The organism is Bacillus sp. OK048, from assembly GCF_900103525.1.
Lineage (GTDB): Bacteria > Bacillota > Bacilli > Bacillales > Cytobacillaceae > Neobacillus.
On the sequence record NZ_FNHN01000001.1, the window covers coordinates 1 to 230,686 of the forward strand.

The following is a 230,686-nucleotide window of genomic DNA, read 5'->3' on the forward strand; positions in this document are numbered from 1 at the left end:
ACACGAAAAAAGATTAGGGAATGTTCAAAAACATCCCTAATCTTTTTAATTTTTATTGCGGTAAATTTAGATTGCCTATATTTTCAGCAGTCTCCTATTTGCAAGCCTTTTCTACTTATACAATTGATATCCCATATAGCTAGACAGTTTGGCTGATGTCTCCAATGCTTTGGGCAGTGCTACTTTCTCGATAAACTCATCTTGAAACGTCTTTTCAGTACCAACTACATTAACGGCAGCTAAAACCTTGCCACTGCGATCGAAAATGGGTGCAGCGACAGAGTGGATGCCTAACGTTAACTCCCCTCTTGAAATGGCATAACCACTATAACGAATTCCTTCTAATTCTTGCTGTAAATCTAGTAAATCTGTTTGCGTTCTTTGTGTATATGGTTTTAAATGAGAACCATATAATACCATATTTAATTGTTCCTTCGACTGGTAGGCAAGCTGCACTTTTCCATTCGCTGTCGCATGTGCTGGTAGTCTAAGTCCAATATTGACATTGATGGCAGATATCCCTCTTACCGGGGCACTGCCCACATAAACCACTTCGTGCCCATCTAATATCGATAGATGACAGGATGCTCCGGTTTCATCTCTTAGGTTTTCAATATAAGGCTGGGCAATTTCAGGCAGTTTTAAACTACTTAAATACGAAAATCCGATTTCCAATACCTTGGGTGTTAAACTATATCTCTTGGTTGCTTCATCTTGACTTAAGTATCCAAGCGATTGCAGGGTATATAATAATCTGAATGGTACTGTACGGCTAACATCTAGCTCTTTTGCAATCTCGACCAATGATAATGTTGATCGTTCTTCACCAAATAACTTGAGAATCTCTAGTCCTCTTACTAATGCATTGGCATTATAACGTTCTTTATCATCCTTTGTCATCGTTCATTCACCTCCTCCAGTTAGCTCTAACTAAGAAAATTCAATACAATCCCGTTAAAGCTGTTAGGGTCTTCCTGATAACATAAATGACCTGTTCCTGGTATGATCACTAACTCCGAATTTCTTATCTCATTATGTAAAATCTTAGATTCACCTACTGGCGTTACCTTATCCAACTCCCCACATATAACCAATGTCGGGACCGTAATTGAAGATAACAAATTCATTTGGTTTAAATTAAATAATGAATAGGCCACTGAGCGATATCCCATCGGTCTTACCTGAGCCATGATTCTTTCCGCTTCTTTTTTAACTTCAGGGTCAGCTTTTGGGGAGAGCAGCTCCTTCACTCTTTGAGTGGCGATTTCCCTTGGTTCTAAAGTATCGATATTCGTGAGTCGCGCCATTAATTTCTTTTTATTGTCGACTTCACTTAAAGCTGCAGCCCCTCGTGTCGGATCAGATATGATTAAGCGATCAACCATTTCGGGGAAGCGATAACAAAAATCTAATGCAATGGCAGAACCCATTGAATGTCCCAAGAGAGTAACAGAATGATAGTTTAATTTTTCAATAAAGCCTTTTAAAATATCAGCAAACTGACTAAAATCAGTGAATTCCTCTTTAGGATCTGAACTTTTTCCATAACCAGGTGCATCCCAAGCAATAACGGTATAACTTTCACTTAAACCTGCTAATTGTTTCTTCCATGATTGAGAATTATTCCCCATACCATGGAGGATAATGATAGGCTTACCACTTCCTTCTATTTCATAATGAATCGATAAATCTTGAACAGTTATAAAAGCCATTTTCACCCTCCTTAATTTTTTTAAAAACACAGAAAAATGTTGTATAATAGAAACGAATTGTGTAATGAATTAGTTCATCCATATGCTTCAACCACCAGGTTTACTAGGAGTGATATCATATATGTCAGAAGAAAAAAACGATCGATACTTATCTAATTCCTTGGTTAGAGGGTTAGAAATACTTAAAATGTTCACTGGGGAAATGCCAACATTATCATTATCAGAAATAGCTAATAAACTTAATGTTAGCCGGACTACACCTTACAGAATCTTGTTTACCCTTCAATCCTTAGGTTATATCCGTCAGGATGAGCTATCAAAACGATATGAACTGACTCCCAAAGTACTTGAACTTGGTTTTACTTATTTAAATACGATGCCTTTCTTAGATCTCGCCCGCCCATACTTAGAGGATCTGAGAGATGAGACAGGTTTATCTACTCATATTGGCATTCTCGAAGGAAATGAAGTGACGTATATTGCTAGAGTCCCTGGAAAAGGTGTTACAACCGTCAATGTAACCGTTGGCTCGAGACTTCCTGCCCATGCTACGGCATTGGGAAAAGTATTACTTGCTTTTCAAAAAGAAGAAACCTTAACCAAAATGTTCACTGGAAAAGAGCTAAAATCTTATACAGGCAAGACCAAAACACAATTACTAGCATTAGAAAAAGAATTAAAAGAAATAAAAGAAAAAGGCTTTTCTACTAGCAATGAAGAATTTGAAAACGGAATATATTCCGTTGCTGCTCCCATATTAAATCGGCAGGGTCATATTACGGCTGCCATTAATATCGTTGCCCCAGTGTCAGTCTGCAAGGGAGACTTCATCGAAGAAACAGTAATTCCTGCCTTGCTGAAGCAAGCACAACAACTTTCTAGCTTTTCTGGTTACTAGGTATAGAAATAACCGTGGATATCGATATTCATTTCAAAAAGAGGAATGAGCATGGATATCCTTTTTACATTTCCTTCATTATATTAATGCCAAAATACAAATTTCTTTTGAATAACATCAAGAATGATACTCATTAAATAGCCAACAATTGCAATCAGCAAAACAGTCGCCAATACATTTACCTGAACAAGTGATGATGACATAAAACTTAATAAATATCCCATTCCCTCAGTAGAACTTATCATTTCTGTTAGGATGGAAATAATCAAGGCAAGAGGAAGAGCAATTCTTAAGCCTGTAAAAATAGCTGGGGCTGTTGCAGGCAATAATACCTTCCAAAACATTTTATAATGATTGGCTCCCATATTTTGTGAAGCCCATAAATAAATATGATTTACCCGTAATGCACCGTAGTAGGTATTAATAATAATTGGGAATAGGCACTCTAATACAATTAAGAATATTTTCGAGCCTGAGCCAATTCCGAGCATAAATACTAGGATTGGATAGAGCGCAACCCTTGGAATCGGATACCCAATTGATAACATCGGCTGCATTAATTTGTTCATTAGATTAAACCGGCTCATCATGATTCCTAGTGGAACCCCAATGATCGCTGAAATAGTAAATCCACTTAACACTCGTACCATCGTGACCGATAAGTTATCCCAGAGCATAGATGACAAGGCTAAATCGTAAGCAACACCGAACACCACAAACATGGATGGAAATAGCCTTTCTGGCATAATTCCCAGTGCTGCTACCACTTCCCATAAGATCAGCAATATAAAAATAGATTGATAGTCTAACACTTTATTCCAAATCCTTTTGAACATCATTTCACCTCTTATACTTTATTAACATCCCACCATAATACTCTGCTTCGAATCATAAGCAATAATTTATCAAAGATAAATCCTAGGAGTCCGATGAAAGCGACACCTGCAAACATATAGTCGGTTCTTCCTCCGAGATCTGCATTTAGAATCAAGAAGCCAAGTCCGAATCCATTGGCCGCACCGATAATTTCAGATGAAAACATCATGACAAAGGTCAATCCTAATGAAACTCTTAAACCATCAAATATTTTTGGCAGGGTAACAGGAAACACAATTTTCGTTAATAATTGGAAAGCATTTGCCCCCATATTTTGTCCTGACCACAGGAAAACTTGTTTAACCGAATGTACTCCATCTCTCGTAGCAACAAAACATGGAAAAAAGGCAGTTAAAAAGATAATTAATATTCTGGTAGTATCGCTTATTCCAAACCAAACCATTAAAATCGGCAGTAACGCAATTTTGGGTATCGGGTTAAGCGTGTTTACAATTGGATTAAAGAAGGTTCCCACTCTTCGATAGTATCCTGCTAAGATTCCAAACGTAATACCCACTATGACAACCAATAAAAAGCCCATTAATGATCGAAAAAGACTTGAACCGATATGATTAACCAGATCTCCCTCTATCCAAAGTTCGCCCATTGATTTTATAATTGCCAGTGGACTAGAAAGATACGTTGGAAACCATGAAAAGGCAGCAAGGATTTCCCACGTAAAAAAAATAGCTAGTAACTCAAATACTGCAATCATGCGAATAAGTTTTTTATCCATTGACTACCTCCGAGATCAATTCTATTGGCTTCTTATGCTCTTGATGAAGAAGATCCCAAATTTGATTTCGATAATCTCTAAATTCAGAAGATTTATAGAGATTTAAATCCCTAGGTCTCGGGAATTTAATATCAATAACCTCTGAAATGACTGCTGGTCTACCGGAAAAAACAACAACGGTATCACTTAAGAAAACCGCCTCTTCGATATCATGCGTAACAAACAATACACTCTTTTGAGATTCGCTCCAAATCCGCAGCAATTCGACCTGCATTTCTTCCCTTGTTTGCGCATCCAATGCTCCAAATGGCTCATCCATCAACAACACTTGCGGATCAAAGGCTAGAATTCGAGCTAAGGAAACCCTTTGCCTCATCCCGCCTGATAGCTGCGAAGGCAATTGATTTCTGAATTCCCATAAACGGACCAATTTCAAATACTTTTCAACAATTTCATTTCTTTCCTTCTTCGGTGCTCCTTGAATATCTAATCCCCAAGCTACATTATCAAAAACATTCAGCCATGGAAAAAGTGCAGATTCCTGAAACATCATTCCCCTGTCAGGGCCTGGCTTTTCAACTTCTTTACCTCTTACTTTGACTTTCCCAGAGGTCTTGTCAATAAAGCCGCCAACAATGTGTAAAAAAGTACTTTTCCCACAGCCGCTTGGGCCGACAATACTCACAAATTTCCCTTCAGGAATCCTCAAACTTACATCTTTTATCGCAACCACTTCTTCTTTTTTAGTAGAATAGACTTTTCTCAAATTCTCAATTTCCATTGCTGCGGTTTTAATGGTCATTTGTTCTCCTCCTATTTATAAATGCGAGGACAAGAAATGTCCCCGCACCCTTTATTTAGCTGGCAATAAAGATGTATCAATTAAATCTTTAAGATCGATTTCTTTCTCAATCCATTTATCTTTTAACATAAGCTCTTGTACCTTTTCCCAACCTTCCATGTTAATATAAGCCGAACGATTGTTATCGGTCATGTTAACATAGATTTCTGGGTCAGCTTGAACCTTTTTCGTTTTATCGATAATTTTCTGTCTAGCTTCTTTACCATTTCCATGGTAATACTTTACGATGCTTGCGTAATCAGCTAGGAAATCTTTTACAGCTTGCTTATTCTCCTTGATAAAATCCGGGTGCATAAACATAACGAGGAAGTCTTCATCGAATGGAACACCTGTTTTTGAGTTAAAGATGGTTTTAAACTCTCCACTGGCTTCCGCTGCGGCACCAAATGGCTGCGGGAACATCCCGACGTCAATTTTTTCAGATTTGACAGCCTCTGTCATTGCAGGAATTGGTGTAATCGCATATTTGACATCTTTGTCTGGATCTAATCCAGCTGTTCTCAATGCATTTCGAACCCACATATCTGTTGGTGATTTAAAATCAGAAAGTCCAATTGTTTTCCCCTTGAGGTCTTTAATATCGTTAATCTCTGAATCTTTTAATGTCATAAATGCTGAATTGAAGCCAACATTAGGTGTATCTTTTGATAAAACTGCAACAACTTTCATCTTGATCCCTTGTGAAGCAGATAGAATGGCAGCCCCTTGACCTAATGATCCAGCATTAATTTGATCCGCCTGATAAGCATTTAATCTATCAGCATTTGCTCTAAATTGAGAGAGGTTAATTTTATATGTTTTCCCTTGGTTAGGTGCTAATGATGGATCCGCTTCAAACAACCAAATTGGCTCTTCTGTAGCAAATCCGCCGCCAAAGTTAATTTCTACGACACCCGCTTCTTTCTTCTCAGATGTTCCAGAGGTTTTTTTAGATGATTTTTCCCCAGAACATGCTGCAAGCATAAAAGCTAGTGAGATCAGCACAAAAAATAGTAAAGATTTTTTCACAAACAACAACTCCTAATCTCTCTCAAATTTTTATTACCTCTTGACATCCCCTTATGAACCAATCCATTTTGTTACATTTTCAGATTTCACATTAAAATGAAAGACAAAAATATCACTATCAACCCCCTTTTATGTTTTATATACAAAAACAAGTTTTGTTATATGTACATTGTAATAACAGTTGAAAGCGTAGTCAACTTATTTATTTGAAAATATATAATTTTCAGTTAACCAAAAATAAAAAAAAGTCATCAGTTTCCTGAGACTTCTCAACTTTATAGATATTGCAAATATGTTGTGTGATGAATATAATTTTCATTTACATGCTTTTTAATGGTCCGAACGGCTTTCTCTTTATCCCTTTCACGAAATGCTTGAATTAGCTGGAGATGTTCATTTGTTCGTTCTTTATACCAACTAGAATCAATTGGGATAACATTCCCTTCACCTTGAATCGATAAAAATGAAATACGCATAGAAAGCCATAATGAATCAGTAAATTTACTAATAAAAAAATTTCCAGAATAAGAATAAATCATTTGATGAAATTCAATATTCAAATGAGTACCTCTAATAAAGTCATCATTTTTTAAGGTATTGATCATTTTCTCTGTGGACCATTCTAACTCCCTGATTCCATCTTCTGTTATTAATTCGCAAGCTTTTGAAACTGCATATGCTTCTAAAACTTCTCTAATTTCAAATTCCTGTTTTAACAATTCAAAGTTTATGGGGGCAATTTCCATCCCAATTCCTGGCTTTACCATCAAGAACCCTTCTTGCTCTAGCTTTCTTAAAGCTTCCCGTACAGGCGTACGACTACAATTACATTTACTAGCCAAATCATCTTCGGTCACACGATCTCCAGGCAGTAATTTCCCTTCTATAATGGCATTTTTCACAATATGAAAGATTGCCTCACGTAATGGTTTGGTAGAATAACGTTCTAATTCTTTCTCAAAGTGATAAAGCTGTTTCTCCATCTAGACTCTCCTTCAATAATTTCCCTATTCACCTACTACTTTATTATACTCCGAGGTATTTGTGAAGGATCTCATCACTATTTAATAAAACATCTGGAGTACCCTCCCAGACAATATGACCTTTATTCATGACCAATACACGATCAGCCACATCACAAGCAAGTTTTAAGTTTTGTTCGACAACTAGAATCGATAGTCCTGTTTTCTTTAAGTCTCTAATAATGTCTGTGATTTGGTCGATGATTACTGGGGCAAGTCCCTCTGATGGCTCATCCATTAGTAGTAACTGTGGATTGGTAATTAATGCCCTGCCTATGGCCAACATTTGCTGCTGTCCGCCAGACAATTCATTCCCCATATTTTGTTCCCGTAATTTTAACGCTGGAAACAACTCATATACTTCCTCGATACTCCAATATTTTAAGCCTTTTTCCTTATGTTTAATCGGACGGCTTGGCATTAACAGGTTTTCCCTTACCGTTAAAGAAGAAAAAACACGCCTTCCTTGCGGTACCAATGCCATATGCAATTTTGAGATTTTATTAGCTGGCAACCTTTCAATAGAATGGTCCTTAAAACGAATTTTACCTTTTTTCGATGGTGTTAATCCCGAGATGGTGTGAATGGTTGTGGTCTTTCCCGCACCATTTCGACCTAAAAGGGCTACACACTCCCCCTCTGTTATAGTGAAATTAACCCCTTGTAAAATATGACTATTACCATAATACGTGTGTACATCCTCTAAACTAAGCATGGTTTCGGGCACCTCCACCAAAGTAGATTTCTTGGATCATTTCATTTCCACGAACGTCTTCTGGTGTACCTGAAAGAATCGTTTCTCCGTGATGTAATACGGTAATTCGATCAGCTGTACTAAATACAACCTCCATATCATGTTCAATCATTAATAACGTAACAGAACGTGGAATTCTTTTGATTAATTCAGTGGTCCGGATGGTTTCAGAAGGCGACATTCCCGATGTAGGTTCATCTAGTAAAAGAATTTTTGGATTTGCACAAAGAGCTAACATAATTTCTAATACCCTCTGTTCACCATAGGACAAATTTTTAACTTTTACATTCCTTCTATCCTGCATTTCCCATTGAAGCAACATTTCTTCAGATTCCCTTCGAATATCAGCATACTCGGAAAGGCTTTTTAAGAATTTCATCTTATATGGTTTTTCTGATAGAATCGCTAAGTAGATATTTTCTCCAACTGTTAAATCAGTGAATAAATTATTCTTTTGAAAGGTCCTCGCCATTCCCAATTTAACACGCTCGTGTGAAGGTACTTCCTTAATCGATTTGCCTTCTAAAAAAACATCTCCAGACTCAAATTTAAGCGTTCCATATAGGCAATTGATAAAAGTGGTTTTCCCGGCACCATTTGGCCCGATAATGACATGCCGTTCTCCAGGTTGTAGTTCAATGGTTGCATCTTTTAAGACATGTATGGCTTTAAAGGATTTATTTAGCTTCTCCACTTTCATTAAGCTCAATGATTGTCCCCCCTTTTTGATCCACTAATAACTTTTTCTTTGGCATTAGTTTTTTTCCCATTAATTGAAGCAATTGTAAAATTCCACCGCGATTATATACTACAATAACGATAAAAAGTAGCCCCATTATCAGCGACCAACGATCGGTCATCGTACTCATATAGTTTTGAAGGAAAATAAACACACCTGCTCCGATTACTGGCCCAAACAGTGTTCCTAGTCCGCCAATGAAAACCATAATGAGGACAGTCGTCGCCATGTGAACACTAAATAAATCGGGACTTGCAAACTGCGTCTTAAAAATGTAAAGTCCACCAGCTAATCCAGCTAATCCTCCTGCAAATACATAGGCAATAATTTGGTACTTTTTGACGTTGTACCCGAGTGCTATCATTCTGCTTTCATTTTCCATGACACCTTTCAATCCTTTTCCGAGCGGTGAGTTCACAAATAGTCGAAGGATAAAATAGGTTAGGACAAAAAAGGCAGCGATTAAATAGAATAGACTTAATGGAGAACCAAGTTCAGTAAATCCAAGGTTTGGCTTAATCGATGTACCTAACCCATCTGCCCCTCCCCACAGGTCTGATTGTCGGAAAAAGAGAAACAGCATTTGTGTAAACGCCAAGGTAATCATTAAGAAAAAGATCCCTTTATTCCGAACAGCTATTAATCCAGTAAATAAAGCGAAAAGACATGAAATAATAATAGCAGCTGGCAATAGAATATAGATACTTGTCACGTGTTCACTTAACACGGCAACTGTATAAGCGCCAATTCCAAAGAATGCACTATGTCCAAGAGATTGTAATCCCCCATATCCCATAATCAAACCCAGGCTTAGAGCAAAAATGGCCATGATTAATACTTCAGTTAACATAAATAACACAAATGGTGTGATGACAAATGGCAGTGCACAAACACTTACAGCAAGTAACAATGTGGCGATAATTGATTTTTTCATGATTCCACCCTTCCAAATAACCCTGTTGGCTTAAAGATTAACACGATGACCATCACTACAAAAATCAATAGAACAGACATATCAGGGAGATAAATTTTGCCGAAAGAATCAATAATACCTATCAGGACAGCACCAATGAAAGCGCCTTTCCAGTTTCCAAGGCCACCAATTAAGACGATGACAAGTGAATTCACTAATATTTCAAATTCCATTTTTGGATACATTCCTAAAATAGGGCCACTTAAAACACCGCCAATCGCAGCAAGAGCAGCACCAAACAAAAATACGGCTGAAAAGATTAGTTTAATATTGAACCCTAAAGCACCTACCATTTCCATATCATCAACACCGGCTCGAACAATCATTCCCACCTTTGTTTTTGTTTCAAAGTACCAGAGGAGGACCGCACAAATAATACCAATGGAGATAACAAATATTCGGTAGATTGGAAAACTGCTTTCACCAATCGCAAAAGAGAAATCCATCGAGGCCGGTACTGGTATAGAGAAGAAGTCTCCGCCCCAAATCCAAAGAGTAATATCACCGATAACAAAGATAAGTCCTAAAGTTAATAGAACTTGTGAAGCTTCATTACCATGAAATCGGGAAATGAGGAATTTTTCAATCAGCAACGCTAAAATGGTCACACTAATTGTAGATAGAAGCAAGGCCAGCCAGAAGTTCATCCCCCTGCTGATCATGGCATAGGCCACATAGGAACCAAAAAGAAAAAAGGAACCATGAGCGAGGTTAATGATTCTCATTAATCCAAAGACGATTGATAGACCACTAGCCATTAAGAATAGCAGCATACCATAGGTTAATCCCGATAATAAATTGACTGTAAAAAGATCCATGGATTCATCTCCTTGGTTGATGAATTTTTAAAAGATGCTGACCCTAGAAGGATTGGACTCCAACAAACTATACAAGTTTTGTATGGTGGAGTCTGACTCCTTTTGAGCCAGCCTTTTAAGAAACGATTTAGTATTTTTTATAGCCTACGTTTTCTTTCGGCATTTCGATATTTTCGTAGGTTTTAATTAATTCAAATGAAATTTCACTGTTTGCTTCCTTACCTTCGATAACATACATATTTTGATTTAATGTGTGTGTGTCTGGATTCATTTCGATTGGACCACGCGGACTATCTAAAGTAAGTCCTTTTTTCAGAACGCTAACGACCTTTTCACCATTTAAGCTGCCAGCTTCTCCAACAACTTGAGCAATTAAATTACCAGTATCATAGCCATTCACTACATAGTTATCTGGAATTTTATTAAATTTAGCTTGGTAGGCCTTCACAAATTTTTCGTTGACTTCATTTTTAAGTTCAGGGAAGTAGTTTGTGATCATCTTGCCACCAACAACAGCATTACCAACAGCTTTAACATTAAATGGTGCGTTCAACAATGATCCGCCTTCAACAAGTGTATATTTATCCTGTAATCCAAATTCCTGATACTGCTTAACAAGACGTGAACCATCTGCACCTGGTATAAACATAAAGACTGCCTCTGGTTTTGCATTATCAATTTGCGTTAAATAGGAAGAAAAGTCACTTGTACCTAGCGGTGCCCAGATAATCTCTTTTACCTTGCCACCGCCTTCTTCAAAGCTAGGAATAAAATCAGTAACAATCTCATGTCCTGCCACATAATCAGAAGCAATAATCACAGCATTTTTCCCTACTGCTTCAGCAGTAAACTTTCCAGAAATAGACGCATATTGCCATGCAGAGAAACTTGTTCTCCACGCATAATCACTCTTTTTTTCCCAAGACAGAACGTCAGTAGAACCTACCACGTTGATTAATGGAACCTTTTTATCCGTATCAACTTTGTCTCTTAAAGCTAATGCAATACTTCCAACCGTACCTCCACCGACAATATGAACCCCTTGATTTAGCGTTAATTGCTCATATTTACGAAGAGCTGCCTGTGGATCACCTGCATCATCTTCAAAAAATAATTCAATCTTACGTCCATCGATTTCCGGATTTTCTTCAAAATACAGTTCTATTCCTTCTTTAACTGGTGTACCCATTGAGGCAAAGTTCCCTGTGAGAGATAGAATAAATCCAAGCTTTACAGGATCCTTTGAATCCCCTTCACTCTCTTTACTACTATCATCGCTACCGCTGCTGCTATTAATTGCACTGCCGCTACATGCCGCTAAGAAAAGAAGACTAAAAACTGCTACGATTTGAAAAAATTTAACCACTGATTTTTTCATTTGCCATGCCCCCAAGTTTTTAATTTTTTTTATATGGCTGCACGTTTTTCTCTTTTCCTATGAGGCGGATCCTATGCAAATTACTTCCGATTGAACCACCTTAATTCGTTAAGATGGAGTTTTGTTCCTTTTCTGCTTCCTTAATTAAGCCGCGCAATCTGCTTGGGCTTACGGGCAATTGATTGATGATAATGTCTAGGTCTGACAAAGCGTCGACAATAGCATTGGCAATCGCTGCTGGCGGCGAGATTGCTCCGCCTTCGCCAACTCCTTTGATTCCTAATGGGTTTCTCGTCGAAAGATGTTCCTGATGGCCCTTCTTAACCGTTGGAATCTCCATAGAAGTTGGCAGCAAATAATCCATATACGAACCCGTTAATAATTGACCTTTCTCATCATAAATCACTTCTTCATATAGTGCAGATCCGATTCCCTGCGCAACTCCACCTTGAACTTGCCCATCCACTATCATCGGATTAATGACCGTGCCGCAATCATGAACCACACTATAATTCTGGAGTTTAACAAAACCAGTTTCTTTATCCACTTCTACCTCTGCAATGTGTACAGAGGAAGCAAAGGTAACAGTTGGTGGCACAAAATAATGAGTAACCTGTAAGCCTAGCTCAATTTCTGGCGGTAATGGCGGCCGCGCAGCAGGTCTAGCTCGTTTAAAGATATCTTGAAATGTGATAAAATGGACTCGATCTTCTTTGGCGAAGATTTTCCCTTCCTCGATTTCAATTTCATCCGATGTTATTCCAAGGATAACTCCTGCAATCGCAACAATTTTTTTGCGCAATTTCAAAGAGGCTTCATGCATGGCAGATCCGGCATTAACCGCACTCCGGCTGGCATATGTACCAGCGCCAAATGGTAAAACAGCAGTGTCGCCAACTTTAATCACAATATCATCAGGTGTTAAACCAAGTGCATCTGCCCCAATTTGGGCAAACACAGTTTCATGCCCTTGGCCTTGTGGAGAGGCACCTAAATGAGCAATCACTTTACCAGTTGAATCAACACTCAATAGTGCACCTTCAAATGGACCTGCACCTGTTCCTTCCACATAGGTAGAAATTCCGATACCGATGTTTTTACCTTCTATTTTTAGTTCCTTCTGACGTTGGCGGAAAGTTTGATAATCAACCATGTCCAGTGCTTGGTTTAATGCTGCTGGGTAATCGCCACTGTCATAAATAAGCCTTGCGCCATCTTTTACTAAAATCCCTTGATCATAAGGCATTTCATGCGCTTGAATCATGTTCTTTTTCATCACTTCAACTGGATCCAGCTTTAATTTCCTAGCAATCATATCAATGACCCGGTCCATTGTGAAAACAGCTTCAGGTCTACCTGCTCCTCTAAATGGAACATTCGGTGTTTTATTTGTTAATACAATTCTTGATGTGACTTCAAAGTTTGGTATTTTATAAGCACCACGTAAATGGTAGGCGGTGTTATAGGCACAAGTAAATCCAAAAAAGTTAACCGCACCCGAATCAACGATAAATTCATCACGGAGACTAAGGATTGTTCCATCATTGCGATAAGCAACAACTACATCATGAATTTGATCTCTTGATTGCCGTGCACTTGTTAAATGTTCAAGGCGGTCTTCCACCCATTTCACTGGACGACCTACTAGTTTGCTAATATAAGGGACGACAATTTCCTCTGGATGAACGCCGCCCTTAGGACCAAAGCCTCCACCAACATCTGGTGCTGTTACCCGAATATTTTGTTCTGTCCAGCCTAAACAATGAGCGATTGTCGCTCTTACTTCAAATGGCAATTGAGTAGCAGACCAGACATGAGTTTGCTCGGTACGATGATCATAATCTGCAATGACCCCTCTTGTTTCAATTGGGTTAGAGGATAGTCTTGGTGTCTGTACTCTTGTCATTAGAATATGATCTGCCTGTTGTTCAGCAAACCTAGTATCACCTAGGTTTAGATGGAATTCCATTTGGATGTTTTGTTCTACTTGTTCCTGTACAAGCGGGGAGCCATCCTTTATTGCTTCAAATGGGTCAACAATGGGTGATAGTGGCTCATAAACCACTTTAATCAAATCTGCTGCATCTTCCGCAATATAGCGATTATCAGCGACTACAACTGCAACAGGCTGCCCGACATACATAACTTTGTTAATGGCTAAAACGCTTTCATAGTTGAATTGAATTTTTGGATTGATTTCTTTCGCGACGTTTGGCGGTACGGCACTATGTGATTCAAATTGCGTAATCGGGTTAATTTTCCCTTTTATATCATCGCCGATGAGAATAACATGCACTCCAGGAAGTTCTTGTGCCTTTGAAATATCAATTTGGCGAATCTTTGCATGTGACTGTGGACTACGGACAAATGCAGCTTCAAGCATTCCAGCTAATTTAATATCGGCTACAAATTGACCTGTACCGGTAACTAAACGATAATCTTCCTTTCTTTTTAAACTTTGCCCTACATATTTTTTCATTTTCATGCCTCCCTCGGACACTACCTTATTGAGCAGAAATCACTGAACGATTTGTATTTTCACTTTGAAGTGTTATGGCTGCTTGTTGAACGGCCTTGATAATATTGGCATAACCTGTACAGCGGCATAAATTCCCTGAAATGGCTTCACGAATCTCCTTTTCCGAAGGATTTTGATTATCTTCCAGAAAATGAGTCAAGGTCATTAGAAAACCAGGTGTGCAAAAACCACATTGCAGCGCATGATGATCTGAAAATGACTGTTGAAGAACATTCAATGTGCCATCGACATTTTTGAGAGATTCAACGGTTTGAATTACAGAACCATCTGCTTGAACGGCAAACATTAAGCAGCCGCGAACAGGCTCATTATCTAGTAAAATCGTACATGCCCCACAAACACCGTGTTCACAACCCAGGTGAGTCCCTGTAAGATTACATTCATCACGTATAAAATCCGTCAGCAGTAATCTTGGTTCTACTTCTTTTTGAACTTCTTTTCCGTTAATGGTAATTCCAACTTGAACCTTATTGGACATTTTTTACTCCTCCCTTTGCACGTTCTACTGCAATTTTAAGTGCACGAACTGTAAGTGTGCCTGCAAGCTCGCGCCGAAATTCTGCCGTACCGTGGAGGTCTGATTCTGGGTCAACACAATCCTCTGTAAGAGTAGCTACTTGTTGCAATACCTCGCCTGTTAGTCTTTTGCCAATCAAATAGTGTTCAACTTCTTCCAAAGCTGTTGGAGTAGGATTAACACCGCCTACAGCGACTTTTACAGTTGATAAGCTTCCATCATCATTTAACTCAACAACAGCAGCTACCATAGCTAATCCAAAGTCGCCATGTCTTCTGGCTACCTCAACAAAAGCAGACCCACTTTCTTTGGAAATGATCGGGAATCGAACCTCTTTTACCATTTGATCTGGCTGCAAGGATGTAAGCATATAAGTGAGAAAAAATTCTTCAGGAACAAGTACCTCTTCGCTGCCATCCACATTTGCAATGACAATTTCTCCACGAAGTGCGGTAAGTACACATGGTAATTCTGCTGAAGGGTCCCCGTGGGCAATGCTGCCGCCGACTGTTCCTCGATTTCTAATTTGTGCATGCCCTACCCATTTGATTGCTTCTGATAATAATGGACATATTTCTTTAACAAGCTCTGAATGTTCAATGTCTTTGTGTTTTGTTAAGGCACCAACTGCTAAAAATTCATCATCTTGACGGATATAATTCAATTCTTTGATTCTACTAATATCAATTAAGTAAGCTGGAGTTGAAAGCCGCATGTTCATCGTGGGAATTAAGCTTTGACCACCAGATAAAATCTTAGAATCTTCACCGTATTCCTCTAGGTAATTGAATGCTTCTTGTAAATTCGTTGGTCTAAGGTAACTAAATACAGCTGGTTTCATTTACTCTCCCCCTATTAAGCTCTAGCAAGGAGCTGTTTTTTAACATCTTTAAAGAAATTGCCAGCTAGAAACTTTGCTATTCCACCAATGACTCGATTGCCAACGCTTGCAATTGTTCCGCCAATTTCAGCTTCACATGTCCAGACTACCTGGCACCCATCTTCTAAAGGTTCAATTTTACATTCAAGTGTTGCATCTACAAAACCAGGTTTTCCACTACCAGCAGCATAAAGCTTGTAATGAACAGGTTCTTCTACATCCTCAATTTTGACCTTTCCTGTATATTCTCCTTTAACAGATGCGACACCTAATTTGAGATTCACATCATATTCCACATCATCATTTAGAATGAGTGACTGACAGCCAGGGATGGCACTAATTAGAATTTCTTCCGTATGAAGTGCTTGCCAAATGGTTTCAACAGGCTCATTAAATTTTGCAGTACCACTGATATTCATACTGATTCACCTCAAATATTATTTTTAATTGCATACCTGTATACAATCAACAAGAAAGAAAAAAAGAAATAGAACAAAACATAATCATATTTCCTATCTAGCATACATGTATACATGTTACCACTGTTACGATAGTAACAATTTTCAGAATTCAAAGTCAATGTATTTTTACCATTTTTCTTATTTTTTGTTTTGAATGCAAAACAGCTTTTTATTTATTAATCATAATATATCTCATAAAATTGTCAATAACCTATCTCAATTTTCTGAAAAATAAACCCGAAACAAGCAAAAACCTGTTAATCCAAAAAACAAACATACTAGATTAACAGGACAGAATTCATGTCAATATGTGATTTTTTTGTAATAGTTTTCACCTGTTTGATAATCTTTGAGTGTATCAATATCCATACCCCAAAATGCATCCTCAAATGGTAGTAATCTTGTTTGATTTTTATATTTCTTTATAATTTCTTTCCCGCCTTGGTCACCCGTTATATTCTGAAATTCCTTAAATAAGCTTTTATCAATTAGAATAGGATGTCCTAAATCCCCTTGATAAACGGGACGTACGATTCGGATTCCATTTCTATACTGTTCAATCATGGATTGGATAACCAAATCTGGTACAAATGGCTGATCAGCTAAAAAAATGAATACAGCATCCGTCTCTTCCTTAAGATGTTGGATTCCCATTTTTAATGATGTAGACATACCTTCTTCATAATTTGGATTCCAAATATAGTCTACATTAAGTAAATCTGCTGCCTCTGTTTCGAATGTCTTACTATGCTGCCCACCTATTAAACATATAGGGTCCAGCTGATTCCTAATTGCTAGTTCAAGTGGATACCGAAACATTGGTTTACCTTTTAGAGGGAGCAAAAGTTTTGGTTGCCCCATTCGTTTTGATAATCCCGCTGCAAGGATAATTGCCCCTATTTTAGACATGAATCTTCACTTTTCCTTTTAGCGATTTCCCTTCACTGTTGGCTCTTACTGCCATCAATTCAGAAACAATGCTTATCGCTACCTCTTCCATCGTTTCTGCCCCAATATCCAGGCCAACTGGTGAATAAATATCTTCACATATGGATAAATCCTCACCTATATTTTCTATCATTTCTTGTGTTCTGGAAACAGGTCCTAATACACCAATGTATTTTGGGTTACTTTTTAAAGCAAGATGGAGAGCCTCTTCATCACGGCTTTGCAAATGATTCATAATCACCCACCATGCATCATTTACATTTTCAGGGTTAATATTTTCTGGAAGCTCGACAAGATGGTTAGCTGAAGGGAAAAAGCGCTCTTTATTAAATTCGCTTCGTGGATCTAGAACGGTTACAGCAAACCCAGCTTTTGCAGCCAATTCAACTACTGGAATCGCATCCTTTCCAGCGCCTGCAACAATTAACTTCTGTGCTGGACGGATGATATCAATTACAAACGTACGACCTTCCCATTTCAATACTTCAGCACGTTTTTGTGATTTTAGACTTTTTAGGGCTTTATCATACACGTTGGAAGGCAGGTACTCGCTGTCACCAATAACTTCCCCGTATTTTGTTACCAATGACTTTATTCCTGTTGGCACTTCCAAAACTAATGAAAATTCTACTTCTTCGCTAATAAGCTTGTCCGTGTACTCCCAAAATGGATCTTCTTTTTTTGCTGGCAGGATCAGAATTTCTAGTGAACCTTTACAGCCAATCCCTAAACTCCATATTTCGTTGTCACTTAAGTCATAGTTTTTTATAAATGGTGTACCACCCTGAATTGCCTTTTCGGCAAAACCATAAATATCGCCTTCTAAGCAGCCACCGCTGATTGTTCCCATCATTTCGGCATCCTCTGCCATCATCATTTTTGTTCCTGGCATCCTGTATGCTGAACCATTTACACCGATTAGCATCACCAATGCTGCTTTTTTTTCCTTTTTCCAAACAGATTTAATAGAATCCATGATCATACGAAATTCTTTTAATTGTGACATCAACAATCCTCCTCTTATTGGCTGGTACCTATTTCTATCCCAAAAATATTTTAAATAGGAAACAAGTGTTATATTTATTGTTATGTTATAATAATTTAGGAATATTATCAATAATCAGTTAATTTAAAATAAAAAAAGCAGTCTAAAAATATTTACTGGGTCTGTTTTGAGCTACTAACCAGCAAAAGTAAAATAAGCGGAGGTTTTCCGATAATGTGAAGCAAAATCTCCCATTTTCGAATTTTTTGAGTCAATAGGCGGAATCTCTCCGTCTATTTAAGCCTTTTTTAATACGAATTACCAATTAAGCGGAATTGTTCCGTCTATTTATTAGCTTGTGTTGAATAAACTGCCCCCATCTGATAAATGCGGACCTGGAATTTCCGTAGAAACCTTGATAAATAAAGAAAAGACGTAGCCTATTAATACCAATCTAAAAACCTATCAATCTTCGACAAATTTGGAGAAATGACTGGCACCGTTATTAAGAGCTAGGTTCACTTCTTGAATAAATAGAGGGATACACGGATTAGAAGATGAACTTTTCCATGCTGCGACAACATTTACACTGTTATTATCTCCTACAATATCAATGAATCTAAGACCTGGACTAGCGTAGGTTAGCAAATGTTTAGAGACGATCGAAATCCCTATCCCCGCTTCTACAATCATTAGTACTGCATCAATTCGCGAAGCGGAGCTCACGATATTAGGTGAGAAGCCTTTAGCAGCACACATAGCAAGGACATGCTCATACCCTTGGAGAGATTCTTCACGATTCAGCATCACAAACGATTCTCCAGCGAGCTTTTCAAGTAAAACTTCTTTTTCATTAGCTAGTGGGTGATCGTAAGGAACAACCACGCATTTCCGTTGCTCCCATAGCGTTTTGTATTCCACGCCAGCAATATTTTGAAGCCCGTGCGAAAGTGTGAATCCGATATCGATTTCATCGTTCTGAAGGGTTTTAATAATTTGTCCGGTATTGTAATAGACGAAGTTCATTTTTACTTTCGGGTATTTCTTCCTGAATGCCCTGACGACAACAGGTAATAACCTTCTGACAGACACACTTAGTAAACCGATATTGATCGTTCCTGCCAATCCTTCTTCAGCCTGACGGGCATTTTCAATTGAACGACCAAGTCTCTCCACAATTTCTCTTGCATCTTTAAGAAAAACCGTACCAGCATTAGTTAATTCTACGGAGTGCTTGTTGCGATTAAAGAGTTTTACACACATTGTTTTTTCGAGTGAAGCAATCTGCTGACTCACGGCAGGCTGTCCCACAAAAAGCTTTTGTGCTGCTTTTGTAAAGTTTAATTCTTCAGCTACCGCAATAAAGTAACGCAATTGTCGGATATCCATACCATTCTCCTTCTCGTTCTCCACGCTTAATAAATATATGATATCACAATTACCGCTCTCCTTTGGTAATTAGAAAACCTAATCACCGATATTATTTTTAAATATTTCAATAATTAAGTTAATTTATGTATCATCATAGTTAAACAAAAGTAAATATATACATAGGAGGACTATCCATGCAAAAAGTATTTCCCGAACTAAGCCGTGAGGAAGCAATGAAGAGAGTCGTTAGGTTAATTCCATCTATTCAATCACGTGCAAACCTAACTGAAAAAATTCGACGTCAACCAAAAGAAACCATTGAGGAATTCATTGAAGCCAAGTTGCTTCGCCTGTTGATGCCAAAGCGTTGGGGAGGGTATGAACTAGATATTGAAGCACTTCATGAAACAACAGCTAAAATTTCAAAAACCGACCCGTCTGCTGGATGGTGCTATGGATTGCTCGTTTTGCATTCATGGATGCTTGCCTATTATCCCGAAGAAGCACAACAGGAGGTTTGGGAGAAAAACCCGGATGCTTGTATCGCCTCTTCATTTGGTTCACTTCCGGGCAATGAAATCAAACAGGTTGAAGGAGGTTACACCGTTAGTGGTGAGTGGGGGTTTTCGTCGGGGATTAATCACAGTGACTGGATCATGATTTCTGTCGTTATGGGACCGGAGAGGGTTTATGATTCCCCACAATACATGATGATGCTCGTTCCAAAAAGTGATTTCACCATAATAGATACATGGGAAACGATTGCACAAAAGGGAACGGGAAGCAATAATATCCAGCTAACTGATGTATTTATACCTAATTACAGAACAATCGATATGGCAGTATGGTGTCAAACAGGAGTAGGGCCTGGTAGCACGATAAATAACATTCTATTATATCAGCATCCACTTTACGCTGTTATGCCTGTCTGTCTCACATCCTCCGTTTTAGGCGCAAGCCAGGGTGCTTATGACTTATGGAAAAACACAATGAAAAAGAAATCGACTGTCAGAGGGGCAAATGTATCAGAATACACACACCAACAAATCCGCATCGCAGAAGTGTCCGCAATGCTTGAAGCCGCTGAAGCTCTGTTGGAAAAATCATTAATGCGGCTCCGTACCGGAGAACCAATCGATACTTATGAAAGGCTGCGTCTACGCAAAAATTATGGATTTACCGCTAAATTGTGCAAAAATGCTATGCAAACGATGATCGATCATAGCGGAGCAGGAAGTATGTTTGAAAAAAATCCTCTACAGCGCTACTGGAGAGATGTGCAAGCCTCTTCAATGCATATTACGTTCAATATGGACTATCTCGGTGAAATGTTCGGCAAGGTTGAGCTGGGTCTGCCTTTAAGTCCAAAAGACACTTTGTTATCTTAAGGAATTTTTATAAACCTCTACTCCTGTAAAAAATATTTGAATTAACGCAGACATAAAGAAAAAAGCAGTCTAAGATAAATTTTTAGAACTGCTTTTTCCATGTTAGACGGTTACTGCTGCGTAAAACTCATCATATAAGGCCTGAACGGCTCTTTTTTCATCGACTTCTTTTACACCGAACATCATACTTACCTCTGATGAGCCTTGGTTAATCATTTCAATATTAACCTCTGCCTTCGCTAATGCTTTAGAGGCCCGGGCCATCGTTCCTACATTCCTGCGCATTCCTTCACCCACGACCATGATCAATGCGAGGCTATGCTCAAATCGTACTACATCAGCTTGTAGCTCTGACTCAATTCTCCAGGTTATTTCATTTTCCATATCTGGGTCCAATTGTGACTCTCTTAAAATGACAGAAACATCATCAATTCCTGAAGGTGTATGTTCATAGGAGAGGCCATATTCCTCTAATATACTTAAAAGTTTGCGACCAAAGCCAATTTCTCTATTCATTAAGTATTTGCTAACGTATATACTGCAGAAACCTTTATCACTGGCAATTCCCACAACCGGTCCATTGGTATTATCGCGCGTATAAACGATTCGAGTACCAGGAGCTGATGGGTTGTTTGTATTTTTAATTTGAACTGGAATTCCAGCACGGAAAGCAGGTACTAATGCTTCATCATGCAAAACAGAAAATCCTGCATAAGATAATTCCCGCATTTCCCGATAGGTTAATTCTTTTATTTCAGTTGGTTTATGAACAAGGTTTGGATTTACAGAAAATACTGCATCCACATCCGTAAAATTCTCATATAGTGTTGCTTTTATACCGTTGGCCAATATCGAACCCGTTATATCCGAGCCACTCCGTGAAAAGGTGAACACTTCACCTTGTTTGCTATAGCCAAAGAATCCTGGAAAAATAATGATTCCTGGAATTTCACGAAGGGAATATAAATTTTCATACGCTTCTGGTAACACCTGTGCATTACCCGGTTCATCACTGACAAACAATCCTGCTTCACGCGGATTTACATATGTTGCCTCAACACCCTGCTCCCTAAAGTAAGCAGCAACGAGTTTAGCATTATTATCCTCACCGCTAGCCTTCAGGAGATCCATAAAACGATCTGGTTTGCTTCTGTCCCCATTTAATCTTTCAGATAAATCGTGATGTATTTCACTAATTACCTCATTAGGGAGAGCTAACTCAGCTGCGATGGAGGAATATCTTGACATAACGGCGTCAAACTTTTGCTTTGGATTACTATCTTGCAAACACAACTCTGCGCACTCTATCAACAAGTCCGTTACCTTCTCATCTTCAGCAAACCGCTTCCCAGGAGCAGATACAACAACAACTTTCCGCTCTGGATCAGCCATTACAATCTGAAAAACCTTTTCGATTTGATTTCCAGATGCTAAAGAGGATCCACCAAACTTTACAACCTTCATCACTACATCACCTATCCCAAAAAGTATAATCTTAATTTTATCCATATTCAGAAAATAATCAAGTGTTTTTTTCTCCTGTAAAAATACATTTGTTTTTCTAGGAAGGACAAAGTAAAAAATATCCAGGGATAATTTTATCAATTATCCTGGATAATCATCACTTTTTCATTATTTCAATAAAATGGGATAGAATTTTTGCGGTTAGTCCCCAAATAGCCTTCTCTTCATAAATGTAAAAGTATTCATCCAGTGAGCGGGTCCTCCAATTATAATTCTCACCACCGACAATTAAATCAAAAGGAAAATTCTCTTCCGGCTCAACTTTAAAATGAAGATGGTAAATATCCGGATCATGATTGATAAAATAGGTTAACGGTACTGTAAATACCTCGCCCACCTCAGCAGGGTTGGGGTTAATCATCTCTGGATTCTCGATGATGGCTGCAAATGGATAAATCATCATTCCAAAAGGAGAAATCATGAAATCAAGCGGTAGAACTTCCGATAAATTCTCCCTGCTTATTCCTAATTCCTCTATCGTTTCCCTTATTGCTGCACTTTTTTCATCTATGTCCTGCGGATCAATTCTTCCTCCCGGAAAACAAATTTCACCAGGCTGCCTTCTTAGGTGAAGGGAGCGTATTTCAAACAAGACGTGAATGCCATCTTCTTTTTGGATAAGTGGTACCATTACAGCAAACTTTGAAAATTTATCACTCCCCAAAATTTTAGGGGTATGACTTTTTAACTTCGAATGAACGGATTTTAAGTTCATGATTATCACCTCCAAATAAAATCTATCTTTTCAATCCTATCATTTTCATATATATAATCCTTATCTTATGGTTTTTTTCAAAAAAAAACAATCCAATGTACCGATCATCGGATTGCTTCACTAAACTATTTAGTTATTTCTCCACCCATGAAAACATATAATTTGTGTCCTCGAACTGGTGGGCACTCTTGACCACTTTAAGCGGATGAAAGGTATCAATCATAACCGCTAGTTCATGTGTTTCTTTTTTCCCAATGCTCGCTTCCGTCTTTCCAGGATGCGGACCATGTGGAATGCCGCTTGGGTGGAGAGTTAGGGACTCTAGTTGTACCCCTTTACGACTCATGAAATTACCTTTAACGTAATAAAGTAGTTCGTCGCTATTGACATTACTATGATAGTAAGGAGCTGGGATTGCTTCTGGATGGTAGTCAAATAACCTTGGTACAAATGAACATACCACAAAGTTATTCCCCTCAAAGGTTTGATGAATAGGCGGGGGCTGATGAATTCTTCCTGTAATTGGCTCAAAATCCTCAACATTAAATGCCCATGGATAGAGATAACCATCCCAGCCGACAACATCTAACGGATGATGTCCCAATACATGTGAATGGATGAATCCCCGTGATTTCGTTAACACCTCATATTCTCCTTTTTGGTCAAAGGTCTCCAGTATTTCTGGTCCACGGATATCCCGCTCACAAAACGGACTATGCTCTAACATTTGCCCGTATTCATTTCGATAACGTCTTGGTGTGGTAATCTGGCTAAACGATTCAATAAACAGGATTTTTGTTATTTCATTCTCATTTGGAACCAACCGGTAGATCGTCCCAATCGGAATCAACAGGTAATCTCCTGGTCGATAGGTGATACTTCCGAACATCGTTTCAAGCTTCCCTGAGCCGTAATGAATAAACATCATTTCATCTCCATCACCATTACGGTAATAACCTTTCATCGGCTCATTTACAGAAGCAGTTCCTATTAATAAGTCTTGATTTCCTAATAGATAGTCCCGTGCTGTAAGTGCATCTCCTGTTTTAATCGTCTTGTTGGTCAAAAAAAGCCGATGCTTTAACGCTTGCTGATCTTCATATTCAGGCAAATACCTGCTAAGTTGCTCCGCTTTTAGCACTTCCGTTGGCATATAATGGTGATAAAGAATCGATTGCGTTCCTGAAAAACCGCGTGTCCCCATTACCTGTTCACGAAAGAGACTCCCATTATCTTTTTTAAACATGGTATGGCGTTTTTGCGGAATCCTTCCCATTTGCCGGTAATACATCCCCTCACCTCACTTTAATCATTTACAATCGTATTCTTTAATACTCCAAGTTTATCAATCTCCAATTCAATGACGTCACCGGGTTGTAACCAGCGATGTACCTCTGTACCGAGTTCTAGGATACATCCTGTCCCAACGGTACCAGAACCAATGATCTCCCCAGGGTAAAGAGTAACCCCTGCAGATGCCCTCTCTATCATTTCAGCAAACGAATAAAAGATATCCTTCATATTTCCTTCTGAAAGAAGCACACCATTAACCTTCGCTTTCATGGAAACGTCAAAACCTTTACCAGACCGGCAATTCTCCATCTCATCCTTGGTAATAATCCAAGGTCCTATCGAGGTGGCAAAATCCTTCCCCTTCGCAGGTCCTAAGCCTACTTTCATTTCCTTCCTCTGAAGATCTCTAGCACTCCAGTCATTTAATATACAATAGCCAAAGATGTATTTGTCAGCTTCAGCAGCTGAAATATTCCTGCCTTGTTTTCCGATGACACACGCCACTTCCAGCTCATAATCTAGCCAATTACAGTCATGTGGCAAAGGAATATTTTCTTCAGGTCCCTTGATCGCAAGATGATTAGAGAAATAAAAGACTGGTAGTTGGTACCATTCCGGGATCATTTGCAGTCCTCTGTTTTCCCTTGCTGATTTCACATGCTGCTCAAAAGCGTAAAAATCTCGGAAGCTCTTGGGAGCCGGCAGCGGCGCCAATAGTGTAACATCATGTAACGGATATACCCCCCTATCTTCTGCTGTAAGAAGTAAGAGTTGTGAAGCAGGTTGCATATTTTGCTCACTCTGTTCCAGAAAGTCTATCAGTTTTTCCGGCAAAATGCCGTTTGTTGCTTCATACATATCCACAATTAGGTCAGTAGCTAATAGAACTCCTGACCTTATAGTTTGATCACTTTTTTCAAAGGTTACAAATCTCAGAACCTCACCCCATTTCTATTTCCTAAAAATTTCAAACGTTTTTCCCAATGGATTGGTGTAGGTATTACCTGCCATTCTGCCAATTGGCTGAAGCTTCATGGTATCGATTCTCCCGTTATGATATAAATCATCTTCAATGTGGATATTCAAAACTTTCCCAATTACAAGACTCCCTGCACCCGCATTGTCACCAAAATCCAACACCTGGTAGATCTCGCATTCTAAATGAACCAAGGATTCCTTAATACGCGGCACCTTTACTAGACGACTTGACTCTTTTGTTAAGCCGGTTATTTCCATTTCATCTACTTCAGGAGTGAATTCAACCGCACAATCATTCATTTGCTGTGCCATATTTTCACTAACAATATTGATTACAAATTGCTTTGTTTTTTCAATATTAATAAGGGTATCTTTTTTGGCCCCATCACTTCCCCTTCTCATCGGTGAAAAACAAATGAGCATCGGATCTGCACAAATTGCAGTAAAAAAACTAAATGGAGCGGCGTTAGCGATACCATTTTCATCCACCGTTGACACAAAGGCAATCGGACGAGGCAAAATGGAGCCAATTAATAGTTTATAAGCGTCTCTCCATTCCATTGTATCTGGTGACACATCCATTTCTCTCACCACTCTTTTCTATATAAACTCTTTGAAAAAGGGAGAAAACTTCCCCCTTTTTCGGAAATAAAAATTATAAGTTCCCGCGTCTTGCCTGTTCTCTTTCGATGGATTCAAATAACGCCTTGAAGTTGCCTTCACCGAACCCACGAGCGCCCTTTCGCTGGATAATTTCAACAAATAGTGTCGGTCGATCAACAATCGGCTTCGTAAAGATTTGTAGCAGATACCCCTCATCATCACGGTCAACAAGAATATTTAATTCGCGAAGCTTCTCGATTTCTTCGTCAATTTTTCCAATTCGCTGGCCTAGGTCCTCATAATACGTACTTGGCGTATTTAGGAATTCCACCCCATTCTTTTTCAAGATAGCAACCGTCGAGACAATATCCTCTGTTAAAATTGCAAGATGCTGCACACCTGGACCATTATAGAATTCTAGATACTCTTGGATTTGCGATTTCCGTTTCCCTTCTGCCGGTTCATTTATGGGAAACTTAATTCTACCGCCATTATGCATAACCTTTGACATCAATGCGGAATATTCAGTGGTAATATCTTTATCCGTAAAATGCTTCATCTCGATAAATCCCATTACCTTGGAATAATATTCTACCCATTCCTCCATCCGCTCTACATTTCCTACGACATGATCAATACCAATTAATCCTGCATCTTCAATTGGCAGATAGACAGAATATGGCTCAAAGCCCGGCATGAAAACACCTTGATAATTTTTGCGTTCTACTAACGTATGGATGGTATCTCCATATGTACCGAGAACGGCCTTTTTAATTGTCCCTTTTTCATCCTTCAGCTCATATGGCGGTACAAGAGCAATGCCACCACGCTCCACCGCTGCATGATAGGCCTTATCAACATCATCTACTAACAAAGCAACGTCTTTTACCCCATCGCCATGTTTTTTGACTAATTGAGCAACATGCGTATCTTCTTTATAGGAACCAGTTAGAACAAGGCGGATATTTCTTTGTTGCAGAACAAAGGAAGCAGTTTCACGATTTCCCGTTTCAAGGCCGGAATAAGCAACTGGTTTAAATCCAAATGCCGTGCAAAAATAGTGGCTTGCTTGCTTGGCATTACCTGTATAAATTTCGATATAGTCTACATCCCGAACCGGGAAAAAATCATTAACAAGCTCTTCTGCTTTTAGACGTTTATCTTTCATTTATATTCCTCCTATTATCACTTAATTAATAATATTCAGAATATAGTTTACGTGATACACACCTGTCCACTCAAGAGCGGCCGGTGAAGCAATACCGCTTTTGAGTAGTAAAGATTCGTCTCTCCACTTTACCCCCATACCACACAAAAAAAAGAAACATCCCTAATCTAGGTTGTTTCTCAATCGTTTTATGATAGAACTGCTCGGTCACTTGCCATTTGTACGCCGCGAATTCTTTTAAATTCTTCTAATAATCCTTCGATGGTTAGGTTTTTCTTGTTTTCCGCATCAACTTCGAAGATGATTTGACCTTTATCCATCATAATTAAGCGATTCCCGAGATCAATCGCTTGCTGCATATTATGCGTGACCATTAACGTTGTAAGTTGATATTTCCCAACAATCTCCCGTGTTAAATTGGTGATTAATTCAGCTCGCGATGGGTCAAGTGCAGCCGTATGTTCATCAAGAAGTAAAATAGAAGGTTCAGTGAAGGTTGCCATTAACAGCGATAATGCCTGACGTTCTCCTCCAGACAACAACCCGACCTTGGCACTTAACCGGTTTTCTAAGCCGAGATGCAAGGATTCAAGCACCTCCCGAAAGTAATCTCGTCTTTTCTTGGTAACTCCTCGCCTGAAGGTTCGCGTTTTATTCCGTGAGTAAGCCATCGCCAAGTTTTCTTCAATCGTCATACTAGGAGCCGTTCCTGCCATTGGGTCCTGGAATACCCGTCCAATCATTTTTGATCGTTTGTACTCTGACATCGCGGTTACGTTTTTTCCGGCAATTTGAATTTCACCGATATCGGGTGCCAAGACTCCAGATATAATGTTCATTAAAGTCGATTTCCCTGCACCATTACTGCCTATTACTGTAACAAAATCACCTGGTTTTAAGGTTAGGTTAATTTGATCAATCGCAATTTTTTCGTCTGGTGTACCTTCATTAAAAATCTTGTGTATCTGACTCAATTGCAGCATAGCCTTCACCCTTTCCCTCTGCTGAACCCTTTAACATATATAACATTTCTTGTCTTTTCCGCGCTTTACGCTTTTTCTCTTTCGCTTGTTCAACTAGTTTTGGTGCTGTTAAAGCAATGATGACAATTAACGCTGTGATTACCTTCATATCACCCGGGTTTAAGAATTCCACCCTTAATGCAAGAGTAACTACAATACGGTAAATAATCGCTCCTCCGATTACGGCTAGTGTTGCCCTTGCAATGGATTTAGTTCCAAATAAGGCCTCACCAATAATAACAGATGCTAAACCAATCACAATCATCCCGATACCCATACCAACATCCGCAAATCCACCTTGCTGCGCGATTAGAGCACCTGAAAAAGCCACAAGTGCATTGGATAACCCTAGCCCAAGGATGGTGAGGAGGTTTGTATTGGCAGAGAAACTGCGAATCATCTGTTTATTGTTACCTGTAGCTCTCACTGCAAGACCAATTTCCGTTTGTAAAAATAAATCCGTAAACCACTTAATAACAAAGGTGACGACTATCATAAAAATTAATATTCCCCATGTATCAGGAAGACTGTCACCAAGACCCACCATCGCTAGTAAACCATTAAAAAAAGAATCCACTCCCAGATTTTCGAATACCTCACCGATTTTCGTAAAGGAAGTTTCTGAATTTAGTAATGGAATATTTGATCTTCCCATTATTCTTAGATTAATAGAGTAAAGGGCAATCATCATTAAAATACCCGATAGCAAATTATTAATTTTTCCAAAGGTATGAAGCAGACCCGTCACACATCCCGCTGCAAAACCTGCAAATAGCGCCAGAATTGTTGCTAAAAACGGATTGACCCCGCCAGCGATTAACACTGCTGACAAAGCTGCCCCAGTAACAAAACTCCCATCTACAGTTAAATCCGGGAAATCCAAAATACGAAAGGAAAGATAGACACCCAGTGCCATAATCGCGTAGATGATACCTGCTTCAAATGATCCAAATATGGCTGTAAACATTGAGATCATCCTTTCTTTTAGTCTTATTGAGTAAATTCCTTATTTAGTGATGAAGGAGTCAACCATATTAGTGGCTGACTCCCAGCATTACAAATTTTATTAAGGCTCTTTTCTTATATTATTTACCTTCGTAAAACTTACCAAGGTTTTTCCATTCGTCTTTCACTTCAAGCCCCTGGGCTTCTGCAGCTTTTTTATTAATGATGAGTGTTAAGCTTTTTGGCAATTCAACAGGAATTTCAGAAGGCTTCTTATTGCCACTTAAAATTTCAGCAGCCATTAACCCTGATTGATAACCGATATCGAAATATTCAAAGCCACTAGCAGCCACTGCTCCTTTTTTCATTGAATCTAGCTCACCAACGAAAAGAGGAATTTTTTTGCTGTTTGCAACCGAAATAACAGACTCAAGAGCAGAAACAACCGTATTATCGGTCGGAATATAGATAGCGTCCACACGTCCAACTAACGATTCAGTTGCCTGTTTAACTTCAGCAGAGGTAGAGACAGACACTTCCACAAGCTTTGCACCTTTTCCTTCTGCTAATTTTTTCACTTCATCCACTTGAACAATGGAGTTTTGTTCACCAGAATTATAGATCACACCAATAGACTTCGCTTTTACTTCACCCGTGATAAAATTAATCGTTTTTGCAGTTCCTTCAGGATGATTATCAGTTGTTCCGGTAATATTTCCTCCTGGCTGCTCAAATGATTTTACTAATTCGGAACCTACTGGATCTGTTACCGAAGTAAAGATAATTGGAATCTCCTTCGTTGCTTTCAGTGCTCCTGTTGCACTTGGCGTTGCATTTGCAAAAATGAGATCAACTTTATCTCCAACAAAATTATTAGAGATGGTTTGAACATTTGCCGCTTCACCTTGGGCATTTTGCTCGTCAAACTCTACTTTAATGCCTTTATCTTCTAATGCCTTTTTAAATCCTTTTGTGGCCTCATCCAACGATGTATGTGACACATACTGTGAAATACCAACTTTAAATACTTTGTCGCCTTCTTTTCCTCCTGCTGATTCCTTACTGCCGCACCCAGCAAGTAACATCATCCCCGCTAAAGCAAAAGACAATACTTTTACACCCTTTTTCATGTTACATCCCCCTATTATCCATTTTTTAATTTTTCTAAAAATTTACTATATTATAAAAATTATTTTAGTATTTTTTTAGATTAAAAGCAATAGAATTACCTAAAATTATTTTTCCGCTTTAAAGCGACAAATTTTTCAACTATTTAAAAAACAGAAAAAACCCTCTAAAATAGAGGGCATTTTGGTGTTACCTATTCAATTTCATATTTATTTTACCAATCTTGAGTTTGATCTAATAGTTTATCGATTTCTATTTTTTTTAATTTACTGATGTTTTTCTCAGATGTTAGATTTGCGGTTGACTCTAGTAGTTTATCGATATCAATCAAAATTGTTCCCATATCATCTAACCTCCATTTTTTTAGTTACTAAATGATTCGTGCGATTTGGGACAATTTTGGGGGTAGAAATTTATTTTCACTGATTTAATTCTTTTGCAACCTTTTGTGATAAAAATTTGGGTTGTGTTTCCTCTTCATTAAAAATCAGTTTCATCATTGGCGGTGTCACAATGGTTGTTATCAAAACAACGACCACTAACGCAGCAAACAATTCCTGACTTACTAAGTTACTTTCCAAGCCAATCGCTGCAATAATCAAGGCTACCTCACCTCGGGATACCATAGCAGCACCGATTCCTAAGGAACTCCTCCAAGAAAATTTTGATGCTTTTGCCCCTAGAGCAGCTCCAATCAATTTGGTCAGAATGGCGAGAAAACTAAGCCAAATGATCGGCCAAATATACTCTGTCATACCCGCAAAAGAAACTTTTAGACCAATGGATGTAAAGAAAATAGGGACAAATATGGAATAGCCGATGGTCTCCACCTTTTCCACTATTTCTTGTTTAAAATTTGTTAAGCTAATGGCAATTCCTGCGATATATGCTCCAATAATGGCTGCAACCCCGGTCATTTCTGCAACATAGGCAAAAAGAAAACAGATAATTAATGCAGCCGTAATGGTCGTTTGTGATACCTTTAACGAGTCGAATTTCTTTAAGATCCAAGGGACAACTTTCCAACCGACGAGAATAGCTCCAGCAAAGAATAGAACCTTATTAAGTAACAGCAGTCCCAAGTGCACATCTCCGCCGCCTGACATACTCAGTAAAAATGCCAAGGCAATGATTACCACTACATCATCAATGACAGCTGCACCTAATATCGTAGCACCTTCCTTTGATTTCAATTTATTTAATTCCTTCAGTGCTTGAACAGAAATACTTACACTTGTTGCTGACAGCAGCAGCCCTAGAAAAAGAGCTTGAAATGTACCCATCCCCATAAAGACACCAGCTAAGTAGCCCCCAGCAAGTGGTACAATAATACCGCTTAGCCCTACAATCGTTGAAGCTTTTCCAGATCGTTTAAATTCGTCAATATCTGTCTCTAACCCAGCAATAAACATTAACAAAATCACACCAATTTGGCTTAATTCTTCTAATGTAGCAGAATCTGAAAGGATCCCAAAAACGGCTGGACCTAAGACAATTCCGACAAGGAGCTTACCGAGAACCGAGGGCTGACCCAATTTCACACTAATGTCTCCTGCAATTTTAGATGCCAATAAAATGATCGCTAGCTCAAAAATTAACATAAATTACGTCCTCCTCTTAGAATACAAAAAGGAGCCTATCACCAAGGGACATAGTTATCCCTTGGTGACAGGCTCCTCCAAGAATTCGTTGATATTTATTTACAACATGATAACATGTATTTTGGCTTTCCGCAATGTTTCTTTAAACACTCCTTCATTTTACATACCACTATTAATAAGGAAAGACTTTTTTAAAATAAAAGTTGTATCTTCAGATAAACTATCTGTATGATAGTAAAAGAACGAATGAATATTGGAGGCAACGATGCTTACTTTTAATGAAAAATTAGCGATTATTGAATCATTTCCTGAATTGGAACGAAAAGACGTCTCACTAAAACGGGTGAATTTCCAACTTCCAAACAGTGCGTCCGACAAAAAAAATGTGGTCTATCACCTTCATCCTAATGGAAATGGATTTATTTTTGCAGGGAACCTAGATACCTATCAAACAGATGATAAAGGAATGGTCAATATCCGTGACTTTGCTCCAGATGAATTAAAACAATTGATCAAGGAGTCCATTGAATCGTTATTACCCGTCGAGAAGACACTTGTAGAAGAAGCGATTATTGGTAATGAAGTTGAAGAACGCTGGGTTGATGAGGAAAAGAATCACCTTATCCTAATCAATGAAAACGAGTCTTGGAATATTTACTTTGGGTTAAATCTTGAAGAGAGCTTCGATACCTATGGTGAAGCGGAAGATTTTTTAACAGAAGAAGGATTTCATCGAGTGTAAACCATTCAAGCTGTGCAAAGAAAGCACAGCTTGTTCTTATTTTATCTAATCTCACGTTAACTCCTTGTCAATCATATCATCTAAACGAATAATACTCTGTTTTGCTCTATCATAATCAATCGTTCGGTAATGATGCATACCACCCTTTTCTTCGTCTTTTTCATCGGCCCATTTAACAATTTGCTGTAGTGGTGTCCGAACAATATCGTTAGAAGGTAAAAATGAATCGGTGTGAAAAAGAATCGCCAACGCAATCGTCTTTGCCTTAATTGGGTTTTCACCAAGACGGATTAATAATTTGTGGGCCCGCTCCGCTCCTTTAATTGCGTGAATGTCATTTTGTTTATATAAATCATAATCCCATTTGCCATTTTTATACCAGGTGTAATGGCCCATATCATGTAAAAGCCCAGCCTTTGCAGCAATATCAATATCGAGTTGATGTTCTTGTCCTAAATGAAAGGCATGGTAGGCTACAGCAATTGCATGGGAAACTCCAGACCGATTTAAATATTTTTGTGCAATATGATGTTCAAAAATATTAATTAACCTTACATCCCTCATATCAATCTCCTCCACTCCATACCTAATGCAATTTTTTACTATTTATTATAGTATAATCATATCGTTATCGCTACATATTTATCCACTTTAACTAATAGACTGTGTTAAACTTGACTGTTGATTTGAGCTCCAGGCGCTACGCTTTCCGCGGGCGGTCCGGGGAGCCTCCTCGGCGCTGAAGCGCCTGCGGGGTCTCCCCAGCCCCGTCCTCCCGCAGGACTTTGAATTTACTCCCTCGAATAATCACCGCACGAAGAAAATGCGGTAGCATTTTCGAGGATCGAGCGCCTTCCACCCAAATCAACAGGTTAAAATAACTAGTACATCCCATTAATAAACAAAAGAGCCTTCATTGAAATGAAAGCTCTTTTGTGATTAGTATTCACTTTTTATTCATTTGTATTTGTACCTTCAGTATCAATATCATCTTCTGAACCGGTTTCACCAGTATTTTCTGTATTGGTTGTACCGTTGTTTTCATTGCTCTCTATTACCTCTTTTTTCACTTTTGGAGCTAAATAATGATAGTCATTCGGATTAATCGGCGTATACCCTTCTGGTTGATAGAATCGTAAAAGGTCTTTATGAACGATTTCATCTGACATATGAAGTTCTGCAGCCACTTTATCAGCTAACGATTTACACGCATCCGTACCTTCGAGTAATTCTCCCGTTTCATTACTGTAGCATTTATCTTTTACTTGAACGATTTCTGGAGAAACGAAATCTCCATTTCTAAATAAAGCCCAGTTTCGGTGATCTTTGGATAATAAATCTGAACCGAGTTCCATGTAGTCTTTCGTATCAATCCCTAGGAGGTGAAGAATGGTGGAACGAACGTCTGCCTGACCACCGTATTGCTGTTGGATTCCACCTTTTACACCAGGAACATGGATCAATAAAGGCACACGCTGCAAGCCAACATTTAAGGTTGGAGTAATTTCCTCAACTCCTAGAACCTGCGCCATTGCCTCATTATGATTTTCAGAAATACCGTAATGGTCCCCGTACATCACGATTACCGTATTATCGTATAAACCTGAAGCTTTTAGATCATTAAAGAACTGTTCAATCGCTTCATCCATATAGTGTGCCGCTTGAAAATATTGGTCAACCACCTTATTACCCGTTTCACCAGCAGGAAATTCAGTATCCTCTGGGTCCATTTCAAATGGGAAATGGTTTGAAAGCGTTAAAAACTTCGTATAGAACGGCTGCGGTAAGCTCTTAAGCAATGGCATTGATTCCGTAAAGAATGGCTTATCCTTTAAACCGTAATTCTTGGTATTTTCTTCTGTCATATTGTAATATTCAGCGTCAAAAAATTGATCATATCCTAATGCTTTGTACATTACGTTTCGGTTCCAAAAAGTCTTATAGTTCCCATGGAAAGAAGCAGAATAATACCCATTCCCTTTTAAAATCGCTGGCATTGCCTGGTAGGTGTTTTGCGCCTTGTTTACGAAAACAGCACCTTGTGCCATTGGATACAGACCATTTTCCATCAAGAATTCCGCGTCAGATGTTTTTCCCTGTCCAGTTTGATGAAAGAAGTTTTCAAAATAAAAGGCTTCATTCCCATGTACTAAGGAATTTAAGAATGGTGTTACTTCCTGACCATCCGGCATTTTATAATCAATGGCAAAGCTTTGCAGTGATTCCATCGCAATATAAATTACGTTCATCCCTTTTGCTTTCCCAAAGTATTCGGAATTTGGTGCTGCAAAATTCGCTTTCCGGTAATTCTCAACTTCGGTAATATCACTGCTGTCCGCAAGTGCCCGTTGCCCTGAAGATCTGATGTTTTGAATGACATCGTAAATGGTAAAGTTATAGGCGCCCAAGTATTTTATTAAGTAATTTCTATCAAAGGAACGGCTTAAAAGCTGAGGGCGATCTTTTTCAGCCAATCCAAGATTAAATAAAAATACCGTGACTGCAAACAATAGAACAACCTTAAATGATTTCTTATTCTCCACCGTTACCTTTTTAAAGATGGTTAGTGCAAGCACAATTAAAATAAAGAAATCTGTGAAATACAAGAAATCATATGGCGACATTAACGAAAGTGCGCTATCTCCAAGCTGTCCCGCATTGTTTTTGGTCGACATTAATACCGGAACGGTAATAAAATCACTAAAGAATCGGTAATATGCTATATTGGCATACAATAAAAACGACAAAATAAAGTTAGTAATGATGAGTACTACTTTCATGCGCTTTTTAAAAAGAAAGGCTAATCCAAAAAAGAATAATGCTGAACTTAAAGGATTAATAAACAATAAAAATTTTTGAAGGTTATTGTCAATTCCAAGAGTAAATTCAATTTGGTAGGCTGCATATGTTTTAAGCCAGAATAAAACAACGGCAATTGCCAAAAATACAATCGATCCATTATTTTTTATATTAGGCATTCTAATCTTACTCATCTTTAAATCTCCTCTCACTTACCAATGCACTTCGGTAAACGAACATCCATAACTATATCATACTAATTTTAAAAATAAAAACAAAAACATTCCCATAAATAACCAATTTTTCGTCAAATTTCACTATATTTAGCTAGTAAACTAACTTTCTTCCAAGCTATGCCATAATCAGTGGAAAATTGATATTTACTTACACTTCTTAGGATGATTTCATTTATATAAGACGAAAGAAGCCCGATTTAGTTTCAACTTTTTTCCGAAACGTATCTCAAGTAATCATAAACCTGATAATTATTGCATGCAATATGCGTTTAGTCTTATCTTTTACAGAATATATAAAACAAGCTCTTCTTTTAGAACTATATATAATAGAAGAAAGCGATTACAAATTTAACGAATGAAAATCTTATCCCAGGTAAAAATAGAAAGACAATTTTTTTAGGAGTGAAAGAAAATGAATGTGAATCGTGTTAAGCAAATTCTATCTTCTTCTGCTGATATTGAAGTCCAATATAACGGGGCTTCTGTATGGATTGACCAACTCAATGAGGACGGACATACGGCTACTGTTCACTTGCGAGGACCTCTTGAGGAACGTAGCAGCGTTGAAATTGGAGAACTTATTGAAGAATAAACAACCCCTCCACCTTTTCTGATAAAGGTGGAGGGGTTGTTTACGATAACCTATTTTTGAAAGTTACTGACAGCATGATTTGCGAGAACTTGGATGGTCATATCATCCATGGGAGGGTTGTGAAGGCCAGCTCTTACATCTCGATAGTAGCGCTGAAGCGGATTTTTTAATGAGAGACTTCTTGCTCCTACTAATCTCATCGCCAAATCCACTACGGTAATGGCGTTATTGGTAACGGTATGTTTGACAGCGCCAAGAATCGGTCCCATTTCGCCTCTTCCTTGCTCATCTGCATCATCCCATTGCTTCGCCACGGAATGTAAGAAATATTCTGACTCCATTAATTTCAATTCCATTTCTCCAATTTTGTGTCGAACGTTCGGTAAGTCAACAATCGTACCCTCTACACTATTTGGAGAATAATTTAAAGCAAATTCAATCGCATACTTCTTAGCAGCTTTTGCAATTCCAAGATAACAAGCGGGTATATGAAGAAGCCAACCGTTAGCTTTTTTCCCCTCTCGGACAAGTTGTTCAACATAATACTCGCCAGGTACGGATACATTTTGAAGAACTAAATCATGACTTCCTGTTCCTCTTAAAGCAATGCTATCCCAAGTTTCTTCAATCAGTATCCCTTTTGTGGTTCTAGGTATAAGGAAGTTCCCTACCTGATCTGAATCATTGATTGATGCACTCACAATAAAATAATCTAAAACAGGTGCCATTGTGGTAAAGGTTTTTCTTCCATTAATAATCCAATTATCCCCATCCTTGCTAGCGATTGTCTCGGGCCTGCCTCCTCGGGTGGGACTCCCTGTTCTTGGCTCTGTTGCTGCACCGTTAATCAATGAGCCTTTTTTAACATCTTCACAGACTTTTTTAAAAATGTTTTCATTCCAAGACCTTTTTTCCGAGAGATTTTTAATAATGCCCATATGCCATCCAATTGATAATGCTGTTGCCCCGTCCCCCTCGGCAATTTTCTCTTGAAAACGAAGCATGTCAAATAGAGAAATTTCTTTCCCCCTATACTTCTTGGGCACTGTTAACGAGGTGTAACCTGTATCCTTTAAATCTTGAATATTATCATATGGAAAGCTGCCCTCGATATCAACTTGATGAGCCCTTGAGAAAAATCGTTCTGAAAGTTCGTTCATCAACTCTAGCTGTTCATCCATTAATTCTAAATCTTGAAAATTCATCAACCTTCCTCCACCCTCTCGATCTTTACTAGTAGTCATCGAAATCCAATTATACTACTACTTTAAATTCGTTTAAATTAATTTGATATTACACGAATCAGGGCATATTTACCATTTTATCTTTAAAAATAACTGATTTAGTAGTTTCGTGTCGTATCTTACTATTATATAATAGGACTTGTTCTATAATAGATATGAAACACTTGCCAACCATGCATATTTATTCTAAAAATTGTTCGGCTTTATCACTAATCTATGGAAATACTACATTTATTAGTAAAAAGGGGGATTGAAATGTCAAAAGGTGCAAGACAATTATTTATTCAAACTACAAGCCTAATTGCTGGCTTTATGGTTTGGGTCCTAATTTCGTCACTGATGCCTTTCATACAAGCAGATATTAAGCTTTCATCAACTCAAATTTCTTGGGCTACAGCTGTTCCTGTAATCCTTGGATCTTTACTAAGGGTTCCGATTGGCTATTGGACAAATCGGTTTGGTGCAAGAACCTTATTTTCGATTAGTTTTATTTTCTTATTGCTGCCACTTGGGATATTGAGTATTGCTACCTCTTTATTCATGTTAATTCTTGGCGGATTTATGCTCGGTATTGGGGGAGCTGTCTTTTCGATTGGTGTAACCTCGCTGCCTAAATATTATCCAAAAGAAAAACACGGATTTATTAATGGAATTTATGGTATAGGAAATATTGGTACTGCGATTACTGCGTTCGCTGCTCCGGTCCTTGCTAATACATTTGGCTGGAGAACGACTGTTCAAATATTCCTGATTGTAGTTTTACTATTTGCACTTTTAAATTTCTTTTTCGGTGACAAAACAGAAAGAAAAGTAAATAACTCATTATCTAACCAAATGAATGAAGTTTATAAAAATCAAAAACTATGGTTTTTAAGTATTTTTTACTTTGTCACCTTTGGCTCTTTTGTTGCCTTCACGATTTATTTACCCTCTTTCCTTGTTAACCATTTTGATTTAGAAAAGGTAGATGCGGGTTTTCGAACAGCTGGATTTATCGCCTTAGCAACGGTTTTTCGACCCATTGGGGGATGGCTTGGAGATAAGTTAAATCCGTTTTTTATTCTTGTAGGTGTATTTTCCGGACTCACATTTGCTGGATTTCTATTGTCGTTTACACCGTCTCTTCCTATTTATTCATTTGGCTGTTTATTAGTTGCGATTTGTGCTGGGACAGGGAACGGGACTATTTTTAAATTGGTCCCACTATATTTTTCGAAACAAGCCGGGATTGTGAATGGTATTGTCTCTGCTATGGGCGGGCTTGGCGGCTTTTTCCCACCCATTATATTGAGCATCTTCTTTACTTGGACGGGGCATTATGCGATTGGCTTCATGGCGTTGTCAGAGTTTTCACTTGTGAGTACCGTATTAGTCATCTGGCTCTACTATCAGGAAAAGCTGGAAATTTCTTCGAAGATTGTCCAACATGCGACAGATGGTATAACCGTTACCGATAAAAACGGAATTATCCAAAGTGTAAATCCTGCTTTTACAAAGATTACAGGTTATACAATGGAGGAAGTGATTGGGAAAACACCGAGCGTTCTTCAATCTGGAGAACATGATAATGCTTTTTATAAAAAGATGTGGGATCGTTTGTTGAGTGCTGGTTTTTGGGAAGGCTTTATCTGGAACAAACGCAAAAACCAAGAAATCTACCGAGAGTGGTTAACGATTACAGCAATTCGGGATGGCAATGGAGATACTACTCACTATGTAGCTATGTTTCATGAAGTCGAGGATGAAAATAATAAACCTTAGCACCTTCTTCGGAAGGTCTATTTTTTTTTCCAAAAATGCCTATCCAGTGAAAATATTACAACTTTTTGTCTTTTATCCTGTGTTCACAATTCCTTCACTACTTTTGTGACGTTCGTCACAAAAGTCATGTTAGCATGTGGTTTATAGTGTAATCACAAAGGAAATCCACAAAACAATTTAAAAGTGGATTTAAGGGAGAGATAAAAATGGCACGAATTAATTATTGGAATCCGGAAGATGAAAAGTTTTGGAAGACGGATGGAAAAAAACATGCTCAGCGTAACTTATGGATTTCTGTTCCATCCTTAATGCTCGCATTTATTGTTTGGCAGATTTGGTCAGTGGTTGCTGTAAGATTAAATGATATCGGATTTACTTTTACCGATGAACAATTATTCACATTAGCAGCGCTCCCAGGACTTGTTGGCGCAACACTTCGATTTGTTTATACCTTTGCAGTCGGTGCCATTGGCGGAAAAAACTGGACTGTAATCTCAACTGCCGTCTTAGCCATTCCAGCTATAGGGATTGGATTCGCGGTACAAAATCCCGATACACCATTTTCAATTATGTTATTATTAGCAGCACTTTGCGGTCTTGGCGGTGGTAACTTCTCATCTTCATCTGCAAATATTAGCTTTTTCTTCCCGAAAAAAGAAAAAGGTACAGCATTAGGAATTAACGGTGGTTTAGGAAATATGGGTGTCTCGGTTGTCCAATTTGTTACACCGTTAATTGTTACAACTGGAGCTTTTGCTTTCGCAGGTAAAGGTCAAGTATTAGCAAATGGTCAAGAAGTTTGGTTACAAAATGCAGCGTTTATCTGGGTTATCCCCATTGCGATTATGACATTCCTTGCCTACTTTAAAATGGATAACGTCCCAGGTGCTAAACAGTCTGTAGCTGACCAATTTGTAATTGTTAAACGTAAGCATACTTGGATTATGACAGTACTTTATATTGCAACATTTGGTTCTTTCATTGGCTATTCCGCGGCATTCCCGCTTTTATTAAAATCACAGTTCCCAGAATACATCTCACTTGCCTTCCTTGGAGCTTTGGTAGCTGCTGCTGCTAGACCTGTTGGCGGCTGGATGGCTGATAAATTCGGTGGTGCTAGAGTAACAGCTTATGTATTTGTGTTTATGGCCATCGGTGCATTAGGAGTAATCTATTTCTTAAGCGGAAAGCAGTTTGCAGGTTTCTTAGGGTCATTCTTAGTGCTTTTCCTTGCATCAGGTATTGGCTCTGGATCCACGTTCCAAATGATACCGACCATTTTTATTCCTAAGGAAGCTGCACCGGTAATTGGATTTTCAGCCGCTTTTGCAGCATACGGCTCTTTCCTCATTCCTAAGCTGTTCGGCTGGTCCGTGAATACCACTGGTACACCGGTGACGGCATTCTATTTCTTTATTGGATTCTATGTCATTGCCTTTGTACTAAACTGGTTCTTCTATCAAAAGAATACAACAGAAGCGAAGCAATTAGTCAAACAAGCCGGGTAATCCCCGGTTTGTTTTTTTAAAAATAAAAAAGCACGGAATCCTTATAATTCCGCGCTTCTTTTTTATATCCGAGAGATAGCAACCGCACATGCTTTGTATTCTGCGGTTCCTGATATTGGATCATATTCGTTTAATGTTAAAACATTCGTTGGCGTCTCACTCCAATGGAAGCTCATGAACACAAGTCCTGGAACGACTTGCTCGGTAACTTTCGCCTTTACCGTTAGTTCTCCCCGGCGAGAACGGACTTGAACGACTTCCCCATCAGTAATCCCTAGCGCAAGCGCATCTTCAGGATGAATATCAACCGTTTCTTCCGTCTGTTTCACTTTTACCCCTGAAGCATAATACCGTGTTTGCGAGTGTGTATTATACGATTCATAACGTCTGCCGGTTGTGAGGGTAAATGGAAATTCCTCATCTGGCTGTTCCAATGGCGGTGTAAAATCGACAGGAACAAATGGTGACTTCTTACCAACAGACTCCTGATTATGAAATCTCTCATGCATGATAAAAGTTCCTGGATGATCCTCAGTTGGACATGGATAATGGATACTGTATTCATTATCAAGTCTTTCGTAGGAAATACCTCCGTACATCTCCCACGCAAGTTTTCTCACTTCATTCCAGATTTCTTCACTGCTAGAGTAGCTCATCGGATAACCCATGATCGTTGAAAGTTCACATAAAATAACCCAATCTTCCTTTACATTCACACCTGGTTCAACCGCTTTTCGTACTCTTTGCACCCTTCGGTCTGTATTGGTGTAAGTTCCATCAACCTCTCCCCACGAGCACGCAGGAAGAACAACATCAGCCATTTTTGCTGTTTCTGTCATGAAAATATCCTGGACAATTAACAAATCAAGCTGTTCCATTAGCTTTCGTGTATGGTTCATATGAACATCAGCAAGTAATGGATTTTCACCGATAATATAGAGTGCCTTAAGCTCTCCTGCTTCAAGTCGATCAAATGTCCTCGTTTGTGTGTCACCAGCAAACGGATTAACCTCAACATTCCATTCCTGCTCATAACGCGCGCGATACTCATCATTTGCTAAACTCATGGCACCAGGCAACTGATTTGGCAGACAGCCCATATCTCCGGCACCTTGAACATTATTTTGACCGCGTAACGGCATAATTCCAGTGCCTTCCTTACCAATATTACCTGTTAATAAGGCAAGATTCGCAATATCGAAGACATTATTTACACCACAATGGTGTTCCGTAATTCCAAGGGTATAGGCTATCATGGAACCACTAGCACTTGCATATTCCCTTGCTGTCATCACGATATCATCCGGATTTAATCCGGTAATCGCTGCTGCATATTCAGGTGTATAACGGTCAACGTGTTTCTTTAACGAATCAAAATCAATGGTAAATTGCTGAATAAATGCTTCGTCGTATAGGTTTTCCTTAATAATAACCCGAAGAAAAGCATTTATCAGTGCAATATCGGTCCCGACATTAATTTGTAAATGACGATGAGCAAATTTCACCATGTCAATCTTCCTTGGATCAATAACGATTACTTTAAGGCCATTCTTAATTGCTTTTTTAATTCGGTTCGCAATAATCGGATGAGCTTCTGTCGTATTTGACCCCATTAGCAGTAACACTTCAGCTCGATCAAAATCCTCCAATGTATTCGTCGGGAAACCGCTTCCAAATACAGTTGCCAGACCGGCAACACTTGGTGCGTGTCACGTACGATTACATCCATCAATATTATTACTGCCGATTACAGACCTCATGAACTTTTGAGTAATGTAATTGGACTCATTGGTTGTTCTAGCACAGGCAAACATCGAGATTGCATTGTGGCCCCAGGTATTTTTAATACCAGATAATTTATCCGCAATAAATTGATAGGCTTCTTCCCACGATGCTTCCACCAGTTCCCCAGCTTTACGAATCAATGGGGTTGACAATCTATTATTAGAATGAACATATTCATAGGCAAACGCGCCTTTTACACAGGTTTGACCTTTATTAACAGGTGCTTCTTTATCACCTCGTATTTTCGTGATTCGATTATCTTTGACTTCAAGCACCAAACCGCAGCCTGTACCGCAATAACCGCAAATCGTTTTGACTAAATTTGCTTCTCCCACCATTTCCCCTCCTAATTCAAACATTAATACCTATATAAACATATTAATCTATTCAATCCAAAAGTAGTTTGTTTTTTACAAAAATATTTGTCTATTTTTTGAATAAAAAAAACGGAAGAAAAAAATCTCCCGTTTCATCATGCTGGTTTAGCTGGTAAAAGGATATTAAAAGTGGTTCCTTTATTTGGCTCACTCTCGACAAACACTCTACCATTATGATTTTCGATAATCTTAAAACTGACCATTAAACCTAAACCATTACCATTTTTCTTAGTCGTGTAAAAGGGTTCACCCAGCTGTTTAAGCTTTTCTTTTGGTATTCCAACACCTGTGTCCTGAATCGAGATTTGGACATTATTATCATGAATCATCGTCTTAACACGCAATTCACCGCCATTTGGCATTGCTTCAATTCCATTTTTAATAAAATTCAAAAACACCTGTTTCAAACGATTTTCATCACATTCGATCTGGATTATTTCGTGTTGACAGTCAAAGGAAAGTTTGACATGTTTCTTGCGAGCCTCAAATTCTAGTAGTGATACAACGTTTTGAATCACTGGCACGACATTCTTTTCTTCCAATTCAACCATCTTAGGTTTGGCCAACACCATGAAATCCTCCACAATCGTATTGACCCGTTCAATTTCATCGAGAATGATATTGATAAATTCTAATCGTTCCGGATCAATCTCATCCAAAGTAAGGAACTCGGCATAGCCTTTCATCGATGTCAGCGGATTTCGAATTTCATGTGCTACACCAGCAGCTAGTTGACCAACGGCTGCAAGCTTATCTTGACGATGAAGGATTTCTTCTGTTTTCTTCCGCTCGGTAATGTCGTTGCGAATCGCAACATATTGGTATGGCTTTCCATTTTCATTTAAAAAAGGAACAATCGTAGTATCCACCCAATAAAAGCTGCCATCCTTCGCTTTATTCCTTAGTTCACCTTTCCAAACCTTACCTGATCCAATCGTCTTCCATAAATCCTTAAAGAACAATTTGGAATGATGACCAGAGTTTAAGATGTTGTGGTCCTTGCCAATTAGCTCTTCTCGACTGTATTTTGAAATCTCACAAAATTTATCATTTACACTTGTAATGATTCCTCGTGAATCTGTAAATGCGACAATCGTTGATTGATCGAGTGCAAAGCGAATGTCAATATTATCCTTCATTGATTCTTTTAAATGTTCTTCCGCTCGTTTACGATCTGAAATATCTGAACGAATGGCTATATATTGATACGGCTTTCCATTTTCATTTACAAAAGGAACAATCGTGGTTGCTACCCAATAAAGGCTGCCGTCTTTAGCTTTATTTCTAATTTCCCCACGCCAGATGTTGCCCTTTTGAATGGTCGTCCACATCTCCTTAAAAAACTCTTTTGGATGGTAGCCAGAATTTAACAGTCGATGGTTTTTTCCGATAATTTCTTCCTTTGTGTACTTTGAGATTTCTTCAAATTTATCATTTACAAATAAAATCGTTCCTTGTGCATCGGTGATCGCTACAATGGTAGATGCATCAAGTGCTGCTTTGATATCCTTTAGATTCGTATCTGTTTTTGCAAGTTGCTTACTTATTAACGTACTTGAAGCAATTAACCCGCAGATAATTAAAACCGTTACGAATAATATTAAATAAATCAGGAAGGTTTCTTCATTTATTGACCCGTTTGCCGAATTCGTTGAAATGATCGTAGAAGCTCTTTTTAAAAGAAAATGCCCTTCAGCAATAGCAGTTGAAATAATCAATGCGCTTATCGGTTTTAACCAAGCCTGGTTACTTTTCGAATAGGTTTTAGATGAAAAAAGAATCCAAAATGAAAATAAAAAAGACCCAAATAATAATAATCCAGAAAACACAAAAAGTGGAATATTATATTCTAAAGATAGATTCATAGCAAAAATGCTGATTACATGAATAGCAAGAACGGCTGAAGTTAAAAAGAAACTGCCAAAAAACAATTGATACGTTCGAATCTCTCTCGCAAGTAATGGACTAAAAGCTATTCCAGAAAAAGCTATTCCGATAAAAATGGACAAAACTGTAAGAGGAATATGATAACTAGAAAAACGACTAATATCAGCGGCTATTAATCCGATAAAATTCATTACCCAAATACCAACGCCCATTGATATGGACCCACCAAGATATAATAACCGTTTGTTTTTCTTGGAACTTTTTATTAACGTAAACATATCTAAGCCTGTATAGGAAGCCATGATGGTTAACCCAATGGCAATCGTTATTAAAAAAGGATGAAAATCACCTGATACAATATCCATTAACAGTATCCCCCCTTTGACCTAATGTCTTTCTACTATGATTGTAATGTAAAAAAGAAAGATAGTGAAGCACTTTGGTCACAAAGTTGTCGAAATTAGTTTTTTAAATCACCCGTACATACAGGAAAATTGAACAGCACACAATTCAAATGCAGGATAAATGTATCATTTTTAAAAAACTCTAATTATTTTTAAAAAAGGACTACACAAAATTACTTTTTTTGATTATACTGTACTACAACAGTACAAAATAAAATAAACTGTATTAAAAAAGGAGGATGTTTTTAATGTTAATGAATCCAGTTGAATTTTTCCGCACGTTACCGAAAAAAGAATGTCCAGAATGTGGCCAGCATATGGAAGAGCAAGCTGAAAGCTATTTAATGGAATGTGACCGCTGTTTATCAAAAAGAGAAGAATAGAGAAAAAATTTTTTAATCGGATTGTACTATAACAACAAGCCATCTAATACACTGTATTAAAAAAGGAGGGTTTTTAATGTTGATGAGTCCAGTTGAATTTTTCCGCACTTTGCCTGCAAAGCAATGCCCTGAATGTGGGCAGCACATGGAGGAACAAGCTGAAAGCTACTTAATGGAATGTGACCGCTGTTTAGCAAATAAAGACGAATAGAACATAAGCGTTATCACACTCCCCTTAGACTGGGGAGTTTTTTTGTATTGAATATTAAGGAAGGAATAATCCCAATTCAGAACGCGAAAGCTTAATTAAGGAGGTGTTTGGGATGGCAAAGAAAACTACCTCATCCGATAAGAAACAAACTTCGATTCAAGGAGGAGTTTACCCTTCTCAAAAATATGTTCCTGGTGGATCAGTTGATGAACATAAGGAGTTTGAGGATACTAACATTATGTTAGCCGGGGATGAAATCCTTCAACAAAATGAAAATCTTTAAAAGAGGAAGGTAATTGGATATGGATATTGTTGATATTACGACTGCTAAGCCAGGAGACGAGGTGTTTGTCATCTATCGTAATCCACATGTACCAACTGTTGCTAATATACGAGCGGCAGAAATTGTTACTCATCCGAAGAATCCAAACGCCCTTGCCCTGTTCTTAAATGAAACCTTTCATGTTATTGAAGATGATGACGCTCTTTTCCCTAGTTCTGAATCTGCACAAAAAGCATTTGATGGTCATTTTTTTGATTTTGGAGATGAATAAAAGACTGTCATCCATGTGACAGTCTTTTTAAATAGTATCTATATTATATTTTCGGAAGCTCTCTTATTTCTGTAGCCATCTCGTTTCCACACATAGGACAGAGCAAATCGTCTGTGACAAAATCTTTTCTCATCCAGCCAATACAAGCATTATCCATGCAAGAATAGATTTCGGTTTCAAGCATGATTACTTCAATTTCTTCATCCTTAGCTCTTTTACCATAAAAAATGGGAACCGCCTCCTTTTTTTATAGTATGTACCAAAAATGTCCTTTTCATTGCGTAAAAAAATCTTTATCAAATTCAAAGTAAGAAAGGATTCCTTTTTATGAAATCTGCGGGTGAAAAATTTACAGTCGTCGGCACGGATATTGAAGTAGTTAAACGATTAAACAGCCAATCTGGCTTAAGTTATAACCAAGTAAAACAATTACTTGCTGAAAAATATGCGAATAAAAAATAGCAAGGAACCTTCCAATTGTCGGAAGGTTCCTTGCTATTTAAACGATAACTATTGTCAAAATGAATACTCAATGATATGCAAATTTCAAAAATGTGTACATATTTGACCATTTCCTAACTGGTACAAGTCGTATTATTAAAGGAGGTCAAATACTTTCAATAGGTGGTATTTAATATCGTCAATTGATGAATGTTCACGAAATATCCACATCTTTTTCACGAAAACTTCATTATCTTTATGATAGGAGGGAGAAATAATGAAAAAAATCTATCTTATATGTAGCTTAGCCGTATTTATCGGGATTACAGCTGGAATTTCTTTTTTTCTAATACGGGATGCAAGTGCTAAAGTACCAGCCAATATTACGTTAAAGGATCATAATGGTGAGGATTACACTTTCAGTAAAGACGATAAACTAAAACTAGTCGAATTTATTTATACTCATTGTCCTGATATTTGCCCAACCACCACCCAAAAAATGGTCCAATTAAAAGCAGATTTAGAAAAAAATAACGTATTTGGTAAAGAAATTGAGTTTCTTACCATTACCATTGACCCTTACAGAGACACACCTGAAGTCCTGCAAAAATACATGAATGCTTTTAAGATTACGAATAATGACCATTGGATGTTCCTTACTGGTGATCAGGCAACGATCAAAGCTGACCAAGTAAAAATCAGAGAAGTTGCAGAATCATTACAATTTCAATATAAAGACCCAGGTAATGGCCAGTTTATCCATACATCCTTCTCCTATTTAATAGATGGAAACAATCAATTCATCGCCAAATTTCCAATGGGCGAAGATTTTAATAAACAAGAAGTTTACGAAGAAATCATGGATGAAATTAAATAATAGGAAACAAAAAAGCGGTTAGTCCTTTGGATTAATCGCTTTTTACTACCTATTCAATTCACGGATGATGGATACTTTTTTATTTGTTGTAGAGATAATAGGTAGTTGGCCTTGGGTTTTGTTAAACTAGCTTTTATTCCGGCCTGTTTTAACTTATTCACTAGTTCAGTAAGTTGCTTTTTCGACATACTTCTCACCTACTTTATTCCTTCAATCTTCTTTACCCAATTTTACAACAAAAGTATGAATAAAGTGTGAAAACTTCGAAAAAAAATTAGAAAAATTTTCTGCAATTTATTTTATTATTCTCGATTCATTCTCCTCATTCTACAAAGAATTCGCTCTTTACCCATTTTAATGGTATAGTTAATAGATATTTTGCTTTTGGAGGATATTAATAATGATAACTGTAAGTAATGTAAGTTTAAGATATGGTGACAGAAAATTATTTGAAGATGTAAACATTAAATTTACACTTGGGAATTGCTATGGTCTTATTGGTGCAAACGGCGCCGGAAAATCAACTTTTTTAAAGATCTTATCCGGAGAAATTGAATCACAATCTGGAACGGTTCACCTTGGACCAGATGAACGTATGGCTGTTTTAAAACAAAACCATTTTGAATACGAGGAACAAGAAGTATTAAAGACGGTTATTATGGGCCACACACGACTTTATCAAGTGATGCAAGAAAAAGATGCGATTTATATGAAAGATCCCTTCACGGATGAAGATGGGATGAAAGCTGCAGAGCTTGAGGGCGAATTTGCTGAATTAAACGGATGGGAAGCAGAGCCTGAAGCAGCTATTCTATTAAAAGGTCTAGGCATTGGTGAAGACTTACATTATAAAAAAATGGCTGAATTGACAGGTTCAGAAAAAGTAAAGGTTCTTCTTGCACAAGCTCTCTTTGGCAGACCTGATGTATTACTCCTGGATGAGCCGACGAACCATTTAGATATTAAGGCGATTCAATGGTTAGAAGAGTTCTTAATAAACTTTGAAAACACAGTCATTGTCGTATCCCATGACCGTCATTTCCTAAATAAAGTTTGTACTCATATTGCCGATTTAGACTTTGGAAAAATTCAAATTTATGTTGGTAACTATGATTTCTGGTATGAATCTAGTCAATTAGCTACAAGACTGACTTCTGATGCAAACAAAAAGAAGGAAGAAAAAATAAAGGAATTGCAAGCCTTTATTGCTCGCTTTAGCGCCAATGCTTCTAAGTCGAAACAAGCAACGTCTCGTAAAAAACTATTAGACAAAATTACACTCGATGATATTCGTCCTTCATCTCGTCGTTATCCATTTGTAGGGTTTACACCTGAACGAGAAATTGGTAATGATTTATTAATGGTAGAAGGATTAACAAAAACAATTGATGGCGTAAAAGTCCTTAATAATGTAAGCTTTTTTATGAACAAAAGTGATAAAATTGCTCTTGTTGGACCAAATGAAGTGGCCAAGACTACCCTTTTCAAAATCCTTATGGGAGAAATGGAAGCTGACAGTGGTACCTTTAAATGGGGTATTACCACTTCACAAGCTTATTTTCCTAAAGATAACTCCGAGCACTTTGAAAATAGTGAATTAACTCTAGTTGATTGGCTTCGTCAGTTCTCGCCAAAAGATGAAAGTGAAAGTTTCTTACGTGGATTCTTAGGTAGAATGTTGTTTTCTGGAGAAGAAGTTCTAAAGAAGGCCAGTGTCCTTTCTGGAGGCGAAAAAGTTCGTTGTATGCTCTCTAAAATGATGTTAAATGGAGCGAACGTATTACTTCTAGACGAGCCAACAAACCATCTTGATTTGGAATCTATTACAGCTTTAAATAATGGATTAATCAACTTTAAAGGGTCACTACTATTCTCATCACATGACCATCAGTTTATCCAAACGATTGCCAACCGTATCTTTGAAATAACACCAAATGGATTAGTCGATAAGCAAATGGCATACGACGAATACCTTGAAAATAGTGAAATTCAAAAACAAGTTGCAGAAATGTACAATAATTAAAAGTAAAGCGGACACATGGAGTGTCCGCTTTTTACTTTATTAAATTTTCTTTTGTTTCCTGCGTGATGATGACACTTCTCTAGTACCTGTTTCTGTTGTTGTTGTTCCTTGGCCTTCAACTTGTGGTGAAGCCAAACCAATAGTGGAAGGATCCTTTTTACGTTTTCCCATGTTTACACCTCCACTAGTAGTTTTTGAAGATAATCGTGTCTTATTCAGAATAATTAACTCAGAACTTGGCATGATAATCTACAGGAGGAGGTGTTTTGTATGGCGAAAATTGGAGTAGAAGAATCTCTCACAGATATTCAACAGGCGTTACGAGAAAAAGGACATGAAGTCATTCAATTAAGACAGGAAACAGATGCACAGAATTGCGATTGCTGTGTTGTTACCGGTTTAGACTCAAATGTAATGGGAATGCAGGATACCGTTACAAAAGGTTCGGTCATTGAAGCACATGGAATGAGCGCAGATGAAGTGTGCCAACAGGTCGAAAGCAAAATACAATAAGCTTAACTCTAAAACATACATCATATATAAGCTAACACTTTAAACTGCCGCCGGGCAGTTTTTTTACTTCATTATTCTTTTTCTTACTCCATAAAAAAGACCCGCAAATACAAAAACGATCACTCCATACAAAATATTAATACTGCTCTGTTCACTTGAAATCGGTGTTTCTACTTGTGCTTGTACATTTTTTGGTTCTCTTAGTTCAAGTTGAATCGATTGTATGACTTTTCCATCGTTTACCACTTCAAGTATTCCTTGATCATTAAGGTTCTTTTCGGAACCATTGATGTGTTCGGTAACAATCGTATCATTTTTTAAGTAGTATTCCTTTTCTTTCATCGTAAAATATTCGTTTTGTTTCACCACTCGATGATGAAAGTTTTTCAAGCCATATTCAATTAGATTTTCAGTGTCATTATAAGTAACTTTACTCGTATCTGCTTTTAGAACAATAGCAGTAAGCTTGATATTTTCATTTTCCGCTGTTGTTGCTAATGTGTGTTTTGATTCATTAACAAAACCCGTTTTTCCGCCGGTAATTCCTTCGAATGGAATCTCACCCTTCAAGAGTCGGTGATGTGTCAATAATGTCGTTTGCCAAGACTCGCCACTCCAAATAAGCTCTTTTGTTCCAAATATCTCTGAGAACACAGGATTCTTTTTGGCATAATTAGTAATCATTGCTAAGTCTAAAGCGGTTGTATAGTGGTTTTCATCAAATAATCCATTTGGGTTTGTAAAATGGGTATTACGAACACCAATTTTGTCTATTAAATACCGGTTGATATTTTTTGCAAACTGCTCAACCGAATCATCTGTATATTCAGCGATTGCCACAGCAGCATCATTTCCAGAGTTTATCAGCATACCTTGGATTAGCAATTTTAAGGGTACTTTCTCCCCTTCTTCTAAATAGACTCTCGTTCCTTCTTCACCCACAGCCCTAGCACTAACGGTAACAACATCATCAAGATTTCCCTTTTCAATTGCATAAATAGCGGTTGCTATTTTCGTCAAACTAGCAGGGAATAATCTTTCTTCACCGTTTTTACTATATAAAACGGCATTTGTTTCCGAATCTAACAGAACGGCAGCATCACTCTTTATCTCTAATGACTGGTTCGCTGCTGCGGACGTGTATACTTGGTTTGATAAAACGAGAAAGACGATCATGATAAAAGAAATAAACTTTGACAATTAACAACATCCTTACTTTTTGTTTATCATCTGATTTTATCAAATAATCATTGTTTGTAAATATTAAGAGGAAAATTGTCATTTAATCGAAATTTTTAGTGCAATATCGAAATAATCGAAATAAAAAATCGGCTTGGAAATGGCTCCATGCCGATTCGATTACATCCTTCTTTTCGAAATTAATAATGTTATTTGTGTCATAATTAATGGCAAGGAGAACCTCGATTTTCTCCTATACGCTAGATACCTAATCTCACACTGTTTCGTATCTAGTTTAGTAAATTCACCTAAGTCTTGGTTTCCATGCAGATAAATTTGGGCAGCAACTTTTTCACTTAAGAATAAATATTTGGATGGTTCCTCGCCTAATACAAAGTAGGTATACCCCTTACCTTGTAGATATGGAAACATTTCCTCACTAACTTGATAAAAAACAGGTGTGTATCCGTATCGATCAGAAATTTCCTGAAACTCCTCAATCGCATTCGATAATTCACTTCTTTCACCAACCGGATGGCCAAGAATTACTAGTTTATCTGCATATTGTTGAAAAGAAATTAAAACGTTTTTCTTCCTGTTCCAATAAATGTAGTTATCATGGAGAAAAATCAAGTGCGACAAACTCTTTCCATTATTTATGTTTAAAAGTTCCTGTATCTCTTTTTCATGACACATTGATTTTTCAAATTTCCACTTTTTTGGCTTACTAATGATAAAGCCTACATATAGAATGAGCATGGCAATAATTAGCCCAATCACCGCACTACTGAATAAATCTATTGAATCTTCAATGACGTAAGGCAAAAGTTTCGATGGGATTGATATTTTTGCAGTGGGCAAATTGGAATAGCCAATCACCAAATACATAGAAATGATACAAATAATTAATACAATGTCCACGGTTGTTTTTCCCCATGTAAGGACATAGCCTTCCCGATAAAATTGCCCTTTTGACATTCGCAGCAACAATGCTACCGCAATAAGGAAAATGGCCTCTTCATAATCAATTCCTCTAAAAATCGAAAACATGGCAGCAAGAATTAATACGAGCATGGTTAAATCGTAAGTTCTTTTCACATTGTATTCTATCCCTCTAGATAACCCCAATAATAGGAAACCCGCAGCCACAGAAAGTTGATGGGAAAGGTTTATGATAGGGAAAGATAGAATTTCCTGTGCAATACGAAGTCTATCCATGATTCCTGGGACACTTGCAGATAAAAGCAGGATGAATCCAGATAGAAAAACAAGCATGGTTACTGTAACATGGCTAATATGCTGGACAATGGCATGCGGTATATTGCTCCAGGACTGGTTCCATTTTTCCCAGTAAAGCTTGATGAATAGGATCGTACTGAGTAAAAAAGGAAATAAATAATAGCCTATCCGATAGAACAACAAGAGAACGAGAACTTTTTCCTCCGGTACATGTATGTATTGCATTCCCCAAATAAATACCAAATCAAACGATCCAAGTCCGCCAGGGATCATACTAATAATCCCAGCACATGTCGCCACAATATAAACAGGAAACAATTGTTCAAAACTAACAGGTATATTCATCAACCAGGAGAGTAACCATATACCACTAAAGACAGCACTCCACTCTAAAAGGGAAGTGAAGAAAAGCTTCATTCCATTTCCAACACCTATTAATGACTGCTTGTCCCTCCTATTTTTCACGACATGTAGTCCAAAAAATAGCGGTAAGTAAATAGACACCCCGAGAACGGCAAAATAAAGCCAATTCGTCTGCACAAAAATGGGATGATCTTTGAATCCTACTGCTACTAGCAGGGAAAGCAGCGACAATCCGGTCATATTAAAAAAGGAAACAGCAGCAATTCCACCCACTAGCCTACGCTTATCATCTTCAAGTTTATGATAGAAATAGGTTCTTAACATCGCTCCTATTAAGCCGCCAAAACCAAAGAGATTCGAATAGGTATTCGCGATGAATGCTTGTTCTAAAACTTCTTTTTTCCTTGCCCTTAACCCAAGAATCTTTATTAACATGACATCGTAGAGGAGCATAGGTAAAACGGCCGCAAACATAACGATAAAAATCAACAGTACCGTCTCTAATCGAAGTTGATCAATTTCAGTTTGCAGTAATCTAAGATCTATATTTCCAATAAATTTTTTCAATTCAAGGATGGCAAAAATTAATAACAATAAGGGGAAAATAAATTTTACAATCGTAAATAGTTTTTCTTTTTTCATAACCGTAGATGACCACCACCTTACTGTAATAACTATAAAGGATTCACTTGGAAAAACAAAGAAATTTTCACTTTTCTATATATATATGTATCAACTCGAGAAAAAAATTATAAAAAAGAGACAAGTTTCCCACCCTTCTCTGCATAAACATGAAATAGGACAAATTATCAGAGGAGGCTTAAGATGAAATTCTTAGTTTTAAAGAAGGATACACTTGTATTTATTTTAGTTACTGCTTTTCTACTAGTAATCATTTCAGCATGGTTTATGTTAAAAGCTGGTGATACAGCCGTTTTCAATCAGATTGCAAACGAAAATACGCGTGAGATTCACATGGTGACGGTTGAGTATAAGTCTAAAATGAAAGATGGAAAGGAAATCGAAGTATATCGCTGGGATCCAGGAAATATAAGTATAAATGCTGGTGAAAAAGTAAACTTATACATCAGCGGAGTAAATGGTGAAGAACATCCCTTTTATATTGAAGGTACTGACATAAAAGGAACTGTCAAAAAAGGCCAAGAAACCCTGGTGTCCCTCCAGTTTGATAAGGAAGGTACCTATCGGTTAATATGTGAGGTACATGGTGATAGAGAACATAATGGGCCAATGATTGCTGATATCATTGTCGATTAGAAAGCAAGCAGGAGACAATTCTCCTGCTTATTTTCTTGTAGCTAGTTATTGTAGCATTGTTTATAATATAAGCATGTTGAAAATGCCGCCTCCTTTTATATAACAGTTTCGTTTTTAAAAAAAATAATTATAATACAGATTTCAAAACACTGAAATATAATTTAAAAAACTGTTATCAAAAACCCCATCAAAGATAAGGTTCACAATATCTTAACAATATCTGTGAATTCACTCACAAAAAATCTGTTATACTCAAATCAAGATATAAACAGCAACAGCTGTTGTATTAACGTTCATATAAACTTACGAGGTGAAATAACCATGGAACAATGGAAAGGTTTTACAAAAGGTACTTGGACGAAAGAAGTTAACGTACGTGACTTCATTTTGAAAAACTATAATGCTTACGAAGGCGATGATAGCTTTTTAGCAAGTGCAACGGATGCAACCAATAAACTTTGGGAACAAGTAATGGAATTAACGAAACAAGAACGTGAAAATGGCGGCGTTCTTGATATGGATACAGAAACAGTATCTACTATCACTTCACATACACCTGGATACCTAAACGAGGAACTGGAAAAAGTGGTTGGCGTTCAAACAGACAAACCATTTAATCGTTCAATGCAGCCTTTCGGTGGAATTCGGATGGCAAAAGCTTCTTTAGATTCTTACGGATACCAATTAAACCCAGAAATTGAAAGATTCTTTACAGAGTTCCGTAAAACTCACAACCAAGGTGTATTCGATGCCTATACAGCTGAAATGACACTTGCTCGTAAAGCTGCGATTATTACAGGACTTCCAGATGCATACGGTCGCGGACGAATTATTGGTGACTATCGTCGTGTTGCTTTATATGGGGTTGATTTCCTCATCAAAGAAAAACAAAAAGATCAAAAGAATACAAGCAGCGTAATGACGGAAGATAATATGCGTCTTCGTGAAGAAATTGCTGAGCAAATTCGTGCTTTAAAAGAATTAAAAGAAATGGCTAGCAGTCATGGTTTTGATATTTCAGGGCCAGCAACAACCGCACAAGAAGCATTCCAATGGTTATATTTTGGTTACTTAGCAGCTATTAAAGAACAAAACGGTGCTGCAATGAGTCTTGGACGAGTATCTACCTTCTTAGATATTTATATTGAAAGAGATCTTGAAAATGGTACATTAACAGAAGTTGAAGCACAGGAAATCGTTGACCATTTTATTATGAAGCTTCGTTTAGTTAAATTTGCTCGTACACCTGACTATAATGATTTATTCTCGGGTGACCCAACTTGGGTAACAGAATCAATTGGCGGTATGGCATCAGACGGACGTGCTCTTGTAACAAAAAGCTCATTCCGTTTCCTTCATACATTAGATAACTTAGGTCCAGCTCCTGAACCAAACTTAACTGTACTATGGTCACCACAGCTGCCTGAAAACTTTAAAAAATATTGTGCAAACATGTCGATTAAAACAAGTTCTATCCAATATGAAAATGACGATATCATGCGTCCAGAATATGGCGATGACTATGGTATTGCTTGCTGTGTATCCGCTATGGAAATTGGGAAACAAATGCAGTTCTTTGGTGCTCGTGCAAACCTTGCAAAAGCCCTTCTCTATGCTATTAACGGCGGTGTAGATGAAAAACTAAAAATTCAAGTTGGTCCACACTATCAGCCAATCACTTCTGACGTATTGAACTATGAGGAAGTTATGCAAAAGTTTGACTTAATGATGGAATGGCTTGCAGGTCTATATATCAACACCCTTAATGTCATTCACTACATGCACGATAAGTACAGCTATGAGAGAATTGAAATGGCGTTACACGACACTAAAGTCTTACGTACAATGGCAACAGGTATTGCTGGATTAAGTGTAGTAGCTGACTCATTAAGTGCGATTAAATATGGTGAAGTAAAAGTCATTCGTGATGAAACCGGTCTTGCCGTTGATTTCGAAACAACTGGCGATTTCCCTAAATACGGAAATAATGATGATCGTGTTGATAGCATTGCTGTTGAAATCGTTGAAACATTTATGAAAAAGTTGCGTAAGCACGAAACATACCGTAACTCTGTTCATACTATGTCCATCTTGACGATTACATCTAACGTTGTATATGGTAAGAAGACTGGTAATACACCAGATGGCCGTCGTACAGGCGAACCATTCGCACCAGGTGCTAACCCAATGCATGGCCGTGATACTAAAGGTACACTTGCTTCATTATCTTCAGTAGCAAAATTGCCTTACAGCTCAGCAATGGATGGTATTTCAAATACATTCTCTATCGTCCCTAAAGCATTAGGTAAAGAAGAGGAAACTCAAGTTCGTAACTTGGTATCCATTCTTGACGGATATGCAGTTAAATCCGGTCACCACCTAAATGTTAACGTCTTTAATAAAGAAACATTATTAGATGCAATGGAACACCCAGAATTATATCCACAATTAACCATTCGTGTTTCTGGATATGCGGTTAACTTCATCAAATTAACAAAAGAACAACAGCTAGATGTAATTAATCGTACATTCCACGAATCACTTTAATTAGATTAAGAAGCTCCTAGCCTAGGAGCTTCTGCTTTAAAATAAAAGGGGGATCATCTTCATGAACGGAAATATTCATTCTATCGAATCATTAGGAACAGTCGACGGACCAGGCATACGGTATGTTGTATTTACTCAAGGCTGCCTATTACGCTGCCAGTTTTGCCACAACGCTGATACATGGGAAATCGGCAGCGGCAAACAAATGACCGTTTCCGAAATCATGGATGATCTTATGTCCTATCTACCCTTCATTCAGTCTTCTGGTGGAGGAATCACTGTTAGTGGCGGTGAACCATTATTACAATTACCATTTCTTTTAGAATTATTTAAGGAATGTAAAAAGAATGGAATTCATACGACCATCGATTCATCTGGCGGCTGTTTCTCACACTCTAAACTCTTTATTGATCAGCTTGAAGAGGTATTAGAATATACTGATCTGATTTTACTTGATTTAAAGCATATCAACCGAAAGAAACACATTCAACTAACGGGTATGGCAAATGATCATATTCTGGAATTTGCTAAATTTTTGTCTGATCGTAAAGTACCTGTTTGGGTGCGGCATGTTCTTGTTCCTACCGTTTCTGATGACCCAGAAGATCTTGAGCAGCTTGGTGAATTTATCGGAACCTTGAAAAATGTCGATAAGGTTGAAATACTCCCCTACCATAAGCTTGGTGTATATAAATGGGAAGCCCTTGGGCTGGAATATCCATTAAATCATGTGGAACCACCTTCCGAAGAAAAAGTGGATTATGCTTATAAAATGATTACTGCCCACTGGAACAATCCTTCTATGACCAAATAAAGAGAATGCTGTCTGTAGTGGGCAGCATTCTCTTTTTAGGATTCTCGTGAAGGTGAGAGAATATTGCTATAATGCCTTTTCCAGCGAGATTCCATTGCTTCTTTACGCATTCTCCATTATACTCAAATCAATAATAACAAAAAGTGAGGTGATTATTTTTGTACCAATTGCTCATTGATTTTAGCGATGCCAATGCATTAGAAGCACTTTATTTAAGTTTATACTTTGGTGTGATTATCAAATTACTTTGGGCTTGGAATGTGGAATATTCCTTTATGGGATCCATAAGCGAACCCGCACATACAAAAATAAATCACCCATTGTTTTGTTATCAACAGAAATCCTCTTTAAACAAGAACATTATTCTAATCCGAATTTTTAAATATATTCGCAGAAAAGAAAGTTCACAGGATGATACAGAAGAACCTTTTTCCTCCTCCCTTTTTCACTTAAGAACGTCTTAAACAATTTTAGGAGGAAATATGAAAAACAAACATTCTTTACTTTTACTACTTTTGTCTTTAACCACAATGTTCCTATCAGCCTGTTCAGCAGCAGATGGGAAAAGTGATGGATTTTTCCATACGTATTTTGTTGAACCATTTATCGTTTCCATTCACTTTTTAGCTGAATTTTTTAATGGAAACTATGGATTATCTATTATTCTTGTCACACTTATTATTAGATTATTACTCATGCCGTTTATGCTAAAGCAATATAGAAATCAAATGAACATGAAAGAAAAAATGGATGGTATGAAGCCAGAAATGGAAGATATCCAAAAGAAAATGAAAGAAGTAAAGGATCCAAAAAAGAAACAAGAGCTGCAACAGGAATTGATGGGTCTTTATTCGAAGCATGGTGTAAATCCATTAAACATGGGATGCCTGCCACTTCTGATACAAATGCCTATCCTGACGGGTTTTTATTATGCGATTCGCGGTTCTGAAGAGATTGCGAGCCATCGTTTCTTATGGTTTAGTCTTGGGGACCCTAATATCGTTATTACCCTGATTGCCGGTGTAATTTATTATTTCCAATTTAAAGTTTCGCAGTCTAGTATGCCAGCGGCTCAGCAACAACAAATGAAATTTATGGGCCTGTTGTCTCCACTTATGATTGTTATGATTTCTTTTAATTCACCTGCAGCATTGCCACTATATTGGGCAGTAGGCGGAACATTCCTTATCCTCCAAACCTGGTTAAGCAGAAAGCTTTATAAAAATGTTAAAAAGGCAGAACTAAACGCAACTACAAATTCATAACTAGTAAAAAGAAGCATTGGGCTCCAATGCTTCTTTTTACTGTACGCCAAGTTTTCTAGCTAATTCCTTCTTTACGGGCTCCCACTCCTCTTGAAGAATGCTATAGAAAACTGTATCACGTACATAACCACCCGATATTTCCCGATCCTTCCGTAGTGTTCCTTCTTTTACAGCTCCTATTCGGTCAATTGCCTGTTGAGACCGCAAGTTTCTAGAATCCGTTTTTAGTTGAATACGCCGTAATTGCCAACACTCAAAAGAATGTTGTAGAAGCAAGTATTTACATTCCGTGTTAACTCTTGTTCTCCAAACATCTGGATGGTACCAGGTAGAGCCAATTTCTAAACTTTTATGTTCAGGTAAAATATCAAGATATCGAGTACTGCCAATAATCCGGTTATCTTGATTTACAACCGTAAAAGTGTACTCACTACCTGTTTCTCTTTTTTTTAATGCAGTAGCAATCATCTGCTCCAGCTCTTCTTTACTACTTATCGTAGAAGCCATATAGGTCCAAATCTCATTTGGTTTTGCAGCTTCCCACAATCCATCTGCATGATCGAAGCTGATTGGAAGTAAGCTAACACATTCCCCTTTTAGTTCAAAAAGCTCATCCCATAAGTTCATATCTCCAACCCCCCCTTACTATTCAAAAAATAGACTGCGGGCAAAAGCCCATCAGTCTACATTTTGGAAATATTCTTTGTAAAATCCGCCAACTTTACCAGAATTGTCGATAATATAATAAAACTCTTCCGTTTCATTTTTAACATCATAGACTTTTCCAGCAGTTAATGCGTTGTTTACAATATATTTTTTTGCATCTGTATGAACACATATTACCTTTTTTAAGGTTTCACGTTCACGCCAAGTTAAATGAATCATCCTAGCACCGTTCCTTTCCAAATATAACTATTCCTTAGTATAATCAATGCCCACACGGTAGTGCAACTAAATTTTCCAATCCCTCACCATTGTGTTTTTTATGACAAATTTGTGAAAAGGGTTCTCAAATGAATCGAAAACGATTACAATATTAAAAACTGAATATTCAATCCATTATTCCGAGGGGGCTTGCAAAGTTGAAAATAATGAGTAACGAGCTATTGGTTGTAACGTATCGGGATGCTTTAAAATCTGGAAAGGAAAAAGAATGGATCAAGATTTTAAAAGATGAAATAAAACGTCGTGGATTGAGGCCAGTAATCGTTCGCTAAACATGAGACTTTTGAAAATAAGAACCGCCATCTTCGGCGGTTCTTTTATAAAAAAATAAAGACCGATGAAATCGGCCTCGGGTTTTTTGCAACTTAATTTTTCTCTTCAAGAACCTCATTCTTTTTTACCATAAGCTTATCTATTTCTGCCAATACTTTTATACTCGCATCGTTTGAATCATCAGCATAGATATCAATAAAATCGCCATCATATTCATGCGTTGCATGATCATAGCGCGGATCATAATAATGTTCTAACAAGATATGGATCATCATTTGATAGTCCTTAGTTTCTAACGTTTGAATTAATGCCTTTTTCATTTCATTGTCTTTTATCCTTCTCAGGATTTTTTCAATTCCCAGTGAAATATGATCATGATACCAAGGTTCAGTTTGATAAGGCAATACATATTCATTTACTAATTGTTTTACTCGCTGCTCAATAGGGGTATGGATATATAGGTTGATTCCCTTCATTTTTCTATCCATAAGTTCTTTAGGCTGAACAGCTTTCCCAATCCGTTTACTTTCTGCTTCCATCAATAAATAAGGAGATCCTTGTATTTCTCTAAGCCCTTTATATAACAAAGAATCAAAGATTTTTTGATTATTTCCTTCTCCTAATCCAATTGTGCCAAAAATAGAGCCTCGATGGGCCGCCATTTCCTCTAAATCAAGTATCGGATACCCCTGTGACCTTAATTGCTTCAATACATCTGTTTTCCCTACCCCAGTTAGTCCATGTAATACAATTGCCTTGTCTGGGAACATGGTTGGTATTTGTTTAAGAATATATTGGCGGTAAGCCTTATAACCTCCTTCTAAACGCATCGCATAGATTCCTGCAAACTCTAAAAAGGTTACAACCGCCTTACTACGCATTCCCCCGCGCCAACAATGGATAACTAATTCTTGCTCATTTGCCATTGCTGCTTTAATTTGTTGAAGCAGACTAGGAATTTTAGGTGAAACAAACTCCATTGCTCTCCATTTGGCAGCAGCTTGTCCCTCTTGTTTATAGATTGTCCCAATTACCGCCCGCTCTTCATCTGTGAATAATGGAATGTTGATTGCTTCTGGAATTGAACCATCCTTATACTCAATAGGTGATCGAATATCAATGATCAGTGGATTCTGTATTGTTTGTAATTCCTCAACAGTAATTTCCTTCATTTATAGAAACGCCTCATTTTCTATCTAATTTGAAAAATGTGCTTAAACAAACAAAACTTCCAAAAATGGAAGTTTAAAAGGGAATTCCTTTAATTGATCAATCACAAATAAGTTCAGTAAAAGTATAGACTAATTATATAAGAGTTATACGAAGGTTTCAAGAAAACATTCATGCCAATTCCCTGGAATGAGTTAGCGAAATGGTATTCCTGTTAAGTTTTCAACTGCTTGACAAAATCGTTCCCATTCACGAGGAAAACATTCAATGCCTTCACTTTCGTAAATTTTACCTTTGGTATTAAGCTTAATCGACCAAAACATCCCATCGAGAATAATTCCCTCTTCTTTTCGATAGGAACGTTCCCATTCCCAAATATTCAGCGAATAAATTTCACTTTTAAACTCTTCCATACTTCCGATACGTTTTCGCTCCATAGGAGTAAATGGGGTGACATTGTCTTTGTTTCCCCATTCAAAAACAGTAAATGTATTCCGATAGAAATCAACATGAACCTTATAAGAGATACCAGAAAAACCATCAATTCCTGCAATTAATGAGTTGATTGTTTCCTTTACCTTCATCATCAATTCCTCATCCTTACCAAAACAAATTTAAGCTTTCCCTACCATCTACTAAAATTATAGTAAATATTCTTCTAGCATTCTGTAACAAATAACACTAATCAAAAGTTTTCTGAAAATAAAAAATCTACTCTAAGCGAGCAGATTTTTTATTCCTACCTTACGTTTTTTTCTGGCCTAAGAACAGACATAAAGCTCTCCAAGCTATGCAAATCATTTTTATGGAGCAAGTCAACAATCTTACTTCCGACAATGACTCCATCACAATGTGCTGTTAACTCGTGGTTTTGTTTTTCATTTGAAATTCCAAACCCAGCCACTACCGGAATCGGACTAATTTCTTTCACCGTCTTTAAGTATTCGATAACTTCTTGATCAAATTCATTTCTCGTTCCCGTTATTCCTTTTACGGTAACCGTATATAAAAATCCATTGCCTCGATTTGAAATTTCTTTGATTCTTTCTTTTGGAGAAGTCAAGGTAACAAGTCGGATTAATTCAATTCCTAAATCTTCTAATTCACCTGCAATTAGTTCCTCTTCTTCAAGCGGAAGATCAGGGATGATACAGCCGTCTACCCCAGCATTCGCTATATCTTGTGCAAATGCGGATATCCCATATGAATAGATAGGATTTAAGTATGTCATTAGGACGATAGGAATAGACACTACATCCCTCGCTTTTTCAAGTTCATTGATGATTCCCCTTAGTGTTGTACCGTTTTGAAGCGCCCTGATCCCTGCTTGCTGAATCGTCGGACCATCTGCTACAGGATCAGAAAAGGGAACGCCAATTTCGATGAGCGTAGCACCGAATTTTTCCAACGTGATTAGACGCTCTTGCAGGTTGTTCAGTCCACCATCACCAGCCATGATATAGGGGATAAAAGCCTTCCGCTCTTGCTCTTTTAACGACTTGAATGATTGTTCAATTCTATTCATTATCCTCTCTCCCTCTCTAACCTTTCTTTAACAGCCATTACGTCCTTATCACCTCGGCCGGATAAGCAAACTACGATATTTTCCGTTTCCTTCCTTTCAGCAGCAAGTTTAACCGCAAAGGCAATGGCATGTGCACTCTCAAGTGCAGGGATAATTCCTTCTAGCTTTGAGAGAAGTTGAAATGCATCCAATGCTTCTTTATCTGTAATAGAATGATATTCTGCTCTTCCACTGTCTTTTAAGTAACTATGTTCAGGTCCTACTCCAGGATAATCAAGCCCAGCCGAAACAGAATGTGCTTCAATGATTTGTCCTTCCTCATCTTGCAGTAAGTACATTAAAGCGCCATGCAGTACTCCTGGTTTTCCCTTTGTCAGTGATGCGGCATGGAAAGCCGTTTCTACCCCTTGCCCTGCTGCCTCTACTCCAAATAGACTTACTTCATTGTCCTCAATAAACGGATGGAACATTCCAGCCGCATTGCTTCCACCGCCGATACAGGCAACAACAGCTTCAGGAAGACCTCCTACCTGTGCTAAAAATTGCTTTCTTGTTTCCTTGCCAATGACACTCTGAAAATCTCTTACCATCACTGGAAATGGATGTGGTCCCATTACTGAACCTAGAAGGTAGTGAGTATCATCCACATGTTCCACCCAGTAGCGTAATGCTTCATTAACAGCGTCTTTTAAGGTGGCACTGCCAGAGGTAACACTAACAACCTTTGCTCCAAGAAGCTCCATACGGAAGACATTTAGTGCCTGACGTTTGATGTCTTCTTCTCCCATAAAAATAATGCAGTCAAGATTTAATAAGGCGCAAACAGTTGCCGTCGCCACACCATGTTGTCCTGCACCCGTTTCAGCAACAATTTTTCTTTTTCCCATTCTAACAGCTAGCAGTGCTTGACCGATTGCATTGTTTATTTTATGGGCTCCGGTATGATTCAGGTCCTCACGTTTAAGATAAATTTGGGCACCGCCAGCATGTTTTGTTAGATTCTTTGCATGATATAGCGGTGTTTCTCTTCCAACATATTCTGATAAGTATCCATCTATTTCTGCTTGGAAACTTGGGTCAGCTTTAGCAATTTTATAAGCTTCATCCAACTCAAGAACTGCTTTCATCAGTGTTTCTGGTACAAACCTTCCACCATAAATACCAAATTTTCCTTTTTCATTCGGCAGTGTATATGAATTCATTCCTTGTTCCTCCTGTTTGGCTCCCTTTAGCCTTATTAATGAATGTTTGAATTTTAGTTAGATCCTTTTTTCCGTCTGTTTCCACTCCACTGCTTACATCGACCATGTATGGTTGAATGAGCTTTATGGCTTCTTCAACATTTTCCTCTTGTAAACCTCCGGCAAGGATGACTTTTTTCCCCTTGAGGTCCTTAACAGAAATACTGTTCCAATCAAAAGACAAACCATTCCCGCCTCTGTATTTCCCCTTTGGACCGTCCAGCAACACGTGTTCACAAGGATAAGCTTCTATTTCCTTTAAAATTAGATCCTTATCCATACTTATAGCTTTGATTACCGGGAACGACAGAGATTTGCTAAAAGCTGAAGTTTCGTCACCATGTAATTGAACATGTGTGAGTCCAACTGTGGAAGCAATTTCCTCTATCTTCTCCTTTGTCTCATTCACGAACACCCCTACCTTTAATACTTCTTTCGGTAAATGGGAAATAATTTCCTTTGCTTTGGGAACTGTAATCTTTCGTTTGCTTTCTGCAAAAACAAAACCGATGGCATCTGCACCATAATCAATCGCAGCAATTGCAGTAGTCAGGTCTGTTATACCACAAATTTTCACCTTCATTTTTTTCCCTCTCCAACTAGCGGCATCCTGAAATCTTGAAAGGATTTAGCTAGGTCTGGGCTCTTCATTAATGCTTCCCCGACCAAAATTCCATTTGCTCCAGCATTCCGTACCCGCTCCACATCTTCCTTGTGGTGGATGCCACTTTCACTGATTAGAAAAGCACCTGCATCCTTTATTGATTTTGCCAGCGACTCGGTAACGTCAAGTGAAACGTTAAAGGTCTTTAGATCACGATTATTAACACCGATAAGTTGGGCACCTAGGTTGAGTGCTTTTTCTAATTCCTCTTGATTATGGACCTCCACTAATACCTCTAAATCCAAATCCGTTGCATATTGATAAAGCTCTGTTAGCGTATGTTCGTCCAGTGCCGCAACAATTAATAGGATGATATCAGCACCATTTGCTGCTGCCTGGTCAATTTGACAAGAGTCAATAATGAACTCCTTACAGAGGATGGGCAGATCAACCGCCTCTCTAACCGCTCTTAAATCAGCAAACGACCCTTTAAAAAAAGTGGAATCAGTCAGGACTGATATAGCGGACGCTCCTGCCTTCTCATATCTTGCCGCTTGGTCAGCAGGTTCCACTCCATTGTTAATCATTCCTTTAGACGGAGAGGCACGTTTAAATTCGGAAATAATCACCATTTCTTCTGCATTCTGTAATTTTCGGATGAAGGATCTCTTCTGTTTCGCTTCTACTTTTATCACATTTCCTTCGCGAAGTTTTAGAACCTCTTTTTGTTTTTCATTAATAATCCGATCTAATATCGTTTCCACTTATATCGCCTCTCTTTTAGCTTTAGCTGTCAGTTCAATTAACTGTTGTAACTTTTCATAAGCTGCCCCTGAATCAATCACATCTCTAGCAATGTTGATCCCCTCGACAATGTTGGCCGCTTTTCCACTTGTATAAATTCCTAACCCTGCATTCAATAGGACTGTATCTCGGCAGGCTCCTTTTCCCCCCATAAGGACCTTTTTGAGAATCATTGCATTTTCCTTAGAATCTCCGCCTTTAATAGCGCTGTTATCATATTGAGGAAGTCCTACTTCTTCCGGTACAAAGGTTTGGCTCGAAATTACACCGTCCTCTAAAAGTGTGAGGTGGTTCTCACCTTGCAAAGATGCCTCATCCATAAAGCCTGCCCCGTTTATAACAACCGCTCGTTTCCGTCCGATATTCTGTAGTACTTTTGCAAAAACAGGCAATAAATCTCTTCGATAGACACCTAATAATTGATAGTCCAGATCGATTGGGTTCGTAAGAGGGCCAATAAAATTAAAAATCGTTGGGATTTTTAATTGTCTTCTAACCGTCATAACCTTTTTTAGTTTAGGTTGTACATGCGGCGCGAATAAGAACGAAATACCAAGTTGATGGAGAATTTCTTCAGTTTGTTCGACAGGTAGATTTAAATTTATTCCAAGGTACTCCAGCACATCCGCACTTCCAGTTTTACTGGATACACTCCGATTACCGTGCTTTGCAACGGGGATGCCAGCACCCGCAATTACAAAAGCAGATGTAGTACTGATATTAAAACTCGAAGAACCATCCCCGCCGGTACCACAGTTATCTATCACATCTTGAAACTTCCTTTTAAAAGGAAGTGTATTTTCCTTTAGGCCCTTGACGATTCCAGTAATTTCCTCAACTGTTTCTCCTTTTGATTTTAACCCCATTAACAAGGCCGCAATTTCACTTTCTGAAACCTCTTCACCTAAAATTAAGTCCATTGCTTCAATCATTTGTGGCTCTGTAAAAGATTCACCTTCAGCTAATTGGAGTAAAAAATTTTTCATTTCGCTTCATCCTTTCTATTTCAGTTAAAAAGTTTTGCAGCATTTGCTTACCAGTTGGTGTGCCAATCGATTCAGGATGAAATTGTAACCCGAATACTGGATAGTGACGGTGCTTTATTGCCATAATTTCTTGATCATCAAGTGAATGTGCAACACATTCCAAATCAGGAGAAAGACTTTCTTTTGCAACAACCAACGAATGGTAGCGCATCACTTCTAATGGAGAAGATAAATAAGTAAACATTCCACTGCCAGTATGTGTGATTTGCGATGTTTTCCCGTGTTTAATAAAATTTGCTCTTTTTATCTCACTGCCAAATGCAGCTCCAATGGCTTGATGGCCTAAACAAATACCCAATATCGGGAATTCTTGATATAAATTTTGTATCACCTCAATACATATTCCTGCATCCTCTGGCTTTCCAGGTCCTGGCGAAAGGATAATTGCTTTCGGCTTCATATCTTTTATCTGCTGAATGGTAAGCTGATTATTTCTAATGACGGTAACGTTCTCTCCTAACTCTCCTAAATATTGAAAAAGGTTGAACGTAAAGGAGTCAAAATTATCAATTAGTAAAATCATTATTCACCCTCCAAAAATGCTTTTAATTTATTTATCGTTTCTTCATACTCTGATTCTGGGTCGGAGTCGTGGACAATCCCTGCACCTGCCTGGATATAGGCGGTGTTGTCTTTAAGTATCATCGTTCGAATCGCCAGTGCAAAATCCATATTTCCATTGGCAGATAGGTAACCAATTGCACCGGAATAAAGTCCACGCTTTGATTTCTCCAATTTATTAATAATTTCCATTGCTCTGATTTTCGGTGCACCTGATACAGTGCCTGCAGGGAGACAAGCTGCTAGAGCATCAAGATTGCTATGCTCGTTTGTCAGCGTTCCGCTTACTTCTGACACGAGATGGATGACATGACGGAAATTTTCAACCTCCATATATTTATCCACTGTTACCGAACCAAATTCACAAACTCTACCTAAGTCATTTCGGCCGAGGTCAACGAGCATTTTATGCTCTGCCAGCTCTTTTTCATCACTTTTCAATTCTTTTGCAATTAACTGATCTTCTTCTGCTGTTTTACCTCTCCTTTTTGTCCCTGCGATTGGATTTGAGAATACCTGTGATTCCCTAGTTTTTATTAGGCTTTCAGGTGAAGAACCTATTACGGTATAACCATCGAAATCAATATAAAACATATAAGGTGTTGGATTATGAGCACGATGTTTGCGATAAAGTGATAAGGGTGCGCCTTGAAATGATGATGTCATTCTTCGAGAGAGTACCACCTGAAAAATATCACCTGCCATGATGTGCTCTTTTGCAACTTCAACATTTTTAATAAATTCTTCCTTGGATGTTTCCGATTGAAAGCCGCCAAATTGAAAAGGACTTTCTTCTTCGTATATTGCTGGTTGCTTTAGCTCTTCCATTATTTGATCAATCCGATTTTCAATTTCACTTTCAACTGTTAGTGGAAGCCCACAAATGGTTATTTTTTCTTCAAGGTGATCAAAAACAATCACTTCTTCATAAAACATAAGATGGACATCAGGCATTTGTACTCCGTTTGGGTACTCTTCGCCAATTGCTTCAAATTGCCGGATAATGTCATAGCCTACGTACCCAACTGCTCCGCCAATAAAAGGGAAAGGGGCTTCATCAATCTGCGGCATTAATGTTTTAATGATTTCTAGAGGATTTCCTTTTATGACTTTCTTTTCTCCATTTCGATACAGAATTTCATTTGCATCACTATAGGATATAAGTTCAAATGCTGGGTCTGAACCAATTAACGAATAACGACCAGAATCATGGTACTTATGTGAACTCTCCAATAAAAACTTCTTATCTCCGCTTATTTTCTGCAAGATTGAAATAGGTGTGAATGTATCCCCTTTTAATTCCTTTAAGAAAAAGCCATTTTTTATTTTCATGCGTTTTACATCCCTTCGTAAATAAATAAAAAAATCGTCCTCTATACGCATAAAAAAGAAAAATTATGCGTATAGAGGACGATTCTTAGTCGTGGTGCCACCTCTGTTTGAAGCTAAACCTTCAGCTTCCTCTTTCAGATACAGGACAATGGAAGTCCGATATCCTATCCTTTTAACGGTGGAACTCCGTGCGGCCCTACTAAAATTCAGGCCGCCTCTCACAAGTCCATTCCACAAATCCATTCTTACCGGGCTCTCACCACCCCCGACTCTCTGAAAAGAATTAAATAAGTGTACTACTCTTGCTCAACGATTTAAATTATTTTGTTTAAAAACAAACAGGGCCCTCCATCCAAAAAGGACGGAAGACCCGTGGTGCCACCTTCATTAGCCAAAAATCGACTCACTTAACCAATATCGAAGCATGATCTGCTTGAATATCTGTCTCTTTTAACGATGAGATCTTCGCCAAAGCCTACTGACCCTATAGGAGGTTCGGTTTGGAGGCTCCGAAGTCCATTCACTAATACGTCTACACTGATTTTCACCAACCATCAGCTCTCTAGAGAATCCGTAAAAGTTACTACTCTTCATCAATGCCTTTCATATTGATTTTTATATTAAACCATATCAAAGCTTATTGTCAATACTAATTTTTAGAAAATTCAATATAACCATCTTTTCTTTATTCCATTTAAAGGATACCTATTTTGTTGCAAAGATGTCAATATTAACGTTAGCACATCATATGGAGGCGGGATGGAGGAATAATGGATTATATTGAACGACTAAACCAGGATTCTGAAGGAAACAAATCTTCCTCGGCAGCTGGAAAAAAGAAAAAATCTGATGAGATTTCTAAACAAAAGTGGGCGATACTCTCACTTTCATCCATACCTTTAGTTATGACTTTAGGTAATTCCATGTTAATTCCAGTGTTGCCGTCAATGGAAAAAAAATTATCAATCTCTGCGTTCCAAACGAGTATGGTTATAACTGTTTATTCGCTTGTGGCCATTTTCTTAATCCCAGTCGCCGGGTACTTATCTGATCATATTGGTAGGAAAAAGGTAATCTTACCTAGTCTCATAATCGCTGGCTTAGGTGGCTTACTATCTGGATGGGCCGCTTGGAGGTTGGACGATGCCTACTGGTTGATCCTAGTTGGACGTGCCCTTCAAGGTGTTGGAGCAGCTGGAGCAGCGCCAATTGTGCTTCCTTTGGTAGGTGATATGTTTAAAAATGATGATGATGTCAGCAGCTGTCTTGGTTTAATTGAAACCTCCAATACGTTTGGAAAAGTTCTTAGCCCGATATTAGGGGCTGTACTTGCAGGCTTTATTTGGTTTTTACCTTTCTTTTCATTTCCAGTCTTTTGTACCATTTCAGTTATTATGGTAGCACTATTAGTAAAGAGTCCAAAGGCAGCAAAACCGATTCCGTTTAAACAATTTTTCACAAATGTTAAAAAGACATTTACAGAAAAGGGAAAATGGTTATTTGCGATTTTTTTTATTGGCGGTATCCTGATGTTGGTCCTATTTGGCATATTATTTTACCTTTCTGAAATCTTTGAAACGGAATATGGGATTAAAGATGTAAAAAAGGGCTTGTTTTTAGCGTTGCCTCTAGGGGCTCTTTGCCTATCATCCTTTATATCAGGAAAGGTAATCAAAGACAATAAGGTTTTAATGAAACGGCTTACATTTGGAGGTATAGTTGCCGCTGCAATTTCTATAGCCGCACTTTGGTTATCGATAAAGCTTTGGTTTATGTTAAGTATGTTTTTAATCGCCGGAGTTGGAATTGGTATTGGACTGCCATGTCTAGACGCTCTTATTACCGCCGGAATTGAAAAAGAAGAGCGTGGAACCATTTCCTCTATTTATAGCTCTATGAGATTTATCGGAGTCGCAGCCGGCCCTCCGATTATTGCCTTGTTGATGAAACAGGCAACTTACTGGATATTTATTACACTGAGTGGTCTGAGTATCATTGCTGCATTTGTTGCAATGATTGCGATTAAACCTGGTGAAAAAAAAGCACAATAAAAAAAGCGCTGGGTCCACCAGCGCTTTCGTTCAATATTCCTAATACGGACTTAACCAACTAGGATCCCTATTTATGCAAACATGGCATTTCTCTATTCCAGTATCAAATGTGTAAAAGCTGTGTCCACAGTCTTTACAATTTTGGGAATGGATTGGTTCAAACTGTTCACTTTTTATTTTTACATCTAGTTGAATCTCAATGGCATTCTCTGAGCAGACATCGGTACAGGCTGTACAATTCACACACTTTTGATTGTCAATATGCAGCATGCCTTCGTTTATTTGAAATACGCCTTCTGGACAGAGTCCGAAGCAAGCCTTGCAAAGAGTGCATTTATCTTGATCCAAATTTACAGAAAAAAATTGATAGTCTGAATAATACTTAGAAAGCTTCCAGTCATCCTGCTCCATCTTCCATACCGCTGGAGCCATACGTTTAGCAAGCTGTTTTCCTTCTTTTTGAAAAGAACCAAAGAGCGCTCTTCTTGAAAGCATCTCATCGTTAACTTTTTCAATCACAACAATTGGAGACTCATCCAGCAAATGCAATTGTTCATTTGTAGCATGTACTACCGTTTCCCACTCCTGGTTAATTGGCTGTTGAGAAACTTGAATCGATGTCATTCCTCTTTTTTTATAAATCAACAATTCTTTTATAGATGGAACATAGCTTCTATCAAAGATGAGACTTCCTTTTTCAAAACTCCGGTTACTTGCGACACCTTCAATCGCAGACACTGGGCAAACAATCATGCACTCCCCACACATCGTGCATTTCTTTGTGTCAATGAGGAGTAAATCACCTTTTATTACAATTCCGTCGTGTTCACATTTCTCTATGCAATAACTGCAGGTTGACTTTCGATTCCGCTCTCTTGAACACTTATTCGTAACCTTCATTTCTTCATGCAAGCTCTCAAGCCAATTTACGAGGATTGACATTTGTAATCACCATCTCATTTTTTTGACGTTTTTATCCTAATACTGCATCCCGGTGCGGCGTGATGACAATATTTGGTTTGGTAATGGTCGGACTAGGCATTCCTTTAATTTGGTTAATGCTTCCATACTTTTTACGTAGTTCTTCAATTGGACCAAATTCAATCGCACCTAATGGACAAGTCGCAACACAAACTGGGTCTTCTCCTTTTTCTTGAAGATCCATACAGAAGTTACATTTGTTCGACTTAAAGGTCTCCTTATTATATTGTGGTCCACCATATGGACAGGCTTTCACACATAATTGTGCACCAGCACAAACCTCCTGATCAATGGTAACGACACCATTTTCCTTGTTCTTAGAAATCGCACCTGTCGGGCAGCTTAGGATGCAGGCAGGTTGTTCACAGTGATTGCAAGCAATCGAGAAATAATATGATTTCACATTATGAACGAGTCCGCCATTCGGCTGTTGCATATAGGTCCCTTCTTCTTGTGTATAAACTCTGCGAAAGTTAATTCCTACTTCAGTATTGTTCTTATCTTTACACGCAACACTACAAGCCTTACAGCCTTGGCAAATGCTCTGATTGATATAAAATCCGATTTGACCCAAAATAGTCACTCCCTACGCTTTTTTCACTTCAACAAGATTTGTTAATTGTGGATTTGATTTTGCCAGCGGAGTCGGCCGTTGTGACGTTAACACGTTTACCGCTCCCCTTTGATCAATACCAGACTTGTCAGGAGTATACCAGCCACCCTGAGGAATACCTGCTACTCCAGGAGTGATACGTGTCGTTACTTTCACATCAATTACTAAACTGCCTCGGTCATTAAATACTTGAACTCTATCTCCATCTTTAATTCCACGTTTTTCCGCATCTTTTGGATTCAACCACATCTCTTGTCTGGCTGCTTCCTCGAGCCAAGGCATATTATCATAGGTAGAGTGACATCTGCGCTTATAATGCCAGCTGATAAGCTGCAATGGATACTTCTCTATTAATGGGTCTTCCGGACCTTCCCACGAAGAAATATATTTTGCAATCGCTGGTATCTCGTCATGCTGATTCATATCCCAAAGCGTCTTTGAAAATAATTCAATTTTGCCAGAAGGTGTCTCAAATGGGTTATTCTCGAGATCATCGATTTGCGGCTTAAAGCCAACTAATGGTTCATCATATTTAAAATGGTGAACGCCTTTTTCTCGGAATTCCTCAAGGGTTGGGAAGGTTGGATCCAGTTCTTTACGTGTTCTCTCCACGCTTTCTTTTACCAAATCGAGAATGGTTCTGCCCTCCGTATATTGCTCCTTAACACCCAGTTTTTCTGCAACTTCTGCAAATACATCATATTCATCTCTGCATTCGTATAGAGGGTCAATGGTTTTATCACCAAATACGACGTAATCACCAAAACACCATGGAACACCGATGTCATAACGCTCTAAAAACGTTGTTCCAGGAAGGATGATATCTGCATATTTCGCACTCGGAGTCATAAAGAGATCGCTAACGACAATAAATTCTACCTTACTCTCATCTTCCAAAAGCTGTTTGGTTTTATTAATATCAGCATGCTGATTAATTAGCATATTTCCAGCCATATTAAAAATAAGTTTTATATTCGTTGATAACTTATCTGTCCCTTGCAGCCCATCTGCTGCAGTCATTTCCGTACCTTGTTCAACTGCTTTTGTCCAGAGGAAACAAGGGATTGAAGCTTTTACCGGGTTATCATAGGATATAGGATAAACAATATTCGAACGATTCCAGTACCCTGTCCCGGCAGCCCAGCCGCCTAACTTTCCAACATTTCCGGTCAAGCATGCCAATTGTGCACCACCACGCATGAATTGCTCACCATAGGCCTGGCGTTGGGCGGCCCAGCCTTGTATTAAAGCAGCAGGTTTGATGGTAGCATAGTTTCTTGCGATTTCACGAATCTTATCTGCTGGTACTCCGCAAATTTTCTCTGCCCATTCAGGTGTTTTTGCCACTCCATCTTTTTCGCCTAATAAATAACTTTTCAAGGATTCTTCCTTTCCCACACCTTCAGGCATATGATCGCCATCAAAACCTACACAGTACTTGTCTAGAAACGCTTGATCATGTAGTTTTTCACTTACGATTACATAACCCATTGCATCCATCAACGCATTATCTGTGGTTGGCTTAATGGGTATCCATTCATCTGCATAGGAAATGGCCGTATCTGTATATCTAGGATCAATGACCACTATTTTTGCACCATTTCTTTTTGCCTGCATTAAATATTCGCGGTACGGGGTGGAGAAAATCATTTCAGAAGGATTCTGGCCCCACAAAATAATGTATTTTGAATGCAGTAATGAATCGAAACTGCTGCCAGAATTATTCGTTCCATAAGTATAAGGAGTCGCTACATTTCCGGCTCCTGAACTGTAATCATTTCGGAAGTTTAAGAAACCACCCGTGACGGATAATAATTTCCTTACAGCTGTGCTGCCGCCATGCAGCCCCCAGCATTGACCCGATGAATAGTTATCATATCTTGATTCAGGTCCATATTGGTCACCGATTCGTTTCACTTCAGAAGCGATTGTTTCAACAGCCTCATCCCATGAGATTCTTTCAAATTTCCCTTCACCACGTTTTCCCACACGTTTCATTGGATATTTAAGGCGATCTGGATGATAGAGAAGATTTCGATAATTCCTGCCGCGCACACATGCTCTAAGTGGTGGAATGGATGGATCGCCACTTTCCTGTGTATCCGTCGCTACTCGAACGACAACACCGTCTTTTACATATGCCTTAATAACACAGCGACCTCCACAGTTGTTAACACTACAGGTGGAAACAACCTTATCCCACTCGCTTGCACTGGCGACTTTCTCTTCCTTTTGCTTGTCTATCAATAATTTGGTTCCAACACCGCCAGCGATAACCGGAACACCTATTGCCCCAGACCATTTCAAAAAGGTCCGACGCTGCATCTTATTTGCCAATATATTCTTTGACATATGTATCCCTCCACGAATGTGAATATTTTCACATGATTTGCAGGTAGTCCTCCGTATATTTTTTCCTCTACCTCTTATAAGTCAATTTTACTGGATAGTTATTAAATAACTATTAAATTTGAAATAATTCACATTTATTTCATAATAGTCATCCATATTTTGATAACAATTTATGGTCGAATGGAGTCATATAGTATCTTTTTATAACCTATCTTGCGTTTTAGAACCTATTTAATTTTAGTTGCCCGCGAAATATGTATATAATATAAAGGATACTAATTTGCAGAGGATGATTTTTTTGAATATTACAGGTCATACAGTTGAAAAACTTGTAGATCCATTTGGATTATTAAGCGGTGATCGCTATGAATTTTTTCTTGAAATTGAGGTCGAGGAAGACGATGAACTCTATAGTGATAAAGGGTTAGGAATAAGGGTGCTTTATGTAGTCGATGAAAACGGCCCAAGAACATCCAATTATCATCTTTATGAAAGAGGGTCTGACAAGATTTTAGATTTTGAACTTGAAGAAGATGAGGAACTCCTAGTTTTTAATTATTGTAAGGAAAACATCGAACCATAAGAAAAAGCAGAGGAATTCCCCCCTGCTTTTTCTTGATTATTACATGAAGTTTTTACTATGATTATGAATTACCGCTAATTCTTTTGTGGTAAGACTCATTTCACTTTTACATATTGGACAGAGGGGCACTTCAGTGCTCTTAAAATTATCACGAATCCAGCATTTACAGCTATCTGAATTACATTTCCAAATCTTAGTTTCTTCAAGCTTAACTTCTTCATCATTTCTTCTACCAAACGCCAAAAAGATCACCCCTTGTATTTTTTGCAATACTGGTTCTTGACACTTTGATTAAGATGAAAGGTAAAAAAATCATCTTTTATAAAGATAAAAAGGTGATGCCTTATCATTGCACCACCTTTTTATTTTTGAGTGAATTAAACAGCTTTTACGTTAGAAGCTTGTGGTCCACGAGCGCCTTCAACGATTTCGAAAGAAACTGATTGACCTTCTTCTAAAGTTTTAAAGCCTTCTGTTTGAATAGCAGAGAAGTGTACGAATACGTCTTGACCGCCGTCAGCTTCAATAAATCCAAATCCTTTTTCTGCGTTAAACCATTTTACTTTACCGTTGTTCATGAGTAGTACCTCCAAAGATTTGTTCACTTTTAGTTAATAACCATTTAAACAATCAAAAAGCCGCAATGCACTACGGGTAATAGACATCACCCACATTTCGTGCAGTTACGACTACTTAAACCAAATAAATATATACACGAACTTAAAAGCGTAACCTTATTATAACCTTTATTTTTCTAAAAGTCAATTAAATTTATAGTATAGCATACTAGCAAGCCACTATAAATAAATAGTTATTAATTTTTTTCAAAATCTCTCTGGAAAAAACTTCAATAGAATTCACCTCAAATCATTTCTCTTTCAGAGTGTTCCCTTAAAGCTAAATGCTCAAAAAAAACCGACTCAAGAATCGGTTTTTCAACTTACGCTTCTTTTTTGATTTTTGATACAGCCTTTTTCCTTGGTGCTGCAGGTTTTTTGGCAGCTGTTTCTTTTTTAATCATTGTTCCTTTTCTTGGTTTCGTCCGATCAATTGAAGCCTGTAGGGCAGCCATTAAATCAGTAACATTTGAAGCAGTCTCTTTTGCAGCCGGTGTTACTGTTTCTTGTCCTGACCGTTTAGATTCGATTAACTCTAATAATGCAGTTCGATATTCATCCGTATATTTTTCAGGCTCAAATTCAGTTGTTAACTGATCAATCAACATGATCGCTGTAACTAATTCCTTCTCTGTTACCTTATCGTCTGCGGGAACATTTGGAACGTCGCCGGCATGACGAACTTCATCCGGGTAATGAATCGTTTCCATTACTAAAGTATTTTCGTATACACGAATGACAGCCATTTGTTCTTTTGATCGAATAATAATTTTTGCGATTCCAACCTTTTGTGATTCTTGGAGAGCCTTTCGCAGCAAAGAATATGCTTTACTGCCGCCTTCGTTTGGTGACATATAATAACTGCGGCCAAAATAAATCGGGTCAATTTCTTCGATTTTGACAAAATCAATGATTTCAACGGCCTTTTCTTCATTTTCCTTCCGGAGCTTTTCAAGGTCCTCTTGATCTAGGACGACAAATTTCCCTTTTGTATATTCATATGCCTTGACGATATCTTCCGGCTTTACTTCCTCTTCACAGGCTGTACATATCTTTTCATATTTAATTGGTGCATGGCATTTATTGTGCAAAGTCCTAAGTTTTACGTCTTTATCTTCTGTCGCAGTATGTAGCTTTATCGGGATATTGACCAAACCAAAACTAATACTGCCTTTCCACATCGTATGCATCGCGTCATTCTCCAATCTTTTTGTTAGGCATTTTAACGACAATCACTAAGAAAACAACCTTTTGTTATTATTTTTGCTTTCTTTTTCAATTACATTCCTAAAAACATTTGGTAACGGACAACCTATAGAAAAAGAAAGGAAAAAAACAATGAAACCGATGCTGCCAACGCTTACCTTTGATCTCACACCAAATCCTGATTGGCTGTACGAGGTTAAATACGATGGTTTTCGAGCGATTTTAAATTGGAATGATGATGGGATAACGTTAACGAGTCGGAATGATAAACCATTGCTGCCACAATTCCCTGAAATCAAGGAATTTCTTGAGTCCTTAGCAGAACATTTCCGACCTTTTCTCCCCCTTCGGCTTGATGGAGAGCTGGTTCTGCTTGAAAATCCATACAAAGCTAACTTCTCTGCAATCCAGGTTCGTGGCAGGCTAAAAGCAGCTAAGAAAATTGCCGAACAAGCTGCTAAATCCCCTTGCCGGCTAATGGTTTTTGATCTTCTTGAAATGGGAGGCAAACCACTATATTCTAAAAAGTTTGATCAACGTAAAGATGAATTACGTAACCTTTTTATGAAGCTTGGTTTACCAATAGAAACAGATCCATATAGTGAAAAATTACTACAACTCGTAGAAGCAAATCGGGATTTTACCTTATTATGGGACAATATCGTTCTACATGATGGCGAAGGGATTATCGCCAAACATAAAAACAGCCTTTGGGAGGAAGGAAAGCGCTCCTTACAATGGTTAAAATATAAAAACTGGAAATATGTCAGCTGCTTTATTACAGCCTATGAAAAGGCGAATGGGTACTTTTATTTGGGAGTCAATAAAGAAGGACAAATTCACGGAATTGGACAGGTGCTGTTTGGTTTTAAACCGGATGAAAAGCAAGCACTTCAAAGTATGATTAAACAGAATATGGTAAATGAGGATAGTCAATTCATCTATGTTGAACCCGCTATTTGTTTAGAAGTAAAATATTTAGAACTTTACGAAAATCAACTGCGCGAACCTCATTTTCACCGTTTCCGCTTTGATCGTAAGCCGGATGAATGTACATATCAACAATTTATTTTTAATCAAAAAAATTTACCAGCGGATTTGGAAATTACCCACCCCGATAAACCGTTATGGAAGAATCATCCTATCCAAAAGGTGGATTTTATTTTGTACTTAAGGGAAATATCTGCCTATATGCTGCCATTTTTAGAAAACCGGATTTTAACGGTTATTCGCTACCCACACGGTATGTTTGGTGAGCCATTCTATCAAAAAAATTGTCCAGATTATGCACCAGATTTTGTCCAGACATATCGCGATGAAGGAATTGACTATATCGTTTGTAACAATCTAAAAACCCTGATTTGGCTTGGAAATCAATTAGCTATTGAATACCATCTTCCGTTTCAAACTATTCACAGTCAGGGTGCGAGTGAAATTGTGATTGATCTAGATCCTCCATCCAAGGATGAATTTCACTTGGCAGTTAAAGCAGCATTAATCATTAAAGAAGTCCTTGATCAATTAAATCTAATTGGGTTTGTAAAGACTTCTGGAAATAAGGGATTACAGATCTACTTGCCTCTGCCAGAGGACGTATTTTCCTTTGATGATACACGTCTGTTCACAAGCTTCATTGCGGACTATTTAATTTCTAAAGATCCTGATTCATTTACAATCGAACGAATGAAAAAAAATCGCGGCAGCCGGCTCTACGTGGATTATGTACAGCAAAGTGAAGGGAAAACAATCGTGGCACCTTATTCCATGCGGGGAAATGAACATGCCGGCGTAGCCACACCATTGTATTGGGAAGAGGTCAGCGATAAACTGAATCCGGTTCACTTTAATATGGAAAATGCACTAAATCGCATCCGCAATCAGGGCGATCCCTTTAAAAATTACTTTCAAACAAAATCACTACAGGATTTCGCACCAGTCCTGGACGTGTTAAAGGCAAAAAAATAAGGGTGGGGCAACTTGAGTGACCGCATCCCTACTCCAAAATCTTTTTCGGTCACTATAGACCCCTTATAGTGACCGTAATAGCATCCCAATTCCATTTTCGGTCACTATGGACCTCTTATAGTGACCGTAATAGCATCCCAATCCATTTACGGTCACTATAGAACACTTATAGTGACCGTAACACTACCCCACTCCTATTTTTCGGTCACTATAGACCAGCAATTGCCCCGATACTATACCCAATCTCCACTAATTTTTACAATCCAGCACCTCGCAGATATGCATGCGCTTCTATCTGTAATTTTTCGTAAATATCTTGTTCGGTAAATGCTTCTTTCGAATGCACCGTGAAGTTTTCGCTTGCTAGATCAACATCCACTTCTGCCCTGAATAAGTACGTAGCATTTCCAATCAAATCAATAACGAAATTTCCTTCATTTTTATGAACTACACACTGAACTTTACCACCATTATTATAAACGTTTATTCTCTCTTCCACGTTGTTTAACCCCTGCAGGCACGTTACCAATGAAGAGGCTGACATGGCTGTTCCACAAGCATTTGTGAAGCCTACACCCCGTTCAAAAGTATTTACATAAATACTGCCAGGACTCAAGGATTTAACAAAGCTGACGTTTACACCGTCAGGGAACAATTCGTTAGGTTGATTAACTTTCTCACTAAGCTGTTTTTGTAGTTCTGACTTCAAGTGCTCTAGCTCCACAATGGAAATTAAATGGGGATTGGGAACCGCTAGCGCTGAAAACGTTAACGTATCTGAAAGCTCTGGAATTTTTTTATTGAGTAAGTTGTCTGCATTTAGATTCAATGGCAAATCCGCCAACCGAAAGGAAACTGGTGAGATTTCCACTTGGTAGGTTGTCACCTTGGGATAGATATCCTGTTGTTGACTCACCTTTAAATCCGCCTTCATCGTCTCAATGATAGCTTCTTTAAACCCCAGCATTTCACAGACATACCTAGCAACTAGCCGCAGCCCATTGCCACACATCGAAGCCTCTGAACCATCGGTATTAAATACCCTCATTCTTCCGTCAGTATGCTCACTTTTCATAATAAAGAGGATTCCATCAGCCCCTAAATCTGAACTACGGTCACATAACAACCGGGCAAGCGCTGCCCTTTCACCTTCTGAAAAAGAATAAGCATTGGTAATTTCATCAATTATGAGAAAATCATTTCCTGAACCATGGCCTTTAATCATATCAATTCGCACTGCACAAACCTCCGAGGTAGATTGCAATTTTTATAATTTATTCTATCAAAATAGAAACGAGAATGACACTTTCGTTACCTCTCGATAAAATATTCATTTATCAAAAATGACATCCGGAGCAGCTTGTCCTTTTGTGATAAGCTTTCCGAGAGTGAAAGGACTGGAGTATTCGCCTCGGGAAATCGACCGCTCCACTCCATAGGCATCCATCCTCGTCTAAGGCGAACGACCTGCTGATTAGACTGATTCAATACACGCTCGTCCATAAAGGTTGTTGATCCTTCAACAGATCCAATATAACGACCTGATTCATCGATGATTTCTTTCTTTTTTTTCAACCACGATCCATTTTCTTTCTTAAAACAGCCTAAATATCTCTTATTTTGATCATATACCTCAATCTTTACGTGATTTATTTTAAAAAAACCAACGGCCTGATTTTGACGATTAAAAAGCGCATAAATTCTTGGTTTCTTGAATAGAAGAAACCCCTTTTGCCGGTATTTCTTTATTAAACCTGCTTGGTGACCATCCGGAAAGAATAGTTGCAGGCTAGATTTTTGATGATTCATAAAAACAACTACAAGGTGTCTGGCTTCAAATATATTTTGATAATAGCTTTCTGATTGCAACATATTACGTCCGATCGCCATCGATTGTTTCATCCTAAAAAGATAGATTTGAAAGCTAATAAAGCTGTATACAATAAAAGGTATCGTCAATAACATCATTTGTTTGTTTTGAAAGTAATATAGATTCCCTACTGCAATCACGATAGCAGGAACGAGTGCGGCAATGCTTCCATTTAAATTTAAATTAGCCGTACCACGGTAAAATTGATCTATTTTCATTTTGAAAACTCCTTATCTGCCCTCTTATTTTTAATTCTATTAAATATGGGCAAAAAAAATGATAGGAGTTTTACTAATAGAAAAAAAGAAGCCACCTAAATGACCTCTAGACTTACATATTAAGAGGCAAGCTCTTTTTTCTTAAAAATAACTACACTTACCCATAGAAGGACAGCAATGATGAAGATGGCCAGTAAACTTGCTGGTAGTGTCGCATCAGGAAGTTCCCCTGCTGTAAGTAGCACACTTGCATAACTTGTTAGCTGCGATGGACTCCATTCTAATAAATGAGAAAGTACTCCGCTAATAATACTTACTATTAGGGTAAGTGCCAACGATATAAATCCCGCCATTCCTGGGGCCAATAGCGATGCACTAAAGAATACCGTTACTGTTAAAACCACTGTAAGCCACAAACCATATAAAACGTATGTTTGGAAAAATTCACCGATTGGAACCCAATCAAATAATTGTCCCGTATAATACCAGGTTGATAGATACCCGATAAATAATGATACCCAGACTAACAAGAGAGCTCCCGCCCATTTCGATGTGACATAAGAAAAATAGGAAACCGGTTTGACTAAAATCATGGCTGCGACACCACTTTTTCTTTCACCAGCAATGACCCCCATCGTTCCAAGGACAATGATTAACACCCCAATAGTCGAGTATTGGCTAAGCCCTGAAGCTAACACAACACCTGCAGTTGGCAGCGGGATATCAATGACCGCACCTTCAGGCAGTCCACCCAATGAATCGAGAATATCCTTCATATAGTAACTCGTTAATGGCTCGGATACCCCTAATAATATAAAGGTGATTGGAACCCAGATCCATTTAAAATTCCTCCACATTTCGAGAACCTCTTTTTTAAATAGCGTCAGCCACTGGCTCATTTCCCCACCACCTTCATAAATACATCTTCTAGTGTCATACTACTGATTTCAAATTTATCGAGTTGCCAGTCAGAATCGGCAATCAACTTTAAAAATTCTCTCCTGGCCAGCTCTACATCTTTAACAAACACACTAATTCTATTTCCATCCACCATTATCGAGTGGGTTAAGGAATGATTTTTAAGTTTGCCCTCCATCTCATCGGTTTTCTTTCGGAAAATCAAGTCAATCTTTGCTTGTTGGTGCCGCTGACGCAAGTCCTCCATGGTTCCGGATTCAACGATTTCACCCTTATGTAAAAAAAGAATTTCATCACAAACTTCTTCTGCATCATTTAAAATATGGGTGGAAAACAGAATCGTTGTCTCCTTTTTCAGACCCTCGAGAAGTTCAAGTACTTCCCTTCTGCCAAAAGGATCTAATGCGGACACGGGTTCATCGAGCATAACGAGCTGTGGACGATGAATAATGGCCTGTGCAATTCCGAGCCTTTGTTTCATTCCTCCAGAGTATTTACCGACTCTACGGTTCTTCGCATCACTAATGCCAACAAGTTCTAAAAGTTCTAGAGAACGCGCCTTTGCTTCCTTCGTTGGTAGTCCAGCAAGTTCCCCGACATATTGAAGGAATTCCAATCCTGACATCCAGTCATAAAAAACAGGAAATTGTGGCAAGTAGCCAATCAAGTGACGAATATCCCCATCCTTTTTCGCATCACTAAAGGTGATCGTCCCTTTGGTTGGTTTCATTAGTCCTGACAGCATTCGAAGTGTTGTTGTCTTCCCAGCACCATTAGGACCTAAAAGGGCAATACACTTGCCCTTTTCCAGCTTAAAGTCCAGTCCCTTTATGACTTCATTGCCTTGGAAACTCTTTTTTAATCCTTGAATTTGGATAAGTGACATTAATTATTTCTCCTTCCGATAACAAAATAAAGAATCGGTCCAAGAATATTCACAAAAATAATAATAAACACCCAAAGCAGCTTTGGACCATTGGTTTTTTCAATTCTGGATAAATCGACAAGTGAAACAATTAATAAAATGAGTTGAATAATAAATAATGGTGCAAGCAGTCCCCAGTTAAGTCCTTCTAAAAATTCCATGTTATTTCCCCCTTGTTTATTCGTCATTTATTAATATGACGTTTGAACTATAAAAACGTTCAAAACCCAGCAAAAAATTTTTTTTGCTGGGTTGAATGGGTGATATCTTATTTAATTATCCTGAATATCAATGGGAAATGATATTCAGATCCTTCATATGCTTTAACAGCTGCAATGATGGTAAACACTAACGCCATAATCCCCAAAATCCATAACAGGAATATACCAACGAGGAGGATTACTAATATCCCGCTGATGATTGAATAAACTGTGTAGGAAATGAAAAAGTTAAAATATTCTTTGCCATGATGATTGATAAATGATGACTCATCCTTCTTGAGTAACCAAATAACTAGTGGACCAATAATTGGGAAAAAAAGACTAACAACATAGAGAATCGCCGCAAGTGCTCTTTCTTCACTTTTTATCATTTTTTAATTCCCCCAACGGAAAATTTTTTTTCTATCTTTCCCTAATATGTACGCTCTTTACTTTAAAAGGTTTCATCATTTTTTGAAAATTACTTATTTCCGCTATCACATCATCCGTCGTAGTTGATAAAATAATAAAAATACTATTACAACTGTGTAGAAAGGTTATTTTGCATGAAAATACTTTTAAAGAACGCAATCGTTTATCCGATTACATCTGAACCCATTCTAAACGGAGATGTCTTAATTGAAAATGGGAAAATAATAACTGTTGGAAAAAATCTTCAACCTGAATCGGCTACCAAAATCATTGACTGCCATCAATACTATCTTCTACCTGGATTCATAGATGTCCACACCCACCTTGGCCTCTATGATGAAGGAACGGGCTGGGCTGGCAATGATGCCAATGAGACGGCAGAAGCCATGACTCCACATATACGAGCAATTGACGGTGTTTACCCATTAGATCCAGCTTTTTCCGATGCGATAAAAAGTGGTATTACTACCGCACATGTCATGCCTGGCAGTGCGAATGTCATTGGAGGTACTACGTCCGTTCTTAAAACAACGGGGAAAAACGTTAAAAAAATGATTGTCCAAGAAATTTCCGGTTTGAAGATTGCATTGGGTGAAAATCCGAAAAGAATTCACAGTCAGGGGAATAATGACTCGATTACCAGAATGGGGATCATGGGAATGCTACGGGAGGCATTTTTTAATGCCTTTCATACAGATAACCCCGAGGATCTTAGAATTGCTCCACTTGTGATGGCGTTAAAGAGAGAAATTCCTGTTAGAATACATGCTCACCGTGCTGACGATATCATCACAGCATTACGACTAGCGGAGGAATTTAACCTAGATTTAAGAATTGAACATTGTACGGAAGGACATTTAATTGCAAACGAATTAGCAGGTATGAATTTAAAAGTATCGGTTGGTCCGACTTTAACCCGAAGATCCAAAATTGAACTGAAAAATAAAACGTGGAAAACGTATCAAGAGCTCACCAATAACGGTGTCGAAGTATCGATTACAACCGATCATCCCTATACCCCGATTCAATATTTAAATATATGTGCAGCCTTGACCGTTCGCGAGGGTCTGTCAGAACAAAAAGCATTAGAAGGAATCACAATTTTACCAGCAAGGAACCTAAGGTTAGATCAACGTATCGGAAGTATTGTAAGCGGAAAAGAGGCGGATTTAGTGCTATGGAGTCACCATCCTTTTCATTATTTGGCAAAACCAAAATGGACGATGATTGGCGGTGAAATCGTTTTCTCAGAATAGTAGAAATTTGTTGAAATTTGCTAAAAAATAATTACAAAAAGTTAACAAAAAACCTATTTATTTTTTTTATTTTTTCTAGTATGATACTTAAAGTGAAACCGAAATGGCCTAAAAATCTAGGGGGTAATTCACATTTATTTTCATCAACAAAAAAAATGATATAGGGAAGGCAAATGGTGCGCCACCAGTAATACCTGGTTCTAGTGGGTTCGATTCCCACCCCGAAATTTTTTAGTTTATCTGAATAAAAAATTTCGAGGGTGGGCCGCTTCTTTAGACATGGGATCGGATTACCCAATGGAGGGAAATTCAATGCTTAAGAAACGAGATCTTCATGACAGCCATGTATTATTTGAATTAATGTCGCATCCAGATGTCTTTCCTTTTGTGCGTCAAAAATGCGCTTCTTATGAAGAATTCATATTTATGACAAAACAGACAATTGAAGCTGAAGAACGCGGTGAATGTATTTCACGGACGATTCTTGATGAATGGGGTAACCCAATTGGCACCATTAATCTTTTTGATATTGAAGATCAAGCTGGATTTTTAGGAACTTGGCTTGGCAAGCCCTATCATGGAAAAGGCTACAACAGTCCTGCAAAAGACGCTTTTTTTCAAGAAGTTTTTTACAATATGGGAATTGAAACGATCTTTATGAGGATTCGTAAAGTGAATATCAGGTCTATTAAGGCTGCAGAAAAACTCCCTTATGTAGTGAAAGCAAATGAAACAAGAAAATCACTTTATGAGCAGTTGAATGCTGCTGGTGATGTGTATGATTTATATGAAATACCAAAAGATCAATACACCTTCTATTTGATGAGAAACGGTGCTCCACAAGAAGAACCTTCCCACCTGTTAGAAGCATAAAAGCAACCGGCTAAAAGCCGATTGCTTTTTTATTTTAAAAGATATTTTATTAATCCGTAATATCCGGTTCGATTCCCGTATTAACCTCACTAATACCCATATGGAGCAAAAATTCATTTAGTTCCTCATTCGTTAATGTTTCAAAACGACCATCATGAAAAAATACTTGAGTTTGGTTTGGGTTAATTCGGTTCATGTTAAAACTCATATTCTTTGCTCCTTTCATAGATGTGCTACATCTATTATCCACAAAAGGAACACAATTCATTCCCGAAAACCGAATCTTTCAAAAATGAAACACTAAGACTAATTATTTTTGGGCACCCAAGTATGAGAATACGCTTTACCGAGAACGTCCATTCCACCAGTTACAGGGATGATACTCCCAGTAATAAAATCAGATTTCTCATCAATAAGGAAGGAAATAACTCTTGAGATATCCTCCCCCGTACCTACTCTTCCTATTGGCACGGTTTCACTTTTGACGGCTTCTTCGATCCCCTTTTCCTTCCAATCAGCAACGATATCTCCTGGGCAAACCATATTCGCGGTAATTCCATTGGCTGCTTCTTCGATCGCAATGGTTCTTGTCAGTGAAGCAAGCCCTGTTTTCGCGGCAGCATATGCAGATCGAAACACCCATCCAGGTGTATGATCCACTTTATCGAAACCCATCGTAATAATTCTCCCCCACTGTTGCTTTCGCATAAGCGGAATAATGGCTCTCGATAAATAAAAAACAGCATTTAAATTTCCATTGATTAAGTAATTCCACTCATCTGAAGAATAATCGGTCAATTTTTTCCTTTCATGGATATACGGTCCCGCATTATGAATAACAACATCAATAGTAGAAAATTTAGAAATGACATTTTCAACGAGGTGGGAACAATCAAGCTGATTGCCTACATCTCCTTGAATACAAATGATTTTATTCCCGTATTTTTCTTCAAGCTCCTTAGATAGAAGAATCGCTTCTTGTTTACTGTTTCGATAGTTAATCGCTAGCTGATAACCATTTTTTGCAAGCTGATAAGCGGTTTTTTTTCCTAAACCAGTAGCTCCCCCAGTAATTAACGCCGTCTTTTTTCTCACAAGCCATTACCCCTCAATTATTTTTTCTTTACTATATGTTTCCTAGGCTTGGACATATTTGCAAATGTAAATGTTTATTTATAACGCATATAACTTTTATGGCATAGTATATGGTATCAATGCCCGCATGAGGGTTAGCAAAAAAGGTGGGAGAATGATGTTCCCGTGGAATTTGTTTCCTTTTAATAAGGATATGAAGAATAAGCTGCAGCATATGAAGCCAGACGAAATCGATCAATTTATTAAAGGCGTAATGGGAAATATAATGTCGAGTCATTCCGGAAGTGCTCCGCTGAATCCTCAAGAGATGGTGAATCAGAATCGTTCCCAAACCTTTCAGCAGTCACCTACACTTCACTCAACCACTTTTGAATCGCATGATTCTGTGTTTGTGAGAATACCGATTAAAGATGAGGCAACGCTAGAGAATCTTCAGATTTATCATACTGCCAATCAGTTGATGATTGAAAATATTCCGGAGAAAGATCAAAAGCATTCGATTACGCTTCCAGCTATGGTAAAAAGGAAGGGGTCATCTGCTAAATATAAAGATGGGATACTTGAAATTAAATTAATAAAATCACATGACATCCAATATTCGCAAATCGATGTTTCTGAAATTTAAAAGACAGCATGCTAGTGCTGTCTTTGTTAATGTCCTTCCATATCCATTTCCATTGAATCTTTTGCATCTTTTGGATCTTCAGGCTCACTCGCATTTCCGACAATGAATTCCTTTTTAGGCATATTATGCATGTCTCGAGCCGTTACGTGTGAAATAATGTAATACGTTCCTTCTTGCTGAAATGTTTTTTCTAACCGATAAACCCCGTCTTTAGCATGTTTAACTTCAATTTTTTCGTGTTTTTCATCTTTGGCGCGCCAAATTTCAAAGGTTACCTTATCAGCATCCTCAACATTCTCGTTCCCCTGAGTAATTTTCGCTTCAAAAATAATCGGTGCATTCACCTGTCCCTTTTCAGGACTTATGGTCAATTCCACATCCACAAACTCTGGTAATTCGTCACTCTTAGCGCCATGGTCCTTGCTATTACTATTGCAGGCACTGATGACCAATACGAAGAAAATCGATAAACTTACATATAGAAACTTTTTCATGTTTATTCCTCCTCAATTGCAATCTTACATACTTTCCAATATTATTGCAAAAAATAGATTTTAACAATACCAAGAAAGGAGTAACTCATGACAACCCCATATAAATGCCCTAATTGCAAAACAAATCGGAGCCGGTTTAATGTTATTCAGCAAGTTTCCCAATCGGTAAAACTTGACCCACAATCTGGTGAAGTGGTTAGAGAATACAGTGAAAATGATTTAGAGCCCTATCATATTCCCTATAATGGTCCTGATTATCGGATTCAATGCGGTGCCTGCGGCTTAATTGAAGATGAAAGGACCTTTATTAAATTTGGCGAACAGACATGAGAAAAACACCTTGCCATCAAGGTGTTTTTTCTTTATTTCAGGTCATTTTCTTTTAAAAACAAATCAGAGTCTATCTTCCAAGCATCCATGGTTGAAAAACGGATTAATTGGATTTTCCCCCGATAGCTTTGACGTCCTCTATCTTTAATAAACCAATCAATTTCAATTGGCACCTCGATACTTATTTCCTGCGTTAAATCTTCAGCAGGTAAAATCGGCATCCGGGTAATTCTAACATTTTCCACTTTTTTTAAAATCGGTTTCCAGTTCTGCTTTTGCACCGAGATTAATGATGAAATAAAGGCATCCTGCTGCTTGAAAGCGGCAATATACGCTTCTACTGTCTCATAGGGTGATGCCATGCTCAAGTATTCCTCTAGCTTTCCAGCAGCCTTAAAAATCATTAGCATGTGGGAAAGGTCCATGGCATTTGTGCGATGAGTGGTACTTCCATAAAAATGGATACAAAAATGCCCAGGAAAATTATTTTTTAATGCACCTCCCCCATGGGGCATACCGTGCATTGAGCCGGCAATCCATTGGTCCTTATTAATTACAACAATCGCCCGGCGTTTCCAGCTCCATTTTCCACTGTAGATTTTTTTCATAATGTTCGTATCTTTAGTGGTTAGAGGCTGTACATCGGCATGATGACTTCCCGCGCGTCTTTGAACTTTAAACCGCATTCCGGTTTCAATGTCCAGAACCGTAAACTTTGAATACTTCGGCAACACATTATTGATTTCTTCCCAAGGCAACATTTCAATTTTGTAACTAATGTTGGTTGCAGCTTGAATTTCGTGGCCAAATAGGAGGAAAAGAATAATCATGTTGAAAACTGCTTTCTTCTTCATCTTATCCCCCTTTATCATGTAAAATAACTACATTAAAAGAGTTACCTGAAGATGAAATGTTCATTCATTTTGTTTTTAATTTTTGAATTCCAGCTCAAGGTTTTTAAGTTTTTCCGCTATCTCTGACCATTTTAACCTTTCGCCAATAAACACTAGATTCAAGGGTAAATTCATCTCTTCCTTCAAATAAAAGGGCATTCCATAAGAGTATTGGAAGAGATAAGGCTTGGGCGAATAATCAAATTTTATATAGCCTTTAACCCGGTAAATGGTCTCCGGCAATTCCTTTAAGAAGTCCTCAAACCCTGAATGGCTAATTGGACCATTGAATTGATAGACAAAAGTAGTTAGATTAAGAGCTTGTTTCGTAAAATCCGGGCTGGTCTGTTTTGCAAATGACAAGGTTAACTTTCTCAATTCGGCGATGGACACCTGGGAATAATTTGTTAGCAAACAGCGAGCCTTAGGATTGATTCCTTGTAGTTCAAAGATGATTTGCGACTGTTCGGATTCTGAAAGCTCCTCCATTTTATTAATGAGAATAAAATCGGCGTGTCTAACCTGCTCAAGCAATAATTGCTGCAGCTGTGGGCTTAGCGCCTTTCTATCCCTCCATCTTAACCCATCCACGGTTGTTACAATTCCTTTGATTGTAAATTGATCAGCAAATAATGGAGACAGGATAGCATCTAGAACTTCAACAGGATGCGCTGCACCAGTGGTTTCAATATAAATAACCTCTGGTTTTTCATTGAGCAATAAACCTTGCAGTTGTGCCTCAAGTTTGTCCTGGAGGGAACAGCAAATACAGCCGCCTAAAAGTTCCTTTAACGCCACATCCTCTTCACGAGCGACTTCAGAATCAATCGAAACCTTTCCTAGCTCATTCATCATCACCGCTGTTTTTCTGCCTGCTACCCGCTCATTTTCGAGTAAACGTTTCAAGAGAGTTGTTTTTCCACTTCCTAAAAATCCAGATAAAATATAAACTTCTGTATTGACCATTTTTTCTACCTCTTTCCTTGCTTCATCACGTGTAAAAAGAAGCCTGAACCACGAGGTTTCAGGCTTCATTCTTATTTTATTTCATTTGTTCGCTTAAAACTTCAATTGCTTTTTGTAGCTGTGTATCATTCGTTTCCATCAACTCTCTAATTTTTTCCATTAATTTAATTGTAGATTCTCCCTTTAACACTCCGTCAGCAGGTAGATTATTGGCTGTTTGGAAACTACTAACCACTTCTTGTGTTTTTTCATCAAAGAATCCATCTACACGACCCGGGTCATACCCAATGGCTTTTAACATTTTCTGTGCTATTTCAACCTCGGTGGATGAGCTTGAGATCTTTAGTTCTTTATCTGGATTAATCATCGGTAATGTTGCATAGTCAGGAAGCGGTACTTCAAAATCTGGCTTAATTCCTTTTTTATGAATCCAATTTCCATTTGGTGTCAGCCATTTAGCTGTTGTAAATTTAATATTTGATTTATCCGGGAAATCCTTGGCAGTTTGGACTGTACCTTTACCAAAGGAAGTCTCACCTACAAGCTTAACTCCTGCAGATTCACTTACTGCGCCAGCAAGAATTTCCGAAGCACTTGCACTACCTTTATCAATTAACACGACCAATGGGAAATCGGGATTACCATCATTTAGTGAAGGATATTCCTTTGTTTTTCCATTCCTGTCTTCTACTTTTAAAATCAGTTTCCCTTTTGGAACAAACAAACTGGAAATACTAATGGCCTCATCTAGTAAACCACCTGGATTATGGCGTAAATCCAATACTAACCCTTTCATTCCCTGTTTCTGAAGTTCATTTAACTTTTCTGTAAGTTCCTTTGGTGTATTCTTAGAGAAACTTGTAATTTGGACCTTAGCGATACCCTCGCCAGCCATCTCTCCATAAACCGTTTCAATCGGAATATTATCACGGATAATTGGGACTACAACTGGAGCATCCGTTCCAGATCGGTGGATGGTCAATTCTACCTTTGTTCCTTTTTTACCGCGAATAATGGCTACTGCTTCCGTTGAGGTCATTCCCTGGAGACTTTTTCCATCTACCATCGCAATGATATCATTCGGTTTCAAGCCAGCTTTTTCAGCAGGTGAGCCTTTAATGGGAGAAACAATCATAATATGTCCGTCTTTTTCTTGAATTTCAGCGCCAATTCCTTGGAAAGATGAATCAATGGAGCTATGGAATTGTGCTGCTTCTTCTAGACTCATATAATCTGTATATGGATCATCAAGGGCTTTTACCATGCCGTCAATAGCCCCATTGATAAGTTTTTTCTGATCAAGCTCCTCAAAATATTCATTTTTAAGCGTATCATAGGCAGTATAAAGTTTATCAAATTCTTTCCTATCAGTACCCACGGTAATGACTTTTTCATCACCAAATGATAGGGCAAACCCTGTTATTCCTGTAGAGAGTAATACAAGGAAAAACAAAATCAAAATAAAATGAAACTTCTTAATTTGTATATACCCAGATTTTTTATCCGTTTCATGTTCTTGTTCAAGCTGTTCTTGTTCAACATTTTGTTCATCCATAGCCTTCATCTTCACCACTTTCATTGTTCAAAAAATAATATGTAAAATATGCCCTTAGTGATTAGAATAACATCTTTTCTAATAAATTAACAATAAAATAAAAGCGGCACATCCATTGGCAGGCGTGCCGGTAACTAACGATTTACATTTTCTTTACTTCGTTAAAATATTCTTCAAGTGTCCAGTTATGCTCGTACATGATTGTTGCAGCTTTTACTCCCACATAACGGAAATGCCAAGGCTCGTACATATAATCGGTAATGTCTATTTTCTCTTTTGGATATCGTAGAATAAAGCCAAAGCGATGGGCGTTTTTTTTAAGCCATATACCTTCTGCTGTATTCTCAAAAGCTTCATTTAAATAAAATTTATTCGATCGACTTGATATATCCATCGCTAATCCGGATTGATGCTCACTCGCACCTGGAATCGCAACAGCTTGCTCAGCTTCTTCTTGTCCTACTCGTTGAATTTCGGCATCAAATAAAGACTTTTGTCGACTAAAAGAGCGGTAACCCGAGATAGCATAAAGTTCAATTCCGTTAGCAGCACCTTCAGAGAACATTTTCTCTAGCGCATCAGCTGCTTCCTTTCTCAATAAACTCTTTTCAACATCCACTTCACCAAAGGAGAAGTCAACATTTGGTCGAACAAGGTCCTTGGGAATATATTCTTCCGGCAAAAAAAACTCTTTGTTTACCAACGCGAGTATATTAGCAGAATTTTGGATCACATTTTTACCATCTACTTCTTTGATATCATTAAAAAAAATGGATTCTAAACTAAGTGGGTCGTTTATAGGGGTTTTATTTCCCCCGATCTGTTGATTCTTTTTACTAGAATCATCGAATGGTAACTTATTTATTAGTGAATTTATTTGACTGCAACCACTAACTAATATGGTCATTGAACCAATCAATACTAAATTTTTCCAAACCATTATTCTCACCTATCTATCCTTCCTCTTCCTTTTTGCACTATATCTATTTTTCCCAAAAACGTCAAATAGAAAACCTCTTTCACATAGGAAAGAGGTTCATCCAAATTATTCTTTTATTGCTGCGTCCAACGCCACTTCAATCATATCGTTAAACGTTATTTGTCTTTCTTCAGCAGTTGTTTCTTCACCTGTTAAAATATGATCACTAACTGTCAAAACGGATAGTGCCCGGCGGTTAAATTTAGCTGCTAGTGTATATAAAGCGGTAGTCTCCATTTCGATGGCAAGAATCTGATACTTTGCCCATTTTTCTAGTTCAGCATTGTCATTATAAAAGGAGTCGGCTGTAAAGATGTTCCCAACCTTTAAATTTAGACCCTTTTCAATGCCAGCGTCATAGGCTTTTTTTAGTAAATCAAAGTTAGCACATGGAGCAAAATCAACCCCGCCAAAGGTTTGACGATTCATGTTGGAATCTGTTGAACTTGTCATAGCTAAAATAACATCGCGAACTTTTACATCCTTTTGAATAGCTCCACATGTGCCGACACGAATTAAATTTTGAACATTATAGCTGTTCATTAATTCATTCACATAAATCGAGATAGATGGAACACCCATTCCAGTTCCTTGGACGGATATTCTCTTGCCTTTATAGGTACCTGTAAAACCTAACATATTTCTTACTTCGTTATAACATTTTGCATCTTCTAAAAAAGTTTCTGCAATATATTTAGCCCTAAGTGGATCCCCAGGTAGTAATACCGTTTCTGCAATATCATTTTCCTTTGCACCAATATGTACGCTCATCTAAAATCCTCCAATCAATTAAAGTGAAGTTATGTACTCCACACTAGTCAATATATCACAATCGTTTTCGATTGAAAAACCTTTCAGCGAAAAGGTCATGAATTTATTAATTTGTGGGAAGCTATTTTTAGATTATCCAAAGGAGGTTCAAAAAATTATGGGAAAAAAGCATCGTGCCCAAACCAATCGGCCAAAGAAAAATAATCATGTTCCCCCGGAAGCAATCGAAGCCGAACAGGCTGCACATGATAAAGAGTTTAGTGCTGTTGGAGGAAGGAAAAAAAGGGGCTAATACCACAAAAAACCTAAGGATTTGCTCCTTAGGTTTTCCTTTATCTAATTTGAATTCGATTAATAGGCTGCCAGCCACCAGGCTTTAATTGATAATAATGCTGGCCGCCGCGACCCTCATCAATTAAAATAATATCCCCTGTAGAAAGAAATCTTCCCTGATAATTCACTGGTATTCGATCGGTCACATTAAAAAGGCTAAATGTATTCGCTAAACAACTTTCATGGCTCCCAGCATCAATAAAAGTACGATAAACGGGTTTGTATCCTTTGTATTCTCTGTACTTTGGAGTTTGAAAGATTGTCACATCATATTGAATACTACCTCGCTTGGTTATCGCTTTGATCATCTTATCCCCTCCAATCATTAAAATAAGTTATTACTTTAATAATTAGAGATGAACATTGTAGAATCCTTCTTAAAAAAACAGGTTTTTTTGTCGAATTTTAGGATAATCTTTGAATGACACTATCAATTTGCTGTTGTAAAGTAGGATTATTTGCAATCCACGGAAAATATCAAAAAAATTTTCACAACAAAAAGCGAGCAGAATCACATGCTCGTCTTTCGTTACTTCCTATTTTAAAGATGAAATAAGCATTGGGATATTTTACCTATTCATCTTCTACTTCTTCGTCGATAATACTTTTCTCGATGAGATACTCGAAGGTAATGTCAGCTATTTCTTCTAGCTCTTCTTCCGTAGGAACGTATCCTCTTTTTACCAGCTCATGAAAGAAAAATTCAGCAATCTCTTCCGTATCAATAAATACTTCAATTTCTCTCACAGCATCGCCCCCTTTTTACAGAATGTATGATGCATTCTGCTCATTCATGCTATTTACTTCTAGAAGAATCGGTAAATATTCTACAGGTTAAACATAGTGAGCAAAATAAAAGAGAAAATATGTCTTTTTTTCAATGGACAAGCATAGGATGAAGTAAAAGAACGAGAGGTGATCGTATGTCAAGTCTACAAGCGAAATTTGAAGCCCTATTAGATGACGTAAATCAAGAGGATGGGGTAATCATCACTACAATTGAGAAGATTACGGACAGCCTGTTCTTGCTAATTAAATGGGGCGGGATTCCTTTTGTGACTTATTTATTATGGACAGTATCCAGGTGGTAGTAGCTAGACATGGCTTTTACCATCTTCATTGACCACACTTTTCAATTTCCTTAGAATGACACGCATCACTTGAAAATACTCCTGATCGTGGAACATGGTGAATAATATTTTGTAATCATTATAGATATCGAGTAAATTATCGATTAGTTGTTTCTTTTCCTTTTTCCGTTCGATTGCGTCTAGTTCTGCTTTTCTAACCAGGTTCTGTGTTTTCGAAACAGCGACCTGCTGTTTTTCTTCGTTATTAACTAAGTAAAGAAGTCCCAACTTTTGGATAAACGTGTCCGCACTCTCTGCATCAGCTACGAGTGTCATTTCCTCTTCGCCCGCTTCCAGCCATTCCCCATCACTAATCCTTGAAAGTTCATAGATAACATCTTCCCACGCATCTTCTTTATAGCGCCAAATTTCAGTTCGAAACCCGACAATCTTAAACAAATCTGCGCCATATCCAGCGACCTGAACTAAGTCTCCGAAAAAGTATTTGTATTCGATATCTATATGTTCTTGCTCCACGACTTCCCCTTCATATTCAGAAAGGAGTTGAAGTCCTGATTCTACAAAAAGACCATCACTTTTATTCACTTCATATACATAATTTCCATCTAGAAGCTTAACATCTGTTATCTTACCTACTGTACCATACATCGTAATCACGACCGTATCACCGACTTTATACTTCGGTATATTCCTTCTATTCATATCCTCCATCCTCTCAATGATGAGTCGTGAAATTTGATTACAATAGTATATGCACTGATTTATGTATCGCTCACATTGACGGAAAAGAAAAATCGCCTTTTTTGCTTAAGGCGATTTAATGAATTTATTAAATTTCAATTAACTTTCTGAAAGCAGATATAGCTCCCAGGCTTCATCAAAAATAGTCATCGACTCTAAATAATGACCATTAAATTCTAGATAGGTACTGATTTCATGGTAATTTTCGGATGTTTTTGGGAAGCTATGGTCTAAAAAGGCATCATTCGCGAACACACTAATAGCATCCTTGGGTTCCGGATGCCTGTACTTCAGTAAGAAGTGATAAAATGATTTAATCATACTCAGCGCCGTTCCTTCCATTGTAGGGATTTTCTATTTGTACTATAACGGATGTATGATTCTACGTCTATAGGCTTACTTGAAAACCGTACGTAAGAATGATTGGTATAAATTACATAAAATTGATATAATTTTACCAAATATATTTAGAAATAGAGGTACATACATTGTCAAAGAAAAAATTTCAATACTGGTTAATACAGATTCTATTAATCTTTACCATCATTTGGGTCTCAACGAAAATTTCATTTTTATTTGAGCCCATCGGAATCTTTTTTTCAACGATCTTTTTCCCGATTTTGATTACTGGGTTTTTGTATTTTTTACTTAACCCTGTTGTTGATTTTCTTCAACGACGTAAGGTACCTAGGCTCTTATCGATTATCATTATTTATGTCGTGTTTATAGCACTATGTGTATTTGCGATTGGAAATTTAGTCCCTGCGATTACGAAACAATTTTCGGCACTCGCAAACGAACTACCAGTTTACGCGGATAAAACGATGAAATTCTTCGATTCGATTGCCAAATCCTCGGAATTTAAATGGATTATGGACGAACAAAAAGATATTCTTGAGAATGTACAAAAAAGACTGATTGAATTTGCTAATACTTTGCCAAACACGATTACTGGTGGGATAACCAATATTCTTGGTGTAGTCACCAATATTGCCATTGTACTCGTTACCGTTCCATTTTTATTATTTTATATGTTTAAAGATGGACACAGATTTCCTACGTCGCTTTCTAAATTTTTCCCATCGGCATATAGGGAGGAAGGTCTTTCGATTTTAAAAGAAACCGGTGATACTCTTTCTTCCTACATTCAGGGCCAAGTGATTGTTGCCTTAGCGGTAGGAACACTGGCGTTTATCGGTTATCTAATCATTGATTTACCCTTTGCACTCGTCATGGCCTTAGTCGTTGCTTTTACCAACATTATTCCTTATGTTGGTCCTATCATTGGGGGAGCACCTGCCGTCATCGTTGCTTTATTCGATTCCCCTACAAAAGCATTGTTAGTAGTGGTTGTGATCCTCATTGCCCAGCAGGTCGAAGGAAATGTATTATCACCACTGATTCTTGGAAAAAGCTTGGACACACATCCTGCGACGATTATCATTATTTTGCTCGCTGCTGGTAATTTAGCTGGCGTTCTTGGAATGGTGTTAGCCATCCCATTTTACGCCGTAATGAAAACGATTGTCTTAAACCTAGTTAAATTTCTCCGGGCAAGAAATAATGCTGCGACTTAATAAAAGAACCCCCTATCAGCTTGAATGCGATAGGGGGGTTCCTTTTTAAGATGTAAAATCAAAATAGTTTCTTTTCAACAGCCTTGGCATTGCCATTAATTCTTTATAGCTGAGACTTTTCCCAATTTTCTTCGTATCTACTAAAAATAACTGATCTTCAATTTCTTTTGTGATTTCATCTGTCTGATATACCATCTTACATGTATCGCAAACCACTGCAGGGGTTTCTGTAATCTGAATCGCTCTTGTACCATCAGGGAGCTCCCAATAGACACTATTTTCGCCATTTTCACCCGGATTGCCGCACCATTCACAAATTATCCCCATATTCATCCCTCTATTCATTGGTTGCTGAATTTGCATCTGAATCATTTTTACTAGTGGACGGTTTGTTCTGTTGTGCCTGGAATTTCTTCTCCTTCAACTCGTCGCGCTTGGTTCGTTTATCTTTAAGTGAGGCATGATTGGGGTCCTGAATATATTCTTTCCGGCGATTTAATCTGGTTAAGCCCTCAGGAACTAGATTGAAATGCTGATCATTCATAATTCCAGCAATGCCAATACTGGAGCGTTTTTCCTCCATATCTGGATAAACCTCTTTAAAGTACCCCTCTGCAGTTCCAGCTTGATAATTCTCTGGTTCTGGATAAGAAGTAATCACTCCTTCAAAATTACGAAGAACAACTTTTTCTGGACTTTGTGAAAGTAAGTAATTCGGCTGAAGCGCGATTTTCCCTCCGCCGCCCGGGCCATCTAACACAAAAGTTGGTACAGCATATCCACTGGTGTGACCACGCAATCCCTCAATGATTTCCAGCCCTTTCGAGACAGGTGCCCGGAAATGACCAATCCCTTCAGAAAGATCACATTGGTAGATGTAGTAAGGACGAACACGGATTTTCACGAGATCGTGCATAAGCTTTTTCATAATCGGCACACTGTCGTTGATACCGGCAAGGATGACCGATTGATTTCCGACTGGCACCCCTGAATTGGCCAGCATTTCACAAGCCTTTTTTGATTCTGAGGTAATTTCAATTGATGTATTAAAATGAGTATTTAACCAAATCGGATGATATTTTTTTAATATATTACAGAGGTTTTCGGTAATTCGCTGCGGAAATACAACAGGTGCCCTTGTTCCGATTCGAATAATTTCGACATGGTCGATTTCACGAAGGTTTTTTAAAATATACTCAAGGATGTTATCATTGATGAGCAAACCATCACCGCCAGATAGTAACACATCACGAACCTGTGGCGTTTGACGAATATATCCTATTGCGGCGTCAAGCTGTTTTTTGGGTACACCCATACCAATTTGGCCAGAAAACCGTCTCCTTGTACAGTACCGGCAATACATCGAACATTGATTGGTAACGAGAAACAGAACCCGGTCTGGATAACGGTGCGTTAAGCCCGGAACGGGTGAATCTTCATCTTCATATAACGGATCTTCAAGATCATATTTTGTTTTATGAATTTCTTTAGAAATCGGGACAGACTGCATCCTAATCGGGCACCGTGGGTCATCAGGGTTCATGAGCGAAGCATAATAAGGTGTTATATTTAAGGGAATGGTTTTTGTAGAGATTCGAACCCCTTCTTCTTCGTCTGGAGTTAAATTGATTACCTTTTTTAAATCCTCTAATGTACGAATTGTATTCGTTAACTGCCAGAGCCAATCATTCCACTGCTCTTCAGTTACATCTTTCCATAGCTCTATATCTTTCCAATGCCTACTCGGCTTATATAATGTTTGTTTCATGTAAAATTCCTCCTTACCCCGCTATACATAGATAATATGCAAGAATTATGCCAATGCGCTTATTACCGAGTAAGGTTATACTTTTACTATGATGGCAAAAAAAAAACGCCGATATTTCGGCAGCTATTCCTTGCTTCTTTTCAATTTATATTGCAGGGTTTGTCTGGGAATCTCCAATAGCTTGGCCGCTTGATTGATATTTCCCTTTGACAAACACAGGGCATGGTCAATCAATTTACCCTCGAGTTCCTCGACATTTTTTCTTAACGAAAAATTCCTCTCAACCTTTTCATGGCTAACCGCCTGCTGTCTCATCATAATTGGCAAGTCATTCATTTGCAGGACATCCTCTTCACATACATTCATCATATACTCAATCGTATGTTTAAGTTCCCGGACATTTCCGGGCCATGGATGGCTGATAAAAAAACTTTCTACATTCAAGTCAATCCCTTTTATATTTTTTTGCAATTTCTTATTAAAAAATTGAATAAAATAATCCTTCAAAAATAGGATATCCTCTTTTCGTTCCCGAATCGGAAGCAGTGAAAAGGTAAACACATTTAGACGATAATATAAGTCTGAGCGAAGCTTTTGATTTTCAACTGCAACATTTGGATGGATATTCATCGCCGCGATCACGCGAACATCCACAGAAGTGTTTTGCGCGCTCCCCACTCTTCGCACCAACCCATCTTCTAAAACTCGTAAAAGTTTAGCCTGCAGCTCAATCGGCATCGTATGAAGTTCATCGAGAAACAATGTACCGCCATCTGCCAGCTCGAATAAACCCTTTCTCTCAACAGCACCCGTATAACTGCCTTTTGCCGTGCCAAAAAGGATACTTTCAAGCAGTGTTTCTGGGATAGCTGCACAGTTTTGGGCAATAAACGGACCATTCGTTCGATGGGAGGCATGATGAATTCCTTGCACAAACAATTCCTTGCCAGTCCCGCTTTCTCCGTAGACAAGAATCGGGGAATCTGATTTTGCCAGCTTACCAGCCTCGTCCTTCATGCTGATGAAAATGGGGTTAATACTTTTTAGATCCTGGAGTGTGTAGGTAACATTTTTTGACGCCTTTTTCTTGTTACTTTTACTCACATTCTTTTGTAAATCTAATAGGCTTTCAGCTAATTGCTTCATCCGAGAATAATCTTTGGCAATCTCAACCGCACCAATAATCTCTTTATCTACAAAAATCGGAAGTGTTGTATTAATAGTATCAATTCGTGTTCCATGGATATTTACATAAACTTGCATCTGATTATAAATCGGCTTGCCTGTTTTGATCACGCGAATTAATGTGCTTGAATCTTCTGATAAGGAGGGAAAGGCATCCAGGATGTATTTACCTTGTACTTCCTTTACATCCATGCCGTCATGCCTTGCTGCCACTTCATTATAAAAAATCGTTTTTCCTTCTGTATTGACTACATGAATTCCCTCATCAATGGTTTTCAATATAGCTGAAAGAACTTCTTGTGTGAGCGCAGTTAATTGGACCATTTCTTTGTCCACCTCTCTTCCAATATGCCGGAAATTCGGCACTTCAAGCCGAAATATTAGCAGTTTGCCAGATTCTTTACCCACATATTCATATTCTCAAGTTTGTCATAGATATAACAATTATTCATTAATCGGCCGCGATAGTGATAGCCAAGCTGGTACAACACCGCATTCATTCCAAAAGATAAACTCCTGGCTATGGAGTAAGAACAATAAATACCTTGCCTTTTCAGTTCCCCCTCGAGCTCACGGAGGATGATTTTCATCAGCCCATATTTCCTGTGTTCCTTTAATGTAGCACAATCGGTTAATTCTGCATTTTTATAAAAATTATTTACTTCTGCTGAAGCGGCACTTACGATTTTTCCTTGATAAAAGAACACGTAATAAATCGTCCCCTCTTGCATCGTCTTTTTTACATATTCTAGGTCATGTAAAGGTGTAGGATAAATTTGAAACACTAGACGGTATAGTTCTGCAAGCTCTTCTGCACATGTTTCATCTGCTTTCTTTAATTCATACTCCTTTGGGGGTAACGGTTTGTCGCTCGCTGTAGCTAATTGATAGATACTTTGAATCATACCGTCCTCGGTAATCCAGTGGTCATTCTTCTTACGCTCCACTGTATAAAACTTTGAAAAAAAATGAGCGTCAGAACCGAGAAAATAGCGGTCTACAACCGCTTCAGGCTGCAGTCCTCTTTCATATAAAGGTAGTGTATCCTCTACCCGAGCTTTCATGATTAATTTTTCTGCCTGATGCTGGCGAGCAAGCTGTTCTGCTTTTTCCAGAACTAAATTCGTATTGCCTCGGTAATCATCCACGCGAATTCTTTTATTAAAAGGGTCAAGATACACTTCTAGATTGAAATTACTTTCTTCTATATAGATGGTTGAGGCAGTTTGGTTCATCTGTTACAGTCTCCTTCCCTCCTGAAAAAATGCCTGACTGGAAAACAGCCAGACATTTTTAAGCTACTCTGTTTTAAAGCTAATTAGCTTTAGTTCAGTCATTTCTTCAACCGCATATTTAATGCCTTCTCGACCCATGCCGCTCATTTTCACTCCGCCGTATGGCATTTGATCCACACGGAAAGTCGGGATTTCATTAATCATGACACCGCCAACCTGAAGTTTTCTGGCTGCTTGCAGTGCTTTATGAATATCATTCGTAAAGATCCCGGCTTGGAGACCATATTTAGAATCATTCACTTGGTCGATTGCTTCACTAAAATCTCGGAACGTATTAATATGAACAACGGGAGCAAACACCTCTTCACAGCTGACCTTTTCACTTGAAGGCACATTTACTAATATCGTTGGCTTGAAAATACCTTCTTCAGAGCCGCCGCCTAACTTCAATTGTGCACCATTGTTCACGGCTTCCTCTACCCATTCCTGCGTTCGCTGCACGTCACCACGGGTAATCATTGCTGAAATATCCGTCTCCTCCTCAAGAGGGTTACCTGTTTTTAATTTTTGCGTTTCGCTGACAAATTGATCAACAAAAGAGTCAAAAATATTTTCATGAACAAAAATTCGTTGAATCGAAATACAAACCTGTCCCTGGTAGGCAAAAGCTCCGGTTACAATTCGAGGGATCACTTGATGGATGAGGACGCCATCGTCGACAATTAATGCTGAATTGGATCCTAATTCCAGAGTCACCCGCTTTAATCCAGAGTTTTCACGAATATAGCGCCCCACTTCTGGACTTCCCGTAAAGGTAATCATTTTTATCCGGTCATCCTTTACTAAAACATCGCCAATTTTACTGCCGCTTCCGGTGACAACATTCAGTGCACCAGCCGGTAAGCCTGCACGGTGGAAGTATTCTGCAATCTTATAAGCGGACAACGGAGTTTGACTGGCTGGTTTTAGGACGACACTATTTCCGGCTGCGATTGCCGGACCGACTTTATGGGCAACTAGATTCATAGGGAAATTGAATGGTGTAATCGCAGCAATTACACCCAATGGTTCTCTTACCGTAAACGCAAGCCTGCCCTGACCTCCAGGGGCCCCGTCCATCGGGACCGTTTCACCGTGAATTCTTCTCGCTTCATGGGAGGCAAAGGTATAGGTCATAATCGTTCGGTCCACTTCTGCTCTCGCTGCTTTAAGTGGTTTTGCAGCCTCCATCGCGATTAATCTCGCACATTCTTCCCGATCATCCTTTAGAAATTGGGCAACTTTTTCGAGGATTTCCGCTCGTTCAAACGAAGGCAAGTCTGCCATTCCTACTTGAGCCTGTTGTGCTGCATGGATGGCTGAAAGGACATCCTCACTTGTAGCCATACCAATTTCCGCAAGAACCTCTAAATTAAACGGATTTTTAAGTTTCATATAGGAAGAAGCATTTCGATACTCGCCGCCTATCCATAAATCTTTTTTCATCCTCTACCCTCCAAAATGATAGTACTACTCTAAATTATACCAAATTTATCCACGGTGGGACTATTCACTAACCTCACACCACTTCAGTAAGGTTAATGCAATGATCTTGCTGGCTGCAAACAAATCCTCCAGATGAATATGTTCATCGGCATCATGTGCTGTTGCTGTAATACCCGGCCCAAAAACCACGACAGGTGTATTTCCGACATTTGAAAGAATACCGCCATCGGTTCCCCACGGACTCGCTTCAATGACCGGTGCTTCTCCCTTTATTTCTTTAAAACTATCAGAAAGTGTCTTCATCAATGGATGATCCACTTCAAGGTTGCCTGGAAGCCATCTTCCCCCAAACCATTCAATCTCAAGGGGATTATTTTGAAACCACTTATCTCGTACATTTAGTTCATTCAGAACCGCTGCCATTTCCGCTTGCGCAGCTAAAATCGTTTCTTCTGGAGAAACACCCATTCTTCCTTCGATCACGGCCAAATCGGGAACGGAAGACGGCCATTCACCACTGTTTATTTTTCCAATATTAATCGGGATTGGAATGGGGATTTTTTCAAATAATGGATCAGTGATCTTTATATTCCGATTTTCCTCTAATTGCTGTAGCTTTTGTATGACCGTGATCGCTTTCTCGATAGCACTTACTCCTTCATATCGTGTACCACCATGCGCCGCCCTGCCCTTGACACGAATTCTAAACCACATTGAACCTTGTTGCTTCGGAAAAATTTTCATACCAGTAGGTTCAGGGATAATCGCCCCTTCTGCACGATAGCCTCGTAAAACCGCCGCAAGTGTACCGGCACCGCCGCTTTCCTCTTCAATGACACTTTGAAAAATAACATCACCCTTAAGCTTAATGCCCGTCGCTATTATTGCTTCAATTGCCATAATTAGTGCAGCCGTTCCACCCTTCATATCGGTGCTACCGCGTCCAAATAACTTTCCACACTCAATATGCCCGCTAAAAGGGTCATGTGTCCAATTCTTCTCATCACCGACAGGTACTACATCGATATGGCCATTGAGGATGATAGATTTTCCGCCGCCAGTTCCTTTTAACACTGCGACAACATTTGGATTCCCATCAAAGCTATCTCGATCACAACAGAATGCCTCATGATTCTTGATTTCATCCTGATCGATTTCCCAAATATCGAGGTTTAATCCTAACTGCCGGCATTTTTCGATAATAACAGCCTGTGCACTACTCTCGTTCCCTCTTATACTATTTTCTTGAACAAGTATTTGTAAAAATCTAGTTCCTCTAGCACGATTGTCCTTCAGCCATTGTTTGATCAAATCTTCATGATTACTCAATATTTTCACTCCCTCTTTAGAAGAATGGGTGAGATTAATAGGTTATCCTCCTGACATCATCACTTATCATAAACGCACAATCTGTCTTGTTGATGACATCTTGCAAATCATAGGGTTCAAACATCTCTGTTAACAGTAATCCCTCTGTCGTTAACCTGAAAACAGCTAGCTCAGTAATAATTATGTCAACACAAGCGGAAGAGGTTAACGGTAACGTGCAGTTCTTGACAATTTTTGGATTTCCCGCCTTATCACAATGATTCATTAACACAATCACCTTTCTCGCTTTCTGAGCTAGTTCCATGGCACCGCCCATACCAGGAACTTTTTTTCCAGGTACGATCCAGTTGGCCAAGTCCCCGTGCTGACTGACTTGCAGAGAACCTAAAATCGTGATATCAACCCGGCCCCTGCGGATCATCCCAAAGGAAATCGCACTATCACAATAAGAACCACCTTTGTTTAAGGTAACGGGAAAACCACCCGCATTACATAGATTCCCATCTTCCAGCCCTTTGTCTGGACTTGGTCCCATCCCGGTGATCCCATTTTCAGCATGAAACATGACCATCATGTCTGTTGGTAAATGATTAGGAACCAAGGATGGAATACCAATGCCAAGGTTCACAACCATACCATTATGAATTTCTTCTGATGCTCTTCTGGCTATTCTGCTGCGAGTATCTACTCCCAAGCCCATTTCCAGTTCACTCCTTTCGATGGGATAATATGGTCAACGAACACTCCAGGTGTGATAATTTCATCAGGGTCAAGGCTGCCCAACGGCACGATTTCTTCCACCTCTACAATCGTGATGTCTCCGGCCATAGCAACAAGTGGATTCGTATTCCGAGCGCTTTTGTCATAGATTAAATTTCCGTAGGGGTCTGCTTTTTTAGCATAAACGATTGAAATCTCTGCTGTTAAAGCTGTTTCAATTAAGTAGTCGTTTCCATTGAGGAGAAAATGGGGCTTATTTTTCGATACTAGCTCATTATTCAACCCGATATCCGTTAGAATCGCAGGAAGTCCGACACCGCCAGCCCGAATCCGCTCGGCTAATATCCCCTGCGGTGAAAATTCCACCTCAAGCTTTCCTTCATGCATGAGCTTCCCGGCTATTGGATTGGAACCAATATGCGAGGCAATCACCTTTATTGCTCTTCCTTGACTAACTAGTTTACCAATACCGATGTGTGGGAATCCGGTATCATTTCCAATCAATGTCAAATTTCGCACTCCTTTTTCTAGGATTCCATCAATCAGAGTTGGCGGGGTTCCGACACCGCCAAATCCTCCAAACATTAACGTCATCCCATTAAAAAAAAGGTCAATAACCTTCTCTAAGGTTGTAATTTTTCCAAATGGATTATTCAATTAATCACATCCTAACTTCATTTGCTTTGAAAAAGCTTCAAACGTTTCTGCCAGTAATGAAACCAATTCCTGTATTTCATCTTTGGTAATCGTTAATGGCGGCGAGAGAATAATCGAATCGCCATTGACCCCATCAAGGCCAGCTCCAGCAGGATAAATGATCAATCCATTCTCTTTAGCAATGGCAATCATTCTCTGGGTAACCAGCGCTTTTCTTGGAAAAGGAGTTTTCGTGGCAGCATCCTCAACAAATTCAATTCCCAGCAATAATCCTTTCCCGCGAATATCACCGATAAAGGAAAACTGATTTTTTAATGGAAGCAACAGATTCTTGAGGTATTCCCCTTTGGAATCTACTTGACTGACAATCTTATTTTTTTCCAAGTATTCTAGTACTGCCAGAGAAATGGCACAGGATTGCGGATTTGCACTTAAGGTATGTCCGCTCATCACCACTTTTGTTCCCGCTAAAATCGGTTCAATCACCTTTTCACTCGCCACGGCAGCCGCAATCGGCGCATAACCTGCACCCATCCCTTTCCCTAAAGCAACGATATCAGGGATTACGTCCCACTGTTCCATTGCCAGCATCGACCCTGTTCGCCCAAAACCGGTCATAACCTCATCTGCGATAAAAAGAATATCGTGATCTTCACAGATTCTCTTGATAACTTTAAAGTAATCCTTTGGAGGAGCGATCGCACCGCCAGCTGCACCAATAACTGGTTCGGCAATAAAGGCGGCAATTTGGTCAGCACCGATTCGTTTGATTGCCTGTTCGAGTTCTTGTGCACAAGGATATCCGCAAGAAGGGGCCTCGAGACCATAGGGGCAGCGGTAGCAGTATGGGGGATTGATGACTGGGAAATCCTCCAGCAGCGGAACAAATCGTGCTCTTCTGCCGGGATGTCCTGACAACGATAGTGCTCCTAAAGTAATCCCATGATAGCTGACCCATCTGGAAAGCACTTTTGTTTTTGTTTTTATCCCTTTTTCTTGCCAATATTGGATGGCCATTTTCATTGCCGTTTCTACTGCTTCAGAACCACTATTAACAAAGAAGCACCAATTCAGGTCTCCCGGCATGATGTCTGACACTTTTTTAGCCAGTTTCTCGGCACTCGCACTCGTAAATTGGGAACGGTACACAAACGAGACTTTTTTCGCCTGTTCGTGAATCGCCTCGATGATTTCTGCAACACCGTGGCCAATGTTAGCGGTAACTGCCCCGGATGCGCCATCAAGGTATTTCTTCCCTTCCATATCATACAAATAAACCCCTTTGCCATAATCAATCATTGGCAACGTTTCATCGAGTAATGGTTTTATTAGATACGTTCGTTCCAACCTGACACCACTTCCCTTTTAGTTCATTGTATGAGCGAGGTTTTTATAACTTTCATCTTAATTAAAGTAATTCATTCTTAAAAATTTCTGGGCACTTCAGATGATGACCAAAACTCATAGAAAAGATCATAAAAAGGGTCATCATAACCACGATGATGACCAAAACTCATAGAAAAAATTATATACATGGTCATCATAACCATGATGATGACCAAAACTCATAGAAAAAATTATAAACAGGGTCATCATAACCAGGATGATAACCAAAACTCATAGAAAAAATTATTAACATGGTCATCATAACCACGATGATGACCAAAACTCATGAAAAAATCATAAAAATGGTCATCATAACCCCATGATGACCAAAAATCGTTGATGTCTTCAATCATTCGTTCTAGTAGGAAAAACTATCTTTTACTTTTACCCCTAGTTGCTATAAAATAACAGTTAATATACAAAAGGAAGGTTCAAATGAATATATCAAGAAAGCATTCATTAAAAAAGAAAGAGCTATCCACTATTCAATTAATCGTTATTTTTTACCTATCGGCGTTAATCATTTCGACTTTACTTTTGAAAATACCCTTCGCTCATAAAGAAAATGCGTCATTGAGTTTTATCGATGCCTTATTTACATCGGCGAGTGCTGTCAGTGTAACAGGTCTAAGTACCATCTCCTTAAAAGATACATTTAATAATTTTGGAATATTTCTCTTATGTCTTATTCTTCAATTAGGCGGATTAGGGGTCATGTCACTTAGTACCTTCCTATGGATCATGATTGGGAAAAAAGTAGGATTAAAGGAACGCCAACTGATCATGGTCGACCAAAATCAATCTCACTTATCGGGATTGGTGCAGCTGGCGAAGCGGATCTTTATTATCATCATTTCCTTTGAAATCATTGGGGGCATTATTTTAGGACTACGCTTTTTGAAATACTTTGACAGTCCACTATCAGCATTTAAACATGGATTTTTCGGTTCAATTAGTGCTACCACAAATGCTGGATTTGATATTACCGGCGAATCATTAATTCCTTTTAGCAATGACTACTTTGTTCAAATGGTGGTCATTTTATTAATGATTATCGGAGCGATCGGCTTTCCAGTGATTGTCGAGGTTTATGAATTCTTCTTAAGTTTAAAGGTTAAGCGAAGGTATCATTTTACGTTATTTACGAAATTAACTACGGTAACATTTGTGATCTTAACGGTAGTTGGTGGCATCATGATTTATTTACTAGATAGCTATCACTTTTTCGCCGATAAATCATGGCATGAAGCATTCTTCTATTCCCTATTTAATTCTACCACCACGAAAAGTGCAGGGCTTGGCATAATGGATTTGAATGATTTTACAACAAGTAATCAGCTCTTTTTATCAATTTTAATGTTTATTGGCGGTTCTCCCAGCAGTGCCTCGGGTGGAATCCGGACTACAACGTTCGCCATTGTACTACTCGCAATCTTCTTTTATGCACGTGGAAAAGGTTCAATTAAAATATTTAGACGGGAACTCCATAGCGAGGATATTCTAAAATCCTTTATCGTAATTTCGACGGCGGCCATGCTCTGTTTGGTTTCAATCTTAATTCTCTCGATTACAGAAGATGGGACCATTATTCAGGTGATTGTTGAAGTTACCTCTGCGTTTGGAACCAATGGACTATCGATGGGCTTAACACCGATGTTAACGACGTTCGGAAAGATCCTCATTATATTGTTGATGTTTATTGGCCGACTTGGAATTGTTACATGTTTATTAATACTAAGAGGAAAAGACTCCAGCCAGGATAAGATTCATTTCCCGAAAGAGAAAGTTACGATCGGATAAAGGGCAGAGGCAACTCTGCTTTTTTATTTCATGTCCTTTATGAGGTCCAGTTTTCAGTTTCTCTCACTTGTTTGGGCTTCATGAACGCTTTATGAGGACCACTTTTCAGTTTCTATCACTTGTTTGGGCCTCATGAATCCTCCATGAAGCCCGTTTTTCCAAATTTCTCACCAGTATGGTTCTCATGAACTCTTTATTAATTATCGGGGATAGCTAGCTTGCTATGAAACTAAAAAAACAAACCCGCAAATATTAGCGGGTTAGGACATAACGACTTCTTTTTTACCTTCAGTGACTGCTTTTTTGATGATATCTCTGGCAATCCAAACGCCACATGCACTTGCTTGGGCAAGACCTCGGGTGATTCCTGCGCCGTCTCCGCCGACATACAAACCACTGATTTCTGATTCAAAACGGTCATTGAGTTTTGGGCGTGCAGAGTAGAATTTCGCTTCGACTCCGTAGAACAATGTGTGTTCTGAAGCTAACCCAGGCGTAATTTGATTTAATGCTTCGGTCATTTCAATTAAACTTTTAAGCGTATTATATGGAAGAACTAAACCTAGATCCCCTGGCACCGCCTCTTTTAGGGTTGGCTCGAGGAATCCTTCTTTAATCCTTCTTTCGGTTGAACGTCTGCCTTTTAGAATATCGCCGTATTTTTGCACGATCAAGCCGCCATTTGAAAGGGCGTTGGCAAGACGTGATACTTCGTGGGCATATTCGTTCGGCTTATCAAAAGGCTCTGAAAATGTATGTGATACCAATAATGCGAAATTCGTATTTGGGCTGCCAAGTTTCGGATCTTTGTAGGCATGTCCATTGGCAAGCATGATACCAGAATGGTTTTCAACGACAACATGTCCGGAAGGGTTGCTGCAAAACGTTCGTACTCTCGTTCCGACGGAAGTATTGAAGACAAATTTCCCTTCATATAAATGATCATTAATTTCCTTCATAACAATGTCAGATGTCTCCACCCGTACGCCGATATCTACTTGGTTACTTGTCATCTTCAGACGGCGTGCTTTCAAAATTTCAGTTAGCCATTTCGAACCATCCCTACCTGGGGTAATAACAACCTTATCTGCAAAAAGCTCCTTATCGCCTTTCAGCTTGATCCCCTTAACGACATAACCATCAATTGTTCTTTCCGTAATCAAATCTTGTACTTCTGTTTTAAAAGACAGTTCCACTTTATCATTTAAGTATTCAAAGATACTTTTCATAATTTCTAAGTTTTGCTCTGTACCTAGGTGACGAACTTGGGCACGCAGCAATTTTAAGCCCGCTGCAAATGCGCGGCGCTCGATGTCCTTCACTTGATCTGTAAGCGGATCGGTAATACTATCTGTTGCACCGTGTTTTAAATTTATCTCATCAACATATTTAATCAAATCAATGACCTGAGAATCTGGAAGATAATCGGTCATCCAACCGCCAAATTCACTTGTGATATTAAACTTTCCATCAGAATATGCTCCTGCACCACCGAAGCCAGCAGTGATGGAACAAGCAGGCAAGCATCCTGCGTACTCTTTCCTGCCTGCTGCTGGAGGGCATTTCTCAATTTTATTATCTAAAATCGGACAATTTCTTCGATAAATATCATGCCCCTTATCTACTAAAAGCACCTTTGCGTTTGGCATTTTTAGTGTAAGTTCATAACAGGTAAAAATTCCTGCAGGACCTGCACCCACTACAATCACATCATATTTATTTTCCATTGTCCAAAACCTCCAAGACGTCTGTATTTACTTAACCCTTGGTAAATATAGCAAACAAATTTCTTTCCGTCAACAGTAAAAACGAACTATATATAATTAATTGTTCACATCGTTCGTGTTTTGATCGTTTTCAGAATATAAAAAAAGACTCAAGGCTTTTCGCCTGAGTCATTTGCATTTAGCACCAGCTTGCGCCGATGATGATTAATAGAATAAACAGCACCACAATTAATACGAAAGTGCCATAGCCATAACCAAATCCGCATCCACCTACTACTGGTGCTGCATAACCAAATCCACATCCACCTACTGCTGGTGCTGCACCAAATCCACAGCAATCTTGCCCATAACCATACATACCCATTCACTCCTTGCGTTTTTGTCTGTTAACACTCTTACTTTATGTAGTAGGTACTTGACCTGTCTGTGCATTCGCCTATATTATGAGAATCAATGAATAAAAAATCTGTAGGTGATAGTTTGAAAACTTTATTAAAAAGCTTTGTGAACGGTATTTTGACGATTGTCCCGATTATCCTTGTAATCTTTGTCATTTATAAAACTTTTTTGTTTCTCGACGGTTTGCTTGGGAATACATTAAGGCCATATTTAAAGGAAGATTATATTCCTGGGATCGGTTTGCTGACCACGATTGTTTTAATTACACTACTTGGCTGGTTATCTACAAAATTTATAACAGGCAGCATCATTAAATTAATTGATCGATGGTTGGAAAAAATTCCTGTTGTAAAAACCATCTACTCCGTCATAAAAGATACGGTTCAATCCTTTCTTGGCGAGAAAAAGTCTTTTTCGAAGGTGGCACTTGTGGTTATTCCTGGAACAGAAATGAAGAGTATGGGGTTCGTGACTTCCGAACAATTAGAGAATTTCTACAGTCCACTTAAAGATCATGTAGCCGTCTATGTTCCGCAAACTTTTCAAGTGGCCGGGTTTACCTTTCTAATTCCGAAGGAGCAAGTTGAAATTATTGATGTAAAGCCTGAAGACGCCATGAAATTTATCCTATCCGGGGGAATGACCTCCACGTCAAAAGTAAAGGAAAATTAGAAAAAGCCGCGAGAATCGCGGCTTTTTACTCTTCGTCAAATAATTTTTTATAAGCTCCGTAACCTTCCACTTCAAGCTTTTCTATGGGAATAAAGCGTAAGGCTGCAGAATTAATACAGTACCGTAACCCTGTTGGATCTGGACCGTCGTTAAAAACGTGGCCTAAATGGGAATCAGCTGTCTTACTTCTCACTTCCGTACGAACCATAAAATGGCTATGATCTTCTTTTTCCAACACTTCTTCCTCTACAATCGGCTTGGTAAAACTCGGCCAGCCACAGCCTGCGTCATATTTATCGAGTGAGCTAAATAGCGGCTTCCCAGATACGAGATCCACATAAATCCCGTCCCTTGTTTCATTCCAATATTCGTTCCGAAACGGCGGTTCGGTTCCGTTATTTTGGGTTACTTCATATTGAATTGGTGATAAATCTTTTTTTAATTGTTCCTTATTTTTCACTTTTCTCCCCCCAATGTGCTTGAATAAAACCGGCTCTCCCTGAACCTACATGGTATCTTTGATAATGTGCTTGATTTTTCTTATAGTAATGCTGATGATATTCTTCTGCTGGATAGAACGTTTTGGCTGGTAAAATTGGCGTTACCACAGGCTTCGTGAAGAGTCCGCTCTCCTGTAATGTTTGTTTCGACAGCTCTGCTTGTTGCTTTTGTTTTTCATTATCGTAAAAAATTGCTGTTTGATAGGATTGACCACGATCGTAAAATTGACCGCCAGCATCGGTTGGATCAATTTGCTGCCAATAGAGTTCAAGCAGTCTTTCATATGGAAAAATTTCCGGATTAAACGTGATTTGAACCGCTTCATAATGCCCAGTTGACTCCGAACAGACCTGTTCATATGTAGGATTCTCAACATGACCGCCGGTATATCCAGAAATGACGTTTATAATTCCCGGCTGCTCATCAAATGGTTTCACCATACACCAAAAACAGCCTCCAGCAAACGTAGCTAATTCTTCCACGTTCCCACCCCTTTAATTTTTATTTGCTCCCGACTATGAGTATACCGAATCTAATTAAAGAAATACAATTTACTGACTGATAAAGCCGAACCACATCTTGCTGGTCCGGCTGTAACTTCCTATTTAATCTTTTTCTTTTGTTTCAGTTGTTTTGCAACGTTCTTCCACTTTTTCTGTTCTTCCGTTTGAGCGCGTTTGTCTGCTTTCCGTTCGATATAGGCGAGTTCTTTTTGCAGCTTGTTGAAGCTGGTTAGTCGTCCAGCTGGAAGCGTACCTGCTGCAATCGCCAAAGCAACGGCACAGCCAGGTTCATCATGATGTTTACAATCTCTAAATCTGCAGTTCTCTGCCAATTCATCAATATCGGAGAACGTTTCTGTTAGTCCCTCTGAACTTTCCCACAGCTGCAATTCACGCATCCCTGGGGTGTCAATCAGCACACTTCCATTTGGGAGCTGAATCAGCTCGCGATGGGTAGTCGTGTGCCGCCCTTTGTCATCACCTTCACGAATCTCATTAACGGCCTGCTTCTCATCACCCAATAACCGATTGGTTAAAGTCGACTTTCCTACCCCTGATGATCCTAACAAAGCGACCGTTTTTCCAGGCAGTAAGTATGGATCAAGCTGTTCAATTCCACTCATCATCTCCGCGCTAATAGGAATAACCGGTACCCCGCCAAAGGCGATAGCTTCAACCTCCGCCAGCTTCTCTTCGATATTTTCACAAAGATCAGCTTTGCTCAATACAATTACGGGATTCGCCCCGCTCTCCCATGTTAGCAAGAGATAACGTTCAATTCTTCTTAAATTAAGGTCGTCATTAAGTGAGTTGACAAGAAAGACAGTATCGACGTTTGCGGCAACAATTTGTTCTTCAGCCGTTCTGCCGGCAGACTTCCGCGAAAATTTACTAAATCGTGGCATGACAGAATAAATTGTCCCTTTACCCTCGTTCGTCCGCGGTTTCAGCATCACCCAATCTCCAACCGCCGGATAATCCTCACGACTTAAAGCTTCAAAATTAAATTTTCCTGATACCTCACAAAGCAAGTCGCCCTGCTCCGTCCAGACACGATACATATGCTTATGTTCCAAGGCGACGCGGCCGATGATCATCTCTTCGCTTTGCTTTACTGCTAAGAAATCGTTCATTATTTTTTCAGTTAATCCGATTGTTAGTAAATTCATCCATATTCCTCCAAAAATTGTAAAATAAAAAACCATAGGCAACACAGCCCATGGTTTACTTCACAAAGGAAAAATGGGTATAGATTCCCCTAACTGGTGAATCCGCGGGCTGTGCAAGCGATATTGAAATCAACGGCAATTAACGTATTTTCATTTAACATTACACTTCACCCGCCTTCCGAGATATTTGTATTAAGTATATGTGAATAAAAGCCATTTGTAAACAAATAATCCAAATATAGACACCTACCCAAACATGCTTGAATAAATTAATTTGTAAAGAACTAGAGAAAGGAGCGATGGGTATGTCTGAAAGTGGAAATCATTCAGATTATCTTCAACGGGCTGCGATGTATGATCTATTAGCTCACAATGCTAAATACTCAAACCCAAACCTACACATGCATTATTATTTAAAACATCTAAAATATATGAATAAAGCAATGTTGCAACACAACACTCAGCAAACTCGAGTAGATGGAAAGGTCAGATTCCTTCACACCTCACCTGATGCCCCCGATGTTGACATTTATATTAACGGGAAGATGCAAGTAAAACGCCTCCCATTTAGAGTGGCAAGCAATTATTTGTCATTAAATCCTGGAAAGTATCATATTGATATTTATCCTACTGGAAATTCTCTGGACAGTGTCCTGAATAAGAATGTTACCATTGAACCCGGAAAAACCTACACACTGGCCATCATCGATTCTGTAAAAAAAATGCGCCTGCTACCATACCTTACCCAGCCGGAAGTTCCGCCAAATGAATCAAAAATAAGGTTTTTACACTTATCACCTGATACAGGGGCCTTGGATTTTGCAGTTAAAGACAGAGATGTTGTCTTTCCGAATATCTCCTACAAGCAGACATCCGATTATTTAGGAATCATGCCAATGACCGTGGATTTAGAGGTCAGAGCAGCGGGAACAAAACAAGTTGTCCTTCCAATACCAAAAGCCCATTTCCGCCCAAATGAAACCTATACGATTATATTGATCGGACTTTCGAAAGAAGAACCTGAAACATTAACAGCAATGATTTTAAAAGATTAAAATAATAAGGTGGCCCACCAATGTGAGTCACCTTAATCAACAGGTACAAGTATTGTAAAAGCAATATCATCTTTTCGTAAATCGAACCTGTTAGCTTTCAGTTCAACATCACTTTTTATCTTTAATTGCTGCATATTTACGTAGATTAGTTTTTCACTCGGCTGTATGTCTACCCCTTTTGGGAGCTTATAATTCTCTTTAATAAATTTAAGGACATACGAAACCGGCAAATGCAGACTCCCAACCGAAATCGACTTCTGCTTTAAAACTAAATCGCCATTTTCCAGTGCCTCTGGTTCAAAGGTAAGCTTCAAATCCAATTCTTGACTAAAGAATGGCAATTTTCCGTATAACTCCACTTCATCCTCTAGACGGACACTATAATCAATCGGTGAATCGCCAGCCTCTTTTTTAATATACTGATTGATCAATCGATTTAAATCATCCTTATTCGATGTAACTTCGAAAGAAACACTGTTGTTATTCGGAACACTCTGTTGCATCTTCCCTTTATCATCTGCCGGTACCAAAATCAATGATAATAGAAGGATCAAAATGAAACCATTTAATCCTAATAAAAGAAAGAATCCCCTTTTCCATTTATTTATCATCGAAAACTAATTCTCCTCTTTACTGACCATATACGCCTTCTTAACGAGATCAGGTAATGTCCGCTCTTCTAAGGTTTCGTTCAAACGCTCGGCGATCAATTCGTAGCCCTTATTATTGGGATGAAAATTGTCGGTATGCAAGAGACTTTCTTTTGGATTGCGAAATAAATCTTCAATTCCTACATAATAAGCATTCGAATAATTGCTGACCACGGATTGACTGGCAATATTCCAATCAGCCACAATCTGGTCAAGCTCCTTAATATCCGAAAACCATTGTGAAAAAGGATTGTAGACACCAACCAACACAATATAGGCATCAGGATTAACGCGAATAATCGTATTCATAATTTGGTACAGATTATGAATATACACTTCTCGTTCTTTTTCAAACACCGATAGCTGGAGATTTGAAATATTATCCTTGACTACCTTCATAATGTCATTGCCGCCAATGGTTAAAATGACCAAATCAGCTGTAGCTAGTGTGTCGGTAATCTCCTCTTGTTGCAGTCTTTTTAATAATTGTGTCGTCCGGTTACCGTTAACGCCATAGTTATAAAAATCAACTTCCTTAATCCCCTTTTCTTCCTCGAGCAAAGTTCTTAAGTAAGGCAGGTATCCTCCAGTTTTGGTACTATCGCCAACACCCTCTGTTAAGGAATCGCCAGCAGAAATAATCTTTATTTCCTGTGGGACAAAATCGACAGGAATTTCCTCATAAACGACAGCCGAAACGGTCCGTTCTTTATGCAATTCCCAGCGATTGGATTGACTGCAAGAACTTAAGAAAAAAGTCGAAAGCATGAAAAGGGTGAAAAACTTTTTCAAATGTACTTCACCACCCTCTACCTATTGATATTATAACATGACAAAAAAAATTCAAAACAGGCAAGTACAAACTCCTATTCATTTCCAAAAAAATAGACCTAGAAAAAAGGTCTATTGCAATGCTTTAATATCCTTGAGCATATCATCATACGGCACTTCTTTGTACCCATCGTAAACTTTTTTAACTTTACTATCTGGTCCAACTAAGAAGAAGTAGGTTTGATGAATAACCTGATTTCCCTCTTGCGGCTTTTTCACTAACGTTTTAAATGTTTCTTTGGCATAGGTTTCAATAAACTCTTGTGTATAGCCTGTCAAAAAGGTCCAATTCTTTGAATCCAAGCCGAAATTCTTGGCATACGTTGTAAGTTTTTCTGGTGTATCAACGGTTGGATCGACACTAAACGAAACAAACTCTACATTTTCCAACTTTTCATCTGCCACCATTTTTTGCAGCTTGGACATATTTGCTGTCATGGGCGGACAAACATCTGCACAATTGGTAAAAATAAAATCAGCCACCCAAATCTTTCCGTCTAACTCCTTTTTTTCAAACGGTTGATTTTCCTCGGTCACCGCTGAAAAATCATTTACTGGATAATCAAGCGGATTCACAATCCCCTTTTGTCCACATGCTGATAAAAGCAACGCACTCAAGATGATGATAACTAGAAACGATAATTGATTTTTCATAAATATCCCCCGCCAGCTTTTTCTTTTCGTGATAAGTGTAACAAAGTTTCAAGAAAGAGAAAAGCAAACGGTCCTTAATCAAGGCTATAGCATTTCCAAAAATTCTAGTTTCACCAAAAGAACAGAATTCTCCGTTATAATGTCGAAGAATAGCCGAAGGCAAGTTGGTTTATTGTAAGGAGAAGATATGGTATCATGAATGAGTATTCATTCAATAACCAGAAAATTAAGTCAATTTTACAGAGGTGTTAATAGTGAAACAGATTGGTCCACTTATAATTATTGAAGGAGCTAATAATAGTAAAGTTCCCTATTCACGAAGCTTGTATATTAATACCAATGACAAGGTGCTCATCGATACGGGAGCAGATCCAACTGAACTTATGACACTTGATGAGCAGTATGGGGTTAAGTTGATCATCAATACTCACTACCACCCCGATCATACATTGCACAACCATTTGTTTCAGGGTACTGAAAAATGGATTAATCCACTCGAATATAAAACCATTCAAACCATCGAAGGGATTGCCAGGGGTAATGGCGTCTACCAAGAATGGGGGCCAGAAGGTGTAGAAACACTTAGAAAACACATGCCAAAGGAATGGGTACAAAACCTTGGGGAAATTTCCGGAACCTATCATTATGAAGAAGAATATAACTTTAGCGGGGTCAAGGTTCATTTCCTACACACCCCTGGACACACAGCGGGCTATACAAGTCCCTTCTTTCCAGCGTTAGGAGTCGTTTATGTAGGCGATTTCGATATGACATCGTTTGGACCATGGTATTTTGGAAGTGATGGAGATATTGATGCCTTCATTGCATCAGGAAAACGCTTGTTGGACCTGGACGCCGACACCTATATTACCGGTCATCAAAAAGGGATTTTCACGAAACAAGAATTTGCTGAAGCAATGGAAAAATACTTAGCCATGATTGACCAGCGTGACGAAATCATCGAAAAGTATGTTCGTCAGGGCCTGAATTTTGAGGAGCTAACAAGTATTGGCATCTTCTATCCTAAAAAAATACTCGAATCGGTTATGATTCTCCGGACATGGGAACGTAGCGGAATTCGAAAACATTTGCAGCGGCTTGGGTATAGTGTCCATGGTTCTGAAATTTCAGCGGTAATCTAAAGGGGATGGTGCCATAAATCGCACCATCCCCATTTTTTATTCTGTGTAATACATCAAGGCAATTGCACCTGGACCTGTATGGGTGCTGATCGTCGGGCCCGTGTAACCAATCGGGATATCCTCAAATCCTGTTAAGTCTACAATTGCTTCCTTTACTCTTGCAGCTAAATCATGTGCTTCGGCATGAACAATCCCTGCACCTAGTAAGGTTTTTCCTTTTACATCCTCGGTAAATTGCTTGGCGAGCCATTTGACCACCTGTGAATGGCTGCGAACTTTGGCAACTGGATTATATTCTGCACCCTCAAGAGAGGCAATCGGCTTGATATTAAGGAGTGATCCAATAAAAGCCTTCCCTTTACCAATTCTGCCGCCTTTTACCATGTTCTCCAGCGTATCAATCATAATATAAAGCTTTGAATTTTCACTGACCTTGTCTAAACGCTCTAGAATTTCCTCAGCACTCTTGCCTTGCTTCGCCATTTCAGCCGCTTCCCTGACCTGGAACTGAAGGGCAATCGAGATAAACTTAGAGTCAACGACGTTGACCTTTGTCTTCGTCATTTGTGCTGCACTTTCAGCAGAGCGAACCGTTCCGCTCATTTTCCCGGTCATATGTATAGAAATTACTTCATAGCCTTCATCACCAAGCTTGTCATATACTTCAAGGAAAGTTCCCGCGGAAGGCTGGGAGCTTTTCGGCAGTTCCTCTAAACTTTTCATCGTTTCCATAAATTCTGCAGGTTGAATCTCAACTCTGTCTAAATACGTTTCACCCTTTATTGTTACGGACAAAGGGACCACGACAACACCGAGCTGTTCAGCCTGTTCAATGATCATATCCATGGTTGAATCCGTTACAATCTTTATCTTGCTCATTCACTCACATCCCTAGCTTTACTCCATTGTATTATACATGTTCCCTATCCTAGATGAAATAATTTCCCCTATTTTCGTAAGATAAATGTGAAAAATAAAAGAACACCGGATGATCCGATGTTCGAAAGGTAAGAAGCGTTATTCTTTTATTTTTGAACTTTAATCCCTGCTACATAAATCAGGAAACTCTTTTTAAATTATTATGGAAGCAAAAAACAGGCCACTGTTGGATGACCTGTAAATTAGTCAAAAGATGGGAAAGTGTAGGATTTAATCTTGGGGTTATCTACAGTGAATTGTTTTTTGATTATGTATAATTGAGGCCTTTTAGTTTTAGCCTTTTGGGCATCTTGGCGGTTAACTTTAGTAAGATCATGGTTACATGAAGGGCAAAGCCATTTTCCAGAATCGCAGCTACTGAAAGAGGGTTGGTGGCATTTTGGGCAGAGTTTTTTGAACATTGGGTGACAACTCCATTCTGATCTATTTCTAATAGTTATCTATTACAATCTAATAATATGTATACAAACTTATTAAAATTTGACCTTGATTTTCTACTTTAAAAACCAAGGTCCTACTATACTTGCTTATCTAACCTATTTCTTCTTTTGATGAAAAACTGAATTGTAGAACCAGTTAAAACTAACACTGCTCCTACTACTAGAATATTAAACATATCTGATCCGGTGTCAGGGAGTTTGGGTCCATCTGCTGGAAGGACACCACCTAGAGTTCCTTCTACATAAAATTTAAACTGAAATTCACAGCTTAAACTTTGAAAATCATTTCCAAGTTCACTAGGGAAATATATACTAAATGTCAGTTCTTCACTTGTACTACTTTTTAATTTTCTAGAATCTAGCTTTTCATAGTCTTTTAATTTACCTTTATAAAGATCACCAGATTTATCAGCAACTGTTAAAACTAATTCATTATAAATTTTTTCTGATCCTGTTAAGAAACGATTAGAAAAAAGATACTTGAAGTCTTTTGATCCATTATTTTGGACTTTTAATAATTTCGTAAATGTATCTCCTGGTTTAGCATTGCTAATATCAAAAAGGACCTTATTTGGGATTGTTGAAATATCAATCTCATTCTTTTCAGCACTTACACTTTTCTCTCCTAAAAATATAAAAATGAATAAACTGGCTATAAAAATAATTCTTATCGTCTTTGCTAATATCACTTTAATATTCATGGCAATACCTCGCAATGTTAGATTTAACAAAAGGTAGGAATTACTTCCTACCTTTTGTCAAAATTGCTATTAAAGTTCTACTCCAGTACCTTGCTTAGCATTGAATGTCCATTCTAGTCTTAGCCATTCTCCTTGGAAAGCATTTTGATCAGCTCCATTATCAAGGAACTTAAACTTCACTATAAATGGATGAGTTTCACCTTTTTTTAGATCCGCTGTTGGAACGTGCCCACTCAACGTTTCATGAAGTATTTCAGGGCTCATACTTCTTAACTCTGAAAGTGTTGATAGGTAAATTGGCATACTATTCGCCGGTTGTCCATGATATAGGACTTCTACTTGGATATAATCACCTAAATTTTTCCCAAATTGATCAACTGCCCCACCTGTTGAGTAGTTTGTAGCTAAATTAATAGTATGAATATCAAGACTACCATCATTCTGTAGGTTAAAAGTACGTTGCATCCAATCACCTGGTTTAATATTTTTAATGTTAATGATCTCAGTTGGATGTGCTGAAAGCTTTAATGTTCCTGCTTGAAATTCCGCTGTAGCTTGTGTGGTAGCACTAAAATACGCAAATGTTCCCCCACCTACTAAAGATAATCCTAGTGCTGCTGATGCGATTCCTAAACCTAATTTCTTTTTAATACTCATTCTTTCTCCTCCTAATTATCCCTCTTTTTAGAGATATGTATTATTTATTGGACCCTTATGCTTTTACATAAGGAATGCAACCGTTAAATAGTTCCTTGAGCATCATTTCCTTTTCCCTTATCCAGTTCTTTGATAGCTTTATAAATGCTTATTCCTGAATAGGAAAGTAGGAGTATGCCTGGTAGGATAAGTAGTAAAGCCATTCCATTTTTCGACTTAGAATAATCTATTAAATAACCAACATATGGGATTGTAAAGCCGGAATATTTAGCTACGACATTCTGGGTTAATACTGGATCAAGATCTTTAGCATTGTTGTTATCACCTTTTGTTACATACGTGATTTGATCTCCAGCTTTATTAACATCAATAATTCTATGTGTAATCAATTTTTCATCAGATTCTATAAAGGTGATAATGTCATCTTTTTTCAAATTACCTGGATTTTCTAAAGGCTTAACAGCAATGATAGAACCTGTTTTAAACGTGGGTTCCATGGAACCAGAAAGTACTGTTTTAAGTTGGTAACCCAAGATACTAGGTTCGCCACCGGAAGCTTTGGACGATATTACGACAAAAATCATAAATATTAAGGTTATTGATAGAATTACCGTTATTAAAGTACTTAAAATCTTTTTAACTATTTTCATGTTTACACCGCCATTGTTATTAATTTTCCATGTTACCATTTGTTTGATCATAATTTGTTTCTGCACTATCTGAATTAGAACTTTCAGAGGTATTTTCTATGTCAGGTCTATTACTTTGAATTTCTATTGATTTCCCTTCAGTTTCAATATTTTTTTCATAAGGTTTTTGAGATTCTATTTTTTCATTTGAATTAGCATCAGATGTATCTTGAAAATTTTCATTTTCTAAATCCTTACAATATTTGTTCCAGAATTCGGAATTCCTTTCAGCGTCCTTGCAAAAATCTTCCGAAACACTAATTGTTCCGCTTATTGAATCAGCATCATTAAAATATGCACCAGTATCGGTTGTAAGATATATACCTGTAAGAATCAGAATGTACCATGCAGCAACAATCTGAGCTGCAAATAATACTATGATATTTTCCTTTTTTTTAAGCCTTTTCAAACGAGTATGTCGGATGGTATTCCCTCCCTCATTCGTTCTATTAAATTGAGAAGTTTTCTTAAGTAGTTTATTAAGAACGAAGTTGGCGACTTTTTTATCATGTTCATCAACTTCCTTAGGAATTTTTGTTCTTTGTAATGAACTTACAAATTGAGTATAAGACAAAATAACGAACTTGAAAAACCACAAAAAAGACCAAATTTTCTTAATAAAGAACACTTTCATCATATTCTCTTGATATATCTCCCGATTTCTCATTATTCCGTATTTTATAAAGAATTAACCGTTCTATATAATGTATATTTGAAACGGATTCTTTTTGTTCTATTTTAGGAGATGAGGGTGATATGATCGGAAAGAAGATTAAACGGTTGCGGCAGAAGAAAGGGTACTCAATAACGGAATTAGGTCGGCTAGCTGATGTTTCGAAATCTTACTTAAGCCAGCTTGAGAGAGGTTTGCAGACTAATCCGTCACTTCATTTTCTCGTTAAAGTTTCTAAGCCTTTAGATACAAGTATTGATTATCTTTTACAAAATGCTAATGAACAAAAGGTTGAAGATAATCTACTGGATGAGGAATGGAAGGAATTAATTCAGCAAGCAATTGAGGACGGTTTGAAAAAAGAGGATTTTCACGAGTATCGCAAGTACATTAAGTTCCAGGAATGGATGAAAGAACAGAAAAAATCATAAAAGTAGCCCCCATTTATTCGTTATAATGAATAAATGGGGGCTACTTTTAACATATCCTCGGAAACATCGTTCCTGATAATCTATTTAGTAATCGCTTTGAACCTAGTGGCGTTTCCATAAGCAATTGACCTTTTTGTTTTCCTATAATAGAACCGATAACTACTGCTTCCCGTCCATCTGGGAATTCTCTTACTATATCAAGCACTTTTTCCTTTTCATTAGCAGCTACAATAATAATCGCTTTTCCTTCGTTTGCAAGATATAGCGGGTCAAAGCCTAATAGATCACAGACTCCATATACTTCTTCTTTAACAGGTACATCCACTTCATTAATTTTCATCGTTAAATGAAAGTCCTCAGCAATTTCTACAAGAGTTGTCGCTAATCCGCCTCTTGTCGGATCGCGCATGATCCGGACTCCATTTGTATGGTGGAGAACTTCACTAAGCATTCTATTAAGAGAAGCACAATCACTTTCAATTGGTACCGTGATTCCTAATTCTCCCCTGGCAGCCAAGACAGCGATGCCATGGTCGCCGATGGAGCCTGTGACAATGATCACGTCTCCTTCTTCAAATTCAAGACTGCAGCCAATTCCGGGTTCATAGATCCCAATGCCGGTAGTGTTAATATAAACGCCATCCGCGCTGCCCCGTTCAACTACTTTTGTATCTCCAGCAACAATTTGCACGCCTGTTTTTCTGGCTTCATGGGCCATGTCAGTAACAATTTTCTTGAGGTCGGAAATTGGAAATCCTTCTTCAATCACAAACCCACAAGTTAGGAATGCTGGTTTTGCCCCGCTAACGGCAAGGTCATTGACGGTCCCAGCAACGGCTAATTTTCCAATTGATCCTCCTGGGAAAAATATCGGTTTGATGACAAATGAGTCAGTTGAAACTGCTATTTGCTGGGAGGTCAATGTTATTTCGGCTGCATCGAACATCGCCGCTTTTCCGTCGCCAAACGCTTCCACGAATAAATCACGAATTAAGCGATGGCTTAGTTCACCGCCATCACCATGTGCTAAACTGATATATTGCTCCATCAGAAACTCTCCCTCATGTATTGATAGTGTGCGGCACAGCTGCCTTCTGCCGAAACCATACATGGGCCGATTGGATTCATGGGCTGGCAGGCTTTACCGAACAGTGAACATTCAGTTGGCGAGATTAACCCGCGAATCACCTCACCACAGTGGCATTTTGTTTTCCGCGGCTCGCCAACAGTAACGGTGAATCTTTTTTTAGCATTGAATTGATCATATTCCGGCTTCAAATCCAAGCCGCTGTTAGCTATTACGCCAATTCCCCGCCATGCTTCATCACATTCTATTAAGTATTTATCAAACCATTGATGAATCACTTGATTGCCAGTTTTGCTAACAACAGCAGGGTGGTTGTTGACAATGGCAATTTTCCCGTTTAATCCTAACTCAATGCCCTTGTAAATTCCGGAGAGTAATTCCGCAGTCTCAAATCCAGTAATCACTCCGGAAATACTATATTCATCGACAAGATACTGATAAGAATCTTCCCCCAACACTATGGACACATGCCCTGGGAGCAGGAAGCCATCCAAATTCACTTCACCCGCATTTAATAAAAAACGAAGGGCTGGTTCAACTAGTTTCGTTGTCATCCAAATGGAAAAGTTCGTGATAGCTCGATTTTCTGCTTCGCCAACCATTAATGTCAGAATCGGAATCGTCGTTTCAAAGCCAACTCCAAGAAAAATAATTTCTTTATCTGGGTTCTCTTCTGCAATCTTTACCGCATCAACCGGCGAATATAAAACGCGGATGTCTTTTCCGGCAATCTTTGAATCTAGCAGTGTTTTATTCGAGCCAGGAACCCTCATCATATCGCCAAAGGTACAGATAATCCGGTCTTCCCCTTCCGCTAGGGCAATCATTGCATCAATTGACCGTTGATCGGTTACACATACTGGACAGCCTGGTCCAGAAATAAGATTGACATATTCCTTTAAGCATTGCTTTACCCCGGTCCGTGCTAACGCCATCGTATGGGAACCACAAACCTCCATAAAAGCAGGCTTGCGGCCAAACTTTTGGTGAAACACTTTTGCTTTTTCAATAACGGCTTCGACAAGCGGCTTACAAATTTCCGGGTTATTGGACTGTTTTAGAATTTCGAGCATCAATTAACTTCCTCCATTCGGCCACACTCTCCCGTGCGTACGTCTCATCGACAATACTCATCGCCTGCCCTGCATGAACGATGACATAATCCCCAAGCACGACTTCAGGGACAAAGATTATTCCAACTGTTGTCTGTGACCCCATCACATCGACAACTGCACTATATTCCATCTTCTTGATTACTTTCGCTGGTACTCCAACACACATTCTTTAGCACTCCTTTTTGCCTCAGCAACGACTAGTTGCCCGTAGGATAAGCCCCCATCATTGCAAGGGACCTTTTCTGAAAAATAAACGGTAAATTCTCTTTCTCTTAATTCCGTACTGATTCTTTTTCGTAAATAACGGTTATGCATGCTGCCGCCTGATAAAACAACGTTTCTGCTTGCACCATCCTGATACACTTGTTCCAGTGCAGCAACAATCGCTTGGACAACCGTTTCGTGAAACCTGCCGCTAATATTTGCAGTGTTTTTCCCTGCTACTACATCCAATGCTATTTCTTCTATCATTCTTGAAAAATCAATGGTTAACATATCTTTATCAAGCAAATTAAATGGGTAAGATTCGTAGATTATGTTTTCATCAGCCAACTCTGCCAATCGTATGGCTGCCTCCCCATCATAGCTCGATACTTTGGTCACTCCACACAAGGCACTAACAGCGTCAAATAGTCTGCCGCATGTTCCCGCTTGAATGGTGTTAATATGTTTTTCAATCATCCTCTTTAAAATTTCAATCTCTAAAGCTTTATCTGTAAATATATCCTTTGCAAGCTGTAACCCTTTTTCACCATGTAGCGAGATCAGCATCGCTGCTGCATTCCGCCACGGTTCACGAATGCATTTTTCACTTCCAGGAAGCGGTGTATACGTTAAATGGGCAGCTCGTTCAAATTCTGCACAGTCCCCATAGAAGATTTCAAAACCCCAAATATTTCCATCGTTACCATATCCGGTTCCATCCAAAATAATTCCATAGGCTTTTCTAAGTATATGATGTTCATCGAGAACAGCGGCCATATGAGCATGATGATGTTGGACCTCGATGACTTCCTCGAACTCGTACTCTTTTACAAGCTTCTGAACGTGATAGTCAGGATGGGCATCGATGACAGCTACAGATTTTGGGGTATTAATCCATTTTAATAAATGATTTAATTCCTGTTGATAATGCTGGGTGGTCTCAATATTGTCTAAATCGCCAATATGGGGGCCAACAAAGATCTGCTCATTCCTGCCAATTGTAAATGTCGTTTTTTGCTGACCTCCAAACGCCACGATTCCTGATACATCGACAGTAGTCGAAAAAGGGTCTGGCACATATCCACGTGATCGCCGCAGGAAATCGAGCTCGCCGTCATTTATTTGAACAACAGAATCATCTACTGGATGGAGGATTTCCCTGTTATGTACCAAATAGAAATCGGCAATTCCTTCTAAATACTGCAAGGCTTCTTCATCTTTGTAAAGAATCGGCATTCCCGAAGGATTTGCACTTGTCATCACGAGACAAGATAGCTCTGGGTCAGCAAATAATAAATGGTGCAGCGGCGAATACGGCAACATAACACCTATTGTTCCCATTCCCGGAGCAACACCTTCTGCTAGCTGGTATTGTTTATGTTTCTTCAGTACCAGAATTGGTGACTTCGGACTCGTTATTATTTCCTTTTCGATAACACTTATCTCTGCATGCTCCCGTGCTGTTGCAATTGATGAAGCCATAACTGCTAGCGGTCGATTAGGACGTTTTTTCCTGCTTCTCAGTGTCATGACTGCTTCTTGATTTTTCGCATCACAGGCAAGGTGATAGCCGCCGATTCCTTTAATCGCAACAATCTTGCCTTGTTTTAAAAGGTCTATTGTATCTTTAATCGGACTCTCTGAAACTCTTTTCTGACCACTCTGATCCAACAGCCGTACCTTTGGTCCGCATTTCGGGCAGGCAATGGGCTGGGCATGATGGCGCCGGTTTGTCGGATCATCATATTCTTTTTGGCAATCCTCACACATCGGGAAGGACTTCATCGATGTATATGGTCTGTCATAGGGTAATTCCTCAATTATCGTGTAGCGCGGACCGCACTGTGTACAGTTGATAAACGGATAGTGAAAACGGAAATCCTCCGGATCATTCATCTCCTTTAAGCACTCATCACATACAGCAGAGTCAATTGGTATCACGAGCATGGATGTTCCACTCCGATCGCTAGGAATAATCCTAAAGTCATTTACACCAACCATTTCTGTCTCTAGAGATAGAATTTCAGTGATTTTTGCTAGTCTAGGAGCTTTATTTTTCAAGTCAGAGAGAAAGTGTTGAATCGCCACTGACTCCCCTTCAAGATGAATTTTGACTCCGTCCATATTATTCTGTACCGTACCACTCAATAGGTAAGTATCAGCTAGCCCGAAGACAAAAGGACGGAAACCAACTCCCTGCACTCGGCCTCTGACAGCAATCTTTACGGCCGTACGCATTGCTCATATGCTCCTTCAATCCACGAGAACCATTCATGCAGTCCTTCCTGTGTTCGTGCCGAAAGCGGCAGTAACAATGATTGTGGATTGATTTTTGATAAATCTCTCCGTGCTTCTTCCACATTGAAATCTAAGTACGGCAGTAAATCGATTTTATTTAACAGTACCAGCTCTGTACGCATAAACATTTGTGGGTATTTCGGGATTTTATCATTTCCTTCTGGAACACTTAAGACGGCTACTTTATGTTGCTGTCCAAGGTCATAGCCTGATGGGCAGACGAGATTGCCAACGTTTTCGATAAACAGAATATCGACTACATCAAGGTCAAATTCACTTAGTACAGCTGCAATCATTCTTGCGTCGAGATGACAGCCGCCGTGGGTATTAATTTGAACTGCTTTTGCCCCCATCGCACGAATCCGATCTGCATCTCTTTCAGTAGCAAGATCCCCTTCAATAACTGCAATCCGATACTTTCCTGACAGTTCGCGAACCGTTTCCTCAAGTAAAGTCGTTTTTCCAGCACCAGGGGAACTCATCAAGTTAATGACTAAGGTTTTCGTATTCGTGAACAGCTCCCGATTAAACTCTGCTGCTTTATTATTGTTGGTTAATACATCTGTTCTTAGTGCTACCTTCATTTCACTTGCTCCCTTCGTATGATAGGACTTGGAATGTTTCGCCTGCTGTCACCTTCCCTGAAGGAATATGACAGTTCGGACAAAGCGCTATTTTCAAATCTGGACGGTATTCCTGCCCACATAAAACACAAGCAGCCTTTGCTTCCTCAATATGAATGACGAGTTCGGCTTTTTTAGTAAATAAATGGAGATTTTGATCACGAAAGATATCAAAAGCCATTCTTAGCGCATCCGGCATGGCATTGGAAATTTCCCCAACCATTAATTCTATTTTTTCGATTTTTTCAATTCCTCTAGCGGCTGCATCTTCATGAACGAGCTGAAGGATATCGCCCATTAATGCCATTTCATGCATGAAAATCACCTTTCATAAAGCCGACTTGATAGTTTCGGTCTCTTTTCTTTAATGGCAGTGGTGTTAATAGTAATTCACCTGTATGTGTCTTAAAATTGAATTCTTTTTGACAATTCAAACATTTTCCACTTGAATATAGTGTTGAAACAGTAATAATTTGCGAGCATACAGGACAAATACCATTCCATGCCTGCATGTTCGCTTCATGTCGAACAAAGATTATCGCTTTTCCTTGAAAAAATTTCATTTCAAGGTTGCTCCTCAATTCTGTTTCATTCATTACTGGAACCCAGGTTAAACCCAGCGCTCGGTCCGCAGCACTCTCGATTTTCTCCAAATCACCTTGAATAAAAGGTTCATAGACTGACTTGACGGTTTGGAACAAGCCACCGCCCATTTCCTTAAAGAAATCAAGCCGTTTCATAAGCAGCTCTCCAAGCATTCACTTGATTGATGACAACGTCTCGAAGCTCTCCCAGCTTTTTCTTGTTTGTTTCTGTTAATTCAATTCCCAATTCAAGTGAGCTAGGTTGCATCCCAAACATAACAATCTGCTTCGGATACCGTTCTCTCATTTTTGCTGCCATCAAAACCTCTTGGAAGCCCAACTGATGAACCGACATCTTAATTCCAAAATAAGCAGGAATTTCGTCCCCCACTAAAGTGATAATTGTTCCTGGATCTACTCCTCCAGCATTGATCGCATCAATGATGATTAAATTTTCTGCATCCTCTACGGGACCAAGCAGCCGCATTCCATCGGTCAAACCTTCAATGATTTCGATATCTTCATAGTTTTTTAAAGCTTCCTCTAATAATGGTAAAAGGTGAATGCCAACACCCTCATCCGAGAAGAGGGTGTTGCCAATTCCTAAAATCGTAATTTTTTTAGTCATCATTTTTTTCACCAACAGACTTTTTAGTAGTTGTTTTATATCCTGTTATCATTGATGAAATGGATCCATTCCGTTCTAGATAGTCATCCCGGAAAGCCATATACACATGGATGAGTGTAAATAGCATAAAGCCCCATGCAGTTAGGTGATGCCACGAGCGGACAGTAAAGCTGTCACCGCCAAAAACATACGGAACCCAGAAAAATAAACTACCCCAGAACGATTCTAACTGTGGTTCAAAATACATATAGAAGCCAGTTAACATAACAATCCATGAACCGACCCCGATGAAAATCCAGTAACTTAACTGAGCCAACGGGTTGTGACCAACATAATGCGGCTTTTTATTTTTTAGAAATAAATAGAATTTGACAGTTTCAAATAATTCCTTCCAGAATAGTAATCGAAGCGGATTGGAGGTAGCAAACTTATTTCCAATCGCCACCCAATACAAACGAAATATTAAATTTATGACAAATATGAACGCTGCAAAAAAGTGAATATATCTCATCCAGCCCATTAAATTAGAATAATAGGCTTCTTCAGGGATTATTGCTGCCGTCATAGGTTTTCCAATATATATGCCAGTACCCATTAAAACGGAGATGGCCAGCATATTTAACCAGTGAAAAACCCTAATGGGTAATTCCCAAACATAAGCTCTGACTTCATTTTTTATTGGTTTATAAACGAGTGGCCTTTCTGGATGGAATGTATTCTCGCTGTTGATTTCTGTATTTATGTCAGGTGGATTCGGCCCGCGATATGGTACATTTGGTGCAGCCATTTATTTCACCCCTAACCCAAACGGATTTCTGTCGTATTGTTCGTTTCCAAATCTGTTAAGTGAACGGCACATGCAAGACATGGATCAAATGAGTGAATGATGCGCATAATTTCTAATGGTTGATGTTTATCGAGCATTTGTGTACCGATTAGAGCGGCTTCATAGGCGCCAATTTTATTTTTAGCGTCCCTTGGTGAAGCGTTCCAAGTCGATGGAACAACGGCTTGATAATTCTCTGTTTTTCCATTTTTTATATCAATCCAATGCCCAAGTGCACCGCGTGGCGCTTCTATCCAACCCACTCCCTTCGTACGCTCTGGCCATGTGCTTGGCTCCCACTTGCTTCGGTCAAAGGTAACTTGGTTGCCACCCTTAATATTTTTCAAGAGTTTATCCATGTCATCTCGAAGCCAGCCTGAAATGAGTTTTGTTTCAAGACCACGAGCGACTGTACGCCCAAGTGCTGATTGCAAGGCAGATACTGGAAGTTCAAGCTTTTTCAACGTATCATCGACAATTGTGACGATTTCTTCTTTTCCTGATGCGTAACCAACCATCATCCTTGCTAATGGACCGGTTTCCATTGGATGACCTTTCCAGCGTGGTGCTTTCAACCAGCTATACTCTTTTTCGGTATCCAATGTTTTAAACGGAGCTTTCGGGCCCGTGTAATCTAAGGTTGTTTCCCCATCAAATGGATGCTTCCCTTTACCAGCACGTTTTCCGTCATAGGTATACCAAGAATGATCAATAAATTCCTGAACATGCTTAGGATCGTTCAAGTCAACATCTAATACTTCTTTAAGGTTCCCATTTAGGACGATACCACTTGGCATTCTGTAAAGCTTTGTATCATAAATATCCCCTGTCGAGAAATCACCATAGCAAAGGTAATTGTTTATGCCACCGCCATACGTCCAATCCTTATAGAAGGAACCAATTGCCAGTAAATCAGGAATATATACTTGGTTGACAAATTGTTGTGCCTCATCAATAAGCCGGGAAACGTGCATTAATCGTTCAGCATGTATCCCATTATCACTATCAATATCAAGTGGTGTTGCCATGCCGCCAACTACATAATGTGGGTGCGGATTTTTTCCGCAGAAAATGGTTTGGATCTTAACAATTTCCTTTTGCCAATCTAAAGCCTCTAAATAGTGAGCAACGGCGAGCAAATTCACTTCTGGTGGCAGCTTGTAAGCTTTATGGCCCCAATAGCCATTAGCAAAAATACCCAATTGCCCACTAGACACCAATTTTTTCACTTTATTTTGTACATCAGTAAAATAGCCTGGTGATGATTTTGGCCAGCTTGAGATTGATTGGGCAATCCTCGATGTTTCTGCTGGATCTGCGTTAGTGGCACTCACCACGTCGACCCAGTCTAATGCGTGCAGGTGATAGAAATGGACAACATGGTCATGAACAAACTGGGTTTCGTTCATAATATCCCGAATTAAATGAGCATTTCTTGGGATTTTAATTTGCAGTGCATCTTCCACAGCTCGAATGGACGCAAGCGCATGAGTGGTTGTACAAACACCGCATATCCGTTGAACATATGCCCAAACATCACGCGGGTCGCGGTCTTTTACAATCAGTTCGAGTCCGCGGACGGATGTTCCAGAACTGAATGCATCTTTAATGACACCGTTTTCATCAACATCTACTTCAACACGCAGATGGCCTTCAATCCTTGTAATTGGGTCTACTACTATACGCTCACTCATCTTCTGCACCTCGTTTATCATCAATCTTTCTCTTTATTACAGTTCCAGTTGCATGCACGGCAATTCCGGCGGTTGTTGCTCCAATTACGGCTAGGCCAACAGCATCAGGGTTTATCGTTGTTTGTGTTCCAGGGATTTTTGCTCTTCTTGTATAGAATGGACCATTATCCCAGAAGTCTTGTTCCGAGCAGCCGATACACGGGTTTCCTGATTGAATGGGATAGCTAACACCGCCATTCCAGCGCATTTCTGCACAGGAGTTATAAGTGGTAGGTCCTTTACAGCCAACTTTGTATAAACAATACCCTTGCTTCGCACCTTCATCATCAAACGACTCAACAAAAAGCCCTGAGTCAAAATACGCACGACGATTGCATTTATCATGAATACGATGACGATAAAAGGCTTTAGGACGGCCAAAATGGTCTAATTCTGGTAACTTTCCAAAGGTAATAATATGTGCAATAACACCTGTCATGACCTCGGCTATCGGAGGGCATCCAGGTACCAGGATGATAGGAGTATCTTTCACGAAGCTAGTAACAGGCTTTGCGCCGGTTGGGTTCGGAAGTGCTGCAGCAATACCTCCCCATGATGCGCATGATCCATATGCGATAATTGCTTGAGCTCCAGCTGCCATCTCAAGGAATGTCTCTTTTGCTGACACGCCGCCAACGGTTGAGAAGGCACCATCATCAGGAATACTTCCTTCCACGGCAAGGATAAATTCGCCATGATAATCTTTTAAAACCTGCTTCATCGCTGCTTCCGCTTGGTGACCAGATGGTGCCGATAAAACTTCTGAGTATTCTAGTGAAATCATTTCTAGCAAGACGTTTTCTGTTTTCGGCTGTGATGAGCGAATAAATGATTCTGAACAGCCTGTGCAATCTTGGAACTGCAGCCAAACAACTGGTACTCTCTTTTTAATTTCCATTGCTTGAACCACTTGATCGGACTGGGAATAGTCCAATCCTAAAGCGGCTGCTAATGCTGTACACATCTTGAGGAAATCACGCCGGCTATATCCATGGTCGATAGCCGCTTCATACACGGTTTTCTGTCTCTTCATCCGTTTCCCCTCCAAATACCAAAAATGTTAAAAACATGATTTCAAGGAAATTGTAGTATAAAACGACGCGCTTCGTCCTGAATTTTCAAAAAAATACACAAAGAATCCTTAACTGTATTTTTACTGTTATTTAATTGAAAAACTTGGAAATATTATTTTTATAGTAAAAAAGGCCCCAGAGATTAATATCTCTGAAGGCCTTTAGTGTTTTATTTATGCTTCTTCTGCAAACTCTTCTTCCTGCTCCTGAAGCTTTTTCATTCGTTTCTTGTGTACAATCTTTGATAAGTTTATAGAGATTTCATATAGTAGTAACAATGGCAGCGTTACTACAAAATCCGACATAAAATCCGGAGGTGTAATAACAATCGCAATTATGATTAAAACGAAATAAGCGTATTTTCGAATTTTTGCTAATACGAATGGATTAATAATCCCTAGTGACGTTAGGAACATTACGACCGCTGGCAACTCAAACAATACACCAAATGGAAGAGTCATATTCAAGATAAAACGGAAGTATCGATCAGCAGTAAAATTCGTGACAAACATTTCTGCTCCCATTTTAACTAAAAACTCAAGTACCATTGGGAAGATAATGAAATAACCAAATGCCAGTCCAACAATAAATAAAATAAACAATGCTGGAATGTACGATAGGGTTATTTTTCTCTCAAGCGGTTTAAGTGCTGGTTTGACAAACAGCCATAACTGGCTCGCAAGCACTGGAATCGTACCAGCAAGTGCAATAACAGTCGCAATCATAAAGTAAACCCAAATGATATCGCTTGGTCCAAGGACGATTAATTTGACATCAAGGTCACGAACTAACCAACTATAAATATCCGTAACATAAATAAATCCGATAATGAAAAAAGCTACAAAAGCAATTGCGGAAATAATGATTCGTTTTCGTAATTCATCTAAATGATCAACTAATTGTAATTCTTTATCTTCCATGTACTTCCCCTGCCAAGTTCCTTTAATTAGTAACCATGATTACCAACATTTTAATAGTTCAAAAGACGAGTGAAGAAAAAAAGGTGCAAGAATGGATCTTACACCCTTATTTTGTCAATTTTTGCTTTTCCTCTTCAACGTCCTTCATCACATCGTCTGTTAATTCACGAGTTGATTTCTTGAATTCTTTCAATGTTTGTCCGAAAGCACGACCGATCTCTGGAAGCTTCTTAGGTCCAAAGATGATAAGGGCTAGCGTTAAGATAAGGATTAATCCTGGAATTCCAATATTTGAGAACATTCGATACATCCCCTTTAGGTTAATTATCTTTCTACTACGATTATAGTACTGTTATACAGTTTTGAGTTAAAAAATCGTAATAATTCATATTAATTTCACATAATCGCCAAAATAATCCTATTTGAGATAATTGGCGTATATTTTTTTACACTATTTACTCTTAACAATTTAACAAGAACAACCACTAAAGTCAATGTAAAATCTACCTTCGAATTGTAAAAATATTTTGACTATTAGATGTTTATTGTTTATAATTTCATCATCAGCTTCATATACTATTGGATATCTAAATGGAATGGATGTGATGAAGATGGAATTTTCACTCAGTAGTTTTGATGGAGCCTTGCCAGTAGAAGTAACCATCGATGAGGATAATGGAAGATACATGATACGCAAAAGTGACCGAAGTGGAGAATACTTTAATAGCCCCCTCGAATTAATCCAATGGGTGAAAGCACATTTCCACGAGGACGACTTCTGCCATCCAGACGAATTCAGAAGAATGCTTGAAAAACTAACTGATTATGAATTAAATGGTTCTTATTATTAAAAGGAAAGAAGCATCGCTGTCGATGCTTCTTTTTTACGTAGTTGCGGTCATTCAGCCCTGTTATTGGCTGCCTTTTGTAATTCGATCATACATTCTAAATTCGTACTTATAAGGATTTTTCTCGTCCTTTATTCCCTTTTCACAGGAGACGAGCTCCCAGTCACGTTCGTTGAAATCGGGGAAGTAGGTATCTCCTTCAAACTCTTCGTAAATATGTGTTATGTAAAGGCGATCTGCATAGGCAAAGGTTTCTTTGAAAATTTCTGCCCCGCCAATGACGAAGATTTCATCTTCTTGATTTCGGCAATATTCAACAAATTCCTCCATCGAATAGAAAATTGTCACATTATTGCTCTTGTAATCCAATTGACGGGTAATAACGATATTTTCTCTGCCTGGAAGAGTCCGGCCAATGGATTCATGCGTTTTTCTGCCCATGGCAATCGGGTGACCCATTGTCGTTCGTTTGAAGAACTTTAAATCCTCTGGTAAGTGCCACGGCAATTGATTATCCTTGCCGATGACTTTATTTTCATCCATCGCAACAATAAAGGAAATCATACCGAAACCGCTCCTTTAATATGTGGATGCGGATCATAAGCTTCTAAACTGAAATCATCAAATGAATAGGAGTAAATATCCTTCACATTTGGATTGATTTTCATTTTTGGTAATATCCTTGGCTCCCGGCTCAATTGCAGCTTTACTTGTTCGAGGTGATTTTGGTAGATATGCACGTCACCAAAAGTGTGAACAAATTCACCAGGCTCCAAGTCACATACCTGGGCAATCATCATTGTCAATAAGGCGTAAGAGGCAATATTGAACGGTACCCCAAGAAAGACATCGGCAGAGCGTTGGTATAACTGACACGATAATTTTCCATCAGATACGTAGAATTGGAACAAACAATGACATGGTGCCAATGCCATTTTATCAATCTCCGCTACATTCCAAGCATTCACAATCAGTCTTCTTGAGTTTGGATTATTTTTGATTTGGTCGATTAAATCACTAATTTGGTCAACGGTTGTTCCATCTGCACCAGTCCATGAACGCCATTGATGACCGTAAACGGGACCTAATTCTCCATTTTCATCAGCCCATTCGTTCCAAATTCGCACACCATTTTCCTGCAAATATCTTACATTGGTATCGCCATTTAAAAACCAAAGCAATTCATAAATAATTGATTTTAAATGCAGCTTTTTGGTTGTTAATAATGGAAAGCCGTCTTGTAAGTCAAATCTCATTTGATAGCCAAAAGTACTTATCGTCCCGGTTCCGGTCCGATCACCTTTTTCATGTCCATTTTTCAAAACATGCTCGCATAGTTCTAAATATTGCTTCAATTTTGACACTCCCTCGTCGGTCTCCATATTTTTTCATTTTATCAAAACATGACGACAAAGCATAGGTAGAAATGTCATGAAATTTATTTCAAACTCTCAAAAAAGTCAAATGTCTTCGGTGCAATTGACTGTAATTGTGCTTTTGTCTCATCATTTAAGTAAAACATCGCAAAGGTTTCGGCAAAATACTCTTCTGGGTGCAAGATAAAATAAGAGTTTCCAGGGAATAAGATTCCTCTCTCCTCTTCCCAAATAAGTTGAAATGCTTTCCCTTTACTTATTTCTTGAAAAACAAGACGATCAATTGAATGGGCTAGTTCATGGAGCTCTAGATTGACTGACCCATGTCCCTTGCCTTGTTCACTATGGCCAATTTTCACCAAAACCACTTGTGAGCCGCCAATTCCGGGTACTTCATCCCATGTTGTTTGTGAGTGATAGCCTCTAGGCATTTGTCCTGCTAAATATCGGGCCGTCCGGTTGTCGGTTAATTTACCAGTAAATAGCTTAAGGATAATCCCCTGTTCATTGATATTTTTTAAAAGAGATTCTGGCAGCTGACCAATTCTATTAACAATCGCTGCCGCTTCTTTTTCATCAAAAAGGGTTTTTGGCAGGTAAATCATTTGCTTTACGGATTGGAGAGAAGATTCATTATTAATATTTTGATATAGTTCAGAGTTTCTTGGATAGTCACCAAGCTTAATAATGTCAAATGAGGCCTTCGAGGTGGAAATCATCGTCATAAATAATCCAGCAATAATGGAGGAAACAACCCATTTACGCATATTAAAATCCTCCTAGTAAATCATATACTTACTAGAATTATAACATGGTAGAAGGGTTGTAAAATTGGTGAGTTAAAGGGAGAAGTGGCGGAAATTACTATTTTTCAGAGTCAAAATTGGGCATCGCAGATATAATTCGAGAAACGCAGATAAAATCCAGTTAACGCAGATATAATTTTCAACAAAGACTAAGTTACCAATTTTTATAGAAACAAACTTAGAAAACGCAAAGAAAAGCCACCGATATGGCAGCTTTCCCACAAAAAACTATACTTCTAGTCCATAATTCCGGCAAAGTGCGGCGAGTCCGCCTGAAAATCCGCTGCCGATCGCATTGAATTTCCATTCGCCATTATGACGATAGAGTTCACAAATGACGACGGCCGTTTCAACTGAAAAATCCTCACCTAGATCAAAGCGAAGTATTTCTTGATTGGTTTCTTCATCAAATAACCGAACAAACGCATTGGAAACTTGTCCAAAGTTTTGATTTCGGGAGTCGGCATCGTGAATCGTGACCGAGATCGCAATCCGATGGACATGAGCTGGAACCTTGCTAAAATCAATCTTAATTTGTTCGTCATCGCCGTCACCCTCACCCGTGCGGTTATCTCCCGTATGCTCCACTCCGCCAGAAGCATGAATTAAATTATTATAAAAAATAAAATCTAAGTCTTGGGTAACGCGTCCATTTGCGTCCGTTAAAAACGCGGATGCATCAAGGTCGAAGTCTTGTCCGCCATGATAGCGGTTTGTATCCCAGCCAAGACCAATCACAGCCTTGGTTAGACCTGGATTTGTTTTTGTTAAATCAATTCTTTGTCCCTTTGATAAATTAATGCCCAACTATCTCACCTCTTCGCCATACTTACTATAACAAGGAACAAGTCGTGCTTGTTCCTACAAATTATGAATACGAACGAACTACTTCACTTAAGCTTGCTGCGTTCGTACCAGTTCCAACAGCGGCAAATTTCCATTCTGTGTTGTGGCGGTAGATTTCCCCAACCACTAATGCTGTATTCCCATTGTAATCATCTGAAAGATTATAACGAATCAATTCATTATCATTTGAAGGATTAACCACGCGAATAAACGCATTACGGATCATCCCGAAGTGCTGTTTTCTTTTTACACAGTCATAGATGTTAACAACAAAGACAAGCTTTTGAACGCTTGCTGGCACACGGTTTAAATCGACCATTACCTGCTCGTCGTCACCGTCTCCGTCACCTGTTAAATTATCACCAGAGTGCTGAACGCTTCCGTCATTACTCTTTAAATTTCCAAAATAAATGACATCTTTATTGTTTTGAATTTTATCATTTGCACCAAGCATAATGACAGAAGCATCACAGTCAATGTTTGCTCCACCGCCTGCACCGCCGCCGCCAAACAGACCGCCGAAGAGACCGCCGCCTCCGCTTTTACCTGCTTGAACTGGATCCCAGCCCAAACCTACCAAGATTTTTGATAGTCCTGGGTTTCCTTTTGTTAAATCCACTCTTTGACCTTTTTGTAAGCTAATAGCCAAATCATTCACCTCATTATAAATTTTGTATTAATGAACAATCAATTAGTATTGTTGTTTCAATTGTTTAAAGTTGTCCTGCAGCTGTTCTAAACGCTTTGTTCCTTCAACACGCAAGCGCTTATTTTCCTCTTCAATCGCTTTTGTTTCCTGCATTCCTTTAATGATAATGTTCCAGGATTCTTCAATGGTCTCAATTTTAATGCTTGGACCACCTGCAAGCCTTGCGATATCTGTGCTTTGCTTGGAAATGTTCGACGCATTTTTTAGCAGCATTTCATTTGTACGGCGATCAAGCTCACTCATAGAATCAGCGACAAGCTTCTGTCTTTTGGCAGCAACCGCTTGGATTAAGCCATTTTTAAAAATTGGAATCGTTGTGACAAAAGCAGAATTGATTTTTCCAATTAACTTTGTATTTCCACGTTGCAGCAAGCGAATTTGCGGTGCCGTCTGCAGGGAAACCATCTTCGCCATCTCAAGATCATAAATTCGCTGTTCTAATAGCTCTACGGCATTTTTAAGTGAGTCCAACTGCATGGAAGCCATTTGATCGCCTGCGGCAACCCGGGCTTCAAGCTGTGGCAATTGATTATTTTTTAGGTCCTCGACCTTGAGCTCACCGGCAACCACGTATTTTTCCAGCGTCATATAGAACTGGTAGTTTTGCTCATACATATTTTCCAGCATTTTTGTTGAATCGACCATTTCATGCTGATACTTGGAAATTTCCACGTATACCTTATCAATTTCCGAGCCCATCGTTTGGTATTTGCCAAAGACTTTTTCCATCATCTTTTCGCCCTTTTTAAAGAGCTTTCCGAAAAATCCGCTAGAGGTTTTTTGAAAATCCTTCGGATCAAACTTATCCATAATTCTGGTTAGCTGTTTCAGAAGCTCACCGGAATCTTCCACCTTTGTTGTACGCATATTTCCTAAGATTTGATCAGAAAAACGCGAGATTTGAACGGCAGGCTCTTTCCCAAATTCCAGGATTTTTATCTGGTCTCTTTCATCAATCGACCTAGCCAAATTCTGTACTTCCGTTTCCTTCCGAAGGGCAAGCTTAATGTCTGAAATCTTAGCTTCATTTAAGGTATCTTCTTTGGTAGTTGTCATCAAGTTAGCAGATTGATTTTGTTGTAGATTCACGCGTTAATCTCCCCTTAAATTTTTTAAAAATCCCTGAAAGAACCCCTTTTTCAACTTGAATGGCTCTTTATATTCTAATTCAAACACAACATCCTCCAGCCAGTGGGTATCAAATAATCGATCTTGAAGGAAGTTTTCAATATCGTTGTGACCTGGAGGGTTGTATACAATAATATCAATCCCAAATTGGTTTAAAAGTAAAAGCAAGGCTGCATCTGTTCTTGCCAGCATCCCGCGGCACTCATTGTTATAAATGATTAACTTCGGCACATGCTGGGAGTAGTCGAATTTCTCCATTAATTGGATGATCTCTTTCGGAGTAAACATCGCCTGACTAAATAAATAGATACTTACCTCTTCCATGTTTTCCCCTGGCAGCGACTTTAAACCAGGCTTTTCACAAATCCGTCTAATCGCATTGGCGATCCCCTTTTGCAAACCATTTGGCAGAAAGGAATATGGCCAATAATGGGCCTGCATCATTACATCAGGATTTAACAATCCATCTCTGCCGAGTGCGTTCCGGTAATGAAAGCGAAAATCGTTGGAGCTTGACCAAGTAAACGGTAATTGGCGAATCAGTAAACTATGCTCAAATTCCGTAAGATTTTGAATGCGATCCCAGTACTCTTTGCGATTTTTACTAACTCCCTGAACTTTCGCAAACAGAGAGGGGATTTTCACTTGCCCGTTTTCTACTTCAAAACCTGGTCGCACCATTGCGATTTCTTTCCCAAGAATAAATAATTCATCATAGGTTGTTTTTAAAGTAATGGATGATGGCGTGTAATCTCTTAACTGCCATGGTTTATATAGACCTGCTCCTTCCTGATGGAGAATATTCTCAATCTCGCGGGATGCACGGTAGGCGACAGTGGTTTGGCGATTTCTTCTCTCCTTTGGAAAAGGCTCTGCTGGTTGTTTATTTGGAAAATGGTGCGTAAAGATTCCCTCTTCGATAAAACCTGCTAACGTATCCTTGCCTTCCGGATGAAAAACAACTAAATCACAGCCAAGCTTCATTAAATAATAGACAAAATAAGGCTGGCTTCTTTTCATATCGCCATACCATAAGAATTTCGGCATTCCCTTTTCCAGGTCAACACCTTCAAGCAGGGGATGTAAATGATTGATCGACCATTTAATCACATCAACAAGGACCCTTCTTAATTCGTGACTTTTTAAACCATCCTTTTCACGATTTGTAAAAAGTTCAAGCGTATTAATCATTGCTTCCCTTATTTTCCGATGGATTGCTGGAATCGATGATTTATACAAAAGCTGCTCACCGTCAAGAAAAGCTGTAAACCGATTAATCGATAGCTTTTGTTCTTGTCCGATGTTCAAGACCTTTTGAATCGATTGAAAATGTTGATTGTCAATCGTTTTATTGAGTGATTCTTCACTTAATAAATGCAAGCCAGGATCTGTTGATGCTACATAATCGAAAAGCTGATTATAATACTCATCACTGTCAATCGGAATTCCAAGAAATTTTCCCAGTACTTGCCCAATCTGAATACTTCCCTTGTCGTTTGAAAATTCTGGCCGTTCCGATAGGGGCATTTTCAGCATATCTAGCCAATTTTCATATGAAAGGGATACAGGTCGGATCGTCATTTGGTTGTATGATACATTCATTGATAATCCCTTCCCTCAAAAAAGCGAAAGATTTTTTATTTTAGTAAAATTATGTAAAGGTAGTCGTTACTATCATATCACAGTTAAATAATTGGTTCATTGTTTATACGAAACTAAACGTAAAATGTTTCATCAATGGAGAAAAATTAATTTTTTCCTAGAAAAAAGCAGTTCATTTTCTTATAGAGAATTTCCTTACGTTTCACCCTTTTCCTTGTCCCTACATATGAATGGAGTACTGATAGATAAGTAGGTGACTTCATGCGGTTCTTATATAAGCGCCCAAGAATGGAAGATGTTAGCGAAGAATTAAATCTTATCATGGATTTAATGGTGTCAAAAACCTTCGTTATCATGGACTTGTTTTGGTTATGCTTACTTTTTACACTGTTACTTTCTCCCGTTCTTGCCACGGTTAGTATGTCTGTGATATTTTTCTGCGCTAGTTTTGCTTTTTTCAATGCGCTATATTTTTATCTCTTTTATCCTGATAGGAATAAAAATTAGCTTTGGAATGCTAATGCCTTAACGAAATGCTCGAGAATCTCTTCTCCTGCAGCAATGCCGAGCTGGTTTGTCAGTGTGAACTCACCTGGTCCCTTCACTTTAAAAAGCTCCCCATGGCTTGGGACGAATCGATAGCGGCAGTTTTTTAGAAAATCCCAATCTAAAACAGAATCCCCTGCGCCCGCGATTGCTTCCATTCCTTCTCGGTTACAAATATAATCAAGTGCTTTCCCCTTGCTTATCGCATTTGGAATAAAGTAAAGTTTTCTGCCTTGAAGACTTACTTTCCAGCCATATTTACCTGCAAGCTCCCGGATTTCAATGAGATCTAATGGGGATCGCAGACCATTTAATAGGTAATAAAAGAATAACTTTCCTGCTTGCCTTCTTTCCCCATCGAAGATCATTCCTGCTCTTTTTAAGGCAGCTGCTAATTCTTCCTCTGTTGCAGAGCCATGCCTTAGTTGAGTGGTTAATTGGTCAGTCCAATCCTTTAAAGGTTCCCCTTTATACAAAATATAAGCTCCGTTTGTAGTAATCGCGTATGATAAAGGGATTTCCTTTTCAAAAATGATAAAACGGTTAAATTGTTCCGTCGTCCTCGTGGTCACTGGGATAAATAAACTGTGCTGATTTACTTCTTTTAACATTGAAAAAGAAGACGCTGTCATATAACCTGCCCATTTTCCTTTATTGATTTCCACCGGTTTTAACTGAACATTTTCTGGAATGCCGAATTCTTCTAGTGCCCGTTGGGAATACATCAATGTTCGATCAAGATCCGATGCAATAATCATTGATTAGTCCCCTTAACTGACTTGATTAGACCCATGCACAGGTAATTCATTCCGGGATATTCCACCACTTCTACATTTCTTTCTTCTGCGAGCATCAGAATATGTTTCACATAAGGACTAGAAGGATCGCGCATGAGGATTTTCCATGGCACTCTGCGAAGAAGTACACGTGTAGTTTCACCAACCCCTGGCTTAATGTAATTGGTATTTTCGATCGCAAAATCCGTTTGGATCTGCTTAATATCCTGCATTCCCAAAAATTCAGCTTTACGATTCTCCTGGTTTCGTTGCAGTGCAGATTCTTTCGCATCATGAATGACATACGGGAATTCAGCTGCTATTAACTCGATATATTCATTGGAGACATCACTTGATAATAGTTCACGATAGTACTTTGCTCCATGAAAATCGCTTTTGCCAATATACTGATCATTTAAAACTGTCCGGCTTACAAGTCCTGAGACAGTCGAATTTAGACAAGCACTTGGAATAAGGAAATCTTCTCTCGTCCCATACAGAGTGGTGCAATGGCCAGGATCGGCAATCACTGCGAGTGAATCATCAAGCGCTAGTTGGAATTTTTTTTCAAAGTCCTGGCATGCTTTTGTTAATTCGATTGAAATGGCTCCTTTACCTGTCCAACCATCCACAAACTGAATCTTTCCTTCTGGATGGTTCGCTAGGATATAGTGAAGCGCATTCTCATCAATGCCTCTATCACGGATAATTGAAACACTATAATGAGGAAGAGAAATACCGAAGCGTAACTGAATATATCTTTTTAATAGGATTCCAACAGGTGTTCCAGCACGCGCAAGCGATACAAGGATTGCATTCCTCCCCTTAGCTTGATAGATTTGTTCTGCAACATTCCCTACGCAAAGTGCCAATTTCCGCTTATACTCATTGACCTTACTCCAAAATAATTCAACATATTCTTTTGGCGGCTGGTATTCTATCGGCAATGATTCACTATAATGCTGCCCTGCTTGAACTCTCATTTCGCGATTAGCTGTTGAATCCTCTAGTTCGATTTCGCTTAAATCCTTTAATAGAAACAGAACATCATCCTCTGAATAGCTGCCCATTTTAGCAGGTTGTTTGGTTTGTATCAGCATTCTGTCACCCCTTTTCATGGACGAAAAAGACGATTTTAATCGACTTTAACTGTAATTTTTCCACTTGATCTAACAACGGCTTAAGGTCTTCCCGTGCTACTTCCCTTTCTAAAAAGAAAAATAGTTCATCATACGTTCCAGGAGCAATATTGTAAACAAAATGAGAAACACTCTGGTCTTCAGGATTTGGAAACTGGAATCCATGCTTGGCTCCGTAATCTTGTACGTCCTTAATATAAATAGGGCTCCTAGTCGTTGATTGATAAAAAACATTTTCACCCATAGCAGCAGCCAATTTCATGGGTATATACATGAATTCACCGGTTCCTATGCAAAGCGTTTTTTCTCCCGTCCTGTGTTGTCTTAGAACTTCAGATGCACTGTTTATTTTTTGATGAAGGTTAGTATTTGCTCTGCTGTCTATTCCAAAGCGCCCTGTTGCCTTCATGAGTGGCATATTATTTTTAGTTGTCACAGCTGCATTTTCAAAAAAGGTTGATAACGAGAGGAATTTAATGGTTGTTTCATGGTTGCTGAAACTGTCTTTACAATTCTCTTGTTCTTGCAGCTTATTTATTTCATTGACTTCAACGTTACCAGCGATCAAACTTACACTATTTATTTTAATTCCTAGTGTTTTTTCTAGCTGTTTAAATTGTTGTTTGTTTGCATCCGAACGCCAATCTAAAATAGAGACAACGGTATATTCATCCCTTGGAAACTGAGCGTGGATGGATTGAATAATATTAATCGCTGTTTTTCCTGTAGTCATTTCATCATCAACTAAAATAATTTCTCGATTGTTGTTCAACAACTCTAAAGGAATATAGCATCGGTGAGAAGTAGCATGAGAATGCTCTTCTTCAAAGGTAATTAACGGTGTTTTCCCTGTTAGCTCTTCTCTTGTTGTATGAAAATACTCAGCATTTTCAAAGCAATCAAAAAAGGCATGTCCGAGAGCGGTTGCTGTCTCAGCAAAGCCAATGATAACCGGGTTCACTTTTTCCTCGATAAAAGCATGGCTTTCGAATTTAGCTTTATTCTGTCCAAATAATTCAACCAGCTTTTCCCTTACAGGGCACTCCAAATCTTTAATAGATTCTGCATATCTTGCTGCTAGAAGCGCAGCTACTAACAAACCTTTTTGCGGATCGATGGGCAAATGTTTACCCAGTACTTTACTGACAAATAAAAACGAACGTTTTTTATTGATCCTTGCTGCCATCGTAAAAAGTTCTTCGAGCTGTAACTGATATGGGTTAGTCGCTACCTCAATATCAATGGTGATGGCATCAAGAATTGTATACGTATACGTCTTTTTTGATAAGGTCAATATTTGTGTATCCTTCATGTAGCACCCCGTAAAGCTGAGATTTTAAAATGATTTTCTTTGCCCAAAATAAATGAGGCTTAATTTCATTCATTTTATTAGAAAAATTACTTTTCTTAACTCCATTTTCACTATTTTCCGATTCCACGATCGTACAGGCATCGATGTATTCTTCGTATGTAACAACATTTAGCGCCTGGACTGCTTTAATATGGGTGGGATGGATAATTGTTTTTCCGGTTAGACCGTTGGCAATATCCATTAACACTTCTCTAATCAAGCCATCCAAATTTTGATCAATTAATTCAGCCCGCCATTTCAAGCCTTCATCCCCATAACGTTCACGGAAAGGGGTTTGCCTAAGCTGCGGCTTTAACATTCTTGGTTTCGAGGAGAAATATTCCCAGACAGGTCCTGATATGACATACGGACTTTCAGACCTTTGAAAGACATTAATAATATCAGCAATACAATCTCTTAATACAGCAATCTCGTAAACCGTGGTATCAACACTTCTACGAATACCATATACACCGCAAAAGTCAGTTGCACCAATTCGCACATTCAAAATATTGTCCTTATATTGATCGAGAAGCTGTTTAATTGCCATTAACTCTGTCATTCTAGTTTCTTTGTGAATTATTTTATCACTTTCTAAAATCGGCATGGCGTAAAAAGGCTTGTGCTTTGTGTGAATGTTTACAACCTCAGTTAATAAGGCTTCACCAGAATCAGTGCTGAACTTCGGTAATACCACTCCCGTCAATAACTGTATGGCATCACCTAATTGTTCCTTGATTCTTTTTAATTGTTCAAGGTTACGAATTCGGATAAACATAAGCGGAAAATCATCAATCGTTAAAAAGTTTTTGTTAAACTCGCCATATAGTTTTTGCAATTCATGAACAAGCAGCACTTCTGCTTTTTCGAGTTCAATGTCACCAACAGCATCCTCTAGGTCGATCACCAGTGATGTTAATCCTTCATGTTTTTTCGAAAGGAGCTCCTGATGTATATTCGGCCGTGTTGCCGGCATATAGAGTGTAGCGCCCAAACCGTAGGATAACAGTTCTCGACCACTATACTTATTAAAGCTTTTTGGTTTTTGAAAGAACAATGTCTCAAGCTCATTTTCATAAAAATAAGTAAAAAATTTCATTCTAGGTTACTCCTTAATATAAAAAACGGGGACTGACTTTCGTCTGTTCCCCATTTTATGTCATACGTCGATAATTATGATTCTTTGCCAACTTCTTTCTTTTTGTTCCTAAAATGAACAACAAAAGTAGCTCCAAATGTTATTAAAATAATGATAAAGAATGCTGCGTGTGGTACGTGAATATTGAAAACCGCTACCAACATTTTTAGTGCAATTAACAGGATTAAGATATACGCTGATGTTTCAAGCTCTGGAACACGATCAATTAACTTCAAGAATACTCCGGCAATGCCTCGCATCATAAGGACCCCGAGCATACCACCGATTAATAATACCCAAACCTGTTCACTAACACCAAAAGCAGCAAGAACGCTGTCAACAGAAAAGGCAATGTCCATAATTTCTACGGCGACAACTGTTCCCCAGAAGGTACCAAATAGACGGATAAGCAGTCCAGTTTGGTTCATTCCATGTGCTTCTTCTTCTTCATTTTGTGCTGCTTTACGTTTATCTATGAAATACTTAATAGCTAACCAAGCAAGATAGGCTGCCCCTAAAATCTTTACCCACCAGAGTTTGATTAAGAATACCCCTACGCCAATAGCAATAAAGCGGAAAATATAAGCTCCTAATAAACCATAGAAAAGTGCCTTTTTACGTTGTTCAGATGGTAGGTGCTTAACCATTACGGCCAATACGAGTGCATTATCAGCAGAAAGTAGTCCTTCAAGAATAACAAGTGTTCCAATTAATCCCCATGATACGGGATCAGTAAGAACCTGTCCCCACATTTCCCAGTTAAAAAATTGGGCATACGTATCAATAATTCCTTGTAAAACAGACATAAAAAAAGTTCCTCCCAATAGAAAAGCATAAGTGCCTGGATCAGGGGCGACCGGCATAAGACGAACCGGAAGAAAGGTTGCTCTTCAACCTTTTTGACGGGTTGGCTTAAGACCCAAGACCCTAGGCTCTGACGCTAGACAATTCTCAAAGTTATAGTCATAGTTGTTGTAATTGATGTTTTCATTCAAAGACCCAGCAGATGCTGGGTCTTTATTCTAGTTGTTATCCTACAGATAATCCGAAGTCTGTTGCTAATGCTGCTAAGCCGCCTTGGTAGCCGCTGCCGATTGCGCTAAACTTCCATTCACCGTTATGACGATATAATTCACCGACAACAACAGCTGTTTCAATAGAGAAATCTTCTCCTAAATCATAACGAATTAATTCCTCGCCGTTTGCTTCATTAAAGATACGAGCATAGGCATTCGATACTTGACCAAAGTTTTGGTTTCTTGCTACTGCATCATGAATCGTAATCGTGAAAGAAACACGTTGAACATTTGCAGGAATGGTTGTTAAATTAATTTTAACTTGCTCATCATCACCATCACCATCACCAGTACGGTTATCTCCAGTATGTACAACAGCACCATTTGCACCTTGTGGGTTATTGTAGAACACAAAGTCTGTTTCATTTGTAACTTTACCATTTTCTCCTAATAGGAAAACAGATGAATCTAAGTCAAAATCATTTCCACCATCATATTTATTTGTATCCCAGCCTAATCCTACAACCACATTGGTTAACCCAGGATTTGATTTTGTTAAATCAACTTTTTGACCTTTTGATAAACTAATAGCCATTTTTTCATTCCTCCATTTTGGTAATAGTTTTTATACGAGTTCCTCTAAGAAAGGTTTCAAAAATATAATAAAACTTTTTTTGTTACTATAGCAAATCATTAACTCATCCATTTTGGCGGTGTATTCTTATCCCAATAAATGGAACCAAGTTCATGGTGACTTTGGAAACCGTCATGATAGGTATGGTAATGAAAGTTAAACCAGTATCCTGCTTGTGGCGGATTATCCCTTCTAACATGAAAACGAAGAACATCCGTATTTGTATTATTGTTTTTGATATTAAAAATCTTTTCTGATTGACCTTTGCCTGGTGACTCAGTAATCGCCAAGTTTAATAAATCCTCCGTCGGAAACTGGTTCGCAATTTCCTGCAGGGCTTTTTCAATATTTGGCATGACGATTTCTCGGAACTCATTTTCAATTACAGGTTTAATCCTCGTACCGAATTTTTGATAGGACTGCATCTCTGCTTGTTTTACTAGGTCTTCGATAAATTTATCTTTATCAACTTCTGCTTCATTAAAGTAGCTGGCCTCTTGACCATAACTACCTAATCGTGCTCCCTCAACCGTATCTCTCTCACTAGGGTTCTCTGCATTTACATTCGTTATTAATTGTGTTGGTGTAATTAATCCAAAGGTTAAAACTGAGATCAGGACGACCGCAGATTTACGAATCCATTTATTCATATATTTTCCCCTCTGCGCCTTGAAGAATTCAGCTAATTTTTTCACTAATTTTTGGCTGTTACTACTTATTATACTTCTTTTTTAGGCAAAATGGAAAATCATTTCTGTTAACAATCATGACTTTTATAAAAATTCAAAAAAAAAGAATGTCGATTGACATCCTTTTAGCAATTGGTTTCGAATGCAGCTTTTAAATTTTCCATAATGTTTTCCATTGGCATTCCTTCGATATCATGACGAGGAATGAAATGAACCACTTTATTGCCTTTTAATAATGCCATTGATGGGGATGATGGCTCAATACCATCAAAATACTCGCGCATTTTCGCGGTAGCGTCTTTATCCTGCCCAGCAAAAACAGTTACAAGATGTTCTGGTTTTTTCTCGCTTGTCAGCACAGCTTGTGTTGCCGCAGGGCGTGCAAGTCCAGCCGCACATCCACAAACAGAGTTTACTACTACTAATGTTGTTCCACTTGCATTCTCCATATAGTTTTCAACTTCTTCAGATGTTGTGAGTTCTTGGAACCCAGTTCTTGTTAATTCCTCACGCATCGGTAAAACCATTTGTTTCATGTATTCTTCGTATGCCATTGACATAATAAAAACCTCACTTTCTATATTAGCAGTGTACTATATCTATTTTGCTATGTGCAATTTAGTTGTCTGCTTTTCGAGCTTCCGTCATTTGTTTCCAGACTGAACCTTTTGCTGCTTCTCCGCCTTCAATTCTTTCAATTGCCATTCTGATTTGCATGCTGACCTCAAATTCCGGGTCATTTTCGGCTGCTTTTAATGCTGGCAATGATGTTTCATCACCCACTTCATACAAAAACATCGCCGCCCGCCAACGAACTAATTTACTTGGGTCTTTTAGTGCTTTCGTCATCTCTTCACTTGCATCAGCGAATCCGAGATCAGATAAACAATCTCCTGCAGTCCTGCGAACGGTAACAGTCTTATCTTTTAATGCTTTATATAGGAGAGGTAATACTGCATGATCCTTGATCATTCCAAGATAGACAGTTGCAAGCCTGCGGATGGATGGCTTTTCGTCTTTTAATGCTTTTTCTAAAACAGGTAAATCCACTAGGTCCGGATCATCCATTTGTTCAAGCAGCTGATAACGAACCTGCCAGTCAGGATTGGCTAAAGATTCCAGGGTAACCTTTTTGCGTTCTCGTGTTGGCATTTGCTTCGTTTCTATCGTTTGTGCTTTCGAAACGAGTTCTTCTAGGCGCTCTGTTGGATATGCAGCAATTAGTTCTTCCACTACCTGCTGACCGATTTCTTCAAATTCCCCGTATCTCACGCCTAGTTGATCCCATCTACGGAGCAAAATATAATTTTCGTCTGGCAGTTGGGCACGTTCTCTTGCTTGTAAAAAGGATTCTGGCATGCCAAACCTTCGTTCAGTGGTACCATCTGTCAGTTTTACCTGAAGCGGAATATCCTTAAACATTTGGACTTCCACTTTGATTTCACCAAAATGTTCGTCTACTTTATTTTCGGATTCCGTTAATTGTGCGGTTGTTTCGCCAAACGCCTGGCGTACTTGTGGTAATAAATCCTTCCAGTCGAATTTCGCATTTCTTTCAACTGCAAGAAAATCGGCCACATGATAAACACCTTTTATCCCCTCAATTAGAAGAATACTTTGGATAATAGCTGGTGCCGTTGCCGCTGTATCTAGTTTATAATTATGGCTTTTCCCCATTGGAAGTTCTTGATTTAAGATAATTTTCATTGTATTTGGACTTGGGGTTGGTTCGATTGTCTTTATTTTCAACAAGATCACCTAATTCTTTTATATATCACAAATAAGTTTACCATAAGAACATAGTAGATACACGACAGATGCTCTTTCTTTATGATTTTAGGATTTTACGTGCTTCAAGTAAACGCTGCAGGCCAGTGATAATTTCAACAGCAATAAAAACAATCGTCCAGAAAGCTAAATTCCCTTGAAAGAGAACCATTAAAGAAAATAATATAAACCCTTCTGTTCTTTCGGCCAAACCCGGCTGATAATAAAATGATTTATAACTCTCTTTTTCTGCAAGCGCACCCACTGTTAGAAAGATTGTCATCGTAAAAATAATTGATACAGCTAGTAGAAGTAATAAGAATAATATAGTTGGTTCCGGGTGGCGCATTGCCAAAGCTATAAGTATACCTATCTCAACGACACGGTCAAAGGTTACATCAAGTATCGTCCCCCAAGAAGAAGAAGATCCACCTTGCCTTGCCATACTGCCATCAACGGCATCAAGAAATCCTGAAATCCAAAGGAGGACGACACCCACAACAGGTTGTCCTAAAAAGATATAGATACTTGCAGTAATCCCGACAAAAAAAGCAATGTAGGTGACATGATTAGCATTTAGTCCCCTTTTTAATAAGAAATGTGCTGTTTTAGAAATGATAGGTTGTACGGCAGCACGTCCATGTGTATCAAGCATATGATTACTCCCTCCCGAGGGTATTAGGTTCCAAATTACTCAGTATACCAATATATCTGTTCAAGCAGTAACTTAATTTTTATATTATCCTTTAAGACTGGCACCTTTTTCCACCCGAGGGTCCTTACCTCAAGTGTTTCAGAGTTTGATTCAACGGTTAACGTAAAACCTTCTCTATTTGGATTCACTTTTGTAATCACCCCAGAGATGATGCAATATATCCCTTTACTTGTGTGTTCCGATTCTTCATCAATAATTTGCAAATGATTAGAATCTATCCAACCCCTGTTTAAGGCTGAAGGTATTGCCAAGTCACTTTGAAACCAACTTTCCCATTGTTCCTTTGAAAATCGATTCGGTAACGACAAGAAATGGGCAATTTTTTCAGAGGAAGGCTGTTGAAAAATCTCCGCTGGTTTGCCAATTTGCTGCAGCCTCCCTTCAAAAATAACCCCAATGCGGTCGGCAATCGATAAAGCTTCATCAATATAATGTGTTACCCATAAAATCGAAAACCCGAGGTTCCTTTGTAGAGCATATAACCATGAAATCAAGTCTTCTCTAAGCGTAGTATCCAAGGAAGCAAATGGTTCATCTAAAAGAAGAAGATCAGGGTTTAAAATGAGCGCTCTTCCTAATGAAACCCGTTGCTGCTGCCCACCTGATAACTGATGCGGATAGCGATTCTCTAAATTTTCAAGCTGCAGGCTTTTTAGAAAATTTCTCGCTTGAATTTTTCGTTCCTTTGCTGAAATTCCTTTCACTTTTAAGCCAAAAGCGATATTTTCTAAAACGGTGAGATGAGGAAAAAGTCTTGGTTCTTGAAATACCAGCCCGGTTGTTCCTGTTCCCTTCGCCCAAGAAATCCTTCCCGATGAAAATGGTAGTAAACCAGCAATACTTTTTAATATAGTTGTTTTTCCACTACCAGACGGTCCCATTAATACGAAGATTTCACCAGGATTTATCGATAAATTTAAAGAGTTAATAATCCTGGCTTGATTTATCGTAATAGTTACATTCTCTAACTGCATTTACCCTCACCTCCCTCTATTGTAAAAATCTATTTTTGTTATTTATTCGTAACAGGACAAAATAGATTAGTAATAAAATAATTATTGGGGCAAAAAACAAAAGACTATATGCCGAGACAATTGACGAGTTTCCACTACTTGCATAAGGAAATATTACAAGAGGGAGTGTCAGCAAGGTACCCCCACTCATAATCCATGTGGGTAAATACTGGCTAAAAGAAATGATAAGTACCAATAGGCTTCCCAATAATATCGATGGAATAAGTAGTGGAAACTCAATCCACAAAAATATTTTCCATTCGTTTGCACCTAATACAAATGCAGCTTCACCTAATTTTGTTCCCATTAATCGATACTGAAACCAGATCGATGCAATAAAGTAAGGTAAGGTTACCAGAATATGGGCAAGGGCCACACCAACGTAATCATTTAAAAAATCAAATTGCAAGGCAACATCGTGCATTCCAATGATTGAAAGGGTGTAGGGTATAAATAGTGGAGCAAGCAGTACGGCAAATACAATATTCTTACCCTTGAATTCATTCTGTGCTAAACCCCTTGCAGCTGGAATTCCTAGAACAATGTTTCCAAACAAAGTTAAGCCAGCCACAATGAAACTATTAAGCATTCCCTCATATGCTCTACCAGAAAAAGAAAAAAGGTATTCCCATGAATCTATGCTCCATTTATCAGGAACGAGCATTGGCCACGGCCAATACTTCGTAAAGCTCCAAATGGCTAGAGGTATAAACGGGAGACAGATAAACAAAGCAAGGATTCCTACTAGCACTATATTAAAGGTCTTTTTTACCATACTCTTTTCCCTCGTTTATACCAATCCATTTGCATATAAATTAATAAACTGCCTATCAAAAGGGCTATTCCAGCTATAACAACATTCATCGCAATCGCAATCGGCTGACGATCTAATCCAAACTGAGAATATTCATGAAAAGCTTCAACAGGTATGAAACCAAAGGATGTGCTCGCCAATAGAGCGGGAATCTCATAAGCTCCTAAAGCAAATGCAAATACCACCCACATCCCGCCAACCCAGATTGGAAGTAGTATCGGGATGATCACCCACCGCACGGTTTGTGAAAATGTCGAGCCCAGCGCTTTCGCTTGATCTCTCCAATCCGAGATGAGTTTAACAATAAAAGGATACATGAGTAAAACAAGGAATGGAACTTCCTTCCACATATAGGCTAAAATGACTCCAATACCCCACTCATCATGAATAAGGACTGGGAACGATTCAAAATTGTTAATCCACCCTAAACGGTAGGCAATTCGCGAATACCAACCACTTTGAGAAAACACCTGCATTAGGAGGTAAGCTGCTAATAAATGAGGGATTCCAATTGGAAGTTGAAAAATGATTTGTATCCATTTCCATTTACTGCTTTGCACGGCTAAAAATACGGCTGCAAGTAATCCTATCATCCCAGATACTAAGGCTATAACCGCTGCAATTCCAACTGTTACCCCCACTGAGCTCAAAAATGAAGGATTCATTAACTCTTTATATGCCCAAAGGGTCTCATTTTCCATTAACGTTGAAATTTGATGCACGCTTACCAAACTTAGATAGATAGAATGGATAGACCCGCCCACAAAAAAGAACAGCATACACAAAAAGGCTGGTAGAATACCCAACAGCCCTTTTTGTCTATTCATTTGGAATGTAAATTTATTTCTTTGCCACATTTTCAATCCATCCTCGTTCTAGCCATTGGACGTAATCTGCGCCAATCTCTGGTGCTCGATGACTGGACAATTCTTCCTGTGATAGTGTTGCTCGTCCCCTGTCAATGGATTCCATTACTTTTTTATCTTCATCAGATAATTTGTCAACGGACAGCGACATCATTTCCCCCCAATACTCCAGGTCCATTTTTTTCAATTGAGCCTCGGGGGAAAGAAGATAATTAATTAAAACTAATGCACCATTTGCATTAGGAGCATTATAGGGTATTGCAAGAAAGTGAGTATTGGCAAGTGTTCCTTTATCTAAGATAAAGGTTTTCGTCGTTTCAGGAAATTCACCACTTTTGATTAGGTTTGAGGCATTTGCTTCATCATAACCCATCGTCATCCACACTTCACCATTTTTATATAACTGCTCTAGCTGTGAAATGGACTGGGGATAAGATTTCCCTTCCCGCCATAAAAATGGCTTCATATCATTTAAAACGTTCCAAACTTGTTTACTTTCACTTTCGATTAATGATTTATCAAAGTCATTCAAATAGGCACTATAATTTTCACTTTTCTCATGGAGGACATGACGAACAAAAGCACTTCCTGTAAAGTCAGGTGGGGCTGGATATGTAAATTTCCCTGGATTGCCCCTCACCCATTCCTGTAATTCGTCGATTGACCTAGGCGGGTTGGCAATTTTGCTGGAATCGTATGCAAACACAAATTGCACTTTTCCCCAAGGAGCCTCGTAACCCTCAATTGGAAATCCAAAATCGTATTTTATATCATCACTTTCAGTGTCAACAAACTGTTGAAAGTTAGGTAATTTCTCAGTAAAAGGTCCTAGAAGAAGCTCCTGTTGCTTCGCTGTTTTAAAGTTTTCACCATTTACCCATAAGACATCCATTTCTCCAGATGTTTTATTTGCTTTTTTTTCGGTCATTAACTTATTAATAAATTCAGTTGCATCCATTGGATACCGTTTTAACTCAACACCAAACTGTTCTTTCAATCTTGGAGCAACCCACTCATCTATATAGCGATTAATCCCTTCATCTCCGCCCCAAAGGTAAAAGTTCACCTTAGTGCCACGTGCGTTGGCTTCAATATCTTTCCAATCACTTGTTAATGTATTTTTTTCAATAGGTTTTGTTTCCTCTTTATTACCTGATGTGCATCCTGTTAAAATTAATATAAGCACCAACATAATGCTGTTAATTAAGCGTGACTTTCTCATAAATATCCCTTTCTATAACCTGCAGTTCGCTTTACAGGTAAAGTATTTTTCCCATAATCCTAAAAATAAGTATAAAGCTAAGCCAAAACTATATACAAAAATAAATGATGATAATTCAAAAGATACCTTAATGCAGTAAAGAGAATAGATCATCATTCCAACTAGTAATAGCCAACGGCAGTGCCAGAGGACTTTTTGCATTTTTTTCATTTCCTCTTCTTTCCTTTCCACTTATATGGAAGTTTTACCATTGTTTCTGGGACTTCAATTTCTTTTAAATAACGAATCGCATCAAGGAGAATTTGTCTTTGTACATCGATCTCCCCTGCTTTTCCAAAGCTTCTACCTAAAGGGAATCGTAAGTGCAAGGATCGCGGTACCCTCACCTTCAGGGTTAATTCCGCTAAATGTGAAATCGAGATCGTTGGTATCCCTGCCTTTTCAATAGCATATTGAATCAATCCCACGGATTGATGACATATATATCAGCCGGGGTTTAGAATAACTGCGTCTACTTTCTCGTCCTTTAACTGTTTTAAAATTAATGGAATCGTGTCTGCTAGTAAAGGCTTGGTGTCTGGTATATATCCCATTACTCCATAATGTGTCGGAGCAACTCCACCAATCACCCCATCCCGAGCAAGTTCATTGAGTCGAAAAAGAGGAAAAACACAGTTAATATCAACGTCAGCATCACTTCGATCAAAATGGGTATGACTGATCATCAATTCCGCTTCCTCTGTTTCTGAAGGGATGAATCGGACAGAAGGATCTCCCGCCTCTACATCAAAAACAGGCTGTGTTTTCAAATGGACACCCGCCGTGGTTACCAATGCAAAAATCGCTTCCTGGGTTGGTTTGGTGAAGGGTTCCAGCGGAATATCACCTTGTATGGAATGCACCATATGCCTCGCCCGTTGGCTAACAATCGATTCTATTAAACGATTTCCTGATAATTTCAAACCTTCCTCCCCCTTTCCATCAACCAAAAAACTTACTAAATGAGGCGCCTTTCTGGTCGTTTTTTCTTTTCAATGCGCCAACTAGTATTTTCCGTTATTTTCCACTATTAACCTTTTACTCTATGTTTTGCTTTCCTCCATCCCTGTAATTTTGGACGAAGAATCAACCCAATCACTGCGAGCGCGATCACGATCGTAAATAGGAAGAACAAAATTTGAACCGTACTGGTTGCATTTTGACCGAGATAAGAATAAAGAATCGTTGCAGGTAATTGTCCAAGGCCAGTAGCCCAGAAGAACTGCCAGAAAGAAATGGACGTAACACCAGCCGCATAACTAACTAAATCAAAAGAAACAATTGGTACTAGTCTGGCAATAAAAACGGCGTGTTTCCCGTACTTATCAAAGAATTGATCCCACCAAGTCAACGCTTTTTTTGTAACCATTTTTTCAACTACAGGTCTGCCCAAGAATTTGGCTAGATAGAAACATAGAATTGCTCCCACCATAGCACTGCTCCATGAAAGAATCGCACCTAAACCCCATCCAAATAATAATCCATTTGCAAATGTAATAACGAATGCAGGAAGTGGTGCAATGATAGATTGAAAGACCATCATTAGTCCTGATATAACGGCAGCAAGTGAACCAAAAGAGAGCAGATACTCCTTGAAACCTTCCACATTTGCATCTTTCAAATAAATAATGGCCTGGTTAATGGTGTCTCGAGCTCCACCTTGACCTAGATAAATCAATAGGAAGAATGCGATAAATCCAAATAAAGACATCATTCCAACCTTTTTATATCTAGATAATTGATCCCAACCGGTAGAGGAGTCCATGTTTTTCATTTTCATCACCTAATTAATTTATTATTGAATACGTTAATAGTTTCCGTTTGACTATCGTTCATAAAATGGTCAAAAACTTATGATTTTTTTGTTAACTGCTCTGTTTTTAAAATAAGCTGTGTAAAATGATACTGTTGATTTTATTACCTGTTGATTTGAGCGGAAGGCACGAGACTCCTGCGGGACTAGCAGGTCAGGGTGAGACCCCGCAGTCGTGCAGCGGCGAGGAGGCTCACCGACCGCCCGCGGAAAGCGAAGTGCCTGGAGCTCAAATCAACAATCAAGTTTAACACAGCCTTAAAATAAAAAATGAATCCCCTTGAAAAAAAACCTTATATTATATGGCTTATAAACATTACATATCCATTGGCCTTAAACATTATAAACAAATGAAATGATAAGATAAATTCAATTTGTCTATTTATTTGGTTGACAATCATCGACATTTTCTATAGATAAATTTCGAAAAAAGCGTCCATATTACCTTATCGTGAAATAATTTCGCGTAGCCTAAAAATCGTAAAAAAAGCACGTCAATTGACGCACTTTTTACTCACTTTCTGCTATTTCAGCTAGATATTCCCATCTTTCGATTAAATACTCGAGCTTTTGGTTTAATTCTGTTTCTTCTTTCATTAATTCCTGCGCTTTTGTGAAGTCGCTGCCTGTGTTTCCTATTTCTTTTGAAACCTCTTCGAGTCGAGCTTCGGTTTTCTCAATCACATCGTCAATTTCTTCCCACTCTTTTTTCTCCTTGTAGGTCATTCTTTTCTTTTTTTCCTTTTCAGGAGCTTTCGTTTGTGTAGCAGTTGATGTTACCGGTTTTTTCACAGCCTCAGTTGCGGTTTCCTTTTCAAGGTATTCACTGTAATTTCCATAAAAAGAATCAATATAACCTTTTCCTCGCAAAACAAGGAGCTGGTCGACGACTTTATCAAGGAAGTAGCGATCATGGGAGACGGTGATGACAACTCCAGGGAAATCCTCTAGATAATCTTCAAGGACCGTCAATGTTTGCGTATCCAGATCATTTGTCGGTTCATCGAGCAATAGCACGTTTGGTGCTGTCATAAGTAACTTTAGCAAGTATAAACGGCGTTTTTCCCCACCTGATAACTTCCGGATTGGCGTTCCATGCGAAAATGGCGGGAAAAGAAAACGTTCAAGCATAAGAGCAGCGGAAAGCGTTTTTCCATCGGAAGTCTCAATCACTTCTGCGGTTTCTTTAATATACTCAATCATCCGCTTGTTCTCATCCATGTCTTCGTTTTCCTGTGTATAATAAGCGACTTTCACCGTTTGTCCCATGACAAATTCACCTTCATCAAGCGGCAGCTTTTTAGCTAGAACATTCAACAGCGTTGACTTTCCTGTTCCATTTCTTCCGATAATTCCAAGACGATCACCTGGTTTTACGAGTAAATTAAAGTCGTTGAGGATTGTCTTTTCCCCATATCGCTTTGAGGCATCCTTGAGTTCAAAAACCTGTTTACCGAGTCGGCTGCCATTCAGCGAAATATCTACCTTCTCACCTGTTGGCTTTCCGCCTGAAAGCTTATCTTCTAGTTCATCGAAACGTTGGATCCGTGCTTTTTGCTTTGTTGTCCGTGCTTTGGCGCCGCGTCTTATCCACTCAAGCTCTCGTCTAAAAAGATTCTGTCTTTTTTCAAAGGTGGCTGCCTCGTTTTCCTCACGAATGGCTTTTGCTTCTAAAAATGCTGCGTAATTTCCTTTATAACTGTAGAGATTACCGCCATCGAGTTCGAACATTCTGTTTGCCACCCGATCTAGAAAGTAACGATCATGGGTTACGAGCAGGATCGAGCCACTGTACCTACTTAAGTAATCCTCGAGCCATTTAACAGAGTCAAAGTCGAGATGGTTCGTTGGTTCGTCCAAAATGAGTAAATCAGGTTCTGCAATTAAAACTTGTGCTAAAGCTACACGCTTTTTTTGCCCGCCCGAAAGCTCACCCATTCTCTTTGTAAAATCTTCAATTCCTAATTTCATTAAAATCGACTTTGCATTAGTGCTTGCATCCCAAGCATTTAGAGCGTCCATTTGCTTTTGTAATTGAAATAAATCCTCTTGCACCTTTGTGTCATTTGGAGTTGAATTCAACAACAGTAGTGTTTTTTCATATTCACGCATTAGTCTTAAAATCGGTGCGTCACCATGATAAACCTGTTCGAGAACGGTTTTAGCAGGGTCCATTTCTGGTTGCTGATCAAGAAACGCAATACTGTAATCTTTACCTGTGATTATTTTTCCATCATCGGGCTGGTCCAAACCAGCGATAATTTTTAATAACGAGGATTTGCCCGTTCCATTGATTCCAATTAAACCAACGCGCTCTTTTTCACCGATGGTAATCGATATATGGTTAAAAAGCTGTTTCTCTCCATATGTTTTTGAAATATTTTCTATTGTGAGCATTTTCATTCCTCTTGACCATCCCATTCTAGATAAAATTGTGCTAAAAATACTTCCATCATTTCTTGACGGCGCTCTGCCATTTCCTTTGCGGTATCTGTATTTAATAAGTCTTTCAACTTTAATAATTTTTCATAAAAATGATGAATGCTAGTCGATTTACCTTTTCTGTATTCTTCTAAACTCATTTCTTCTCGTACATTTACAGTGGGGTCATAGATAGGTTGTCCTTTTTTACCCCCATAGGCAAATGCCCTGGCAATCCCAATTGCTCCTATCGCATCTAAGCGATCAGCGTCCTGTACAATCTTCGCCTCGATACTATCTAGCTCCGTTTTACGTCCACCTTTATATGAAATTGTTTCGATAATTTTAATAATCGCGTTTTGTGACGCTGCAGGCAAATCGATAGTTTGAAAAAATAAATAAAGCTTTTTCATCCCTGCTACTGCACTTTCATTTAACTTTTCATCAGGAATATCATGCAGGAGTGCTGCCATTTCTATGATAAAAGGGTCACCTGCTTGTTCTTTATTATTAATATGTAGGGCAGTCCGTCTGACACGATCAACATGATACCAATCATGCCCTGTTGCGTCTTCCCCTAATTCATTGCGGACATACTCCGCTGTTTGTTCGATAATTTGTTTGTTCATTTAGAAACACCTTCCTTCACCGTTCTATTTTATCATGAAAAACGAATTAAAAAATAACCCCGAAATAAATTCGGAGTTATCAACTCTTTCAGGTAGTTATTTCAATCCGTTATGCCAGCTAATTCCAAGTGTGTTTTCACCAGCATGGACACCAATGACAGCACCCAATGGACAGCAAATCACTTTTAACTCAGGATATTGGCGTTCTAATTCCATTTTCCACTCATTTGCATGCTCCAGGTGTAGTCCATATAAAATATAGACTTCTTTAAATTTATGCTCCTCGTAGGAGGATTTAAAGTACTCTAGAATTTTTTCCTTCGCTTTTTTATCACTTCTAACCTTTTCCTTTGTGTTAAGGGCTCCTGCTTCTATCGAAATAATCGGCTTTACGTTTAGCATACTGCCTAAAAAAAACTGCAGACCGGACATTCTGCCACTGCGATGAAGCTGCTCTAAGCTTCCAATTAGCACATACGTCTCATTTGTTGTTTTTAGTGATTCTAATTGGTCGATTACCGATTCTGGACTATTTCCTGCTTCTACAAGTTCCATTCCCTTTTTTAATAAAGCTGTCATTGGCGCAGTCAGGATATGAGAATCAAAGGTAATAACTGGAATATCTACAAGTTTAGCAGCTTGTTCGCTCGAGGAAACGGTGCCACTAAGTTTTCCTGATAAAAGTACTGCTACCACTTGGTCATAATCCTGTGCTAATTTTTCATATAACTCTTGAAAAACTCCAACAGCAGGCTGTGATGTTTTAGGTGGTGACTTAAGCTCCTTTAATTTGGCAAATAACTGTGCCGCAGTTAAATCAATACCGTCAGCAAATTCCTCACCATCTAATAAAATAGTTAATGGTATGGTATACAAATCAGGATGATTTTTTAATTCGTCATCTAAAAAAGCGGTACTATCCGTTACCCATGCCGTTTTAACCAATGTAATCTCCCCTTTAAATTGGTATGAGGTCCTAATATCTAGTTAGAATAATCGTACCTTTAAATTGATTACTTGTAAATAACAAAAAACCAGCTCAATAAAAGCTGGTTTTCTCTATTAGTTGAGGTTGATTTTACTAAGGTAGTCTTCTATGTTTTCAAGCGTTAAAACCATAGAATCAATTAATTCAACGAGATCGAGAATTTGATCTTCACGGACAAGCCTATCTAATTCAATAAGATGAACATTATAAACCTCTGATTCAGTGTGATTAATGGTGACGGACTGACTAATTTTCCTCGTCCCTCCCCAAATTTCTAAAAGAATTCGTTCAACTTTATTCAAGTGGGTAGCATCGGTAATCCCATTATGATTAAATTTTAGTTGGATATAGCAGCCAGACTGATTTTCTGCCAGCGAATTCGGTAACAGCTCAGCTGCTAGATTGATGATATTTGAGCTGATTTCAATCACAGCCGTTACTTGTGCATCTGGTAATGTAAAGGAAACATCAAAACTTCGCGACATTTTCGCCAAATTCACAATGTCATTTCGATCAATGATAACGATTTTTCCTGCTAAATCTATATCATAAATCGCACCTTCAACAACTACTTTCATATTATCAAACGCCGTCGGATCAAACAAATCCTCACCTCATCCCTTAAAACAGTCCCACTGCTTTACCATTTTCGTCTACGTCCATGTTTAATGCTGCTGGCTTTTTCGGTAAGCCTGGCATTGTCATGACCTCGCCGGTTAATGCAACGATAAAGCCTGCGCCAATTGATGGTTTAAACTCTCTGACTGTAACAGTAAAGTCAGTTGGTCTCCCTAGTTTCGTTGGATCATCGGACAAGGAATACTGGGATTTTGCCATACAAACCGCCAAATTAGACCAGCCAAATTTTTCAAAATCAATCAGTTGCTTTTTCGCTTTTGGAGAAAACTCTACGTCTTTTCCTCCATAGACCTTTTGGACAATCGTCTGAACCTTTTTTTCAATGGAATCAGATAAATCGTATAACGGCTGAAACTTATTCTCTTCTTTTTCGATTACAGATAGCAGTGTTTTCGCGAGCTCTACTCCACCTGCTCCGCCTTTTTCCCAGACTTCTGTTAAGGCAACAGCTACACCCCTACGGTTACACCACTCGAGTAAGGTTTTTACCTCTAATTCCGTATCGCTAATAAATTTGTTTATCGCGACAACCACTGGTAATCCAAAGCTTTTGATCGTCTCGATATGTTTTTGGAGGTTCGCAAAGCCCGATGTTAATGAAGCAATATTTTCCTTTGCTAGATCGGATTTTTCTACCCCACCATGCATTTTTAATGCTCGGATGGTGGCAACAATTACCACTGCTTCTGGTTTAATACCAGCACTTCTTGCTTTTATATGTAAAAACTTTTCTGCTCCTAAATCGGCACCAAAGCCGCCTTCGGTTAAAACATAATCCGCTAGCTTTGCTGCAGCACGAGTGGCAATGACGCTGTTGCAGCCATGAGCGATATTTGCGAATGGCCCGCCATGCACAAGTGCAGGAGTGTGTTCAATGGTTTGCACAAGATTTGGTTTTATCGCATCTTTGAGCAAGAGTGTCAGTGCCCCCTCAACGCCAAGGTCCCCAACGGTGATAGGTTCTTTTTTGTCATTATAGGCAACAACCATACGTGCTAACCGTAACCTTAAATCCTGCAAATCTGAAGCCAAACAGAGAACTGCCATAATCTCGGAAGCAACAGTAATATCAAATCCATCCTCGCGCGGAACGCCTTGTAGAGGTCCACCGAGGCCAATAATGACTTTTCTTAATGCACGGTCATTTAAATCAAGTGCCCGTTTCCATACAATACGGCGCTGGTCGATTCTTAGCTCATTTCCTTGTTGTAGATGATTATCTAGCAGGGCTGCAAGGGCATTATTCGCTGTCGTAATCGCATGCAAGTCCCCTGTAAAATGCAAATTGATGTCTTCCATCGGCAGTACCTGTGAATAACCGCCACCGGTTGCCCCGCCTTTTATTCCCATTGTCGGGCCTAATGAAGGTTCGCGCATCGCAATGATCGCTTTTTTTCCAATCCTTCTAAAAGCATCACCAAGGCCAACGGTTACCGTTGATTTTCCTTCACCAGCGGGCGTCGGGTTGATAGATGTTACGAGTATGATTTTTCCATTTTCTTTTGTTTCCAGATTAGCAAGTGCCTCATAGGAAATTTTCGCTTTGTATTTCCCAAAAAGTTCGAGGTCATCCTCTGATAATCCAATTGTTTCGGCAATTTCGACAATTGGCTTCATGGTTGATTCTTGTGCAATTTCAATGTCGGACTTATATGATGTTTTCATTTGCAAAATGATCCCCCGCATTCACATAGAATTAAAAACCACTTCTATTGTATCAAATCACTGATTTGTTTCGTGAACTATTTTTTAGAAACATTATCCTTTTCTGAAATAAATATAATGTTTATAATGTTAATGAGCGAATTTTTTAAATATACTTAACAAGATTAGAAATTAAGGGGGAGTGCACCTTGCCTATTAACATTCCGAAGCTGCTGCCTGCAAGAGAAATCCTTGAACATGAGAATATTTTTGTCATGGACGACGAACGGGCCATCCAACAGGATATCCGGCCATTAAATATTCTTATCCTTAATTTAATGCCCGAAAAAGAAAAGGCTGAAACGCAGCTCTTGAGGCTTTTGGGAAACAGCCCGCTGCAAGTAAATGTAAAATTTTTAAAAACGGATTCCTATGAATCCACGAACACCAGCAAACAGCATCTAGAACAATTCTATATCACCTTTCCAGAGGTCAAAAATCAAAGATATGATGGGATGATTATTACCGGTGCCCCTGTGGAACTAATGGAGTTTGAACAGGTAAAATACTGGCAAGAACTCACCGAAATAATGGACTGGAGTAAAACAAATGTTACTTCCACTCTGCATATTTGCTGGGGAGCCCAGGCAGCACTATTTTATCATTATGGGATCGATAAATTTGAATTGACGCGTAAATGTTCAGGGGTCTATGAACACCAGATCTTTGAGCAAAATAATTTATTACTACGTGGGTTCGATGATCATTTTTATGCTCCCCATTCTCGATATACAGATGTATCGATTGCTGAAATTCATGAGAATCCGGAGCTTACGCTGTTAGCCGCATCGGAGGATGCCGGAGCACTGCTCGTAGCTTCCCGGGACCGAAAACACGTGATGATCACTGGACATTTGGAATACGAATCCGATTCCTTAGCCCAGGAATACAACCGGGACATTACCAGAGGGCAGCAAATTCATATTCCGGAAAATTACTTTCCAAACAATGATCCAACCAAACCACCAATTAATCGCTGGCGTTCCCATGGCCACTTGTTCTTTTCAAACTGGCTAAACTATTATGTCTACCAAGAAACACCTTTTCATTGGGATTGAAAGAACCGAAAGTGCCACTATCAACGCGTTAAAGTAGAAATTTAACAAAAGTGGAAAGCGCCCTATGGCACTTTCCGCTTATTTGTTTTGAAACATGAACACCCACATAAAGGTCAATGCTTGTTTCAAATCGAGTGATAGTTTTTCTAAAGGCAGCGTGTCTGCTCCCCGTTTGTAAACGCCGATTTCATCCACTTTGACTAATCCATTTTCTTCGGCCAGCTTCCCTAGCTCCCATGGCATCATCGTATTACAAATTACCTTTTCTCCATACAATCGTCGATAGCTGTTGATCCGCGGCATGGCTGTTGGTCCTAAAATCGCAATACAAATGAAGCCATCTTTTTTAACCACTCGTTTCATTTCAGTCAAAACCTTCAGTGGACTCTCAGTCCACTCCAGGGAATTTATCGCCATGATGGCATCGAAAGAAGCTGATTGTACTGGTACATTTGAAATATCTGCTTTTATGAATTGTGCAGTAGTATCCTTCGCTCTTTCCCTTGCCTTTTCAAGCATTTGGTCAGAGAGGTCGACCCCGGTAACCTGAAAACCTTTCCGTGCCAACTTGTAAGAAGCATACCCGTCACCACAGCCAAGATCACAGATGGACGCCTCTCCTTTCACATGCTTTGTCAGAAATGGAAGGATGTCTTTTCGACTGCCCTTATCCCACATTTCTTTGCTGTTAGAGTGCCAAGTTTCTGCTCTTTCGTCCCATTGTTTTTCCGATTCATCTACCCATTTGAAATTGGTCATTTTATGTCTCCCATCCATTTTCATCTATTATTCGCTGTTCCTTTTAAAATCCCTTTAATTATACTGATACTAGTAAAGCACCTGGTGGTTGGCCAGGTGCTTTTCATTAGTCAGCTTCATTCTGTTTTTGAATTTCTTTTAAGGCATCAATTCTCGATTCATCTTCTTGAAAAAATTGAACGAGGTCGACAATGCGTTCGATGGAATCCCAGCTTAAGTGGTGCTCGATCCCTTCGACGTCATTATATATATTTTCATCTTTAACCCCAATGATTTTTAGGAACTGTTCAAGTAAATCATGTCTAAACACAAGACGTTTACCAATTTTATTCCCTTTTGTGGTTAAGCTAAATCCTCTATATTTTTCATAAACCAAATATTCATCTTTGTCTAGCTTTTGAACCATTTTTGTTACTGAGGAGGGATGGACAGATAATGCCTCCGCAATATCTGAAACTCGGGCATACCCTTTTTCTTCAATTAACATATAAATTTGTTCAATATAATCTTCCATACTAGGTGTTGGCATCCCGTACCTCCAAAAAATTACTCTCTTAAAAGTTTACTATAGAAAAAAAATAGTGACAAGTTGAATTATCACTTTGTTACACTTTTGGAACTTTGTTCTTCAAATAAAAACTTGACCCTTTTCTCCTGACCATCTAGGAAAAGTCTAGCGTTGAACGTTTTATCCTTATTCGTAAAACCTTCTATCAACTCTGTTTTCCCATCCGTTAAAAGAAGTTTAAGATTCTTTTGGGTGATGTTTTTCCCGAGAATCTTTTTTGATATCGTGAAATTGCACTGGTTTTTTTGATAATTCGTACAGCCGTAAAAGCTGCCCTTATCAACGATTGAGCCATCACACTTTTTACATTTACCAAGCTTAGTACTGCCTTTACCCTTCGTCAGCTTCTTACTAGGGGTAAAGTTATCACGGACATCCTCCGAAAATGTCCAATTGGCAGAGTTCCCTACTCCTGAAGAAATTAAATGGTTAACCATTTTATTGGTTTGATCCATAAAGTTTTTAGGTGAAGCAGCTCCCTCTGAAATTTCTTTTAATTTCTGCTCCCATTTCGCTGTCATTTCAGGGGAAGCAAGTATTTCCTGTCCAATCGCTTCTATCAATATCCTTGCTTTAGAAGTTGCATAAACTAGGTTCTTGGTAACATCTATATATTTTCTATCCTTCAGCATGGTAATAATCCCAGCTCTTGTCGCCTCAGTACCAAGACCTTCAGTCTTAGATAGAATTCTCTCCATTTCCTTATCTTCGATATGCTTACCGGCTGTCTTCATTAACGTGATTAACTGACCTTCGGTATAGCGTTTAGGTGGCTGTGTCTGACTTTCCTTCACATCTACCTTCGTTGTACGTCCCTGTTCACCCTTAGTCAATTGAGGAAGTGCAGGTTCATCTTCTTTTTCCTTTTGGATAATTACTTTCCGCCAACCTTCTTCAATTTGGACCTTTCCCTTAGATTGAAATACCGCTCGTCCATCTACTAAAGTTGTCACCGTCGTATATTCAGCAATGGCTTTTGTGTAATGCGCCGCAATTAAACTAGTGACGATGAGGTCATAAAGTTTCTTTTCATCTGGGTCCAATCTTTCAACATTTGGAATTTGTTCAGTAGGAATAATGGCATAGTGATCCGTCACCTTTTTTTCGTTCACATACCGCTTGTTATCAACAATTGATTCAACAGGCAGCGGGAAAAATTTTTCATAGCCATTAATATGACTTAACTTAGTAAGTATTTCAGGAAATGTATTCGCTTCTTCTTTCGTTACATGCCGTGAATCCGACCGTGGATAGGATACATTACCTTTTTGATAAAGTTTTTGCAGTACATCCAAGGTCTTCTTCGGTGGAAATTTATATCGTTTATTTGCTTCCGCTTGGAGAGTTGATAGATTATAGAGTAGTGGTGGTAAAAACTCTTTTCTTTCGGATTGAACATCTGAAACCTCTGCAGGCTTTTCTCGACAAAACGCCGCAACCTTCTCTGCCATTTCTTTTGTTTTTACCCGCGTTTCCCCATCATTCTGCCATTTACCACTGTATTTCTTGCCATCAATATTAAAATGGGCGATTACTTCCCAAAATGGCTCAGACTTGAAATTTTCAATTTCTATTTCTCTTTTTACTATTAGGGCTAATGTTGGAGTCTGCACCCTACCTACTGAAAACACATCAGAAAACCCTTGTTTTTGTAAGAGTAAGCTATAGAGCCGAGAGGCATTCATTCCGACAACCCAGTCAGCACATGCCCGGGTGTACGCTTCATAATATAAATTCCTTGTATGGTCTTCGTCTAATAATTTATTAAATCCTTCGCGAATGGAGTTAGCTGTTAAAGAGGATATCCAAAGTCGTTTCATTGGCTTTTTACAGCCAGTAATTCGAAGTATATTACGGATAATTAATTCACCTTCACGCCCGGCATCTCCAGCATGGATAATTTCAGTTACCGCAGGAATATTTACCAGCTTTTGAATAACCGAAAATTGTTTTACCTTATCCTTCGTTACTTCATATTGGAACTGATTCGGTATCATCGGCAAATTATCCAAAGACCATTTTTTCCATCCTTGCTGATACTGTTCAGGATTCACGAGCTGGCATAGGTGGCCAATCGCCCAGGTGACATAAGCGCCATTTGGAAAAGTCTCATTTGGAAAAATCTCAATAAAGCCGTTTTGTTTTTTATTTTTAAAAATAGAAGCCAATGTTGAACCTTGGTCTGGTTTTTCAGCAATAATTAATTTCATTACGATTGCTCCTTTTGATAAAGCATCCAGCATTCATTTTCCCACTTCCATTGCCTTTCGTAAAGATTAAAAAATTGGCACCCGAAAATAAGGATGCCAATTGTTAAAAATTTCCGAACTATATTCTTTTCTATTGTATAAGCTTCAATGTTGAATCTTGAATATACCAATTTTCTTCTGGAATGATATTAGATACAGTCAAAATAAATGATGGAATTCTCTCAACATCAAAAACGATTGCCCCTATCTTCTTTGTAAACACAAGAAAGGCATCACCATGTGAATAAGAGGATAAATCATTTCCGATTTGAAGCAATGACATCAAGACTACTTGTTTTTCTTCGGCTTCGATGAAGACTTGCGGCGAGAATCTTAAAATCCATTCATCTCCCTCAATCGAAAATCGATACATTACTCTCACCCTTTATCAACCATTTTTATAAGAATATGAGACTGATAAGTTTTTATGTTTAACTAAGTAGATTATTTTTGAGAGAATGAGATAATCGGCTGAAAAAAGCGTTTACATTCCTTGACTGCCCAAAAATATTCATGTATATTTTAAGTGTCATGTATCAAGAATGTAATAGCTTACAATTTGTTCACATGATAGTATTTATCTTTGGCACTTTAATAAGGTGTTCGTAAAAGGCTTAGGAGGAAATAGCAAATGCAAAACGGTAAAGTAAAATGGTTCAACAATGAAAAAGGTTTCGGTTTTATCGAAGTTGAAGGCGGAGACGATGTATTCGTACATTTCAGCGCTATTACAGGCGAAGGCTTCAAGTCTTTAGAAGAAGGCCAAGAAGTTTCTTTCGAAATAGTTGAAGGAAACCGTGGACCTCAAGCAGCTAACGTAGTAAAACTATAATCAAAACAACTAACCAAAGGCTGACGTATTGACCGTCGGCCTTTTTTCTTTTGTACGCGAGTGTCTGTCAACGATCCTCCCCTGTGAAAAATCCAACAGATTAGAAACTGCTATTCATGTTAGTTTCTTGCCGTATTCCTGCAGCTTTTCCCCAACTGTACATTGGGAAATGCAAAAGCGATGTGCAAATCTCCTGCCGCCATCCTGTTTAAACTGCTTATGAACAAAACAGCCGTTACAGTACTGACCCAATAGGGATTCAACATGATGTAACAGTTCTTTTCTGTTAGACTTTTCCACGACTCTATGGCACCCCGTTTCTTAAATGATTTGCGTTTTCGCAAAAATTTCCTTGCCCTCTAGCGCTTGTGTTGCCAGTTTATCTGCTTCTTTATTATCATTTCTTGGAATAGGGGTGTACTTTGGCGTGAGGGACAGTGCTTTGATTTTTTCCTCAATCCTGTCTAACCAGGCATTGAGAACATCTTCGTAGCACGGCCATTCACCCTCCAACTGTTTCAACACAACCTGTGAGTCACCTTTGAATTCACATGACAAATGGTGCACACCTAGGTCCTCTAATATCGTCAGGGCATAATAAAAGGCAGCATATTCTGCTTCATTATTTGTTTCCATTTCATCAAATTTTTCGTTCGCCCTAATTCGATATTTCTTTTTCCCTTGTTTAAAAAAGATTACAACACCAAGGCCGGCCGTGTTGGTTTCCTTTTGAAATCCACCATCAAAATAAACGGTAATCTCATGAGGATCATCTTCTATTTCAGTTGTCAGCTTTTTCAGTTCTTTTAAAATCCACGATGTCCCCACTTCATCATAAAAATAGATGTCACTGGCTTTTCCTAGCTTTTCCAGCTCTTCACCAGCTTGTATCGCCAATTCTGTTGCTATCCAATCAGATGTAAATAGTATTTTTTCATTTCTTGCTGTTTTATAATTCCACTCAAGTCTATATTTCATGATTTTCACCCTTTCCTGCGAAAAGTTCTGACTTGAAACCGATCGTGTAAAAAATAATTACACTTTCTTACTATATGTTTTACCAGCTAATCTTAGCATACCCACTTCATTACTGTAGATATAGGGAAAATATGATTTCCTGCTTTTTTTGATAGAGTATGATAAACTTTTCATTAAAATGAAACGGGAGGTTCTGTTTTGATTGAAGTATATATCGACGGTGCCAGTGCCGGCAATCCGGGACCAAGCGGTGCTGGAATTTTTATTAAAGGGAATGGAACTGCTGAAAAACATTCAATTCCACTGGGAATAATGTCTAATCATGAGGCTGAATATCATGCCTTTATTAAAGCATTAGAGATTTGTTTAGAAAAGGGATTTTCCCATTCGGTGGTATCATTCCGAACCGATTCAGAATTAGTCAATAAAGCGGTCGAAAAGGAATTTGCAAAAAACAAACTATATACTCCACTTTTAGAAACAGCATTAGCTTTATCCAAACAATTTGATTTATTTTTTATCAAGTGGATTCCTAGCGTTGAGAACAAAGTGGCCGATGAATTGGCACGGCTAGCCATTCGAAAAAATTCAATAGAGTAAAAAATACTCCCAGTGTCCGGGAGTATTTTCTTGCTTATATTGCCACTAATTCTTGTTCTTTTACGAACTTCAGGGCCGCGTTTCTTGTTTGTATTTTGCTCGAAACAAGGGTTTCTAATAATGACACATAGAAACTGCCATCAAAGCGCTTCTGGGCTTTTAATGTTATCTCTATTGCGGAATTAATTAATTCATCGGAAGCATTTGTATAGTGTTTTCCGAAATAGATAAAACCGATTGCATCTTCTTGAAATTGAAATCCTTTCCCTTCCAAGTAATGCAAATACTCATCAACTGTCCGCACTGGCTTCTCCATCCTTCTCCAAGCAATCTAAAACCAACTACTATCAGATCTTAACCTAGATTTCGACAATTTTCTACTCTTTTTTGAGCATATATGCCCTACTCCCCCGACTAAAGCACCAAGAAGGGCGCCGCCAATTACTTCTTCAGGCTGATGTCCTAACATTTCCTTTAATTTCTTTGGTGCCTCTTGTTCAAACTCGACACTTTCTTCTCTATCTACTTTTTCCATTAGATCGTGCATAGAATTCACTTTTAACGTTAGTTCGCCCGTTTGGCGCCGAATCCCTTGGGCGTCATACATAACAATTAACCCATAAACAAGTGAAAGGGCAAAATCAAAGGTTGGCAGACCGCGTTGTAAAGCAATAAAGGTCGTAAGCGTAGAGACTCCTGCTGAATGGGAGCTTGGCATCCCTCCTGTTTGGAAAAAGAGCTCTGGGCGCCATTCTTGCTTTTTATAATAATGAATGGGGATTTTCAAGCCCTGTGCTAAGCCAATACTAAAAAGGGCCAAATAAACACCTTTGTTCATTTTATCACCTCTTAGCTTTATTGTTTAAAAAGTTGAGTTTTATTATTCTCGCGTGGAAATACTAAAAAAATGGGAGGTGAAAGAAGATGATCAAAAACGGTCATACTAATCGCGGTTTGAAGGCTCCAGGTGTCAATCCACAAGGATACGGTCAAGACGCCGAGTTCGCTGAAGAACCAAAAAGTAAATTAGAAAATGCACAAAAGAAGAAAAATACAAAATAATATATGGAAAGAGGCTGCCCCCCGTTGGGACAGCCTCTGATGTTAGGAAATAAAGGAAGCCTCCAGCGGCAGCAGACGGTGCAAGCCGCGAAGCTCTAATTCATTTAATTTGTCTAAAGCTTTTTCCTTTTCAATCTTAAGTCCAGCTTCTTGTAAATCACAGCTAACGGGTACATCACATTTAATTTCGGCAAGAATACGCGATAAATGGAGCATTTCTAAATCCTGCTCAATTTTCGTTTTGTGAGACTTTGAAAGCTGATCGAGATTAGAGATAATCCCCTCGACATGTTCAAATTCCTTTAAAAGCTTGAGAGCCGTTTTCTCCCCTATTCCCTTGACTCCTGGATAATTGTCACTAGGATCACCCATTAGTGCCTTTAAATCGATCATTTGTCGCGGTTTGATGCCCTTTTCTTCAAAGAAGGTATCAGGAGTATGAACAAGATAATTCCCATAGCCCTTTTTCAATAAAATAACTGAAATACTTTCATCAAGCAACTGAAGGATATCCTGGTCACCGGTTAAAATCGAGACATTTGCATGGTCTCTAGCCTGATAAGCAATGGTCCCGATACAGTCATCTGCCTCATAGCCAACTAAGCCTATATTCGGGATATCAAATGCTGCAACAACTTCTTTTACTAAATCAAACTGTGGAATTAATTCTACTGGGGCTTCACCACGATTACCTTTATAGGCCTCAAAAATCTCAGTCCGAAATGTTTTACTGCCCATATCCCAACAAACAGCTACGTGAGAAGGGTTAAAGTAAGATACTGCGGTAAATAAATGTTTAATAAAGCCGTGAATTCCATTCGTCGGAATTCCCTTTGAATTTATCATAAACTGGCCTGAAACAGCCGTAGCATAAAAAGCACGAAATAATAGCGCCATACCATCAACTAGCAGTAGTGAAGGTTTTTGATTTTCCAATGTATTGACCTCCTAAATTAAAAGCGGAAGCGCCTTGTACAGGGGCGACAGGCATAAGACGAGCCGGCTAGAAGGTTGCTCTTTAACCTTCTTGACGGATTGGCTTATGACCCCGAGCCCCTAGGCGCTGGAGCTAGATATATCGATTAAAAAACTATTATAGCATAAAAACTTACTGTATTTTGTTTTCTTGATAGGAAATCCAGTCGCTAAAACTTCCCAAGTAAAGTTTTACCTTTTCAAACCCTGCTACTTTTAATGCAAGAAAATTTGGTGCAGCTGTGACGCCCGATCCACAATAAACAATTAATTGTTTCTCCGGATTTAGGTCCTCGAAACGTTGTCGTTGGACTTTTGCAGGTTTGTAAAAGCCTTCATTTAACCCTTCAAACCAAGGCTTATTAATAGCTCCTGGGATGTGTCCTGCTTTTTTGTCAATCGGTTCTTCTAATCCCAAATAGCGTCTTGCTTCCCTTGAATCAATAAGAATAGTTTTAGAATCCACTGCTCTTACATCTTCCATACTTGCGAAAATTTCATGATTAATATTGGCATTAAAGGTCGTTTTCTTAAATATGGGTACTTCAGATGTTATTGGATTGTTCGCCTCATTCCAACCCCTAAAGCCCCCGTCCAAGACATACACCTTTTCATGTCCGATGTATTGCAGCATCCACCAAAACCTTGCGGCAAAAGCACCTTCCCCTTGATCATAAGCAATTACAGTTGTGTTTTCATCAATGCCAGCCTGTTGTATCTTATTGATAAACTCTTCGATATTTGGCAATGGATGTCTTCCGCCATGTTCACTCACTTCACCTGAAAGATCTTTTTTGAGATCAAAATGGATAGCTCCAGTAATATGATTTTCCGCATATTCCTGTCTACCTTTTTCAGCGTTTGCTAATGAAAATGAGCAATCCACAATCCGGATATTTTCGTGATGTAGATTCTTCAATAGCCATTCTTTGTCAATGATCACATTCATAGGAATCCCCCAGTATTTAATTCTTTGACTCTTCAAGTTTTTGATAAACTTCTCCTAACTGTTCGATTGGCACTCCGCCATCCAATGCAGTAAGGATGCTTACGTAAAAATCTTCAGCCTGTTCTTCAATTTGCGTTACTAATTTTTCCAATTGATCACTCAAGATTTGGGAGTAATAAGCAGCTAGGTTTTCACCTTCCACCTTTAAATAGTCATCGGCTGGACCATTTAGCACGTTATATAGTTCATCACTCATTAGCTTCTTTTCATTTTTTTCAAAAAAGGACTTTGGATTTTTGAAATAAGACATCGCTTTCGAAAATTGCTGTTTGTTTAGACTATTAAAGGCCAATGGGAATTCTATTTCTCCATTATGCTTCAACTCAAAGGGTGAAAACGAAATGTCCTTATTAATTTCCATCATGCTACGCGTTAGCGCGATATGGTAGTCAGTTAACACTTTTCCAGCGAAAACATCCAGTCTGACCGTAGTCGCACGCAGCTCTTGAGCAAAGTCGAAACCTAAACTCTCTAACAGCTCATCCAGTGCAGATTGTAATGCCTTCTTTAAATTTCTTCCGTCATCCCTTAAGGCTGCAGGATTAAATGCTTCCTTAAAAAAGTCACCAAAACGGAAAAATACTCTTTGTTTAATATAGTAAAGGAGTTCTTCTGCTTCTTGTGTCATCCGTTTTTGCAAACCAGCTGGTGTTTGTTTTTCCAATATAGCTTTCATCTTTGATTTTTGTATTTCGAATTCATAACGTCTCTTGTCTTTAACAGACTGATCCTCTTTTGAACTTTGGATTAGTTTACCGACCAACTCTTGGACTCGATTTAATTCATTCGCTGCAGAGGTAATTGCCATTTCCGTTAAATCATTAGAAATAAAATGGTAAAAGTCCCCTTCAAAATCTCCCATTCCGGATTCTTTGTCTGTGTTCGGTTCGAGCTTTTCTTTTAGGGCTAATAAACTCGATAGCGGGTAAAGATGTGGATTACGGATTCCATATTTTATCAATTGCTCTGTTACATAATCGGCAACCGTATCCTTTTCTTCCTCGTTTTCTGCCAAATCAATCGCGTTAATAATAAAGAACATTTTATCGAGCTGGAAGGATTCCTTTACCCGACCAAGCTGAATTAAAAACTCTCGATCCGCTTTAGAAAATGCATGATTATAATAGGTAACAAACAAAATCGCATCAGAATTTTTAATATAATCAAATGCAACTCCAGTATGGCGGGCATTAATCGAATCAGCTCCAGGAGTATCGACCAGCGTGATTCCTTTACGAGTCAATTCACAATCATAATAAAGCTCTATCCATTCTACAAAGCATGACTTCTCTTCTAATGCAACAAAGTCAGCAAATTCATTTAAGTCGGTTTCTAGGATACTTCCGAGTTGCTTACCATGCAGATGGAAGCCCGTTTTAAATGCTTGTAAAAACGCATAGTGAGTCTTTTCAGATATACCCTCTTGACCTTTTTCAAGCATTACTTTATCAATTTCATTTGCCGCTGTTTCCAAATTGGAACTTTGGAGATCAAATAATTTCAATGAACGGTTGACGTCCTCAAGCATTGCATTTTGTTCTTTAAATTTCACGAGTACTGTGCCATGCTGATACTTTTCTGTTACAGGTTTTATTTTATTTATAGCCGCAGTCGTCGGATTTGGGGATACCGGAAGTACCTTTTCCCCTATGAGTGCATTGGCAAATGAAGACTTACCCGCACTGAATGCACCGAATAATGCGACTGTAAACCCTTTGTTTTCCAATCGCTCCGCTTTATCTTCCAATTCCTTAGACAGTTTTTTAAATCCCGGCAGGCTATCAATAAGCTTCGCTGATTGATTTAACCGTGAAACCATATTTTGTAAATGACTTCTTGCTGCTTCCGTTTCGTTTTTCTTGGTTACATTCGTTTTTGTCTTAGTGTCTTGTAGTTGTGGCTTAGTCTTCTGCACTTCATTCGTTTTAGGATGTTGTTGACCATGAATCACTTCCACTTCTTCTACCTCTGGTTGAAAAAGTGCGTGATCATCGATTTTGGTTTCTATAGTTTCAGTGAACAACCTGCCTACTGAAGCTTTTATCATTGCCGTTTCATTTTCATATTTCGTTCTTTCAGCCAGTGCACTTACATATTTTTCAATATTTTTGAACTCTTCCTGATACATTTCTGTTAATTTGGTTGTTTTCGCTTCTAATGCAGGAATAAGCACATTTTTAAAATCCAAAATGCTGTCTCTTGCAATTTTTTTGATCCCATTGGCCAAATCCTCTGTGTAATGAAGGACATATTCACCTGAAACCAAGGCCCCATGCTTGACTGTTTGAACAATCAAATCGATTGGCACTTCAATCGAAAACGATTGAGCTTTACTTTGCAGCTCTGGATTATCAAGAGCATTATTCTTTAGAACTGCAATTAAATATTCACGTAAATGCCATTCTAGCTGTGATTTCGTTTTATCTACTAGGTCCTGGTATAACCGATTGAGGCGCGTATTCTTCTCATCAAGTGTTTTTTGTTTCGAGAAAAGGAACCCAACCTTAAATTCAGGCTGTGCAGCTTCAAGAAAAGCCTCTGCTAATTCCCGTGTTTGAAATGGCATTAAATAGGCATTTTTCATGATCTTGGCGATCTCATCGTCCATTTCTTTTTCCGCTTCTTTAACCCCTTTTTCAAGAGTCTGAAGGTTTGTGGAAATAGATTGGTAGGACTGTGTTAATTGCTGTTTTTCTTCCTCTGTTAGTTCATTTAATACTTCAAAAATCGGCTGAAGTTCTTCTTCCCTTGTTTTTCGCTGGTGATCGAGATGGTCTTGAGCGATTTTTTTTAATGAATGATAGATGGATTGCTGAAGAAGTTGATCCTTATTCTGCAATGTTTCGGCGATAAATGCCTTTAGCTTTTTAAATTCATTCAGGTTATGCTCTTGGACCTTCAATGAAGTATAAAAGATTCGTGCTGGTTTAACTCCCCATGCCCCAAAAGAATCCTTTACACTATCTTTAAAATTGCCGAAAGTTAGCTCTTCTTCCTTGTGTTTATCCACTTGGTTGATTACAAGATACACGTCTTTCCCGGCTTCCGTTAACTCCTTGGTGAATAAAAAATTCAGCTCTGCTTGGACGTGATTATAATCCATCACATATAAAACTAAGTCTGCAAGGTGAATAGCTGATTCCGTTGCTACCCGATGGGCATCATCGGCGGAGTCAATCCCAGGGGTATCCATAATCACTGTATTAGCTGGAAGCTGTGAGTCAGCATGGCTGATCTCGATTTCTTCAATTTGGTCGCCATCTTTGCAATAATTTTTTACTAATCCATAATCATACGGTGCTAAATACATGCGTGGTTTTTCATTTTTAAAAATAACTTTGGCATATTCCTCACCTGTTTTTACCTTCACAAGGTTCGCACTGGTGGGAATCGGGCTTGATGGCAGCAAATTCTCGCCGACTACTTTGTTAATCATCGTAGATTTTCCAGCTGAAAAGTGACCGCAAAAAGCAATCATAAACTCCCTGTTTTGTAGTTTCTTTGCTAACTGCTTTGTCTTCTCTGCATTTTCCGTGTCATTATGTTTGATAAGGTATTCATATAAAGAAAGGATCTTACTTTTAAGCGATGGAATCGTTTCTGTTTTATTAGCCGTTTGCACCATAATTCTTCCCCTTGTTCACAATTTTGTAATATTTTATATTTTATACGATAATTCAAACTTTTCCTATTATGAATGCTTAAATTGTTAACATAATATTCACGCATTTATTTTTCCGCTAAGTTATTATAGTAGTATAAAAGAAAGGAAGTGGATTATGGCCTATAGAGAACGTACCGAGTCAGATGAAATTAAGCTATTTAGATATCTGGATATCCGAACGGTGTTACCCAGTAAAGAAAAAACAATCTATTTAAACCTTGAAAAGGGCTACAAAGGTGAGTTGATGTTTGATCAATTTACGGAAGGGCTTGATAAAAGTAAGTTTCTGATAGTAAATGATTTACTTTTAGAGACGAACTGTACAACTTTTCAAATTGATGCCTCGATTATTAGTCAGGAGATTTTCTTGCCATGTGAAGTGAAAAATTTCGAAGGTGATTATTATTATAGATCTGATCACTTTTACGCAATGAATGATTTTGAAATTCAGAACCCCCTTGATCAAATAAAAAGGAGCGGCACATTACTTCAACAAGTTTTTCAAAAGAAAAAAGTCCCATTTTCGATAAATTCCAAGGTTTTCTTTGTTAATCCTGCTTTCACCCTCTATCAAGCACCATTGGAAAAGCCTATCATTTATCCCACACAGCTCCAAAACTATTTTGAGGAGCTAAATGCAAAACCTTCTATCCTAAGAGACAACCACTATGTACTAGCTGACTATTTAGTGAAAGAGCATAAAACACAGTCTCCCTACACGCGATTACCCCCATATAAGTATGAACAATTGAAAAAAGGACTTAGCTGTCTGGTGTGTCATTCATTATCGGTTTCTTCAGATGGGACTATCACAGTATGCCATTCATGTGGGTGTGTGGAGAAAGTGGAGGATGCACTATTACGGTCTGTGAAAGAACTTCAACTCCTTTTCCCAGATATAAAAATCACCACAAACTTGGTATTTGAGTGGTGTAAGGTGATAGATTCTAAGAAACAGATTAGGAGGATATTGAAGAAACATTATCAGATAATGGGGGCGAGACATTCTACCTACTATAGATAATATTGTGGAGCGACCGAAAATAAATTAATTTCTATCTTCGGTCACTCCAGCACCTCTGCTTTGACCCAAATGCCTTTTCTGAATGCTCTTCGGTCACTCCAGGCCCCCTGCTTTGACCCAAATGCCTTTTCTGAATGCTCTTCGGTCACTCCAGCCTCCCTGCATTTACCCAAATGCCTTTTCTGAATGCTCTTCGGTCACTCCAGCCCCCCTGCTTTGACCCAAATGCCTTTTCTGAATGCTCTTCGGTCACTCCAGCCTCCCTGCATTTACCCAAATGCCTTTTCTGAATGCTCTTCGGTCACTCCAGCCTCCCTGCATTTACCCAAATGCCTTTTCTGAATGCTCTTCGGTCACTCCAGCCTCCCTGCATTTACCCAAATGCCTTTTCTGAATGCTCTTCGGTCACTCCAGCCTCCCTGCATTTACCCAAATGCCTTTTCTGAATACACTTCGGTCACTCCAGCCTCCCTGCATTTACCCAAATGGCTTTTCCAGCCCCACCTTAACCCCACTCAACACAAAAAAGCCAAGGATTTCTCCCTGGCCCTAAATGGTCTTTCCTTAATGTGTTACATTTTTTAAGACGTGTTTCATGACAAATGCGTATACGATTACCGTTCCACCTACAAATGCAATGGCCATAAGTACACCTTCCTATCCGCTCGATTTCAATGAGAATGATTTTCATTCTTCCCTTAAAAACAGAATATCACAGGTGATAATCATTTTCAATATACATACGTTAATTGTCATATTTATTTAACATTTTCGGCAGAAACCGATTACATTTTTCAAAGCTTCCTTCATATTCTGTAAGCTCTCGTAACGCCCTTTCTTCTGCAGGTATCCGAACCGAGAGCATCAATATATTTAATAGCGTAAACAAACATGCTGTTACAAATGCGCCATAGAACAACGGGACGACCAACAGTTCAATCGAAACGACTAAATAGTTGGGATGTTTGATAAAACGGTACGGCCCTTTTCTTACTACATCAACATTGGGCAGGACAATAATTTTCGTGTTCCAATACCGCCCGAGCGACGAAATTGCCCAAACTCTCATCAGCTGGGCAAAAATAAACACAGCTGCCAACAACGGCCAGATGGGAGCTAATTCACGTGAAAAAGCTATTTTTTCAAAAACTAAAACGAGAAAGAATAAAGAATGCATCAACACGATAAAAGGATAATGATTCGTTCCAAATTCGAGCGCCCCTTGTTCTTTCATCCACTTTTCATTTTTTCGGGCAATCATCAGTTCAATCAGACGCTGAATTATTATAACCGAGATAAACAAAAAAAACGGTATCATCTACTCACCCCATTTAAGTAAAAGTAATTCAGAACTAAATCCGGGTCCAAGAGCGGTACAAAGTCCATAGGCACCAGCTTCCCCACCTAATTCCATAAACCGCTTAAGTACATATAAAATTGTTGCCGATGACATGTTTCCGTAATTTTTCAACACTTCAAGTGAAATATCAGTCATAGCAGCTGGAATATTCAAAGATTTGATATAGGCATCAATGACTTTTTTTCCGCCGGGATGGGCAATAAAATGGTCAATATCATTTAACTCCAGCTCATTTTCAGTTAAAAACTTACTTACATTTGGTTTCAACCAATCTTCGATAATAAGTGGAATATCTCTTGAGAAAACAACAAACAGTCCTTGATCCCTAACATCCCAGCCCATTACATCTAAAGAATCAGGCATTAACGTAGATTGAGTGCTTATTATTTCGGGAAAAGTACTTTTCGCACTCAACAAACGAGAGTTAACATGATTACCACAAATCAATGCGCAAGAGACGCCATCAGCAAATAATGAAGTTCCAATCAAGTTACTCTTGGAAAAGTCATTCCTTTGAAAGGTTAAGCTGCAGAGTTCGACCGAAAGTACTAAAACTTTGGCATCTGGGTACGCCTGACAATATTCATATGCCCGCGATAATCCTGCTGCTCCGCCTGCGCATCCTAGCCCCCAAATAGGGATTCGTTTTGTGTGTTCCCGGAATGGTAATTGATTCATAATCCTTGCTTCAATACTTGGAGTGGCCATACCCGTTGTTGAAATATAAAATATTGCATCGATTTCTTCACAGTTTATTTCTCTGTTTAAAAAGGTCCTATTTGTTAGGCAGTTTATAATCGCTTGTTTTCCAAGACTCACTGCAGATTCAATATAGGCATTGTTTTTTTCGGCAAAAGAACGATCTTCCTTAAACCAATCTATACCCTTTACGATGTGTCTTTTTTCAATTTGTCCATTTTGGAACGCCTTTAGCAGTCTTTCGATATCCTTAAACCCTTCTGAAAAAAGCTCTCTGGCAAAGTTCATCGCTTGCTCTTGTTTTATCTTATAAGGGGGAATTGCTTCTGCAACTGAAAGAATCGATGGCATCCGTTCATTCTCCTTTGATGTATGTATTGGTATTTTTACCAAAAAAAGGAGATATATGTATAAAAAATGCTTCCCCACATCAGGGAAGCAAACGTTTTGAAGGTTGTTGTTGTTGTGCCTTTATATTATAACCCGGATAGTGGGTCTATTCATTACGAAAACTTTTCCATTTTTCTTCGACAGCTTTCGCAGAATAACCTCCAACACAAGCTTTTTATTGTTTTTCTGATTGAGATTGGACCTCAATCTTTATCTTTTTATCTGCCAAGGATCCACAAATAGTACAATATGCTATTTGGTCATAGAGAAGACGGCATGGTTCACAATAATATTTTTCCATCAATAACACGCTCGTTTCACGAAGATCTGATACACCTATTCCATACTATTAAAAAGTTGAAAATCTGTGACAATTGCTGTAAAAACAAGCCTTTTCTTCAATAAAGACAGAATCAATTACTTTTATCACAGGTATTAAGTGATAGTTCACACTTTGTTCACAATATCTCCAGCACTATTGTGATATAAATCACTGATATATCAAGTTTATAACTTTAACATAGTAGATACCTAAGGAATGAACATTTTGTGAACTACTAAATTGGTTATTTTTTCATCACAATTGTTTTGTATTATGGAAGTGAACTTATTATTAATTTTAAATTTTCTGGAGGGAGTGCAAGGGGGATGGCGAAAGCGGAACTAAAAACAAATAAAAAAACAGCATTTGAAGACAGCTCTTCTCTTAAAGGGACATTAATGTCCGTTTTCTTTTTGGGGATCTTTTTAGTTGTCACATGGGTAGGTGTCTATTTCTTATTTTTAGACCGTTTTTAATGATGACTGTTTTCTTAAAAAGCGACATTTTTTAAGAAAAGAGCCTTAAAGAGAGAAAGGGGAAAAAACCATGCATATGCATAAGTTTGAAAAAATTTGGCTTATATTCGGTATAGGCGCACTAGTGGTTTTCTTATCAGTTGTAGGGGTAAGCGCTTTTTACTTAGGTAACAAACCTCCTAGCTGTTTAACCACCATTGACCCGAAAAAGGTTGATACAGAGGCTCCGTTCAACAAACCTGGATTTAACAAGGTTGAAGGAAAAGAATGGGATTATGAATTAGTATATGTTGCCTCAGCGTTCTTCTATAATCCTGGTGAAGTGGAAGTACCGTTAGGAGCGAAAGTGAAAGTTATTGCCACTACAAAAGACGTAATTCACGGTTTCCAAGTAGCAGGAACAAATATCAATATGATGCTTGAACCAGGTTTTGTAAACGAAATTGTCACGACGTTTGATAAAGAAGGCGAATATCTCGTGGTTTGTAACGAGTACTGTGGTACAGGTCACCACTTAATGAGTTCTAAGATAAAGGTGGTTAAATAAATGATTAGCCAAACAACAGCAAAATTAAAAGTTGATCCACGTGATGGAAAGCTTGCGATGGCACACTTTTATGTTGCCTTTACTGCTCTAGCTTTAGGCGGTCTGATGGGATTACTGCAAACCCTGGTCCGTTCGGGTAAATTCGAACTTCCATGGGGTATTGATTATTATCAAATTTTAACTGTCCATGGTGTTTTAATGGGACTTGTTTTAACAACGTTCTTTATTATGGGATTCCAATATGCGGTAGTGAGCCGTACAGCAGGCACCCATTCTCCTACAGCGCGTAGAATTGGCTGGATTGGCTTTTGGGTGATGACGGTTGGAACCATCATGGCTGCAACGATGGTTTTACTTAAAGAAGCATCTGTTCTTTATACATTCTACGCACCACTGAAAGCGCACTGGATCTTTTACTTAGGTTTGACATTTGTCATTGTGGGAAGCTGGCTAGATGGTGCTGCCCAAATTATGACGTATGCTAGATGGCGTAAAGAAAACCCTGGTAAACCAAGTCCATTGTTAAGCTTTATGGCAATCATTAATACTGTAATGTGGATTATTGCATCTTTAGGAGTAGCCGCAACGGTATTATTCCAACTACTTCCTTGGTCACTTGGCTTAGTAGATACTGTCGATGTCTTAGTCAGCCGTACCTTATTCTGGTATTTTGGACATCCAATGGTATATTTCTGGTTATTGCCTGCTTATATGTGCTGGTATGCAATCATACCAAAAATTATCGGAGGAAAAATTTTCTCTGATTCACTAGCACGTCTATCCTTTATCCTGTTTTTACTTTTCTCTATTCCAGTTGGTTTCCACCATCAGTTAACGGAGCCAGGAATTGACCCAGCATGGAAATTTTTACAGGTAATACTTACGTTTTTGGTTATTATTCCATCGTTGATGACGGCATTTTCATTGTTCGCAACATTCGAGAGATATGGACGCTCTAAAGGCGCAACTGGACTTTTTGGCTGGTTCAAGGTATTACCTTGGAAGGACGCTCGATTTACCGTTCCATTTATTGGGATGGCAAGCTTTATCCCTGCTGGTGCAGGTGGTATCATCAACGCTTCCAACCAAATGAACCAAGTCGTTCATAACACGATTTGGGTAACTGGTCACTTCCATTTAACAGCAGCAACCTCTGTTGTCTTAACGTTCTTTGGGATTTCTTATTGGCTTGTTCCACACTTGACTGGTCGTACATTAACAAAAGCAATGAACAAGCTAGCCATAATCCAAGGCTGGGTTTGGTTTATCGGAATGGTCTTTATGTCAGGTGCCATGCACTTCCAGGGTCTGCTTGGAGGTCCTAGACGCTCTGCATTCTCGACTTATGGAGATTCACCGCAAGCGATGGAATGGATTCCATACCAAATCGCCCAAGCAGTCGGCGGATCCATTCTATTCCTTGGAATCATTTTAATCATCATTATCTTTGTAAATCTCGCTTTCTTTGCACCAAAAGGTGAAGAAGAGTTCCCTGTTGGCGAAGCAGAAAATTTGGAAGAAAAGGCTCCAATGATATTTGAAAACTGGAAGTTATGGCTTGGAATCGCTGCAGCATTAATCATTTTTGCTTACACGATACCGTTTATTGACATGATTCAAAATGCACCGCCAGGCTCTGAGGGCTTTAAAACTTGGGGTTCATGGTAATCAGCTTGAAGGTTACAATCTACTGGATTGTAACCTTTTTTGTGTTATTTTTTCGAAAGGAAAGTGTAGGAACGTTAATCAGAATGACAGAAAACAGGATGAATACTGATCCGATCATTTGTAGTAATCCAAAACCTTCATTGTAAAGAAAAACACTTAGTAACGTTGCCACCACTGGCTCGACCGTGGCAATGATTGCTGCTTTGCTGCTTTCCATTTTTTCAAGTCCTTTTGTATATAAAAGATAAGCTAGTACTGTTGGGAACAACCCTAGTCCGATACCGTAAAAAAGAACTTCCCCACTGACCAAACTACTAACTTTTTTCCAAAGGTCGGTAAATGGCAGCAAGGCAATCGAGGCAACTAAGAACGTATAGAACGTAACGGTGAAGGGTGAATACTTTCTCAGGGCAAATTTACCAAAAATAGTGTATAGCGCATAACCAAAGCCTGATCCCAATCCGGTTATAATCCCCACTAGACTGATGGATGTTGTGTCAAATACACCTACCCCAGCTATTAATACACAGCCAGCTAATGTTCCTAGTACTGAAAAGATTTTCATCCTATCCATATTTTCTTTTAAAAATAAAAAAGATAAGACAACCACGAATGCAGGAGCTGTGTAGAGGAGAATAACCGCAAACGATAAACTCATTTGATTAATCGAAGTAAAGTAGCACCAGTTGAATAGTACAATACTAAGTACCCCGGTTCCAAAAAAATATTTTGTATCAGAAAGTCTGATTTTCATCTGTTCCTTATCATTTATAACGCCAATCAACAATAGCAGGATGGCGGCTGAAACTACCCTCATTGTAACAATCTCCATTGAAGTGAAACCCAAATCTGCTAGCTTTCGAATAAATACTGCAATGATTCCCCATAATGCCGCACTGATTGCGACCAACATGATCGGAACAATCTTCCCCACTACCCTCACCCCTTTAATAAAAAAAGAGGAAAAGTTATCCCCTCTTCCTCTTGTAAACTTTACAATTTATAGATCTTTCCATATTTTTCGTACAGATAATCAACTAAATATTGAGCATTTAAGCCTTCCCCTGTTACATCATTGAGGATCTCTAGTGGTTTTTTTAGTTTTCCATATTGATGGATGTTTTTCGTCAGCCATTCTTTGATTGGCAGTAAATTGCCTTCTTCTAAAAGCTGATCAAAGTTTGGCAGGTCGGAAAGCATCTTCTTCTTAAACTGAGCCGCGTACATATAGCCCAGCGCATAGGACGGAAAGTATCCGAAACTGCCACCTGCCCAATGAACATCCTGTAGGACGCCTTTTGAATCATTCTCTGGAGTAATTCCTAAATATTCTTCATATAATTGATTCCAAACTTTTGGCAGATCCTTTACCTCTATCTCGTCATTAAATAGACCTTTTTCAATTTGATAGCGAATGATGATATGAAGCGGATAGGTTAATTCATCTGCCTCGATTCGAATCAATGAAGGTTTCGACTCATTTATAGCTCGGTAAAAATCTTCGATGGACACACCGTCAAATTGGCCACTTGCATACGTTTTTAATAACTGGTAATTATTTTTCCAAAATGAAAAACTACGCCCCACGATATTTTCGTAAAATAATGATTGTGATTCATGAATACCCATTGACGTTCCTGTACACAGTGGAGTTCCAATCAAGTCTTTTGAGATATTTTGTTCATACAAGGCATGGCCGCCTTCATGAATCGTACCGAAAACGGCTGTACGAAAATCTTGTTCATCATAATTGGTTGTAATTCGGACATCTCCTGGATTTAAACCAGTTGCAAAAGGATGAACGGTTTGATCGAGCCTGCCAGCATTGAAATTATAGCCAATTTTTCCGAGGATATCTAAGCTAAATGTACGCTGTTTTTCTTTTTCAAACTCTATAAAAAGAAATTCAGTACTTGGTTTATTCGGGGATTCAGCGATTTGTTTGACCAAAGGGACAATTTTGTCCCTTAAATCGCCAAATACTTGATCAAGAACAGCTACTGTAATACCAGGTTCATATAGGTCTAGTAAGACATCATACTTATTTCCTTCATAGCCCCAGTAATCGACAAACCGTTTTGTCGTTTCTACTAGTTTTTCTAAGTACGGTCTGAACATTTCAAAATCTGACTTTTCTTTTGCCTCTTCCCAAGCTGTTTCTGCTTTTGACTGAAGAATGACATACTCTTTGTATTCTTTAGCAGGAATTTTTTTATTCCGTTCGTACTCCTTTTTACATTCCTCAAGAATTTTTCTTGTGGTTTCAGAAAGTTCATTTTTTGATAGCGTTGCTATGTATGCTGCCATTTCTTCTGAAGTTGACATTTTAAAGACCTCTGAGGAAAGGACGCCAATTACCTCTGACCGTTGATCCATGCCTTCTCTAGGAGCACCTGTCCTCAGGTCCCAAAAAATTAATCCTAATGCTTCATTATAAGCACTTATTTTCTTAACATACTCCAAAAACTTTTTTTCAGCTTGTTCTGGTGTAAGGCCCATGTAATATCCTCCTTATTCATAATCATTTGTATTTTATCACACTTTTCTGAAAATCAAAGATAAAAAAACAACAGAAAGTAAATTCTGTTGTATATAATCTATAGAGACAGGAGATGTTGCCTGAAAAAAAGAGAGATTCAGTATAACACGATTACTTCTTACCGATTGTTACCCTCTATACTTCTGGACCTTGTTCAGCATATTCCCAGGTAAATTATTCAGGTCTTTCCATCTTAAATACCGATGATTTTACTTATAGTTTTCCAAAGGGAGAGGAAATGATGAAGGAGTTAGTTGGTCAGTGCACGTCTTGCAGCAAAGAAATATTTTGCTTAGATGGGTTTTTTTACGGCGTTCAGTCAGAAGATAAAAGAATCTATTGCTTTGATTGCTATGAAACTATGAATAAAGAAAATCCGCAGGCTTAGCCCTTGCGGATTTTTTCATTTAATCCATTGAGAATTATTTTCAAAACTATGACGGAGGTCACATTATCGATTTTCAATCACTGCTAAAATGAAGGTAATCCAGAATGATTCTAAAAATGAACCGAGGAGTTGCTTGAAATGGAAAAAAAAATTATTGAGCTAGATGTTAGAGAAGATTTGAAGAATAAAATTGAGCCTTTCCAAAAAATAATGGAAGCGATAAAAGAAGTAAACGATAATGATGTATTTATTCTTCACGCACCTTTCAAGCCTGTACCATTGTATGCTGTTTTAAAAGCAAAAGGCTTTACCCATGAGGCAGAGGAAATTGAAGCTAAGCACTGGAAAGTTACTTTTACAAAGAATGCCTAAAAAAGCATAGAAAAAGGTGATCCGTTTGATACTAGATAATCGAGGTTTGGAACCGCCGCAGCCAATGATGAGAACGTTAGCTGCTTTGGAAAATTTAGCTGATGGTGACGTTTTAACGATCATCAATGATAGAAGACCGATGTTCCTTTATGAACAGCTTGAGGAACTTGGCTATAAGCAAAGAACAGAACCACAAAATGACGGAAGTTTTAAAATAGAAATCTTCCGCTAAGAAGGTGTAAAAACATGATCCCACAGTCTAAGGGAAATGAAACAAATAGTAAGCTTCCTTTCTCCTTTATTATTTTCAGTTTACTTGCATTGGTGTTATCTCAAGTATTGGTGCTTGTTAATGGACAAATGCTTATTACTGGAAGTTTTAGGATACCGCCAATTTGGTCAGCTGCCCATTTATTGATCTTAGGATGGGCGCTTATGGTGGCAATGGGTGCGATGTATCAGTTAATTCCCGTTGCCTTCTTAACAAAAATATGGAATGAAAAATTTGGATTTATTCAGTTTTTTGTTACTGCTATAGGAATTGTGTCGTTCTCTTGGATGTTATATGTTTCGCCACAGAATGCATTTTTCCCAGGAATTTTAATGCTTCTAGGAATTTTAATGTTTTTATTCCAGATGTTGATGACCTTAAAAACCCAAGCAACACCAAATATCTTAACTGCCTTTGTCGGAAGTGCACTTGTTGGTTTATTCTTAACCATATTGTTGGGAATAACCTTAATTTATTCACATCAAACGGGATTTGCAGCAGAATACTACCAAGCTATCTTTAAGAGCCATCTTTTATTTGGCGTGACTGGCTGGTTTACACTATTAATTTTTGGCTTTTCTTATAAAATGGTACCGATGTTTTCATTATCACATGGGTTTCCCATGGTCCATGCCCGTTATGTATATGGTCTGTATGTTTTTGGTCTTGTGATTGCATTGCTTTCATTCTTTAATGGGAATCAGTTTCTAGTAAAAACAGGATTTTTCTTACTGTTTGCTGGATTTTCCGTTTTTAGCTGGCATATCTCAATCATTATTAAAAAGCGTCTGAAGAAAAAACTTGATAAGCCATTTACGTTTGCACTCGTTGCCATTGGATTAGGGAATATCATTCACCTAGCAGCCTTCCTTTCTTTGTGGAGTGAACAGTTTTCCACCCTAATTGGTCCATTGGTTTACTTGTATTTAATGTTGTGGATCGTCCTTAGTATTATGGGATATTTATTTAAAATTGTCCCCTTCCTTTGGTGGACTCATAAATATAGTAAGGAAATTGGAAAACATGCGGTTCCTTCTTTAAAAGACATGATGAACGAAAAAATAGTACCTCCCTTATTTACCATATTTGCAATAGGCGTACTATCTGTGTCTCTAGCAATCATTTTTAAAGCGACTTTGCTCTTTACTATTAGCCAATTCGTTCTTTCCATTGTTATGATCGTCTTTGCTTTAAGTATTCTAAGGGTTTTAACAAAATAATGAGGTGTTTATGATGAATTTAAAAGATAAAGTGGTTGAAGCGTTAAAAAGTGTATATGATCCAGAATTGAATATTAATGTGGTGGATTTAGGATTAATTTATGAAGTTGATGTGACGGATGCGGGTGACGTTGCCGTTACGATGACGTTAACAACACCTGGCTGTCCACTTCATGACAGCATTACCAGCGGTGTGCGCTATAGTGTTCAAGGGATAGAAGAAACAAGAAATGTTGATGTTAATCTTGTCTGGGAGCCAGCATGGTCGCCAGACAAAATGACTCCAGAGGGTCTTAAGGCATTAGGAAGATAATGTTAAAAGGTCAGCCGCCACGGCTGACCTTTTCCTTTTATAATTCCACTGCTTCTGTTGGGAGAACATCCTTAATTTTTTGCAATAATCCTGGTTCAATATCCTCGTTTACCATAATATGAACGGTACCTCGATCATTTTCACTCCTAATTAATCGTCCAAGTCCCTGTCTTAAACGCAGCAGCATGTAGGGTAAATCCACTTCTGCAAATGGGTCTAGGACACCATTTCTCTTAGCTGTAAACACCGGATCATTTGGCGGGAATGGCAGTGAAAAAATCAACACATTTTCTAACGACCTCCCCGGAATATCTAAACCTTCCCAAAGGTGAATCGTACAAAGAATCGCCTGCTCCTCATTTTGAAACTTGGAAACAAGCGTGCTAATTTCTTCATCACCTTCAAAATAGACAGGGTAAGGAACGTTGCCTGAAAGCTTTTGTTTAAGGCTTTTTAACTCATTTTGATTGTTTAGAAGAATGAGTGCCCGACCTTCTGATTGAACAATCTTACTTAGAACATAATCAAGTTTCGCTTCATTTTTCTCTTTATTGAATGTTGGCAGAAATACTTCCATTTTTTCTTGATAATCAAATGGAGAATCAACTGAGAAGGACAAATATTCTTTTATACCTAAGCTAGTTGCAAGGTAATCGAATTTTTTATCATTTGATAATGTTGCCGATGAAAAAACAAACGGTTTTTTCTGTGAGAATACTTCATCCCTCATCACTTCTTCAACCATTTTCGGCATAATCACAAGTGTTCGTTCATACCCCTTTTCCTCAAACCAAGTAATCCCATTCATTTCCTTAAGGAAAAGCGATAATGAATAAGTGATTTGCTCTAAATACTCCTCAACAATTTTTAAGTCGTATTCATTAATTACGTACAATTCACTTTCAAAAACAAGCTCTTCTTCGATTGCTTGGAGCCTATTAAGGAGCGTGGTTCCATATTGTAGTAAAGAAGGATGCATGGTAATCATTTGTTTTTCTGATCCTTCTGATGGGATTGCATGCTGTGAAATCGCACTAAAGAACTTATCATTATCCAACAGAGCTTCCTCTATGGTGTATAGCGTTTTTTCACGTACTTCATTTTCCATCAACCTCGTTAGTAAGGACTCTAATGTAGAATCGGTGAACCGATAGCTTAATGCTTTTTGTGCTGCATATTCGAGTAAATGTCCTTCATCAAAAACAATGGAAGAGTGTTCTGGCAATAGCGGCAACTGACCTTCCCGTTTTCGTGACTCTTTTGTCCAAATATGCTCCATATAAAAGTCATGAGAACAAATTATCAAATCGTTTGCGTGCCGGTAGAAATCACGATTTAGTGTCAGCCCGCATCGGTGTCTCTTATCACAAGAAAAACAGTCCTGAACCATATCCCAATTAATTTTTCCCCATGTATCATCGGATAACGTTGGGTATTCTCTGCGATCACCGTATCTTTCAAACTTTTGCATCGAACCGTCACTATGGACAAAATCAGGTAGTTCCTCGTAAATTCCAGCAATATCATCGTTAAAGTCTTCATGTCTAACGTAATCAAGTTTTTTTAAACAGAGGTATTGGTCCCTTGACTTTGCTAATCGAACATCAATATTGAGCCCCAATACTTTTTCTAACTTGGCAAGATCGCCTTCTTTTTTTACAAGCTGCTCAATCAATGTCTCATCAGCGCAGGCTATGATGGCTGGTCTATTTGTGTACCTGGCATACATTATTGCGTAAAGTAAGTAAACAATGGTTTTTCCTGTTCCAACTCCTGCTTCAGCAAACATGACTTTCTTTTCTTTAAATGCTTTTTCAAGCTGGAAAGCCATAAAGATTTGTTCATCTCGTAGTTCAAACCCTGCTTCGGGCAAAATATCATAAAATAAGTCACCAATCCACTCACTAAGCTTGTCATAAAAGGATTCAGTTTTCGAAACTACAAACGGAATACGGTCCTGCATATAACTCCTCCAATCAACGAATTAAATGGAGCCTTTCTAAAAGGCTCCAATCGTTGTGTTTTTTCTTATTCAAATGTCCGTGGCGGCCTTTTTCCCCAATATTGATAAAGGTCGGTGCGAATAAAACCATTAAATAGCTTGCGTTTTTTTGTTGCAGGCTTACCATAAAGTTGCTCGAAGGCTTCATTTGACGTCAAAATATAAATAGACCAGGTATCAAGTTTACTAAACGCTTGACCCATTTCTTTGTACATTTGCTCGACAGCCTTTTTGTCACCTAGTCTCTCTCCATATGGGGGATTTCCAACAATCGTGCCGTATTCTTTGTTCGTGGTAATATCTCTTACTTGCATCTGCTTATAGTGAATCAGGTCTCCAAAACCTGCCTCAATGGAGTTTTCTTGGGCAATCTTGACCATTCGATGATCAATATCAGTCCCAGTAATATCAAGGTGCGTATCATACTTTGCTAAATCCTCAGCTTCTGTACGTGCCTCATCCCACACTTTTCCGGGAATCCAATTCCAATTTTCAGAAACAAATTCACGGTTAAATCCTGGGGCGATATTTTGACCAATCATGGCCGCTTCGATTGGAATGGTTCCAGAGCCGCAAAAAGGGTCAATAAACGGTTTATCAGGCTTCCAATTCGTTAATTGTACCAATGCTGCTGCAAGGGTTTCCTTTAATGGTGCTTCCCCTTGGTCGAGGCGGTATCCACGTTTATGGAGACCTTGACCGCTCGTATCAATCGTGATCGTTGCAACGTCTTTTAACAAAGCTACTTCAATTCGGAAATAGGCACCAGTCTCTTCAAACCAAGAAGTCCGTTTATAATGGCTTTTCATTCGATCAACAACCGCCTTTTTCACGATTGCTTGACAATCTGAGACGCTAAAAAGTTTTGATTTTACTGACTTCCCCGTAACAGGAAATTCCGCATCTTCTGGAAGGTATTTTTCCCATGGCAATGCTTTTGTTTTCTCAAATAGTTCATCAAAAGTATAGGCTTTAAATTCACCGACTTTTATTTTGACTCTGTCTGCTGTTCGAAGCCACAGATTGCTGCGGGCAATCGCATTTTCATCACCCGTATAAATGACCTTGCCGTTTTCTACTTCACACTCATAACCGAGAGCTCGTACTTCTTTTGCTACTAATGCTTCCAGGCCCATAGCGGCTGTTGCGATTAATTGATATTTTTCCATTTCGTCCACCCTTAACTTTTCACCTTATTATGTATGGATATTGCTGTTCTATCATACCATTATAGACCAAAATCAGTAAGCCCATGCAATTAGCCTGTTGATTTGCGCTCCAGGCGCTTCGCTTTCCGCAGGCGGTTCGGGAAGCCTCCTCGGCGCTAAAGCGCCTGCGGGGTCTCCCCTGTCCCGTCCTCCTGCAGGAGTCTCGCCCCTTCCGCACAAATCAACAGAGTTACAAAATCACAAATAATCTTTAACATTGCTTAAAAGTAAAAAGACTCTCCTCGAGGAGAGTCGATACCATTAATTTTATTTACATTAATAACGTTCTGTAAGCCATGTTCTGTACCAGTGTACTACAAACGACGTTAAACGTCTCGTACTTAGGTGGTAATCATCTATCTACAGATTCGCAAATGAATCTGTCCTTCTCCTCGTTCAATTCCTAAGAGAAAGTGCCCCTACCAATATTTGGGTTTCTCGCTCGTGGGGTTTACCCGTTCCACCCTTTTCATTTCTGAAAAGGCTCCGTCACTGTGGCACTTTTATAGGTAGTCATACCATATCCGTAAGGACTTAGGTATTTTCCCGGCCGTCAACCAGGCACATTGGCCCTGGCTGCCCTAGCTTATGAATTCACTAGGCACGAACACTACGAGCATCTCAGCTCGTGCGAGCATGGACTTTCCTCTACAATTTGCTTACGCTCATTGCAGCGATTACCCGAACGTAATTAATGAGTACTTTTTTATTATATGCATTTGTCTCCCATTAATCAATGGTTTTAAATAGGAAATCAAGGGACTATCTGTCAATCGTAGAGCTTATTACCAAAAACATGCTTTTCAAGGTTCGATAATCGCTTTAAGATATCAAAATTAGTTGTACCTGCAGGCTGTGTTACCGGCTGTCTTCGAGATGTTTCCTCTAATTGCTTACGCAAGCGGAGATTTTCTTGCTGCAAATCTTCTATTTCCTGTTGGAATGCTTCATAGTCCTTGATAATCAAATCTAAATACTTATCGACGTCTTCTTGTTTGTACCCTCTAACACCTGTTTTAAATTCTTTCTCTAATATATCCTTAGCGGTTAGTTTCACTTTATCAGTCACCATTCAATTTCACCTCATAATTCGCCAATCATTACCTTATATTTTTTCAAATATATATGATTTTGTCAATTTTTCTTTTTTACTCCTATAAAAAATACTTGCTTTTCAGCAAAAATAACTTAAAAATCCGAACGTTTTAGCGCTTCCTCTTCAACAATTACTTGTAAATCATAAAATGTTATCAGTTGAATCGGATAGGAATGGTTATTTTGATATTGGACAGCCATTTCGTATATGTATCTTGGGCTCCCTTCCTTCTCTTGATCATAAAAAAGGATTAATGCGTCACTTTTATCAATAAAAAATTGATTTTTCAAGCGGAACTGCCAAGGCTTTTCATACCCTTTTTTGGTTACAGAATCAACGAAGTCTGCTTGAGCCAATATCGATTTATACCATTCAGTGTTATTTTCACTCCAAGTAGCCTCTTGTTCTAAAAATGGCGTAATAACTGCTAGTTTTATTTCAGGAAATTCTAATTTTAGCTCAAAAACAACTTCGGCGGCCCAAAGCTCTGCTCCAAGCTGTCCACTAATTAATACCCACTCTAATCCATCTTCTAGTAATGGAACTAACGCCTTCTTAAAGGCTTCCTTAATAAAAAAAACAGACGGATGATCATTTTTAAAAACCCCTATTTCAAACGGTTTGTAACCTGATATTGCTGCTACTTTAATCAAGGCTCTTCTCCTTAATGGGCCTATAAAACCCTCCTTTTTTATAAACATATCAAAAAAAGGTAAAAAAACAAGGGCAAATAGCCCTTGTTAGTTCGATTATCCCCAGAACCGTCGAGGACGCGGGAATTGTCCTGGTGCCATGCCTGGTCCCATACCTGGTCCCATTCCCATGCCTGGTCCCATTCCCATGCCTGGTCCCATTCCCATGCCTGGTCCCATGTTTGGTGGCATATTTGGTAGCATATTTGGTAATGCATTGCTCTGTGCTCCGGCAACAGCCATTGGCATAGGTGCTGGCATAGGTGTCGGACCACCTGGACAGCAACAGTCGATGTGCTCATTACAGCACACCTCACAGCAAGAAGCTGTAGTTGGACAATAGTGTTTATGCTGGAACATATGATGATTAATCGTTGTAATATGTTTCGGGTGAATATGTGGTACCACCGTTGTTGAGAAAGTATGGTTAACAAATTGTTGAGTCGGATGAATGACTGGCGGCGCAAAATTAGTTCCAAGATACATTATAAGCTCTCCCTTCAATATTTATATTCTGTTTACATTAACAGCCTATGATAGAAGGGAATTTCTTGTACTAATGAAAATACCTATTTTTCATAATCTATTTAAGATTAACTTCACTTAGACATCTGTCCAGCTCCAGCGTATAGAGATATTTGCCTAAATCATGAAGGATACGCTTTGGCTTTTTTATAACATCGAATATAAGTTATCTTTTAAGCTTGAAAAAAGTACTGCAGTCAAACAAACGACAACAAAAAATAAATACAAGATTGCTTTATACATAGTATCTACCCCTTATTGTTTCATAGTCCGTATTTTTACTCACAGTTTACTATTTTACATGGTTCAACTATAAGAAACAATAAGGAATCCTTCCGTGAAATATGAAATTTTTGTTACAAAAGTACGATAATTGACGAATTTTTTGATTTATTTGAAATAATTGTGGAATAATGCGGTTACCTGGGAAATTTAGCGAATTTCAGCTCCAACCTATTTCTTCTTATTTCAAGTTGCTTTTGGATTTTTTGCATTGGAACTTTCATGTTTTCTGCTATTTCCAAAGCTTTTAAGCAATAATTTAAAGCTTTCTGATAATCTTTTAATTTATGCTCATAAATTTTTGCAACTTCTATGCATGCTTCCTGACTCAGGTGATCTCTTCCTGCATCAGCCACTTCCAGAAATAATGGCAAGCTACCTTCCCAGTTTTGGATTTTTTTAGACTGATAGGCTAATGCAAGCTTTGCTTGCAAGGAAGTCATATCACTACCCTCTGCAAGCTTTATCAATACTTTAGCAGCCTCTTCCTTTTGCCCGAGTGAGTCATACCACCGTCCGACTTCAAATGATTCCTTACGAGTTTGCTTACTGTCCATCCCACAGAGTTGAAAGGTTAGATGGATATATAGTGTAACAAGCGATAAAATATCGATTTCATTGTGTTTAATGACACCTAACATTCCATCCGGCTGTTTACTTTCAATAAAATCAAAATAAATCATTGGCGCCAGAAACCCTGGGATATCATTTTCCCGTTCAATCCCCAATACATCTTTTTCAACCACAGCTAACTTTAACCGTTCCAGTTTATGCTTCCAAAGTCTTCTTGCAGCATGAAATAAATCAAAATGACCAAACGCAGGCAGTTTTGGAACATGATCCCGAACAAGTGTATGTCTGGTTTTCACTTGCGGCCAATCAAAGGATTTCCCATTATAGGTGACCAATGTCTTATAGTTTATCTGTTCAAGAAAGCTTTGATATAAAGGCACTTCTGCACCTGGATGTGGGAGAATATGCTGCCTCAAGACAAGATTTTCACCGACTACACTCGCATATCCAAGTAGAAAAATCGTGTTACCTACTCCCCCTCCCAGCCCAGTCGTTTCCGTATCAAAGAAGAATAATTCTTCCGGACGGTGCCCTTCTGCTGATAATGGATGGCTGACAGGCCGCTTATTCCAGATCTCGACGGCGGTAAGAAAATCATGAAAATGATAATGACCATGCTTTTGTGACAACGGATATTTGACTTCACGAACAAGACAGTAATCCTGATCAAAAAAATATGGGGCCGTATTTTCACTTTCCCATTTCGGAAGGAAAGGAACCTCAATTCTTTCAGATTTTGAGGTGATAGTATTGGAAGTTCCACCAGTTGAAATATGCGGTTTTAAGCGATTTAATTTGTTTTTTAATGACATTGCTGCATTACCTCGTTTTAATTGGAAGGATCTAAAAAAGCGTTAATTATTTTTACTGTATCATTTTTTGCCGTTTCACTTACAGTATCAGTTCCAATACATGAAGGGCAACCAGTTTGACATTTACAGTTCTCAATCATCTTCTTTGTTTCTGTGAATACGATGGCCATTCCTGAATGAATTTTTTCACTTAAACCAATGCCGCCAGGATAACGATCATAAAAGAAGATCGTTGGCTTTTCATTGTGATCTGCTTTCACTTGTGGAATTACATGGATATCCTGTGGATCTGACATGACAAATAATGGAGCAATATGATTTAAAGCATGGGCAGCTCCCACTAGTCCCTGCTCTAAGCGGTCATGTCCTATTTCTGAAAACGACTTATTTAAAGAGATCCATGCGGCACTTGTGTGCAACTCTTCCTCCGGGAGATGGATTGGTCCTGAACCAATATTTTCATGTGTTTCAAATTTAATTTTTTTAAAAATGGTTGCCATTGCCCGAACACTGACATCCCCGTAGCCAACTTCTGCGTCATCGACCTTTTTAAGCTTGTCCTCTTCCAATACCTTCAGTTGTACTGCTAAATTGGCATCTGTAAAATAATCTACATCCACTTCCCGGACAAATGCCTTTTTTTCATCCCAATCAAGTTTCTCGACTTGAAATTGAGTACCTTGATGGAGATAAATGGCTTCATCATGAAGAAGTGTCATAGCTGAAAACCGATCCATTTCCCCAATCACGCGTGCATTTGCCACATCTGATTGATCAATAATAATTACATTCTCCTGTGAGGCAGAGCGCAAGCTGATATTATGGGCAGGAAAGGAATCGTTCATCCAATACCATTTATCACCGTTCTGATAAAGAATACGTTCCTCTGTCAAATATTCAAGCAGATCCTCAGTTCCCACATCCCCAAACTGCTCACCCGCTTTAAAAGGAAGTTCAAAAGCTGCACATTTCATATGATCGATTAAGATAATCAAGTTGTCGGGATTAATGCGTGCCGTTTCTGGACTCTTATTAAAAAAGTACTCTGGGTTCTGGATAATATATTGATCAAGTGGACTTGAACTCGCGACCATTATTACAAGAGCTTCTCCGTGCCGTCTGCCAGCTCTGCCTGCCTGCTGCCAGGCACTTGAAATTGTACCAGGATAACCTGTCATAATACATACTTGCAGCTGTCCAATATCAACCCCCAGCTCCAATGCATTTGTACTCACTACTCCGTAAATATCCCCACTACGCAGACCTTTTTCAATTTTTCTTCTTTCTGATGGCAGATAACCGCCTCGGTAACCCATGATTGATTTTGGCCCTAATTGATTTTTTACCAATTCTTGAAGATACGTTAAAATAATTTCCACTCGAACTCTGCTTCTAGCGAAAACAATCGTTTGAATTTTATTTTTCAACAATTCTCCCGCGATTTTTCGAACTTCAAGTGTTGCACTTCTCCTTATGTTTAAGGGTTTATTCACAATGGGCGGATTATAGAAAAGAAAGTGTTTTGTACCACTTGGTGCTCCATTATTGTCAATCAGCACCATTTTTTCTTCTGTCAGTTTTTCAGCTAGCTCAAGTGGATTGGCGATGGTTGCCGATGTACAAATAAAAACCGGGTTGCTTCCATAGTACCGACAGATCCGTTTTAACCTGCGAATGACATTGGCAACATGGCTGCCAAAGACACCACGATAGGTATGGAGCTCATCAATGACAACGAATTTGAGATTTTCAAAAAGAGAAACCCATTTCGTATGATGAGGTAAAATGGCTGAATGAAGCATATCCGGATTGGTTATCACAACATGCCCTGCCTTACGAACCTTTTGGCGGATATTTGCTGGTGTGTCACCGTCATACGTATAACTATTGATATCAATTCCACCCGCCTGGATGATTTCATTGATTTCACTTTTCTGATCCTGTGCAAGTGCTTTTGTAGGAAACATATAAAGAGCTCGTGCACTTGGGTTAGAGAGAATAGTTTGTAAAACTGGCAGGTTATAGCACAATGTTTTACCTGAAGCGGTCGGTGTAACGGCTACAACACTATTTTCAGCCATAATCCTCTCATAAGCCGTTTTTTGGTGCGTATACAGCTTCTCAATTCCTTTATTTGTCAGAGCATCTTTTAATGCTATATGCAGATTATCTGGAAGCGAAACAGTTTGGGCTGTCTTCGCGTCTAGCGTTTTCCAGGTAACGATATTTTCTTTAAAGTTGTCATTTATTTTTAAATCAGCAAGAATTTCTTGGAGATTTTTTTTCAGTTTCATTCCGATCACCTCATTACTTTTATTATAGCGAATAAACGTTCGTAAAAAAAGTTAATTAAGGCTCATTTCTTAAACTTTGCTACGTTAAAATCGGCTAAAGATTTTAACGACTCTCGTTACGAAAACAGCCTTAATTATTATTAGTTTGTCTGTTACAATAGTATAAGGTATTTTATTTCGTCTGTGGAGGCCGGAGAATGAGAATTGAAGAAATTAAGAAGGTACTTTCAGAATTCACGCTTTTTAGGGAATTAGATGACTATGAACTAGCTAAGATTGCCAATATTTCTATTGCCCGAGAATGGAAAAAGCAAAGTCATGTTTTTCTTCAAGGTGATCCATTAGAAAATGTATACTTTATTTATGCTGGTAAAATCAAGATCTACAAAAGTGATATTAATGGGAAAGAACAGATTGTAGCCATAATGAAAAAGGGAGAAATGTTTCCTCACGTTGGTTTTTTTAGAAAAGGTGATTACCCTGCATATGCCGAAGTTCTTGAACCATCAACCCTTATCGCTGTCCCGATTTCTAAATTTGAAGGCGTGCTGATCGAGTACCCTGAGCTAAGTATTAAAGTCTTTAAAGTACTTGGTGAAAAAATTGTTGATTTACAAAACCGATTGGAAGAACAAATTCTAAACAATACATATGAACAAATTATCAAATTATTAATACGCCTTGCACAAAAACATGGTAAGGAATTAGAAGATGGTACCATCCAACTTAAATCCGAATTTACCAATCGCGACCTTGCGAATATGATCGGGACCACAAGAGAAACAATCAGTAGAACCCTTACTAAAATGAAAAAGGATGAACTAATTGAAGTTGATCAGCATGGTGATATGATCGTCGATATCGAAATTCTTATGGAAGAAATTAATTTAATCTAAAAACCGCAGCCTCCGATTTAGCTGCGGTTTTTCTATTCTCTATGCTTTTGAAAGCTCAAGCATGTCTGCCATGTCTTCTTGAGCAGTACCAATTAATTTTAAATTAAATGTTTCTTGAAGTACCTGCAGGACACCTTCTGATATAAATTCAGGCGGTTTAGGACCAATCCTAATATCTTGGATGCCTAAGCTAAATAGTCCTAATAGGATGGCAACTGCTTTTTGTTCAAACCAGGATAAGACGATACTAACTGGAAGTTCATTGATTTCACAGCCAAATGCGTCAGCAAGTGCCATGGCAATCTTGACAGTAGAGCCTGAGTTATTGCATTGTCCAAGGTCGATATAACGAGGGATATCGGTTCCAGAAACAACACCATAGTCGACATCGTTAAATCGGAATTTACCACATGATGTAGTCAAAATAACGGCTTCCGGTGGAAGTGAGGTCGCCAATTCACGATAATATTCTCCGCCTGGGCCAGGTGCGTCACAGCCTGCAATCACAAAAAATCGTTTAATTTTCCCTGCTTTCACAGCGTCAATTACTTCTGGAGCTAAGCCAAGAACCGTTTCGTGGTGGAAACCTGTAAGCAAGGTTTCATCTGACTGGATATTCGCTTCTGGAAGTTCTAGTGCTCTTTCTATTAATTGAGAAAAATCATCGTTGGTGATTTTTTGTACGTTTTCAAGACCAGCTACTTCATAGCTGAACATTCTATCTGCATAAGTACCTTTAATAGGCATTACACAGTTTGTTGTCGCTAATATTGCACCTGGGAATTTTTCAAAAAGTCGGCGTTGGTCATACCAAGCCTTTCCAATATTTCCTTTTAAGTGTGAATATTTCTTTAATGCCGGATAACCATGCGCAGGCAGCATTTCAGAATGGGTGTAAATATTTATGCCCTTTCCTTCTGTTTGCTTCAGTAATTCCTCTAGGGCAAATAAGTTATGACCAGAAACAACAATACATTTCCCTTCAATTTTGTTCTGGCTGACTCGGATCGGTTCAGGAATACCTAGACGCTTTGTGTGTGCTTCATCCAGCATTTCCATGACACGAACAGTAGCTTGACCTACCTTCATGGCCATTTCAATATGTTCTTGAACGTTGAAGTTAGAATTCGTTAATGTTAAATATAGTGCTTCCTGGGTAGTGGTATCTACAAAAGCATCTGTATATCCTAGTTGATTCGCATGTGTCCGGTAGGCTGCAATCCCTTTTAGCCCATAAATAATCGTATCCTGCAGGCTTGAAATCGTCTCATCTTTCCCACAAACACCGACTACTGTGCATCCGCCAGCTGGGGTTTGTTCACATTGATTACAGAACATATATCTTCCTCGCTTTCCTTAAATTACTTATTAAGCATACAAACAGTCGGAAAACTTTTATGTGACATAAGTCACTTTTAAAGACGTTGTAATAAAAGGTTCATAAAGTTAGCTCAAATCTTTGTCAAAGCACCAACCTAAACTTAGAGCATATGATAGGATGAGAAAATTTGGATAGAGGGGGAAAACAGGATGTCGTCCATGATTCCAAGTGATGAAAATAATAATAAGAAAGTGAAACCGGAACATTTCAAAGATTTTTTTAGGTCCATGAATGACCTAATTCATGAAAAACCAGTAAAAGGGTTTCTACAATCGATGGATGAATTTTTCAATAATCCTTTTCCTAGTGGAGGATTTCCAGTTCAGGTCCGGGACTTGGAGGATGAAACCATTATTTCAGCAGAGCTGCCGGGGATTAAAAAGGAACGAATACGACTAAATATCTTACCGAATCAATTAACGATTACCATCGAAAATCATGAGGTCGAGGCAAAAGAAGATCTTAACAACCACTTTTTTCATAAAAAGGTTTCGCAACAAAGGCTTTCCCGGACCATTTCCTTACCTATGGTCATTAATGAAAGATTGGTTAAAGCATCCTATCGGGATGGTCTATTAACGATTCGCATTCCACTTATTAAAGGAAAAACAATAAACATCGAAGACTAATAGTCTTGATTCTAGAAAAACTTTTCGACAAAAACCCATTAAAAGAGACGGCTATTCGCCGTCTTTCTCTTTTTTATGCTTTAAACATACCACCAAGCCCTTTGACTAAAGAAGACACTTGCGTGACAGCATTTACTAACTGACCAGTGGTATTCACCATCTTGTTAACATCCACTGTACCATCCTGTGATTTAAAAGAGTTCATGAGGGATTGAATTCCTCCAGGCTGTTTAATCATTCCATTTGGTTTTGGATATGGATTCATTCCTTGGTAACCATTCATTTGCGCCATATACGGGTTCTGGGCCATTTCCTCTTTGGGCTGGAGTGGATTTTGAAATAGAAATTGCCCATCTTTTGGAGGGTACTGTCCAGTTGGATTGGGCATTTGCGGAGGTATTCCACCAGGCTGATAGGCTGATTCATATGGTTGATACGGTTGTTGATATTGCTGTTGAAAATAAGGATTTGGTTGTTGATATGGATACCACTCCATGTTCTGTACTGCTTGGTACTGATATGGTAGATTACGGGGAACCGGTTGATAATTTGGTTGATAATAGATTGGACTCATGTAATTCATTTGCCCCGAGTATCCATGATTTAAATAAGGATTTGATCTATTTTTACCAAACATGGGCAAACATCTCCTTGGTGCGTTTTTTCAATACTACACACTATGTAGGAAATAGATTATGGGTGCATATTTTCTTATAGATTTCAATGTCAAAATGAGGAGAATTTTGTCTAAAGTTTAAATATTTTAAAAACTAGGAATCCTTTTTTTTCATGGTACTATTAAAAAAAAGATGAAGGAGGAATTACATATGGTCATACGCTCACTTAAAAGCAAGTTTATTCAAAGTCGGGAATACAACACGGATGATGTTAACACATTATTGGATTTTGCTAAGAAGGCGTATATACATAACGAGATTGACATTAAAGAGTATCGCCTTCTAGTTCGTGAACTTGAAGCTCATGGCGCCGTAATTCCTGACGATTATAAGGAAGACTCCCTCATCGAAAATTCATAAATATGAAAATTACAACTAGACAAGCCCAAAAGAGATGCAGTTTTGCATCTCTTTATTATTTTTTCAGTTCTTTAACAATTTCTACTAGAAAATATTCAACTGTCCGATTGGTATTTAAAAATCTTGATCGGCTTGTTTTTGGGAAAAATGCTTGGATGGATAGTTGTTCTATATGTTCTAAAGTGGTATCAATTTGTTTGGGATGGATATGCTTTTGGGGATTTTTTTTCAACCAATCCTTCATTGTGACATTCCATTCAACCCCTACCACCTTTACCTCATTTGCAAACGGCTTGATTACTTCATTAAAATCAAGCGTGATCCCTGTCTCCCTGGCTTCTTCATAGTATTTAAGACATAATTGATTAAAATCAATCAGTTTTTTTGTTAACTCGAGAATTTTTTCTGACATCGTAAATTTCCCCTTCTTTTTTGCATAATGGCTGTGTTAAACAAGGATGTTGATTTGCGCTCCACTAAGGAAAGCTTCATTGAATAATCACCGCAGGGACAGGCGTTCTTTGCCTGTCACGAGGCACTTCGCTTTCCGCGGGCGGTCGGTGAGCCTCCTCGCCGCTACGCGCCTGCAAGGTCTCACCCTGACCTGCTAGTCCCGCAGGAGTCTCGTGCCTTCCGCGCAAATCAACAGGTTATCGAATCAACAGAATCCTTTAACACAGCCTACATAATAAAAAGCAGCTTTTTTTAAAAGCTACTCCAAGTTTTCTATTCTTATTCTATCGGTAATTAAAAGCCCATTTCAAGTTTAAGCGATCTTGCAATCGAACTTGTTTTTTCTGCTGCATCATCTGTTGGCTGATTTATCCTATCTAACTCTTTTTCAAGTGTAGTGAGTTTTTGTACGGGTGCGGTTAATTTCGTTAACTCTTCATTATTCATTTGAATGCGAAGGTCTGTGAAAGATGCTTCTAAAACAATTTCCAGTTCTTCTAATTGATCATATATTTCTGTCAGCATAGAAAGCAACTTTACTTTTTCTGGCAATGACGAATTCATCAAATTTAGAACCTCCTCGCTTTTATTACTAGTACTATTCTCTTTCGTTTTTACACTTCCTTCCACTCTGACAAAACTAGAAGTGTTTCGTCAAAGAAAGTGCCAATCTGGCATAAATTACCTTCCCATTCGACACTGCTTATTTTCGCATGAAAAATGGAAAAATCGAACAAGCTAAAAAATGGAGGTGTTGATGATGTCAAAAAAGAAACAAAACAAAAAAACTGGCCAATCACAAGTTGGAAATAAAGTTGGCTATGGTGATAAAAAACTCGAAGGACCAAATCGTCCAGCGGAATAATCGGGAAAGCAAGGCAACATTTGCCTTGCTTTTTATATTTTCTTTATATGTGCTGCTTTTTGAATGGCAAGCATTAGTTCAAGTTGGGTTGATTTTTCAAAATACCAATCTGTTAAGTGAATGGTATGTCGATGCCTTGCAGCAAAATGCAGCCATGCTGGAGAAACCAATCTATTCGCGCTCCAATCCTCATATTCATAATGATTATGTTCAATAATCGGAAAAGTCGCTCTTAAAATCGGTGTTTGCCGGTTTGTCCTTGTCTTAAAATATTGTTCGTAATCATTACGAGATCCTGTATGCGGTGTTTTATCGGCAAATTCGAAAAAAACCGAAAAAAGACGCGGATGGGTCAATATCTTTGCTAACCTTTTTCCAAGATTAATTCTCTTTGAAAGGGACTTAAAGCCATTTACACTAGCACCATATAATTCTCCCCCGCATGTCGGAAACAGAACACAACTAAAATGAAGCCAATCCTGAAATTTAAAAATCCATGAGTGAAAAACCTGCTTTTTATACACTGGCTGAAGGATTACAGGTTTATGGATAACATTTTGTTCATTAATAATTAATGCCGTCGTCAGCCGTTCACGATTTCCTTCTCTCCAGTACCTCTCCCATTCGTTTTGAATAAATTTTGAACATTTAAAATATGGAAGGAGATGAAACATCGGACGGTTTATTTTCGTCGAATAGTGATAGAGCAATAATTGCGGGTATACGTCGTGGAAGATTAACCAATTGGCTCGCTCAAAAGTAAGAAATAGCTCCTTCCTTGTTTTCGGCTCTAAGATTTCTCGAAAAATATTTCCCTCCAGATCACACATATTCCATCCGCCATTCCTTGAAACCATACTGGCAAGGAATGACCAAACAATATCTGGGTTCTTTTTAAAATAGGCAAAATAGGCATCTGTCCTTGAAATATTATCGAGATTTTTCTTAGTAGTTTCACCTTCAATTTGACTGATTGTCTCAATCTCATGTATTGTAAGATGATTCATATTCATCTTCCTTATCGTCATATTAGAAGTTTTAGAGAGTCAAGGGTTATTATTTTTATTAGCGTGTGTGTACGAGAAAAATTTATACACCCGATTCTTCAGAGATTTGTTATGATAAGTAATAGCTTGAGAGGTGCTTATCGTGAACTTTAATTACCCAAACGGAAAAAGGTATATTCCAAAAGACAGCGAAACAGAATTTAAAGGAAAGAAACTTAGTAATCCATCCTTTAGTAATCGAGGAATGACCCTCGAAGAAGACTTAAATGAAACGAATGAATATTATCGAGAGAGAAATATAGCCATTATTCATAAAAAGCCAACACCCGTTCAAATCGTCAAGGTTGATTATCCGAAAAGAAGTGCTGCAGTCATTAAAGAGGCATATTTCAAACAAGCGTCAACAACTGACTATAATGGGGTATATAAAGGTAAATACATCGATTTTGAGGCAAAGGAAACGGCTAATCTTACTTCGTTTCCCTTGAAAAACTTTCATCAGCATCAAATCGATCATATGCAGGAAGTCGTTTCACAGGGTGGAATTTGTTTTGTTATCCTCCGATTTTCAAAGCGGGAACAAGTATATTTTCTCCAAGCAAATCACTTGTTATCCTTTTGGGAAAGAATGAAAAATGGGGGGAGAAAATCAATTACAAAAGAAGAAATTGAGCAAAATGCAGTATATATACCGCTTGGATTTCGACCTAGAATTGATTATATTAAAATTATAGATACTCTTTTTCATTTATAAAATGAAAATGGTTGTTGTATGAAAGGAAGGAATTTTATTATGGCAGGAGAATCAAGAGAGGAACGCCGTAAGAAACTCCAACAGTCCAAAGGAAAAAAACAAGCGAAGAAAAAACCTAGTGGCATCGTTAAGAAGATTTTTCTCTCCCTTGTTGCACTGGGCATTGTTGGTATTTTAGCTGGTGTTGGAACTTTTGCTTTTTTAGTAAAGGATACCCCTAAACTGGACCCAAAATTATTAAAAGACCCTATCTCTTCTAAAGTTTTAGATAAAGATGGGCAGTTGATTTCCGAGGTGGGGTCGGAAAACCGCGAGTATGTAAATTATAAGGATATACCCAAACAAGTGGAAGATGCAGTACTAGCAGTGGAAGATGCCCGTTTTTATAAACACCATGGGCTGGATCCCATCCGCTTAGCTGGTGCGGTGGTTGCCAATTTCCGTGAAGGATTTGGTTCTGAAGGTGCAAGTACGATTACACAGCAAGTTATTAAAAATTCATTTTTAACTCCTGAAAAAACCTTGAAACGAAAGGTACAGGAAGCATGGATGGCCTATCAACTCGAACAAAAATATACGAAACACCAAATACTTGAAATGTATATTAATAAAGTCTTTGTATCCGAAAATAGTCATGGACTGGCAACGGCCGCAAAAATTTATTATGGCAAACCATTAAATGAACTAACCCTTGCAGAAGCAGCACAGATAGCTGGAATGCCCCAAAGTCCGAATAATTATAACCCATTTGACCATCCGGACTTAGCAGAAAAAAGACGTAATATCGTTTTAACTTTAATGGAGAAGCATGGATACATTTCAAAAGAAGATATGGATGCAGCAAAAAGTGTACCTGTTACTGCCTCATTAGTTAAAGAAGAGGAACGTGAAAGAGACGAAAAACCTTATGATGCCTTTGTTGATGCCGTCATTGATGAAGTAGAGAAACAAGGTGATTTTGATATCTTTTCAGACGGGTTAACGATTCATACAACCCTCGATAAAAACGCACAGTTGCATGTGAATACGATTCTAAATACCGATGAAGTGATTAAATACCCTGATGCTGAATTTCAAGCAGGAATCGCTCTCATTGATACAAAAACAGGTGAAATCCGTGCCATTGGCGGTGGACGAAACCAAGAGGTCAAGCGAGGCTTCAACTATGCAATCGATACAAAACGGCAGCCTGGTTCAACAATCAAACCTGTTCTTGATTATGGTCCAGCCATTGAATATCTCAATTGGGGTACCTATCAGACCATTGATGATAAACCAATAAAGTATTCAACAGGTCAAGAGTTTGGCAACTGGAATGATAAGTATATGGGCCCGATCTCCTTGCGTACTGCGCTGCAGCTTTCTAAAAATACAACCGCAGTTCAAGCACTTCAGCAGGTTGGTTTAGAAAAGGCAAAAAACTTTGCCATCAACTTAGGAATTCCACTAAAGGAAATTTTTGAATCCTATGCGATTGGCGGCTTTGGTGGAAAAACGATAGGTGTTTCCCCTCTCCAAATGGCTGGCGCTTTTAGTGCATTTGGAAATAACGGAATGTATACACAACCCTATGCGGTGAAAAAAATTGAGCTTAGAGATGGTACTGTCCTTGACACAGCACCAGAAACAAAGCCTGTTATGAAAGATTCTACAGCTTTCATGATTACAGATATGTTAAAAAGTGTTATGGTTTCTCCTGGTACCGGAACGACAGCAAAAGTTCCTGGCCTGCCAATTGCAGGGAAATCAGGTACAACCAACTACACAACAGAAGATATGAAAAAATGGAACATAACTAGCACTAAGGTTGTCCCTGATGCATGGTTTACAGGTTACACAACCAACTATACTGCTGCTGTATGGACGGGTTATTCCAGTATTAAAACGCCTATTCAAGCAGGTGCCGATCAAAAAATTGCACAATTAATCTTTAAAGACCTCATGGAATATGTATCAAAGGATATTAAAACAGCTGATTTTCCTGTTCCAGATAGTGTTCAGAAGGTTAGGATTGAAAAAGGCTCTATGCCGCCAGCACTTGCAAGTGAGTTCACTCCTGATAGTGAGGTTATTACAGAATACGCAGTAAAAGGCCATGTCCCAAAAACGGTGTCAGAGAAATATAACAAGATTGCGGCTCCAGTCAATCCGATTGCTAATTACGATGCCGGAAAAAATGTAGTGACACTAACTTGGGATTACAACAATCCAGAAAATGTTCCAGTTCAATTTGAAATTACCGTAACGGATGGTGTAGAACCAAAAACATCAACTATTTCAGAACGAGTTGTTACCCTTCAAAGTCCGACACCTGGAGCAAAATATAGCATATCAATCGTTGCTATTATTGCTGAAAAGAGAAGTGACCCTGTAACAACCACAGTCGATATACCTTTACCACAACAAGACAAAGAGGATGAAGGTAATGGAAATGGTAACGGGAATGGAAATGGTAACGGGAATGGGAATGGCAACGGGAACGGCAATGGTAACGGCAATGGTAACGGTAGCGGAAACAGTGGCGGTAACGGTGGTGAAGATGGTGGAACCGGTGCAGCGCCTGTAACGACCGAGCCAGTCAATGGGAATGGAAATGGCAATAATAATGGTAATGGCCGAAGATGAAGTTAAAATAAAACGTAAAAAAGCGTCTAGCCCTTTTGGCTTAGACGCTTTTTTAGGATATTTTTTTTCGCATATAGTTTTTCTTGTTCCATCATTAACTCTGAAAGCTGACGGTAAGAATGAAATAAGTTGGGTCTGCTAAGAATAAAAACTAATCTTTCTTCGAGATTAACAGGCTTTATTTCTAAAGAATCAAATGACTCAAGATCTTTACCTTGTCGATCATTGGACAAATATAAAAACTGAATGTATAAGCCAATCCCCTTTTTCATTCCATCGAGCGTAGTTTTCTGGTCACGATTCCGATAAAGAGTTTCAAGTTCCCCTTTAAGCTGATTCCACTCTGCAGCAAGGAGTGGAATAGCTTCATTAACATCAACAGTAGAATCCACTAATTCTAGTTCTTTTAGAAAAGGGAAAATCAGGTTGTTATCCATTCGCTACTTCCTCCCTCCCCTTCATTCTCTTTTTACCTTCTCTGCATAGCTCTACTAAAGGACAGCTAGGGCATTGTGGATTTTGAGCTTTACAATGATATCGGCCAAAGAAAATCAATCTATGATGAGTAACACTCCATTCTTCTATTGGTACTTTTTTCATCAATGTTTTTTCAACTTCTAGTACAGAATCTTTCCAACGGCATATCCCAAGACGCTTACTTACCCTCTCAACATGTGTATCAACGGCAATCGCAGGAATATTAAACGCCACTGATACAACAACATTCGCTGTTTTCCTGCCAACACCTGGAAGTTTTGTTAATTCATCACGGTCAATTGGGACTTCTCCGTTATAATCCTCTAATAATAATCGGCAAAGACTTTGGATATTTTTAGCTTTATTTCTAAAAAGACCGATGGAGCGGATATCATTTTGCAGTTCATCTAAAGATACACGTAAGTAGTCTTCTGGTGTTTTGTATTTTTCATATAGATTCTTGGTAACTTTATTGACGAGAACATCCGTACATTGTGCAGATAATGCCACTGCAATCACTAGCTCAAACGGATTGGAATGGGTTAGTTCACAATGGGCGTCAGGAAACATCTCCCCCATTTTATCTAAACAAAAACGAATTTGTGTATTGTTTAACAAAGAAATCTCACCTGCCAGTTTTTTTAGTATATAAATGGAAACAAACGAGAGAAATTTTCCTCTCGTTTTGTTGAATTTACTGTTCGAGCCAATTATAAAGCACAGAACTAGTTGATGGCTGTGAATCTTGTACAGGTCGGTTAGGCGTTTGCTTTTGACGAAACTTTCGCCCATGATTCTTTGCCTGTTCAATCGTCTTAATGCCATTCTTTTTCCATTCAAAAAGAATCCTGTCAATATAGCGGAAATTTAACTTTCCTGACATAACCGCTTCACGCAATGCCGCCTTGATGATCATGGGATCGTGGTGGTCATCATCCATCCACATTGCCAATGACTCACATTCAAACGGAGATAAAGGACGACCAAATTCCTTCTCAAAGCACGAATAGAGGTCAGTTTCGTCTGTTTTCTTCGTAACTGCTTGTGTCATTTTATTTTTCATTAAAAACTGGTCCACAAGCCTTTCCCATAAGGGAGCTACAGAATATTTTTCAAACATAATTCCTTCGGATGAGGTTTCATCCATAATATCTATTAACCCTTTTTGAATTAATCTTCTAAGCATCTCGTTGCATTCTGAAACTGTAATCGTCATTCGTGATGAAAGTTCTTCTGGGGTTGGAAAGTCATTTCCTTTTTCTATAAAAGTAATAATATTTAATAAAAGAACAAGTTCATATTCATTTAGATTCATATTACGGTACTCAGTAAATAATACAGCAGGGACCGTTATATTCCCTTCCTGAAGCCATGATATTAAATTTGTTTTCATCTTTGCGACACCTCTTGATTAGTATAACATGAACAACCTCACTGAGTAAGAGGGATGAATTATCCAGCTATTGATAGAAAAATGGAAGTGCATTGTACAATCGTCATTACTTTTCGGTCACAAATACATACTCTGATTTTTGATGCCTTGATACATACTTGTTATTCGTAACCCAGAATCGCCATGGATAGTCCCTAGCTTCGCCAGAGTTATCGATTCCAATCCTTTTTCCAGCTGATATGCTTTCCGGACTGAAGCCTTTTGCAATATATAATGGCTGCTTCGACAGTTGATGTCCATAGTCATCCATTGTAATTCCTAGTGATTTTGTCAATTTGCCAGGTCCGTTGGTAAGTTTAGGCAAATCATCCATGCCTCTCCTGTATTTCATAAGCTCGATTCCATAGAGTGGTTCCAGCGCTCGAATCAAAACAGCTTCAGGCTTATCTTCCCCTCCGCTAACTACATTGAAAAGGCAATGTGTATGCATAAAATAAGTATAGGCAAGTCCGCACCGATGAAACATAACCTCTGTTCTTGCTGTACGTTTGTTATTATAGCTGTGTGCAGCCCTGTCACTAGGACCGATGTAAGCTTCTGACTCAACAATATATCCTGCCGCAATGCCATCAGTCGTTTCTTTTACCAGGAGGCATCCAAGTAATGCCTTAGCGAGTTCGAGAGTTGACTGTTGATAAAAGGCATCAGGTAATGGAACGATTTCTTTTGCAAATTCTGCCAAGTTGTCTTCCTCCCAAAGTGATTTTTAAAGGATTATTTTTAAAAATCTTACTCCTTCTAAACCAATACTTCAAGCGAAGATATATCTACAAAAGAATCCGAACGGAAAAACTAGCAGCCTTTGTATTACGAAAAGTTATTAAGGACAAAACTAGATTCAAGGGACAACAGTAAACAGTACAAAAAAGCATATAAGGAATCGATAGCTGAACAAGTAGTACGATTGATTCAGACCGGGAAAATTGTCTTAGAGGAGGTGTCGCAATGACCAAGAAAGAGGTAATGAAATTATTAGTACTCATTGAATCGGTTTATCCCCATTGCATTTTCAAGAACGAAACCATTCAGCAATGGTTCCAGTTTTGTTCTGAAATGGATTATGACAAAGTTTTGACTAAGCTAAAAAACCACATACGCAAAAGTCCTTATCCACCGACAATTGCGGATATTGCGGTATTTCACCTTGAAAAAAATAATTTTCAAGAGAGGTTACAGAAATGGATGAAGAATGAGCGTAAGAGATTTGAATGCGAACGTAACAATGCGATGCGTCCAATACCCGACTGGCTTCTCGAATATTCAACAAGAAAATCTATTTGAAGCGAAGGGCATCCTAATTGGTGCATTTTTCTTGCTCCGGTGCTAATGAAATCACCTTAGAGCCTTGCCATTTTTCGCAAAAGCGATGTGAGCTTTCTGTTTCAAGTTTTATTAGGTAGAGAAGTGTGTTTGAGGCTTGTAAAATTGGAAATTTATTGTTTTTTTGATAGAATCATAGAGTTAATTAACTTCGATACCAAAAGACATATAAAGGACTGATTGTGTGATAAACCGTGTTCTAGAAAAACTGGAAACTGCCCTTGAAGATTGGGAACTGATGAAAAGAGCTTCAGAGAATGAAACCGAAGATTGCGCTGAACGGTTTGAGATGCATTTTTATGACTTTATTGACGAATTGAAGATTTGGTTTCAACATCTAGAACATGCACCATCTACAATTGAAGAAGCAGAAAACCTTATCGAAATTAAAGAAATCATTGAACGTTTACCTGCACCTCTGGAACTCAATTTTTTAACAGAACTTGAGCTAATAGTTGAAGGAGAAGATCAAGTCCGCTTTGATTAAAACACATCTTTGGAACATGACATGGGGTACATTAAATTAATTAAAATAACTTTTAGTCTGTTTTTGGTAACTAAATGATAAAAGACATTCAGCTAGAATGTCTTTTTGGTTTAAGGTATATTTACTTAATTGTTTCTTAAACCCTCCTTATTCTCAAACTACTATAACAAAGCTGTTTATTAATTAAAAATATCCCGTTTTTTAAACATCGAGCTCGCAAAACGCCACATCACTTTTGGTTTGGTCAGCCATTGAATATTGGCGTCATTTTCTTGATTTTGAAGGATTTTCGCAGCCAGAAACTGTGTTACAGGTTCGACCTTGTCGCCTAAAATGTTGAAAATTTTTCGATTGTGTTCATTAAGTGAGTTACTTAAGAAATCAGTTGCAACCATACCGGGACTTAGTGTTCCTATCTTTACATTCGTATCCTTCGCTTCAATTGCCAAAGAACGAGTAAAATAACTAATCGCACTTTTGGATGTCCCATACAAAGTCATCCATGGCCGCATCATCCCATTACTACCGAAACCCTCCATGTTAAAAATTTGTCCATCTCCCTGTTTTAGCATATGATTGATAGCCACATGACTTCCATTTAGGACACCTAATAGATTCGTACGAACCACCTTTTCATACTCTAGATCAGTCAGTTCCCAAAAATATTTTCTCACCTGGTCAATTCCTGCATTATTAATCCAAATATCAATTTTCCCAAACTCTTTTTCAGCCGATTCCCAAAGTGTCTCCAGGTCATCACGATTCTCCACTGCTGCAGGAAACCCCTGAACAGTATCCGAAAAATTTTCTTGGAGATTCTCTAAGGCGCGATTGACACTTTCATGTGACTTTCCGTTAATGGTCACCTTACAACCTAATTGTAAGAATTCCCGAGCCAAACCATATCCAATACCTCTTGTACTCCCAGTGATGATAATATGTTTCATTGGTTATGACATCTCCTTTTCTGTATAAAGTCGCTTACCTCCATTATAAATCTGTTGAGAAACCGTTGCTACGAGCAGAGTCACATTTAAAAAAACATAGTTTTAAAAGGATCACTCGTTTTGGTCATCATCTGCTTGATGATGACCTTTTTCACGGCTTTTTTCTGATATTTGGTTATCATTCACTTCATGATGACCTTTTCCTCTGCTTTTTTCTAATATTTGGTTATCATTCGCTTGTTGATGATCTTGAATCGACAAAAGGAACCCCCCCTATGGGTTATTGCTTTTATTAGACACTCTCATAACCGAAGCAAATATACTAGTAAAATATTCAAAGGCACCTCCCGTCTGGAAGGTGCCCCCTTGTTTTCATAACTTAACACATTGGCTCGTGTTCTTCGAAATCATTTTTATCATACCCTCAACAAGGCTCGGAACTTCTTCGAAGGCGCTTTTTATGTGCAGTCGTTCAGTTCGTTTATGGGCATCTTTTCCAAGTGGTCCGACATTTAAGACAGGTGCGTTAAGTTTGGCCATTTTATCAAATGGTATACTGTAACTGCTTCCCCATACCGGCGTGTTCGCTTTAAAGGCAGTCCACCCTTCCCCTTCATCCTGGTAGTTAACATAGCTTAAGTCACTGATTCCGTTGAAATAATGAACTTGTTTTACAGGCAGATTGAATTTTTCTAGTCCTTTTTCCCTGACATATTGAACACAGTTCTTAACTAGATTATCATCAGAGGAATTAACCGCTGGATAATAAGGAGGGGCAAATAGTAAGACTATGGCTGGTGCAAGCTCCTGACATTCTATCATCAAACTATCTGCAATCCGCAATGATTTTTCACGGTCATCCCAGTTAGTATTCGCCTGAACTTGAGCCTTCCTATCCTCCAAGAACTGAAATCCAAATTTGCGGACTGCATGTGTTTGTAAATCTTCATATCGCAATACCCGGACCTCGCCAACTGGCTTTATGGATTGCTTTAAACAAATTTCTTTATACGCTTGATTGCAAGTCTGTGCTGCCTCAATGGCAACCCTTTCAAATATCTCCATAATTTCTTCTGCATTGCGGTTCATTAAAAACACGTTATATAATGCTGATGAACGGTATGGTGTTTGAGTCGAGTAGTCCAATCGTAAATCTTTTTGTTGCAGGGTTACAGGAAGCGGTGTCGTTTCTCCCTTTACTTTTTCCTGTAGGCTCGAATTCCACTCCATTCGTTGAGTCAAAAATGAAGCAATATATGGTGCAGTAATGCCACTGAGTGGTTCGCCTACATGTGTTTCTTTTCCATAAAAGAGTGCGGATGGCATTATCTTTCCAATTGATCCGGAATATACATAAAAACTTCGATCACCCGGTTCCTGCGTAAATACCGGCTCCCCATTTAGAAAAAGTTTATAGCTAAGAGTATGCTTGTCTTTTAATTCCAGCAGTTTCGTAACCGCTGCCCGCATACCAGCAGAATTCACTTCTTCATCAGGGACTGTCAGCAGGAGGATATTAATTGGCCATTTCTCAACCGTTGCTTTTTCCAATAATCCCATATGCATCGCAAGCCCCATTTTCATGTCCATGGTGCCACGTCCAAATAAATATTCACCAGATGTGAGATCCCGTTGGGCATCCCCATCTAACTCATTAATTCTATTTAAAAGTAATTTCGTCAATTCTTCCGGCTGATAGGCATATTCCTCAAGGTCCCCATACTCTTCTGTGTTTACCGTATCAAAATGACTTAATAAAACAATCGTTTCCTTTGCCTCAAAATGCTTATATAACCCCGTTAAGAACCGCCGCCCCAAATCAGCCTCATGAAGACCCAAATGACTGGGGTTCTCCTGAAAATAACGTAATTCCTTTAACTTCTCCTGAACCCTGCTAGGAAACTCCCGCTCCCCAGCCGTTAGCGTCATACTCCGCCAACTCACCAACTCACACAATAACCTTCGCAGTCTATCCGGTGTCCCCCACCTAAGTTGTTCCATATTCAAGACTCCTTTACTTTTCCTATATTTCGAAGTGTCCGCCTGGGGTGGAAAGTGTCCACGGGCGGTGCCTGTCACCGTTCTTTTTTCACCGTTATTTTATCCTTTTATATTTGTTTCTGAATTCGCCTTTGTTTGTTTGCTTTTGAGGTAATAGGATAGGTAGCATATTGCTAGGAATCCTATTCCGATGAGTAGTCCAATCAACTGGGTTGGGTCAAAGGCTAGGAATATTAGTATGGATACACAGAATACGATACATATGATTGGAATTAACGGATAAAATGGTACTTTGTATTGCAGGTCTGCTAATTTCCCACCGTCTTGCAAGTATTTACGTCGGAACATAAATTGAGAGAGCGCAATTCCAATCCAGGAGATGGTCACGGAAATTCCGGCGACAGACATCAAGAGAACGAATACTGTATCTGCAGCAATAATACTTGTCAGTAGTGATAAAAGTGAAAATACCATTGTATACATAAGGGCTGCAAATGGAACTTTCCGTTTTGAAAGCTTACCAAACCGTTTTGGCGCCATCCCCTCATGAGCCATAGCCCATAAAAGTCGGGTTGAAGCATAAATACATGAGTTGCCAACTGATAAAATCGCTGTCAGGATAACAAAATTCATAATATCAGGTGCGAACGGAATTCCAGCCAAATCCATTAACGTAACGAATGGGCTTTCCAGTAATCCGAGCTCTTCAGTTGGAAAAATCGCTGATAAGATAATAATAGAGGCAAGATAAAAGACAATGATTCTAAACAACACGTTTCGAATCGCCCGAGGAATGTTCTTCTGCGGCTCTTCGCTCTCCCCGGCAGCAATCCCAATTAATTCAGATCCTTGATAGGAAAAAATAACATTCATCATCGTCACAAAAAGAATGGCAATTCCAGCCGGGAAAAGACCAGATGGAGCCAGGTTTTCTAATAATGGAGCCGGTCTGTTCTCGAGAGGAATTATTCCAAAAATGGCCCCTGCACCAATGATAATAAAGAAGATTACCGCTACTACCTTTATACCAGCAAACCAATATTCTGCTTCAGCAAAACCTCTTGTCGTTAAGGCATTTAGTCCGAATAACAGCAAGATAAAGGCTGCACACCATATCCAGACAGAGACATCTGGAAACCACCTCTGCATCAGGATACCGGCGGCGGTAAACTCCACCCCTGCTGTAGTGGCCGATCCGATAAAATACATCCATCCTAAAGAAAATCCGGCAGAAGGGCTAATGAATTTACTGGCATATGTCTGAAAAGATCCTGTTACAGGCATATAGACGGCGAGCTCTCCTAGGCAGACCATGACAAGGTACAAAATAATTCCGCCAAATATATACCCGATCAATGCGCCGCCCGCTCCTGCTTGATTAATGGTATAGCCGGCATTTAAAAACAAACCCGTACCAATGACTCCCCCTAACGAAAGCATAAATAAATGGCGACGTTTCATTGATCGAACTAACTGATTTTGCTGCCCCTCTTGTTTCATTGTTTCCATTCCCTCACCCACCCCATAAATTAGATTGACCCCTTCGCTCATTTAGGCTGTTTTCTTAACGATTGTTGTTAAAATCTTAAAGCCGATTTTAACGTGGCAATAGTTATTTTGTTCCAATGAATATAGTTTGCAAGCTCTTTTCTTATAAAAATTATGCTGTTTTCTGCTAAGACACAGCATAATCATATATTTTTGTTATAAAAAGCAACAAAGTTTAAGAAAAGAGCCTTTATTAAAAACGCAGTGACAAGCAGCTTAATCCACCATCCTGCTTACGGAATTCAGACATATCGAGCTCAATTGTCTTGTAGCCAGCATTATTAACTTTTTGTTTCGTTAATGGATAACCTGAAGGAATGATGACATAGTCATTCACACGAATACAATTAGCTGCGTACTCCTCTTCTGGTGGAACAATGATTTTTTGATAGCTATTAAACTCTGGATGATCGATGAATTCTCCTGCGACCACAATTGTTTGGTTTCCTAAATAAGTAATTCCTGTTTTTAAATGAAAGAATTTTTCCAACTGAACAATAGTGCCTTTATAACCTTCCGATTCTACTATCTGCTTTAACTGCTTCGCACCATCAAGGTTCGTTCGCGCAGAGATCCCGATATAAAAATGATCCTCAATCTGAAGGATATCCCCTCCGTCAAGTGTCCCTGGACCCTTAATGTAATAAATAGTTTCATAGAAAGACTTAATGACAGGTTCCATCTCATGAATTTCCCCATTTCGGGAAAGTGCTCCTGGATAAGAGATGACAGCAAACGTTGGAGTCAGGACCGCTGTATCTTCTACAAAAGTTGAATCAGGAAATTCGATAGTACTCGGAAGGATTGTTACTTCTGTTCTACATTTTTTTAACGCCTCAATATAAGCCTGATGCTGCACTAATGCTTTTTCAAAAATTGGGCTTCCTAAATCAGAAGTAGTCAATCCACTGATATAACTTTCACTAGGTATTTTCACAATCGTATTCTTAAACATCATTGCATCCCCTTTTTTTAATCTCTCACCACTGGACATGTAAGACAGGTCGGTCCTCCTGTTCCTAAATAAGAAATTTCATTTCCGTCATATTCGTATACAGTTGCGCCTGCTTCAAGCAACTGCTCCTTTGTTGACGGATTCCCCGAAACCATCACACAGATTCTCGGTGCTAAGGCGAGTACATTGCAGCCGAGTTTGTGGTACTCTTCTTCCGGTACCTCAATTAAATGAAATCCGCGCTGGATTAGTAACTGGCGTAGAAATACCGGCATGAGTCTTGAATAAACAACTGCTAGATTCTCATCTACGATACTAATAAATGACATAAGATGAAGACATTCCTCTTCCCCCTGATCATGCGGTAATTGAACGACGATACACTCGTCTACTAGATCCTTTGTCATTTCCTTGATTTGCCGGATCGCTTCATCATTCGTTCGATATCCTCGCCCAATCAATAACGTACGATCATCGAGCCAAACAAGGTCTCCACCATCAGATACCGCTTCACCTATTAGTTCGCCTATAATAGGAATGTTCTTTTCTTGTAAAAATTGTTTATAGGCTTGCGCTTCTGACTGACGTAACTTTTTTCCCGATTTCAAAATAATTGCCCCAGCCTTAGTGAATTTCACAGGGTCATGGGCATAAAGCGAGTCTAAACCAACGGTCTCTGAAGCTGGTAAAAATTCAATTTCTGCGACATGTTCTTTTACAATCGCATAAAACTGTTCATATTCATGATGTGCTTTTATGAAGTCCGGTTCGTTGAGGTAATTGTATCCTTCCCACTCATTCCTTAGATGCTCCTGACTGATAAAGGCATCCTTTGGATGTTTTAATATAACTTTTTTTAAATTTTTATACATAGATGACATCAAACCAACCGCCTTTTTTCCGCATAGTGGAAATCTTTTTCCTTTAATGGAAGTCTATACTATGATAATATAAAAAGTAAAAATACATGTCAATATATTTCGAATTTACTGACTAATGAATTTAAGAGGTAGGGGTTGACTACAATGCAAACCATTGACCGGGCCATGCAAGTAATGAAAGCTCTAGCTGATAGCGATACGAAAAAATGGTTCTCAATTACAGATTTATCAAAGGATTGTGATTTGCCTATTAGTACGATTCATCGTCTTTTGCAATCGATGATGAAGCACGGATTAATTCAGCAGGATCACAAGCTAAAACTCTATTCACTGGGATATACGTGGCTAGAATATGGCTTACAGATGTATGATAGCTTTGATTTTGTCGGGCTGATCCGCCCGGAAATGGAGAACTTAATGCATGAGGTGGAAGAGAGTGTTTATTTTAGTAAACCCATAGGCTTAGAAGCTTTAGTTGTTGAAAGAATCGATTGCCCTCATAACCCAATTCGGATTTATGATCAGTTGGGAATCAAAATTCCTATGAATATTGGCGCTGCAAATAAAGTCATGCTGGCACATATGAATAAGGAAGAAGCTTTAAAAATTATCGATGTCTTAGTACCTAAAGAAGAAATAGCGTCCTTCCTGGAAATGCTAGATACCATTCATCATAAGGGCTACGGGGAGAGTCACGGCGAAAGAACGAAAGGTACCTCTTCGGTCGCAGCACCTATATTCAATCACTCGAACGAATTAGTAGGAGCATTAAGCATCGGTTATGTAAACTTCAACCAAATTGATGGGAAACAGCAGTTGTTAATCGAAAAAATACTCCAAGCTAGCCTGCGTATTTCCACAAAACTAGGAAGTAAATGTAAACTCCATAAAGTACATAAACATAACTAAGAACCTGAAGAAAAGAGCAGGATTCTGCTCTTTTCTTCAGGTTGGATGTGATTCAAAATGGAATTTTACCTACCCAATTTCATCAAAGTTTCATTTTCGATGCAAATTTACACTTTTTTTTACATTTCATGATTTATTTACCGACTTACTCCTTCAATGAGCGAATTTTGTTGTTCAATGGGCGAATCCAAAAAAGTTCATCTCTTCATGCACTCCGTATTTAGATAAAATATTAAACAAAAATCTAAAAATTTTGAATTTAAAAAATTCCTTGGATGTCCTATACTCTTCTAGAGTTACACAAATAAGTTTATAGGAGTTGATTAGTTGAAAGCGCTTACTAAGATGTTGGCGATGGTACTTTCTTTGGTTATGGTTTTGAGTGCAGTTCCTGGGATGTCTTTTGCTGAGGAGGAAATGAAACAAATCCGGGACACCTCGCAATTAAAATGGGAAAGTATCTCGTTCGGTCAGTCTACTGATTTAAACTTTTCCGCAAATGTCCTGCCTAATAAAATTGGCACCAATTACGCGAAACCGGAGGTGCCAGGGACCATTGATGGGGCGATTACATTGGAAAGCCGCGGCGGAAAACTGGCACCTGGCCACGATGGATTAACGTTCTATTACACCAAGCTCGACGCGAAAACTGATAACTTTGTTCTCGAGGCCGATCTCACCATTGAACAATTTGGACCTGAAACTGGTGCTGCACCTAATGGTCAGGAAAGTGCGGGAATCATGGTTAGAGACACCATTGCTGCACCAAGGCAGGACCCGATGATGACAGGGTACGAAGAGGTTCCGGCTGCTTCGAATATTTTTGGTGTCGGCATGATGCGCCACGGAATCAGCCCGATCTATCGGACGGGAGTCGTGTATCCATGGGGCAATTTAGGCAGTCAGTTAAAAGCGACCGGATTTACAACGGATCCAGCCTATACTCTGCCAATCGGAACACCGGTCAGGGTCAAATTAGAAAGAACAGACACTGAATTTATCATGTCAACCACGTTCACACATTCTTCGGAACAAAAGACGTTTGAGACTCGGGTGAAAGGGGCCGATTTGGTACAAATCCTTGACCCCGACCATATGTATGTTGGTTTTTACGCAGCAAGAAATGCAAAAATGACGGTGAGGAATGCGAGCTTGACGCTCAGCAATGCCCATACCGTTCCAACACCTCCGGCACCGCCGGCAAAAGAAAATGCAGTGATAAACATTGTTTCCGCACCGGAATCAGGCTCTGCAGATTATAAACTGAGAGTGCTTGCGAACTACGATGGCTCGATTTCTGTAACGAGAGACGGGAAAGAGGTCGTAGGCAAGACAGCCGTAGTGAAGAATGAAGTATATTCCTTCGAAACCAAATTGGAAACCGATAGCACCGAGTTTACCATTGTTTATACACCAATAGATGCGCCTTTGACGGCAGCTATTACGAAAACCATTAAGGTAACGAAAAAGATTTTTAACAGTGGGGAAGGATTGTTTGTTTCTCCAAAGGGAACCAGCACTGGAAAGGGTACGATAGCGGATCCAATGGATTTAGAAACGGCGATTAAGTACGTCCTACCTGGTGAATCGATTTTTATGCGGGAAGGAACCTATACGCCTTCGGCCATGCTGAACATTAAAAAGGAATACAGTGGTTTAATGGATCAAGTGAAAACGATTGCTGCCTATAATGGTGAAAAAGTAACCATCGATGGCCAAGGAAAGCTTGCCAATGTGATTCAGCTGAATGCCGATTACTGGCATGTGGCGGGATTCCATATCACGGGCGCCACAGCTAATGGGATGAGGGTGAGCGGTGATCACAATGTGGTCGAGCAAATGCTCTTTAACTTTAACGGCGATACCGGTCTACAAATTACAGGAAGCGGTACGAACCCTGATTTATGGCCGAAGTACAATCTGATTCTTAACTGCGAATCACATGATAACCGCGACCCCCGTGATGAAGATGCAGACGGATTTGCCGCTAAATTAGGGGTCGGCGAAGGCAATGTGTTTAAAGGGAATATCGCCCATCACAATATTGATGACGGCTGGGATTTATATAACCGGACAAATGAAGGCGCCAATATGCCGATCACATTAGAAGGGAATATTGCCTATTCGAACGGAAAGTTGAGCAACGGCTATAACAAAGATGGCAATATGGGCAATGGATTTAAACTTGGCGGTGAAGGTCTTCCGGTCGCCCATATCGTTCGCAACAATCTTTCTTTTGACAATAACATGGACGGGTTTACCGACAATTTTAATCCGGGAAAAATGATTGTTGAAAACAATACTTCTTTTAATAATAAGCGCTTTAACTATGTGTTCCGGATCAATCCATATTTCAAGGCTGAAGAACAGGGAATTTTCAAAAATAACCTTTCCTTTAGGACGAAGACAGGTGCATTAGCCGATTTTATTTCTGGTGTAGTGGATGAAACAAACTTCTTCTATAACGGATCAGAATCGGTGAACAGTAAGGGAATGACTGTAATGAATGAGGATTTTGTCAGCCTGGACGTCCCTGCCGCATTTACACGCTCTAAAAAGGGAACCATCCAATTTGGCGATTTTCTTCGATTGTCCCCTGCCAGTGCCCTTAATAAGGCAGGTTCAGGACAAAGCAATGTGGGCGCACTGGAAGCAAATCCACTGTCCATTAAAGTAAAAGGTCCTGATTCCTTGAAAGAGGGAGAGACTGGAGAGCTTGTTGTAATGGGAATTTATGCGGATGGCTCAATGAAAACATTGAGTGCCGATGTTGAGTATGCCAGTAAAGACTCAGCAATGGCGGTGGTAGAGGACGACGGTTCCATCCAAGCAGGTAAGAAGGGAAAAACGATGATTACGGTCAGCTACCATGACTTGAAAGCGGAGCATTATATTCATATTAAACAAATGCCGCCAGGGCAGAAAAAGAAACAATAGTATTCTATTGGTAAGGAAAATTAAATCGTTAGAAATTTACCTGGGTCAAGCATCATGCTTGGCTCTTTTTCTATATGGTACTCGGCAATTTCCTCCATTTACCAGCAGACCCACCGGTTTGCGGCTTTTTCCAATGCAAAAAAAGCCAGGCGAACCGTCCCTCCGGTTTTCAAAAAGTGCACCTTACTTGCATGAACAACCAGCGAACGTTATTATTTAAGATTGGTAAGACCGTTTTCAATATCAGGTTTTTCTTTTTAAACTCCTAGGAGGAAACGAAATGAATGTCATTGAGGTTCAAGATTTACGGAAAGAATTTAACTCCTATTCAAGCCGGCCAGGTTTGGCTGGAGCTTTTCGAGACTTATTTACAAGAAATTATAAAGTCCATGCCGCTGTGGATACTATTTCCTTAACAGTTAAACAAGGGGAAATGGTTGGCTATATTGGCGAGAACGGAGCTGGTAAATCAACGACGATTAAAATGTTAACCGGAATTTTGACACCTACTTCAGGTTCCATTATCGTAAATGGGATGAACCCCCATAAGCAGCGAGAAGAATTCGTGCGAACCATTGGCGTTGTGTTCGGTCAGCGGTCACAGCTATGGTGGGATATTGCCGTTCAAGAGTCCTTCCGGTTATTAAAAAAAGTATACCGTGTTTCCGATGAGGACTATAACCGTCATATGGGACATGTGATAGAGACGTTAGAAATCGGTCCATTACTAGATAAACCGGTACGAAAGCTGTCCCTTGGACAACGGATGCGCTGCGAATTAGCCGCCGCTCTCGTACACAATCCTCCGCTCCTCTTTTTAGACGAGCCAACGATTGGACTAGATGTTTTAGTGAAATTAAAAATTCGTAAGTTTCTGCAGGAAATTAACGAGGAATATAAAACAACCATTCTTTTAACGACACATGACTTAACGGATATTGAAGCCCTTTGTGAACGAGTGGTGTTATTAGATGAAGGAAAAATCATCTATGACGGTAAGCTGAATCAGCTTCAAGCACATGCCGTTGAAGGAAAACAAATCGAATTCGAATTTTTGTCAGAAATCTCTCGCAGCAGCCTGCCTGGTACCGGAAATATTCTATGGGAACAAAAGGACGCGACAACCTGGCTTGGGGTTATCAATGGCGATGAACAACTGGTCTCTCAATTAATTAGTGATGTCATACAAAGAAATCCGATTAAAAATGTTCGAATTAATGAGGTTTCGACTGAAGAGATTGTCCGCAAGATTTATGAAGAAGGAATGGCCCTCACATGAGTATGTATGTGGAAATGATTCGGGTTCGTTTTTTAATGATGCTCGCCTATCGGACAAACTATTATAGTGGAATCCTAATTTACAGCATCAATATTGGAGCCTACTATTTTTTATGGTCTGCGATTTACGGAGGGAAAGAAGAAATTCAAGGATTATCAGTCATTCAAATGACCACCTATGTGGCAGTCGCCTGGATGGCAAGAGCGTTTTATTATAACAATATTGATCGTGAAATAGCGGCTGAAATTAAAGATGGCAAAGTCGCGATTGAAATGATTCGTCCCTATAATTATTTAGGGATGAAAACCATGCAGGCACTGGGAGAAGGAATCTTTCGTTTATTATTTTTCTCTGTCCCAGGTATGATCATCGTTGCCTTGATTTTTCCAGTCAGGTTTGATGCTAGCTTAACAACGTGGATGTTTTTCTTTGTCTCGCTCATTTTTAGTTTTATTGTCAATACACATATCAACCTATTAACGGGAATGATGACGTTTTTTTTATTTAATAACTCAGGATTGATTCGAGCAAAACGTGTTGTCATTGATTTATTCTCAGGTTTGCTCCTCCCTATTTCCTTTTATCCAGACTGGGCTCAATCTGTAATGTCCTATTTGCCTTTTCAGGCGATCAGTTATGTTCCTAGTATGATTTTTACAGAAGGCTTTGTTGGACAGGAGATTTATAATGCTTTGCTCTCGCAAGCATTTTGGGTTTTCATCTTACTAATTCCGATCCGACTTTTATGGATGCTAGCTAAAAAACACTTAATTGTACAAGGGGGCTGACAATGTTTCAAATATCATTGTTCTTTCAATATGCCTCGCAATATTTAAAAACTAGGCTCACTTATCGTGTCGATACGGCAGTTGAAATTTTTTCTGATTTATTGTCTCAAGCCGTCAATTTAATTTTTATTTTAATTGTTTTTCGCCATACTGCCGCTTTAGGCGGCTGGAATCGAGATGAAATCATTTTTATTTATGGATTTTTCCTTGTTCCTTATGCCTTATTTTCGTCCTTTTTTAATATATGGGACTTTAATGAACGCTATATTGTCAAAGGAGAAATGGACCGTGTCCTAACTCGCCCGGTTCACAGCCTATTCCAAATTATCATGGAACGAATGGAGCTTGAATCATTATTCGGGGTGATTACTGGCATAGTGATTATGGGGTATTCAGCTGCACATCAAGGCTTAACATTTGCGTGGTATGATGTTTTGTTCTTTATCATCATGGTGATAGGCGGGGCTTTAATTTATGCCGGTATATTTATTGCTCTCGCAACGATTGGCTTTTGGTCTGACAGCCGTACCGATATAATGCCAATGATGTACAATATCAGCAATTACGGCCGCTACCCTGTGAATATTTACAATAAAGTTATTCAATTTGTGTTAACGTGGATCTTACCTTTCGCTTTTGTCGGTGTCTATCCTGCATCCTACTTTTTAAATAGAGAAGAATGGATTGGCTATGCCTTTTTTACACCCGTTATGGGAATCCTCTTCTTCGGGATTGCGATTTTTCTTTGGAATGCGGGCGTAAAAAAATACCGTGGCGCTGGGAATTAACCTTTGACTTAGTATGGATTCAGCATGCTACATTATTGATTAATTGTTCTTGTACTGGAGCTAGTAAAGGGCAACTAAGTGCCAGCCACAAACCAAATAATTTTCAAACTAGAATAATCCCAAAAAAAAGCCAGGAACTTTCCATTATGAGGATGGTTCCTGGCTCCTTGGTTGAAGCAAAATCTTACTTTTCTCCATGGTCAATTTCCATATTCTTATAAGCTGTTCGATAAAAAGCTGTTGATCCCGCATCAAGAACCCAGAGGGTCTGCACTTATCGGTTGGGGGGCAGGTTAATTACCCGAGCTGATAAATAGGCGGACAAATGAGACTGTCGATTAACTCATTTAACCTTTTAGAAAACGAAGATTCCAACTATTTTTTGCTTAAATAGATATAAAAAACTATAAAAAGTAGCTAAAAAAGCAAATATTTGGTCACAATTTCATTAAATTGGGGTTGCTAAATTTCACTTGCCTAATTAATCGACAGTCTCCAAATTCCGCCTATTTTGTAATTATTATTAAAAACAGCTTAAATAGACGGAGAGATTCCACCTATTGACTCGAAAAATATTAAAATGAGGGATTTTGCATTGCATAACCGGAAAACCTCCCCTTATTTTCCCCAAAACGAGCTCTATTCTGCATTTAACCGGAAACTCTCCGCTTATTTTACGTTATTCCTAATAAAGAATCTCGCCAATTGGCTATAGAGTGTTTAACTTTTTATTTACCAATAAGGATCCAATACGACTGTCATTTCTGCACGTATTTTAAGAAAAGCACCTCAAACTGAACCCTTTAATATGATACAACTTCACTTCCTAAAGATTTCGGCATTTTTGATCATTCGATTTTCGCTCATGGTCCTTAATTTCTTGATATCAAGACGAATGAGGAGTGAAACCGCTAGAGCTATAATAAAAATTCCTGAAAAAATGACTAATGTCCCATGATAGCTTCCTGTTGTTTCCCTTACCCAGGATACAAAGATCGGTCCAGCTAGACCGGCTGCTGCCCATGCCGTTAAAATATATCCATGAATAGCCCCAAGCTGCTTGGTTCCAAACAAATCACCGATATAGGCTGGTATGGATGCAAAACCTCCTCCATAACAGGTCATGATCATATAAACAATAATAGAAAATATAATTCCAACTGTAATATTTGGAAGCATGAAAAAGGCAACAATTTGAAAAGCAAAGACTAACGTGTACACATTTGGTCTTCCGATATAATCCGAAATGGTAGCCCAAACAATCCGTCCACCACCGTTAAATAACCCCATGATTCCAACCATTGCTGCTGCCCCAGCTGCTGACATACCTACTAGCTCTTGTGCCATAGGCGATGCAACAGAAAGAATTGCGATTCCACAAGTAATATTGATAAATAACATAATCCATAGGGCCCAAAACTGTCTTGTTCTGACTGCCTCGTTGGCGGTTAACTGTTGCAGATCTTCTTTTAGTTTCATACCGCCTGATTTTTTTCCTGCTGCTTCTAACCCCTTAGGTACCCAACCAGCTTTGGGCGCCTCGATGATTGTCTCTTTTCCAAGTTCTCCTGATCCAAGTAACATTACCTTTTTTGAATGGGAACCAAACACTTATCACAACTCCTCATCGTTTGTCTTTTGACTATAATACCTTATATTTATACCTATTTCAAGTAAATATTCTCCATTAAACACGAACATTAATTATTAAATTTTATTTATCGTTCGTTTTTTTCGAGAATTAAAATCTATGAATGAACGTACAAGCAACTTTTAACTATTCGGTTAGCTCCATAACAAAAAGGCTACCGTTTTGATAGCCTTTTCTTAAATAATTATTTTTCCATCGTGGGAAGCACTAGAAATCAAGATACCCATTCCCGCAATTTAGTTGGAACAAGCCGCTTGTATCCATTCTTTTGCAACCTTACAAAAATATTATTAGCAAGAAGTGAAAGAATGATTAAGGCAGTTCCTAAAATGTCAAACATCGTTACATCATTGCCTTGATAAATCGAAATTACGAGTGTGGTAACGGGAACAAAGTTAATGAATAAAAGTGCATTGATTGGTGATAAAATACTTACACCGATGTTCCAACCGAGCAGTGCAATCAGACCAGGAAATACTATCATAAACAGTAAATGCGGACTTGTGGCTATCATCACTTCTTCTGTTGGGATAGATATATATCCAAACAGTGTTGCTGCTGTCACTATCACAGCCGCCGTTATCGTTCCAAGTAAACAGCTTAACGTTGTATACCGCAAAACGGACCAACCCCTAAACTTACTCCCACCCATTGTGTAAATAACCCATCCAATGACTGCAATAAAGATGAGTATGGAAGGAAAAATCGCATCCGTCGCACCTAGAAAAGCTTGAATATTACCTTTTGTAATGACAAACATCGCACCGATTAATGACACGATTACACAGATAAAAGTGAATGAATAAGGGCGTTTATTAAAAATCAACCATATCATCACAATGGAAATCATTGGCATTAAGGACTCCATAATGGATGCAACCATTACTCCTGATTCTCCCATTAAATCTTCTCCCCAGAAGATAAATAGATTATAGACGGTAAATGCCATTGTGCCAAAGAACCATAATGGCAGACCTTTGCCTTCAAATCGAAAAGCTTGTTTTCCTTCTTTCCAGAAAAGCATCGCTACCAAAATGATGGTAACAGCACCATAACGAATGATGGTAAAATAAAAAGGATCAATATGCTTAAAAGCTGCATGTGCGACTGGAAACATGGCTCCCCATGAAACGGCAGCAATAAAACACAAAAAAGCCCCCCATACTACATTATTTCTCATGTCCATCTGCCTCCCTGTATTAATAGTAGATTGATTATCTATCTTTTCTGATATCTTGTAAAATCATTTTAATTGATGATTTCCTATCATTTTTTGTGATATCATATGAATAGAGAAAAATTTATGGGGGGATTAACAATGGAGTTTAAAGACCTTGAGATTTTTCAGTTGGTTGCAGATAAAGGAACCATTACAGCAGCAGCAAATGAGTTGAATTATGTGCAATCCAATATTACATCAAGAATTCGTAAATTAGAGGCTGAAATGAACACTCCGCTGTTTAATCGCCATCGACGAGGTATGAGTTTAACACCAGAGGGGAAAAAATTATTAACCTATAGTAAAAAAATTTTATTATTAACGGAAGAAATGAAGAATGCTGTTCAAACGAATAAAGAACCGTCTGGAAAATTAGAAATTGGAACAGTAGAAACCGTCATTCATTTACCAAAAATTTTGTCTAGCTATATTAAAAAATATAAAGATGTCGATTTGTCTGTATTTACGGGTGTTACCGAGACATTAGTAGAGGATGTTTTACATCATAAGTTGGATGGTGCTTTCATTACAGAAATGGATGTATATCCCGATCTTGTATCACATGAAGTATTTCAGGAGGAGCTCGTTTTAATTTCTGATAGAAGTATTACCACTTTGGAAGAAGTAAAACAGGAACCAATATTATGTTTTAGCAAAGGCTGCGGATACCGGGCACGTCTGGCAGAATGGTATGAAGATCAAAACATTGCCCCTAAGAAAATAATGGAATTCGGTACATTAGAAACCATTTTGCGGAGTACTGCTATGGGACTTGGCGTTGCATTCGTTCCAAAGTCGGAAGTGAAACAATTGGAAAAGGACGGACTTATTAAATTTCACAAGGTTCCAGAGCAATACAGTAAGATAAGGACGGTTTTTATCAGAAGAGCCGATACTTACTTATCACCCACAATTGAAAAATTTATCGAAACTATTGAGTCAAATAAATAAATAAATAAATAAATAAAAAGTGCCTTTCACAACACGAATCTGTCGAGGCGAATTCGACAAATTACGAGTAGTGCAGGCACTTATTTTAAGATTTATAGTTTGTTACTAATCTCCAAATCAAACTGAATGCATTTCCAATTCTTCCTTGTTTGTCACAAGGAATTCAAGAGAATATGCCTTTTCAAAGCCCTCACGTGTAGCATCACCTAGGGAAGCAAAGCCTGCTGCATCTCCTATAACAAACACATTTTCCATCTGCTTCCTAACTGTTTCCTCTAATGGATTATATGCCTCAACACCCATTGCCACCACGATATACTCTGATTCCATTTCTAAATGCTTTCCAGAAACCAAGTCCTCCACGATAATAGTGTCCTTAAGAATTTTTACCAATTTGTGGTCCGTAACAATGTTCACATTTACTGTTTTAAGCTTATCAAGAAGTCTTAATCTCGTTTCTGGCCCAATTCTTTTGCTTGCTTTTGTAGGAATCTCTACATATGTTACTTGATTACCCGCTTCTGCAAGGCGCCGAGTCGTACCATGGCAAATCATACCACTTCCCACCACTGTAACTTTATTATTCGTAAATACTTTTTCCTGTAATTTTACTTCTTCATACGTATATACATGATCTAAATCATCGCCCTCCACTTGCGGGAGCTTCGGTCTTCCACCTGTTGCTAAGAAAACAGCATAAGGATTAATAGATGTGATTTCATCAACAGTAGCCTCTGTATTCATACGAACATCTATGTTTAAACGTTTCATTTCATCCTTGAGGTAATTAATGTGCCAGTTCATTTTCTCTTTATAGGTTGGGTCCGTTACAAGGTGTAATTGGCCACCAAGCATATTATTCTTTTCAAAAAGAGTTACAGCATAGCCTTTTAATGATAGAACTCGTGCGGTTTCCATTCCACCCGGTCCACCACCAACGATTACAACCTGGCGTTTTACATCAGAAGGAAGGCACTGCAATTCCTTAAACTCTAGTTCTCGGCCTGCTCTAGCATTGATGGTACACAGAATGTGCGAGTTACCCGTTACTGAATGGATACAATGGAGACAGTTAATGCATTTTCTAATTTCAGCTTCGCGACCTTCCAGTGTTTTGTTTACCCACTCTGGATCAGCGATTAGCCCCCTTCCTATCGCCACAAAGTCGGCTTTTCCCTCCGCTAAAATATCTTCTACAAATTGTGGTTCACGGATGGACCCAACAGTAATAACTGGAATAGTTATTTCTTTTTTTATCTCCTCTGCCAGGTAGACTCTCCAACCTTGTTCAAATAACGGAGATTCAATTATTTTGTCCATAGAGTCATAGGTTCCACAACTAATATGCAGTCCATCTACTCCTAGTTTTTCTAGGTACCGGCATATATTCTTACCTAACTGTAAATCTATTCCTTCTTCTGTAAAGTCATCCACATTGACACGAACAGTGACAGGGTAATCTTTACCGCACTTTTCTTTAATACCGACAATGATTTCTTCGATAAATCTCATTCGATTCTCGAAGCTTCCCCCATATTCATCCGATCGTACATTTGCCTCTGGGCTTAAGAACTGGTTAATTAAATAACCATGGGCAGCGTGAACTTCAACGCCATCAATGCCAGCCTGCTGACATCTTATCGCGGTCTGAACAAATTTATTTACTAACTCTTTTACTTCTGCAGTCGTTAGTTCCCGAGGTTCTTCACCTACTGCAGCACAGGCAACGGTACTTGGTGCAACAATTTGTTTCCCATTAATTAATGAGGAATTTGACTGTCTGCCTGCATGATGGATTTGTACAAAAACCTTTGCTCCATAATTATGTACTGCATTTGCTACACGGTGTATCCCTGGAATGAAGCGATCATCGTCCAGCCTTAATTGCCTAATAAATCCTTTCCCGTATTCATAATCGATACAGGTAAATTCAACAATAAGTAACCCCGTTCCACCCTTTGCCCTTTCTTCATAATAAGCAATGAGTTGATCAGTGACTTCCCCTTCCGGACCTGCTAGATTCGTTCCCATTGGGGGCATAACAATTCTGTTTTTTAGTGTTAAATTGCCTATTTTACCTTCTTTGAATATGTTTGGGTAATGCATTTTGAAACCTCCCGTTCATACTGATTTGTGAAATATTTCACAAAAATAAATACAGGAAATATTTCCTATATTTATTATAAAGGTGATTGACAGAAATTATTGTGCCTTCATTTGATAGTTTCGTGACAAAATTGCGTGTGAAGTTTATGAAAATAAGTCCGGAATGATCCATCCGCCAGTATTTCCTGCCATTCACCAGTATTTCCTGCTATCCGCAACTAATTTCCCGCTATCCACAACTAATTTCCATTACTCGCCAGTAATCTGTCAAAAGCTTAGCCTTTCCTCTAAAAACGAAATATCTTATTCTAGTTTTCTGAAGGAATATCCCTATAACTTGCATAATCTCCTTTTCATTCATTATAATGGTAATATATGAAAATATTTTAAATTTTTAATTATCCTTTGCAATTATGTCAGCATTACTTCTTCTGCTTAGATTTTATTCATTTTCCTATGGAACTTCATAAATTAGTACTCCTTTTATAAGCATAGTAGCTATACTTGTTGCTAAAATATATTTATCCTCATTCTCTAGTTTCAATTTTTCGAATCATTTTTAATAATTATTGTATCTACGTTTTTAAAACTAGATACATAGTTATATAGTATTACACTTACATAGAAGGAGAGATGAAAATTTTGGATGCTAAAGACAATGGATCAATGAATGGATGCCCGTTTCACGGTAGTGCTACTAGTACAAAATCAAGTGGTACGTCAAATCGAGACTGGTGGCCAAACGCGTTAAACTTGAATATTCTCCATCAGCATGATAGAAAATCTAACCCTATGGGAGAAAACTTTGATTATGCAGAGGAATTTAAGAAGTTAGACTACGATGCTTTTAAGCAAGATCTTCGCAATCTAATGAAAGAAAGTCAAGATTGGTGGCCAGCTGACTATGGACATTATGG

The 230,686-nt window shown here is 38.6% G+C and carries 238 protein-coding genes, 1 other RNA gene, 1 pseudogene and 2 other annotated features (1 of these 242 cut by a window edge); of the genes and pseudogenes, 61 read left to right on the forward strand and 179 right to left on the reverse strand.

The features are described 5' to 3' along the window. Nucleotides 1–111: 111 nt before the first annotated feature. The gene (locus BLR86_RS00005) at nucleotides 112–900 is read right to left on the reverse strand and encodes an IclR family transcriptional regulator (RefSeq protein ID WP_090757616.1); all 789 of its coding nucleotides are present in this window, start codon (nucleotides 898–900) and stop codon (nucleotides 112–114) included. Between the two features lie 26 nt (nucleotides 901–926). Beyond that, nucleotides 927–1,712: an alpha/beta fold hydrolase gene (locus BLR86_RS00010; RefSeq protein ID WP_090757617.1), complete on the reverse strand. Its 786-nt coding sequence runs from the start codon at nucleotides 1,710–1,712 to the stop codon at nucleotides 927–929. Nucleotides 1,713–1,833: 121 nt separating this feature from the next. Between BLR86_RS00010 and BLR86_RS00015 the strand changes: the two genes are divergently transcribed. Continuing rightward, entirely contained in the window at nucleotides 1,834–2,610 is a 777-nt protein-coding gene (locus BLR86_RS00015) for an IclR family transcriptional regulator (protein WP_090757618.1), read from the forward strand. 83 nt (nucleotides 2,611–2,693) lie between these two features. Here BLR86_RS00015 and BLR86_RS00020 read toward each other — a convergent pair whose 3' ends face one another. The 17 genes from BLR86_RS00020 to BLR86_RS00100 all read right to left on the reverse strand — a co-directional run bounded on the left by BLR86_RS00020 (nucleotide 2,694) and on the right by BLR86_RS00100 (nucleotide 19,495). Continuing rightward, nucleotides 2,694–3,449 carry an ABC transporter permease gene (locus BLR86_RS00020; protein ID WP_090757619.1) on the reverse strand — a complete coding sequence of 252 codons (756 nt, stop codon included), beginning with the start codon at nucleotides 3,447–3,449 and terminating at the stop codon, nucleotides 2,694–2,696. Between the two features lie 8 nt (nucleotides 3,450–3,457). Then, nucleotides 3,458–4,222 carry an ABC transporter permease gene (locus BLR86_RS00025; protein ID WP_090757620.1) on the reverse strand — a complete coding sequence of 255 codons (765 nt, stop codon included), beginning with the start codon at nucleotides 4,220–4,222 and terminating at the stop codon, nucleotides 3,458–3,460. Further along, complete coding sequence (locus BLR86_RS00030) at nucleotides 4,215–5,024, reverse strand: ABC transporter ATP-binding protein (protein ID WP_090757621.1); 810 nt, start codon at nucleotides 5,022–5,024, stop codon at nucleotides 4,215–4,217. Before BLR86_RS00030 ends, BLR86_RS00025 begins: the two co-directional genes overlap by 8 nt. A 51-nt stretch (nucleotides 5,025–5,075) precedes the next feature. Further along, nucleotides 5,076–6,092: an ABC transporter substrate-binding protein gene (locus tag BLR86_RS00035; RefSeq protein ID WP_090757622.1), complete on the reverse strand. Its 1,017-nt coding sequence runs from the start codon at nucleotides 6,090–6,092 to the stop codon at nucleotides 5,076–5,078. A gap of 275 nt (nucleotides 6,093–6,367) precedes the next feature. Beyond that, nucleotides 6,368–7,075, reverse strand: a complete 708-nt coding sequence (locus tag BLR86_RS00040; protein ID WP_090757623.1) for a GntR family transcriptional regulator — start codon at nucleotides 7,073–7,075, stop codon at nucleotides 6,368–6,370. 43 nt (nucleotides 7,076–7,118) lie between these two features. Then, nucleotides 7,119–7,829, reverse strand: a complete 711-nt coding sequence (locus BLR86_RS00045; protein WP_090757624.1) for an ABC transporter ATP-binding protein — start codon at nucleotides 7,827–7,829, stop codon at nucleotides 7,119–7,121. Next, the gene (locus BLR86_RS00050; protein ID WP_254782208.1) at nucleotides 7,822–8,568 is read right to left on the reverse strand and encodes an ABC transporter ATP-binding protein; all 747 of its coding nucleotides are present in this window, start codon (nucleotides 8,566–8,568) and stop codon (nucleotides 7,822–7,824) included. Before BLR86_RS00050 ends, BLR86_RS00045 begins: the two co-directional genes overlap by 8 nt. After that, nucleotides 8,546–9,541, reverse strand: coding sequence for a branched-chain amino acid ABC transporter permease (locus BLR86_RS00055; protein WP_090757626.1), 996 nt, complete (start codon nucleotides 9,539–9,541; stop codon nucleotides 8,546–8,548). The genes BLR86_RS00050 and BLR86_RS00055 overlap by 23 nt, the downstream gene beginning before the upstream one ends. Continuing rightward, a complete protein-coding gene (locus tag BLR86_RS00060) occupies nucleotides 9,538–10,398 on the reverse strand; it encodes a branched-chain amino acid ABC transporter permease (RefSeq protein ID WP_090757627.1) in 861 nt (286 codons plus the stop codon). The genes BLR86_RS00055 and BLR86_RS00060 overlap by 4 nt, the downstream gene beginning before the upstream one ends. Before the next feature lie 127 nt (nucleotides 10,399–10,525). After that, nucleotides 10,526–11,776 (reverse strand): ABC transporter substrate-binding protein, encoded by a 1,251-nt coding sequence (locus tag BLR86_RS00065; protein ID WP_090757628.1) that lies wholly within the window; start codon nucleotides 11,774–11,776, stop codon nucleotides 10,526–10,528. A 100-nt stretch (nucleotides 11,777–11,876) separates the two neighbouring features. Continuing rightward, a complete protein-coding gene (locus BLR86_RS00070; protein ID WP_175492736.1) occupies nucleotides 11,877–14,255 on the reverse strand; it encodes a xanthine dehydrogenase family protein molybdopterin-binding subunit in 2,379 nt (792 codons plus the stop codon). A gap of 25 nt (nucleotides 14,256–14,280) precedes the next feature. Beyond that, nucleotides 14,281–14,793, reverse strand: coding sequence for a (2Fe-2S)-binding protein (locus BLR86_RS00075; RefSeq protein ID WP_090757630.1), 513 nt, complete (start codon nucleotides 14,791–14,793; stop codon nucleotides 14,281–14,283). Then, complete coding sequence (locus tag BLR86_RS00080; RefSeq protein WP_090757631.1) at nucleotides 14,783–15,673, reverse strand: FAD binding domain-containing protein; 891 nt, start codon at nucleotides 15,671–15,673, stop codon at nucleotides 14,783–14,785. Before BLR86_RS00080 ends, BLR86_RS00075 begins: the two co-directional genes overlap by 11 nt. A 14-nt stretch (nucleotides 15,674–15,687) precedes the next feature. Then, complete coding sequence (locus tag BLR86_RS00085) at nucleotides 15,688–16,131, reverse strand: SRPBCC family protein (RefSeq protein ID WP_090757632.1); 444 nt, start codon at nucleotides 16,129–16,131, stop codon at nucleotides 15,688–15,690. Nucleotides 16,132–16,476: 345 nt separating this feature from the next. Then, the gene (locus BLR86_RS00090) at nucleotides 16,477–17,082 is read right to left on the reverse strand and encodes a nucleotidyltransferase family protein (RefSeq protein ID WP_090757633.1); all 606 of its coding nucleotides are present in this window, start codon (nucleotides 17,080–17,082) and stop codon (nucleotides 16,477–16,479) included. Beyond that, nucleotides 17,075–18,127 carry an XdhC family protein gene (locus tag BLR86_RS00095; RefSeq protein WP_090757634.1) on the reverse strand — a complete coding sequence of 351 codons (1,053 nt, stop codon included), beginning with the start codon at nucleotides 18,125–18,127 and terminating at the stop codon, nucleotides 17,075–17,077. Before BLR86_RS00095 ends, BLR86_RS00090 begins: the two co-directional genes overlap by 8 nt. A gap of 444 nt (nucleotides 18,128–18,571) precedes the next feature. Further along, entirely contained in the window at nucleotides 18,572–19,495 is a 924-nt protein-coding gene (locus tag BLR86_RS00100; RefSeq protein ID WP_090757635.1) for a LysR family transcriptional regulator, read from the reverse strand. A 215-nt stretch (nucleotides 19,496–19,710) separates the two neighbouring features. Here BLR86_RS00100 and BLR86_RS00105 point away from each other — a divergent pair, with 215 nt between their 5' ends. Next, complete coding sequence (locus BLR86_RS00105; RefSeq protein ID WP_175492737.1) at nucleotides 19,711–20,865, forward strand: acyl-CoA dehydrogenase family protein; 1,155 nt, start codon at nucleotides 19,711–19,713, stop codon at nucleotides 20,863–20,865. 102 nt (nucleotides 20,866–20,967) lie between these two features. On the opposite strand, the gene BLR86_RS00110 is transcribed toward BLR86_RS00105, so the two are convergent. The 11 genes from BLR86_RS00110 to BLR86_RS00155 all read right to left on the reverse strand — a co-directional run bounded on the left by BLR86_RS00110 (nucleotide 20,968) and on the right by BLR86_RS00155 (nucleotide 31,842). Continuing rightward, the gene (locus BLR86_RS00110) at nucleotides 20,968–22,329 is read right to left on the reverse strand and encodes an aspartate kinase (protein WP_090758200.1); all 1,362 of its coding nucleotides are present in this window, start codon (nucleotides 22,327–22,329) and stop codon (nucleotides 20,968–20,970) included. A gap of 157 nt (nucleotides 22,330–22,486) precedes the next feature. Continuing rightward, the gene (locus BLR86_RS00115) at nucleotides 22,487–23,104 is read right to left on the reverse strand and encodes an NUDIX hydrolase (RefSeq protein WP_090757637.1); all 618 of its coding nucleotides are present in this window, start codon (nucleotides 23,102–23,104) and stop codon (nucleotides 22,487–22,489) included. Between the two features lie 133 nt (nucleotides 23,105–23,237). Then, a complete protein-coding gene (locus BLR86_RS00120; protein ID WP_090757638.1) occupies nucleotides 23,238–24,395 on the reverse strand; it encodes a homogentisate 1,2-dioxygenase in 1,158 nt (385 codons plus the stop codon). Nucleotides 24,396–24,409: 14 nt separating this feature from the next. Further along, the gene (locus BLR86_RS00125) at nucleotides 24,410–25,333 is read right to left on the reverse strand and encodes a fumarylacetoacetate hydrolase family protein (protein ID WP_090757639.1); all 924 of its coding nucleotides are present in this window, start codon (nucleotides 25,331–25,333) and stop codon (nucleotides 24,410–24,412) included. Between the two features lie 15 nt (nucleotides 25,334–25,348). Then, nucleotides 25,349–25,957, reverse strand: a complete 609-nt coding sequence (locus BLR86_RS00130) for a flavin reductase family protein (RefSeq protein WP_090757640.1) — start codon at nucleotides 25,955–25,957, stop codon at nucleotides 25,349–25,351. Nucleotides 25,958–26,030: 73 nt separating this feature from the next. Continuing rightward, complete coding sequence (hppD, locus tag BLR86_RS00135; RefSeq protein WP_090757641.1) at nucleotides 26,031–27,146, reverse strand: 4-hydroxyphenylpyruvate dioxygenase; 1,116 nt, start codon at nucleotides 27,144–27,146, stop codon at nucleotides 26,031–26,033. Nucleotides 27,147–27,334: 188 nt separating this feature from the next. Continuing rightward, the gene (locus tag BLR86_RS00140; RefSeq protein ID WP_090757642.1) at nucleotides 27,335–28,129 is read right to left on the reverse strand and encodes an ABC transporter ATP-binding protein; all 795 of its coding nucleotides are present in this window, start codon (nucleotides 28,127–28,129) and stop codon (nucleotides 27,335–27,337) included. Further along, nucleotides 28,095–29,135 (reverse strand): ABC transporter permease, encoded by a 1,041-nt coding sequence (locus BLR86_RS00145; protein WP_090757643.1) that lies wholly within the window; start codon nucleotides 29,133–29,135, stop codon nucleotides 28,095–28,097. Before BLR86_RS00145 ends, BLR86_RS00140 begins: the two co-directional genes overlap by 35 nt. 118 nt (nucleotides 29,136–29,253) lie before the next feature. Next, complete coding sequence (locus BLR86_RS00150) at nucleotides 29,254–30,243, reverse strand: ABC transporter substrate-binding protein (RefSeq protein ID WP_090757644.1); 990 nt, start codon at nucleotides 30,241–30,243, stop codon at nucleotides 29,254–29,256. Between the two features lie 212 nt (nucleotides 30,244–30,455). Continuing rightward, nucleotides 30,456–30,584: a hypothetical protein gene (locus BLR86_RS26730; RefSeq protein ID WP_302847188.1), complete on the reverse strand. Its 129-nt coding sequence runs from the start codon at nucleotides 30,582–30,584 to the stop codon at nucleotides 30,456–30,458. Nucleotides 30,585–30,660: 76 nt separating this feature from the next. Next, complete coding sequence (locus tag BLR86_RS00155) at nucleotides 30,661–31,842, reverse strand: cation:proton antiporter (protein ID WP_090757645.1); 1,182 nt, start codon at nucleotides 31,840–31,842, stop codon at nucleotides 30,661–30,663. A gap of 265 nt (nucleotides 31,843–32,107) precedes the next feature. On the opposite strand from BLR86_RS00155, the gene BLR86_RS00160 reads away from it, so the two are divergent. After that, nucleotides 32,108–32,584, forward strand: a complete 477-nt coding sequence (locus BLR86_RS00160; RefSeq protein WP_090757646.1) for a hypothetical protein — start codon at nucleotides 32,108–32,110, stop codon at nucleotides 32,582–32,584. 51 nt (nucleotides 32,585–32,635) lie between these two features. On the opposite strand, the gene BLR86_RS00165 is transcribed toward BLR86_RS00160, so the two are convergent. Further along, nucleotides 32,636–33,148 carry an HD domain-containing protein gene (locus BLR86_RS00165; RefSeq protein ID WP_090757647.1) on the reverse strand — a complete coding sequence of 171 codons (513 nt, stop codon included), beginning with the start codon at nucleotides 33,146–33,148 and terminating at the stop codon, nucleotides 32,636–32,638. A gap of 389 nt (nucleotides 33,149–33,537) precedes the next feature. Continuing rightward, entirely contained in the window at nucleotides 33,538–35,577 is a 2,040-nt protein-coding gene (locus tag BLR86_RS00170; protein ID WP_090757648.1) for a lipoteichoic acid synthase, read from the reverse strand. A gap of 454 nt (nucleotides 35,578–36,031) precedes the next feature. Here BLR86_RS00170 and BLR86_RS00175 point away from each other — a divergent pair, with 454 nt between their 5' ends. Continuing rightward, nucleotides 36,032–36,211, forward strand: coding sequence for an H-type small acid-soluble spore protein (locus BLR86_RS00175; RefSeq protein ID WP_090757649.1), 180 nt, complete (start codon nucleotides 36,032–36,034; stop codon nucleotides 36,209–36,211). 50 nt (nucleotides 36,212–36,261) lie between these two features. Here BLR86_RS00175 and BLR86_RS00180 read toward each other — a convergent pair whose 3' ends face one another. Next, nucleotides 36,262–37,416 carry an acyl-CoA dehydrogenase family protein gene (locus BLR86_RS00180; RefSeq protein ID WP_090757650.1) on the reverse strand — a complete coding sequence of 385 codons (1,155 nt, stop codon included), beginning with the start codon at nucleotides 37,414–37,416 and terminating at the stop codon, nucleotides 36,262–36,264. Between the two features lie 294 nt (nucleotides 37,417–37,710). Here BLR86_RS00180 and BLR86_RS00185 point away from each other — a divergent pair, with 294 nt between their 5' ends. Both BLR86_RS00185 and BLR86_RS00190 read left to right on the forward strand, forming a co-directional pair. Then, complete coding sequence (locus BLR86_RS00185; protein ID WP_090757651.1) at nucleotides 37,711–39,216, forward strand: MFS transporter; 1,506 nt, start codon at nucleotides 37,711–37,713, stop codon at nucleotides 39,214–39,216. A 206-nt stretch (nucleotides 39,217–39,422) separates the two neighbouring features. After that, complete coding sequence (locus tag BLR86_RS00190; RefSeq protein ID WP_090757652.1) at nucleotides 39,423–40,724, forward strand: MFS transporter; 1,302 nt, start codon at nucleotides 39,423–39,425, stop codon at nucleotides 40,722–40,724. A 62-nt stretch (nucleotides 40,725–40,786) separates the two neighbouring features. Here BLR86_RS00190 and fdhF read toward each other — a convergent pair whose 3' ends face one another. Next, complete coding sequence (gene fdhF / locus BLR86_RS00195; RefSeq protein ID WP_368086741.1) at nucleotides 40,787–42,868, reverse strand: formate dehydrogenase subunit alpha; 2,082 nt, start codon at nucleotides 42,866–42,868, stop codon at nucleotides 40,787–40,789. Nucleotides 42,869–42,981: 113 nt separating this feature from the next. Next, the gene (locus BLR86_RS00205) at nucleotides 42,982–45,138 is read right to left on the reverse strand and encodes a PAS domain S-box protein (RefSeq protein ID WP_090757655.1); all 2,157 of its coding nucleotides are present in this window, start codon (nucleotides 45,136–45,138) and stop codon (nucleotides 42,982–42,984) included. Nucleotides 45,139–45,425: 287 nt separating this feature from the next. On the opposite strand from BLR86_RS00205, the gene yhfH (BLR86_RS00210) reads away from it, so the two are divergent. The 4 genes from yhfH (BLR86_RS00210) to BLR86_RS00220 all read left to right on the forward strand — a co-directional run bounded on the left by yhfH (BLR86_RS00210) (nucleotide 45,426) and on the right by BLR86_RS00220 (nucleotide 46,325). Next, nucleotides 45,426–45,560 (forward strand): protein YhfH, encoded by a 135-nt coding sequence (gene yhfH / locus BLR86_RS00210; protein WP_090757656.1) that lies wholly within the window; start codon nucleotides 45,426–45,428, stop codon nucleotides 45,558–45,560. A gap of 76 nt (nucleotides 45,561–45,636) precedes the next feature. Next, nucleotides 45,637–45,771, forward strand: a complete 135-nt coding sequence (yhfH, locus tag BLR86_RS00215) for a protein YhfH (protein ID WP_090757657.1) — start codon at nucleotides 45,637–45,639, stop codon at nucleotides 45,769–45,771. Between the two features lie 112 nt (nucleotides 45,772–45,883). Further along, nucleotides 45,884–46,054, forward strand: a complete 171-nt coding sequence (locus BLR86_RS25855) for a hypothetical protein (protein ID WP_175492739.1) — start codon at nucleotides 45,884–45,886, stop codon at nucleotides 46,052–46,054. A 19-nt stretch (nucleotides 46,055–46,073) separates the two neighbouring features. Then, nucleotides 46,074–46,325: a transcriptional regulator SplA domain-containing protein gene (locus BLR86_RS00220; RefSeq protein WP_090758201.1), complete on the forward strand. Its 252-nt coding sequence runs from the start codon at nucleotides 46,074–46,076 to the stop codon at nucleotides 46,323–46,325. 43 nt (nucleotides 46,326–46,368) lie between these two features. Here the strand turns inward: BLR86_RS00220 and BLR86_RS00225 are convergent, their stop codons facing one another. Further along, nucleotides 46,369–46,554, reverse strand: coding sequence for a cold-inducible protein YdjO-related protein (locus BLR86_RS00225; protein WP_045523975.1), 186 nt, complete (start codon nucleotides 46,552–46,554; stop codon nucleotides 46,369–46,371). 98 nt (nucleotides 46,555–46,652) lie between these two features. Here BLR86_RS00225 and BLR86_RS26735 point away from each other — a divergent pair, with 98 nt between their 5' ends. From BLR86_RS26735 to BLR86_RS00240, 3 genes are all read left to right on the forward strand, one after another. After that, nucleotides 46,653–46,787, forward strand: coding sequence for a hypothetical protein (locus BLR86_RS26735; protein WP_090757658.1), 135 nt, complete (start codon nucleotides 46,653–46,655; stop codon nucleotides 46,785–46,787). Between the two features lie 256 nt (nucleotides 46,788–47,043). Continuing rightward, nucleotides 47,044–47,643 carry an SCO family protein gene (locus BLR86_RS00235; RefSeq protein WP_090757659.1) on the forward strand — a complete coding sequence of 200 codons (600 nt, stop codon included), beginning with the start codon at nucleotides 47,044–47,046 and terminating at the stop codon, nucleotides 47,641–47,643. Nucleotides 47,644–48,043: 400 nt separating this feature from the next. Beyond that, nucleotides 48,044–49,666, forward strand: coding sequence for an ABC-F family ATP-binding cassette domain-containing protein (locus tag BLR86_RS00240; protein ID WP_090757660.1), 1,623 nt, complete (start codon nucleotides 48,044–48,046; stop codon nucleotides 49,664–49,666). A gap of 39 nt (nucleotides 49,667–49,705) precedes the next feature. Here the strand turns inward: BLR86_RS00240 and BLR86_RS00245 are convergent, their stop codons facing one another. Continuing rightward, nucleotides 49,706–49,837, reverse strand: a complete 132-nt coding sequence (locus BLR86_RS00245) for a YuzL family protein (protein WP_090757661.1) — start codon at nucleotides 49,835–49,837, stop codon at nucleotides 49,706–49,708. A gap of 99 nt (nucleotides 49,838–49,936) precedes the next feature. Between BLR86_RS00245 and BLR86_RS00250 the strand changes: the two genes are divergently transcribed. After that, nucleotides 49,937–50,179, forward strand: coding sequence for a YkuS family protein (locus tag BLR86_RS00250; RefSeq protein ID WP_090757662.1), 243 nt, complete (start codon nucleotides 49,937–49,939; stop codon nucleotides 50,177–50,179). 63 nt (nucleotides 50,180–50,242) lie between these two features. Here BLR86_RS00250 and BLR86_RS00255 read toward each other — a convergent pair whose 3' ends face one another. Next, nucleotides 50,243–51,379, reverse strand: a complete 1,137-nt coding sequence (locus BLR86_RS00255) for a D-alanyl-D-alanine carboxypeptidase family protein (RefSeq protein WP_254782185.1) — start codon at nucleotides 51,377–51,379, stop codon at nucleotides 50,243–50,245. Between the two features lie 159 nt (nucleotides 51,380–51,538). Continuing rightward, on the reverse strand, nucleotides 51,539–53,602 hold the full coding sequence (locus tag BLR86_RS00260; RefSeq protein ID WP_090757663.1) for a phosphatidylglycerol lysyltransferase domain-containing protein: 2,064 nt from the start codon (nucleotides 53,600–53,602) through the stop codon (nucleotides 51,539–51,541). A gap of 183 nt (nucleotides 53,603–53,785) precedes the next feature. On the opposite strand from BLR86_RS00260, the gene BLR86_RS00265 reads away from it, so the two are divergent. The 4 genes from BLR86_RS00265 (at nucleotide 53,786) to yidC (ending at nucleotide 58,864) form a co-directional block, all read left to right on the forward strand. Next, nucleotides 53,786–54,238, forward strand: a complete 453-nt coding sequence (locus tag BLR86_RS00265; RefSeq protein ID WP_090757664.1) for a cupredoxin domain-containing protein — start codon at nucleotides 53,786–53,788, stop codon at nucleotides 54,236–54,238. Between the two features lie 321 nt (nucleotides 54,239–54,559). Further along, nucleotides 54,560–56,785, forward strand: coding sequence for a formate C-acetyltransferase (pflB, locus tag BLR86_RS00270; RefSeq protein ID WP_090757665.1), 2,226 nt, complete (start codon nucleotides 54,560–54,562; stop codon nucleotides 56,783–56,785). A gap of 61 nt (nucleotides 56,786–56,846) precedes the next feature. Next, a complete protein-coding gene (gene pflA / locus BLR86_RS00275; RefSeq protein ID WP_090757666.1) occupies nucleotides 56,847–57,599 on the forward strand; it encodes a pyruvate formate-lyase-activating protein in 753 nt (250 codons plus the stop codon). 482 nt (nucleotides 57,600–58,081) lie between these two features. Then, nucleotides 58,082–58,864 (forward strand): membrane protein insertase YidC, encoded by a 783-nt coding sequence (yidC, locus tag BLR86_RS00285; RefSeq protein ID WP_090757668.1) that lies wholly within the window; start codon nucleotides 58,082–58,084, stop codon nucleotides 58,862–58,864. Nucleotides 58,865–58,900: 36 nt separating this feature from the next. On the opposite strand, the gene BLR86_RS00290 is transcribed toward yidC, so the two are convergent. Then, nucleotides 58,901–59,491, reverse strand: coding sequence for a GNAT family N-acetyltransferase (locus BLR86_RS00290; RefSeq protein WP_090757669.1), 591 nt, complete (start codon nucleotides 59,489–59,491; stop codon nucleotides 58,901–58,903). Between the two features lie 51 nt (nucleotides 59,492–59,542). After that, nucleotides 59,543–59,749: a DUF6501 family protein gene (locus tag BLR86_RS00295; RefSeq protein ID WP_090758203.1), complete on the reverse strand. Its 207-nt coding sequence runs from the start codon at nucleotides 59,747–59,749 to the stop codon at nucleotides 59,543–59,545. A gap of 197 nt (nucleotides 59,750–59,946) precedes the next feature. Here BLR86_RS00295 and sda point away from each other — a divergent pair, with 197 nt between their 5' ends. After that, nucleotides 59,947–60,081, forward strand: a complete 135-nt coding sequence (gene sda, locus BLR86_RS00300) for a sporulation histidine kinase inhibitor Sda (RefSeq protein ID WP_090757670.1) — start codon at nucleotides 59,947–59,949, stop codon at nucleotides 60,079–60,081. Between the two features lie 93 nt (nucleotides 60,082–60,174). On the opposite strand, the gene mnmH is transcribed toward sda, so the two are convergent. The 9 genes from mnmH to trpE all read right to left on the reverse strand — a co-directional run bounded on the left by mnmH (nucleotide 60,175) and on the right by trpE (nucleotide 68,365). After that, the gene (mnmH, locus tag BLR86_RS00305) at nucleotides 60,175–61,254 is read right to left on the reverse strand and encodes a tRNA 2-selenouridine(34) synthase MnmH (RefSeq protein WP_090757671.1); all 1,080 of its coding nucleotides are present in this window, start codon (nucleotides 61,252–61,254) and stop codon (nucleotides 60,175–60,177) included. Between the two features lie 192 nt (nucleotides 61,255–61,446). Beyond that, nucleotides 61,447–61,839 carry a hypothetical protein gene (locus BLR86_RS00310; protein WP_090757672.1) on the reverse strand — a complete coding sequence of 131 codons (393 nt, stop codon included), beginning with the start codon at nucleotides 61,837–61,839 and terminating at the stop codon, nucleotides 61,447–61,449. Between the two features lie 152 nt (nucleotides 61,840–61,991). Then, nucleotides 61,992–62,777, reverse strand: coding sequence for a tryptophan synthase subunit alpha (gene trpA, locus BLR86_RS00315; protein ID WP_090757673.1), 786 nt, complete (start codon nucleotides 62,775–62,777; stop codon nucleotides 61,992–61,994). Continuing rightward, nucleotides 62,777–63,979: a tryptophan synthase subunit beta gene (gene trpB / locus BLR86_RS00320; RefSeq protein ID WP_090757674.1), complete on the reverse strand. Its 1,203-nt coding sequence runs from the start codon at nucleotides 63,977–63,979 to the stop codon at nucleotides 62,777–62,779. Before trpB ends, trpA begins: the two co-directional genes overlap by 1 nt. Then, complete coding sequence (locus BLR86_RS00325) at nucleotides 63,954–64,601, reverse strand: phosphoribosylanthranilate isomerase (protein ID WP_090757675.1); 648 nt, start codon at nucleotides 64,599–64,601, stop codon at nucleotides 63,954–63,956. The genes trpB and BLR86_RS00325 overlap by 26 nt, the downstream gene beginning before the upstream one ends. After that, nucleotides 64,598–65,386: an indole-3-glycerol phosphate synthase TrpC gene (gene trpC / locus BLR86_RS00330; protein ID WP_090757676.1), complete on the reverse strand. Its 789-nt coding sequence runs from the start codon at nucleotides 65,384–65,386 to the stop codon at nucleotides 64,598–64,600. Before trpC ends, BLR86_RS00325 begins: the two co-directional genes overlap by 4 nt. Further along, entirely contained in the window at nucleotides 65,387–66,412 is a 1,026-nt protein-coding gene (gene trpD, locus BLR86_RS00335) for an anthranilate phosphoribosyltransferase (RefSeq protein ID WP_175492740.1), read from the reverse strand. After that, nucleotides 66,384–66,995: an anthranilate synthase component II gene (locus tag BLR86_RS00340; RefSeq protein WP_090757677.1), complete on the reverse strand. Its 612-nt coding sequence runs from the start codon at nucleotides 66,993–66,995 to the stop codon at nucleotides 66,384–66,386. The genes trpD and BLR86_RS00340 overlap by 29 nt, the downstream gene beginning before the upstream one ends. Then, nucleotides 66,995–68,365 (reverse strand): anthranilate synthase component I, encoded by a 1,371-nt coding sequence (gene trpE / locus BLR86_RS00345; RefSeq protein ID WP_090757678.1) that lies wholly within the window; start codon nucleotides 68,363–68,365, stop codon nucleotides 66,995–66,997. Before trpE ends, BLR86_RS00340 begins: the two co-directional genes overlap by 1 nt. A 71-nt stretch (nucleotides 68,366–68,436) precedes the next feature. After that, nucleotides 68,437–68,684, reverse strand: a binding site (T-box leader). Nucleotides 68,685–68,719: 35 nt separating this feature from the next. Next, nucleotides 68,720–68,971: a binding site (T-box leader), on the reverse strand. 164 nt (nucleotides 68,972–69,135) lie between these two features. Here trpE and BLR86_RS00350 point away from each other — a divergent pair. Beyond that, nucleotides 69,136–70,416 (forward strand): MFS transporter, encoded by a 1,281-nt coding sequence (locus BLR86_RS00350; protein ID WP_090757679.1) that lies wholly within the window; start codon nucleotides 69,136–69,138, stop codon nucleotides 70,414–70,416. A 39-nt stretch (nucleotides 70,417–70,455) separates the two neighbouring features. Here the strand turns inward: BLR86_RS00350 and BLR86_RS00355 are convergent, their stop codons facing one another. From BLR86_RS00355 to BLR86_RS00365, 3 genes are read right to left on the reverse strand one after another with little or no spacing between them, the layout of a single operon-like run. Then, nucleotides 70,456–71,358 carry a 4Fe-4S binding protein gene (locus BLR86_RS00355; RefSeq protein ID WP_090757680.1) on the reverse strand — a complete coding sequence of 301 codons (903 nt, stop codon included), beginning with the start codon at nucleotides 71,356–71,358 and terminating at the stop codon, nucleotides 70,456–70,458. A 31-nt stretch (nucleotides 71,359–71,389) separates the two neighbouring features. Then, nucleotides 71,390–71,980 (reverse strand): DMSO/selenate family reductase complex B subunit, encoded by a 591-nt coding sequence (locus tag BLR86_RS00360; RefSeq protein WP_335437242.1) that lies wholly within the window; start codon nucleotides 71,978–71,980, stop codon nucleotides 71,390–71,392. Between the two features lie 3 nt (nucleotides 71,981–71,983). After that, a complete protein-coding gene (locus tag BLR86_RS00365; protein WP_175492741.1) occupies nucleotides 71,984–74,362 on the reverse strand; it encodes a DMSO/selenate family reductase complex A subunit in 2,379 nt (792 codons plus the stop codon). Between the two features lie 289 nt (nucleotides 74,363–74,651). Here BLR86_RS00365 and BLR86_RS00370 point away from each other — a divergent pair, with 289 nt between their 5' ends. Next, nucleotides 74,652–74,945, forward strand: coding sequence for a DUF6509 family protein (locus BLR86_RS00370; protein WP_090757682.1), 294 nt, complete (start codon nucleotides 74,652–74,654; stop codon nucleotides 74,943–74,945). A 39-nt stretch (nucleotides 74,946–74,984) separates the two neighbouring features. On the opposite strand, the gene BLR86_RS00375 is transcribed toward BLR86_RS00370, so the two are convergent. The 3 genes from BLR86_RS00375 to BLR86_RS00385 form a co-directional block, all read right to left on the reverse strand. Then, nucleotides 74,985–75,188, reverse strand: coding sequence for a cold-shock protein (locus BLR86_RS00375; protein WP_175492742.1), 204 nt, complete (start codon nucleotides 75,186–75,188; stop codon nucleotides 74,985–74,987). A gap of 134 nt (nucleotides 75,189–75,322) precedes the next feature. Beyond that, nucleotides 75,323–75,523 (reverse strand): cold-shock protein, encoded by a 201-nt coding sequence (locus tag BLR86_RS00380; RefSeq protein ID WP_090757683.1) that lies wholly within the window; start codon nucleotides 75,521–75,523, stop codon nucleotides 75,323–75,325. 362 nt (nucleotides 75,524–75,885) lie between these two features. Continuing rightward, nucleotides 75,886–76,752, reverse strand: coding sequence for a non-homologous end joining protein Ku (locus tag BLR86_RS00385; protein WP_090757684.1), 867 nt, complete (start codon nucleotides 76,750–76,752; stop codon nucleotides 75,886–75,888). A gap of 148 nt (nucleotides 76,753–76,900) precedes the next feature. Here BLR86_RS00385 and BLR86_RS00390 point away from each other — a divergent pair, with 148 nt between their 5' ends. Beyond that, nucleotides 76,901–78,733, forward strand: coding sequence for a DNA ligase D (locus tag BLR86_RS00390; RefSeq protein WP_090758207.1), 1,833 nt, complete (start codon nucleotides 76,901–76,903; stop codon nucleotides 78,731–78,733). A 256-nt stretch (nucleotides 78,734–78,989) separates the two neighbouring features. Here BLR86_RS00390 and dapF read toward each other — a convergent pair whose 3' ends face one another. From dapF to BLR86_RS00420, 6 genes are all read right to left on the reverse strand, one after another. After that, nucleotides 78,990–79,970, reverse strand: coding sequence for a diaminopimelate epimerase (gene dapF / locus BLR86_RS00395; protein WP_090757685.1), 981 nt, complete (start codon nucleotides 79,968–79,970; stop codon nucleotides 78,990–78,992). A 74-nt stretch (nucleotides 79,971–80,044) separates the two neighbouring features. Next, entirely contained in the window at nucleotides 80,045–80,821 is a 777-nt protein-coding gene (locus tag BLR86_RS00400) for a hypothetical protein (protein ID WP_090757686.1), read from the reverse strand. A gap of 119 nt (nucleotides 80,822–80,940) precedes the next feature. Then, nucleotides 80,941–81,720: an ABC transporter permease gene (locus BLR86_RS00405; RefSeq protein ID WP_090757687.1), complete on the reverse strand. Its 780-nt coding sequence runs from the start codon at nucleotides 81,718–81,720 to the stop codon at nucleotides 80,941–80,943. Further along, a complete protein-coding gene (locus BLR86_RS00410) occupies nucleotides 81,717–82,625 on the reverse strand; it encodes an ABC transporter ATP-binding protein (RefSeq protein WP_090757688.1) in 909 nt (302 codons plus the stop codon). Before BLR86_RS00410 ends, BLR86_RS00405 begins: the two co-directional genes overlap by 4 nt. Next, a complete protein-coding gene (locus tag BLR86_RS00415; protein WP_090757689.1) occupies nucleotides 82,625–82,825 on the reverse strand; it encodes a PLD nuclease N-terminal domain-containing protein in 201 nt (66 codons plus the stop codon). Before BLR86_RS00415 ends, BLR86_RS00410 begins: the two co-directional genes overlap by 1 nt. A gap of 107 nt (nucleotides 82,826–82,932) precedes the next feature. Then, on the reverse strand, nucleotides 82,933–83,256 hold the full coding sequence (locus BLR86_RS00420; protein ID WP_090757690.1) for a DUF4870 domain-containing protein: 324 nt from the start codon (nucleotides 83,254–83,256) through the stop codon (nucleotides 82,933–82,935). A 174-nt stretch (nucleotides 83,257–83,430) separates the two neighbouring features. On the opposite strand from BLR86_RS00420, the gene BLR86_RS00425 reads away from it, so the two are divergent. Then, nucleotides 83,431–84,552: an amidohydrolase gene (locus BLR86_RS00425; RefSeq protein ID WP_090757691.1), complete on the forward strand. Its 1,122-nt coding sequence runs from the start codon at nucleotides 83,431–83,433 to the stop codon at nucleotides 84,550–84,552. 312 nt (nucleotides 84,553–84,864) lie between these two features. Further along, nucleotides 84,865–85,425, forward strand: a complete 561-nt coding sequence (locus tag BLR86_RS00430; protein ID WP_090757692.1) for a GNAT family N-acetyltransferase — start codon at nucleotides 84,865–84,867, stop codon at nucleotides 85,423–85,425. A gap of 49 nt (nucleotides 85,426–85,474) precedes the next feature. Here the strand turns inward: BLR86_RS00430 and BLR86_RS25860 are convergent, their stop codons facing one another. Continuing rightward, a complete protein-coding gene (locus BLR86_RS25860; RefSeq protein ID WP_175492743.1) occupies nucleotides 85,475–85,633 on the reverse strand; it encodes a hypothetical protein in 159 nt (52 codons plus the stop codon). 98 nt (nucleotides 85,634–85,731) lie between these two features. Next, the gene (locus tag BLR86_RS00435; RefSeq protein ID WP_090757693.1) at nucleotides 85,732–86,520 is read right to left on the reverse strand and encodes an SDR family oxidoreductase; all 789 of its coding nucleotides are present in this window, start codon (nucleotides 86,518–86,520) and stop codon (nucleotides 85,732–85,734) included. Nucleotides 86,521–86,713: 193 nt separating this feature from the next. On the opposite strand from BLR86_RS00435, the gene BLR86_RS00440 reads away from it, so the two are divergent. Then, nucleotides 86,714–87,145 (forward strand): Hsp20/alpha crystallin family protein, encoded by a 432-nt coding sequence (locus BLR86_RS00440; protein WP_254782186.1) that lies wholly within the window; start codon nucleotides 86,714–86,716, stop codon nucleotides 87,143–87,145. A gap of 26 nt (nucleotides 87,146–87,171) precedes the next feature. Here the strand turns inward: BLR86_RS00440 and BLR86_RS00445 are convergent, their stop codons facing one another. Continuing rightward, complete coding sequence (locus BLR86_RS00445) at nucleotides 87,172–87,639, reverse strand: FixH family protein (RefSeq protein ID WP_090757695.1); 468 nt, start codon at nucleotides 87,637–87,639, stop codon at nucleotides 87,172–87,174. An 87-nt stretch (nucleotides 87,640–87,726) separates the two neighbouring features. Here BLR86_RS00445 and BLR86_RS00450 point away from each other — a divergent pair, with 87 nt between their 5' ends. After that, nucleotides 87,727–87,969: a DNA alkylation repair protein gene (locus BLR86_RS00450; RefSeq protein WP_090757696.1), complete on the forward strand. Its 243-nt coding sequence runs from the start codon at nucleotides 87,727–87,729 to the stop codon at nucleotides 87,967–87,969. 32 nt (nucleotides 87,970–88,001) lie between these two features. Here the strand turns inward: BLR86_RS00450 and BLR86_RS00455 are convergent, their stop codons facing one another. From BLR86_RS00455 to deoD, 5 genes are all read right to left on the reverse strand, one after another. Next, nucleotides 88,002–88,823, reverse strand: a complete 822-nt coding sequence (locus BLR86_RS00455; RefSeq protein ID WP_090757697.1) for a hypothetical protein — start codon at nucleotides 88,821–88,823, stop codon at nucleotides 88,002–88,004. Nucleotides 88,824–88,898: 75 nt separating this feature from the next. Beyond that, complete coding sequence (locus BLR86_RS00460; RefSeq protein WP_090757698.1) at nucleotides 88,899–89,828, reverse strand: CobW family GTP-binding protein; 930 nt, start codon at nucleotides 89,826–89,828, stop codon at nucleotides 88,899–88,901. A gap of 76 nt (nucleotides 89,829–89,904) precedes the next feature. After that, nucleotides 89,905–91,407 (reverse strand): lmo1851 family serine protease, encoded by a 1,503-nt coding sequence (locus BLR86_RS00465; RefSeq protein WP_254782187.1) that lies wholly within the window; start codon nucleotides 91,405–91,407, stop codon nucleotides 89,905–89,907. Between the two features lie 118 nt (nucleotides 91,408–91,525). Further along, complete coding sequence (locus tag BLR86_RS00470) at nucleotides 91,526–92,323, reverse strand: M15 family metallopeptidase (protein WP_175492744.1); 798 nt, start codon at nucleotides 92,321–92,323, stop codon at nucleotides 91,526–91,528. 105 nt (nucleotides 92,324–92,428) lie between these two features. Then, nucleotides 92,429–93,133, reverse strand: coding sequence for a purine-nucleoside phosphorylase (gene deoD, locus BLR86_RS00475; RefSeq protein WP_090757700.1), 705 nt, complete (start codon nucleotides 93,131–93,133; stop codon nucleotides 92,429–92,431). Nucleotides 93,134–93,230: 97 nt separating this feature from the next. On the opposite strand from deoD, the gene BLR86_RS26350 reads away from it, so the two are divergent. After that, nucleotides 93,231–93,425, forward strand: a complete 195-nt coding sequence (locus BLR86_RS26350; protein WP_217642356.1) for a hypothetical protein — start codon at nucleotides 93,231–93,233, stop codon at nucleotides 93,423–93,425. 40 nt (nucleotides 93,426–93,465) lie between these two features. Here BLR86_RS26350 and BLR86_RS00485 read toward each other — a convergent pair whose 3' ends face one another. Both BLR86_RS00485 and BLR86_RS00490 read right to left on the reverse strand, forming a co-directional pair. Then, the gene (locus BLR86_RS00485; RefSeq protein ID WP_090757702.1) at nucleotides 93,466–93,774 is read right to left on the reverse strand and encodes a hypothetical protein; all 309 of its coding nucleotides are present in this window, start codon (nucleotides 93,772–93,774) and stop codon (nucleotides 93,466–93,468) included. Between the two features lie 265 nt (nucleotides 93,775–94,039). Continuing rightward, complete coding sequence (locus tag BLR86_RS00490) at nucleotides 94,040–94,213, reverse strand: YozD family protein (RefSeq protein WP_081954691.1); 174 nt, start codon at nucleotides 94,211–94,213, stop codon at nucleotides 94,040–94,042. A 176-nt stretch (nucleotides 94,214–94,389) separates the two neighbouring features. Between BLR86_RS00490 and BLR86_RS25865 the strand changes: the two genes are divergently transcribed. Beyond that, nucleotides 94,390–94,557 carry a hypothetical protein gene (locus BLR86_RS25865; protein ID WP_175492745.1) on the forward strand — a complete coding sequence of 56 codons (168 nt, stop codon included), beginning with the start codon at nucleotides 94,390–94,392 and terminating at the stop codon, nucleotides 94,555–94,557. A gap of 3 nt (nucleotides 94,558–94,560) precedes the next feature. On the opposite strand, the gene BLR86_RS00495 is transcribed toward BLR86_RS25865, so the two are convergent. Together BLR86_RS00495 and BLR86_RS00500 are read right to left on the reverse strand one after the other, a co-directional pair. Beyond that, entirely contained in the window at nucleotides 94,561–95,268 is a 708-nt protein-coding gene (locus BLR86_RS00495; protein WP_090757703.1) for a hypothetical protein, read from the reverse strand. Nucleotides 95,269–95,397: 129 nt separating this feature from the next. Next, a complete protein-coding gene (locus tag BLR86_RS00500; protein WP_254782209.1) occupies nucleotides 95,398–95,616 on the reverse strand; it encodes a YozE family protein in 219 nt (72 codons plus the stop codon). Between the two features lie 170 nt (nucleotides 95,617–95,786). Here BLR86_RS00500 and BLR86_RS00505 point away from each other — a divergent pair, with 170 nt between their 5' ends. After that, on the forward strand, nucleotides 95,787–96,875 hold the full coding sequence (locus BLR86_RS00505) for an AI-2E family transporter (RefSeq protein ID WP_090757704.1): 1,089 nt from the start codon (nucleotides 95,787–95,789) through the stop codon (nucleotides 96,873–96,875). Between the two features lie 45 nt (nucleotides 96,876–96,920). On the opposite strand, the gene BLR86_RS00510 is transcribed toward BLR86_RS00505, so the two are convergent. From BLR86_RS00510 to BLR86_RS26355, 10 genes are all read right to left on the reverse strand, one after another. Continuing rightward, on the reverse strand, nucleotides 96,921–97,202 hold the full coding sequence (locus tag BLR86_RS00510) for a YokU family protein (protein ID WP_090757705.1): 282 nt from the start codon (nucleotides 97,200–97,202) through the stop codon (nucleotides 96,921–96,923). 10 nt (nucleotides 97,203–97,212) lie between these two features. Then, a complete protein-coding gene (ablA, locus tag BLR86_RS00515) occupies nucleotides 97,213–98,643 on the reverse strand; it encodes a lysine 2,3-aminomutase (RefSeq protein ID WP_090757706.1) in 1,431 nt (476 codons plus the stop codon). Nucleotides 98,644–98,766: 123 nt separating this feature from the next. After that, entirely contained in the window at nucleotides 98,767–100,152 is a 1,386-nt protein-coding gene (locus tag BLR86_RS00520) for a sigma-54 interaction domain-containing protein (RefSeq protein WP_090757707.1), read from the reverse strand. Nucleotides 100,153–100,208: 56 nt separating this feature from the next. Then, complete coding sequence (ablB, locus tag BLR86_RS00525; protein WP_090757708.1) at nucleotides 100,209–101,063, reverse strand: putative beta-lysine N-acetyltransferase; 855 nt, start codon at nucleotides 101,061–101,063, stop codon at nucleotides 100,209–100,211. Nucleotides 101,064–101,126: 63 nt separating this feature from the next. Continuing rightward, on the reverse strand, nucleotides 101,127–102,548 hold the full coding sequence (locus BLR86_RS00530) for an aldehyde dehydrogenase family protein (protein WP_090757709.1): 1,422 nt from the start codon (nucleotides 102,546–102,548) through the stop codon (nucleotides 101,127–101,129). Between the two features lie 60 nt (nucleotides 102,549–102,608). Further along, a complete protein-coding gene (locus BLR86_RS00535) occupies nucleotides 102,609–103,877 on the reverse strand; it encodes a peptidase (protein ID WP_090757710.1) in 1,269 nt (422 codons plus the stop codon). 34 nt (nucleotides 103,878–103,911) lie between these two features. Beyond that, nucleotides 103,912–104,577, reverse strand: coding sequence for a 3-oxoacid CoA-transferase subunit B (locus BLR86_RS00540; protein ID WP_090757711.1), 666 nt, complete (start codon nucleotides 104,575–104,577; stop codon nucleotides 103,912–103,914). Then, nucleotides 104,562–105,254: a CoA transferase subunit A gene (locus BLR86_RS00545; protein ID WP_090757712.1), complete on the reverse strand. Its 693-nt coding sequence runs from the start codon at nucleotides 105,252–105,254 to the stop codon at nucleotides 104,562–104,564. Before BLR86_RS00545 ends, BLR86_RS00540 begins: the two co-directional genes overlap by 16 nt. Continuing rightward, nucleotides 105,255–106,601: an aspartate aminotransferase family protein gene (locus tag BLR86_RS00550; RefSeq protein ID WP_090757713.1), complete on the reverse strand. Its 1,347-nt coding sequence runs from the start codon at nucleotides 106,599–106,601 to the stop codon at nucleotides 105,255–105,257. Between the two features lie 245 nt (nucleotides 106,602–106,846). Further along, a complete protein-coding gene (locus tag BLR86_RS26355; RefSeq protein ID WP_217642348.1) occupies nucleotides 106,847–106,993 on the reverse strand; it encodes a hypothetical protein in 147 nt (48 codons plus the stop codon). Between the two features lie 82 nt (nucleotides 106,994–107,075). Here BLR86_RS26355 and BLR86_RS00555 point away from each other — a divergent pair, with 82 nt between their 5' ends. After that, nucleotides 107,076–108,440 carry a TrkH family potassium uptake protein gene (locus BLR86_RS00555; protein ID WP_090757714.1) on the forward strand — a complete coding sequence of 455 codons (1,365 nt, stop codon included), beginning with the start codon at nucleotides 107,076–107,078 and terminating at the stop codon, nucleotides 108,438–108,440. A gap of 260 nt (nucleotides 108,441–108,700) precedes the next feature. Here BLR86_RS00555 and BLR86_RS00560 read toward each other — a convergent pair whose 3' ends face one another. Next, nucleotides 108,701–110,167, reverse strand: a complete 1,467-nt coding sequence (locus BLR86_RS00560) for an NAD(P)/FAD-dependent oxidoreductase (RefSeq protein ID WP_090757715.1) — start codon at nucleotides 110,165–110,167, stop codon at nucleotides 108,701–108,703. Nucleotides 110,168–110,345: 178 nt separating this feature from the next. Further along, nucleotides 110,346–110,531 carry a YjcZ family sporulation protein gene (locus BLR86_RS00565; RefSeq protein WP_090757716.1) on the reverse strand — a complete coding sequence of 62 codons (186 nt, stop codon included), beginning with the start codon at nucleotides 110,529–110,531 and terminating at the stop codon, nucleotides 110,346–110,348. A gap of 116 nt (nucleotides 110,532–110,647) precedes the next feature. Here BLR86_RS00565 and BLR86_RS00570 point away from each other — a divergent pair, with 116 nt between their 5' ends. Beyond that, nucleotides 110,648–111,238: a DUF502 domain-containing protein gene (locus BLR86_RS00570; protein ID WP_090758210.1), complete on the forward strand. Its 591-nt coding sequence runs from the start codon at nucleotides 110,648–110,650 to the stop codon at nucleotides 111,236–111,238. Between the two features lie 25 nt (nucleotides 111,239–111,263). Here BLR86_RS00570 and msrB read toward each other — a convergent pair whose 3' ends face one another. The 3 genes from msrB to rsgA all read right to left on the reverse strand — a co-directional run bounded on the left by msrB (nucleotide 111,264) and on the right by rsgA (nucleotide 113,411). Further along, nucleotides 111,264–111,698, reverse strand: a complete 435-nt coding sequence (msrB, locus tag BLR86_RS00575) for a peptide-methionine (R)-S-oxide reductase MsrB (RefSeq protein ID WP_090757717.1) — start codon at nucleotides 111,696–111,698, stop codon at nucleotides 111,264–111,266. Next, a complete protein-coding gene (gene msrA, locus BLR86_RS00580; protein WP_254782210.1) occupies nucleotides 111,688–112,179 on the reverse strand; it encodes a peptide-methionine (S)-S-oxide reductase MsrA in 492 nt (163 codons plus the stop codon). The genes msrB and msrA overlap by 11 nt, the downstream gene beginning before the upstream one ends. A 161-nt stretch (nucleotides 112,180–112,340) precedes the next feature. Then, nucleotides 112,341–113,411, reverse strand: a complete 1,071-nt coding sequence (gene rsgA, locus BLR86_RS00585) for a ribosome small subunit-dependent GTPase A (RefSeq protein ID WP_090757719.1) — start codon at nucleotides 113,409–113,411, stop codon at nucleotides 112,341–112,343. Nucleotides 113,412–113,716: 305 nt separating this feature from the next. On the opposite strand from rsgA, the gene BLR86_RS00590 reads away from it, so the two are divergent. Continuing rightward, on the forward strand, nucleotides 113,717–114,466 hold the full coding sequence (locus BLR86_RS00590; RefSeq protein ID WP_090757720.1) for a DUF4397 domain-containing protein: 750 nt from the start codon (nucleotides 113,717–113,719) through the stop codon (nucleotides 114,464–114,466). Nucleotides 114,467–114,498: 32 nt separating this feature from the next. Here the strand turns inward: BLR86_RS00590 and BLR86_RS00595 are convergent, their stop codons facing one another. The 3 genes from BLR86_RS00595 to BLR86_RS00605 all read right to left on the reverse strand — a co-directional run bounded on the left by BLR86_RS00595 (nucleotide 114,499) and on the right by BLR86_RS00605 (nucleotide 116,601). Further along, on the reverse strand, nucleotides 114,499–115,077 hold the full coding sequence (locus BLR86_RS00595; protein ID WP_090757721.1) for a YpmS family protein: 579 nt from the start codon (nucleotides 115,075–115,077) through the stop codon (nucleotides 114,499–114,501). A gap of 6 nt (nucleotides 115,078–115,083) precedes the next feature. Beyond that, complete coding sequence (locus BLR86_RS00600; protein WP_254782188.1) at nucleotides 115,084–115,884, reverse strand: SGNH/GDSL hydrolase family protein; 801 nt, start codon at nucleotides 115,882–115,884, stop codon at nucleotides 115,084–115,086. A 135-nt stretch (nucleotides 115,885–116,019) separates the two neighbouring features. Next, nucleotides 116,020–116,601: an SCO family protein gene (locus BLR86_RS00605; protein ID WP_090757723.1), complete on the reverse strand. Its 582-nt coding sequence runs from the start codon at nucleotides 116,599–116,601 to the stop codon at nucleotides 116,020–116,022. A gap of 254 nt (nucleotides 116,602–116,855) precedes the next feature. Here BLR86_RS00605 and BLR86_RS00610 point away from each other — a divergent pair, with 254 nt between their 5' ends. Then, nucleotides 116,856–117,743, forward strand: a complete 888-nt coding sequence (locus BLR86_RS00610) for an MBL fold metallo-hydrolase (RefSeq protein WP_090757724.1) — start codon at nucleotides 116,856–116,858, stop codon at nucleotides 117,741–117,743. Nucleotides 117,744–117,779: 36 nt separating this feature from the next. On the opposite strand, the gene BLR86_RS00615 is transcribed toward BLR86_RS00610, so the two are convergent. From BLR86_RS00615 to BLR86_RS00635, 5 genes are all read right to left on the reverse strand, one after another. After that, nucleotides 117,780–118,622 (reverse strand): DegV family protein, encoded by an 843-nt coding sequence (locus BLR86_RS00615; RefSeq protein ID WP_090757725.1) that lies wholly within the window; start codon nucleotides 118,620–118,622, stop codon nucleotides 117,780–117,782. A 577-nt stretch (nucleotides 118,623–119,199) separates the two neighbouring features. Beyond that, nucleotides 119,200–119,823, reverse strand: coding sequence for an LPXTG cell wall anchor domain-containing protein (locus BLR86_RS00620; protein ID WP_139185551.1), 624 nt, complete (start codon nucleotides 119,821–119,823; stop codon nucleotides 119,200–119,202). A gap of 69 nt (nucleotides 119,824–119,892) precedes the next feature. Beyond that, on the reverse strand, nucleotides 119,893–120,480 hold the full coding sequence (locus BLR86_RS00625; protein ID WP_090757726.1) for a TasA family protein: 588 nt from the start codon (nucleotides 120,478–120,480) through the stop codon (nucleotides 119,893–119,895). An 83-nt stretch (nucleotides 120,481–120,563) separates the two neighbouring features. Next, a complete protein-coding gene (sipW, locus tag BLR86_RS00630) occupies nucleotides 120,564–121,130 on the reverse strand; it encodes a signal peptidase I SipW (RefSeq protein WP_090758211.1) in 567 nt (188 codons plus the stop codon). A 19-nt stretch (nucleotides 121,131–121,149) separates the two neighbouring features. Continuing rightward, nucleotides 121,150–121,806, reverse strand: a complete 657-nt coding sequence (locus BLR86_RS00635; RefSeq protein WP_175492746.1) for a hypothetical protein — start codon at nucleotides 121,804–121,806, stop codon at nucleotides 121,150–121,152. 119 nt (nucleotides 121,807–121,925) lie between these two features. On the opposite strand from BLR86_RS00635, the gene BLR86_RS00640 reads away from it, so the two are divergent. Further along, entirely contained in the window at nucleotides 121,926–122,273 is a 348-nt protein-coding gene (locus BLR86_RS00640) for a helix-turn-helix domain-containing protein (RefSeq protein WP_090757728.1), read from the forward strand. Between the two features lie 46 nt (nucleotides 122,274–122,319). On the opposite strand, the gene hypE is transcribed toward BLR86_RS00640, so the two are convergent. From hypE to BLR86_RS00705, 13 genes are all read right to left on the reverse strand, one after another. Next, nucleotides 122,320–123,321, reverse strand: coding sequence for a hydrogenase expression/formation protein HypE (hypE, locus tag BLR86_RS00645; RefSeq protein WP_090757729.1), 1,002 nt, complete (start codon nucleotides 123,319–123,321; stop codon nucleotides 122,320–122,322). Continuing rightward, on the reverse strand, nucleotides 123,321–124,433 hold the full coding sequence (gene hypD, locus BLR86_RS00650) for a hydrogenase formation protein HypD (RefSeq protein WP_090757730.1): 1,113 nt from the start codon (nucleotides 124,431–124,433) through the stop codon (nucleotides 123,321–123,323). Before hypD ends, hypE begins: the two co-directional genes overlap by 1 nt. After that, the gene (locus BLR86_RS00655; protein ID WP_090757731.1) at nucleotides 124,405–124,641 is read right to left on the reverse strand and encodes a HypC/HybG/HupF family hydrogenase formation chaperone; all 237 of its coding nucleotides are present in this window, start codon (nucleotides 124,639–124,641) and stop codon (nucleotides 124,405–124,407) included. The genes hypD and BLR86_RS00655 overlap by 29 nt, the downstream gene beginning before the upstream one ends. Then, nucleotides 124,614–126,917, reverse strand: coding sequence for a carbamoyltransferase HypF (hypF, locus tag BLR86_RS00660; RefSeq protein ID WP_090757732.1), 2,304 nt, complete (start codon nucleotides 126,915–126,917; stop codon nucleotides 124,614–124,616). The genes BLR86_RS00655 and hypF overlap by 28 nt, the downstream gene beginning before the upstream one ends. Beyond that, nucleotides 126,902–127,561, reverse strand: coding sequence for a hydrogenase nickel incorporation protein HypB (gene hypB, locus BLR86_RS00665; RefSeq protein ID WP_090757733.1), 660 nt, complete (start codon nucleotides 127,559–127,561; stop codon nucleotides 126,902–126,904). Before hypB ends, hypF begins: the two co-directional genes overlap by 16 nt. A 1-nt stretch (nucleotide 127,562) precedes the next feature. Further along, a complete protein-coding gene (locus tag BLR86_RS00670) occupies nucleotides 127,563–127,916 on the reverse strand; it encodes a hydrogenase maturation nickel metallochaperone HypA/HybF (RefSeq protein ID WP_090757734.1) in 354 nt (117 codons plus the stop codon). Then, on the reverse strand, nucleotides 127,909–128,340 hold the full coding sequence (locus BLR86_RS00675) for a hypothetical protein (RefSeq protein WP_090757735.1): 432 nt from the start codon (nucleotides 128,338–128,340) through the stop codon (nucleotides 127,909–127,911). The genes BLR86_RS00670 and BLR86_RS00675 overlap by 8 nt, the downstream gene beginning before the upstream one ends. Continuing rightward, the gene (locus BLR86_RS00680) at nucleotides 128,327–128,815 is read right to left on the reverse strand and encodes a HyaD/HybD family hydrogenase maturation endopeptidase (RefSeq protein WP_090757736.1); all 489 of its coding nucleotides are present in this window, start codon (nucleotides 128,813–128,815) and stop codon (nucleotides 128,327–128,329) included. Before BLR86_RS00680 ends, BLR86_RS00675 begins: the two co-directional genes overlap by 14 nt. Further along, complete coding sequence (cybH, locus tag BLR86_RS00685) at nucleotides 128,805–129,599, reverse strand: Ni/Fe-hydrogenase, b-type cytochrome subunit (protein ID WP_175492747.1); 795 nt, start codon at nucleotides 129,597–129,599, stop codon at nucleotides 128,805–128,807. Before cybH ends, BLR86_RS00680 begins: the two co-directional genes overlap by 11 nt. An 11-nt stretch (nucleotides 129,600–129,610) precedes the next feature. Further along, the gene (locus BLR86_RS00690; RefSeq protein WP_090757737.1) at nucleotides 129,611–131,332 is read right to left on the reverse strand and encodes a nickel-dependent hydrogenase large subunit; all 1,722 of its coding nucleotides are present in this window, start codon (nucleotides 131,330–131,332) and stop codon (nucleotides 129,611–129,613) included. Further along, on the reverse strand, nucleotides 131,325–132,404 hold the full coding sequence (locus BLR86_RS00695; protein ID WP_090757738.1) for a hydrogenase small subunit: 1,080 nt from the start codon (nucleotides 132,402–132,404) through the stop codon (nucleotides 131,325–131,327). The genes BLR86_RS00690 and BLR86_RS00695 overlap by 8 nt, the downstream gene beginning before the upstream one ends. 213 nt (nucleotides 132,405–132,617) lie before the next feature. Further along, nucleotides 132,618–133,364, reverse strand: coding sequence for a twin-arginine translocase subunit TatC (tatC, locus tag BLR86_RS00700; RefSeq protein ID WP_090757739.1), 747 nt, complete (start codon nucleotides 133,362–133,364; stop codon nucleotides 132,618–132,620). Between the two features lie 106 nt (nucleotides 133,365–133,470). Beyond that, a complete protein-coding gene (locus tag BLR86_RS00705; RefSeq protein WP_090757740.1) occupies nucleotides 133,471–133,665 on the reverse strand; it encodes a twin-arginine translocase TatA/TatE family subunit in 195 nt (64 codons plus the stop codon). A gap of 310 nt (nucleotides 133,666–133,975) precedes the next feature. Between BLR86_RS00705 and BLR86_RS00710 the strand changes: the two genes are divergently transcribed. After that, nucleotides 133,976–134,215, forward strand: a complete 240-nt coding sequence (locus tag BLR86_RS00710) for a hypothetical protein (protein WP_090757741.1) — start codon at nucleotides 133,976–133,978, stop codon at nucleotides 134,213–134,215. A 60-nt stretch (nucleotides 134,216–134,275) separates the two neighbouring features. Here BLR86_RS00710 and BLR86_RS00715 read toward each other — a convergent pair whose 3' ends face one another. From BLR86_RS00715 to BLR86_RS00860, 28 genes are all read right to left on the reverse strand, one after another. Then, nucleotides 134,276–134,776: a dihydrofolate reductase gene (locus tag BLR86_RS00715; RefSeq protein WP_090757742.1), complete on the reverse strand. Its 501-nt coding sequence runs from the start codon at nucleotides 134,774–134,776 to the stop codon at nucleotides 134,276–134,278. Beyond that, nucleotides 134,773–135,567, reverse strand: coding sequence for a thymidylate synthase (locus BLR86_RS00720; RefSeq protein ID WP_090757743.1), 795 nt, complete (start codon nucleotides 135,565–135,567; stop codon nucleotides 134,773–134,775). The genes BLR86_RS00715 and BLR86_RS00720 overlap by 4 nt, the downstream gene beginning before the upstream one ends. Nucleotides 135,568–135,650: 83 nt before the next feature. Then, nucleotides 135,651–136,355, reverse strand: coding sequence for an anthrax toxin lethal factor-related metalloendopeptidase (locus BLR86_RS00725; protein WP_090757744.1), 705 nt, complete (start codon nucleotides 136,353–136,355; stop codon nucleotides 135,651–135,653). 267 nt (nucleotides 136,356–136,622) lie between these two features. Next, nucleotides 136,623–137,201: a TerD family protein gene (locus BLR86_RS00730; RefSeq protein ID WP_090757745.1), complete on the reverse strand. Its 579-nt coding sequence runs from the start codon at nucleotides 137,199–137,201 to the stop codon at nucleotides 136,623–136,625. A 61-nt stretch (nucleotides 137,202–137,262) separates the two neighbouring features. After that, entirely contained in the window at nucleotides 137,263–137,889 is a 627-nt protein-coding gene (locus BLR86_RS00735) for a TerD family protein (RefSeq protein ID WP_090757746.1), read from the reverse strand. Nucleotides 137,890–137,931: 42 nt separating this feature from the next. Further along, nucleotides 137,932–139,005, reverse strand: a complete 1,074-nt coding sequence (locus BLR86_RS00740) for a toxic anion resistance protein (RefSeq protein ID WP_090758213.1) — start codon at nucleotides 139,003–139,005, stop codon at nucleotides 137,932–137,934. A gap of 36 nt (nucleotides 139,006–139,041) precedes the next feature. Next, complete coding sequence (locus BLR86_RS00745; protein WP_090757747.1) at nucleotides 139,042–140,679, reverse strand: YceG family protein; 1,638 nt, start codon at nucleotides 140,677–140,679, stop codon at nucleotides 139,042–139,044. A gap of 503 nt (nucleotides 140,680–141,182) precedes the next feature. After that, nucleotides 141,183–141,983 (reverse strand): HAD family hydrolase, encoded by an 801-nt coding sequence (locus BLR86_RS00755; RefSeq protein WP_090757749.1) that lies wholly within the window; start codon nucleotides 141,981–141,983, stop codon nucleotides 141,183–141,185. Continuing rightward, nucleotides 141,980–143,101 (reverse strand): cysteine protease StiP family protein, encoded by a 1,122-nt coding sequence (locus tag BLR86_RS00760; RefSeq protein WP_090757750.1) that lies wholly within the window; start codon nucleotides 143,099–143,101, stop codon nucleotides 141,980–141,982. The genes BLR86_RS00755 and BLR86_RS00760 overlap by 4 nt, the downstream gene beginning before the upstream one ends. A gap of 4 nt (nucleotides 143,102–143,105) precedes the next feature. After that, nucleotides 143,106–144,452: a phosphoribosyltransferase family protein gene (locus tag BLR86_RS00765; RefSeq protein ID WP_175492748.1), complete on the reverse strand. Its 1,347-nt coding sequence runs from the start codon at nucleotides 144,450–144,452 to the stop codon at nucleotides 143,106–143,108. Next, nucleotides 144,394–145,590, reverse strand: a complete 1,197-nt coding sequence (locus BLR86_RS00770; protein WP_090757751.1) for an HpcH/HpaI aldolase/citrate lyase family protein — start codon at nucleotides 145,588–145,590, stop codon at nucleotides 144,394–144,396. Before BLR86_RS00770 ends, BLR86_RS00765 begins: the two co-directional genes overlap by 59 nt. A 74-nt stretch (nucleotides 145,591–145,664) precedes the next feature. Beyond that, nucleotides 145,665–146,435, reverse strand: a complete 771-nt coding sequence (locus BLR86_RS00775) for a TerC family protein (RefSeq protein WP_090757752.1) — start codon at nucleotides 146,433–146,435, stop codon at nucleotides 145,665–145,667. Between the two features lie 223 nt (nucleotides 146,436–146,658). Beyond that, nucleotides 146,659–147,240 carry a TerD family protein gene (locus tag BLR86_RS00780; RefSeq protein WP_090757753.1) on the reverse strand — a complete coding sequence of 194 codons (582 nt, stop codon included), beginning with the start codon at nucleotides 147,238–147,240 and terminating at the stop codon, nucleotides 146,659–146,661. A gap of 98 nt (nucleotides 147,241–147,338) precedes the next feature. Then, nucleotides 147,339–147,929 carry a YpjP family protein gene (locus tag BLR86_RS00785; protein WP_090757754.1) on the reverse strand — a complete coding sequence of 197 codons (591 nt, stop codon included), beginning with the start codon at nucleotides 147,927–147,929 and terminating at the stop codon, nucleotides 147,339–147,341. Between the two features lie 164 nt (nucleotides 147,930–148,093). Beyond that, nucleotides 148,094–148,528, reverse strand: coding sequence for a BrxA/BrxB family bacilliredoxin (locus BLR86_RS00790; RefSeq protein ID WP_090757755.1), 435 nt, complete (start codon nucleotides 148,526–148,528; stop codon nucleotides 148,094–148,096). Nucleotides 148,529–148,586: 58 nt separating this feature from the next. Continuing rightward, the gene (locus BLR86_RS00795) at nucleotides 148,587–149,717 is read right to left on the reverse strand and encodes a conserved virulence factor C family protein (RefSeq protein ID WP_090757756.1); all 1,131 of its coding nucleotides are present in this window, start codon (nucleotides 149,715–149,717) and stop codon (nucleotides 148,587–148,589) included. A 79-nt stretch (nucleotides 149,718–149,796) separates the two neighbouring features. Next, complete coding sequence (locus BLR86_RS00800) at nucleotides 149,797–150,390, reverse strand: CDP-alcohol phosphatidyltransferase family protein (RefSeq protein ID WP_090757757.1); 594 nt, start codon at nucleotides 150,388–150,390, stop codon at nucleotides 149,797–149,799. A 35-nt stretch (nucleotides 150,391–150,425) separates the two neighbouring features. Then, nucleotides 150,426–151,424, reverse strand: a complete 999-nt coding sequence (locus tag BLR86_RS00805; RefSeq protein ID WP_090757758.1) for an ABC transporter ATP-binding protein — start codon at nucleotides 151,422–151,424, stop codon at nucleotides 150,426–150,428. A gap of 16 nt (nucleotides 151,425–151,440) precedes the next feature. Next, nucleotides 151,441–152,238 carry an ABC transporter permease gene (locus tag BLR86_RS00810; RefSeq protein ID WP_090757759.1) on the reverse strand — a complete coding sequence of 266 codons (798 nt, stop codon included), beginning with the start codon at nucleotides 152,236–152,238 and terminating at the stop codon, nucleotides 151,441–151,443. Further along, entirely contained in the window at nucleotides 152,232–153,134 is a 903-nt protein-coding gene (locus BLR86_RS00815) for an ABC transporter permease (protein WP_090757760.1), read from the reverse strand. The genes BLR86_RS00810 and BLR86_RS00815 overlap by 7 nt, the downstream gene beginning before the upstream one ends. Further along, nucleotides 153,118–154,365, reverse strand: coding sequence for an ABC transporter substrate-binding protein (locus BLR86_RS00820; protein ID WP_090757761.1), 1,248 nt, complete (start codon nucleotides 154,363–154,365; stop codon nucleotides 153,118–153,120). Before BLR86_RS00820 ends, BLR86_RS00815 begins: the two co-directional genes overlap by 17 nt. Before the next feature lie 206 nt (nucleotides 154,366–154,571). After that, the gene (locus BLR86_RS26550; protein ID WP_254782189.1) at nucleotides 154,572–155,327 is read right to left on the reverse strand and encodes a glycine/sarcosine/betaine reductase selenoprotein B family protein; all 756 of its coding nucleotides are present in this window, start codon (nucleotides 155,325–155,327) and stop codon (nucleotides 154,572–154,574) included. Nucleotides 155,328–155,434: 107 nt separating this feature from the next. Next, nucleotides 155,435–156,178, reverse strand: coding sequence for a TVP38/TMEM64 family protein (locus BLR86_RS00835; protein WP_254782190.1), 744 nt, complete (start codon nucleotides 156,176–156,178; stop codon nucleotides 155,435–155,437). Nucleotides 156,179–156,727: 549 nt separating this feature from the next. After that, nucleotides 156,728–158,620, reverse strand: coding sequence for an ABC-F family ATP-binding cassette domain-containing protein (locus tag BLR86_RS00840; RefSeq protein WP_090757765.1), 1,893 nt, complete (start codon nucleotides 158,618–158,620; stop codon nucleotides 156,728–156,730). Then, entirely contained in the window at nucleotides 158,617–159,267 is a 651-nt protein-coding gene (locus BLR86_RS00845; protein ID WP_090757766.1) for an HD domain-containing protein, read from the reverse strand. Before BLR86_RS00845 ends, BLR86_RS00840 begins: the two co-directional genes overlap by 4 nt. A 96-nt stretch (nucleotides 159,268–159,363) precedes the next feature. Continuing rightward, entirely contained in the window at nucleotides 159,364–160,212 is an 849-nt protein-coding gene (locus tag BLR86_RS00850) for a DegV family protein (RefSeq protein WP_090757767.1), read from the reverse strand. 117 nt (nucleotides 160,213–160,329) lie between these two features. Next, nucleotides 160,330–160,860 (reverse strand): hypothetical protein, encoded by a 531-nt coding sequence (locus BLR86_RS00855; RefSeq protein WP_090757768.1) that lies wholly within the window; start codon nucleotides 160,858–160,860, stop codon nucleotides 160,330–160,332. Between the two features lie 16 nt (nucleotides 160,861–160,876). Next, on the reverse strand, nucleotides 160,877–162,559 hold the full coding sequence (locus BLR86_RS00860) for a formate--tetrahydrofolate ligase (protein ID WP_090757769.1): 1,683 nt from the start codon (nucleotides 162,557–162,559) through the stop codon (nucleotides 160,877–160,879). Nucleotides 162,560–162,747: 188 nt separating this feature from the next. Here BLR86_RS00860 and metA point away from each other — a divergent pair, with 188 nt between their 5' ends. Further along, nucleotides 162,748–163,656: a homoserine O-acetyltransferase MetA gene (gene metA, locus BLR86_RS00865; RefSeq protein WP_090757770.1), complete on the forward strand. Its 909-nt coding sequence runs from the start codon at nucleotides 162,748–162,750 to the stop codon at nucleotides 163,654–163,656. Nucleotides 163,657–163,734: 78 nt separating this feature from the next. Here metA and BLR86_RS00870 read toward each other — a convergent pair whose 3' ends face one another. From BLR86_RS00870 to BLR86_RS00885, 4 genes are all read right to left on the reverse strand, one after another. Then, nucleotides 163,735–164,415: a class I SAM-dependent methyltransferase gene (locus BLR86_RS00870; protein ID WP_090757771.1), complete on the reverse strand. Its 681-nt coding sequence runs from the start codon at nucleotides 164,413–164,415 to the stop codon at nucleotides 163,735–163,737. 106 nt (nucleotides 164,416–164,521) lie between these two features. Then, the gene (mntR, locus tag BLR86_RS00875) at nucleotides 164,522–164,944 is read right to left on the reverse strand and encodes a transcriptional regulator MntR (protein WP_090757772.1); all 423 of its coding nucleotides are present in this window, start codon (nucleotides 164,942–164,944) and stop codon (nucleotides 164,522–164,524) included. Nucleotides 164,945–165,012: 68 nt separating this feature from the next. Then, the gene (locus BLR86_RS00880; RefSeq protein WP_090758215.1) at nucleotides 165,013–167,193 is read right to left on the reverse strand and encodes a DNA topoisomerase III; all 2,181 of its coding nucleotides are present in this window, start codon (nucleotides 167,191–167,193) and stop codon (nucleotides 165,013–165,015) included. A 130-nt stretch (nucleotides 167,194–167,323) separates the two neighbouring features. Next, complete coding sequence (locus BLR86_RS00885; RefSeq protein WP_090757773.1) at nucleotides 167,324–167,605, reverse strand: hypothetical protein; 282 nt, start codon at nucleotides 167,603–167,605, stop codon at nucleotides 167,324–167,326. Nucleotides 167,606–167,863: 258 nt separating this feature from the next. Here BLR86_RS00885 and cspD point away from each other — a divergent pair, with 258 nt between their 5' ends. Further along, a complete protein-coding gene (gene cspD / locus BLR86_RS00890; RefSeq protein WP_026563856.1) occupies nucleotides 167,864–168,064 on the forward strand; it encodes a cold-shock protein CspD in 201 nt (66 codons plus the stop codon). A 114-nt stretch (nucleotides 168,065–168,178) separates the two neighbouring features. Here the strand turns inward: cspD and BLR86_RS00895 are convergent, their stop codons facing one another. After that, nucleotides 168,179–168,364: a zinc-finger domain-containing protein gene (locus BLR86_RS00895; protein ID WP_090757774.1), complete on the reverse strand. Its 186-nt coding sequence runs from the start codon at nucleotides 168,362–168,364 to the stop codon at nucleotides 168,179–168,181. A gap of 21 nt (nucleotides 168,365–168,385) precedes the next feature. After that, nucleotides 168,386–169,042, reverse strand: coding sequence for a reverse transcriptase-like protein (locus tag BLR86_RS00900; RefSeq protein WP_090757775.1), 657 nt, complete (start codon nucleotides 169,040–169,042; stop codon nucleotides 168,386–168,388). Between the two features lie 198 nt (nucleotides 169,043–169,240). Between BLR86_RS00900 and BLR86_RS00905 the strand changes: the two genes are divergently transcribed. Further along, the gene (locus tag BLR86_RS00905) at nucleotides 169,241–169,642 is read left to right on the forward strand and encodes a reverse transcriptase-like protein (RefSeq protein WP_090757776.1); all 402 of its coding nucleotides are present in this window, start codon (nucleotides 169,241–169,243) and stop codon (nucleotides 169,640–169,642) included. A 34-nt stretch (nucleotides 169,643–169,676) separates the two neighbouring features. On the opposite strand, the gene BLR86_RS00910 is transcribed toward BLR86_RS00905, so the two are convergent. After that, nucleotides 169,677–169,958, reverse strand: a complete 282-nt coding sequence (locus tag BLR86_RS00910; protein ID WP_175492750.1) for a DUF6123 family protein — start codon at nucleotides 169,956–169,958, stop codon at nucleotides 169,677–169,679. Between the two features lie 15 nt (nucleotides 169,959–169,973). Then, on the reverse strand, nucleotides 169,974–170,480 hold the full coding sequence (locus BLR86_RS00915) for a divergent PAP2 family protein (RefSeq protein ID WP_090757777.1): 507 nt from the start codon (nucleotides 170,478–170,480) through the stop codon (nucleotides 169,974–169,976). Nucleotides 170,481–170,566: 86 nt separating this feature from the next. Between BLR86_RS00915 and sspL the strand changes: the two genes are divergently transcribed. Continuing rightward, complete coding sequence (sspL, locus tag BLR86_RS00920; protein ID WP_090757778.1) at nucleotides 170,567–170,704, forward strand: small, acid-soluble spore protein L; 138 nt, start codon at nucleotides 170,567–170,569, stop codon at nucleotides 170,702–170,704. Between the two features lie 42 nt (nucleotides 170,705–170,746). Here sspL and BLR86_RS00925 read toward each other — a convergent pair whose 3' ends face one another. From BLR86_RS00925 to BLR86_RS00935, 3 genes are all read right to left on the reverse strand, one after another. Next, entirely contained in the window at nucleotides 170,747–171,640 is an 894-nt protein-coding gene (locus BLR86_RS00925) for a 5'-3' exonuclease (RefSeq protein ID WP_090757779.1), read from the reverse strand. Nucleotides 171,641–171,812: 172 nt separating this feature from the next. Next, complete coding sequence (locus BLR86_RS00930) at nucleotides 171,813–172,622, reverse strand: sulfurtransferase (RefSeq protein ID WP_139185559.1); 810 nt, start codon at nucleotides 172,620–172,622, stop codon at nucleotides 171,813–171,815. A gap of 22 nt (nucleotides 172,623–172,644) precedes the next feature. After that, complete coding sequence (locus BLR86_RS00935; protein ID WP_090757781.1) at nucleotides 172,645–176,313, reverse strand: dynamin family protein; 3,669 nt, start codon at nucleotides 176,311–176,313, stop codon at nucleotides 172,645–172,647. Between the two features lie 154 nt (nucleotides 176,314–176,467). On the opposite strand from BLR86_RS00935, the gene BLR86_RS00940 reads away from it, so the two are divergent. Next, nucleotides 176,468–177,376, forward strand: a complete 909-nt coding sequence (locus BLR86_RS00940) for a nuclease-related domain-containing protein (protein ID WP_090757782.1) — start codon at nucleotides 176,468–176,470, stop codon at nucleotides 177,374–177,376. A gap of 745 nt (nucleotides 177,377–178,121) precedes the next feature. Here BLR86_RS00940 and BLR86_RS00945 read toward each other — a convergent pair. Further along, nucleotides 178,122–178,694 (reverse strand): isoprenylcysteine carboxyl methyltransferase family protein, encoded by a 573-nt coding sequence (locus BLR86_RS00945; protein ID WP_175492751.1) that lies wholly within the window; start codon nucleotides 178,692–178,694, stop codon nucleotides 178,122–178,124. Next, entirely contained in the window at nucleotides 178,695–179,786 is a 1,092-nt protein-coding gene (locus tag BLR86_RS00950; RefSeq protein WP_090757783.1) for a type III polyketide synthase, read from the reverse strand. Between the two features lie 687 nt (nucleotides 179,787–180,473). On the opposite strand from BLR86_RS00950, the gene BLR86_RS00955 reads away from it, so the two are divergent. The 3 genes from BLR86_RS00955 to BLR86_RS00965 all read left to right on the forward strand — a co-directional run bounded on the left by BLR86_RS00955 (nucleotide 180,474) and on the right by BLR86_RS00965 (nucleotide 182,838). After that, nucleotides 180,474–180,623, forward strand: a complete 150-nt coding sequence (locus tag BLR86_RS00955; RefSeq protein ID WP_090757784.1) for a cytochrome c oxidase subunit 2A — start codon at nucleotides 180,474–180,476, stop codon at nucleotides 180,621–180,623. Nucleotides 180,624–180,693: 70 nt separating this feature from the next. After that, entirely contained in the window at nucleotides 180,694–181,170 is a 477-nt protein-coding gene (locus BLR86_RS00960) for a cupredoxin domain-containing protein (protein WP_090757785.1), read from the forward strand. Next, on the forward strand, nucleotides 181,171–182,838 hold the full coding sequence (locus tag BLR86_RS00965) for a b(o/a)3-type cytochrome-c oxidase subunit 1 (protein WP_175492752.1): 1,668 nt from the start codon (nucleotides 181,171–181,173) through the stop codon (nucleotides 182,836–182,838). 19 nt (nucleotides 182,839–182,857) lie between these two features. Here BLR86_RS00965 and BLR86_RS00970 read toward each other — a convergent pair whose 3' ends face one another. Both BLR86_RS00970 and BLR86_RS00975 read right to left on the reverse strand, forming a co-directional pair. Then, nucleotides 182,858–183,772: a DMT family transporter gene (locus BLR86_RS00970; RefSeq protein WP_090757786.1), complete on the reverse strand. Its 915-nt coding sequence runs from the start codon at nucleotides 183,770–183,772 to the stop codon at nucleotides 182,858–182,860. Nucleotides 183,773–183,831: 59 nt separating this feature from the next. After that, a complete protein-coding gene (locus BLR86_RS00975; protein WP_090757787.1) occupies nucleotides 183,832–185,337 on the reverse strand; it encodes a carboxypeptidase M32 in 1,506 nt (501 codons plus the stop codon). Nucleotides 185,338–185,903: 566 nt separating this feature from the next. Here BLR86_RS00975 and BLR86_RS00980 point away from each other — a divergent pair. From BLR86_RS00980 to BLR86_RS00995, 4 genes are read left to right on the forward strand one after another with little or no spacing between them, the layout of a single operon-like run. Further along, a complete protein-coding gene (locus BLR86_RS00980) occupies nucleotides 185,904–186,137 on the forward strand; it encodes a DUF2249 domain-containing protein (protein ID WP_090757788.1) in 234 nt (77 codons plus the stop codon). A 25-nt stretch (nucleotides 186,138–186,162) separates the two neighbouring features. Next, nucleotides 186,163–186,369, forward strand: a complete 207-nt coding sequence (locus tag BLR86_RS00985; protein ID WP_090757789.1) for a DUF2249 domain-containing protein — start codon at nucleotides 186,163–186,165, stop codon at nucleotides 186,367–186,369. A 14-nt stretch (nucleotides 186,370–186,383) separates the two neighbouring features. Further along, nucleotides 186,384–187,628, forward strand: coding sequence for a hypothetical protein (locus BLR86_RS00990; protein ID WP_090757790.1), 1,245 nt, complete (start codon nucleotides 186,384–186,386; stop codon nucleotides 187,626–187,628). A 13-nt stretch (nucleotides 187,629–187,641) separates the two neighbouring features. After that, entirely contained in the window at nucleotides 187,642–187,941 is a 300-nt protein-coding gene (locus BLR86_RS00995; RefSeq protein ID WP_090757791.1) for a metal-sulfur cluster assembly factor, read from the forward strand. Between the two features lie 37 nt (nucleotides 187,942–187,978). Here BLR86_RS00995 and BLR86_RS01000 read toward each other — a convergent pair whose 3' ends face one another. The 8 genes from BLR86_RS01000 to BLR86_RS01035 all read right to left on the reverse strand — a co-directional run bounded on the left by BLR86_RS01000 (nucleotide 187,979) and on the right by BLR86_RS01035 (nucleotide 197,425). Then, entirely contained in the window at nucleotides 187,979–189,904 is a 1,926-nt protein-coding gene (locus tag BLR86_RS01000; RefSeq protein ID WP_090757792.1) for an ATP-dependent DNA helicase, read from the reverse strand. A gap of 65 nt (nucleotides 189,905–189,969) precedes the next feature. Then, nucleotides 189,970–191,112: a THUMP domain-containing class I SAM-dependent RNA methyltransferase gene (locus BLR86_RS01005; RefSeq protein WP_090757793.1), complete on the reverse strand. Its 1,143-nt coding sequence runs from the start codon at nucleotides 191,110–191,112 to the stop codon at nucleotides 189,970–189,972. Nucleotides 191,113–191,436: 324 nt separating this feature from the next. Beyond that, an RNA gene (rnpB, locus tag BLR86_RS01010) (RNase P RNA component class B) lies at nucleotides 191,437–191,840 on the reverse strand. Nucleotides 191,841–191,920: 80 nt separating this feature from the next. Next, nucleotides 191,921–192,223, reverse strand: coding sequence for a cell division regulator GpsB (gene gpsB, locus BLR86_RS01015; RefSeq protein WP_090757794.1), 303 nt, complete (start codon nucleotides 192,221–192,223; stop codon nucleotides 191,921–191,923). Between the two features lie 116 nt (nucleotides 192,224–192,339). Beyond that, nucleotides 192,340–192,897, reverse strand: a complete 558-nt coding sequence (locus BLR86_RS01020; protein ID WP_139185560.1) for an SLOG family protein — start codon at nucleotides 192,895–192,897, stop codon at nucleotides 192,340–192,342. A 99-nt stretch (nucleotides 192,898–192,996) separates the two neighbouring features. Further along, nucleotides 192,997–193,425, reverse strand: a complete 429-nt coding sequence (locus tag BLR86_RS01025; protein WP_090757796.1) for a CotD family spore coat protein — start codon at nucleotides 193,423–193,425, stop codon at nucleotides 192,997–192,999. Nucleotides 193,426–193,883: 458 nt separating this feature from the next. Further along, nucleotides 193,884–195,131, reverse strand: coding sequence for a ribonuclease H-like domain-containing protein (locus BLR86_RS01030; protein ID WP_090757797.1), 1,248 nt, complete (start codon nucleotides 195,129–195,131; stop codon nucleotides 193,884–193,886). Nucleotides 195,132–195,148: 17 nt separating this feature from the next. Continuing rightward, nucleotides 195,149–197,425, reverse strand: a complete 2,277-nt coding sequence (locus tag BLR86_RS01035; RefSeq protein WP_090757798.1) for a DEAD/DEAH box helicase — start codon at nucleotides 197,423–197,425, stop codon at nucleotides 195,149–195,151. Between the two features lie 197 nt (nucleotides 197,426–197,622). Here BLR86_RS01035 and BLR86_RS01040 point away from each other — a divergent pair, with 197 nt between their 5' ends. Further along, on the forward strand, nucleotides 197,623–198,321 hold the full coding sequence (locus BLR86_RS01040) for a Crp/Fnr family transcriptional regulator (RefSeq protein ID WP_090757799.1): 699 nt from the start codon (nucleotides 197,623–197,625) through the stop codon (nucleotides 198,319–198,321). 39 nt (nucleotides 198,322–198,360) lie between these two features. Here the strand turns inward: BLR86_RS01040 and hcp are convergent, their stop codons facing one another. Next, nucleotides 198,361–199,659 (reverse strand): hydroxylamine reductase, encoded by a 1,299-nt coding sequence (gene hcp / locus BLR86_RS01045; protein ID WP_090757800.1) that lies wholly within the window; start codon nucleotides 199,657–199,659, stop codon nucleotides 198,361–198,363. Nucleotides 199,660–199,851: 192 nt separating this feature from the next. Here hcp and BLR86_RS01050 point away from each other — a divergent pair, with 192 nt between their 5' ends. Continuing rightward, nucleotides 199,852–200,331 (forward strand): Hsp20/alpha crystallin family protein, encoded by a 480-nt coding sequence (locus BLR86_RS01050; protein ID WP_090757801.1) that lies wholly within the window; start codon nucleotides 199,852–199,854, stop codon nucleotides 200,329–200,331. Between the two features lie 73 nt (nucleotides 200,332–200,404). Here BLR86_RS01050 and BLR86_RS01055 read toward each other — a convergent pair whose 3' ends face one another. Further along, entirely contained in the window at nucleotides 200,405–200,968 is a 564-nt protein-coding gene (locus tag BLR86_RS01055) for a YppG family protein (protein ID WP_254782191.1), read from the reverse strand. 190 nt (nucleotides 200,969–201,158) lie between these two features. Between BLR86_RS01055 and yppF the strand changes: the two genes are divergently transcribed. After that, nucleotides 201,159–201,368 (forward strand): YppF family protein, encoded by a 210-nt coding sequence (yppF, locus tag BLR86_RS01060; protein WP_090757802.1) that lies wholly within the window; start codon nucleotides 201,159–201,161, stop codon nucleotides 201,366–201,368. 55 nt (nucleotides 201,369–201,423) lie between these two features. On the opposite strand, the gene BLR86_RS01065 is transcribed toward yppF, so the two are convergent. The 3 genes from BLR86_RS01065 to BLR86_RS01075 form a co-directional block, all read right to left on the reverse strand. After that, the gene (locus BLR86_RS01065; RefSeq protein ID WP_090757803.1) at nucleotides 201,424–201,780 is read right to left on the reverse strand and encodes a DUF1798 family protein; all 357 of its coding nucleotides are present in this window, start codon (nucleotides 201,778–201,780) and stop codon (nucleotides 201,424–201,426) included. 335 nt (nucleotides 201,781–202,115) lie between these two features. Further along, nucleotides 202,116–202,385: a hypothetical protein gene (locus BLR86_RS01070; RefSeq protein WP_254782212.1), complete on the reverse strand. Its 270-nt coding sequence runs from the start codon at nucleotides 202,383–202,385 to the stop codon at nucleotides 202,116–202,118. Between the two features lie 333 nt (nucleotides 202,386–202,718). Further along, nucleotides 202,719–203,693, reverse strand: coding sequence for a DUF2515 family protein (locus BLR86_RS01075; protein ID WP_090757805.1), 975 nt, complete (start codon nucleotides 203,691–203,693; stop codon nucleotides 202,719–202,721). Between the two features lie 142 nt (nucleotides 203,694–203,835). Between BLR86_RS01075 and recU the strand changes: the two genes are divergently transcribed. Continuing rightward, nucleotides 203,836–204,447, forward strand: coding sequence for a Holliday junction resolvase RecU (gene recU, locus BLR86_RS01080; RefSeq protein WP_090757806.1), 612 nt, complete (start codon nucleotides 203,836–203,838; stop codon nucleotides 204,445–204,447). Nucleotides 204,448–204,465: 18 nt separating this feature from the next. Further along, the gene (locus tag BLR86_RS01085) at nucleotides 204,466–207,072 is read left to right on the forward strand and encodes a penicillin-binding protein 1A (protein WP_254782192.1); all 2,607 of its coding nucleotides are present in this window, start codon (nucleotides 204,466–204,468) and stop codon (nucleotides 207,070–207,072) included. Nucleotides 207,073–207,098: 26 nt separating this feature from the next. Here the strand turns inward: BLR86_RS01085 and BLR86_RS01090 are convergent, their stop codons facing one another. From BLR86_RS01090 to BLR86_RS01105, 4 genes are all read right to left on the reverse strand, one after another. Then, the gene (locus BLR86_RS01090; protein ID WP_090757808.1) at nucleotides 207,099–207,509 is read right to left on the reverse strand and encodes a YpoC family protein; all 411 of its coding nucleotides are present in this window, start codon (nucleotides 207,507–207,509) and stop codon (nucleotides 207,099–207,101) included. Further along, nucleotides 207,502–208,167: an endonuclease III gene (gene nth / locus BLR86_RS01095; RefSeq protein WP_090757809.1), complete on the reverse strand. Its 666-nt coding sequence runs from the start codon at nucleotides 208,165–208,167 to the stop codon at nucleotides 207,502–207,504. Before nth ends, BLR86_RS01090 begins: the two co-directional genes overlap by 8 nt. Before the next feature lie 76 nt (nucleotides 208,168–208,243). Continuing rightward, the gene (locus BLR86_RS01100) at nucleotides 208,244–208,942 is read right to left on the reverse strand and encodes a DnaD domain-containing protein (protein ID WP_090757810.1); all 699 of its coding nucleotides are present in this window, start codon (nucleotides 208,940–208,942) and stop codon (nucleotides 208,244–208,246) included. 106 nt (nucleotides 208,943–209,048) lie between these two features. Beyond that, complete coding sequence (locus tag BLR86_RS01105) at nucleotides 209,049–209,684, reverse strand: DNA-3-methyladenine glycosylase (protein WP_254782193.1); 636 nt, start codon at nucleotides 209,682–209,684, stop codon at nucleotides 209,049–209,051. A gap of 263 nt (nucleotides 209,685–209,947) precedes the next feature. Between BLR86_RS01105 and BLR86_RS01110 the strand changes: the two genes are divergently transcribed. Together BLR86_RS01110 and BLR86_RS01115 are read left to right on the forward strand one after the other, a co-directional pair. Next, nucleotides 209,948–210,283 carry a replicative helicase loader/inhibitor gene (locus tag BLR86_RS01110; RefSeq protein ID WP_090757811.1) on the forward strand — a complete coding sequence of 112 codons (336 nt, stop codon included), beginning with the start codon at nucleotides 209,948–209,950 and terminating at the stop codon, nucleotides 210,281–210,283. Nucleotides 210,284–210,506: 223 nt separating this feature from the next. Further along, nucleotides 210,507–210,809, forward strand: a complete 303-nt coding sequence (locus BLR86_RS01115; RefSeq protein WP_090757812.1) for a hypothetical protein — start codon at nucleotides 210,507–210,509, stop codon at nucleotides 210,807–210,809. A gap of 179 nt (nucleotides 210,810–210,988) precedes the next feature. Here the strand turns inward: BLR86_RS01115 and BLR86_RS01120 are convergent, their stop codons facing one another. From BLR86_RS01120 to BLR86_RS01140, 6 genes are all read right to left on the reverse strand, one after another. Then, entirely contained in the window at nucleotides 210,989–211,756 is a 768-nt protein-coding gene (locus BLR86_RS01120) for an SDR family NAD(P)-dependent oxidoreductase (protein WP_090757813.1), read from the reverse strand. Nucleotides 211,757–211,867: 111 nt separating this feature from the next. Next, entirely contained in the window at nucleotides 211,868–212,017 is a 150-nt protein-coding gene (locus tag BLR86_RS25870; protein WP_175492753.1) for a hypothetical protein, read from the reverse strand. A gap of 111 nt (nucleotides 212,018–212,128) precedes the next feature. Further along, nucleotides 212,129–213,757, reverse strand: a complete 1,629-nt coding sequence (locus BLR86_RS01125; protein WP_090757814.1) for a M20/M25/M40 family metallo-hydrolase — start codon at nucleotides 213,755–213,757, stop codon at nucleotides 212,129–212,131. Between the two features lie 99 nt (nucleotides 213,758–213,856). Continuing rightward, nucleotides 213,857–215,257: an amino acid permease gene (locus BLR86_RS01130; RefSeq protein WP_090758221.1), complete on the reverse strand. Its 1,401-nt coding sequence runs from the start codon at nucleotides 215,255–215,257 to the stop codon at nucleotides 213,857–213,859. Between the two features lie 241 nt (nucleotides 215,258–215,498). Then, a complete protein-coding gene (locus BLR86_RS01135) occupies nucleotides 215,499–216,260 on the reverse strand; it encodes a dimethylarginine dimethylaminohydrolase family protein (RefSeq protein WP_090758222.1) in 762 nt (253 codons plus the stop codon). A gap of 17 nt (nucleotides 216,261–216,277) precedes the next feature. Next, entirely contained in the window at nucleotides 216,278–217,132 is an 855-nt protein-coding gene (locus BLR86_RS01140) for a dimethylarginine dimethylaminohydrolase family protein (RefSeq protein ID WP_175492770.1), read from the reverse strand. Nucleotides 217,133–217,285: 153 nt separating this feature from the next. On the opposite strand from BLR86_RS01140, the gene BLR86_RS01145 reads away from it, so the two are divergent. The 5 genes from BLR86_RS01145 to BLR86_RS01165 all read left to right on the forward strand — a co-directional run bounded on the left by BLR86_RS01145 (nucleotide 217,286) and on the right by BLR86_RS01165 (nucleotide 223,842). Then, the gene (locus tag BLR86_RS01145; protein WP_090757816.1) at nucleotides 217,286–218,050 is read left to right on the forward strand and encodes an IclR family transcriptional regulator; all 765 of its coding nucleotides are present in this window, start codon (nucleotides 217,286–217,288) and stop codon (nucleotides 218,048–218,050) included. A 327-nt stretch (nucleotides 218,051–218,377) separates the two neighbouring features. Further along, nucleotides 218,378–220,987, forward strand: coding sequence for a right-handed parallel beta-helix repeat-containing protein (locus BLR86_RS01150; RefSeq protein ID WP_090757817.1), 2,610 nt, complete (start codon nucleotides 218,378–218,380; stop codon nucleotides 220,985–220,987). A gap of 280 nt (nucleotides 220,988–221,267) precedes the next feature. Then, nucleotides 221,268–222,266 carry an ABC transporter ATP-binding protein gene (locus BLR86_RS01155; protein WP_090757818.1) on the forward strand — a complete coding sequence of 333 codons (999 nt, stop codon included), beginning with the start codon at nucleotides 221,268–221,270 and terminating at the stop codon, nucleotides 222,264–222,266. Then, complete coding sequence (locus BLR86_RS01160; protein ID WP_090757819.1) at nucleotides 222,263–223,054, forward strand: ABC transporter permease; 792 nt, start codon at nucleotides 222,263–222,265, stop codon at nucleotides 223,052–223,054. Before BLR86_RS01155 ends, BLR86_RS01160 begins: the two co-directional genes overlap by 4 nt. A gap of 2 nt (nucleotides 223,055–223,056) precedes the next feature. Next, the gene (locus BLR86_RS01165) at nucleotides 223,057–223,842 is read left to right on the forward strand and encodes an ABC transporter permease (RefSeq protein ID WP_090757820.1); all 786 of its coding nucleotides are present in this window, start codon (nucleotides 223,057–223,059) and stop codon (nucleotides 223,840–223,842) included. A gap of 819 nt (nucleotides 223,843–224,661) precedes the next feature. Here the strand turns inward: BLR86_RS01165 and BLR86_RS01170 are convergent. Both BLR86_RS01170 and BLR86_RS01175 read right to left on the reverse strand, forming a co-directional pair. Further along, a pseudogene (locus tag BLR86_RS01170) lies at nucleotides 224,662–225,369 on the reverse strand (MFS transporter); the annotation flags it as partial. A 338-nt stretch (nucleotides 225,370–225,707) separates the two neighbouring features. Continuing rightward, on the reverse strand, nucleotides 225,708–226,673 hold the full coding sequence (locus BLR86_RS01175) for a DMT family transporter (protein ID WP_090757821.1): 966 nt from the start codon (nucleotides 226,671–226,673) through the stop codon (nucleotides 225,708–225,710). Between the two features lie 138 nt (nucleotides 226,674–226,811). On the opposite strand from BLR86_RS01175, the gene BLR86_RS01180 reads away from it, so the two are divergent. Further along, a complete protein-coding gene (locus tag BLR86_RS01180; protein WP_090757822.1) occupies nucleotides 226,812–227,663 on the forward strand; it encodes a LysR family transcriptional regulator in 852 nt (283 codons plus the stop codon). Between the two features lie 117 nt (nucleotides 227,664–227,780). On the opposite strand, the gene BLR86_RS01185 is transcribed toward BLR86_RS01180, so the two are convergent. Then, entirely contained in the window at nucleotides 227,781–229,769 is a 1,989-nt protein-coding gene (locus BLR86_RS01185; RefSeq protein WP_090757823.1) for an oxidoreductase, read from the reverse strand. A gap of 633 nt (nucleotides 229,770–230,402) precedes the next feature. Here BLR86_RS01185 and katG point away from each other — a divergent pair. Further along, on the forward strand, nucleotides 230,403–230,686 hold the beginning of the coding sequence (gene katG / locus BLR86_RS01190; RefSeq protein WP_175492754.1) for a catalase/peroxidase HPI. The gene runs 1,942 nt beyond the window's last position; 284 of the gene's 2,226 nt are visible here — the first part of the coding sequence; its start codon is at nucleotides 230,403–230,405; its stop codon lies beyond the right edge, outside the window.

Coding starts and splice junctions, on each gene's coding strand:
- BLR86_RS00005 (WP_090757616.1), bottom strand. CDS start 900: ATGACAAAGGATGATAAAGAACGTTATAATGCCAATGCATTAGTAAGA.
- BLR86_RS00010 (WP_090757617.1), bottom strand. CDS start 1,712: ATGGCTTTTATAACTGTTCAAGATTTATCGATTCATTATGAAATAGAA.
- BLR86_RS00015 (WP_090757618.1), top strand. CDS start 1,834: ATGTCAGAAGAAAAAAACGATCGATACTTATCTAATTCCTTGGTTAGA.
- BLR86_RS00020 (WP_090757619.1), bottom strand. CDS start 3,449: ATGATGTTCAAAAGGATTTGGAATAAAGTGTTAGACTATCAATCTATT.
- BLR86_RS00025 (WP_090757620.1), bottom strand. CDS start 4,222: ATGGATAAAAAACTTATTCGCATGATTGCAGTATTTGAGTTACTAGCT.
- BLR86_RS00030 (WP_090757621.1), bottom strand. CDS start 5,024: ATGACCATTAAAACCGCAGCAATGGAAATTGAGAATTTGAGAAAAGTC.
- BLR86_RS00040 (WP_090757623.1), bottom strand. CDS start 7,075: ATGGAGAAACAGCTTTATCACTTTGAGAAAGAATTAGAACGTTATTCT.
- BLR86_RS00045 (WP_090757624.1), bottom strand. CDS start 7,829: ATGCTTAGTTTAGAGGATGTACACACGTATTATGGTAATAGTCATATT.
- BLR86_RS00050 (WP_254782208.1), bottom strand. CDS start 8,568: ATGAAAGTGGAGAAGCTAAATAAATCCTTTAAAGCCATACATGTCTTA.
- BLR86_RS00055 (WP_090757626.1), bottom strand. CDS start 9,541: ATGAAAAAATCAATTATCGCCACATTGTTACTTGCTGTAAGTGTTTGT.
- BLR86_RS00060 (WP_090757627.1), bottom strand. CDS start 10,398: ATGGATCTTTTTACAGTCAATTTATTATCGGGATTAACCTATGGTATG.
- BLR86_RS00065 (WP_090757628.1), bottom strand. CDS start 11,776: ATGAAAAAATCAGTGGTTAAATTTTTTCAAATCGTAGCAGTTTTTAGT.
- BLR86_RS00070 (WP_175492736.1), bottom strand. CDS start 14,255: ATGAAAAAATATGTAGGGCAAAGTTTAAAAAGAAAGGAAGATTATCGT.
- BLR86_RS00075 (WP_090757630.1), bottom strand. CDS start 14,793: ATGTCCAATAAGGTTCAAGTTGGAATTACCATTAACGGAAAAGAAGTT.
- BLR86_RS00080 (WP_090757631.1), bottom strand. CDS start 15,673: ATGAAACCAGCTGTATTTAGTTACCTTAGACCAACGAATTTACAAGAA.
- BLR86_RS00085 (WP_090757632.1), bottom strand. CDS start 16,131: ATGAATATCAGTGGTACTGCAAAATTTAATGAGCCTGTTGAAACCATT.
- BLR86_RS00090 (WP_090757633.1), bottom strand. CDS start 17,082: ATGTCTAAAATAGGGGCAATTATCCTTGCAGCGGGATTATCAAAACGA.
- BLR86_RS00095 (WP_090757634.1), bottom strand. CDS start 18,127: ATGTCACAATTAAAAGAATTTCGTATGATCATGGATTCTATTAAATCT.
- BLR86_RS00100 (WP_090757635.1), bottom strand. CDS start 19,495: ATGGATATCCGACAATTGCGTTACTTTATTGCGGTAGCTGAAGAATTA.
- BLR86_RS00105 (WP_175492737.1), top strand. CDS start 19,711: ATGAAGAGAGTCGTTAGGTTAATTCCATCTATTCAATCACGTGCAAAC.
- BLR86_RS00110 (WP_090758200.1), bottom strand. CDS start 22,329: ATGAAGGTTGTAAAGTTTGGTGGATCCTCTTTAGCATCTGGAAATCAA.
- BLR86_RS00115 (WP_090757637.1), bottom strand. CDS start 23,104: ATGAACTTAAAATCCGTTCATTCGAAGTTAAAAAGTCATACCCCTAAA.
- BLR86_RS00120 (WP_090757638.1), bottom strand. CDS start 24,395: ATGTATTACCGGCAAATGGGAAGGATTCCGCAAAAACGCCATACCATG.
- BLR86_RS00130 (WP_090757640.1), bottom strand. CDS start 25,957: ATGGATGTGTCACCAGATACAATGGAATGGAGAGACGCTTATAAACTA.
- hppD (WP_090757641.1), bottom strand. CDS start 27,146: ATGAAAGATAAACGTCTAAAAGCAGAAGAGCTTGTTAATGATTTTTTC.
- BLR86_RS00140 (WP_090757642.1), bottom strand. CDS start 28,129: ATGCTGCAATTGAGTCAGATACACAAGATTTTTAATGAAGGTACACCA.
- BLR86_RS00145 (WP_090757643.1), bottom strand. CDS start 29,135: ATGTTTACAGCCATATTTGGATCATTTGAAGCAGGTATCATCTACGCG.
- BLR86_RS00150 (WP_090757644.1), bottom strand. CDS start 30,243: ATGAAAAAGGGTGTAAAAGTATTGTCTTTTGCTTTAGCGGGGATGATG.
- BLR86_RS26730 (WP_302847188.1), bottom strand. CDS start 30,584: ATGGGAACAATTTTGATTGATATCGATAAACTACTAGAGTCAACCGCA.
- BLR86_RS00155 (WP_090757645.1), bottom strand. CDS start 31,842: ATGTTAATTTTTGAGCTAGCGATCATTTTATTGGCATCTAAAATTGCA.
- BLR86_RS00160 (WP_090757646.1), top strand. CDS start 32,108: ATGCTTACTTTTAATGAAAAATTAGCGATTATTGAATCATTTCCTGAA.
- BLR86_RS00165 (WP_090757647.1), bottom strand. CDS start 33,148: ATGAGGGATGTAAGGTTAATTAATATTTTTGAACATCATATTGCACAA.
- BLR86_RS00170 (WP_090757648.1), bottom strand. CDS start 35,577: ATGAGTAAGATTAGAATGCCTAATATAAAAAATAATGGATCGATTGTA.
- BLR86_RS00175 (WP_090757649.1), top strand. CDS start 36,032: ATGAATGTGAATCGTGTTAAGCAAATTCTATCTTCTTCTGCTGATATT.
- BLR86_RS00180 (WP_090757650.1), bottom strand. CDS start 37,416: ATGAATTTTCAAGATTTAGAATTAATGGATGAACAGCTAGAGTTGATG.
- BLR86_RS00185 (WP_090757651.1), top strand. CDS start 37,711: ATGTCAAAAGGTGCAAGACAATTATTTATTCAAACTACAAGCCTAATT.
- BLR86_RS00190 (WP_090757652.1), top strand. CDS start 39,423: ATGGCACGAATTAATTATTGGAATCCGGAAGATGAAAAGTTTTGGAAG.
- BLR86_RS00205 (WP_090757655.1), bottom strand. CDS start 45,138: ATGGATATTGTATCAGGTGATTTTCATCCTTTTTTAATAACGATTGCC.
- yhfH (WP_090757656.1), top strand. CDS start 45,426: ATGTTAATGAATCCAGTTGAATTTTTCCGCACGTTACCGAAAAAAGAA.
- yhfH (WP_090757657.1), top strand. CDS start 45,637: ATGTTGATGAGTCCAGTTGAATTTTTCCGCACTTTGCCTGCAAAGCAA.
- BLR86_RS25855 (WP_175492739.1), top strand. CDS start 45,884: ATGGCAAAGAAAACTACCTCATCCGATAAGAAACAAACTTCGATTCAA.
- BLR86_RS00220 (WP_090758201.1), top strand. CDS start 46,074: ATGGATATTGTTGATATTACGACTGCTAAGCCAGGAGACGAGGTGTTT.
- BLR86_RS26735 (WP_090757658.1), top strand. CDS start 46,653: ATGAAATCTGCGGGTGAAAAATTTACAGTCGTCGGCACGGATATTGAA.
- BLR86_RS00235 (WP_090757659.1), top strand. CDS start 47,044: ATGAAAAAAATCTATCTTATATGTAGCTTAGCCGTATTTATCGGGATT.
- BLR86_RS00240 (WP_090757660.1), top strand. CDS start 48,044: ATGATAACTGTAAGTAATGTAAGTTTAAGATATGGTGACAGAAAATTA.
- BLR86_RS00245 (WP_090757661.1), bottom strand. CDS start 49,837: ATGGGAAAACGTAAAAAGGATCCTTCCACTATTGGTTTGGCTTCACCA.
- BLR86_RS00250 (WP_090757662.1), top strand. CDS start 49,937: ATGGCGAAAATTGGAGTAGAAGAATCTCTCACAGATATTCAACAGGCG.
- BLR86_RS00260 (WP_090757663.1), bottom strand. CDS start 53,602: ATGAAAAAAGAAAAACTATTTACGATTGTAAAATTTATTTTCCCCTTA.
- BLR86_RS00265 (WP_090757664.1), top strand. CDS start 53,786: ATGAAATTCTTAGTTTTAAAGAAGGATACACTTGTATTTATTTTAGTT.
- pflB (WP_090757665.1), top strand. CDS start 54,560: ATGGAACAATGGAAAGGTTTTACAAAAGGTACTTGGACGAAAGAAGTT.
- pflA (WP_090757666.1), top strand. CDS start 56,847: ATGAACGGAAATATTCATTCTATCGAATCATTAGGAACAGTCGACGGA.
- yidC (WP_090757668.1), top strand. CDS start 58,082: ATGAAAAACAAACATTCTTTACTTTTACTACTTTTGTCTTTAACCACA.
- BLR86_RS00290 (WP_090757669.1), bottom strand. CDS start 59,491: ATGAACTTATGGGATGAGCTTTTTGAACTAAAAGGGGAATGTGTTAGC.
- BLR86_RS00295 (WP_090758203.1), bottom strand. CDS start 59,749: ATGATTCATTTAACTTGGCGTGAACGTGAAACCTTAAAAAAGGTAATA.
- mnmH (WP_090757671.1), bottom strand. CDS start 61,254: ATGAAGGAAATTACTGTTGAGGAATTACAAACAATACAGAATCCACTG.
- BLR86_RS00310 (WP_090757672.1), bottom strand. CDS start 61,839: ATGATGAAGGTAAAGGAAACAATCAACTCATTAATTGCAGGAATTGAT.
- trpA (WP_090757673.1), bottom strand. CDS start 62,777: ATGAATAGAATTGAACAATCATTCAAGTCGTTAAAAGAGCAAGAGCGG.
- trpB (WP_090757674.1), bottom strand. CDS start 63,979: ATGAATTCATATACACTGCCGAATGAAAAAGGAAAATTTGGTATTTAT.
- BLR86_RS00325 (WP_090757675.1), bottom strand. CDS start 64,601: ATGAAGGTGAAAATTTGTGGTATAACAGACCTGACTACTGCAATTGCT.
- trpD (WP_175492740.1), bottom strand. CDS start 66,412: ATGAAAAATTTTTTACTCCAATTAGCTGAAGGTGAATCTTTTACAGAG.
- BLR86_RS00340 (WP_090757677.1), bottom strand. CDS start 66,995: ATGATTTTACTAATTGATAATTTTGACTCCTTTACGTTCAACCTTTTT.
- trpE (WP_090757678.1), bottom strand. CDS start 68,365: ATGAAAATAAAAAATGGCTTTTTCTTAAAGGAATTAAAAGGGGATACA.
- BLR86_RS00350 (WP_090757679.1), top strand. CDS start 69,136: ATGGATTATATTGAACGACTAAACCAGGATTCTGAAGGAAACAAATCT.
- BLR86_RS00355 (WP_090757680.1), bottom strand. CDS start 71,358: ATGTCAATCCTCGTAAATTGGCTTGAGAGCTTGCATGAAGAAATGAAG.
- BLR86_RS00365 (WP_175492741.1), bottom strand. CDS start 74,362: ATGTCAAAGAATATATTGGCAAATAAGATGCAGCGTCGGACCTTTTTG.
- BLR86_RS00370 (WP_090757682.1), top strand. CDS start 74,652: ATGATTTTTTTGAATATTACAGGTCATACAGTTGAAAAACTTGTAGAT.
- BLR86_RS00380 (WP_090757683.1), bottom strand. CDS start 75,523: ATGAACAACGGTAAAGTAAAATGGTTTAACGCAGAAAAAGGATTTGGA.
- BLR86_RS00385 (WP_090757684.1), bottom strand. CDS start 76,752: ATGCATACGATGTGGAAAGGCAGTATTAGTTTTGGTTTGGTCAATATC.
- BLR86_RS00390 (WP_090758207.1), top strand. CDS start 76,901: ATGAAACCGATGCTGCCAACGCTTACCTTTGATCTCACACCAAATCCT.
- BLR86_RS00400 (WP_090757686.1), bottom strand. CDS start 80,821: ATGAAAATAGATCAATTTTACCGTGGTACGGCTAATTTAAATTTAAAT.
- BLR86_RS00405 (WP_090757687.1), bottom strand. CDS start 81,720: ATGAGCCAGTGGCTGACGCTATTTAAAAAAGAGGTTCTCGAAATGTGG.
- BLR86_RS00410 (WP_090757688.1), bottom strand. CDS start 82,625: ATGTCACTTATCCAAATTCAAGGATTAAAAAAGAGTTTCCAAGGCAAT.
- BLR86_RS00415 (WP_090757689.1), bottom strand. CDS start 82,825: ATGGAATTTTTAGAAGGACTTAACTGGGGACTGCTTGCACCATTATTT.
- BLR86_RS00420 (WP_090757690.1), bottom strand. CDS start 83,256: ATGATAAAAAGTGAAGAAAGAGCACTTGCGGCGATTCTCTATGTTGTT.
- BLR86_RS00425 (WP_090757691.1), top strand. CDS start 83,431: ATGAAAATACTTTTAAAGAACGCAATCGTTTATCCGATTACATCTGAA.
- BLR86_RS00430 (WP_090757692.1), top strand. CDS start 84,865: ATGCTTAAGAAACGAGATCTTCATGACAGCCATGTATTATTTGAATTA.
- BLR86_RS25860 (WP_175492743.1), bottom strand. CDS start 85,633: ATGAGTTTTAACATGAACCGAATTAACCCAAACCAAACTCAAGTATTT.
- BLR86_RS00440 (WP_254782186.1), top strand. CDS start 86,714: ATGAAGAATAAGCTGCAGCATATGAAGCCAGACGAAATCGATCAATTT.
- BLR86_RS00445 (WP_090757695.1), bottom strand. CDS start 87,639: ATGAAAAAGTTTCTATATGTAAGTTTATCGATTTTCTTCGTATTGGTC.
- BLR86_RS00450 (WP_090757696.1), top strand. CDS start 87,727: ATGACAACCCCATATAAATGCCCTAATTGCAAAACAAATCGGAGCCGG.
- BLR86_RS00455 (WP_090757697.1), bottom strand. CDS start 88,823: ATGAAGAAGAAAGCAGTTTTCAACATGATTATTCTTTTCCTCCTATTT.
- BLR86_RS00460 (WP_090757698.1), bottom strand. CDS start 89,828: ATGGTCAATACAGAAGTTTATATTTTATCTGGATTTTTAGGAAGTGGA.
- BLR86_RS00465 (WP_254782187.1), bottom strand. CDS start 91,407: ATGAAAGTGGTGAAGATGAAGGCTATGGATGAACAAAATGTTGAACAA.
- BLR86_RS00470 (WP_175492744.1), bottom strand. CDS start 92,323: ATGGTTTGGAAAAATTTAGTATTGATTGGTTCAATGACCATATTAGTT.
- deoD (WP_090757700.1), bottom strand. CDS start 93,133: ATGAGCGTACATATTGGTGCAAAGGAAAATGATATTGCAGAAACGGTA.
- BLR86_RS26350 (WP_217642356.1), top strand. CDS start 93,231: ATGAATTTATTAATTTGTGGGAAGCTATTTTTAGATTATCCAAAGGAG.
- BLR86_RS00485 (WP_090757702.1), bottom strand. CDS start 93,774: ATGATCAAAGCGATAACCAAGCGAGGTAGTATTCAATATGATGTGACA.
- BLR86_RS25865 (WP_175492745.1), top strand. CDS start 94,390: ATGTCAAGTCTACAAGCGAAATTTGAAGCCCTATTAGATGACGTAAAT.
- BLR86_RS00495 (WP_090757703.1), bottom strand. CDS start 95,268: ATGGAGGATATGAATAGAAGGAATATACCGAAGTATAAAGTCGGTGAT.
- BLR86_RS00510 (WP_090757705.1), bottom strand. CDS start 97,202: ATGGGGATAATTTGTGAATGGTGCGGCAATCCGGGTGAAAATGGCGAA.
- ablA (WP_090757706.1), bottom strand. CDS start 98,643: ATGAAACAAACATTATATAAGCCGAGTAGGCATTGGAAAGATATAGAG.
- BLR86_RS00520 (WP_090757707.1), bottom strand. CDS start 100,152: ATGGTCCAATTAACTGCGCTCACACAAGAAGTTCTTTCAGCTATATTG.
- ablB (WP_090757708.1), bottom strand. CDS start 101,063: ATGAACCAAACTGCCTCAACCATCTATATAGAAGAAAGTAATTTCAAT.
- BLR86_RS00530 (WP_090757709.1), bottom strand. CDS start 102,548: ATGAAAAAAGATTTATGGATAGGCGGCGAGTATCGAAATGCTTCTTCC.
- BLR86_RS00540 (WP_090757711.1), bottom strand. CDS start 104,577: ATGGGCTTGGGAGTAGATACTCGCAGCAGAATAGCCAGAAGAGCATCA.
- BLR86_RS26355 (WP_217642348.1), bottom strand. CDS start 106,993: ATGATTGAAGACATCAACGATTTTTGGTCATCATGGGGTTATGATGAC.
- BLR86_RS00555 (WP_090757714.1), top strand. CDS start 107,076: ATGAATATATCAAGAAAGCATTCATTAAAAAAGAAAGAGCTATCCACT.
- BLR86_RS00560 (WP_090757715.1), bottom strand. CDS start 110,167: ATGGAAAATAAATATGATGTGATTGTAGTGGGTGCAGGTCCTGCAGGA.
- BLR86_RS00565 (WP_090757716.1), bottom strand. CDS start 110,531: ATGGGTATGTATGGTTATGGGCAAGATTGCTGTGGATTTGGTGCAGCA.
- msrA (WP_254782210.1), bottom strand. CDS start 112,179: ATGGTGAAACCATTTGATGAGCAGCCGGGAATTATAAACGTCATTTCT.
- rsgA (WP_090757719.1), bottom strand. CDS start 113,411: ATGAATTTACTAACAATCGGATTAACTGAAAAAATAATGAACGATTTC.
- BLR86_RS00590 (WP_090757720.1), top strand. CDS start 113,717: ATGTCTGAAAGTGGAAATCATTCAGATTATCTTCAACGGGCTGCGATG.
- BLR86_RS00595 (WP_090757721.1), bottom strand. CDS start 115,077: ATGATAAATAAATGGAAAAGGGGATTCTTTCTTTTATTAGGATTAAAT.
- BLR86_RS00600 (WP_254782188.1), bottom strand. CDS start 115,884: ATGCTTTCGACTTTTTTCTTAAGTTCTTGCAGTCAATCCAATCGCTGG.
- BLR86_RS00605 (WP_090757723.1), bottom strand. CDS start 116,601: ATGAAAAATCAATTATCGTTTCTAGTTATCATCATCTTGAGTGCGTTG.
- BLR86_RS00615 (WP_090757725.1), bottom strand. CDS start 118,622: ATGAGCAAGATAAAGATTGTAACGGATTCAACCATGGATATGATCATT.
- BLR86_RS00620 (WP_139185551.1), bottom strand. CDS start 119,823: ATGAATATTAAAGTGATATTAGCAAAGACGATAAGAATTATTTTTATA.
- BLR86_RS00625 (WP_090757726.1), bottom strand. CDS start 120,480: ATGAGTATTAAAAAGAAATTAGGTTTAGGAATCGCATCAGCAGCACTA.
- sipW (WP_090758211.1), bottom strand. CDS start 121,130: ATGAAAATAGTTAAAAAGATTTTAAGTACTTTAATAACGGTAATTCTA.
- BLR86_RS00635 (WP_175492746.1), bottom strand. CDS start 121,806: ATGATGAAAGTGTTCTTTATTAAGAAAATTTGGTCTTTTTTGTGGTTT.
- BLR86_RS00640 (WP_090757728.1), top strand. CDS start 121,926: ATGATCGGAAAGAAGATTAAACGGTTGCGGCAGAAGAAAGGGTACTCA.
- hypE (WP_090757729.1), bottom strand. CDS start 123,321: ATGGAGCAATATATCAGTTTAGCACATGGTGATGGCGGTGAACTAAGC.
- hypD (WP_090757730.1), bottom strand. CDS start 124,433: ATGCTCGAAATTCTAAAACAGTCCAATAACCCGGAAATTTGTAAGCCG.
- BLR86_RS00655 (WP_090757731.1), bottom strand. CDS start 124,641: ATGTGTGTTGGAGTACCAGCGAAAGTAATCAAGAAGATGGAATATAGT.
- hypF (WP_090757732.1), bottom strand. CDS start 126,917: ATGCGTACGGCCGTAAAGATTGCTGTCAGAGGCCGAGTGCAGGGAGTT.
- hypB (WP_090757733.1), bottom strand. CDS start 127,561: ATGAAGGTAGCACTAAGAACAGATGTATTAACCAACAATAATAAAGCA.
- BLR86_RS00670 (WP_090757734.1), bottom strand. CDS start 127,916: ATGCATGAAATGGCATTAATGGGCGATATCCTTCAGCTCGTTCATGAA.
- BLR86_RS00675 (WP_090757735.1), bottom strand. CDS start 128,340: ATGAAACGGCTTGATTTCTTTAAGGAAATGGGCGGTGGCTTGTTCCAA.
- BLR86_RS00680 (WP_090757736.1), bottom strand. CDS start 128,815: ATGATGACTAAAAAAATTACGATTTTAGGAATTGGCAACACCCTCTTC.
- cybH (WP_175492747.1), bottom strand. CDS start 129,599: ATGGCTGCACCAAATGTACCATATCGCGGGCCGAATCCACCTGACATA.
- BLR86_RS00690 (WP_090757737.1), bottom strand. CDS start 131,332: ATGAGTGAGCGTATAGTAGTAGACCCAATTACAAGGATTGAAGGCCAT.
- BLR86_RS00695 (WP_090757738.1), bottom strand. CDS start 132,404: ATGAAGAGACAGAAAACCGTGTATGAAGCGGCTATCGACCATGGATAT.
- tatC (WP_090757739.1), bottom strand. CDS start 133,364: ATGGAAGATAAAGAATTACAATTAGTTGATCATTTAGATGAATTACGA.
- BLR86_RS00705 (WP_090757740.1), bottom strand. CDS start 133,665: ATGTTCTCAAATATTGGAATTCCAGGATTAATCCTTATCTTAACGCTA.
- BLR86_RS00710 (WP_090757741.1), top strand. CDS start 133,976: ATGGAATTTTCACTCAGTAGTTTTGATGGAGCCTTGCCAGTAGAAGTA.
- BLR86_RS00715 (WP_090757742.1), bottom strand. CDS start 134,776: ATGATTTCCTTTATTGTTGCGATGGATGAAAATAAAGTCATCGGCAAG.
- BLR86_RS00725 (WP_090757744.1), bottom strand. CDS start 136,355: ATGCGTAAATGGGTTGTTTCCTCCATTATTGCTGGATTATTTATGACG.
- BLR86_RS00740 (WP_090758213.1), bottom strand. CDS start 139,005: ATGACAACTACCAAAGAAGATACCTTAAATGAAGCTAAGATTTCAGAC.
- BLR86_RS00745 (WP_090757747.1), bottom strand. CDS start 140,679: ATGAATGTATCATACAACCAAATGACGATCCGACCTGTATCCCTTTCA.
- BLR86_RS00755 (WP_090757749.1), bottom strand. CDS start 141,983: ATGATTATTGCATCGGATCTTGATCGAACATTGATGTATTCCCAACGG.
- BLR86_RS00760 (WP_090757750.1), bottom strand. CDS start 143,101: ATGCTGATACAAACCAAACAACCTGCTAAAATGGGCAGCTATTCAGAG.
- BLR86_RS00765 (WP_175492748.1), bottom strand. CDS start 144,452: ATGAAGGATACACAAATATTGACCTTATCAAAAAAGACGTATACGTAT.
- BLR86_RS00770 (WP_090757751.1), bottom strand. CDS start 145,590: ATGAAATTTTTTACTTATTTTTATGAAAATGAGCTTGAGACATTGTTC.
- BLR86_RS00775 (WP_090757752.1), bottom strand. CDS start 146,435: ATGTCTGTTTTACAAGGAATTATTGATACGTATGCCCAATTTTTTAAC.
- BLR86_RS00780 (WP_090757753.1), bottom strand. CDS start 147,240: ATGGCTATTAGTTTATCAAAAGGTCAAAAAGTTGATTTAACAAAATCA.
- BLR86_RS00785 (WP_090757754.1), bottom strand. CDS start 147,929: ATGAATAAATGGATTCGTAAATCTGCGGTCGTCCTGATCTCAGTTTTA.
- BLR86_RS00790 (WP_090757755.1), bottom strand. CDS start 148,528: ATGTCAATGGCATACGAAGAATACATGAAACAAATGGTTTTACCGATG.
- BLR86_RS00800 (WP_090757757.1), bottom strand. CDS start 150,390: ATGCTTGATACACATGGACGTGCTGCCGTACAACCTATCATTTCTAAA.
- BLR86_RS00805 (WP_090757758.1), bottom strand. CDS start 151,424: ATGCAGTTAGAGAATGTAACTATTACGATAAATCAAGCCAGGATTATT.
- BLR86_RS00810 (WP_090757759.1), bottom strand. CDS start 152,238: ATGGTAAAAAAGACCTTTAATATAGTGCTAGTAGGAATCCTTGCTTTG.
- BLR86_RS00815 (WP_090757760.1), bottom strand. CDS start 153,134: ATGTGGCAAAGAAATAAATTTACATTCCAAATGAATAGACAAAAAGGG.
- BLR86_RS00820 (WP_090757761.1), bottom strand. CDS start 154,365: ATGAGAAAGTCACGCTTAATTAACAGCATTATGTTGGTGCTTATATTA.
- BLR86_RS00835 (WP_254782190.1), bottom strand. CDS start 156,178: ATGAAAAACATGGACTCCTCTACCGGTTGGGATCAATTATCTAGATAT.
- BLR86_RS00840 (WP_090757765.1), bottom strand. CDS start 158,620: ATGAAAATGCTCACAATAGAAAATATTTCAAAAACATATGGAGAGAAA.
- BLR86_RS00845 (WP_090757766.1), bottom strand. CDS start 159,267: ATGAACAAACAAATTATCGAACAAACAGCGGAGTATGTCCGCAATGAA.
- BLR86_RS00860 (WP_090757769.1), bottom strand. CDS start 162,559: ATGAAAACATCATATAAGTCCGACATTGAAATTGCACAAGAATCAACC.
- BLR86_RS00870 (WP_090757771.1), bottom strand. CDS start 164,415: ATGACCAATTTCAAATGGGTAGATGAATCGGAAAAACAATGGGACGAA.
- mntR (WP_090757772.1), bottom strand. CDS start 164,944: ATGCCAACACCTAGTATGGAAGATTATATTGAACAAATTTATATGTTA.
- BLR86_RS00880 (WP_090758215.1), bottom strand. CDS start 167,193: ATGAAATTAATTATTGCTGAAAAACCAGACCAAGGTTCAACATTGGCT.
- BLR86_RS00885 (WP_090757773.1), bottom strand. CDS start 167,605: ATGTATCGATTTTCGATTGAGGGAGATGAATGGATTTTAAGATTCTCG.
- cspD (WP_026563856.1), top strand. CDS start 167,864: ATGCAAAACGGTAAAGTAAAATGGTTCAACAATGAAAAAGGTTTCGGT.
- BLR86_RS00900 (WP_090757775.1), bottom strand. CDS start 169,042: ATGAAATATAGACTTGAGTGGAATTATAAAACAGCAAGAAATGAAAAA.
- BLR86_RS00910 (WP_175492750.1), bottom strand. CDS start 169,958: ATGGAGAAGCCAGTGCGGACAGTTGATGAGTATTTGCATTACTTGGAA.
- BLR86_RS00915 (WP_090757777.1), bottom strand. CDS start 170,480: ATGAACAAAGGTGTTTATTTGGCCCTTTTTAGTATTGGCTTAGCACAG.
- sspL (WP_090757778.1), top strand. CDS start 170,567: ATGATCAAAAACGGTCATACTAATCGCGGTTTGAAGGCTCCAGGTGTC.
- BLR86_RS00935 (WP_090757781.1), bottom strand. CDS start 176,313: ATGGTGCAAACGGCTAATAAAACAGAAACGATTCCATCGCTTAAAAGT.
- BLR86_RS00940 (WP_090757782.1), top strand. CDS start 176,468: ATGGCCTATAGAGAACGTACCGAGTCAGATGAAATTAAGCTATTTAGA.
- BLR86_RS00945 (WP_175492751.1), bottom strand. CDS start 178,694: ATGATACCGTTTTTTTTGTTTATCTCGGTTATAATAATTCAGCGTCTG.
- BLR86_RS00950 (WP_090757783.1), bottom strand. CDS start 179,786: ATGCCATCGATTCTTTCAGTTGCAGAAGCAATTCCCCCTTATAAGATA.
- BLR86_RS00955 (WP_090757784.1), top strand. CDS start 180,474: ATGGCGAAAGCGGAACTAAAAACAAATAAAAAAACAGCATTTGAAGAC.
- BLR86_RS00960 (WP_090757785.1), top strand. CDS start 180,694: ATGCATATGCATAAGTTTGAAAAAATTTGGCTTATATTCGGTATAGGC.
- BLR86_RS00965 (WP_175492752.1), top strand. CDS start 181,171: ATGATTAGCCAAACAACAGCAAAATTAAAAGTTGATCCACGTGATGGA.
- BLR86_RS00975 (WP_090757787.1), bottom strand. CDS start 185,337: ATGGGCCTTACACCAGAACAAGCTGAAAAAAAGTTTTTGGAGTATGTT.
- BLR86_RS00980 (WP_090757788.1), top strand. CDS start 185,904: ATGGAAAAAAAAATTATTGAGCTAGATGTTAGAGAAGATTTGAAGAAT.
- BLR86_RS00990 (WP_090757790.1), top strand. CDS start 186,384: ATGATCCCACAGTCTAAGGGAAATGAAACAAATAGTAAGCTTCCTTTC.
- BLR86_RS00995 (WP_090757791.1), top strand. CDS start 187,642: ATGAATTTAAAAGATAAAGTGGTTGAAGCGTTAAAAAGTGTATATGAT.
- BLR86_RS01000 (WP_090757792.1), bottom strand. CDS start 189,904: ATGCAGGACCGTATTCCGTTTGTAGTTTCGAAAACTGAATCCTTTTAT.
- BLR86_RS01005 (WP_090757793.1), bottom strand. CDS start 191,112: ATGGAAAAATATCAATTAATCGCAACAGCCGCTATGGGCCTGGAAGCA.
- gpsB (WP_090757794.1), bottom strand. CDS start 192,223: ATGGTGACTGATAAAGTGAAACTAACCGCTAAGGATATATTAGAGAAA.
- BLR86_RS01025 (WP_090757796.1), bottom strand. CDS start 193,425: ATGTATCTTGGAACTAATTTTGCGCCGCCAGTCATTCATCCGACTCAA.
- BLR86_RS01030 (WP_090757797.1), bottom strand. CDS start 195,131: ATGTCATTAAAAAACAAATTAAATCGCTTAAAACCGCATATTTCAACT.
- BLR86_RS01035 (WP_090757798.1), bottom strand. CDS start 197,425: ATGAAACTGAAAAAAAATCTCCAAGAAATTCTTGCTGATTTAAAAATA.
- BLR86_RS01040 (WP_090757799.1), top strand. CDS start 197,623: ATGAGAATTGAAGAAATTAAGAAGGTACTTTCAGAATTCACGCTTTTT.
- hcp (WP_090757800.1), bottom strand. CDS start 199,659: ATGTTCTGTAATCAATGTGAACAAACCCCAGCTGGCGGATGCACAGTA.
- BLR86_RS01050 (WP_090757801.1), top strand. CDS start 199,852: ATGTCGTCCATGATTCCAAGTGATGAAAATAATAATAAGAAAGTGAAA.
- BLR86_RS01055 (WP_254782191.1), bottom strand. CDS start 200,968: ATGTTTGGTAAAAATAGATCAAATCCTTATTTAAATCATGGATACTCG.
- yppF (WP_090757802.1), top strand. CDS start 201,159: ATGGTCATACGCTCACTTAAAAGCAAGTTTATTCAAAGTCGGGAATAC.
- BLR86_RS01065 (WP_090757803.1), bottom strand. CDS start 201,780: ATGTCAGAAAAAATTCTCGAGTTAACAAAAAAACTGATTGATTTTAAT.
- BLR86_RS01070 (WP_254782212.1), bottom strand. CDS start 202,385: ATGAATTCGTCATTGCCAGAAAAAGTAAAGTTGCTTTCTATGCTGACA.
- BLR86_RS01075 (WP_090757805.1), bottom strand. CDS start 203,693: ATGAATCATCTTACAATACATGAGATTGAGACAATCAGTCAAATTGAA.
- BLR86_RS01085 (WP_254782192.1), top strand. CDS start 204,466: ATGAAAGGAAGGAATTTTATTATGGCAGGAGAATCAAGAGAGGAACGC.
- BLR86_RS01090 (WP_090757808.1), bottom strand. CDS start 207,509: ATGGATAACAACCTGATTTTCCCTTTTCTAAAAGAACTAGAATTAGTG.
- BLR86_RS01100 (WP_090757810.1), bottom strand. CDS start 208,942: ATGAAAACAAATTTAATATCATGGCTTCAGGAAGGGAATATAACGGTC.
- BLR86_RS01110 (WP_090757811.1), top strand. CDS start 209,948: ATGACCAAGAAAGAGGTAATGAAATTATTAGTACTCATTGAATCGGTT.
- BLR86_RS01120 (WP_090757813.1), bottom strand. CDS start 211,756: ATGAAACATATTATCATCACTGGGAGTACAAGAGGTATTGGATATGGT.
- BLR86_RS01125 (WP_090757814.1), bottom strand. CDS start 213,757: ATGGAACAACTTAGGTGGGGGACACCGGATAGACTGCGAAGGTTATTG.
- BLR86_RS01130 (WP_090758221.1), bottom strand. CDS start 215,257: ATGAAACAAGAGGGGCAGCAAAATCAGTTAGTTCGATCAATGAAACGT.
- BLR86_RS01135 (WP_090758222.1), bottom strand. CDS start 216,260: ATGTTTAAGAATACGATTGTGAAAATACCTAGTGAAAGTTATATCAGT.
- BLR86_RS01140 (WP_175492770.1), bottom strand. CDS start 217,132: ATGTATAAAAATTTAAAAAAAGTTATATTAAAACATCCAAAGGATGCC.
- BLR86_RS01145 (WP_090757816.1), top strand. CDS start 217,286: ATGCAAACCATTGACCGGGCCATGCAAGTAATGAAAGCTCTAGCTGAT.
- BLR86_RS01155 (WP_090757818.1), top strand. CDS start 221,268: ATGAATGTCATTGAGGTTCAAGATTTACGGAAAGAATTTAACTCCTAT.
- BLR86_RS01160 (WP_090757819.1), top strand. CDS start 222,263: ATGAGTATGTATGTGGAAATGATTCGGGTTCGTTTTTTAATGATGCTC.
- BLR86_RS01165 (WP_090757820.1), top strand. CDS start 223,057: ATGTTTCAAATATCATTGTTCTTTCAATATGCCTCGCAATATTTAAAA.
- BLR86_RS01175 (WP_090757821.1), bottom strand. CDS start 226,673: ATGAGAAATAATGTAGTATGGGGGGCTTTTTTGTGTTTTATTGCTGCC.
- BLR86_RS01180 (WP_090757822.1), top strand. CDS start 226,812: ATGGAGTTTAAAGACCTTGAGATTTTTCAGTTGGTTGCAGATAAAGGA.
- BLR86_RS01185 (WP_090757823.1), bottom strand. CDS start 229,769: ATGCATTACCCAAACATATTCAAAGAAGGTAAAATAGGCAATTTAACA.